The organism is Vitreoscilla massiliensis, assembly GCF_001457815.1.
Lineage (GTDB): Bacteria > Pseudomonadota > Gammaproteobacteria > Burkholderiales > Neisseriaceae > Vitreoscilla > Vitreoscilla massiliensis.
Window position 1 is genome coordinate 288,119 of the sequence record NZ_LN898220.1, and the last position, 229,248, is coordinate 517,366.

Sequence of the window (229,248 nt, forward strand, 5' to 3'; positions counted from 1 at the left end):
GCAACAATTGCATGAGTTTTCACTATTGATAAAGCAATTCTCTACTGCCAATGTAGAAGAATCTAAAAATTCTCTAATGAAATCAATTAAGAATATTCTCAGCATGAAAGATAATAGACTGGGTATTTTTTCCTTAAGCAAGGTTTTTGATGATGAATTACTTTGGGCTCATTATGCAAACAGCCACTATGGTTTTTGTATAGAATTTAACTTAAATAAACTCACTTCACTTTATTATGAAAATAAATACACAGTGTTAGATGTTATCTATACAGACCATCCACCTAAGCTTGATTTTCAAAAGTTATTAACAATCCTAGAAAAAGACACATCCAAGCAAATCCAACAGCAGATGTTAGGTTATAAATCCAAACGCTGGGAATATGAAAATGAAATTCGCATTATCAGCGATACCGCACAAATCCAAAACTATGATTTCCGTGCTGTAACCGCCATTTATTTTGGACTGCGTATGGCTGAATCTGAAATCCAACAAGTGATGCGAGCTTTGCAAGGGCGTGGCATCAAATATTTTCAAATGCAATTAAAAAACAATTCATTCAAGCTGGAAGCCATCCCCTTACCTGATGCATTCCCACATTCCCCTAAATACAAATACTCAGTTGCCCCTATTGCAAAAGATGCAATAGCACCCCAATACCTCAAAGAAGAGCACAAACAATATGCTGATTACTTGTACAAAGCAGGTGAAATATTAAGACGAGATCCTTATTGCCTTCAATTAGATGATGTCAATATAAGCGATAAAAAAAGCGAAAATGGAGAACCTACTATTTATGGTAGTTATGCATCACCATATAATAAGTATAAAAAGCAATATTTAACTCTTGCCGAAATTGATACTTTGTATAGCCAAATTGATGATTTAGAAACATCTATTTGAAATCCTTCTGACTACTTCATTCAATAAAGCGGCCTGTAAACAATTTACAGGCCGCTTTTCCCTACTCAAACCATTACTTCACAATCTCCAACAACTCCACTTCAAACACCAAAGTTGAGTTAGCGCTGATTTGTTTGGATTTGTGTTCGTCTTTGTAAGCGAGTTCTGAGGGCACGAATAAGCGCCATTTGCTGCCGACGCTCATTAAGGGCAAGGCGATTTGGTAGCCTTGGATGAGGCGGGCGATGCGGAAGGTGGCGGGTTCGCCGCGCTCTACCGAGCTGTCAAACACTTCGCCGGCCAAATTGTGGCCGTGGTAATGGCACACGACGGTGTCGTCTAATGTCGGTTTCGCGCCTGTGCCCGCTTGCAACACCTCGTATTGCAAGCCAGAAGGCAGGCTAATCACACCGTCTTTGCTGGCATTGGCAGCCAAAAAGGCTTGCCCTTCTTCCAAGTTTTTCAAGGCCAAAGCGGCTTTCTTTTTGGCCAATAATTCGGCAACTGACATGGTAAACACCCGTTCAAAAATGGCCATTATACTGGCTAAGCTGTGCCGCACGCCTGAGTATGCGGCCTGTAAACCGTTTACAGGCCGCTGCTGTGGACTTCAATCCCGCAATAACAGCAACACATCGGTGCGCAATTCATGTTCGGCCACATCGTGAATGAAATTGTGGTAATGAAACACGATGGGGAAATCACCTGCTTGTTCTTGCTGTTCAGGCAACCATGTGCGGAACAAATGGTAAATGCTGTTGTTGATGGTGTCGTGGCTGCCTTCATGGTGAATGACAGCATAACGCCCTGCTGGCAATTGCCCATTGAGCACGCCAAAATCGTTTGCAGGCACAGGCTCGGTCACGCTGCCGGCAATGTCAAACACGAAGGCTTCTTCTGGCACTTGCTCAGGATCGGCGTGTGGAATGCCATAGGTATGACTGGTTTTAATCGGCGATAAGCCGCTGCTCTGGCGCCAAGCGATAAACTCGGTGGCGGTTTCTAGCACGCGCTTGGGTGAACCCGTATGGCGTAAGTAAGCAATGTTTTCAGCGCTGCGCTGTTGAATTTCAATGTTCATATTGACCTCAATAATGGGATGGATCATCTGCAATTGCGTTTGCCAAAGCGACCAATCGGGTTGCTGGCGAAACGCGGTAGGTGTTTGGTGAAAGCGGCGTTTGAACGCACGACTAAAGGCTTCGTGGCTGTCAAATCCTGCTTGCAGCGCGATGGCGATGATGCTCTCGCGCTGAAACGCCAACTGATAAGAGGCTCGCTTCAGGCGACATTGCTGCACATAAGCCATCATGCTCATGCCGGTGATGGCGGTAAACAGACGATGCACATGGAATTTGGACAAATAAACCTGTTGGCACAATTGCGCCACATTCAAATCATCGTCCAAATGCAGGTTGATGTATTCACACACCCGCTGAATTTTCTCGGCATCGTTCATCTTGCTTCCTGTCGTCTTGGCATGGCGTGCAGTATCGCAAACGCTCCTTGCCCGCGCTTGATTGAAATTGCGGTTTTGTCTGTGGGTGGCAAACCATGGTTTTCTGCACAGACCATGAAAAACCATTTGCATCCATCTCAATCCATGTTAGTATCCATGCCAGTTTCTCTAAGAAACCCTTTTATCACAACACTTTTGGAGGCTGGTATGGCGCAATTGCACCCTGTTGCAATCGGTTCGACTTTATCGAACACGCTGTGCGCGCACACGCCTCCTGTGTCTCCCCCTGTTCAAATCGCTGCAGTTGCCGATGTGGCTGCTGTACGTGTTGTGGCTGTGCTTGCTGTTTAACACTGCTGCAAAAAAAAATCTCGCAAATTTATTTGAATTGGATGTGCTGATGCTCAGCACATAAGGGAAAATCATGTCTATTGTTTCCAAACATTCTGCAGGCTTGGCCATGCTGGTCTTTGTCTTGCTGTGGGGCAGTGCCGCCATCTTTACCCGTTGGGGCTTGAACCATTCTTCTGTTGCCATCTTGTTAATCGGCCGTTATGCGGTCGCCATTGTTGTCTTGAGCTTGTTGGCCTTAAAAACCCGCCAGTGGTTGCCCGATAAGGGCACGCGGCTGCAAGTGTTACAGGCCGGTTTTTTATTGGTGGGCGGCTATTCCATCGCCTATTTTGAAGCGATGGCGCACGGCATCACGCCAGGGCTATTGGCCACCTTGCTCGGTACGCAACCGATTTTGACTTTGCTCCTTACCGAATGGCGCTTTTCGGCCTTGCGCCTCATCGGCTTATTGTTGGCCTTGGCGGGTTTGATTTTAATCGTCGGACGCGGTTTGAGCATTGCCGGCATGGATGTGTGGGCGTGGCTGTTTTCATTCATCGCCTTGGCTTGCATCACTTTGGGCACGCTGCTGCAAAAGAAAATCAAGCAAGCGCCGCAGCAAGTGCTGCCGCTGCAATTTGTGCTGACTTTGTTGATGTGTCTGCTGCTGTTACCGCAAACCACCATGCCCACCGATTTCAGCTTCGGCTATTGGATACCGGTATTGTGGTTGGGGGTGGTGATTTCGGTGGTAGCGCAATTGCTGCTCTATAAATTGATCCAAGGCGGCAATGTGGTCAACATCACCAGCTTGTTTTATTTGGTGCCCATTGTCACCGCGATATTGGACTTTTTGGTGTGGGGTCATGCGATGTCGTTCACCGAAATCCTCGGTATGGCGGCCATCGTCTTGGGCATTATCTTGGTGTTTAAACCAAGTAAGTAAACACTGAGCGATGGCAACACAAACAAGCGGCCTGTAAATGGTTTACAGGCCGCTTTGGCTTGATGGTTAATGCTTACGCATCAAAACCAAGACTCTACGGTGTTACTTAGTGTTACTTCCTAGGGTACGGCTGCTACTGTCTTCTCCTGAAGATTATGATTTGGCTTTTGCAACGGCGTGTTTGGCTGCATGGTGTTTCGCGGTTTTGTGCGCTTTTTTACTGACTTGGTGCGCTGCAGGTGCAGCTGGCTTTTTTACCTCTGCTTTAACAGGTGTGACTTTTGCAGGTGTCGCTTTGGCAGGCGCGGCTTTGGCGGATGTTGTTTGGGCAGGAGCGACAGTGGCGGCCATGCTCATGGCAGAAAATGAAGCAACAGCGGCAATCACAACAGCGTTTACAAGTTTGTTCATTCACAACTCCTTTATACAAGTTAAATCTACTCAGGTTAAATCGGAACACAGTATCGGTTTCGGTGAGTGCATGATGCGCTCGAAAACTTAGGCGAAACTTAGGAGAGTTTGAAACTGTGTAAGCCTCAATCCGGCTTTAATGTAGCTGGGTTAAAACACATTTAGATGCTTGTTTTTGTGGGTTTTATATTAAGATAAAGCTTAAAAACAACATAAAAAAAGCGGCCTGTAAACGATTTACAGGCCGCTTGATATGCTCGCCAGATTTATCCCCAATGCTGGCGCGTCGCCACACAGCTTGGAAAGCGCTGTAACGAAGTGTCTACCACGCTCGGCGCCCAAACCGAGCCACTGTCATCGCACCAACGACTGGGCGCAGGCGCTTTGAAGGTGTGCGCCAGCAGTGCTTGGCTGGTCAAATCTTCACGCCAACCCATGCGCACATCGACATTGCTGGCGGCCTGCATTTTCGCGTGAATGCGCGCTTGCGTCGCCGCATTCGCCCATACCGGCCGATAATCATTGCCATTGCTGCGCCCCGATACCGACAGCGGCAAGGCGAGCACGTCTTGCGCCAGCAATTGCTTGCCAGCGAAATCCAAACGCAATTGCACCGCCACGCTGTCTTTGTCCGATGGATTGCCATTACCGCCAAACACAAAATTGGCGAGCGAATACACAATCACTCCTTGCTTGTAACGCTCCAAGCCTTGCACCACATGCGGATGGTGGCCGAGCACAGCGTTGATGCCGCGGTCTATGGCGTAATGGGCGATTGCGCGTTGGGTGGTATTTTGGCGGTATTGGCGCTCTTGCCCCCAGTGAAACGACATGATGAGGTAATCGACGTCTTGGCCTTTGAAATGCGCCAACGCTTGCTCCACCGCCTCTTTGCCTTGTGCCACACTCCATGCTTTGGCGCCAGCCAAGGCGATGCGTTTGCCTTTGATGTCGATGATTTGGTATTGCTGATAGCCAAATGCCGGTATTTGTGCGGCCTGTAAGGCTTGCAGCGTGTCGGCATGGCCTTGTGCGCCATAATCGTGGCTGTGGTTATTGGCCACATTCACCGCTTCTATCGAACCTGCGCGCAACACGCCCACCAATGCCGGCGCACCTTTGAACACAAATGGCTTATCCATTCCACCGTTGGCCTGCGTCAGCGGCCCTTCCAAATTAGCAATGCTCAAATCATCGTGTGCCAACACATCGGCCATTTCTTGCATAAAATACGCATCGCCTTGCTCACGCCACACCGCGGGCAAAGTGCCGGCGCTGACATCGCCCAAATGGCTGCCCAAAGTGGTGTCACCCACGGCGGTAATGGTGATTTGGCTCCAAGCACTCGCGGCTGGTGCCGCCAATAATAAGGGCGGCAAGGCGGTTTGTTGGCGGTACAGCTGGATGGGTCGTTGGTACACACGTTCCAAGGTGATGACGCCTATGGCCGTGCTCAGCGCTGCCGCCGCCAACAAAGCCCACGGTGTGCTGGCTTTATCGGTCTCGACTGTCGCAATGTCTGTTGCCACACCAGCAACATCGGCATCGGCAAGCACTGCCTCCCACTGACCACCAAAACGCTGCGCCCACATACCATCGTAACGCTCACGCAAACGCGGATGCAGCAGCCATTTGCGCGCCAATAACCATGTTTGCAGCGGAATGCGGTGCACATGCGCATTCAAAGCGGCCTGAATTTGTGCGGCAGTGGCGGTATGCGGCAGGTTTAAATGCGCATACAAATTGAGGTGGGACAAGGCCGCATGTTGGGCGGTGAGATTTTTCAAATACAAATTGTATTGCAGCCGCAGCGTGTCGCTGAGCAAATAGCGTTCGGCCTTGGCCAATATCGCTTCGGGCAATAATTTGGCCGTGTGATGCAGGCCGATGACATGGCGCAAACGCGCGCCATCTGCGTTTTCAGGTACGCCCAATAAGGCATACAAATTCACCGCTTGCGCGTCGACAGTCCCCATGTGATTTCTTTTTATGCAGGTGTGGTTACTCATACCACTGCTGTTCTCCTCAGCAGCCCTTATGCCTGCGGCCATGCCACAGACATACCCACCAATTGTAACTGAATCGACATGAAAATAACCACTTGCAGCGCAACACTCGCGCGCTTAAACTTTACCGGCCGCTGTTGGTGTTACCAGAACGCAGTGGCAGCAGTGACCACTCCGACACTTACCCATGAGGCCTGCCATGAGCGACAAACTCACCGCCGAACAATTGGCGAAAATCAAACCGATTCCTTACAACGACGACGAGCAAGAAGACGAAGGCTATGCCAAGCTCAGCCCTGAGCAATTGCAACGCATCAACCGCCAAAACAGCGGCAATTTTGTTGAAGGCTTGGTTGACGACGCCATCACGCCAGACAAAGACAAACCCAAAGTAGCGCCGCTGCCTGAAGAAGATTGAAGCGACAAACACCATCTGCCCACACTAGCCATGCCCAAACGTGGGCATTTTCTTTACAATAGCGCCATGAAAACCTTCCCTAACATCCGTTTGTTCCAAATCGAACACATCCATGCGCCGCGTGATTTTCATGTGGTGCAACACGCCCATGCCTGTTTGGAAATCGGCGCTGGCAAAGGCAAACACGCCTTGGGCTTTGCCGCCAAACACCCACAACTGCATTTATTGGCGATAGAACGCACCGCCGAAAAATACCAAGCGTTTTTAAAACAATACCAAGCCGCGCCGCTGAGCAACCTCAGCCCCATCCACGCCGATGCGATTGCGTGGTCGGTGCACGGTTTAAAGCCGCAACAGCTTGAGCAAATTTTCATACTCTACCCCAACCCCGAGCCTAAGAATCCGGCGCAACGTTGGCTCAATATGCCTTACTTTGAATTTTTGCTGTCGCGCTTGCAAGACGGCGGCAGCATTACCTTGGCCAGCAACATTCCCGATTACATCGCCGAAGCGGCGGCGCAATGCCAGCAAGTGTGGAAATTGCCGTTTGTACAAGAAACCATCCCCAAACACTTTGCCCGTACCCATTTTGAAACCAAGTATTTGGAACGCGGCGAGCCGTGTTCACAATTAATCATCACCAAACCACAAGGCTATGCCACGCGTTTTGATGAATTTGATAAGACGGTTTAAACCATGAAAAAAGCGGCCTGTAAACGTTTACAGGCCGCTTTTTTGAATGTTCCATGCATGTCAGCACTTGGGCTCAAACAAACCATGACCGCCAACCGGCTCGGTAATCATGTGACTGTCCATGCTGGCGATTAAGGGGCGGCCTTGCTCTAAGGCCTGTTTGACGGCAGGCAAACTCAAGGCGGCTTGGTGGCTTAAACTGTCCAGCCACACCTCGGTAATCCACACGCTGTCATCATTACTGGGGTCGCGGGCGATGATGTAACTCAAACACCCAGGCAAACCCGACACCGCATGCAATAAGATGCCAATCAAGGCTTCGCGTTGGCCTGTCACCGCAGTCATGCGGCCGATTAATCCGTACATGTTCATCCCCCTTCATATGGTCATGCGTGCATGACATGGGTTTAACAGCTTATGCGCCGAGTATATACCTTAAAAAAGCGGCCTGTAAATTTACAGGCCGCTTCGTTTGCTTTAACTCACCATTTGAATGGAAAAACCACCGGTAAATCGGGATGCAATTGCGCCAAACACGCCTCAAATGCCGCGATTTGCGCCGCACTCAAGTCGTCTTGTTCATCCAACAAGGCATCGGCCTGCCCCATCAAATTGGCCAATTGCAACCAGCCCATAAAATCCAAGCGCAATGCTGTGAACGCGCTTGGGTGCAAACTGCCGGCATCGTGGTCGGCAAAATGACACTGGCCGTGCTCATCCAACACATACACATCGCCTTGGCCGTCTTCGGCAAACAACCAAAAGCGCGAACGCGTTTTCGCATCAACATCGTCCGCCCACAACAAATCTTGTTGCTTGGCACTGTTGTGGTGGCGCGCCACGCACGCCGTCCACAACACCGCATCGGCCGATAAGGTTTGCGTGTCGATGTGGCTGACCAAATTCACATACTCAGCCGGCAACCATGGCGATGCCGACCAAGGTTTGGGCTGAGGCAAACGCGGTAGCGCGGCTTGGATGTCACAAGCGGCCTGTAAACTGAACATCACACGCTCCTCAAGTTAATGCGCACCGCCGCCGCCACTGCTGGCACCAAACGGCGGCTTGGCAAACCACACCACGCCGATTAACACGATGAACAGAATCGCACCAGCGTAAAACACCTCGTTAGAGGCCATGATGTAGGCCTGTTGGGTAATGGTTTGGTTCAAGACTGCATGTTGCTGCACCGTACTCATGCCCATTTGCCCCATTTGCTGTTGCATTTCTACACTCATCGGATTGTACGGGTTAATCGCTTCGACCAAATGCGCATGGTGGACGATTTCACGCCGCTCCCACATGGTGGTGGCAATCGAAGTACCGATACCACCAGCCAAGATGCGCACGAAATTCGACAGACTTGAGGCATTGGCAATGTTTTGCGGTGCAATGCGCGACAGCGTGATTTGCGTTAACGGCAGGAAGAACATCGACATGCCCACGCCTTGCCAAAATTGCGGCCAGAAGATGTCCCAAAAATCCATGTCGGCATTGAAATCGGTGCGCCACCAGAAACACACGGCATAAGTGAGGAAACTCATGGTCACCAAGATGCGCATGTCCATGCGCCCACCGAATTTACCGATGATCGGCGACAAGATCACCGGCAATATGCCTATCGGCGCCGCCGCCAAACCCGCCCAAGTGGCGGTATAGCCCAATTGGGTTTGCATCACCAATGGCAGGAGCACAATCGCGCCCATGTACACCATAAATGCCAAACTGAGCGAAATCACACCGACGGTGAAATTGCGGTCTTTGAACAGCTTCAAATCGACAATCGGATAATCTGAGCCCAGCTCCCACACAATCAAATACGCCAAACTCACCACTGCCACCACGCACAACACAATGATTTCGGTCGAGGCAAACCAGTCCAGCTCTTTGCCGCGGTCTAGCATCATTTGCAGCGCGCCCACCCCAATGACCAACAGCGACAAGCCGAGGTAATCAATCGGTTGGTGTTTGATTTCGGTTTCACGGTGGTGCAATTGTTTGTACGCCACCCACACCGCAAACACGCCTATGGGAATATTGATAAAGAAAATCCAGCCCCAATGCCAGTTGTCACTGATGATGCCGCCCAAAATCGGGCCGAAAATCGGCGCGACAATGATGGTCATAGACCACAAGGCCAAGGCCATCGGGCGTTTTTCCGGTGGATAAGCGGCCAGTAACAGCGATTGCGACAGCGGAATCATCGGCCCTGCCACCGCGCCTTGCATCACGCGAAACAGAATCAACACTTCCAAGCTGGGCGCAATGCCGCACAGCCATGAGGCCAACACAAACAAAGCGGTAGAGGTGACAAACGTCTTCACCTCACCAAAACGCTTGGCCAACCAGCCGGTTAAAGGCACCGAAATCGCATTCGCCACCGCAAACGAGGTGATGACCCACGTGCCTTGCGAGGTGGCGGCGCCCAAATTACCGGAAATGGTGGGCAAAGCCACGTTGGCAATGGTGGAATCCAACACCTGCATAAATACCGCAATCGATAAGGCCAGCGTGACCCAAACGAGGCTTGCGCCCCGCAGTGGAGGATGTGCCATCGCGCCGCCTTAATGTTCGTATGAACTCAAAATGTCGTTAATCGCGCTGTCCACCTCAGTGAAACGGTCGGCTGCCGCCGCGGTTGCCAGCGTTTTGTCTTTGACGGTAGCTGTAGCCACAGACGCACCTTGTTGGTTGGAAACGTCCACGGTGGCTTTCATCGACAAACCGATGCGCAGCGGATGGGCGGCCAATTCTTTGGCGTCCAATTGGATGCGCACTGGTACCCGTTGCACCACTTTAATCCAGTTACCAGTGGCATTTTGCGCTGGCAACACGCTGAACGCACTGCCGGTACCGGCTGACAAACCCAATACTTTGCCGTGGAACACCACTTTGTCGCCGTACAAATCAGACACCAAACTCACCGGCTGACCCAAACGCAGTTTCGCCAATTGGTTTTCCTTGAAGTTGGCATCCACCCACAGATTGTTCAAAGGCACGATGGCCATCAATGGGCTGCCTGCGGCCACTTTTTGACCCACTTGCACATTGCGACGCGCCACTTGGCCATCGCTGGCGGCTTTGATGTGGGTGCGCTCCAAGTTTAACCACGCATCTTTCATGTGTGACATCGCGGTTTGCACGGCTGGCTGTTCGCGCAAAGACTCGCGACCCAAAGCGGCTTTCGATTGTTGCTCTTGCGCATGCGCGGCGGTCAAAGCGGCTTGCGCGGCTTCCACTGCCGAACGCGCGTGTGAAATTTCCTCATCGGAAATGGCATCGGTGCCAGCCAAAGTCATGCGGCGCGCCAAATCGGCTTGGGCTTTTTTCAAATTCGCTTGTTGTACCGCAATTTGTGCACTGGCTTGGCGCACACCGGCGCTCAATTGTTGGTTTTGCTTGGCGGCATTGGCCAATTCGCTTTTGGCGCGCTCATACGCCAATTGCGCATCATCGGCATCCAATTCCACCAATACCTGCCCTGCTTTCACATTATCGGTATCGTCCACGGCCACGCTGTTCACCGTGCCATTGATTTGCGGTGTCACTTGAATCAAATGGCCACCCACGTAGGAGTCATCGGTTTCGACTTCGTGTTGCCACACCAAAAAATACATGGCGGCAAAACCAGCGCCTATGGCCAATAAAATCAAGGTCAACAGCAATAAATTGCGTTTGCGCTTGCTGCCGGCGGGTTTGGCGACGATTTGGGGATTTTGTTCGGTTTGAACTGCTGTGCTAGGTGTTTCGCTCATCTTACATTCCTGCGGATTCTGAGTGGTTTGCAGCGGCATTGAAGCCACCACCTAAGGTAATTTGGGTATTGACCCAAGCCAAGCGCTGTGCGGTCAAGGCGCTTTGGTACAGCCCTTCGGCTGCCAAGGCATCGTCTTGTTGTTGCCACATGCTCAATTTATTGTCCAAACCGGCACGCACGCGTGCGGCTTTGGCATTGCTGGCTTTTTGCAGCAACTGCCATGCGGCCAAACGCTCTTGGCTTTGCTTGGCCGTGGCTTGGGCATCGGACAAGGCATCGGCGGCTTCACGCAGCGCGGTCAACACGGTTTTGTTGTATTGAGCGGCCTGTAAATCATATTGGGCATGGCTTTGCGCCAATTGAGCTTTTAAAGCACCGCTGTTGAAGATGGGCAAGGTCACTGCCGGCAAGATGTTCACCACTTTGGCGCCGGTTTCCAATAAATTGCCGATTTCGATGGATGACAAACCAACCAAGCCAGAGATTTTCACATTCGGATAAAACTCAGCTTTGGCGGCTTTGATATTGGCAGAGGCGGCCTGTAAGGTCTCGCGCTGGGCGGCGATATCGGGACGCTGTCCCAATAAATCGGCGGTCACATTCGCGGCCGCTACCGTAGGCACGGTTTTCCACATTGTTGGCTGCACATTTCTGAGCGCATCTGGCGCTTGGCCACTCAAAGCCGCCAATGCGTGTTTGATGGCATCGATTTGGCCGTCGATTTGGGCGATTTGCGCTTGCAATTGGTGTGCACCCATTTGCAAGGGATAGACGTCGCTGCCGGCCAATAAGCCAGCGTGTTCACGGTTGAGCATCAGACCGGCAGCATTTTTTTGTACCGCGATGCGGCGTTGTAACACTTGTTGTTGGCGCAGCAGATTTTGCCACTGCACATATTGGGTCAACACCGCTTGCGCCAACATCAAACGGGTTTGTTCTAATTCGTATTGCAAGGCGTTTTGTTGGCCTATGGCTGCCGCCATTTGCGCCCGGTGTTTGCCCCAGAAATCAAATTCCCATGCGCCTTTAAGCGACAAATCGAAGCTGTTCATGTATTGGCCGCCAAACAAACCGGCGTACATGCCGTATTCAGAGAAGCGTTGGCGGTTGTATGTGGCATCGGCTTCGATGTGCGGGCCGGTTTGTGAACGCGCCAAACCATATTGCGCCGCAGCGCCATCGATGCGCGCCCGCGTGGCCGCCAAATCTGGCGCGTCTTGCAAGGTTTGCGCCATCAATTGATTGAGTACAGGATCGTTTAATTGTTGCCAAAATTCGGTTTGCGTGTGTGGCAACTGGCCGTGTGACAATTGCAAACTGGTCGCGTCTATGGCGTGGGCCAACGGTTTTTGTTGCCCCATCGGCGCACAAGCGCTGAGCAAGGCCGCCACAGCCAAGGCCATCCAGATTTTTTGTGTGTGATGCATGTATGACACCTTTTGGTTTTTATCGCGGCAAGGAATATACAAACACGATTGTATGGAATAAAGTAATGAAAAAGACTGCAAAATTCCGAGCCAAACTCGAACACTACTCTAGCTCAATCAAATTGCCAATAGGATGTAAATCATTTTGTGAATATTTGTTAGACAGTTGATTCTATTTGCGTAATATGTCCTCGCGCAAAAATGCGGCCTGTTTTACAGGCCGCATCTGCATACCATACGAGGCAAAACCCTGATTTTTATACCGCTGCCAAGGCTTGGGTCAAATCCGCTAACAAATCATCGATGTGCTCTATGCCCACACTCAAGCGCACCATGTCGGCGCTGACGCCAGCAGATTTGAGCTCGGCATCATTCAATTGGCGGTGGGTTGTTGTAGCGGGGTGACAGGCCAGCGACTTGGCATCGCCAATATTGACCAAACGGGTAAACAATTGCAGTGCATCAATAAAGCGGGCACCGGCTTCGCGGCCGCCTTTGATGCCAAAGCTGAGCAAGCCTGACGCTTTGCCACCAAAATCACGGTCTATGATGGCTTTATATGGGCTGTTATCCAAACCTGGGTAATTCACCCACTCCACTTTGGCATGACTTTGTAAGAATTGCGCCACTTTCACCGCGTTGTCGCAATGGCGTTCCATGCGCAGCGCCAAGGTTTCCAAGCCTTGCAAAATCAAGAAGGTGTTCATCGGGCTGATGGCCGCGCCCATATTGCGCAGTGGCACCACACGTGCGCGTGCGATAAACGCCGCTGCACCAAAATGCTCAGAATAATTGACGCCATGGTAAGACGCATCTGGCGTGGTCAATTGTGGGAAACGCTCGGCATGAGCGGCCCAATCAAACTTGCCGCCATCAATGATGGCACCGCCGATGCTGTTGCCATGGCCGCCGATGTATTTGGTCAGCGATTCCACCACGATGTCGGCACCGAGTTTCAAGGCTGGGCACAACAGCGGTGTGGCAACGGTATTGTCCACCACCAATGGCAAGCCTTGCGCATGTGCGGCATCGGCAAACGCCGGAATGTCGACCACATTGATCGCTGGATTGCCTATGCTCTCGCAATACACCAATTTGGTTTTGGCATCAACGAGCGCGGCGATGTCTTCAGGCCGATTCGGGTCGACAAAACGCACTTCCACGCCTTGGTGTGGCAAGGTGTGGGCAAACAAATTGTAAGTACCGCCGTACAAGGTTTTGGTGGCGATGATGTTGTCACCAGCGCTGACCAAAGTCTGTACCGCATAGGTAATCGCTGCCATGCCCGAAGCCACGCACAAAGCGGCAATGCCGCCTTCCAATTCGGCCAAGCGCGCTTCCAATACCGCCGTGGTCGGGTTCATGATGCGGGTGTAAATATTGCCCGCCACTTCCAAATTGAACAAATCGGCACCGTGTTGGGTATTGTCAAAAGCGTAGCTGGTGGTTTGGTAAATCGGCACCGCCACGGCTTTGGTGGTTGGGTCGATTTGGTAACCGGCATGTAAGGCTATGGTTTCAGGACGCATTCAGTTCTCTCCGTTTTCATCATTATCATTGACACAAGTTACCACCATACCGATTCTGAAAAATTGCTGCAATAACAAAAGATTCTAAGCTCAGAAGATTTGGATGTCATGGCGAATGTTTGCACGGTTTGTGTCATCTTGCCTGAATTTACCCAACTACTGTGGACACGCTGACTCAGCCCAACACCAATGGCACTTATTCGCAATCAAAACAAACACCTGTACCCATCACATAACAAAACACAACACGAATTGCAAAAACTTCACAAAAAAATGTGCCGCAAAAACATTTATTTATGCGGCACTGCAACAAAAGCAGTGCGATTTTGATAAAAAAGGAATACGATTGCTGCTTTACAGGCCGCTTACGGCCCGAAACCGACATGAATGTGTATTATTATCAAACAGATAGCATGAAATACGCGCTACACATGGCTGGCAACAGCCCGTCTTGCGCAGCCTGTCAGTTTCAAACCGCATGTGAATTTTCTTGCAGACCGTCTGCATCTTAAAGGTGAACTTCTTCATCATGAACTCCGCAAAACTTCCTGCCACGACCTTAGCCGCCCTCGGCATCGTCTATGGCGACATCGGCACCAGCGTCCTCTATACCTTAAAAGAGTGTTTCGCGGCAGCCCACATCGAACTCAATGCCATGAATGTGATGGGCTTTGTGTCCTTAATTTTCTGGTCCATCATCTTGGTGGTCACGCTCAAGTATGTGCTCATCGTCTTGCGCGCCGACAATCACGGCGAAGGCGGCATCATGGTGTTGATGCAATTGGCCAAACAGTATTTGACGGGCAAACCCATCGCCTTGGTGTTGTTCATGGGCTTGCTCGGCGCTGCCTTGTTCTATGGCGATGCGATGATTACGCCGGCAATTTCCTTGCTGTCGGCGTCTGAAGGTTTGACGGTGATTAATCCGAATTGGCAAGCGGCGGTATTGCCGTTGGCGATGAGCATATTGGTCGTGTTGTTTGCGATACAGCGCTTTGGCAGCCAAAAAATTGGCGTGGTGTTTGGCCCCATCATGTTGCTGTGGTTTGCCACTTTGGCGGTATTGGGCATACGCGGCATCTTGCTTCACCCTGCCATCTTGTACAGCTTGAATCCTTATTACGCCTTGGTCTTTATTGCCCATCACGGCTTTGCCGGCTGGATAGGCTTGGGCGCGGTGGTATTGGCCTTGACTGGCGCCGAAGCCTTGTATGCCGACATGGGCCATTTTGGCCGCAAACCGATACAAATCGCGTGGTTTGGCTTGGTATTGCCGAGTTTGGTGTTGAATTACATGGGTCAAGGCGGCTTGCTGTTGGCCGAGCCTAGCAGCTTGGTGAATCCGTTTTTCATGTTATCTCCAGAATGGGGGCGCTGGCCTTTGTTATTGCTGGCCGCATTTGCCACCATCATCGCCAGCCAAGCAGTGATTTCCGGCGCATTCTCAGTCACCCGCCAAGCGATACAATTGGGCTTTAGCCCACGCTTGAGCGTCATCCACACCAGCAGCCACGAGCAAGGCCAAATCTATTTGCCCATTGTGAACTGGTTATTATTGGCCGCGGTAGCGGCGGTAATGCTCGGCTTCAAATCATCCGAACACTTGGCCGCGGCTTACGGTATCGCCGTTACCGGCACCATGTTGATGACTTCTTGTTTGCTCTATATTGTGATGCGCCGCCATTGGCATTGGCCCAAAGCGGTGGCGATTGCCTTTACCACCACCTTCCTGTGCTTCGACGCGGTATTCTTCAGCGCCAACTTGCTCAAGCTCACCCACGGTGGTTGGTTGCCGTGCGTGGTGGCCGCGACTTTGGTGTTTATTTTTGCCACTTGGTACCAAGGCCAACAAGTGTTGGCGCAGAAAAACCTCGAGGCCAGCGTGCCTTTGGATGGCTTGATTGAAGGCTTAAACCACGGCATGCCGCACCAAGTCGATGGCATCGCCATTTACATGGTGCGTGAATTGGACATGGCACCGAAAGCCTTGCTGCACAATTTGAAACACAACCAAGTCTTGCATGAGCACAATATTTTGCTCAACATCGTTACCGACAATCGGCCGTATGTTGAACGCGAGCAGCGCTTGCAGTTCAAGCGCTTGAACGAGCAATTCAGCCAAATGACGGTGCATTACGGCTTTAAGCAAACGCCGGATTTGCTCAAGGTGATGGAATACGCGCAAGAACACGGCTATGAATTGGAATTGATGCGCACCTCGTTCTTCCTTGCCAGCGACAGCTTGGCCTTGGCGCCACAAGGCAAAATGGGCCGCTTCCGCACCCGCTTGTTTATTTGGCTGGCGCGCAACCAAACCCAAATCACCGACTATTGCCACATCCCGCACAACCGCGTGGTGTCTTTGGGCGGTCAAATCATGTTGTAAGTCCGTGTGCATGTATTCAAACGGCCTGTAAATGTTTACAGGCCGTTTTTCTGTCCATACCTACACATCATCTGTGACACAAACACAGCATGATATGGTTGATATGCATTACTTTTCACATCAAGTCATGCGGCCTGTAAACCCTTACAGGCCGCATGTGCAAGGTTAAGGACTGATATTCAATAAGCACTTTAAAGCGACTAATGCGTGTGCACAGTCACCTGTCCCAAGCTTTGACGGTATCCTCGCAAAATCCTAAATAAACAGACAGCAAGGGAGCGATAAGACCTTGCTACACCCATCGCAGCGCAATAATCGAATCTAAAAAAGCGGCCTGTAACTGTTTACAGGCCGCTTATCTGTACCATCACATTTAGAATGTATTAAAACTTGGCAGTTAAACCCACAAAGAAGGCGCGGCCTTCGATAGAGTGGTAATCGACCGCATCGTCACTTTTCTCAGGTTGTTTGTTAAACAGATTGCTGACACCGGCACGCACGGTGAAATTGTCGGCGATGTCGTAATTGGCATTCATGCCAAACGTCCAATATGCCTCTAACACATCGGGATTATCCGACACTTGCGTGGTGTATTGCGAGCCCACATAGCGCGCATTCACGCCCAAATGCAAACGCTCCATCGGTGTCCACAACAAATCGGTGTTGTAGGCAAATTTCGGCGTATCGATTAAGGCTGCGCCTGTGTCTTCGTTTTTAGAAGCGATGAAGTAAGTCGCGTTGTGGCGCCAAGTCCAATCGTCGTTGATGAACCAAGTGAGCGAGCCTTCCAAACCGCGCACTTTGGCTTTTTCAGCATTGGTCGGTGCGGTATACCAAATACCATATGGATAACGGCTTTGGTATTGTGGGTCGATGTCGCTGCTGGCGGTGTGTTTCACCGCTTGACTCAAAATCTTGTTTTTGAAATCGGTGTGGAAGTAAGTCAAACCACCGTTCAGGCTTGGATTTTGGAAATTAAAGCCAAACTCGTAATTGGTCGATTCTTCTGGTTTCAAATCGGGATTGCCAGTGGCATAACAGTTCACATAACCGGTGAGCGCATTGGAGCTGCGGAACCCACCCGGATTGGTAATCGGGTCATAGCGGCCAAAAGTCGAATTACAGCCATTGCCGCGTGATCCTGTGGCAAAAGCCGGTGCGGTTTGCACCAAATCTGGGGCGCGGAAACCTTTGGATACACCGCCTTTGAATGTCCATGCGTCGGTCAAATTGTACACACCGTAAGCACGCGGCGAGAATTGGGTGCCATAGCGCTCGTCATCGTCCAAACGACCGCCCAAAGTTAAGGTGAATTTGTCGGTCAATTTCAAGCTGTCTTCTAAGAATAAGGCCCAAGACTTACCTTCCACGGTGATGTTGCCAGTGTGGTCGGTGCCATCAATGGATGGCGCGCCATTGGAATTGATGCCCAAGGTGCGGCTGTTGGACAATTCTTCTTTTTTCCACTGTCCGCCAACGGTCAAATTGTGTTCCACACCCAATTGGAATGGGATATTGACCTTGCCATCGACGACGGTTTGCGAGTTTTGCTGATTGGTCGGCGCCAACACACCATTCACCTCGGTCATGGCATTCGGTTTTTCAAACTCATTGCGGTACACGCTTAACTTACTGCTGCCCCAGTCATACTCGCCGTCCCAAGACAGACCATAACGACGGGTCACGGTGGTGTCTTCTTCGCCATCGTCGCCCAACCAAAATTCGCTCTTGTCCGCCCCCTCTTTAAAGCTCGGGTTGGTGTTGATTTGCTTGCCATACGTGCCAAACAATTCCAAGGTATGGCCATCGACCACTTCCCAAGCCAGTTTACCGTCGATGTTTTGGTTTTTAATCCCGGTGGTGGAATCGGCAAAATCGTCCGTGTCCAAGCCCTTATCGGCATCGCGTTGGGTTTGACTCACGGTCACACGTGCACCTAAGTTGTCTAAAATAGGCCCTGCAAGCGTGGCGCTGGTTTGAATGGTGTCGCCCGCTTTGCTGTCGGATGGCAATTTGTAATTGATGGTGGCCGAGCCCGTCCACTCATCTGGAATTTTTTTGGTGATGATGTTGATAACGCCGCCCATGGCATCAGAGCCGTACAGCGATGACATCGGCCCTTTCACCACTTCGATGCGCTGAATCGCTTCGGGGCTGATCCAATCCAAATCTTGGCGCGCCAAATCGGTGCGGTAAGACACACGCGACGAGTTGCCGATGCGACGGCCATCAATCAAAATCAATGAATACTCGCTAGGCAAACCGCGCATTTTGATTTTGCCCGCCTCCGCATTTAAGCCCATGCCACCGCTGACACCGGGCTGTTTGCTGATCAGTTCCCCGATAGACGTGACCGGCTCGCGTTTGATTTCGGCCTCATGGATAACCGCCACACTCGCCGGCGCATTTTTCAACTGAGTGCCCGAACCGCTGGCGGTCACCACAATTTCTTCCAACTCGGTATCGGCTTCAGCCGCCACGGTTTCAGCCCCAACAGGTACAGAGAAAGCCGCCACAATGGCCAGTGATAAGCTTGAGTGAAAAAAGCGCGTTCGCATGACTAATTACCCCTTTTAGTTAACTATTAAGAAACAAAATATCCAACACCGTAAAATTTCGTTCGGATTATAATTGATATTCACTATCAATATCAATTACAAAATAATTTAACACCAGCAATCTGCCGAAAAAATAGGGCAAATAGCAGCAATATCGGGATTTATTACAAATTTGGAATGTATTTAGGCTCTATCTATAGAAAATAGAAAGAAAATAGAAATTGATGGATTTTTCTAATTATTAACCAATAATAAAAAATCGGCCTGTCATGATTTACAGGCCGATGGTGTGGGCATTGCTACCCCCGAATTCAGCAAAACTTAAGCGCGTTTTTGTGCCCACAGGGTGGCAAACTTCATGCGAATGGGGTTACCGTTGGCATCGGTACGGTGCAAAGAGCCCTCTTCTTCATTGTATTTGACGATGTTCCAATCGGCGTACAACTCAGGCAATTGTTGCGATTTGAAGAAGAATTGGAACGATGGCGGTACAGCCACACCATCGGTTTCCAAGGCGCTGACGATGAGATTCCAGCCGCCAACGGCGGTTTGCGCTTGCATATTGGCGATGACGGCTGGGATGCGTTCTGCCTGTAAAAATTGCATCACCACCGTCGACACGATGACATCGTAAGTCGATTGCACCACCGCACGGTTGATGTCGTAGACATCGGTTTCGATGTTGTTCATGTTTTCCGCGGCAATGATGTCATTCAAGGTAGCGATGCTGCTTTCATCGGCATCACAAGCATGCACATCAAAACCATGTTTGGCCAAATACAAGGCATTGCGACCGCGACCGCAGCCCAAATCCAAGGCATGGCCGTGATTTAAATGACCGGCTTCCATCCATGCCACCACTTCAGAATGGGTGGCAGACAAGCCATATTGTTGTTTGAAATAGTCGGGATTAATGCTCATTAACCGATAAACTCCGTCTTAAAAAGGCACATCATGCCACAATGGCTTACAGGCCGCTTGATTACTCACACACCCAAAGCTTGAGCGGCTTGCGCCAACAAACCCGCATCGCTTTGAGCCAACAGCTTGGCATCCGACAAGGTACGACGCCATTGGCGCGCCCCACCCATGCCATGACTCAAACCCAAATAATGGCGCGCCATATGGCGCAATTGCGTGCCCTTGCCTGCTTGTATTTGCGCCTCAGCATAAGTTTGCAGCACAGGCACCAACTTGCTCAAAGTCATGGCTGCATGCGCATCGCCGTAAAAACGCGCATCCCACTCGCCCATCATCGTCAGCGGCTGGTGGTAAGCGCTACGCCCAACCATCACGCCATCGACGTATTGCAAATGCTCGGCCACTTGATCGTTATCGGTCACGCCACCATTCAAGATGATTTCCAAATGCGGGAAATCGCGCTTGAGCTGGTACACATACTCATATTTGAGCGGTGGAATTTCACGATTTTCTTTCGGTGACAAACCTTGCAACCACGCATTGCGTGCATGCACGATAAAGGTTTTACAGGCCGCTTTCTCAGCAATCGTACCGACAAAATCGCGCACTACCGCGTATTCCTCTTGCTTGTCCACGCCAATGCGGTGTTTCACCGTCACATCGATGTCGACCACGTCTTGCATGGCTTTTAAACCATCGGCGACCAAATCCACTTCATTCATCAAACACGCGCCAAACGCGCCTTTTTGCACCCGTTCACTCGGGCAACCACAGTTAAGATTGACCTCGTCATAACCCCACTCGGCCGCAATTACCGCGCACTGTGCCAAATCGGCCGTATCCGATCCGCCCAATTGCAAGGCCACCGGGTGTTCACATTCATTAAAGTCCAAAAAACACCCACGGTTGCCATGTATCAACGCACCGGTGGTCACCATTTCAGTATACAGCCACGCATGGTGGCTGATTTGTCTGGCCATGTGGCGGTAATGCCGATCAGTCCAGTCGAGCATGGGGGCCACAGACAAGGTGCGGGCGGGCAAAGATTTATTCGACATATGCATCTATTTTTTACGAAAGCGGTTATTATACTGGGTTTTGTAAGCGTCCTGAAACAGGCACTTGAGTATGAATGCAACTGATTTAATTGGTTTAACCGGCACGGCCGCGTTTACCATCTCTGGCTATTTGGTCGGCTACCGCAAAGGTTTAGACCTTTTGGGTGTCATCATCGTGTCTTTATTAACCGCCATCGGCGGCGGGATTATCCGCGACACCGTCATCGGCAGATTGCCCGTAGTCTTTGTCGACAACACTTCTTTGATCATGATTGCGGTCACCTTGATGCTCGCTTGGGTATTCAATCTGGCCAAGCGTGAGCGCCGCATTTTGACGTGGTCGTTTTTCTTGGCCGATGCCATAGGCTTGGTCGCCTTCAGCATTACCGGTGCGCAAATTGGCTTATTGTATGAATTGAATTTGTTCGGCGTGGTGTGTTTGGCTTTTGTCACCGCCGTTGGCGGCGGCATGGTGCGCGATATGTTGGTGAACGAGGTGACACAAATTTTGACCGAAGGCATTTATGGCACGGTAGCGGTCTTGATTGGTTTGGCCATGTATATTTTGGACAGCCACGGCTACCTCAATGCTTGGGCTTTGTACACCATCGCCGCTGCCGGTTTGGCCTTGCGCCTGTGGGCCATCATGGCGAAAAAGAACTTGCCCAAACTGGGTCGTCACCAACCTTACAAATATTAACGTTTAAAGCCTTGAACCTATATTCAAATGAGCCGTCTACCATCCGTACATTGTGATGCGTCTAGCAATGTGAAACATGAGTGAGACGTTTTCCTGAAATACGTTAACCATCCGCAATCCTCCCCTTGATTCGGATGGTTTTTTTACATAAAAACTTTAAATACTTGTTTAAAAGCAATACTTTATAATTTTTGTATTACTCTTACGCTCCTTAACCGCAGTTAATGTTGCAAAGCGTATGATGGCTCACATCACCTCTTTGCTCCGAAGAGGATGACTGAAGTGAGTAAGACGTTTTCCCCGCAATGAATTGACCACCTTCCGCTTTCTCCCTTGGCGCAGGTGGTTTTTTTTGCCTGTCATTGCCATGACGATATTCTGCCCGATTCCAGCCCCCTAGCCATCTGAAACTGTTATACTTCTTGCTTTGTTTTACTCTCAACGAACGCACAAAGCCATGCAAGAAATCTATCAACCGTCGGCAATTGAACCTGCCGCGCAAAAATTGTGGGATGACGCCCGCTTGTTCAACGTCGATGCAGACGAAACCAAACCCAAATACTACAGCTTGTCGATGTTTCCTTATCCATCAGGCAAATTGCACATGGGTCATGTCCGCAACTACACCATTACCGATGTGTTATCACGTTACAAATTGCTCAATGGCTATAACGTGATGCAACCGATGGGTTGGGATGCTTTTGGTTTGCCAGCGGAAAACGCGGCGATGAAAAACCAAGTGGCGCCGGCGGCGTGGACGTATTCCAATATTGAGTACATGAAAACCCAATTGCAATCTTTGGGTTTTGCCATCGATTGGGAACGTGAAATCGCCACTTGTACGCCTGAATACTACAAATGGGAACAATGGTTCTTCACCAAATTGTTTGAAAAAGGCATTGTTTACAAGAAAAACGGTGTGGTGAACTGGGACCCAGTTGACCAAACGGTGTTGGCGAATGAACAAGTGGAAAACGGCCGCGGTTGGCGTTCGGGCGCGTTAATCGAAAAACGCGAAATCCCGATGTATTACTTCAAAATCACCGATTACGCCGAAGAATTGCTGCAAGACTTGGACAAATTGGAACACTGGCCTGAACAAGTCAAAACCATGCAACGCAACTGGATAGGCAAATCGCGCGGCATGCAAGTGCGTTTTACCATCGCCGACGACAGCAAAGCGGGCTTAGCCGAAGGCTGGAACGAATACTTACAGGTTTACACCACCCGTCCTGACACCTTGATGGGCGCGACTTATGTCGCTGTGGCCGCAGAACATCCATTGGCCACCGCAGCAGCCGCAGGCAATACCGAATTGCAAGCGTTTATCGCGGAATGCAAAGCTGGCTCGGTGGCCGAAGCCGACATGGCCACCATGGAGAAAAAAGGCTTGCCTACAGGCCGCTTTGTCATCAATCCATTGAATGGCGAAGTATTGCCTGTGTGGGTAGCGAATTATGTGTTGTTCAGCTATGGCGATGGCGCGGTGATGGCCGTGCCTGCGCACGATGAACGCGATTTTGAATTCGCCCACAAATACGATTTGCCGATTAAAACCGTCATCCGTCCTAGCGAAGGCGAGGCTTTGGCTGAGCCTTTGGCCGCGCCTTATACCGAACACGGCATCTTGGTGAACAGCGCTGAATTTGATGGTTTGGACTTTCAGGCCGCTTTCGATGCCATGGCAGCGAAATTGGAAGGCTTGAATGCCGGCGCGCCAAAAACCCAATTCCGCTTGCGCGACTGGGGTATCAGCCGTCAACGTTACTGGGGCTGCCCGATTCCGATCATCCACTGCGCTTGCTGTGGTGATGTGCCGGTACCGGAAGACCAATTGCCAGTAGTCTTGCCAGAAAACGTCGTACCCGATGGCGCTGGCTCACCTTTGGCCAAAATGCCAGAATTCTACGAAACCACGTGTCCAAAATGCGGCGGCGCTGCGCGTCGTGAAACCGACACCATGGACACTTTCATGGAATCAAGCTGGTATTTCGCTCGCTATGCTTCTCCAAAATGCGATACCGCCATGGTCGACCCTGCTGCAGCCAAATACTGGATGGCGGTAGACCAATACGTGGGTGGCATTGAACACGCGATTTTGCACTTGCTCTACGCCCGCTTCTTCACCAAATTGATGCGTGACGAAGGCTTGTTGGCGGTAGACGAACCGTTCACGCGCTTGCTCACCCAAGGCATGGTGGTGTGCGAAACCTTCTTCCGCATCAACGACAATGGCACCAAAGAGTATTACTCAGCCGAAGAATTGGACATGGTGCGCAATGACAAAGGCCAATTGACCGGCGCGACTTTGAAAGCCGATGGCGGCGCGGTGGAATACGGTGGCTTCTTGAAAATGTCGAAATCGTATAAAAACGGTGTCGACCCACAAGCCTTAATCGACGAATACGGCGCCGATACCGCACGTTTGTTCATGATGTTTGCCGCGCCACCTGAACAGTCGTTGGAATGGTCGGACAATGGTGTCAAAGGTGCGTACAACTTCTTGCGTCGCTTGTGGCGCACGGTGTACGACTTCCAGCAAAACGGCTTGGTCACTGCGTTTAGCGGCAGCCAAGACGGTTTAGATGGCGCATTGAAAGACTTGCGCTTCAAATTGCACACCACTATCGCCAAAGTCAGCGACGATTACGGTCGCCGCCAACAATTCAACACCGCCATCGCCGCCGTGATGGAATTGTTAAACACTTACGACAAAACCGACACCAGCAGCGAGCAAGGCCGCGCTGTGGCGCAAGAAGTATTGGAAGCCATCACGCGTTTGTTGTGGCCGATTGCTCCGCACGCTTGCCAAGCGATGTGGCAAATCTTGCGCCCTAGCACTGCATTGTGGGAAGCCGCATGGCCACAAGTGGATGCAGCCGCGTTGGTGAAATCCGAAGTGGAAATCATGGTGCAAGTGAATGGCAAATTGCGCGACAAAATCACCGTGGCCGCCGATGCTGCCAAAGACGTGATTGAAGCCGCTGCCATGGCCAGCGCTGGTGCAGTGAAATTCATGGAAGGCAAAACACCTAAGAAAGTGATTGTGGTACCAGGTCGCTTGGTGAACATTGTGGTTTAACACGTGTTACGGTGAACTCAAAGCGGCCTGTAAACATTTACAGGCCGCTTTTGTCTGTTTTTCAAGGGGGAAACGATGCACAAACAATATCTGTGGGTATTGCTGCTCTGCAGTGTCTGCGCCCATGCCGAGCCTAAACAAGCCAAGCCACCTCAAGCCTTAAGCAAGCAACAATTGGCGCGCATCGCCGCCATCCCCAAACCTGAATATCCGCAAGCGGCCATAGAGCGCGGTGAATCTGGTTCTGTCACTGTGCGCTGGAGCGTCGATGCCAACCAGCTGGTACGCACCCAAATCATTGCCAGCTCAGGCTACCGCAGTTTGGACAATGCGGCCATACGCTATGTCAGAAACTATGCCCATCGGTTTCCGCTGGCTGCAAACAAAGTCTATTCGCGCACTTTTGTCTTCAAACTCCCTGCCGCCAATTTACCCACAGCCCTGTTAGTGAACACCGACGCCTTGACTGCGCCGTATCCCAAAGCCGCCCAACGCCGACACCTGCGCGGCCAAGTCAGCATTGCGTGGCAAATCAACCGCTGGGGCCATGTCACCGACATCACCGTCTTGTCCAGCAGCCATGCGCTGTTCACACAAGCGGCCTTGGCACAAGCGCGCACCGCCAAATTCAAGGCCGCACACATCAATGGCGAACCTGTGGCTTCTTATTTGCAACACACTTACCAATTTGGCCCACCGCTGCCCAAGTCTTCTGGTGAATAAAACCCTACCGACAGTGGCGGCAAACAGACTCCATCCACAGGTTTTTTACGCTACGCAGGCAAACTGTTATCTTGGCAACTGCGCGGTCGTGATGCCAGCACCACACCACTTAAGCAATGCGCACATGCTGGACAGATTGAAACAGGCAAGGACCCGTTGTTTACAGGCCGTATAAATCTATCAAGGAGACACAGATGCAAGCCAGCTCTTACCTTTACCTCAGCTTGTTGGCGCTGTGTGTTCAGACCGCCGCCAACGCCGACATTTTATTGCAGCCGCGGCCGCAAGGCCTGCCGGAATACCCAGCCGAGGCGCGAGCACAAGGCAGCAGTGCGCGGGTGACCGCACGCTGGACAGTCGATGCCGACAGCAAAGCCATCGCCGTGACCATAGTGGAAAATACCGGTGCCGACGCTTTTGCAGACGCTGTGCGCGAGTATTTGGACAACAATGCCTTGCGCTATCCGCCGACCATTAAGAATGGCCTCACCATCAAGCCGCCTTATCAGCAGTCGTTTGTTTTCGGCGGTCCAGACGCGCAAGACCCCGACACCATCACCACCTTACCCAGCAGCAATATGGTCTATCCTCAAACCGCGTTGAAAAAAGGCTTACAAGGCGCGGTGACCTTGCGTTGGGAAGTACAGGCCGATGGCAAACCGATTAACATCAAGGTCAAACGCAGTTCCCAATATGTGCTGCTAGACCAAGCCGCCATCAAACACCTGCGCAGCCAGCGTTTTCAAGTACCGGCTTCGCGCCCTGATAACAAACCCGGTGCCTATGAGCAAACCTTTAGCTACAAAATTGCCCACCCCTAACCGCTAGTATGGAAGCGGCCTGTACACTTTTACAGGCCGCTGATGTACCTACACCACAAGACTTTATTATTGTCACTGCCGTACTAAGGCGTTACCACAGTCGCTCCACACCATGCATCTGTGGATGGTCTAAATCGGCAGAAACCATTATCATGCAAGCGGTCTGTGTCTTTACAGGCCGCTTATGGCTGCCATCAGCATATTTGTTGTGGCAGCACGTTGATGGCAACGCCATCTGCTGGCATCAGCCACACACCGCCCCTATCCGATATTCCCTAAGGCACTGCCCGATGATTGTGATGTTCAAGTCACTGTGTTTATTTTTGCGCTCATGCCGTGTGCGCTCGCTGCCATTGCCATTGTTATTGGCTTGCAGCGTGTTGCTCAGCGCCTGCGCGACCTTGCCCCCTGCCGAACCGGTCACCGAACCGGTGGTGCGCATCACCGAAACCAACAATGAATTGGCGCGGGTGGTGTCGGCCTTGCGCGCCAATCGCGACAACCTCACCGGCATTTACCCGCTGTCCGACAGCCACGATTCGTTTGCCGCCCGCGCCAGCTTGATACAGGCCGCCGAACACACCCTGGATTTGCAATACTATATTTGGCACAACGATGCGTCGGGGCAATTGTTGGCGCATGGCTTGATGCAAGCGGCCGACCGCGGTGTGAAAGTGCGTTTGCTGCTCGATGACAACAATACCAACGGCTTGGACGCGCTGATGCTGCGCTTGGATGCCCATCCCAATATCCAAGTGCGTTTGTTCAATCCGTTTGTGAACCGCAAATTTCGCTTCCTCGGCTATTTGACCGAGTTCAATCGCCTCAACCACCGCATGCACAACAAGGCATTCATCGTCGACCAACAGGCGGCGATTTTGGGCGGACGCAACATCGGCGATGAGTATTTCGGCAATGGCGATGGCGTGATGTTCATGGATTTGGATGTGTTGGCCGTGGGCAAAGTCACCGAAGACGTGTCAGCCGATTTTGAACGCTATTGGCGCAGCCCATCCAGCTATGCGCTGGCGCAAATTGTGGGCAAGAAAAAAGTTCACGACCCCAAAGACAAGCTCAAACCAGAAGAACGGGCCAAGCGCCAGCAAGACCGCCAAACTTATTTGCAAAAAATCAAAGAGTCGGATTTTGCCAATGAATTGCAGCAACAGCGCTTGCCACTGATGTGGTCGCAAGCCAAATTGGTGTCCGACGACCCTGCCAAAGCCTTGGGCAAACGCGGCGATGTCGACCGGCACATCGTCGATGAGTTGTCGCAAGAATTGGGCGAACCCAAACAAAGCTTTCTGATTGTGTCGCCGTATTTTGTACCGACCAAAACCGGTACGCACGAATTAATTCAGCTCGCCAACAGCGGCATAGACATCACCATCTTAACCAATTCGCTCGCCGCCACCGATGTCGCGCCAGTGCATTCTGGCTATGCCAAATACCGCAAACCTTTGCTGCGCGCGGGCATCAATTTGTACGAGCTCAAACCGACGGTGAACAAACCGGTCATCTTCAAAGACCGTGGCTTAACCGGTAGCTCAGGCTCGAGTTTGCATGCCAAAACCATCGCCGTGGACAACGACATCTTGTTCATAGGCTCGTTCAATATGGACCCGCGTTCGGCCAATTTGAACACCGAAAACGGCGTCGTCATCCACAATGCCGAATTGACGCGCCATTTCAAACAAACCTTGCTCAGCAACGTGCCGATCAATGCGTATGAGGTGCAATTGGACGACCAACAACGCTTGGTGTGGTTGGAGCACAGCGACAGCGGTGTGACGGTGTATCACCATGAACCAAAAACCAGTTGGCTCAAACGCGCAGTGGTGAAATTCTTATCGTGGTTACCGTTGGAACCCATGTTATAAGTCTATAAGTCATCTTTAAACACCTGCTGCAATAGAATAAGCGGCCTGTAAATCATGTTTACAGGCCGCTTTTATCATCATGGCGTGCTTATTGTGCCAAACGCCTTAATTCTTGCATATTGGCATCGTCATAACCTTGCAATTGTTGCAACAAGGTATTGATGTTGGTGGCCGAAACCGATTGACCATCGCTGCTCCAACCCTCGGCATTGACCAATACCCCATCAACATATTCTAAATTCGCCGCCAGCTTGCCATCGGGGTGGTAAAACTGCGAACGGCCATTGAGTTTGCCATTTTCAAATTGGTTGGTTTGAAACACCGTGCCGCTGGGGTAATAAGCAGTGCTGGTGCTGACCAACAAGCCTTTTTCATACACACTGTGTTCCAGTTTGGCACCATTGGCATAATACAAAAACAGCTCGCCTTGGGTGTATTGGTTGGTAAAGGCTTTCAGGCCGCTTTCATTACTGATGATGAAAGGGTCGCTTTGTTTGACATCGTTGCGGCTGTAGAAGTCTTGCACCACAAAACCACCATCGGCGGTTTTGCCCAATAATTTGCGGTAAAAACCAGTGGCCACTTTGTTGGCAGCCAGTGCGCCTTCAACATTGAAATGCGCCACCACTTCTTCTTTTTTCTCAGTGATTTGTTTGTACGCATCGTTGCGCAAACCACCGCCACTGGTACCACACGCTGCCAAGCCCAAGGCCACACACGCAGCCACCATCCACATTTTCATGTTCAATCCTCGTACACATTTTGCCAGCACGGCGTGTTATCACCCGCGCTATTAAGGCTCACATCATACCATTGGCCGGCGTAAGCTGTGGTAAATGCTGGCACAGCCATGTCGCCACTTCGGGCAAGGTATCGCAGCCGTCTTGGCTCATAAAATGCCCGCGCTGGTTTAAGCGCAATAAAGGCGCTTGCAAGGCCATACTGAGCCGTGCTGTCGCCGCTGCGGGAACCACTGCATCGTCTTCGGACAACACCACCAAACGCTGTGGCGCCAATGTTTGTAAATGTGACCAATTCAATGGTGCTTGGCTAAAATCATTCAATTCCGGCAAGCCCGCCAAAGCCTCGGCAAAACCCGCGACCAAAACCAAGCCACCCAATGCAGGCGTTGCTGCCACACGGTTTAAATACTGCAAAGTGGTGATGCAGCCCAAGCTGTGCGCCACGATAAACGTGTGTTCATCCACAGCGCCTATGGCGGCGCGCAGCGCGTCTAACCACGCATCCAGTTGCGGGTGGTGGGAATCGGGCAATTCGACAATTTGGGTTTGTGCTGCTGGAAATTGGCGACTCAGCCAAGCAAACCAATGGCTGCTGACCTGAGCTTGATAACCGTGTACCACAAACAGTCTGGTTTTCATGATCTCTGAACTCGCAAGCGATGTAAACGAGGCCATCTTAACAGCTAACTCGCTCGCGATTTGTATTGATTGATGCTTATTAAAGCATGGAAAATTCTATGCAAACTACCACAACAACAAGATGATGAGCAAAGGCACTGACAAAGCCAAACACAACACCAATTGTCGCATCGAGCTTTTGCCATGATCATCTCCACTGGCTTGGCTTTCAAATTGGTCATCCCATTGGCGTTTGCTGAGCGTATCGTAAATACTCAGCCCCACCAATAAACCTGCCATGAGCAAAATAAAAACCAAGAACAAATTGCTTAACATCTTACCTGTCCTTATCTCAAAATTGCAGCATTCCCATATTCAGAAGCTGTTTTGCTGTTGATTCTTATTTTATTTGTATCAATGGATGTCTGTGTTCATTCACATGACTGCAATAAACATGCCATAAGCCCTGAATATCGCTGTTGCACGCAGCAGTTTTGCAATTTCTTGACAAAAACTGCATTAAATCTTCATATAAAGCCATGACTTAACATCAAACTGCTGTTTTCAAGTACCACAACCACAAAAAAGCCGCAGTCCTAACAGACTGCGGCACTTGTGATTTTGATTCCGTTTAGCGTTTGATTAAGCCTTGTTGCTGCGCAAACGGCAACATGTGCGGACGCACTGGTTTGCACAGGGTTTTGCGTATCGCATCTTCCCAAGTCGCTACCGCACTGCCACGCTCGGCATAATAAGCCTTCACCTGTTCCTCATACGCAGCCACCGCTTGCGCGTCTTGAGTTTGGTAAGTGTTTTCACTGACAAACAACGGCGCAGGCAATTTTGGTTTCACCACTGGATTTTGCGCAGGATGGCCCAAACACATGCCAAACACCGGCAAGGTTTCGGCGGGCAAATCCAAAATGGCCGCAGCGGCCGCCACATCGTTGCGCAAAGCCCCGATGTAACACCCACCCAAACCCAAAGATTCTGCCGCCAACAACACGTTTTGCGCCATGATGCCTGCATCTATCGAACCCATGATGCTGGCTTCCAACCAATCGGCCTGTATGTCGTTTACCAAGGCGCGATGGCGGGCAAAATCAATGACGAACACCCAAAACTCAGGCGCGCTTTCCACATACACTTGGCCGGCGCAGATTTGGCGCAATTGTTGGCGCTTTTCCACATCGGTGACGCGGATGATGTGGGTGGATTGTAAAAAATTCGAGGTCGCGCCAGAAGCGGCTGCGGCATACAAGGCCGCACGCATCTCGTCCGATACTGCTTCGGTTGTGAATTCGCGTATCGAGCGGTGTTGCAATTGGGTGGCCAAGGTTGGCTCGCTGTGTAAGGCCATTTTATGCTCCTGCTTTCTTGCCCAAAGACAAGGCCAATGCCGTTTGCGCCAAGCGTTGGCCTTGCGCGAATGCAATGCGTTTTTCGGCTGGGCTCAATTGGTTTTTGCCATCGTTGCCCGACACGTGTGAGGCGCCATACGGTGTGCCACCGCTTTGGGTGGTGCCCACATCGGCCTCGCTGTAAGGCACGCCCAAGACCATCATGCCTTGGTGCAACAACGGCACCATCATCGTTAACAAGGTCGATTCTTGGCCACCGTGCATGCTGTTGCTGCTGGTGAACACACTGGCAGGTTTGCCGATTAAATCACCCGACAACCACACGCCGCTGGTGCCATCCAAGAAATACTTCATCGCCGCGGCCATATTGCCAAAACGGGTTGGGCTGCCCATCGCCAATGCCGCACATTCACGCAAATCCGCTGTGCTCACATACGGCGCACCGCTGTCAGGAATGCTGTCTGCCACTTGTTCACACACGGTCGAAACCTTGGGCACGGTGCGAAGTACTGCTTCACAACCGGCGACACTGTCTGCACCTTTGGCAATTTCACGCGCCAAATTCAACACACTGCCATTCTGGCTGTAATACAAAACCAATATTTTCAACATCATTAACCTTCTTACGATTTCAATTCAGGGCAAATAATACGCTACAATGAGCCGCTATGTGCATTTACAGGACGCCTTATGAACACAGCTTGGCTGAATGCCATCTACATGCGCTTACAGCAACAACGCCTTTGGCAATTTTGCGTCTTCTTCATCAAGCGCTGTTTGGATGTGCGCCTGTTCCAAGTGTCGTCCAGCCTCACCTTCACCACCTTATTGGCCTTGGTGCCTTTTTTTACCATCGCCTTGACCGTGGTTTCGGCGTTTCCGATGTTTGAAGACATCACGCGCCAATTCCAACAATTCATCACCAACAATCTGGTGCCACAAGCCAGTTACAAAGTCATCAACGATTATGTGGTCGGCTTTTTGGAAAACGCTTCCAAACTCACCACCATAGGCTTAATCATGTTAATCGTGTCGTCGGTGTTATTGATTAACACCATCGAAACCACGTTTAACCAAATCTGGGGCGCCAACAAGCCCAGACCGTTGTTAACGCGCTTATTGGTGTATTGGGCCTTATTGACTTTGGGGCCGCTGATTTTGGGGCTGACCATCTCACAAATCGGCTGGTTTATGCGCCAATCGGTGTTCGCGTTTCAATACCCGAATACCGCATGGATTTTGCACTTTTTGATTTCAACCTTGGTCAATACCGCCTTATTGTGGCTGATGTACCGCGTGGTACCGGCGCGCTATGTGCCGTCGCAACACGCGCTGTTGGGCGCTTTGTGGAGCGCGATTATTTTGGAATTGGCCAAGCGCATCTTCAGCTATTACTTCAGCCATTTTGGCAGTTATGAGGTGATTTATGGCGCGTTTGCCGCCATACCGCTGTTTTTGCTGTGGATCAATGTGTTGTGGGCCATCTTGCTCTCAGGTGCGGTATTGACCAATGCCTTGTCGTATTGGCAAGGCGATGCGTTTCAACGCCATGCCGGCCAACATGGCCGTTTTGACGATGTGTTGAAAATCCTGATTTTGCTGGCACAGTCGCAATGTCAAGGCAAAAGCCTGCCCACGCGCGCGTTTCGCAGCCACATCAATATGGGTTACGACGAACTCGGCGATTTACTGGAGCAATTGCAACACTACCACTTTGTCACCCGCGACAACGATGGCTGGCTGCTGAAAACCAACCCATATGAAATCAATTTGCGCGATGTGTTTGAAATTTTCGTCTACCGCCCCAAGGCCAAACAAGACGACCGCATTGGCTTGATGGTGCAAAACTTCATGCAACCGAGTTTATCGACTTTGTCGATGACCTTGGCCGACTTTGTGCAGCAATCGAGTCAAACGCCACAAGATTGAATGCAATCTAAGATGCGGCCTGTAACAACTTACAGGCCGCATAATCTGTGCTCTGGCACCTTATACCTTCTTGCTAACTCAGCAAAAATTCAGCTCACACCTTACATCGTTGCTCTATCATCTGTGCGATAGTGACTGAATAAAACGTTTGCAAAAGCGGTCTGTAAAACATATTTAAGGTTTACAGGCCGCCTCATTCATCTGCATGCAATAGCATCTCAATATGACTGCATTGCAAGACTCACATCACATGTTTGGTCTCTAATGCCATGACACTAATAAACCCCATACAAAAGCGGCCTGTAAATGCTTACAGGCCGCTTCATTACCGCTTCAAACCCTTATTGTTTGATAGGGTTTACTTTGATTTCCACACGGCGGTTTTGTGCCTTGCCTTCAGTGGTGGTGTTGCTGGCAATCGGTTGACGTGAACCCATGCCAGTTGCAGTAATGCGGTTAGACGCCACACCACGGTTGCTCAAGAAGTTGGCCACGGCAGCCGCACGGTTGCGTGACAAAGGCTCGTTAATCGCGTCAGAACCGGTGCTGTCAGTGTGACCCACTACTTGAATGGTAGTGTCGGTGTATTTGGCCAACACATCGGCAACAGAGGCCAAAGTGGTGGTAGACGAGCTGTTCAAAGCGGCGCTGCCAGTGGCAAAAGTGATGCTTTCAGGCATTACCAAGCGGATTTCATCGCCCACGCGGTCAACTTGTACTTGGGTATTGGCCAAGCTTTGACGCAATTGGCGCTCTTGGTAGTCCATGTAAGCACCCACACCGGCACCTACCGCACCACAAGCCAAGGCTGAGTTACGCGCGCCTTTGCTGCCGTGAGTCAAAGCGCCAACGATACCGCAAGTGGCTGCGCCGCCCAAAGCACCGATGACGGTGTTGTTGCGATCACGTTGACCCGTTACAGGATCCACCGCACAAGCGGTCAAAGCCAAAGTTGAACACACTGCGATAACGCTGAAGGTTTTCGACATTTTCATTTTTAGATTCCTCGATGGTTATGTAAAATACATATTCACAACGTAATGGTGACACTGTTACACAATTTGCTCAATACCGCGTTAAGATGATGCCATATCCAAAAAGTTTCGCCAGCCCAAAATCACCCATGCGCATTAACATTCTTTAGCGCCATTTTGCATAAATCGAAATTATCGGTATAATGCGCTTGCTTTCGGAGAGGTGGATGAGTGGTTGAAGTCGCACGCCTGGAAAGCGTGTATACGTTTATAGCGTATCGAGGGTTCGAATCCCTTCCTCTCCGCCAATATTCAAATTAGCACCCATCATCGGGTGCTTTTTTATTTGCCTAAAATCTAGCAAATACAATACTTTCACGAAAATCTATCATCATTTACTATCACAATGAATCACAAATAATCACTATTCAGCATATTTTTTATGGGTTACGCTACGGGTTACCAATCCCATAAACCCAAAAAACAGTAACCCAAAATGGCGTTTAAACCGCTTTTCATGCTGGAGTAACCCAAATATGCCAAAGATAGCCAAGAGGCTTACTGATGCGGCAGTTAAAGCCGCAAAGCCCAAAGACAAGACGTACAAATTAACTGGCGGAAAAGGATTGTATTTATTTGTAAAACCAAATGGCGGCAAACTGTGGGCATTCAGATACATAGATAAAGCACTAAACAAAGACTGCACTGTATACCTTGGCAGTTACCCTAATTTCTCACTGGCCGAAGCGACCGAATGGGCTGATACCTTAAAGCAGCGTGTAGTGCGTGGCTTGCCTGTGATTGAAGAAAAGCCCGACACAAGCAAATACATTTTCGATTCAGTCTATGCCGCGTGGTTTGAAAGATGGCAGCCAACTGTAAGCATGGGTTATGCGGCTCAGGTCAAACGCGCCATTGATAAGGATGTGTTGCCTATACTGACTGGTAAAGATGTGCGAGAGATTAAGCCCGTCCATATTGTTGATGCTTTACGGCCATTTGAACAGCGTAATGCTTTGGAATATCTCAGACGCACCAAGACCGCGTTAAATCTCTTGTTTGGCTATGCTGTGAGCAGTGGCCTATCAGACACTAACCCCGTGGCAAGCGTACAAAATAACGCATTCAGAAAAGCCATCAAGGGCAATTTTGATGCTTTGCCCGAGGCTGATTTACCTATTTTGATGGCATGGTTTTCAGCATCAACGACCATAACCAAACTGGCGATTAAATGGCAGCTTATGACCATGACCCGACCTAACGAAACAGTGGGCGCAACCTTTAACGAAATCGACTTAGATAAAAAGCTGTGGGTGATTCCTGCTGAACGCATGAAGCGCAACCGCGAACATGTTGTGCCACTGACTGCTGAACTCATGGAGCTACTGGACACAATCAGGTATATCAATCAAGGCGGCACTTACCTGTTTGAAAGCTTGGACGGCAAAGGCCACTTGCACCGTGAAAGCCCACGGCTTGCATTGCGTAAAGCCAAATTCAACACCACCGCCCACGGCCTGCGCTCAACAGCATCAACCATACTAAATGAATCAAGGAAGTTTCGAGAAGATGTAATTGAGGCTCAGCTAAGCCACTCAGATAAGGACAAGGTACGCAGCGCATACAATCGCACTGATTACCTTGAGGAACGCAGGGAAATGCTGCAATGGTGGCATGATTTTTTAGCACAGCAAGAGGCCAAAGAATGAAAGAAGCCGCCAACATGGGCGGCTTTTTTAGAATGGAATATCATCATCCAAATCACCAAGTGCTGGTGGCTTTATCCTTGCAGGAGGCATGGAGTAGTTTTTCTCCAATGTATCTAATTCAGTTATTGCATCCTTTGACTGCTCAGCCGCTGATACAAGCAAATCCCAATGTTTAATGATATTTTTAAAATTCACATCATCTAGATCGAAAAATAAATCTCTATCGGGATAATATGAAAAACAGTATGGATAAGATGTAATAATTTTCCAAATTTTTTGCTCTTCAAATGTCAATAAATCAGGCAAGACAATTGCCAATCTAATAAATCTTTCTATTTCATTGACATCCCATAAAGCATTACTGACCTCAGACAGCTTTACAAATCTATTAACCCTATCCTTTACCTCCACATCATTTAGTATATTTTCAACTGCCCATTCCACAAAAGCTGACAAGCTTCTCTTCTGAGATTTGGCTGCAATTTCAGCAAGATACCTTAGCTTTGGCTCAAACCTTACAGTTAAGTTATCCGTCTTTTTCCCTCCCGTATGCTTAATTGCCATATAGCCTCCTTGAGTGTTTTTTAACTCTTTTTATTATCAACCACCATCACATATTGTTCAATGCAATTTTTTATGTATAATGAAAACAAATGCAAGATTAAAACTTGCATTGGCTTAATTAAATTTCAATGACTCTTGGAGATTTTAGTGATAACCAGCCCTCTTTTGAAAGCAACTGACTTAATGGCTCGATTCGACTACAAGTCTATGAACCCGTTTTACAACTACATGAAAAACGAGGGATTCCCCTTGCCTATCAAAGTAGGCCGTCGCAATTTTTGGAAACAAGAGGAAGTAGAAGCGTGGATTAATTCCCGCGAACAGCGTTTAGACGCACCAACGCGCAACACGAAATCAACCAACTAAACCATAGGTGACCACATGAGTGACTTAATGACTTTGGACATAGTGTCCATAGCAGGACAGGCACAACAAGCAGTTAATGCTCGTTTGTTGCATGAGTTCCTGGAAGTGGGGCGAGATTTTTCAAACTGGTTTAAGGGGCGAGTTGCCGAGTACGAATTTATTGAAAATCAAGACTTCGTGACCTTTTCACCAAGTTTGGCGAAAACCCCAAATGGTGGCCGTCCGCGTATCGAATACCACATCTCGCTCGACATGGCGAAAGAGCTTTCGATGGTTGAACGCAATGAAAAAGGTAAACAGGCTAGACAGTATTTCCTTGCTTGTGAGCGCAAAGCCAAACAAGTGATGCCTGCCCTGCCTAAAACATTCTCCGAGGCATTGAGACTGGCAGCAGACTTACAAGACCAATTGGCAATTGCAGCACCCAAAGCAGCCGCCTTAGATTTACTGTCAGACCGTACCGACACCATCAACTTTAGATTGGCTGCCAAGCACTTAAAAGTGAGAGAGCCAGTTTTAAAAAGCAAATTGGTACAGCTTGGATGGGTGATTAAAAACAGTAATCCGATGACGATAACAGCCAAAGCAAGTGATGGCGGTTACATGATTCAAAACACTGGCATAGCACCTAATGGGCATCAATATTCACAAGCATTAATAACCAGTAAGGGATTGGCAAAATTAGCAGAGCATTTCAGCCGCTCCCAAAATGAAAATGGCGTTCGCTTCTCCACCGACCAAAGTATCGAAGCAAACACCATACGTCTACCTAAGTGAATGGAAATAGGAAATAAACGCATGGACATGATAGCAACCGCAGCCCAACAGGGCAAAGAAGTTTGCTTTTCTTCGCAAGAGGCCGCAAACAGTTTCATCGACAACATGCTACGCACCAATGCCGCCGCATGTTTTCAGATTCAGCAAAGCAGCAACACTTGGACGGTCAAACGTGTGGGGGTTACAGCAGCATGAATCAAGTATTACTCCCTACTCCACAGCAATACCTTGAATTGCATGATGCGGCCTCAGATACCTTGTGGCAGGCTGAATTGGCGGGCATGAGCTTCTTAAATGCCAATCTACAAGACGATGAATTAAAAGTCGCTATTCGCACCATGCTGACCATTATCAGGGCTTCAAAAGTCTATGACGTTCAAAACATTGGTGCGCTTCGCATGGCATTAAATAGCAAGGTGGCCGCATGACTGTAACTATCAGTGAATTTATCACCCAAGGCGAACAAAGCCGCTTAAAACATATTGCCAGCGCAAGCACTGAGGCCGATGCCTTGGCAGTGTTGCAAGACTTGTTACAACAGCAAGATGGCAAGCAGTATCGGCTTAATACATGGGTGCGCCCGACAACATTTTTAGCAGTGGTAGCCATACCCACGGCCTATCACGCTGGAATTGATGCTGTGGCCTGTACGTTGACACCCATTAGCGAACATGACGACCAACAGGCCGCATACGATGCTTGCAAAGCCTATGCTGCCAGTGGTCAACCTCATGATGCCTTTATGGTGGTGTCGTCCGATGTAGAGCAGTACAGCCGCCTTAAATCGCGTTTGCTGGAGTCTGTCCAATGAGTAAAACCAAACAGCAGGCCGTAATCGAGGCCACATCCACCAGGCAGGGATTAAACCGATTTGAGGCGCAAGCAATCGGTGATTCATGCCTTAACAGCACCATCAGCAATTTATCCAAGATGGGTTATCAATTCCGTACAGAACGTGAAACCGTACCCAATCGCTTTGGTGGTCAAACCCATTGCAACCGCTACTGGCTTGTGAGTAAGCCGCAATCAAAGGCTCAGGAGGCCACAGCATGAATGCAGAACAACAATTCGCGAATGAGTTGGCTCGAATCAGCCAAGAAACAGAGGCCGCACTGCAAGATATTCAACGGTGCGCGCATGAGTACCAACAAGCGGTTGGCAAAATTGAGCAGATAAGCAGCGCTGGAGCAGCGGCTTTGCTTGAGTTGCTGAAAACGCTACCGAATCCCAGTGAGCTTGTGGTGGATGTATCGGAAATTTTCCCGATTAAAGCACTCAATCTTGCAGATTTTGCCCTGCCTGATTTATCAGAGCTTCAGCAATTGGCTACCAGTGACGTGGAGGTGCAGGAATGAGCGAAGTAATCCAATCCCCTGCGGCTGAGGCCATCAGCAAAGCAGCGCACGCCTATTGGGATGAAGTGGCCGCTATCAAGGACAAATACAATTTTTATCCTGAGAGCATCGACCATTTGACCCTAAGTGAAATGGACACAATACAACGTATTGGTGGTGCTGAGATGCTCAATGCCTTGAATCGTTTTAATACTGCCATTGAATCACACATGCCCTGCCTGATGGCCTGTGAAGTTGCAGCGTCTACCGCACTGGCTACTGCTTGCCTTGAAAACTTCACAACGATCTTCAAGGCCATGAATTTTTATTTTGAGCTGCGTAAGCAACAAGCAGATGCTCTGTTTGCCAACGCCATTCCTGCCAACACTGGCTTAAACAGTTAGGAGCACGCCATGACACAAATCATTCCGACCCGTTTAATGGGCTTCCTTGATGCAGTACAGGCTGAGGCCATCAAAGGGCAACCATACCGCCAATTGCAGCACGCCAAGGCCGTGATTGAGGAGGCTTTGAGCTTGGGTATTGTCGATGTGTTTGACGACGGTGGCGTGGCTGTAATCGGCTTTACTGAGATTGGGCATTTTCAGTATTGCCAGCAATGCACCATCAACCTTAGCCACGGCACAGCAGCTTAAGAAAAAGAAAAACCGCCTTGAGTAGAGGCGGTTTAATGATTGAGGCAATCAAATGATTAATTACACTGAAATTATAGACCATGCCACAGGGCAGTGGGGCTACATTTTGCCCGCTTTGGGTGTGGGTGTTGAATATCTGACGAACAAGCACAAGCCATGCCCTGCCTGCGGTGGCAAAGACCGCTTTCGATATGACGACAAACAAGGGCGCGGCACGTTTGTATGCGGGCAAATGGACGGTTTAGGCGGTGATGGTTTCGCTTTGGTACAGCACGTTTACCAATGTGATTTTAAAGAGGCTGTAAGGCTGGTTGCTGGCGTTTTGGGTATTACTGAGGGTGAGCCATTGCCTGAGCGCAAAACACCACCACAGCAGCCCCAACAACCACAAAAAGACCGCATCGAGGCATTGCAAGCGCTGTGGGCAGTAGCCGAGCAAAACCGAGGCCATGACTGCATTAAAACCTACTTACAAGGCCGTGGCTTGGATGTGGCCGCGATTGCGCCAATGGTGGCCGCTTTGGGCTTTGTTGAGGCTTTGGACTATTGGACACAAGACGATACAGGTAAGCCGCACCTTGTCGGTAAATTCCCTGCAATGGTTGCCAAGTTTGAGAGTGTGGACGGCACATTGACGGGCTTGCACCGCACCTATTTAAACGCAGACTGTACGGGCAAACTACAGCTTGCCGACCCATTTACAGGCCGCTTACTTGATGCCAAAAAGATGATGGCACGATACCAAGGCAGCAATGCAGGCGCTGCCATACAACTATGCCCTGTGACCGATACGTTGGCCGTGTGCGAGGGCATCGAAAATGCAGCAGCGGTCTATCAGCAATCCGAATTGCCTGTGTGGGCGTGTGGCAGTGCTGGCGGTCTTGCTGCAATGGCGATTCCAAGCACCGCAAAGCAATTGTTTGTGTTTGCCGATACCGATGCCAACCAAGCAGGCATTAAGGCCGCTAGGAGGCTGGAATCACGCGCAATCGCTCAGGGTGTTGATGTGCGGATATGGCAAAGCGGCGTTAATGGAATGGATGTGCTGGACGTTGTAACAGCAAGAAAGGCGGCGGCATGAATCAAGCCCAAGAATTAGACAAGAGCGTCATTGATGTGAAACTGGCCGAGATAGTGAATCTTGCCAAGCAGCCCGCTAATGAATTGAAACCATACATAGACCCGACACCAAGCGGCGTATTTTATGTGACCCGTGAGCAAGACAAAGACACAGGCGAAGTCAAAGAGAAGCGCACCCCGCTTTCAAGCTGCTTTAAGCACTGCGGCGGTGGTGTGGATGATGACGGCAACCACTATGCTGTGCTGGAAAAACCCGAGCATTACGGCAAGCCAAGTAAAACGATCGTGCTGCCCTTGGGTGTGGTGGGTACAGGCCAAGGCTGGAGCGTGTTGCAAAACAATGGCGTGATGGTCAACTCACCAAAGCAAGGCCGTGAAAAACTGGCAGACCACATTCAAAGAGAGGCGTTAAATATCAGCCATGCAATCACTACCAAGGGTGGTTGGCATCATGACGGTAAGGCTTACATTCTGCCCAGTGGCGAAGTATTAACCCACCAAGACGACTTAAACGTGATTTACAACGGCGACAAGAGCCAAGCCGAGGCATTCAAGGGCAAAGGTACGGTGCAATCATGGAACGATGCCATAGGCCGCTATTTGGCTGGCAACAGCCGTTTGTGCTTGGCGGTGGGTACTGCCCTAGCCGCACCCTTGCTTAAACTGCTTGGCATGGAAAGCGGCGGCTTTCATATCCATTCTGACAGTTCAGACGGCAAGACCACTGCGGCCAAAATCGCATTGTCAGTATGGGCGCACCCACTCACAGCAAAAGCGTCTTGGAATGGTACGGGTTACGCTTTCACCAACTTGGCCAACAGTCGCAACGACAATTTCATGATGCTGGACGAAATCGGCGAAGCGACACAAAAAGCCGTGTGTGATGTGGCCTACAGCGTATTGAATGGCACAAGCAAAGCCCAAGGTGCGAAAGACGGCGGTAATCGAGCCATGAGTATGTGGCGCACGCTGCTGTTTTCAACGGGTGAAAAGCCAATACGCTCTTACGTTGAGCGTGGTGGCAAATACCAGTGGCAAGCAGGACAGGAAACGCGTTTACCGTCTATTCCTGCCAATGCGGGCAAAAGCTTGGGTGTGTTTGATACCGTCCACAGCTTTGACACTGGCAAGGCATTTGCCGACCACTTGAACCAAGCCAGTCTTGAGCATTACGGTACGGTGGGCGCGGCCTTTGTGGATGCACTGCTCAACAACCAAGAGGCCACCACAGCCACAGCAAGGCAGTACATGGACACATTCAAGGCCACCCTGCCCCCAATGGGCAACCAAGCAGGCCGAATCTCAGACCGCTTCGCTTTGGTGGTGTCTGCCCTGCAATTGGCGATTGATGCGGGATTGCTGCCACTGAGCCATGAAGAAGCAGCGCAGGCCGTTAAGCAATGTCTTGATGACTGGATAGTAAGAAGCGGCACGGGCAACTATGAAGAACGCAAGATATTTGAATATGGCGCGGCTTTCTTTGAGCAATACGCATACAACCGCTTTGTGTCAGTGAACAAAGCCAGCAGCAACGAACACACGCCGCCAAACTTTGCAGGATTGCGAGAAGAACGCGGGGAGCAAACGCCACTGTATTGGGTGCTGCCAAGTGTATTTGATGCTGAAATATGCCAAGACTTTGACCGCGCCAAAGTGGTGCAAGTGTATGAGGTGGCAGGCTGGCTACTCACACCACCAACAGGCCGTGACAAAACCAAAACCAAGACCTTTAACGGTGAGAAAAAGCGTTACTATGTTTTTATCGGCTCAGTACCGCCAATAGAGCAAGACGAAGAAACCGAATAAGTGAAGCAATACAAGGCCGTCCGACAATGGGCGGTTTTTTGTTGCCCATCAAAATACAGCAGCACATGCGCGTAAAAAACGTGCGTTCTTGTCGTTCTGTCGTTCCCTCTAGTATTAATGTTATTTATTTATTATATATTTCATATACTTATATAAATTAAAATTGTGCTTATTGCTTTGGTGGTGTCGTTCTCTTGTCGTGCTCTTGTCGTTCTTTCATGGCTAGGGAACGCAAACGGAACGCACGAGAACGCAAATTTAAAATTATGTCGTTCTCTTGAAATCCTTTACTGGCAAGCATTACAGAGCCGAGCACGACAAGAACGACAAGAACGCACGTTTTTATTCATGTATAGAGATAGCAGCGAGAATTGACCACATGGCAGCCTAATCAGGAAGTGCCCTATTACGGAAAATCCCTATTACGTATTTTCAGGATGTGGCTTTGTGGTGGTGTTGGTTGCTTGAGTTATCACGGACATCGTGACAACTGAGTGAATGATGTGGGGGTGGGTTAAAAGTCTTCAGATGCAAGTGTTCGACACCGCCCGTCTACCTTTGATGGCATGGCCGCGAAATGAAAACTTTTTTTGTTGGGCGGTTTAGGGGCATGTTTAGCGGTGTTGCGATAATCGAAACGCCTCAGCCGTTACGAAAATCGTAATAACTCAACTGTTACGAAAAGCGTAATAGTTCAACTGTCATGGAAATCGTGACAATTCAACCGTGGTCAAAATGACCATTGTTTAACTATGGCGGAAATCACCACGGTTCAGTTATGGTGGAAATCACCACAACCAGCCATTAGGGCAAATTGCACCAATGGGCAAGCCAAAGCATAAGGCATGGTGAATATCACCACACCTTAACCAATTGATTTAAAAGCAAAGCGCAAAAGTGCGTTTTGTAAGTCATTGTTTTTATAGAAAGCCTCAAAATTGAGTTTTGTGGACGCAAGATATTGATTGAAAAGCAAAGATGAAAACTCAGCCGCCTCAAATTTGAGGGCGCAGGGTAAGTCAATCTGACGCACCCATGACAAAGGATGCCCCCAAAGTGACGCCCCCTTGAGTTTTCCTGTTTGAAACAGGAATATTGCAAGGATGCCTCAGTTTGAGGGTATCCTTTGGTGGTGTGGTCAAATACCAATCAAAACGGTAATTAATAAAGCGGGGAAATCCCGTATTTAAACAAAGTGGGAAAATCCCACTTCGCAGCTAACTGTATCAAGCCCGTACTATCGTATTGAATCCATACCATAGTATCAAATTGATACTATGGCCGTATCAAGCCGCCAATTAGCCAAAATTAGTCACGCTGTAGCTAATTAGATGCTGCATTGTCATGGTGACAACTCAGAAACGACAGAGGCTCATGCGCGCACGCACGCGCGAGGCTTATTTTCGGTTAGCGTTATTTCAAAGCTTGACGGGCGGTGTACATCATCGAAAAAGCCAAAACTTTCAATCCGCCCCCCTGCCTATGGCGGTATAGGCCGCCAAACGACCCACCCTAATGAATCCAAGGTATTTAACAGATTTGTTAAAAACTGGCCTTTGCTCACCAAATTCGGGAGACAAACGATAGTAAACTTTTCCCCAAATTCGGTGAAAATTGAGCGGCTACTAAATTTTTAGTAAGCGGCTTTTTACTGAAATCTTAGTAAAAATACCGAATCCCCTTTTTGCGAATCGGGAATATAGCAGCACAACCGCACTGCGCTTGCTTTGCGTTCGCACTGCGTTCGTATGTAATCAATTGAAATACATAGCCAAACCATATTTGGATGGGTGGATTTGCCTCAGCCCAATTTTGGGCGCACGCAATATTTTTGTAAGTCCATAAAAAGACCGCCAACCCAAATTTGGGGCGGCTGATTTGATTTTTCTAAGTCCATAAAAGGACAGTCAACAAACAGCCCATTTAGCTAACAGCCAATCAGGAGGTTTGCAAACAATGTTCTAAGGTAAATCAAGCACACCACCGCAACCAAAAGCGCAGCAATAGCGATTGCAAGCTCAAAAACAGCACACAGGGCGCGTTAATCATCAAACCAAAACAAGATAAGGATTTAGGCAAAAGGCTGTTAAATCGCTTGTATGAGGCCGCATGAGCATTGAGAGCAATTAAGTAGCGTATAATAAAACTTAAACTTCGCAATTGATTTGGGGTAAATGAAAATGGCAAGGGGGGGACACTTAGCAGGGAAAGGCAAAAGCAAAACGACCGCATACAGGGAATTAAGCATTAGCAAGCTGACCAGGGATGGCTTATTAAAACCTAACATGCAATATAAACTAGAATGGAAACGGCGCGGCCGTGTAGTGGCAGCTATCACAATCACAACAACCGAGCAGGATAAAATTAAACTAGACTACCAAACCGCATTTGATGGGCAAGACAAACAAAGCCACAGTTATTTTGTTGGCCTGTGCTACACGCCTTGCCACTTGGGTGGTAAGCGTGCTTGGTTTAGATGCCCATCATGTCAAAAGCGCGTTGCTATGCTGTATGGGCGTACCGTATTTGCCTGCCGCAAGTGCTGTAACCTTGTTTACCCGTCCACCACTGAGAGCCATTTAGACCGCCAAACGCGCAAACTGGATAAGCTAAGAGAGCGTTTGCAGTGGCAAGCTGGCTTCTTGAATGGATATGAGGGCAAGCCCAAGGGGATGCACTGGCGAACCTTTGAGGCTTTGAGGCGTGAGTATCGTTTGATTGAGTGCAAGACCTATCTAGAGATGAATAAAACCATGCCGCTATTTGGCATCGATGCAATCCAATCGTTGAAAGATGAAATTGCAGAGATTAAGCAATGGCGATATTGAAGTCGAAATTTATTAAGCTTTACGCAACAAATGGCATGGCTCTGATTTTATAGGCAGCGAATTAACCGCAATCATATACGGGTTTAAAAATACACGCCTATCATCAGCATCAAGCTTCATTATCATTTCTAAGCAGATAGCTTTATTTTGTTCTGTCAGGCTAGAAATCATTTTCCATATCACTTCAACATTACTTTGAATTTTGTTTTTACCAATAATTAATCGCATATGACGAAATCTGACATTTAAACGTCGCGAATTGTATATAAACCAATTGGATAAATATAATTAATATTTGTAATTGGATAGGGCATTCAATTTATGAATCTAATATTTATTAGCAAACTAACTTTGTTTTTAACCTTAAAAAATCTGACCCTGAAAAAACCTGACATTCATGTTGCCTTTTGTTGACATTGAAGCGGCCTCATTCCAATTTTCGGACATCTTAGGAATTTCAGCACACGTTAGAATTGAATTAATGCACATGCTAGAGAGCCGAATTAATGCACATCTTAGAGCTGTAATTTCGAGACATGCTAGGAAACGGGTATTTGCAGATTTTGCAGACTATAAAAAGAGTTATTACACATCTTTGGCGGCTGAATTTCCGTACTCGTAAAAGGTAATTTCGTGACATCTTAGGCGGTGGTGTTTTTAACGTGCGCTCAGTTTTGAGCTGACGCAAAATTATCCCATTTACATCATCAAAATCTGTCTTATTTCACCCACTCAACACCACCTAAAAACCCTGTGAAATCAACAGTTTCAGCCTATATTATGCTACAATATCGCTTGTATTTTCAATAAGATATAAGGGATTTAGAGCATGGCATTACTCACCAAAGAGCAGTTACTGGCTAAGGGCAAAATCAGCCCTGTACTGGTCAATATTAAATTTCCAAATGGCGAAGAAACTGACGTTTACATGCTGGATGGGCGCTCAGGTTTTGCAGCGTGTGCGGAAATGAAATTTATCCAAGAAATAGGCGCATACACGGACGACTATCAATTCATCAACAATCAAGCCAATGTCAATCAGGTTATGGCGTTCAGCATGATTCAATACCTTTGCAATGAACAGGGTGAGCCATTGTTTAAGCGTGAGGAACTGGACGGCTTACTTGAGTTGCCAGTGGAAATACTCACCACCTTTGGTGTAGCCATTCACAAACAGCACACCATCGAACGATACAAGAAAATCGAAGCCTCAGAAGATACCAAGTCTGACGAACAAAACACCACCAAGCAGCAAGACACAGCAAACGCATAACAAGATGGCAGCTTCGGCTGCCTTTAGTATTTCAGGAGATGGATAGATGGCAGATGCAGAATTAACCGCCCGACTTGGCTTAGATTTGAGCCAGTTCAATCAAGGCATGAAACAGGCCGAGCAAGCGACCAAACAAATCACCAACAGCCTTAACGCCCTTGAGCGTGAAGCAGTAGAAGTGCAAAAATCTTTCAACAGCAACCAACAGGCGGCTGAGGCATTGAAGCGTGTGGATGCTGACCTTGCCAATGCAGTGAAAGACATTGACGCGGCAATGAGCCAAGCAAAACAGGCAGCGCAGCAATTCACCCCTGCCTTGAATCAAGTGGCAGCAGAAAGCAAGGCAGCCGATAACGCAGCGTATGAGTTAGGCGTGTCGATTGGTACGCGCATGAACATGGCGTTTAAAGTTGGTGCTGCAGCAATCGCTGGTGTTGGTACCGCATTGGCAACGGTGGGCGTGGGCTTCTACAAATTCAACAAAGAGGCGCAAGAGGCCACAGAAACACTCAACGCAGCGCAACGCCTGAATGTAAACACCGATGACTTACAGGCCGCTCAGTATGCGGTACAGCGCCTAGGATTGCCTGCTGACACGCTTAAAGAAGCCTTACAAGACATCAACGACAAGATGGGCGATTTATCGGCAAATGATGGCGGTGAGTTAAAAGACTTTTTCAAGCGCATGAATTTGGATGTGGCCGAGTTTATCGGCAAAAGCCCATTGGATATATTGCGGGCACTGAATCAAGAAGCACAAAATCTTTCGACCACTGAGCGCACACAGCTATTTGAATCGATGGGCAATGACCTATCCAAGCTTGAGCCACTGCTTGCCGCCAATGGAGCGCAGTTTGACAGCTTAATGCAACAGGCCATTGATTTTGGGCATGTAGCCAGCAATGCCAACTTAGTAGCACTGGACAGCTTCAACCAAACACTCAAAGACATACAGGACAAGTTTTGGGGCATGAATGAGATGGTGTATGCCAACCTTGCCGAGCCGATGAAAGAAGCCATTACCTACGTTGATGAGTGGATAGAATCATTAGGCGGCGGCGAAGTGGTGGCAATGCAAATCTCAGACGCGATCGTGAATGGTTTGATTATGGCGGTAGAGGCTGGCGGATGGTTGGCCAAGCGATTCAATGAGGTGGCAGGAATTACAGAGGCCATCGTGGGCGGCCTTGCTTTGGTGGCGCGTGGTGCTATGGAAGTGGCAGAGTTAATGTCACACATGCCCGCCATGAAAATCATGGATAAAATTTTTGATACTGATGCTACTAAATCCATTCAATTGATGCAAAGTAAGTTAGACGAAATTATCGGCCAAGCGCGTGATTACCGCACCATCATGGAAGATGTGGCCAATAAGAACACTGGCATTGACCAATGGACAGATGGGCTTAATAGCCGCATTGGTGCTGGCAAACAAGCAATGCACGATACCTTTCAGGCACAGGTTGATATTGGCAACAGAGGCGAACTGCCAAAAGAAGTTGAGCGACTTACCAAGGTGTTACAGGATGCTCAGGCTGAGCAGCAGCGATTAAAAAATGATGATAACAAAACCACTGAGCAAATGACCGAAGCAACAAAGGCTGTAGCAGAGGCGACCAAAGCGCTAGCAGAGGCACAGGAGAAGTTATCCAATGCAAGAAGTACGCTAGATGGTGGGCGGCAATATGGCACTAATACAGGCGCAGTATCGCGCAACCTATTCCGCAGCAACCAAGAGGCCGATGCAAGCAAGGAATATGGCAAGGAGCTGGACAAGCAACACAAAGAATTGCTTAAGCAGCAAAAGGAAGCGCTTGCATGGCAGTCTAGACTGAATATGAACGATGCCCGAGAACGTGACCGCATCAACATGGAAGATGCCAAGGCTGTAGACAAGGCAAACAAAGAGGCCGAGAGAATCGCCAAACTTTCCGCAAAAGACCAATTTGCAGCAAGCAAAAGTATGTCGGATGCGGTGGGCAGTTTTGGGAAATATGTTACTGATGCCAGCCAACAAGCAATTAAATCTGCAAGCCTTGAAATCAAAAACCCTCAAATGGCATTTGTCAGAGGCGGCAGTAATCATGTAGACCAAGACCCAACAGGTCAAAAATACCTAAGGCAAGCTTACCCTGAGTATTATCAACCCGCCCGTATCCCTGCGGCTGGCAGCACCCAAAACCAATTTGATACAAGCAAAATGCAAACTCTTGGTGTGGTTTACTTCACTAGCCAGGATGGTAAGGTGAAAGCAGAAGCCCTTATGACACCTGAAAACTATAAACTCATCTCACAAATAGCATTACAAGCTGTAGGTGGAATGGCTAGGGATGGTCAGCTTATGAACTCTTGATATAATGCCGTCATTCTCAAAGGGGTGACGGTATGAACAAATTCAGTGCGTTATTGTTGTGTGGCTTATTGGCGGCTTGTGGCGGTGGTGTTGATTCGAGCAAAGAACCTGAAAAAGCAAACGAATCTAAGCCTGATATGAGCCAAAGAGAAACTGTTTTCTTATCTGCTGATACCATTTTTGATGAATCACTGGATAATCAATTTGCTGTTGCAGAAAAATTCAAAGATAAAAATGTGAAAACCGCGTTCATGCTCGATGGATTGAGTGAGCTGCCAAATGGAAAGCCCCGACTAACTGCTAAGTACACTGATACCAAAGCTGCGGGCGTTCAAAGCGGCAATTATCCGCGCATGTATGCCATCATGAACTCAAGTGATGGATTAGCAGCCCTCAAGGTTGGCGAGTTTGTAAAAGTGATTTGCGAGAATATGGATAATAGCGGCGTAAGCAGTAAATATGTTCTCATGTTCAATAATTGCAATATTGCACCTGATGCTTAGCAATTGACCAATTAACCAAACTGCCCTATTCTGCCTTTAGCGATAGCGACACCACCTAGTCGCTGAAAATGATACAAAAGCCTCCGATTTTGGGGGCATTTTTGTTTTATGGGTTACAGGTTGGGTTACTTTTCAGTAACACATAAAAATATATCAATAAAATCAATTAGTTTAATTGCAATATCGAGTTACTTCCTCTCCGCCACAGACGCTTATACACCACTGCTTAGCCAGTGGTTTTTTATTGCCTGTTTTTTTCACCACACCAGTGGCATATTTTTTCTCAGCAAGCCTTTGAATTGCTGTTGGGTTTTAATATGACATATTCCGCATGGCATCGCTATTCTAAAATATGCATTTTAAATGAACGCTGTGACACTGTGGCAGCGCTGACACGGCAACCGTGTTTAAGCGCATTGTTGCGCCACTTTTACAGCCTGCCATAACTCAATTTTACACAGCCATTTTGTGCAAAATCGCCCAACTTTCCGTAACACTGTGTCACAACTGCGCCGCCATCATCATGACCATCACCCGTTGCGGCATGAAATTCATCGCGGCCCACGAAAAAACACACCTCGATTCAAGGTGTGTTTTTAATGAAACGCGGCAGATACACGCCATATCGCGTGACGCTGCTGCCAACATAATGTGCCTATCTACAATCACTGCTCGTCTAACTACACTGAGCCTTGCGCTTATTTGCGCACACTTTTATACGCCAATACGCCCAATAATACGGTGGCGGCTGCGACGATGCCGGTGGTGGTCGCGGGGTTTTCTTTGGCATAAGTGCGCGTGTGCTCTACTGCCGCGCGGGCTTTGTGTTTGGCTTCGCGCTCGTATTGCTCCAATTTGCTTTTGGCGCTGCTCAAGCGCTCTTTCATTTTCGCCTTGGCTTCATGCGCATGTTCGTGACTGTCTTCTTTCACATTGTCATACAAGTCTTCTGCGTCTTGCAGCAAGGCTTTGATGTCGGCGATGGTGTCGTCTTTGAGGGTGTTCAATTCAGCGCGATCGGTCATGATTTTTCCTTTTAAGATGTGGGTGTAACATAGCCAACTTGACTGTGACAATAGCATTTGTGTTCCGCAATGCGCTGCCATTTACCAAAGTTTAACCTGTTTTAGCAGCCGTTTGCGCCGGTCTACACTGCGCAGATTCTGATTAATGATTGCTCAAACACATGCTGGCAGACACTTGTTTTGCAAACGCAATTTCAATCCCCATCCTCAGTATCTCCCCAACCTACCTGAACACCACTCTAATAAAAACCTGAACCTATTGTCTACAGGCCGCTCTAAGCGCCGCTATGAAGAACACCGTCTTGATCTTGCCCGGTTTTGGTCTGGGCACTTACCCTGTATTGGCTTTACAGGCCGCATTAAATGACTTGGCCTATTCCACTTGCATGTTGCCACTGCCTGAGCATGCCGATTTGGATGCTTATGTCAGCTCAATCTGCCAGCAATATGCGCTGTGCAGCGACAGTGTTGTGATCGGTTGGTCGCTCGGTGGGCAAATCGCCACCATGCTGGCCGCACATGCCCAATGCCGCTTGGTCACGCTGGCTTCCAATCCGTGCTTTTGTGCCGATGACACATGGTCTTATGGCATGGCAGCAGATGTGTTTGCGCGCTTTTGCGAACAGCAGCAACAGCAGCCACGGCAAAACTTGCAGCAATTTGCCGCTTTGGCAGGTTTACATGATGCCCATCCAGACAGCCGCCAACACCTCAAACGCCTCAAAGCCCAGCTCACCCTCGATGACAAAACCATCAATGCCACGCATTTACGGCATTTACACTGGCTACAAACGCTGGACACGCGCGCGCTGCTGAGCACTTTGTCTGTGCCGCAATTGCATGTTTTTGGCGCCAACGATGCCTTGATACCGGAGAGCATGCCCGCGCAACTGCACTTAAGCGCGCAAGCACAACACCATGTTGTCGCCGGCGCCAGCCATTTGCTGCCACTGACTCACAGCCACACCTGTGCCCAAGTGATAGATGCTTGGCTCAATTCCCTCTCTTAAGAAAGCGACCCATGTACAGCGATGATTTCGACCGCGACCACTTGTGGCACCCATATACCTCCGTCACCCAACCGCTCCCCACTTTCCAAGTCAAGCGCGCCGAAGGCGTGCACATAGAATTGCTTAGTGGCGAGCGTTTGGTTGATGGCATGTCCTCATGGTGGTGCGCGCTGCACGGCTATAACCATCCGCGTTTGAATGCGGCCGTGAGCGCACAATTGCAAGACATGGCCCACATCATGTTCGGCGGCCTAACTCATGCCCCGGCCATAGAGCTGGGCAAGTTATTGCTGCAAATGGCGCCGCCATCTATGGACAAAATTTTTTATGCCGACTCCGGCTCAGTAGCGGTAGAAGTTGCGCTGAAAATGGCGATTCAATACCAACACAGTTTAAAGCGGCCTGTAAAAACCAATATCGCCACCGTGCGCAGCGGTTACCACGGTGACACGTGGAATGCGATGTCGGTGTGCGACCCTGTAACCGGCATGCACCATATTTTTGGCAGCAGCCTGCCACAGCGCTGGTTTGTGCCGGCGCCACGCAGCCGTTTTGATGGCGACTGGGACGAGGCCGACATCTCACCAGTGCGCGAACTGTTTGCCGCTCAGCATGACAACATCGCCGCCTTTATCATCGAACCCATCGTCCAAGGTGCGGGCGGCATGTTTTTCTACCATCCGCAATACCTGCGTGAACTGCGTACCTTGTGCGACGAATACGGCATCTTGCTGATTTTCGATGAAATCGCCACCGGCTTTGGCCGCACCGGCAAATTATTCGCATGGGAACACGCTGGCGTAGAACCCGACATCATGTGCATAGGCAAGGCGCTCACCGGCGGCTACATGACTTTGTCGGCCGTGCTCACCACCGCCCACGTTGCCGCCACCATAGGCGCAGGTGAAGCCGGCGTGTTCATGCATGGCCCTACATTTATGGCCAATCCACTCGCCTGCGCGGTCGCGCGCGCTTCATGTGAATTGCTGTTGGAGCAAGATTGGCAAGCGTGCATCGCCCGCATCCAAACCCAATTACAAGGTTTACAGGCCGCATCGACATGGTCGCACGTGGCCGATGTGCGCGTGCTCGGTGCCATCGGTGTGATCGAGCTCAAACAGCCTGTCGACATGCAGCGCTTACAAGCGCAAATCGTGGCCCACGGCATTTGGCTCAGGCCGTTTGGGCGCTTGGTGTATCTGATGCCGCCGTATGTGATCTCCGAGTCGGAATTGGATTTCTTAATCCAGCAAACGCTGGCCATTGTCAAAAACTGTGAGTAAGCCATGACTGTTTGGAATGATTTTTTGAGCGCGCGCATGGCCGATAAAATCGCCGCCGACAATGAGCGCGTGCTCACGCCGATGGCCCGTGACGGTCTCTATGCTGAAGTGGCTGGACAGCGCTTGCTGAATTTGGCCGGCAACGATTATCTGGCCTTGGGCGCGCGCCGCGATTGGCAACACGATTTTGCTCAACATATTGCGGCACCAGAAGCGTATTGGTCATCGAGCTCATCGCAATTGCTCACCGGCCACTCGCCCAGCCACCAACAAGTCGAGCAGACTTTGGCGCGTTTGTTTGGGCGCGAAGCCGCGCTGACATTTGCCAGCGGCTACCAAATGAATTTTGGCCTGCTGAACGCCTTGGCCGACAACCATACTTTGATACTGGCAGACAAGCTGGTGCACGCCAGCATGGTCGATGGCTTGCTCATAGGCAGCGCCAAATTCCTGCGCTACCGCCACAACGACATGGCGCACCTGCATGCATTGCTCAGCCAACACCACAGTGCATATGAGCGCATCCTCATCGTCACCGAATCCATCTTCAGCATGGATGGCGATGTCGCCGATTTGCGCCAATTGGTGGCGTACAAACGCGAATTTGCCAACGTCGCCTTGTATGTGGACGAAGCACATGCCATCGGTGTGCGCGGCGCTACTGGCTTGGGCTGTGCCGAAGAACAAGACTGCCTCGCCGACATTGATTTTCTGGTTGGCACGTTTGGCAAAGCGCTGCACTCGGTCGGCGGCTATGTGGTGTGCAGCGACTTAACGCGCCAATATTTGATTAACCACATGCGCCCGTTGATTTTCAGTACCGGCTTACCGCCCATCAACATGGCATGGACAGACTATGTGTTGCAGCGTTTGAAGGATTTACAGGCCGCACGCACGCATTTACAGCACTTGAGCCAGCGCTTAATCGAGCACATCCATACCCACTTCGGCGACTGCGTATCGCAATCGCACATCGTGCCGGTATTGTGCGGCAGCAATGCCGCTGCCTTAGCGCGCGCGCGTGCCTTGCGCCAACACGGCATGTTGGTGATGGCGGTACGGCCACCGACTGTGCCGAAAAACCAAGCGCGTTTGCGCATCTCTCTCAATGCCGGTTTGAGCGTTGAGCAATTGCAACATCTGATGGCGTGTTTATGATAGTCAAACCCTTGGTGCAACACCGTTTTAGCAAGGCTTTTGCCTCGTATGGCGAACATGCCAACTTACAAAAACACATGAGCCAAACGCTGTTTGAACATTGGCAAAGCTACGCCCCACAAGTCAAACACGTATTGGAATTGGGCTGTGGCACGGGCAATTTGAGCCGCTTATTGGCCGGTTTGCCGACGCTGCAAACGCTGTATTTGAATGATTTGTGCGCTGCCGCCGCCAGCCTTGAGCACGAATTTACAGGCCGCATCCACAGTGAATTTCACGCCGGCGACATGGACAGCATCGCTTTTCCTACGCCTGTTGATGCGGTGGTATCGAGTTCGGCCTTGCAATGGTCGCAAGACTTGCCAACATTACTCAATAAAATCAGCGCCAGCTTGCCACCGCGCGGCTGGCTGGTGTTTGCCAGCTTCGGCCCCAGCCATTACCAAGAAGTCAAAGCCTTAACCGGCATCGGTTTGCACTACCCCAGCTTGGATGCCATCAGCACCCATTTGCAGGCCGAGTTTGAACTGTTGTGGCGACATGAAGCGCCACATCTGTGCACCTTTGCCACACCGATGGCGGTGTTACAACACATGCGCCAAACCGGCGTATCCGGCATTTCCCAACAAGCGTGGACCAAGTCCAAACTGCAACAATTTTGTCAGCACTACGCGCAAGACTACGCCGCAGACGATGCGGGCGTGGTCTTGAGCCAACACCCGCTCTACCTCATCGCAAGGAAAAAACCATCATGATACCCGGCACATTTTTCATCAGTGGCATAGACACCGACATTGGCAAAACCATCGCCACCGGTCACATCGCCACGCTCACGGCCGCACAAGGTTTGACCGTCATCACCCACAAGCCAATACAAACCGGCAATACCGATGTGTCCGAGGACATTTTGCGCCACCGCGCCATCATGGGCTGTGGCCTCATGCCAGTAGACGAACAAAAACTGACCATGCCGCAGCTCTTCCCCTACCCATGCTCCCCCCATTTGGCCAGCCGTTTGGCCAATCAACCCATTGATTTTGTCGCCATCGAGGACTCAATTACACAATTGCAACAGCAATTCGATACCGTATTGATTGAGGGCGCCGGCGGCTTGATGGTACCGATAACCGAAGACTTGCTGTTCATTGATTACATCAAGGCCAAAGGCTATCCGGTCATCCTCGTCACCAGTGGCCGTTTGGGCAGCATCAACCACACCTTGCTCAGCCTCGAAGCCTTGCGCAGCCGCGATATCCCGCTGTACGCCTTGGCTTACAACCAGTTTCACAACAGCGTGGACGCCACCATCAACCACGACACTTACCAATACCTGTGCAACCATTTGGCGCAATACTTCCCTGCGGCGCACATCATCGACATTCCAGTGATTTAATTCTCATCAATCTTAAGCACTACCTTGTTTACAGGCCGCATCAAGCGGCCTGTAAATACGTCTATCCATGTCAAAACACGCTCTCTAAGCCTCGCCTTGCCAAAACTCGGTTTGGAAATACTCGGTGATGTTAGCGGCCAAGCGCTCAATGCGCTCAATTTTCAATTTGTGTTTCGGGATAAACATCTTGAACCACGTCGCTTGCAATGGCGACTCTGGCAATACCGCCACCAAGTCGCCGCTGTCGACAAACTGTTTGGCGATGTAATGCGGCAAGGCCGCAATGCCCAAATCGCTCATCACCGCCTGTGCCAAGGACACATTGTCGTCCAAACTCAAACGCGGTTTGAAATTGACCAGACTCAAGCCTTTGCTGGTGGGGAAATGCCAAGCAGTGCCATTGGGTTTGAAGGCCAAACAAGCATGGTGGTGCAAATCGCTCGGCAGTTTAATGACTGGGTGTTGCGCCAAATACGTGGGCGACGCATACAAGCGACTGCGGATGGGCGTGAGCGGCAACTCACTCACGCCCTCATACGTGGCCGAGCGCCCACTCACGGCAATGTCAAAACCCTCGTCCATCGGATTGATGGTGATGTCGACCAAGGCCACGTCCAAGCTGATTTTCGGATGCGCGCTTAAAAAGCCGTTGAAGACATGATTCAGGTGTTGCGTGGTCAACGTCGTTGGCCCCAATACCTTGATGTGGCCTTCGATTTCATGCTCTTGCTTGCTGGCACCATCGATTAAAGCCTCCAATTCCTGCACCAGTGCATTCGATTTCAGCAAAAACTGCCGCCCCGCTTCGGTGATTTCCAACGTGCGGGTGGAGCGCTCAAACAGCTTGATTTGGGTGATGTGTTCCAACTGGGCGATGCGCTTGGCTATCACCGATGGCACCACGTTCAAATGGTGTGCTGCCTCGGAAAAACTCTGACAACGCGCCACCACATTGAAAGTCTTGATGTGGGTGTACAAATCCATATTGACTCAATTTATCGAAAACTGATGCGCAAATATAGCGGTGATTGATGCAAAAAACAAAATTATAATCGGCAAAAATCCAATAACAAATGCCATCACCATCACAGTTATCGAGGAGTAAACACATGAATACACACGATTTCACCCACAGCCACCGCGCTGCTTAGCAATCCAGATGATACGCCGCCTGTGTGCACCCGTTTTTGACTGTTCACACAGACAAAGCCACCCGTAAATCCACTTACGACCGACAACCATCCTCCAATAGGACAAGACATCCCTATGGCACAAATCATTGGCTGCATAGGCACTTCGCACGTACCCACCATCGGCGTTGCCTACGACAAAGGCAAGCAACAAGACCCCGCATGAAAACCCTTATTCGATGGCTATGTGCCCATCGCTAATTGGCTCAAAGAACAGAAAATTGACGCTATGGTGATGGTGTATAACGACCATTGCAGCAGTTTCTTCTTCGATTTCTACCCCACTTTCGCACTCGGCATAGGCGAGTCTTTCCCCGTCGCCGATGAGGGCGCGGGCCTGCGCCCTTTGCCGCCGATCAAAGGCGATGTCGATTTGCAAATTCACATCGCCGAAGCCTTGGTCAATGCCGAATTCGACCTCACCACCTTCCAAGACAAGCCTCTAGACCACGGCTGCGCCTCACCGTTGCCGTTGTTGTGGCAACACCAACCCGATTGGCCCGGTGTCGTCGTGCCTTTGGCCGTGAATGTGTTGCAGTTCCCACTGCCGACACCAACGCGCTGTTGGAAGCTGGGTGTGGCGCTGAAAGCGGCAATTGAGTCTTACCCCCAAGACTTACGCGTGGTGGTGGTGGGCACCGGTGGTTTGTCGCACCAAGTACACGGCGAGCGCACTGGTTTTAACAATGAAGCATGGGACAGGGAATTTTTAGACTTGCTGGAGCAGCGGCCTGAAGACTTGCTCAAGCTCACCCATGCCGATTTTATCCGTTTGGGCGGCGCCGAAAGCGTGGAACAAATCATGTGGTTGACCATGCGTGCCTGCTTGGGTGAACACGCGCGGGTATTGCACGAGAATTACTACCTCGCCACCACCACCGCGATGACGGCAGTGTTGTACGAACCTGTGCCTGAGTTAGCACAAAAAACCACCTCGGTCACCATCACAGCAGACCAAGCCACAGGAGTGCTGGCATGAATCCGCAACTCTTAGGCGCTGAACTGATAGACGGCACGTATGTATTCGATTTGCACAGCAGTTACCGCAGCCGCAAGCTCAATCGCTTTTTCTGGAACATGGTACAGGCCGATTGGCGTGCGCACTTTGAGGCCGATGCCGAAGCCTTAATGACAGCAGCCGAGCTTAGCGACACCGAAAAACACTTGGTGTGCACGCAAGACTGGATAGGTTTGATTCAATACGGTGCCAATTTTTTCGTATTGGAAAAATTTGCACGTGTGCTCAAGAAAACCAATTTGGAAGTGTATGCCGCCATGCGCGGCGAGACCTTGGAACAATTTTTACTCACCCGACGCGTACCCGACGCGCGTTAAGCCCTAGCAATACCGACAAAAACACAATAAACACCAACAAAGGAAGAAACATGAATCACACAGAGAAAATAGATGTGCGCGCGCTCATCGACCAACAAGGCATGAGCGCTACCCAATGGCTAATCATCGCCTTGTGTTTTGGCATCGTCGCCGCCGATGGCATAGATGTGGCCATCATGGGCTTTTTGGCACCGGAAATCATTGCCGATTGGGGCATTACCAAGGCGGCGTTTGGTTTGATTATGGGCGCAGCGCCGTTTGGTTTGGTGTTCGGTGCTTTGTTCGCCGGCCCGATGTCCGACCGCATCGGTCGCAAAACCGTGCTCGTCACCGCCGTGGCCATCTTCGGCGTCTTGACCCTCATCACCGCGTTTTCCAGCAATCCCACCCAAATGGCCATCTTGCGCTTTCTCACTGGTATAGGCTTGGGCGCGGCCATGCCCAACACCACCACGCTGATAGCCGAATTTGTGCCCGAAAAGCGCAAATCGTTTTTGATTACGGTGATGTTTTTGGGCTTTGCCATCGGTTCGGCCGGCGTCGGTTTCATCGCCGCGTATTTAACACCGCTCTACGGCTGGCACACAGTCTTGATGTTTGGCGGCATCTTGCCTTTGGTCTTGCTGCCTTTGCTCATCATCTTCTTGCCCGAATCGGTGCGCTTTATGCTGCTCAAAGGCAAAGCACAAGACAAAATCCGCCGCACTTTAAACCGCATCAGCCAACAGCCGTTGTCGCCGCAAGCCGAGTTTTTCTGTACTGAGCCAGTGCAAAGCAAGAAGCCATTGGGCGTGTTGTTCACCCCGTCGTATGTCAAAACCACTTTGGCGTTGTGGCTGACGTATTTTATGGGCTTGTTGGTGATTTATTTGATTACCAGCTGGTTGCCCACGATGATGAAAGATGCGGGCTTGAGCATCAAACAAGCGGCCAACATCACCGCCTTATTCCAAACGGGCGGCATCATCGGTGCCTTGTCGACGGGCTGGTTGATGGACAGATTCAAGCCGACCAAAATCATCGCCATCGGTTACGCCTTGGGTGCGGCCTGTATCGTGGTTTTGGGCATGGGCGGTGTCTTGTCCAGCGGCTTGGGCGTGTGCGTGTTTGCCGCTGGTGTGTGCATGAATGGGGCGCAAACTGGCTTGAATGCTTTCGCTCCCACGTGTTACCCCACCGCCGCACGCGCCACCGGTGTGAGCTGGATGCAAGGCATGGGGCGCTTTGGCAGCATCTTGGGCTCGTCCATAGGCGGCGCCTTGGTTGGCATGGGTTGGGGCTTCACTGGCATCATCACTTGCTTGGCCATCCCCGCCTTGGCCGCCGGCGCGGCAGTGTTGATGGGCAAACGCATCGGTGACAATGACAACAACAGCGCCATGGCATCGACGCCTCCTGTTGCCAGCAAATCCTGATAAGCTTTTGCACACATAAAACAAGCGGCCTGTAAAGTTTACAGGCCGCTGTTATTTATCTCTTTTAATGACCTATCACACCGCAATAGCGCAACACTCCAATAACGGTAAACAACAACCAACATGGAATGCCAAACACGGCGATGCGTATCTGCGCCAACAGGCTCAAACCCATATTCCACAGCGCCGCCCATAAAGCAATGGTGCGCGCCACAGCAATGGCATCCCACCAGCCAAATTGCGCATGGCACAGCCAAGCCAGTGGTACGGGCAACAACGCCAACCCCAATAACACCGCCCTGCCCAATAAAGGTATGGCTGCGATGGCTTGCAACTGGGGCAACGGCGTGCGCACAGACATCATGATTGGCCTCTTATTTGGACAGACTTGCTTGTTATGAGAGTGTACGGTGATTCAGTGCTGCGGGCGAGCCACTGGTATTGCTGGCCGCATGGACATCAGTACAAGGGTTGTCATAAGGCTGCGCGGTACCCACGCTTTGTGTCATCTGCTCATGCCATTGCTTGCATCTGCATTGTTTACAGGCCGCCTAGGGTCACCAATGCGGCCTGTAACAGCTTAATCACACCTACTTGTAGCGCTCGCAAGTACTTGAACACATCAAGCACGGTCATTCTGTGGCTGTTGTTTGCCCACATTCTTAGGTATGCTGTGGGCAGCAAGCGAAGCGCCATGCTGTTGCTGCGGCAAATGCTCACACAAGAAGCAAGCCCGCCTTACGATTGAATCTCCGGTTGCAACATCCACCCGCACTGTTGCGCCGCTACTTAGGAAGAACCATGCAGATTACCGCCAGTGACTTGCGCCAATTAAGTCACGACATTTTGGCCGCCCACGGCTTTAGCCCAGAACACCAACACAGCATCACCGACACCTTGGTCACCGCCCAAATTGACGAGTGCCACTCACATGGTGTGTGGCGTTTGCTCGGCATCATCGACACCTTAAAACACGGCAAAATCGACGCCACTGCCAGCCCTGTCATCACCCAAGAACAAGGCGCCATCATCAGCATAGATGCCAAACTTGGCGCCGCCACCACTGCCTTGGCTTTGGGCTTGCCCAAGTTAATCGACAAAGCCAAGCACAGCGGCATCGCTTTATTGGCCATCAACCACTGCGTGCATTTTTCGGCCTTGTGGGTGGAAGTGGAACAGCTGACGCGTGCCGGCTTAATTGCCATCAATATGACGCCCAGCCACGCTTGGGTAGCGCCATCGGGCAGCCGTGAGCCTTTGCTTGGTACCAATCCGATTGGTTTCGGCTTTCCGCGCCGCAATCCCGATGAGCCGTATGTGTTTGACTTTGCCACCAGTGCCACCGCCCGCGGCGAAATCCAATTGCACGACCGCAATGGCACACCGCTGCCTGAAGGCGTGGCCATAGACGCCAACGGCCAACCCACGACCGACCCTAAAGCGGCCATGGCTGGCGCGATGTTGACCTTCGGCGGCCACAAAGGCTCGGCCATCGCCACCATGGTGGAGTTGCTCGCCGGCATCGCCATTGGCGACATGACCAGCCAAGAATCGATGGCCTTCGCCGAAGGCACGCCGACCTTGCCTTATGGCGGCGAAATCATCATCGCCATAGACCCTGCGATGCTATTGGGCGCAGACACCGACAGTTTGTACACGCGCGGCGATGCTTACTTGAACCAATTCAATGCCGCCGGTGCACGTTTGCCCTCACAGCGCCGCTTCAAAGCGCGCCAACACAACACCACTCAAGGCTTTATCGAATTGGACGATAGCTTGTACCAAGACTTACAAGCCTTATTACAGGCCGGCCTGTAAGCCTTTATTTGCTTGTTCTCACACAAAAACAGCCACTACTGTAGCAAGTAGCGGCTGTTTGGTTATGGCTTGCGTTTACAACACCATGTACACGCCTTGCACCTGACCGGCGCGGCCTATGCTGAGGATTTTCAGGCTGCCTTTTTTCTCAGGCCCCATCCCCGGAGAGTTATACGGCATGCCGGGCAAGGAGACGCCTTTGATATTCGGCTTTTGTGCCAACATCTGCCGTATCGCCGCCACCGGCACATGGCCTTCTACCACGTAAGCGCCGATTTTAACGGTGTGGCAACTGGCGACTTTGTCTGTGCCCAATTGTTGCCGCAAAGCGTTCATATTGTTGTGGTCTATGGCGCTGACTTTCATGCCATTTGCACGCAAATACTTCACATACTCAATACAACAGCCGCAAGTTGACGATTTGTACACCGTCGCGGCCGGCCAAGTTTGCGCCCATACCGATGTTGATAACAGGCTTAAGCCCACGGCCAGCAGGGCACGACGCCCCCAAGTTGAGAACAGGTTTTGCATCTTGTTTCCTTAGTCAATTAAACAGGTTTTTCATCTACACATGGGAAAACAAGAGATGTTTGGGCGGCCGCAATCTGGGTGCGTGACAATAAGACGCAAATGGCTCGCTTAAAGCCAAATACGCGCGGCGACGGCCACTGCGCAGCAGCGGCCACCACCAATAACACAGCAATAACACACCGATGCAACACAGCAGCAGTGTGCATCCACAACCATCGTGTTGCGGCGTGGAGTCAGCCAGCGTGGTTGTAGGTAGGGCTTGGAACGGGGCTGGAGTTGGAAAGCCAGAGTCTGATAGAGACAGCATGGATGGCTGTGTTTGCAGCTCACAATGCGCGGCCGTACATGGCAGCAGTGACGATGCCGCATTAACGCGCACACCCAAACCGAGCGCCACCAACAGCACCCACAGCAACAGCAGTTTGCTCACCTGCTTGTACACATTCCTGCCCTGATCTTTGTTCATGAAATAATCTGTGGCGCAGCTTAACATTGGTGCTGAATGATGCATTTGTGCCGCATCAACCAGCAGCAAATGCGGCCTGTAAACGTTTACAGGTCGCTTATTCATGCCTGACATCACACTTTCGGCACTTTGCGCAGCAACTCGGTAAAACGCGTTTGCACCCAATGCGATACCTGATTCAATTCCCAGCCCTGAAACCACAGCATGCGCACCGACAAAGGCGGCAGCGTCATAAACGGGCAATCAATCTGTGCCAACGGTTTTAAGTGTTTTTCCGAGTGGGCAATGTGCACCGGCAATATCGCCCAACCCAAATCGTCGGCCACCATTTCCGCCAAGCTGAAATAGCTGTCGGAGCGCCAAATTTTCGGGCTGTATGCGGTTTCGTTCACGTCTTCGGTGTGCATCAGCAATTGTCGAAACTTCACCAATTCTTTTTTGAGCAAACTCGTGTCGCACTGCGTCAGCACATGGTCTTTGGGCACGAACACGCCTTGCGCCACCGAACCGATGTGACATTGGTCGAAATACGAGGGCAAAGCGCCGCGCACAAAGTGAAACGCAATTTGCGCCCGCCCTTGCTGCACGTATTGCGCCACTTCGGTGGCGGTACCATTGAGCAGCGTCAATTCCAAATCGGGAAAGTATTGACCGATTTCGCGGATGATTTGACTGATGACTGAATACGGCAAGGCCTCGTCCAAGGCCACCGACAGCTTGGCGTCTTGGCCGAAACTCAAGGAATGGGCGCGCTTGTCCAAAGACTGCACCTGATTCATCAATTCTTGCGCTTCTAACAGCAAGATTTCACCGGCATTGGTCAAACGGGCGCTGCGGCGCGAGCGGTCGAACAATTCCACCCCCAAATCGGCTTCCAATAAGCCTATGGCGGTACTCACTGCCGATTGTGCCTTGCCCAATTGGCGCGCAGCCTCGCTGAAAGAACCGCTTTCAGCCGTGACCACAAATTGTTGTAACTGGTCTAATGTCCATCTCATATGCACATAGTATCAAATAAACAGATGAATACAAACTTTATATATCAAATAATTAATGGAATAATGGCCACATTCGGTTTGCAGGCAACTTGCCCAACCACATCTATCAACCAAATGCCATTCAGAAAGGACAGTAGTCTACTGTGTGCCAACAGCGGCGCAGTAAATGAAGCGTACCATGACTAACGCCTACAGCGTTTTCCCGTCTTTGCTCTCGCTCTCTAACCCCCACACTCAGCGTATTCAGGCCGCTTGCTTTGAATACAGCGGTCAAACCGAACCTTAAGTCTTTCTTTTTCTGCCTCAGCCCTCTGTGCCTGTGAATTCTCAGGCTCTGTCTGCGCGCGCCTTGTCTTTGGCGACGCCACCTTGTTTTAGGAAAAGAAAATGATTTATTGGATGTTTTTAGCAGCGTCAATTGCGCTGGAAGTCGTTGGCGTGTTGTTGCTTAACCATGCCGCCCAAACCAATGCTCCTTCAGCCATGTTCATCATGTACGCCTTGGTCATTGCCTCATATTTTATGTTGTCCAAAGCCGTAAAACGCATTCCGCTGGGCATTGCCTATGCCTTATGGGAAGGCGCCGGCATTATTTTGATTACCGCCTCCAGCGTGCTCTTGTTTGGCGAACACATTTCCGCCCTCAAAATCGCCGGCCTGTGCTTATTGCTGGTGGCCATCACCTTATTGAAATCGGGCACAAAAACCGCCACGCCAGCCTTGCACATCAAGGAGGCATAAATGTTGGAACATTTCAGTTGGGTACATGGCTTGTGGCTGTTTGGCGCCATCGCCTTGGAAATCTTGGCCAATGTGTTATTGAAAATGTCCAACGGCTTTAAACGCGTGTTGCTCGGCAGCGCCGCTATTTTATGCGTGCTTGGCGCATTTACCTGTTTGTCGTTCGCCGTCAAAGGCATCCCCTTGTCAGTGGCCTATGCCTTGTGGGGCAGCTTCGGCATCATCATCACCGTCATCATGGGCATAGTGTTGTTCCAACAACGCCTCAACCGCAAAGGCTGGCTCGGCTTGAGCATGCTGGTGCTGAGCATTGTGTTGATTAAAATGGCTTAAACGCCATTCAATTTGATAATCCATATGCGGCCTGTAAACGTTTACAGGCCGCATTGTCTGTATGGGCATCAGCTCAAATCCATCAAATAGGCAAGGTGATAAGCTGCCCCACCTTATCTGCTTAGCCTACACGCACTGACAAAGCCTTGAAGAAATTAACAGTGGCTTACCTATCTTTAAACCCTGCTAAGCATGCGCTAAGTTTCGCGCCTTACCATGGTCACATAAGATTTCAGTCACACTGAGCACACACTCTGTTAGGAGAACCTCATGAAAAAAACCATTACCGTTGCCATTATGGCGAGTTTATTAGGCATGATGGCCGTGCCTGCCATGGCCGACAATGGTCGTCGTGGTCATGATGATTACAAACACATCCAAAAAGCGTACAAAGAACAGCAAAAATCGTATCGCAAATACCAACAAGACCGTTACAAATACGAGCGTGATCGCTACCGTTACAATGACCGCTATTACAAACACGACCGCTACGAGCAACGCTACCGTCCGGTGTACCAAAACGGCCCGCGCGTGTGGCGCCGTGGTGACGTGTTAGACCGTGCTTACCGTGGCCAAGGCTATTGGGTTAACGATTACCGCAAATACCCGCGCTTGTATGCACCGGCCAAAAACCAACGCTGGGTACAAGTGGACAACGATTACATCTTGGTCAATACCTTAAGCAATGTCATTGTCAGCATCTTAACCGGCCGTTAATTCACTCTTAGCAATGTTTACAGGCCGCTTCATGCGGCCTGTAATACTGTGTGGCTTCTGTATTATTAAGGTAAAACACGCTGTCTCTTATGGAGTTAAGCCCGTTTTATATAGCGTGTACATACCATGATGGGGCGCTTCAATTGATAACGCTGAAACTCGCACCCGATATTCAACCATCACATCAACATATTAAACTGCTCGCTATCTCGCCCTCAAAAAATGCTTACAGGTCGCTTAATGCGGCCTGTAATACTGTGTGCGGCTTTTATATTGAGGTAAAACACGCCGTGTCAAACTGGGTTGAGCCGTTCACTATCATTGCGTGAATCCTAAGCTGGATTGTATCAATGGATAACGCAGAGGCTTCGCACCCGATATTCAGCCATCGCATCACCCTACTAAACTGGTCGCTATCTCGCCCTCAAAACGCTTACAGGCCGCATCAAGCGGCCTGTAACTATTGTTCTGATGTCGTGCACGCCGGTAAGGCTTGGCTTTGGTAGCCCAACACATCGCTGTACAACGAAGATTGGGTGAAAATCTCACAACGCAATTGGGCATCTTCGCGCTCGCTGGCCGTGCCGCCTTGTTCGGTGGCGTAAATTTCACAGCCCACTTTGTGAAACGGTTGCCACGCTTGGTAATAGCGCTGCAATTGCGCCGCATTCACGCCTTCTGCCGGTGGGTTTTTGCGCAAATCAACAATGGTGGCGTTCACACATTGGCTGATGTGTTTGGCGACTTTGTCGCGTATCGGTTTCAACTCGCTGGCTTTCATGCTGGCAAATTGTTCGCTGGTCACGAATTTGGCCAAATCCTCACCATTGTTGTAGTTTTGCGCCGCCGCCAATGTGGCCATGCCCGCCACCACCGCGCCCATCAAATAGCCCTTGTTCATACGCTCCCTTTGTTAAATCCGCGTTAAAGTGGGGATTATAGCCTGAGCCTGCGCATATTCCATCGCCTCGGCTTCAAATACATAGGCAAAACAACGGCCATGGCTGATGTCAAAACCCAACTCGCGCAAAAACGCGATTTCCATCGCCGTCACTCCTCCCACTTGCGGCGGCAATAACCACAGTAAGGTCGGGGTTGGCTGCCACCAGCGACCGTGGCCGTGTTGGGCTCTGAGCTTGCTCAGCAACGGTTTTAAGCTCTGTGCCAAGATTTCGTATTGCCCCAATAGCGTGCGAGGGTGTGAAAACGGCGCATTGACATGCACGCACTCACGTTCACCCCAACACACCCGCACTTGGTTGTGTGTCACCTTCATCACCAACAGCAAAGACTGGCCCATGCTCGTCATCCATTCACCCCATACGCTTATCTTAGCCCAGCTTGGTTTGCGAGCGCACGATTAACATGGCATATTGTCTGGGTCTGTTTGCAACCGCTACCTAGGAGAGATATGGCACAAAACCCACAATTACAAGCCATAGAACGCCAGTTGTCCTGCCCGCACGGCGACACTGGCGTGGATTTTGCCCACATGATGCACAACACCAATTTGGGCATGACCCAAGCCGGTTTTGCAGCGCTCAAGCTGCCGATTTCGGCCAATTTGCTTGAAATCGGCCACGGCAATGCCGCGCATGTACCGCTGTTGCAACAAGTGGCCGGCCTGCATTACAGCGGCTTGGAAGTGTCTGAATTGATGCAACAAGAGGCCATGCGCCTGAACCAAGCCGCGGTGAACGCGCACATGGCCGAGTTTTTCCATTACGACGGCGTGCATTTGCCGAATTTCCAACACAGTTTTGATGGGGTGTTGAGCGTGAACACGGTGTATTTTTGGACGCAGCCTCTGGCATTTTTACAAGACTTGCGCGCGTTGCTCAAGCCTACAGGCCGCTTAAGCTTGGTGTATATGGACGAACACTATATGCGCACGCTGCCGTTTGTCGGCGAGCGTTTCCATGTGTATCCGGTGACTGAACTGCAAGACTTGGTGTGCCAAGCCGGCTTCACCCTGCTCGCCACCACCGACCACCAAGACCAAGTACCGTACAAAGACACCGGCAAGTTGATAGACCGCCAATACCATGTGTCGGTATTTGCCTTGGCTTAAACGGGATATTTAAAAGCGGCCTGTAAATGTTTACAGGCCGCTTTGTTCTTTTGGCAAACCATACTGAACGACAGGTTTCCACATCCCACATGCATCCCACTGCCAACTCATTTGAAATCATTGCTTACTTTGCAAACCAAATGCCTCGACCACACTCGCCATAGCGAGCATGGTGCAACTGATATCGCACCAACTTGGCGGCAAATTCTCTAGCGGATAAGGACTGACCGGCTTGGATGACAGGCAAGGCCTGCCGTGTAAACTCGTCTTCAGGTATGCCACCCGCCAACAACATGCGATGCACGATTTCTACAAACACCGCTTCAATCTCATCTATCTGGCAACCTGCCAGAATCTCACACACAGATTCTTTTTTACGCCAAAACCACACATCATCTGTGTGAATTTCACTGCTTTCATTATCAATAAATTCTTCAACATCATCAAAATTACTGCGCTGAATCGCTTCTTCTATGCTTAACATCTTGCCTCCCATAGTCAAAACAGGCAAAGCGGATACCGTCCAAAGCCAGATTAATGCTCTCTGTGCGGCGTGCGCACAAACACCACCACAGCAATCACCCACAGCACGATGCCGAACCAAAACAGCCAACGCGGCCAAGCGGCGGCGCGGTGGTTGATGTCGACGGCGGTCACATACATGACCTCACATGCGCCATTGCCGGTGTCGCTGCGCACCAGCGAAGACTTGCGATACGGCAGACCATCGTGGCTGTAATTGACCAAACGCCCGTGCAAAGTCACCTCGTCGCCGATGCGCATGTGGCGCAAACGCTTGGCCAGTGCGGCATCGTCGGTCACGATGTGGGTATTGGAAATGGATTGAAAATACTCAGTCTTGGCCGCATTGGCCGAACGGGTTTGAAACCAACACGTCCACTGCCCACTTTGAAACGACATTTTTTCATACGCGCCGGCACTGGCATTGCTGCCCCACACCATGCACACGTCCATCACATTGAAAAACTCGTTCCAATCTTCGTGTTTGGCAAACCATGAATCGGTATTGAGCTTGCTGACGATCAAACCCGAAATCTGATAATCCGCCACCGCTTCCACCTTGTAATCCACGCCCTGTACTTGGCTGACCCATTTCTCAGGCACCATTGCCGCTTGCACCGGCTCGGTCTTGCTGCTGGCCTGTAAACGCGTGGCAGACGGCAATTGGTCTTGATACCACCAACCGAGCAATACACAGAACAAACCCACCACCCACAGCGCTTTTACCACCACCGCTCCCCTTTATCTCCCATACTTTGAACGCCATCATGCCATAATTCTGATTCACCCACTTTGCACGGACACACCATATTGCTGCCTTTGCCCAATGGTTTGTACCGCTCTATCAGCCGCGCGCTGCTGGGCGAAGTGTTTGCGCAAGTGGTGGCGGTGGCTGCGGCATGGACAGATGCGCACGATTTCACCTTGCGCGTGTATCTCGACCGCGCCGCCACCGATGAGGATGCCGCCGGTTTGGACATCCTCCTCACCGAAATCAGCGCCGATTTTCCACTGGGGTATTTTCGCAGCAGCCGCGCCGAAATCGTCACCACCACCGCCACAGTGCAACACTTGGATGCCTTAAGCGGCTTTGTGTGTGCCCGCTCCAATAAAACCCGTTTTACCCATTAAGACACCACACAAACACACAAAAGCGGCCTGTAAATCCCTTTTACGGGGTTTACAGGCCGCTTGTAATCATAGAAAGAATGGGTTTAAACCACTTTGCTTTCATCCCAGAAATCCACAGGTGCATTCACCACCGGTTTGATGATGCCGCTGCGGATGGCGAAATCACCGAAGCATTCGCCCTCTTCGCGCTGCGCCGCCCACGCACCTATCCATGTTTCTAAAATCAACAGGATTTCGTCAGGAGTGATGTTTTCTTTGAACAAACGCGGAATGCGCGTACCGGCTTTGTTGCCACCGACATGCAAGTTATAGCGACCGACGGCTTTGCCGACCAAACCGATTTCCGCCAACATCGCGCGGCCACAACCATTTGGGCAACCGGTAATGCGCAATACGATGGCCTCATCGCCGACGCCGTGTTTGTCCATGATTTGCTCGACTGCGGTGGTGAAGTCGGGCAAGAAACGCTCGGCTTCGGCCATCGCCAATGGGCAAGTTGGGTAAGACACGCAAGCCATAGACGCTTCGCGTTGGCGCGTCACTTCATCGTTGATCAAACCATGCTCACGCGCGATTTTCTCGATTTTGGCCTTGTCTTTTTTGGCCACGCCCGCCACGATGAGGTTTTGATTGGCGGTCAAACGGAAGTCGCCCGTGTGTATCTTGGCGATTTCACGCATGCCGGTTTTCAACGGTTTGCCAGGGTAATCGAGCAAACGGCCGTTTTCAATGAACAAGGTCAAATGCCATTTTTTGTCTTCGCCTTCGACCCAGCCGATGCGGTCGCCGCGTTCAGTAAACTCGTATGGACGGGTAGCTTCAAATTTCACCCCCATGCGATTTTCCACTTCCTCGCGGAACACATCCACCCCAACGCGCTCCAGCGTGTAACGGGTTTTGGCATTTTTGCGGTCAGAGCGGTTGCCCCAGTCGCGCTGTACCGACACCACACCTTCGGCGGCTTTGAGCGTGTGTTCCAAGGCCACATAGCCCAAGTCACGGGCGGTATTCGGGTAAGTCTTGGTATTGCCATGTTCCATGGACAAACCACCACCGACCAACACATTGAAACCGACCAGTTTGCCGTTTTCAGCGATGGCGATGAAGTTCAAGTCATTGGCGTGCACATCGACGTCGTTCAATGGCGGCACCACCACCGTGGTTTTGAATTTGCGTGGCAAGTAATTGGTGCCCAATACCGGTTCTTGTTCCAAACCGTCTTCGGTAGAGGCAAATTTTTCACCATCCAACCAAATTTCCGCATACGCACGCGTGCGCGGCAATAAGTGTTCGGAAATTTTCTTCGCCCACTCATACGCTTCTTGGTGCAAAGCCGATTCCACTGGGTTGGAAGTACACAACACATTGCGGTTCACGTCGCCGGCGGTGGCAATCGAATCCAAACCCAATTTGTTTAACCATTGGTGCATCGGTTTGATGTCTTGTTTGAGCACACCGTGAAATTGGAAGGTTTGGCGGTTGGTCAAACGGATGGAGCCGTAAGTGGTGTGCTCGGCGGCGAATTCATCTATGCCCAACCACTGTTCAGGCTGGATGATGCCACCGGGCAAACGGCAACGCAGCATCACGTTTTTCTTAGGCTCCAATTTTTGCTCAACACGCTCGGCACGAATGTCGCGGTCGTCTTGCTCATACATGCCATGAAAACGAATGAGTTGGAAATTGTCACCGTTAAAACCACCGGTCAATTCGTCAGCCAAATCTTCTTTAATCGTTCCGCGCAACAAGTTGCTCTCGCCTTTGAGGCGCTCATTGTCGGCCAAAGGTGCATCTGGTAGCTTAGCGCGTGGGTCTTTTGTGCTCATAATGTATTCCAAATAAATTTAAATTTGAATAAATACACAAAATGCATTCAAATTTAACTATAATTATTCAATGCTCATGGCATCTATATTAATAAAATCAAAGGGGTATTTCCATGTGGTTCCAAAACATACAGCTGCTCTTAGTTTCCCCATGGTTCAGCCTTATTTTGTTTGGCTTGATTTTCGTACTGGTGTTGAAGATCCATGCTCTGCAACAACAGCAAATCAAACTCGGTAGCGCCGCTACCCTCAAACAAGATTTGTTGCAACAAACCATCATCCAAAAAGGTGAAAACCTCTACCAATTGGCGGCGGTTTGGCTAGACGTTTCCGACCAATTACAACAACTCAATTACGACTACCTCAATGCGCGCATCATGCCCGAAGACTATGCGTTTCAACTGGATCACCTGTTGGATGAGCCCGGTTACGACGTTGGGCAAATCGAAATGCTCATACAGGTGTATTTCCCGTCTTTGTTGCCACAGTTTGAAGACATCAAACAATCGCTCAAGCGTTTGGCGGAAATCTTCGACCATTATGATTTTGACCCCATTAACAGCAATGATTTGGCGCGTTACAACCAACAATGGGAAGTCTTGGGTTTGCAATCGACAGCATTCAAACGCATGCTGTCTATGCAAATTCAAATGGTGCGGCCTGAAGCTCAGTAAACGTCGCGTTGGTAACGCTTGTTTTCACGCAATTCGCTCAAATACTCATCGGCATCATCCAAGCTCATGTTGCCATGCGCGGCGATGATGTCGAGCAAGGCTTGCTCCACATCTTTGGCCATTTTCAAGGCATCGCCACACACATACACATGCGCGCCGTTTTGCAGCCATTGCCACACATCGGCGGCATTTTCGCGCAATTTGTGTTGCACATAGACTTTCTCTTGGCCTTGGCGGCTCCATGCCGTCGACACCTTATGCAGCAAACCGGCTTTGCGGTATTGCAACCACTCGGCTTGGTACAAAAAGTCATCGGTGAATTTTTGATTGCCAAACACCAACCAGTTCAAACCGGCATCGCCATTGTTGTCGCGCTGCTGGATAAAGGCACGAAACGGTGCCACGCCTGTGCCTGCACCAATCATGATGATTGGCGTGTCGCCGTTTTCCGGTAAGCGAAAGTTTTTATTCGGCTCGACAAAGACTTTGACTTCACCGCCCTCTTCCAAGCGGTCAGACAAGAAACCTGAAGCACCGCCAGTGTAAGCATGGCCGTGATGCTCATACGCCACCCGACCCACGGTCAAATGCACTTCGGCATCCACTTCTGCTTGTGCCGAGGCGATGGAATACATGCGCGGCGTCAATGGGCGCAACAAGCCATGTAAGGCTTCGGCGCTGATGGCATGCGGGTAATCATTCAAAATACCGACAATAGGCGTGTTGTCCACAGCGGCCTGTAAAGCGCTGCTGTCTTGGATTAACTGCAACAATTCGGCATTTTGGCTCAATTCGGCATAGCCTTTGATGAATTGCGGCGTGTTTTGCGTCAATTCATCGTGAAAAGTCAGCGCTTCTTGAATGCTGACGCTTTGGCCATTGGCCAAGTGAATTTTTTCGTCGCCCGCCAAACCGGCCAAAGCCAATACTTCGCTCACCAAAGCTTCGTCATTGCTGAACCACACGCCCAGCGCATCGCCAGCGGTGTAATGGATGCCCGAATCGGCCAAGTCGATTTCGATGTGGCGCACGTCTTTGTTCGCTTCATTGGCGGTGATTTTTTGGCTTACCGACAAGGTCGCGCTGTAAGGCTGCTCTTTGGTGTAATGTTGCTCAGCCACTTCGCTCGCTGCGCTGGCAGCAGTCGCACTGGCTGCTGGCGCGGCAGTACTGGCACTGGCCAAGTCTTTGACCAAAGCCGCCACTTGATTGCGCCAAGTTTCAGATGCGGCCTGAAAGTCCAAATCGCAATCCACCCGTGCGGCCAAGCGCTTCGCACCCAATTTTTCCAACGCGGCATCAAAGTCTTTGCCCGCTTGGCAGTAATTCGGATACGAGGTATCGCCCAAGGCCAATACCGCGTAAGACAGCTGCGGCAATGATGGCGCTTTTTTACCGTGCAAGAATTTGTGCAAGCTCACCGCTTCTTCAGCCGGTTCGCCCTCGCCTTGGGTAGATGCCACGATGAGCAAAATGTCTTCGTTGGCGATGTTTTTGGCTTTGTAATCCCCAGCAGCCACCAATTGCGCGTCCAATTGTGCTTCTTGCAATTGCACCAACAATTGCTCGGCCACACGGCGGGCATTGCCCGTTTGCGATGCCGACAACACGGTGATTTTGCGAGCCACTGCCGCGGCGACCGCGGTTTCAACTGCCGCAGCCGCAGGTGCCGCACCGGCCAACACGGCCGCATTGCCGTCTTGGCTGCGCGCCCAGCAATAACCAGACAACCATGCCAATTGCGTGGCGGAAAATTGGTTCAATTGTTGTTGCCATTCCGGCGACAACGGTAAAACGGCTTGAGTCATGTGTTCCCTCGCTTTAAGCGGTGTTCTTTAATGCGGCCTGTAAGGGTTTACAGGCCGCTTGTTGGGCTTAGGCTAGATTGCCCAATCGTCGTTGTCTTGGGTGTCGATGATCATGCCAGCGGCCACGGTGTGGTTGGTGGCATCATCAATCAGAATAAACGCACCGGCGGCACGGTTGTCCGCATATGGCAGCGCCGCAATCGGTTTCATCAGGCTCAAGCGCACGCGGCCGATGTCGTTCATTTTCAAATCGGTGCTGTCGCTGGTTTGCCCCAAAGTCTGCACATCCCACACATAGTCTATCGCTTTGACTTTGGCGTACACGGTTTGGGTGCCGTGTTTGAGCCAGTATTTGCGTGCGGTATTGAGCGGACGCTCGTCCAACCAGCTCACGGTGGCGGACAAGAATTTGGTCGGCACAATTTGGCTATTGCCTGCGACCAACACATCGCCGCGCGAAATGTCGACATCGTCTTGCAAAGTGATAGTAACCACATCGCCGCGTTTGGCCGTTGCCACCGAACCATTGACGCCGTAAATGGCGCTGATGACCGAGCTGCGTGCGCTCGGTTCTACCCGCACCGCTTGACCGACGGCAAACTCGCCCGCTTCGATGCGGCCTTGGTAACCACGGAAATCATCGGCGGCACTGCCGTCTTGGCGCGCCACGCGTTGCACCGGCAGATACGCTTGTTCAGGCGCATCGACACGGCTGTCGTCGCCCACTGGCAACGATTCCAACAAGGCCAATAAAGGCTGACCTTGATACCACAACATGTGTTCAGACGGATTGACGATGTTGTCGCCTTGCAGCGCCGAAATCGGCACATAATACACGTCTTTCAAGCCCAAAGTGTCGGCCAAGTGTTGGTAAGCGCTGACGATTTGGTTGAATTTGCCTTGGTCGTAGCCAAGCAAATCCAATTTGTTCACCGCGATGATGATGTGTTGGCAGCCGATTTGTTTCAGCAAAGTCGAGTGGCGTTTGGTTTGTGGCAATAATTGCAATGGGTTTTGCTCAAAATCCAAGCGCGTGGCATCGACCAATACGATGGCGGCATCGGCGGTAGACGCGCCGGTGACCATATTGCGGGTGTATTGCTCGTGCCCTGGGGTGTCGGCAATGATGAATTTGCGTTTCGGCGTGCTGAAATAGCGGTAAGCCACATCGATGGTGATGCCTTGTTCACGTTCGGCTTCCAAGCCATCAGTGAGGCTGGCCAAATCCAAAGTGCCGCCGGCGCTGCGTTTGTTCAATTGTGCCACTTGATCGGCGAGCAAGGCTTGGCTGTCGTATAACAAGCGGCCGATTAAAGTGGATTTGCCATCGTCTACGCTGCCTGCAGTGATGAAGCGCAATACTGAATCTGTCGTACTCATGCTTGTGTTCCTTGTTTACAGGCCGCTTAAATCATTCCAAGCGGCCGGTAAGAATTCGTTGTTACCAATATCAGAAATAACCGGCTTTTTTGCGTTCTTCCATCGCCGACTCAGACACTTGGTCGTCCATGCGGGTGGCGCTGCGTTCGGAAATGGTGGTCTGGGCGGTTTCGGCCACGATTTCGGCCGGCGTAGACGCGGTAGAGGCCACAGGACAAGTGCACGAAATGTCGCCCACGGTACGGAAACGCACCGAGCGCACCTCGCTGACTTCGCCGTCTTTTTTAGGGGTTAAACGGGTCACAGGCACCAGCAAACCGTTTTTCTCCACCACTTCGCGCTGATGGGCGAAATAAATCGGCGGCAAAGCCAATTTTTCGCGCTCGATGTATTGCCAGATGTCCATTTCCGTCCAGTTGGAAATCGGGAACACGCGCATGTTTTCGCCTTTGAACAAACGGGTATTGTAGAGGCTCCACAATTCTGGGCGCTGTGCTTTCGGATCCCATTGGCCAAATTCGTCGCGGAACGAGAAAATGCGTTCTTTGGCGCGGGCTTTTTCTTCATCGCGGCGCGCACCGCCCATTAAGGCATCGAATTCATTGTCTTCAATCGCTTCGAGCAAGGTCACCGCTTGGGCAGCATTGCGCGAATCCAATTCGCTGCGCAGCACCACCGTGCCTTTTTTAATCGAGTCTTCGACATGACCGACCACCAATTCCACGCCCAAGCGCTCTACGGTTTGGTCACGAAAATCGATGACCTCTTGGTAATTGTGGCCGGTGTCCACATGCAATAATTTAAACGGCAATTGCAGTTTGCGTTCGCCGTAGCTAAAGGCTTTGCAGGCCAAGGCCAACAACACCACCGAGTCTTTGCCACCGGAAAACAGCAAGGCTGGATTCTTGGCCTCAGCAATCACCTCGCGGATGATGTAAATCGACTCGGCTTCCAGCCAATCCAAATGTTTGTTACTGATTGCGTCACTCATGTCTGCTTCTTTATTCAAAAAATAATCGGTATTTCAAACTCATGGTGTGCCCATGCGGCCTGTAAGGCTTACAGGCCGCATGCACAGCCTTATTTGTGCAAACCACACTCTTTGGTGTCTTTGTTTTCCCACCACCAGCGCCCAGCGCGGATATCTTCGCCTTCGCGCACCGGTTTGGTGCAAGGCTCGCAGCCTATGCTTGGGTAATGTTGCTGATACAGCGCATTCACCGGCACTTGATGCGCCGCCACATACGCCCACACATCGACTTCGTGCCAATCGTAAATCGGGTTGAATTTGGCGATTTGGTGCTTGCTATCGAATTCTTCAAATGGCAATTCTTCACGCGTGGCCGATTGTTCGCGGCGTTGGCCTGTCAGCCAAGCATCGGCGCCGGTAATGGCGCGGTTTAAAGGCTCGATTTTGCGGATGCGGCAGCATTCACGGCGCAAGTCTACGCTTTCGTAAAACGCATCGCGCCCGTGTTCGTTCACATAATGCTCAACCGCTGCCGTATCCGGCGTCATCACCCGCAGCGCTATGCCATAGCGCTCTTGGGTTTGTGGAATCAACGCGGCGGTTTCGGGATTCAAGCGGCCGGTTTCCAAGGTGAAAATCTGGATGTTCAGCCCCAAACGCGCAATCACATCGGTAATCACCATGTCTTCCACCGCCAAGCTCGAGGCAAAACGCGCATCTGAAAAACGCGTGGCGATGTCACGCAAGCGCTGCTCCAGCTCAGTGGTTTTGGCTGGCAGTTGTTGCTGAGTGGCTTCATCCACCGTGGGTATGGCCCAACCTTGAAAAAAAGACATGAAAAAACCCCATATTTGCAGTGGGGTTAGTGTAGCAATTTGAAATTGAATAACGAAAGAACATTCGTTTATGTGTTTATAGCCAAATTATCTATAAGCAACAAGGATGTTGTGGCAAACCTGCCTCAACATTTGCTTTCCGGCATTTGCTCCGCTTGCTTATTGCTCTCCTTACAGGCCGCATCCAAGCCTTGGACATCAGTACCGCTGACGATTTGACCTTTTAATTGTTCATATTCCAAACGGTAAGATTGCGCATCGGCAGGCTGCAATTTCTCGTATTTCACCACGCATTTCTCAATATTGGCGAGCAAGAGCTGGCAAGAATCGGGCAACGCCGCCAATTGGCTGGCAGACAATGGTGCCACGGGTGCACTGGCGCTGACAAGTGGGGTACTGGCGGCAGGCGGTGCGGCGGCTTTGTCGGCATCGGGCTGACACGCGGCCACCAACATCACCACTGTGGCCATCGTCCAAGCGCGTTTGTTCATCATTCACATCCTTGTGGTTTAAAAATTTGTCGCAGCTTTTCCTGCCCTGCTTGGCAAGATTGCGCTAATTGGCTTTGGTCGCTTTGTTGTTGCCATTGTTGTAATGCTTGTTCGCGGTAGGTTTGAAACAATTGTTGGCGCGTGGCATCGCCGTTCACCAGCAATTGTTCGCAGCGTTGCAAATAGTCCAAATACTGCTGACAAGGCTCAGGCAGGTGTTGTGCGCTCTGCGCCGTAGGCTTACAGGCCGCTAATGCGCAAACCCAAGCCAGCCATGCCCAGCGCTGCCTTAGCAACCCAAGTCTCGCAACGCTGGCTCGATGTCCATCAAGGCGCTGCTGCAGGTATTGTTCAAATTGCTCTTATCCGCTTCTTTGAGCCATGAAGCCTGCATTTCATCCAATTGCATTTGCAAGCTGGCGGTGCCTTCCAAACCGGACTTGTTCATCACGTCTATGCATTGCGATACCGCATCGACATAGTCGTTACACGCATCGGGAAAATCGGCAGGATTGAATTCATGTACGGGACGGGGCGTGGTGCTGGTGGTAGCCAAATCGGTGGTTTCAGCCGGTGCGATTGCCGGTGGCGCAGACGCGGTCAAAGGCACCGGTTGGATTAAATCGGTGCTGGCGGCACTGGCGCTGGAAGCGGCCTTCACCGTGACTTTTTGCAACTGTTCGTCTGACAAACCCTTGCCGCAGCCGCTCAAAAGCAGGCCCAGCAATACCGTAGAACAATACACATACGCGGGAGTAGATTCGATTCTCACGAGCTTATAACCATTTTCACTAAGTTCACAAAAATTGCTTCTTTCACATCTCAACACCGCTTCGCATACAATAGCGGCCTGAAATAAAGGAAGATTATGGATTATTACCCAATGTTTGCACGCTTACAGCAACGGCCGGTTTTGGTGGTAGGTGCTGGACAAGTGGCGGAACGCAAAGTCGACAGTTTACTACAGAGTGGTGCGCTCGTGCGTGTCGTGGCACAAAGCTTGAGCCCTTTGTTACAGCAGTGGTGTGAAGACGGCCGCATCAGCTACTTGGGTGAAGAATTCCATGCTGACATGGTAGGCGAGGTGTTTTTGGTCATCGCCGCCACCGATGACAGCGCCCTAAACCAACACGTATTCCAAGCGGCGGAGGCGGCGCACACCTTGTGCAATGTCGTCGACGATTTAAACAACTGCAATTTCATCGTACCGGCGGTGGTCGATCGTGGTGCACTGCAAGTGGCCATCTCCAGCGGCGGCAAAGCCCCTGTTTTGGCACGCATTTGGCGACAAAAAATTGAGTCTTTATTGCCACAGCATTTGAACGCTGCTGCGGAAATCGCCGGACGCTGGCGCAGCAAAGTCAAACAACAGGTTCACAATATGGGTGACAGACGCCGCTTTTGGGAAAACCTGTTCCACAGCCGCTTCGACACCTTGGTCGCCCAAGGCGATGTGGCCGCCGCCGAAGCCGAATTGGCCAGTCAATTACACGGTCAGCGCTCACATACAGGCGAAGTGGTATTAGTAGGCGCAGGCCCCGGCGATGTGGGTTTGCTGACTTTAAAAGGCTTGCAAGCCTTGCAAGACGCAGATGTGGTGTTGTACGACGCCTTGGTCAGCGATGACATTTTGCACCTCATCCGCAAAGATGCCGAACGCATCAGCGTGGGCAAACGAGCGGGCAACCACAGCGTGATGCAGGAAAAAACCAATGAATTGCTGGTGCAATACGCGCAGCAAGGCAAACGCGTGGTGCGGCTGAAAGGCGGTGACCCGTTTGTGTTTGGCCGCGGCGGTGAAGAATTGCAAGTGTTACAGGCCGCATCCATTCCTTACCGTGTTGTGCCCGGCATTACCGCTGCGTTGGGCGCGACTGCTTATGCCGGCATCCCGCTCACCCACCGCCAGTTCGCCCAAACCGCCACCTTCATCACCGGCCATTGCCAAGCCGATGGCTCCGATGTCGATTGGCCATCCTTGGCCTTAAGCCGCCACACCTTGGTGGTGTACATGGGCACCATCAATGCCGCCACCATCGCCGCGCAATTGCAGCAACATGGTCGCAGCGCCGACACGCCGGTGGCGGTTATCAGCAATGGCACCCGCGCCAACCAACAAGTGAGCACAGGCGTGCTCAGCGATTTGGCGACGCTGGCACAAAATGCACCATCACCCGCCTTATTGATCATTGGCGAAGTGGTGTCTTTACAGGCCGAGTTAAACTGGTTTAGCGCGCAAGAACTGGTGTGCGCTTAAGCGATTTCAGCTCGCAATAGCTATACACAAGGTGGCCATGCGCCACCTTGTTGATTTTTTGCTCACAAGTTACCCCACGCTCAACACCCTCACACAAATGCCATGTTTGATTGCCCTGTCGCCGTGACTTACAGGCCGCATACAGCAGCTGTAGTCCACTACAAAACACTGATAATTCAATCAATTAAATCACCATATATAACTTTTCAGCAGCTTGAAGCAGCGCATTATTCATAGCCTTGCGCATGGATACCGATAGCGCCATTATTGGCATTATCATGCTCAAAAATTCCACACCCTCCAAACTAACAACATCATACTCAAATTACCGATATTTTATTGCTAAAAATACTGAATTAAGAGCGAAAACAGTAAATTTAGTGCATTGATGCAAGTCAAGCCGCGATTTGAAAATACGGACAACAATTCTCCATGAATTCACTGACCGAGTGAACGCGCCGCTTGAGGCGATAATGAATGGAGACAGAAGATGAACTTACAATACGGATTGCCCGCCAATTTAATGGCGTGGGCGGAACAAAACCACGACAAACTCTCACCACCGGTGTGCAATGCGGCGGTGTTTCCCGATGGTGATTACATCATCAATATGGTCGGCGGCCCTAACTACCGCACCGATTTTCATTGCAACCCAACCGAAGAGATTTTTTACCAAATCAAAGGCAATGCGCATTTGAACATATGGGACCGCGGCAAGTTTGAACAAATCCTCATCAAGGAAGGCGATATTTTTTTATTGCCAGCCAACCTCATTCATTCACCACAACGCCCAGAACCGGGTTTGTGCTTGCTCATCGAAAAACCGCGCCCTGAAGGCCATCCTGATGCATTGAATTGGTATTGCGCCAATTGTGCGACGCTGGTGTTCAGTGCCAGCGGTCAATTGACCAATTTGGTTGAGAACTTGCCGGCTTGGTACCAATTGTTCTATCAAAAACCCGATGCTGAGCGGGTGTGCCCGTCTTGTGGCGAAGTCCATGCTGGCAAAGATGCCCAAACTTGGTTGGCACGCTTTAAAGATGTACACCAAATGGCGTATGGCTAAGCCTCTAGTCCAGCAAAAAAGCCCGCAAACATGTGCGGGCTTTTTTATCGGTTTAAAACTTACGCTTCTTTGTTTTTTTGCAATTGCGCTTGGATTTCCAAACGTTGCTTTTCCGCTTCGGCGCGTTGTTCACCACCCCAGTTGAATTTCTGCGCCATCATGCCCAATACCACCACGATGCCACCGAAAATACTGGTGTAAACCACTTCATTGAAGAAGGTGCCTTCGATGACCATGATTACCAAAGAAGCCACAATCACGGCAATCACCGCATAGGTCAACCATGGGAACAACCACATTTTCAATTGGATGTGGGTGCCAGAGGCTTCCAATTTGCGACGCATGTTCAATTGTGACACGGCAATGCACAAGTACACCAACAAGGCGATGGCACCGGTAGCCGCCATCAACACATCAAACACGTTCATTTTGTCGGTTGCGGTCAAAACAATGGTAATCAACGCCAAAATGCTGGACACCAACACACCCACATACGGCGCTTTGGTATTTTTGCCCAAGATTTGGAAGGCTTTAGGCGCATCACCACGGCGTGACAATGAGAACAACATGCGGCTAGAGGTGTACAAAGCCGAGTTAAAGCAGCTACACACCGACGTCAACACCACGAAGTTAACGATTTGCTTGGCGTAAGGAATGCCCAAGTGTTGCATGGTCACAGCGTAAGTGCCCACGGTAGAGTCTTTCAAACCTGGATCGGTATACGGCACCAAACACACCACGATGAAAATTGAACCGATGTAGAACAAAGAAATGCGCCATACCACCGAACGCGTGGTGCGGATAATTTCTTTACTAGGGTCTTTCGCTTCAGCTGCCGCCACAGTGACAATCTCCGCGCCAATAAACGCAAACATCGCCCCGAGCAAGGCCACCACCACCGATTGGAAACCATTAGGCATAAAGCCTTGGCTGGTCAAATGCTCAATGCCACTGACGTCACCAAACGGCCAAATGTGCACGATGGCAGACGCACCAATGATGATGAACGCCACAATCGCCACCACTTTGATTAAGGCAAACCAAAATTCAAATTCACCATAATTCTTCACGTGCATGAAGTTCACTGCCATCAAAGCCAAGGTCACAATCAACATGTAACCCCAAATTGGAATGGCCGGTATCCAAGAATTCAAAATTGCCCCTGCCACATAGGCTTCCCAACCCATTAACAGCGACCAAAAACTCCAATACAACCAACCGATGGTAAAACCTGCCCAACGGCCAATGGCGCGGTCGGCATAAGTCGAGAATGAACCGGTATCAGGTTGCGCTACAGCCATTTCGCCCAGCATGCGCATCACCAACACCACCAAGATACCACCACCCAAATATGCCAAGATGGCCGCAGGACCGGCATTGGCGATGACTTTACCAGAGCCAACAAACAAGGCTCCCCCAATAACGCCGGCGATGGACAACATCGTCAGATGTCGCGACTTCAAACCGCCTTCTAATTGATTTCCTGAACTGCTCATAGCTGAAACTCCTCACCTTGTTACCACACTTTGTCCTTCATACAGATGTAATCGGACAAAATATTTTTATTAAGATTTTTATTCTTGCGATGCAGCACAAATATACCTATCAATAAAAATTGACACAATATCAATATGATAGAGATTTCACCTTATTAATATATTTTGCAGTGCAGAAACAAGTTCCGCTAAATGAAACAACTTTGATTTTATACGCAATATTTTCGCAGCAGACGTAAGTTTATTATTAACAATGAACTGACATATTTTTTTCATGTCGATTTTAACTAGATTAAAAATGCGCATTTTTGCATGACAATTTCACGTTTACTTATTCACAATAATGTGTATTGAAACACTTGATTTTTCTACAAATAACAAAGCGGCCTGTAGGTTTACAGGCCGCTTTTAACATCCATATACACATTAACTGAACAAATAAAGTAATAAGTTCAAAATGGCCACACCGGTGACCATCGCCACCAACACATTGCGCCAGCGTGCGTACACCAACAAAACCAGCAATAAGGCCAAAATTTGCGCCAACAATTCCCGCCATTCATGCAGTGCAAATGCGGCCTGTAAGGGCAAGGCCGCCAGTATCAACACCATCATCACACTCAAAGGCAGGGCGAAATTCAAGGCATTGAGCCATGGCGATTCCAACAGTTTGCGTGGCAATAAAGTCGGCGCGGCGCGCAGCACAAATGTGATGGCGCTCATGCACACCAAGGCGATGAAAAATACCGTATTGCTCATGCTGCCCTCCTTTTGCTGCTGCGCAATTGCCACAATAAGATGCCCAGTGCACACAGCCCCACCGCCAGCAGCAGCAAATAATCAATGCTGACAAAACGGGCGATGCTAAAGGCCAGCACTGCCAACACACACGGCCACCACACGCGTTTGGCTTGGTATTGCTCATATGCCAACACCACAAACAAACAGGTCAAGGCAAAATCCAAATGCGGTATCAAATCGTTCAAACCTGCGCCTATGCCCAAGCCGATGACCGTACCAACGACCCAATACATTTGATTGAGCCAAACGATTTTGACAAACAGTTTTTGCGCTGTTTGTTGCGGTAAGGTGGTCAGCAGCGAAAAGCTCTCATCGGTTAAGGCAAACAAGGCATACCAACGCTTGATATGGCGTTTGGGCAGCTGTTGCAATAAGGGCAAGGCATAAAAGATGTGGCGCAGATTGATGACCAGTGTGTTCACGCTCAAAGCGGCCACACCAGCGCCAGCGGCCAACATCGGAATGGCGGCGTATTGCGCCGCACCCGAATACAAAAACAGGCTCAGCAATACTGCCCACCACCACGGCAGCCCTGCCGCACTCATTAACACACCAAAGGCGATGGCTGCAGGCACATAGCCCATGCCCACGGGCATGCTCAGGCGCAGCGCTTCTTTCCAAGCGGATTGTTGGGACATAACTCACTCAATAATGGGGTGGCGGCTCATTGCCGCTGGTAGACATTTGGTTATCAGCCGCTTCGCTGAATTTGCGATACAGCAATTGCAATTGTTTTTGTTGCGAGGCCAGTTGTTCGTACAATTCGCTGATTTGTTTGTTCAACACATCTATGGTGTCGTCTTGCAGCGCCAGACGAATTTCCAATTCGGTAATGCGTGTGTCCATGTCTTGCATCGCTGTTCCTTCCTAATTAAGCCTCTGTAAGCAAGCGATATGGCTTTTACAGGCCGCTTGATAACAAAAAACCGCCCGGAGGCGGTTTTTATCAGACAGCTTGGTATCAATGACGACGGTTGCGCAAATGGTCCAAGGTTTTCAACTGAGCAATTGCAGCGGCCAATGCGGCTTCTGCAGTTGCGCGTGCTTTGTCGCTGTCGGCTGCTTTCAATTGTTTCTCAGCAGCTTCCAATGCGGTTTTCGCACGTTCAGCATCCAATTCTTGGCTGCGAACCGCAACGTCTGCCAACACGGTGATTTTAGAAGGTTGAACTTCCAACAAACCACCAGCAATGGCAACAGTCACTTCTTCCGCTTGACCAGGCACTTGCAAACGCAATACACCTGGACGAACCTTACTCAAAATCGGCACGTGTTGTGGATAAATACCCAGCTCACCGCTTTCGGTAGGCACCACAACAAAGCTGGCCTCACCCGAATAAATGGTGGCTTCGTTACTCACCACTTCAACTTGCATGGTACTCATGCTTGCCTCCTTAGTTTAAGGTTTCAGCTTTAGCTGCAGCCTCTTCAATGCCACCAACCATGTAGAACGCTTGTTCTGGCAAGTGGTCGTATTCACCATTCAAAATGGCTTTAAAGCCTTTGATGGTGTCGCGCAATGACACGTATTTGCCTGGAGAACCAGTAAACACTTCAGCCACGTGGAACGGTTGAGACAAGAAGCGTTGGATCTTACGAGCACGCATCACAGTCAATTTGTCTTCTTCAGACAACTCGTCCATACCCAAAATCGCGATGATGTCACGCAATTCTTTGTATTTTTGCAAAGTAGCTTGTACGCCACGAGCCACTGAGTAGTGTTCATCGCCCAAAACTGCTGGGTCCAATTGACGTGAAGTTGAATCCAATGGGTCTACCGCAGGGTAAATACCCAAAGAAGCAATGTCACGGCTCAATACGACAGTTGCATCCAAGTGAGCAAACGTAGTAGCAGGAGACGGGTCAGTCAAGTCATCCGCAGGTACGTATACGGCTTGAATCGAAGTAATAGAACCGGTTTGTGTAGAAGCAATACGCTCTTGCAAACGACCCATTTCTTCGGCCAATGTTGGTTGGTAACCCACAGCTGAAGGCATACGACCTAACAATGCAGACACTTCAGTACCGGCCAAGGTGTAACGGTAAATGTTGTCGATGAACAACAATACGTCACGGCCTTTACCGTTTTCGTCTTTTTGGTCACGGAAGTATTCGGCCATGGTCAAACCAGTCAAGGCAACGCGCAAACGGTTACCAGGAGGTTCATTCATTTGACCGTAAACCATCGCTACTTTGTCGAGTACGTTAGACTCTTTCATCTCGTGGTAGAAGTCATTACCTTCACGGGTACGTTCACCCACGCCGGCAAATACAGACAAACCACTGTGTGCTTTAGCGATGTTGTTAATCAATTCCATCATGTTCACGGTTTTGCCCACACCGGCACCACCGAACAAGCCCACTTTACCACCCTTAGCGAATGGGCAAAGCAAGTCAATCACTTTGATACCGGTTTCCAACAATTCGGTAGAGCTAGACAACTCATCGAATTTAGGAGCGGCACGGTGAATGGCCAAACCTGTTTCAGCGCCGATAGGACCGGCTTCGTCTACAGGGTTGCCCAACACGTCCATAATACGGCCCAAGGTTTTTACACCCACTGGTACAGTAATAGGGTTACCGGTGTTGGTCACTGCCAAACCACGTTTCAAACCATCTGAACTGCCCATGGCAATGGTACGTACCACGCCATCACCCAACAATTGTTGGACTTCAAGGGTCAGATCAGCGTCAACCAATTTCAGGGCGTCAAACACATTAGGGATGGCATCACGTGGAAATTCCACGTCTACCACTGGCCCAATGATTTGAACGATTTTGCCTTGGCTCATTATCGTATCCTAATGTATTGGAGGTTACAGGCCGCTTATACGGCTGCTGCACCCGCCACAATTTCTGACAACTCTGTGGTAATTGCCGCTTGACGCGACTTGTTGTATACCAAACGCAATTCTTTAATGGCATTGCCTGCATTGTCGGTTGCGGCTTTCATTGCAACCATACGCGCGGCTTGTTCTGATGCCATGTTTTCACTGACAGATTGGTACACCACAGACTCTACATATCGACGTACTAAGAATTCAAGTACAGACATAGGGTCAGGTTCGTAGATGTAGTCCCAGTTGTGAGATGCTGTTTCGCCTGGCTCTAACACATCTTCAGGCAAAGGCAACAACTGTTCCAAACGTGGCTCTTGTTTCATGGTGTTGACAAACTTAGAGTAAACCAAGTAAATCGCATCCAATTGACCTTTGGTGTAGCGGTCGAACAATACCGAGATGGCGCCCAATAAAGGTTCCATTTTGGGGGTATCGCCCAAGCCCACTTCGCTGGCCACCACATTCACTTGAGCACGTTGGCACGCAGCCAAACCTTTGCTGCCCAAGCAAACCACATCACTTTTGATTCCTTCAGCGTCCAATTCCGCTACTTTAGCGAAGAAACGCTTCAGCGAGTTGGCATTCAGACCACCACACAAACCTTTGTCAGTGGAAACCAAAATAAAGCCAACTCGTCCAGAACCGGTGTGTTTTTTCAACAATGGCACTTCAACCTCTTGGTTAGAATCTGCCAAGTGAGCCATCACACCACGAACTTTGTCTGCGTACGGACGCGCTTGGCGCATCCGTTCTTGAGTCTTACGCATCTTGGAAGTAGACACCATTTGCATCGCTTTAGTGATCTTTTGGGTATTTTGAACACTGCGAATCTTGGTGAGAATTTCCTTTCCTACTGCCATCTTAAGACTCCTTTTAGCTTATTACGCTTGAACGTAATCAGTTGATGCACGGAAAGATTGCATTGCTTTAGTCAACGCTTCTTCATCAGCATCAGACATTTTGCCAGAAGCATCCATGTCTTTGATCACATTAGGCAATTGAGTCTTAACGTTTGACAAGAACTCAGCTTCGAATGCCAAAGCTTTGCTCACAGGAACGCCTTCGTAAGAGCCATTGTTAATCGCCCACAAAGTCAAGGCCATTTCGCCAGTAGACAAGGTGTTGAATTGTTTTTGCTTCATCAATTCAGTTACCACTTCACCATGACGCAATTGTTTGCGAGTGGCTTCATCCAAGTCAGATGCGAACTGAGAGAACGCAGCCAATTCACGGTATTGAGCCAAAGCCAAACGAATACCACCACCCAATTTTTTGATTACTTTGGTTTGCGCTGCACCACCTACGCGAGATACCGAAATACCTGCGTTGATTGCTGGGCGAATACCAGAGTTGAACAAGTCAGTTTCCAAGAAGATCTGACCGTCGGTAATCGAAATGACGTTGGTAGGTACGAAAGCAGACACGTCACCCGCTTGGGTTTCAATGATAGGCAATGCAGTCAAAGAACCGGTTTTGCCTTTCACTTCACCGCCAGTTAATTTTTCTACTTCATCCGCATTGATGCGAGAAGCGCGCTCTAACAAACGAGAGTGCAAGTAGAAAACGTCACCAGGGTAAGCTTCACGGCCAGGTGGACGACGCAACAACAATGAGATTTGACGGTAAGCAACGGCTTGTTTAGACAAGTCATCGTACACAATCAAAGAATCTTCACCGCGGTCACGGAAGTATTCACCCATTGCACAACCTGAGTAAGGGGCAATGTATTGCAAAGCGGCAGCTTCAGAAGCTGTTGCTGCAACGATGATGGTGTGATCCATCGCACCGTGTTGTTCCAATTGACGAACCACGTTAGCGATAGAAGAAGCTTTTTGACCAATCGCCACATAGATACAGATAACGCCAGTACCTTTTTGGTTAACGATTGCGTCCAATGCCACAGCAGTTTTACCTGTTTGACGGTCACCAATGATCAACTCACGTTGACCACGACCAACTGGAACCATAGAGTCAATGGCTTTCAAACCAGTTTGCATTGGTTGGTCTACAGATTGACGTGCAATCACGCCTGGGGCAATTTTTTCGATAGGTGAAGATGCGCTTGTGTTGATTGGACCTTTACCGTCGATAGGTTGACCCAAAGCATTTACCACGCGACCAACCAATTCACGACCGACTGGAACTTCCAGAATACGGCCTGTACAGGTTACTTCGTCACCCTCTTTGATGTGCTCGTATTCACCCAAGATCACCACACCAACGGAATCGCGCTCTAAGTTCATCGCTAAACCGAATGTGTTGCCTGGGAATGCAAGCATCTCACCTTGCATCACGTCTGATAAGCCATGCACGCGCACAATACCATCGGTCACAGAAATCACAGTACCACGGGTACGAATTTCTTGCGCAACCGACAAATTGTCGATTTTGGCTTTAATCAAATCGCTGATTTCAGCAGGATTAAGCTGCATGAAACATCTCCTAATTAGTCATTGCCGCGTACAGCTTTTGTAATTCAGCTTGTACGGACAGATCCAGCACTTGGTCACCCACTTCAACTTTTACGCCGCCGATTAATTCTGGGTCTACCACCACTTTAGCATCCAATTTACTACCCACTTTGGCTTGTAAATCCAAAACCAATTGTGAGAATTGTTCTTCCGACAATGGGAAGGCACTGTAAATCACTGCTTTTTTGATGTGACTGGCAGACAAATAGAGGGCTTGAAATTGAGTGAAAATCTCTGGCAAAGCATTTAAACGATCATTTTCTGCCAAAGTGCTCAAGAACGCTTGCATGCGCTCATCAGCACCTTCGGGCAGCAGTCCCAACAATACCGCAGCTTTTTCGTCTGCAGATTGTTCAGGACGATCAATGGCAGCGGCTACTTTTGGCACCGCAATGGCCTGAGCCAGATTTTCTAAGACGGCGACCCAATCACCAGTCTTATTGTGTTCTATTGCCAAACTGTATAACGCTTTTGCGTAAGGTCTGGCTACGGTTGCCAACTCAGCCATAAGGTCACAGCTCCTGTTTCAAGGTGCTCAAGATGTCAGCGTGTTTCGCAGCATCCACTTCACGACGCAAGATTTTCTCTGCGCCTTTCACAGCCAATGCACCAACTTGTTCACGCAAAGTTTCGCGTGCGCGGTTGGCTTCAGTTTCCACTTCCGCACGGGCTTGAGCCACGATGCGAGCCGCTTCTTCACTGGCTTGTGTGCGAGCTTCCTCAACGATTTGCGCTGCACGTTTGTCAGCATTGGCCACCAATTCGGCGACCTGCTGACGACCTTCGGCTAAAGTTTCTGCAACACGTTTTTCTGCCTGTTCAGCATCGCTTTTACCACGTTCAGCAGCAGCCAAACCTTCAGCGATTTTGTTGGCACGCTCGTCTAACGCTTTCACGATTGGAGGCCATACGAATTTAATCGTAAAGATAACCAAGATCAGGAAAACAATTAACTGAGCAATTAAGGTTGCATTAATATTCACGATCTTAACCTTTTGGTAGTGTTAATCAAAATAGCGTTTTTAAAAACACTTATTTGAATTAGCCTGCAAATGGGTTAACGAACGCGAACAACAATGCAATAGCAACACCGATCAAGAACGCAGCGTCGATCAAACCAGCGATCAAGAACAATTTAGTTTGCAAAGAACCCATTAATTCTGGTTGACGTGCAGAAGATTCCAAGTATTTAGAACCAACCAAACCAATACCGATAGCAGCGCCCATAGCACCGAAAGCAACGATCAAACCACAAGCGATAGCGATTAAACCACCCATTTTAAAACTCCTAGATAAAGAAAGGGATAAAACAAACTACAAACATTTCAACTAATGAAATTCTTTTTAAACACACTTCACAATCAGTGATGATCGTGGGCTTGGCCGATGTATACGAACGCCAACACCATGAAAATAAACGCTTGCAAAGTAATGATCAAAATATGGAAGATTGCCCAAGCAGAGCCTGCCAAGATGTGCACCAAGAACAAGATAGGGTCTAAGATACCAACAGAACCACCTACTGCCCAAGAACCGCCCAACAACGCAATCAATAAGAATACCAATTCACCGGCGTACATATTACCGAAAAGTCGCATACCATGTGAAACGGTTTTTGAAATAAATTCAAGAATTTGCATGAAGAAGTTCACGGGTGCCACTTTGATACCAAATGGCGCTGAGAACATTTCGTGCATCCAGCCACCAAAACCTTTGATTTTGATGCTGTAGTAGATACATAACAACAACACACCAATGGCCAAAGCCAATGGGGTATTCAAGTCAGCAGTAGGCACCACACGCAAGTAAGCATGGTGATCGCCTTGAATCCACTGCCAAATCACTGGCAACAAGTCCACAGGCAACAAGTCCATCGCATTCATAATGAAAATCCACACAAACAAGGTCAAGCCCAAAGGCGCAACCACTTTGCGGGATTCGGCATTATCAATCACTGATTTGCACATATCATCGACGAATTCAATCATCAATTCACAAGCGGCCTGAAAACGGGTTGGTACACCTGCTGTCGCAGTTTTGGCACCACGCCATAAAACAAACAATACCAACACACCCAACAAAGCTGATACCACGATACTGTCTAAATTCCAGTATGAGAAATCAACGATGCTTTTTTGTGCATGCGGTTGGTTTGTGTAGTTCACCAAGTGGTGATTGATATACTCCGCGGCCCAATTGCCGCTGCTTTCACTCGCCATGATTTAATTTCCAAAAAACAATAAAAACAATGTGACTGGCTAAAAATAGGCCGATTATGAATGGCAACCACATGATTTGGCTATGGAAGAAAAACATAATCAACAACAACATCACCGTTGCCAGTGCTATTTTTAAACCCTCTGCCATTAAAAAACCTGCGTACGACAACAATGGACTTTGTGAAAAAAGGTTTAAAAGTAACACCGCGATAGCCGTAGGCACTGCGTAACACAACCCACCTATCACTCCTGATACTGCGGCTTCCTGCCCCCATATAGGGTATAAAACCAGGCCGAATAGCGCCACAACCAAGAGTTGATATGAAATAATTTTCTTCATGTTGAGCCGGCCTTTAAAAGCCCCCGTACTATAATGAAAGCGCTTTGTACAGTCAAGATAATCAGTAAAATTTTGTCAAACAAAGCGCAAAAATGATTGTATTTTGAATAGTTTGGCCGCATATTGCGGTGCGACACAAAAAAACAACAGATGTAAACGATTTAGGCCAATTGATCCAAGTTTAATGCGTTTAGCATCTGCTGAAATTCTTCAGCATTGTTAAAATGCAAAACCAACTTGCCTTTTTGTTGCTGATTGGCCTGTATTTTCACCGCCAAACCCAATTTATCCGCAATGGCGTCCTGTAAGCGCAACACATCCCGATCTTGGCTGGGGGCGGCTTTCTTGGCAGTTTGCGGCGCATCTTGCTGATAAGCCTGTGCTTGTCGCTCCATCTCCCGCACCGACCACGCCTGCTTAATGGCAGCTTCTGCCAATTGCAATTGCGCCAACACCGGCAAGGTAATCAATGCCCGCGCATGCCCCATTTCGAGCAAACCTTGATTAATGTGTTGTTGAATTTGCTCAGGCAAGTTTAACAAACGCAAGCTGTTGCTGATGGCACTGCGGCTTTTGCCCACGGCTTTGGCCAAATTTTCGTGGGTTAAACCAAACTCATCCACCAAGCGCTTATAGCCTTGTGCTTCTTCTACGGGATTTAAATCGGCACGTTGAATGTTCTCGATGATGCCCATCGCCAACGCCGCTTCGTCATTGACGGCTTTAATCACCGCAGGAATCTCGGTCAAACCGGCCAATTGGCTGGCGCGCCAGCGCCGTTCTCCGGCAATCAATTCGTAATCCGACAAACCCAATTCACGCACCACCACCGGCTGTATCAAGCCTTGGGCACTGATGGAGTCGGCCAATTCGGCCAATTCGGTTTCATCAATGATGCGGCGTGGCTGGTAGCGGCCAGGGCGAATTTGGGTAATGTCCAAAGTGGTCAGTTTGTCGTCGCCACCGGCATCACCACTGGCCAACAAAGAATCCAAACCCCGTCCCAAACCTTTTAATTTCGCCATTACGCTTCCACCCTTGCCAATAATTCTTGCGCCAAATCCAAATAAGCCAATGTTCCACGCGCTTTGGCATCATAAGCCAATGCCGGCATACCGTGACTGGGTGCCTCGGCCAAACGCACATTGCGCGGAATGGTGGTTTCGAACAGCTCGCGGCCAAAATGTTCCGTCAATTGTGCCGAAACCTCTTGCGCCAAATTACTGCGCTTATCAAACATGGTGCGCACGATGCCACCAATTTGCAATTGTGGATTGATGGCCAAACGGATTTTGCGCACCGTGGCCACCAAATCGGAAATGCCTTCTAAGGCGTAATACTCGCACACCATAGGCACGAGCACGGTGTCGGCAGCAACCAAACCATTCAGCGTTAACAAAGTCAGTGTGGGCGGACAGTCGATTAAAATGTAATCGTAATCGTCTTTGACGCTGCTTAAGGCGTTTTTCAAACGCATTTCGCGCGCGATTTCCTGCACCAATTCCACTTCCGCACCTGCCAAAGCACGATTGGCTCCCAACACATCATAGCCACCGTGTTTGCTGTGGTTTAATGCGGCCTGTAACTCCACTTCGGCCAATAAAACCCCATACACACCGTGTTTGATGCTGGATTTGTTGATGCCGCTACCGGTGGTGGCATTGCCTTGCGGATCCAAGTCCACAATCAACACCTTCTTACCGGCGTGCACCAATGAGGCGGCCAAATTGACAACGGTGGTGGTTTTACCCACCCCGCCCTTCTGATTGGCTACTGCCCACACCTGCGCTGTCATGCAGACGCGCCTTTTTGTATGATGACCATATGACGTTCAGCCTCCAAAGATGGCACGGTTAATTTGTCCACTTGCGCCACGTGTACGTCTTCCGGCAATTGGGCAATTTCCTCATACGGATGCACCCCTTTCATCGCCAACCAACGACCGTCAACACGCAACAATTGTGAGGTCAAAGTCACAAAGTCACGCAACTCGGCAAACGCACGGCTGGTGATGGCATCGAACTCTATGCCTTCTACGGCTTCAACGCGGCCTGTAATCACTTTCACATTGCTCAAACCCAACTCAATCACCGCTTGGCTTAAAAATGAGGTCTTTTTGCTATTGGAATCCAACAAGGTAATTTGGATGTCAGGACGGCAAATCGCCGTAGGAATGCCCGGCATGCCACCGCCCGAACCCACATCAATCAATTGCGCCACACCATCCAAATATGGCAACAAAGTCAAACTGTCGAGCACATGGTGGCTCAACATCTGGTCTTCTTGGCGCAGTGCGGTCAGATTATACGTACTGTTCCATTTCAACAATAAGGCAACGTAATCCAGTAATTTTTGTTGTTGTTCTGCTGACAATTCGATTTGCATTTGCTGCAAACCCATTTGCAAATAAGGTAAGGCTAAACTCATGATGATCGTGCTTTCTGAAATCCCCGTTTGATGTGTACCATCAGCAATGCCACCGCTGCTGGCGTAATCCCTGAAATGCGTGAGGCTTGGCCCACGGTTTCAGGACGATGCAAATTCAATTTTTGTTGTACTTCGGCAGACAAGCCTTTGACCTTGCCGTAATCAATGTCTTGCGGCAAACGCAAATCTTCCATCGCTTGACGGCGGTTGATTTCCTCGTTTTGTCTGTCGATATAACCTTGATATTTAACCTGAATTTCGACTTGTTCAACCTCGACTTCGGTCAAGTTTTCTGCACTTGCCGCATTCGGCAGCGTCATTAAGTCGGCATAGCTGACATTCGGGCGGCGCAACAACTCATGCAAGCTGTATTCATGCCCCAATTTTTGACCCAACACGCGCATTTGGTCGGCTTCAGGCAGATTTTTTGGTGTAAACCAAGTCGAACGCAAACGCTGCACCTCGCGCTCTACCGCTTCGCGCTTGTCATTGAACATGCGCCATTGCTCTTCGCCCACCAGACCGATTTGGTGGCCGGCCTCGGTCAAACGCATGTCGGCATTGTCTTCACGCAATTGCAAACGGTATTCGGCGCGGCTGGTGAACATGCGATATGGCTCGTTCACGCCTTTGGTAATCAAATCGTCGACCAACACACCCAAGTACGCCTGTTCACGGTGCAAGACCAAGGCTTCGCGTTCAAACACATAGTTGGCCGCATTGGCGCCAGCGAGCAAGCCTTGAGCTGCGGCTTCTTCGTAACCAGTGGTGCCGTTGATTTGACCAGCAAAGAACAAACCTTCAATGGTTTTGGTTTCCAAGCTGGCTTTCAAATTGCGCGGGTCGAAATAATCGTATTCAATCGCATAACCGGGGCGCAAGATGTGGGCGTTTTCCAAGCCTTTCATCGAACGCACCAAGCCGATTTGGATGTCGAATGGCAAAGAGGTCGAAATCCCGTTTGGATAATACTCGTTGGTATCCAAACCTTCAGGCTCTAAGAAAATCTGATGCGATTCTTTGTCGGCAAAACGGTTGATTTTGTCTTCAATGGATGGGCAATAACGTGGGCCCACGCCTTCAATTTTGCCAGTGAACATCGGGCTGCGATCAAAACCGCTGCGAATGATGTCGTGGGTGGTGCTGTTGGTATGGGTAATCCAGCACGATACTTGGCGCGGATGTAAAGCGCGTGAACCGCGTACCGAGAATACCGGTGTCGGCGTATCGCCCGGTTGCTCGCTCAATACTGAGAAATCAATGCTGCGACCATCGATGCGTGGCGGCGTACCGGTTTTCAAACGCCCTTGTGGCAAGTTCAATTCGCGCAGTTTCGCGCCCAAACTCATCGCCGCAGGGTCGCCCGCGCGACCGCCTTGGTAGTTTTCCAAACCAATGTGGATTTTGCCCGACAAGAACGTGCCGGCGGTCAACACCACCGCACGGGCATTGAATTGCAAGCCCATGGTGGTGAGCACGCCGCTGATGCGTTCGCCATCCAAAATCACGTCGTCCACTTGCTGTTGGAACAAATCCAAGTTTTCTTGGTTTTCCAACATGTGGCGTATCGCCGCCTTATACAGCACACGGTCGGCTTGCGCACGCGTGGCGCGCACCGCAGGGCCTTTAGACGCGTTTAAAGTGCGAAACTGGATGCCGCCGATGTCGGCCGCCAAAGCCATGGCTCCGCCCAAAGCGTCCAATTCGCGCACCAAATGGCCTTTGCCTATGCCGCCGATAGACGGGTTGCAAGACATCTGGCCCAAGGTTTCAATGTTGTGGCTGAGTAACAGGGTTTTTGCACCCATGCGTGCGGCCGCCAAAGCCGCTTCCGTACCTGCGTGACCGCCGCCAACGACTATCACATCATATAGAGTGGGGTAAATCATCGTCCCAAGTTTCGCAAACAAAATGGGCTTGATTGTACGCCAAACTCATGGCGCTGTCAGAATTTATCGCAACGCAACATTGCAAATCGGTCATGCTTTCAAGCAGTTGCTGCCGTTTATTTTTGCTTGCCATCAGCCACTGTGTCCATGCATGGCACAGCCATCACAGATGCGGCCTGTAAACCCAACACCCGACAGCACAATACCACTCTCATTATTGCTGTCAGCAAGTTAAGCCATACTTGATAGAACCCACACTCGCCTCGTAAGATGTTGTATTCCCAACTTTACAGGCCGCCTTTCAACATGAACATTACCACCCGCGCCTTGAGCGCCCAAGACTATGCCGCATGGCGCATTGTTTGGCAGCAATATCTGGACTTTTACCAAACCGAACTGGATGAGGCGACCACGCTTGGCACTTGGGAGCGACTGTTGCAACCCGAACACAGTCAGATGTTGGGACTGGGTGTGTTTGTCGATGACAAATTGGCGGGTTTCACCCATTTGGTGTTCCACCCCAATACCTGGAGTACCGAGCCGTGTTGTTATTTGGAAGATTTGTGTGTTGACGCGCAAGTGCGCGGACTGGGTTTGGGACGGGCATTGATTGCCGCCGCCAAAGCAGCCGCCATCGCGCAACAATGTTGCCGCTTGTACTGGGTCACCGCCCGCGACAACCACACCGCACAAATCTTATATGACAAAGTGGCCGAGCAAACAGAATTCATCCAATACAGAATCGGCCTGTAAACCCTAAATTCAGTTGCCCCTATCAAAAGCCTCACTTCAACAAAGGTTCAAACAGTGGGGCCAAGCGTCTTGCGCCTCGCAGACTTAAATGATCGTCATCAAAATAATATGGAACATTGTTACGGCTGCCATAACACTGTTTTTGATCACATAAATAAGGCAATGGATCTAGCAATTTCACCCCACAGCGCTGTGCCAATTGTGCATTGGTAATCAGCGCTAAATTGCTTCTTTGTAAATGCTGATGCTTAGACACGGTCATTTGCAAACCCTGATGCAATATCATTGAATACTTCAATTCTTCATTCAATACATTTTTACCCATTTCAGGGATAGGCTGCATGACATATACCGGATGAGTTTGGCTCAACTGGCAAATGGCCTGCTCATAGCCTTGAATAATTTCCCCTTGAAATTTTTGCAAATTTCTAAGTGAATATGGCGTGTAAACAAATGTTTGTGGTTGTCCATTTTGAGTTTCATTATTGCCATGCAAATAAGCATTCAAGCGATTAACCACGATAATGGGCGTCTCTTTAGGATAGCTTTGTACTTCCAGAAAAAACCGCTGTAATTGCCGATTACAATTGAATTTCGAGTCTGCCTGAGACTGTATGCCCAGGACAGTGGGACAACTACTGGATGTCCAACTTAGTATATGTCCATCATTTTTTTCACTGGCTGTGGCTACAGCATTCACCACCGCATTGGCATGGCTATCCCCCCAGACAATGGCTTTCAATTGCTTACCCTTGCCATACTGGCAAAATTTAACATCAACACCGCTGGCAAAATGGCACTGCTTACGTTTAGGGTCTGAATTGACGACGTAATCGAAGTTTTGGCGTGTTTGAGCTGCAATGCGCTGCGGGAAACCCTGTGCTTGCTGCACGTATTGTAAACCAGCAATCAATGTCAACATGGCCACCGCGATACCCGCAAAGACGTGTGGTTGTGTGTGTTGTTTCGCCCACTTGGCACTCGGCCGCTCTATGCCATAGTAAGACAGAGCACCTAACAAAAGTGATGAGCCTATGGCCCAAACTTTAAAATATGGTATGTGCTCGGTAACACTGACAAAATAAAAACCATAAAATGCCACTGGCCAGTGCCACAAATAAATGGAATACGAGTATTTACCCAAATACTGTATCCAAACCCATTTCAAGCATTTGTAGTCAGTATTGGCAGCAATAATGCAAGCCGTGCCCAAGGTGGGCAATAAGGCATAATACGCCGGCCACGGTGTGGCAACACCATAGAACCAAACTGCCGCCAATAAGCACAACCAGCCCATTGTCGCAAGCAGCCGAGACCTCCATACTGTTAAACTCATTGGATAAATTGCTACCAAGCCACCCAATACCATCTCCCAAATGCGCGAGGATAAAAAGTAAAACGCCCCCTTAGCATTGGTATGCAATAAATAACTGGCATAACACAGAGACAGCACAAACATTAACCAAAGTACCACTTTAATATGGTATTTCTTGCGTAAAAATGGGTATAAAACGATGGGATACAGCAGATAAAACAACCACTCCACTGAGAGCGACCAAGTATGCAATAAAATATTTTCTTCTGCTGCCAAATCAAAATAGCCAGCAGACTCTGCTGCATACTGATAATTAGAAAAAAAAGCCAAACTTGCCAAAGCATTGTGAGCAAATTTCTGATAATACTCAGGAATCAGTACAAAATAGCCCATGACTGCCAATGCCAAAATCAAGCCCAACAAAGCTGGAATGATTCTGCTCACACGCGCCATGTAAAATGTCACTAAGTGAAAAGGTTGTGCTGCGGAATGTTTGCAAATAATGTTGGTCATCAAGAAACCAGAAATCACAAAAAACACATCCACCCCGATAAAACCACCTGCGAAACCAGGCACTTTAAAGTGATACAGAGTAACCAACACTACCGCCAATGCCCTTAAAGCATTGATGTCATAACGAAATTTCATTTACTGCCACTTATTTTGTTTTCATTCATGTGAATGAGGTATTGAATACCATGATGGTACAGAACAAACTGAGTTCTTCCAAATAGAAGCGGCCTGTAAACCATTGATCGGCTTACAGGCCGCTTAGAGGCTGTTTGATGGATGCATTTCTCTGTGAATCAGTCTTACGCTGTCACTTATCGCTGTGCAAACGCATCCGTGGCCGCAACCAAGCCTTTGTTGACTTCGGCGTCAAATGCCGAATGGCCGCCGATGACCACGCGCAAGTCGGCTTCGGGGAAGGCTTGCTTTAAATCGTAAGCCGATTGTATCGGCGTGCAAATATCGTAACGGCCTTGCACGATGATGGTAGGAATGTGGCGGATTTTGTCGATGTTTTTGAGCAAATCGGTTTCTGCGTCTATCCAGCCATGATTGATGAAATAGTGGTTTTCCATGCTGGATATTGCCAAGGCATGTGGGTCGTCGTCACGTGGGGTTTGCGGGTGTAAGAACACGATTTTTTCTTCGTACTCGCACCAATGGCGCGCGGCCTGTATTTTGGTGGTGGCGTCCACGTCTTTGCCAAACAACAAGTGGTTGTAAGCGGCAATCAAGTCGCCACGCTCGGCTTCCGGTATGAAGTTTTCAAACGCCGCCCACGCTTCGGGGAAAATTTGTGAGGCGCCACCGCGTTTGTACAACCAATCGCTTTCAAACTGGCGGAACAAGAAGATGCCGCGCAACACCAATTCGGTCACACGCTCAGGATGGGTTTCGGCATAGGCCAAAGACAAGGTGCTGCCCCACGAGCCGCCAAACACCATCCATTGGTCTATGCCCAAGTGTTCGCGCAAGGCTTCGATGTCGGCCACCAGTTTCCAAGTGTCATTGTCTTCCACACAAGCATGCGGCAAAGACTTGCCGCAGCCACGCTGGTCGATTTGGATGATGCGGTATTTTTGCGGATTGAAGAAACCGCGAGTCGCTGGCGATGAGCCGCCACCAGGGCCGCCGTGTAAGAAAATCACCGGTTTGCCATCGGGATTGCCGCAGTCTTCCCAATACATTTGGTGGATGGGCGAAACTTGCAATAAGCCGCTTTGGTTGACGCTGTCTACTGTGTACATTTTTCTATCCTTATATGGGCTTACAGGCCGCTTGTTGTGCTGACAAGTATGCAGGCAAGTCTTGCCACAATAACTGTTTTTGTTGGCTGCTCAATTGTTTGGTACGGTACTCGCTTTGGCGCGCGGCGCTTTCGCTCAAATCAGCGTACAACACGCGCAATGCTACGGGCTTGTGCATGCGCGTGAATTTGGCGCCTTTGCCAGCGCAATGCGCTTTCCAGCGTTTGTCCACATCATTGCTGATGCCACAATACAAAGCGCCGTTGGCACACAAAATCAAATACATGCTCCATGCGCCCTGCTCTGTTGTGGGATTGAGTAATTCATTCATGGAATCAGTATTGCGATTTTTAAGCGGCCTGTAAACCTCAGCCAATAACAAAGGCAGCCACAGCTGCCTTGTTTATCATCAATCTTCTTTAAACCACTCTTCATCGGAGATGCGGGTGACTTTCACGCGCTCGATGCGTTGACCGACTTTTTCTATCACGCTAAAGCGCCATTGGTGGTAATCAATGCTGTCGCCCACTTCCGGTATCGCTTGCAATTCATCCATGATCAAACCGGCCACGGTATGGAAATCGGCTTCGTCGTCTTGCGGCGGCAAATCAATTTGCTGTGCCAACGAGCCATATTCCAAGCTGCCATCGACAGTAAAGCTTTGGTCGGGGTGCATTTCGATGCTTGGCGCTTCCTCGCGTTCGTATTCCTCAGGGAAATCACCAGCGATGGTTTCCATCAAGTCTTTCATGGTAACCATACCCAAAATGCCGCCAAACTCGTCTACCACCAAGGCGATGTCGGCGCTTTTGGCTCGGAACAATTCCATTGCATTCAATACGGTTGAGTTTTCAGGCAAGACCAATGGCTGCTTCAAGGCTTTGTGGATGCTGAATTCGCCCGTGGCCAACATTTGCGCCAACAAGTCTTTCTTATTGATGTAACCCAAGGGTTCATCAATACCGGCTTTGCCCACCACCATCAAACGCGAGAACGGCGTGTCTTCCAATTGTTTGCACTGCTGCTCTTTCGATTGCGAAATGTCCAAACGCTCGATTTCAGGCCGCGGTGTCATCACCCCCAAAATCGGCCGCTCAGCCAAGGTGAGCACGCTTTGGATCATCAACTTTTCATTGTCTTCAAAATGGCTGTCGTCGCCGTTAACCGCACCGGCTTTGGCCAATACCGCTTCGCGTATGCCCATCATGCCCAATACCGATTCGGCGGTACGCGCACGCCAAGTGCGCGCTGAAAACGCGTTTTTCTTGCGGTTTTTGCTCGACACTTGGTTGAACACCTCAATCAAAATCGAGAAGCCGATTGCCGCGTACAAATAGCCTTTAGGAATGTGGTAATGGAAGCCTTCGGCAATCAGGCTGAAACCGATCATCAACAAGAAACCCAAGCACAACATCACCACGGTTGGGTGTTTGTCGACAAATTCGGTCAACGGTTTGGACGCCCAAATCATCACCGCCATCGCCACCACCACCGCTGCCATGGCAATGGTAATGTGTTCCACCATCGCCACTGCCGTAATCACCGAGTCGATTGAGAATACCGCATCGAGCAAGATGATTTGACCCACTACCGCCCAAAAAGCGGTGTGTTTGCGGCGGCTGTTGCCACTGTCGACATATTCGGCCTGCCCTTCCAAGCGCTCGTGCAGCTCGGTGGTGGCTTTGTAGAGCAAGAAAATACCACCGGCAAACATGATCATGTCTTTGCCCGACACCCCGAAATCGTCGACATAAAACAACGGTGTGGTCAGCTTCATGATGTAAGCCATAGACGCCAACATCACGATGCGGATAATCACCGCCAACGACAAACCGACAATGCGCGCCTTGTCGCGGTGTTGCGGTTTGACCTTATTGGCCAAAATCGCCACAAACACCAAATTGTCTATGCCCAACACCACTTCCAGCACCAACAGGGTTAAAAAGCCAACCAAAGTGGCTGGTTCCAATACCCAACTAAAATCCATGAGATTATTCCAATTTAACAAACGCAAACAGGCGTCCTGTAAATACAGGACGCCCATAAACTTTAGAAGGTCAACAAGATGAAGGTCTGTCGCGTCGGATAATGACTCGAACCATCTTCATTCATACTGTTGCCGCCTCCACTAAAATATTGATGGCAATCAGTTTAACAGTTTGCACAGGGGCTGCGCAAGTTTTCAAACGCCACTGATTGCACTTACAGCGTGCCGTAAGAATGCAGGCCGCTTAAGAACATGTTCACACCCAAAAACGCAAACGCGGTGATGAAAAAGCCAATAATCGCCCACCACGCCAACACCTTACCGCGCCAACCGGCGACCAAACGCAGGTGTAACCACACCGCGTAATTGAGCCACACTATCAAAGCCCAGGTTTCTTTCGGGTCCCACGACCAATAGCGTCCCCACGCATCGGCCGCCCACAAAGCGCCCAATACTGTGGCGATGGTGAAAAACAAGAAGCCGACCGCAATGGCTTTGTACATGATTTCGTCTATCACTTCGGCTGCGGGCAAAATCGACTTTTCAGGGTTGCGCAAAGCCAACAACTCAGCAATGCCCAAGGCCGCCGCCATGCAAAACGCGCCATAACCGATGAAATTGGCCGGCACATGAATCTTCATCCACCACGATTGCAGCGCTGGTATCAAAGGCTGAATCTGATGCGCACCGCGGTCAAAGCTGTACCACAACACAAAGCCGACCAACAAACACATGAACCCATACACAAACGCGCCGAGTTTGGCAGCTTGATAACGGGCAGCGTAATACAAATACATCAGTGCCGTAATCACCATAAACAAGATGAACACTTCGTACAAATTGGACACCGGAATGTGACCGGCATCGGGACGCAGCAAATAACTCTCATGCCAACGCACCAGCAAACCAGCAAAACCAAACACACTTGCCGTCCATGCAAAGCCTGTGGCGATGCCAAGCAAGGTGTGGTGTGGGTTTACAGGCCGCATTTTTGCCTGCAATAAGCCAGCGGCAAAACACACAAACGCCATCACCGTAAAGAAACACAACCACATGATGGCCGATTGGCTGGCCAAGAAATACTTGAGCACAAATACCTGTTCGGCGCGGGCAATGTCGCCGCCATATGCTTGCATGGACAGCCAAGCCAAAGCTGCGCTTAAGGGCACAAACCATTGCATGGGTTTGAAAAACCACCCCAAAGCCACCACGCCCAAAGCCGAGCCCCATAAGATGGCCATTTCATAGCCATCCATGTGGTGCTCAGCGATGACCAATTGCGCATACAAGGCCACGGCAAAAATCACCACCGCAAACAGCCAATCGCGCCAAGTCAAACGGTGCAATAAGCGCGTTTCGGTCAGGTAATCGTGTTCGGGTAGGCTGATGTTGTCTGTTTTCATTGCGGGATATCCTTCAGCAACTGGCTGATGCGCGCCACATGTTGTGGAAATTCAGTGTCCAAATCGCGGGCATGGCGGGTGGCGCTCATGGCCACGCGCATGTTCTCTGGGCCAAGCAAGACCCACAAGCGTTTTTCACGCACATAAAACATGCACAAAGTGCCCAAAATCAACAATAAAGAGCCCAAATACACCAAGTAACGCCCCGGTGACTTGGCCATTTGCAAACCCGAAGCCTGCACTTGTTTGAACTCGGTCAATTGCAAATACAGCGGCGCTTTCACTTGCGCCAAGCCGGTCATGCCTATGCTGGCATTTGCGATGAATTGCGAACGTTCAGGCGTATCGGCCCATTCAGGCTCGTTTGCTTGTTTTAACACCTCGTCCAACACATAGCCACTGCTCGCTTGCAACACTTCTAAGAAAAATTGGCGCATGCGCTCTTGTTCGGCGGCAGGCACGTTTTGGGCGATGAATTCGTCCAAAGCCACATAGCCGCCCTCAGAAAACAGGCGCAACACATTATCCACGGCCAAACTGAATTGTGGGCGGATGGCCTCATTGACCTTGTTCACCGCCAAACCCACGGCGCGGCTGCGCAGTGCCGGATCGGCAAAACCTTGGCGCAACAGCATAAACGTCTTCAATTCGCCGTTGCGGTCGACCGGCATCATCACCCATTTGTAAGGGTCGGCTGGTGACACGCGTTCACCGACGGCAAAAAATTGTTGGCCGTCGCGCGTCAATGGCAACATATACGCCAAATATTCCACCGCTTGCCCAGCTTTATCGCGCACCTTATAGGTAATGGTCGGGCCGACGTTTTTCAGCTCATTGGCCTTATTGACATCGCGCACGTCGTGCATTTTTTGCGCCAAACCGGTTTTTTCCGCCTGCGGCAAGGACTGGTCTTCCACGTTCAACATGCGAAATTCGCCGAATTCCAATTTGTATTCTTGCCCATTCATGTTCAGCGGATAGGTGTTCATCGACGTCGCTTGCATCGGCGCCGAGCTGAGCATGGCCTTGCGCATGTCCCAAGCATTGAAGCTCAATTCTGAGCCGCCATCGCCGAAACTGGCTTGGTAGATGGCCACACCGTCCACAATCAGCGGATGGTTGACCTTGATGGTCGCGTCTTGTTTTTTGCCGGTTTTGTGGTCGATGACAGTGATGTCGCTGGCAAAATTCTTAGGCATGCCGGTATCGTAATACTCAACATGGAATTTGTTCAATTCCACCGAAAATGGCAGCTCTTGCACCACCAAACCATCGCCCGCATTCAAAAACACCACATCGGCGCCCTTGCCTTCGGCGATGGTGACATTGCCGCGGTAAGACAGACTGCCCGCATCCAGACGCGCATTCGGGGCAAAGTCTTTCGCCATCATCGTGTCTTTGTCGGGCACGATGCGGCCGGTTAACACGCCCAGATTCAAACCCATATTGCTGTCGACCAAGCCACCAATGCAAATCACGATGATGGCCACGTGTGCAAAAATATAACCGAGTTTGCTGGCGCTGCCTTTTTTGGCCGCCAAGATTACCGAACCATCGTCACGCACTTGTTGTTTGACTTGAAAACCTTGCACGTTCAGATAACGTGTCAGTATTTCGGGGCTTAAGCGGCCTGTAAGCAAGCTGCTGTGCTTCATTGCACCCAAGGATTGCGCGGTGGCTTTCAAACGGTAAGAACGCATTTCGCGCCAAAACGGCGGCACGTTGCGCCACAAACACAAACTGGTGGAAATCACTAAGAACAACATGATGACGACAAACCAGCCCGACGCATACACATCGAACAGGCCTAAAAACTTGAAAATTTCAAACCAAAACGGTCCAAACTTAATCACATAGTCGGCGATGGGCTGATTTTGTTGCAACACCGTGCCCACGACCGAAGCGATGGCCAACAAACTGAGCAAGGCCACGGCAAAACGCATCGAACTCAAAAACGCAAACCACGGACGACGTATAAGGGGAACCGCTTTTTTCATAAACTCCAACCTGTGGCCTAGACCTCAGTTTAAATAACAAAACAAGACCGCAACATGGATGTCATGCAGCGGTCTGTTACAAGTTTGCTGTGGCAGCGCCAAAACTCAATACGTGCCTTGAATGAAGTTAGACACTGCTTTCATTTCCTCTGCCGTCAGCATCTTAGCGACTTTTTCCATTTTAGCATTTTTACGGATGCCATCGCGATACGCTTTCAACTCGGTCTCCACATAGGTCGCGTGTTGGCCGCTGATGCGTGGGTATTCATTAGGCATGCCCGCACCATTAGGGCCGTGACAAGACATACAGGCCGGCACTTTGCGCTCGGCAATGCCACCACGGAAGATTTTCGCACCCAATTCAGGACTGATTTTCGGATTCACTTCGCCGGCTTTTGGGTATTGCTTAGAGAAATACAAGGCCACATCTTTGATGTCTTGGTCGGAAATCGCACCGACTTGATCACGCATTTCCTTGGCATTGCCAGTGGTGCGTTTGCCATCGCGGATTAATTTGGCGTTGGTTTCAATGTAAAACGCATTTTGTCCTGCCAAACGCGGATAAGTGGCGATGCCACTGTTGCCATCAATCGCATGACAAGAAGCACACACGGTGGTGGCCACTTGTTTACCGCGTTCCACATTGGCTGCTGGCCCTGCCGCCCCTGCCCATGCTGAAAATAGCAATGCTGCCGCCACCAAACTCAAACGTTTCATGAAGTGCTCCTTAACTTCAGGCGCTCCCCGTTATTAGCGCCTTGTTTTTACAGTCGCTTGATGCGACTCAGATTATCAATCGGACAAAACGTGGTATGCTTATGCACCAGATTTGAGTGATTACCACTGCCATGCCCTTATTTCAAAATGCCCAGTTCTTTACCACCGTCAACCATTTAAAAGATTTGCCGCACACGCAGGCCGAAATCGCTTTTGTGGGACGTTCTAACGCCGGTAAGTCCAGCGCTATCAATACCTTAACCAACCATGTGCGCTTGGCCTATGTGTCTAAAACCCCAGGTCGCACCCAACACATTAACTATTTCGAGCTGCGCAATGGCCACTTCTTGGCCGACTTGCCCGGTTACGGCTACGCCCAAGTACCGGAAGACGTGCGTGCGCACTGGGTACGTTTATTGGGTCAATACTTACAAACCCGCCAAAGCTTAATTGGCTTGATTCTGATCATGGATACCCGCCACCCGCTGAAAGATCTGGACAAACAGATGCTTGATTTTTTTGCGATAACCGGCCATCCCGTGCACATTCTGCTCTCTAAAGCAGATAAATTATCTAAGAATGACCAAATCAAAACCTTGTCATCGGTCAAGAAAGCATTAAAACCTTATATGGAACGCCAAACCGTCAGCGTGCAACTGTTTTCCAGCCTGAAAAAACAAGGCATAGAAGAAGTGGAAACCGTGGTACAGGGTTGGTTTGATGCTTTGCCAAGTGCTCAATCAGAAGAACCTGTTATTGAAGAGCCCAGCAATAATGGTGCTACTGAACCAAAAGCTGAATAAAGCTGATGTGATGATGAAATGCGGCCTGTAAAGTTTACAGGCCGCATTTGTATGTACACCCCCTTGACACCAGCACGGCTCAAAATGGCCATGGTGTCTGTTTCCCGTTTAGAATGGCCACATGTTCACCAACACAGCTACCACCATGTTGATTCCCTTGCTGATATTCCTGCTAAATGTCTTGGCCGCATTGGGCTTGGGCTATGTGTTGTTCAAAGACTGGGATGATTTTGTTGAGTCGTGCAAAGGCATATTCAGCTTTAGCTACATTGGTGGCTCCATGGTGCCCACCCGTGCCTTATTGTGGTTTGCCCTCGTCATCAGTATGGTGTTGTCGTCTATGGCTTTTCTGGACAAACTTTGAATGGCCAACCGCACACGCTTCTGACTTTAGCTGATGTACATCTCCAACGGAAAAGCGGCCCGAATGGTTTTACAGGCCGCTTTTGTTCATGACAAGGTATCAGGGAATGCTGGTTTAACGCAGATAGTCTTCTGCCAATGCGCACCACAGTTTGGCAGCGGGCAGCAAGATGTCGTCGTTAAAATCGTATTGTGGGTGGTGCACCATGTGGCGGTCGGCTTCATCACCGTTGCCGATGAAGAAGTAACAGCCTTTGGAATGCGCTTCGAGCATAAAGGCAAAATCCTCGCTCGCCATAGACGGCAACACATCGGTGTGGCACGCCGCCTCGCCAAACTGTGCGCGCATCACGCCCAGAATATAATCCGTCGCTGCGGCATCGTTCATCAATACCGGACAGCCATTGACGTGTTTGACTTCGGCCGTCGCGCCCATGCTTTGCGCCTGCAAGGTGATGACTTCATTCACCCGTGCCAATACTTGTGCCCGCACCTCATTCGACAAGGCGCGCACGCTGATTTTCAACTCGGCAGTGGCGGCAATGATGTTTGCCGCCGTACCGGCATGGATGCTGCCCACCGTCACCACGGCGGCCTGTAAAGGGTCGACATTGCGCCCAACAATGCTCTGCAACGCCACCACGATGTGCGCGGCCACTAAGGTCGCATCGACGGTTTTGTGCGGATACGCACCATGACCACCGACGCCGTGCACCGTCACTTCCAAGGTATCGGCCGAGGCCATGAAGGCACCGGGTTTGATGTAAAACTCACCGGCTTTCAGGCCGGGCATATTGTGAAAACCATACAGCAAATCGCATGGAAAACGCTCAAACAAGCCGTCGTCCACCATCACCTTGCCGCCGTACAAATACTCCTCGGCTGGCTGAAAAATGACGCGCAAGGTGCCATTGAAGTTTTTGCTGGCCGCCAAATACTGCGCAGCGGCCAGCAAAGCCGTGGTGTGGCCGTCGTGGCCACAAGCGTGCATCACATGCTGGTGTTGGCTTTTGTAAGCGACGTCGGTTTGCTCCAAAATCGGCAAGGCATCCATGTCGGCGCGTATGCCCAACACCTTGTCGCCGTCGCCGACGGTGAGTGTACCGACCACGCCAGTCTTGGCCAAACCCACATCGACCGCATAACCCCACTCGCGCAACTTGTCCGCTACCAATTGGCTGGTCAGCGTCTCTTCAAAGCCGAGCTCGGGATGGCGGTGTAGGTGTTGGCGCAACGCCTTATTCGCCGCAGCGTGTTCCGCTAAAAAATCGTCTATCATCGCTGTCCTTTCATTTACAGGCCGCTTACTGCTTCTGCCAGCGTCTTGCCCATGGGTGAAGTCTTGATGTGTGGATTGAGCTTTTGCCATGGCAAATCGGCAGGGTCGGCCGTCATCGGCCCTGGGGCTTTTGCCACCAATACCGCCGCCGCCATCGGTTGGAAATCGGCGCGAAAATGCACCGAGGATTTCACCACCACCACCGCTTTTTCTTCCGGTATCACGCCGGCCATCTTGAACAAATTGCGGTCTAACATTTGCGCCTTACCCGAGCTGACGACGATTTGAATGCCGTCCAAACCCAAGCGCACCGTGGTGCCAACATCGGCTTCGACGCCATGCATCATCGGTCCATCATAACGACATTTGCCATCGCACACTGCTTCGACCACGAATTCCGCCGTCAACGGCGTGTCGCCCGCTGCGCCCGATTGACCGCCCAAAGCAGCCGTAAAACGCTGCCCCACACCGGCCTGTAAGGCCAGTTGCACCACTTCAGGGTCGGTGATTAAACCGATGGCAGCATTGCTGACCTTGGCCGCATGCAAAGCCTTGAGCATGCCAGTGGTATTGGAGTCGCCACCGGCGCCAGGGTTGTCTTGCGTGTCGGCGATGACCACTGTTTGTCTGTGCTCGGCCGCCAAGGCTACTGCTTGCGCCACCGCCTCTGTGGGGCTGAGGAAATCGACTGCCCAATCGGCTTCGTGGTCGAGCACGAAATCCAACAAAGGCACGATGGCGTCTTGCAATACCGCTTCATCAACAGCATAACCCCACACCGCCCCGCCGCATTCGGCAAAATCGGCGGCAGGAAAGCCGGGGGTAAACGATAGGTGCGCGCCGGTTTCTTGTTCCAAACTGTCCAACAATTCATATGTGGCTTTGGCCGGGTCTAAAAACGTGCATTGGCCATTAATTGAAATCAAAAACGGCAAGCGTTTGATGGCTTTGACATAGCGCGCACCGCGCAAAATGTGATCCAATATCATCGCGCTGCGGCTGCCGGTGCGTGCCATGTCCACATGTGGATAAGTGCGAAAAGCGCACAACACATCGGCGTGATCAAACATCGCTTGGGTGACATTGGCATGCAAGTCCAAACTCGCCACCACTGGCACATCGTCGCCAACGGCCGCACGCACGCGGCGCAAGATTTCACCCTCGCCATCGTCGAAATGCTCGGCCACCATCGCCCCATGCAAATCCAAATACACCGCATCGGCTTGAGCGGCCTGTAAGCCAGCGATGATTTCATCACAAATGCGCTCGAAGGTATCGCGTTCCACATGCGCCGATGGCGTTGCCGCCGTCCACATAATCGGCACCAATTCGTAACCCAAGCCTTCGGCGGTTTGGATAAAGCCCCCAGCCGGGATATTGATGTCGCGGAAGGCCAACATGGCCTCGCCACGCGTCATTGCAGGAAAGCCGCCGCCATTAATGAAGTGTTCATAGCGCGCCATTGATGGCGCAAACGTATTGGTTTCGTGTTGAAAACCGGCTACAGCAATTTTTTTCATGGTTTACGCCTCTTTCTTCATTGCAAACGCAATCAACAAAGATGCGCCACCCAACACCAACATCACCGCCATCACTACCCAACCTGCCATCAGCGAGTTGGTCATTTCTTTGGCCATGCCCATGATATTCGGGCTGACAAAACCGCCTAACAAACCGATGCTGTTAATCAAGGCGATGCCACCAGCCGCGGCCGAGCCTTTCAAATACTTGGACGGAATTGCCCAGAAGATGGTGTAAGACGCCCACATCAAGCCGGTTGCCACCGCAATGGCAATGAAAGCCAAGGTGAAATTACTGTCTGCCATCACCGACACGATGAGCAAGGCAGCGGCGGCGACAGCGGTGAGGACGCTGTGCCATTTGCGCTCTTGCAGCTTGTCTGAGGTTTTGGCGAACACAATCATGAACACCGCACTCAATAAATAAGGCACGGCCGACAACCAACCGATGGTGTTCAAATTGTCTATGCCACTGCTTTTAATCAACGACGGCAACCAAAAACCGATGGCGTAAATGCCGCTGATGATGGTGAAGTAGGCAAAAGCCATGAAATACACCCACGGGTCTTTCAATACCGCACCAAAACCGCTGTGGGTAGACGCCGCTTGATGGTGCTGAATTTCGCTGGCGAGCAAGGCTTTTTCACTGTCGTTCAACCATTTGGCTTGAGTCGGATGGTCGGTCAAATAAAATAAGGTGATGATGCCCAAAATCACCGTCGGCAAGCCTTCAATCAAAAACACCCATTGCCAACCCGACATGCCGTGTAAACCATGTGCCACCGTCATGATGTGGGTCGATACGGGTGCGCCCAACATGCCGCCCAATGGGCCTGCCAACATCACAAATGCCATCACCCGTGCCATGCGTTCACCTGAATACCAATACGTCAGGAAAAAAATCATGCCCGGTGCAAAACCCGCTTCGAATACACCGAGCATGAAACGCAACACATAAAACGTGGTGGGATTGTTGACGAACAACATCGACATCGAGGTCACGCCCCATAAAATCATGATGCGGGTAATGGTTTTGCGCGCACCGACTTTTTCCAACAGCAAATTGCTGGGCACTTCAAACATCACATAGCCGAGAAAAAATATCCCTGCCGCCATGCCATACACCGCATCGCTAAAGCCCAACTCTTGCTGCATTTGCAATTTGGCAAAACCAATGTTGACGCGGTCCAAATAGGCGAAAAAATAACACAGCAGCAAAAATGGCAATAAACGCCAGCTGACTTTTTTATACACCGCATCCAACTGCGCTTGGCGCGATTGCGCACCTATGCTACTGCCTCCTGCCATACCCTCTATTGAGTTCATGTGTGTGTTCCTCTGTAGATTTGTGCTTGTAATCAATGTGTTTTGTGTGTGTGCAGTAAATCTCTGCCATTGCAGTATAAAAATGTTAATTCTTGATAACAACAGTATAAATTGCAGATAATGATGCTTTTAAAGCATCAGTGCGGCCATGAATAAAACATTTCCATTTGAAGCACATATTAACGGTGTCAATGAAAAACGCCTGCGCTATTTTTATACGGTGATGATGCTCGGGTCTATCCGCCAAGCCGCCGATTTGTTGGACATAGAACAATCGGCCATCAGCCGCCAGATTCAATTGTTCGAGTCGGAGTTGAAGGTAAAGCTGTTTGAACGCAAAGGCCGCAGCGTGGTGCCAACTGAAGCGGCGTATGTGGTGTTGGAGTATTTCAAGGAACACCAAGCGCGTGAAAACGAGTTGTTCGACAAATTATTCCAGCTCAAAACCACGCAAATGGGCAAGGTTAACGTGGTCTCCAGCGAGGGCTACATCACCCAATTGGTCTACGATGTCTTGCACCATGTGCACGCCAAATACGCCAATTTGGAAATCCATTTGGAATTGTTGAATGTGAACCAAATCGTGCGCCAAGTCAGCGATGGTCTCGCCCACATCGGCTTGGCTTACAACCCGCCCGAACATGCCGACATCGAAGTCATCGCCCAAAAAACCGAGCCCTTAATGCTGGCCGTGCCCGCCAACCACCCACTGACGCAATTAAAGCGGCCTGTAAACCTACACGAGCTGCATGCGTACAAAATCGGCATCATGCCCGTGGGCTATGGCTTTCGGCAATTGCTCGACAGTGAATTGGTGAAAAGCCAATGCGTGCTCAGCAACATCGGCCTCACCACCAATTCCATCGCCGCGCTGAAAAACTATGTGATTTCCGGCCACGGCATTTCGGTGATGCGCCATGCCGACATTCAAGAAGCGGTGGCAGCCGGACAAGCGGCCACGTTAAAACTGGATTCGCACCTGTTTAACAGCGCCAAAACCCGCTTGATGGTGCGCAAAAACAGCGACATTTCCGAATCTACCCATTTGCTGATAGAAAAAATCCAAAGCAGTTTTGGCTTGAGCTAGGACAACACGGCGTGCGACTACAATACCAATCAGATGCATCTTGCTGCTGCAATATCATAGGCCGAGCAACACACAAACAAGCGGCCTGTAAAGTTTACAGGCCGCTTGTATTTACCATCTCAAACACATGCACATTCAAGCATACGGTGCCAATTGTGCTGCCAATTGCTGTTGGTAATAGCGATTGCCATTTCTGCCATCGAAAGCCGCCGCCGCTTGCTCGGCTTGTTGCTTAACGTCTGCCGCCGCCATGCCCACATCTATGCTGACGCCGTGTTTTTGAGCGGCCTGTAACAATACCGCTACCGCCGCCCACAAGCGAAATTGGCGGAATTTGTTTTCGCTTTCGGGCAAGACTTTGAGCTCGGCCTTGGCCACTTTTTCGGCTTCTTGCCATTGCTCGCTGGCGGTCAAATACTGCACGAAATCGGCATTGGCATTTAAAAATTCGGCCTTGCCCTTGGTTAATTTATAGCCTTTTTTAAACCGTTCCGCCGCTGCTTCTGCGTCGCCCAATTGCCAAAATGCCAAGGCCAACACACCATTGGTCAGGTGCGGCACCTCATCGCATTTTTGCTTGCCCGAAATCAAGGCCTTGGCCTTATCCACCGCTTTTTGGTAGTCGCCATGGTAAAACTGGAAATACACCTCGTCATTGGTTTCGCAAGCAATGCAGTCGTTCATGTGGTCTTTTTTCGCTGCCTGCCATTCGGCACGCAAACGCGTCACCTCCTCAGGCTCGCCCATGCTCATCGCAATCATGGTGCGAATTTTGTAATATGGTTTCAAAGAAAACTGAAAGCCAACGTATTTTTGCTTCATGTCGTCGAGCAGATGGTCGATTTGCGCCTTGGATATCTCCGGAAAATCAATGATGCTCAAGGCCACCCATTTGTATTTCCACATCAAATCGTCTTCGTCTATGTAGATTTCCTCGGCTTCAAACTGCTTAATCATCCATGCAAACGCCAGCAATTGCTTTTTGGGCATGCCCAAATCGTAAGTGGCGTCCATCAACATGTCGCGCGCCTCATAGCCGGCCTCGACATCGTTTTCGGCATCGGCCACCTTAATCGCTTGCTCGATTAAGCGCACGCCTTCAACGCTTTTTTCGCCCACTTCATAGGCTTCATCCATGTAATCATAAGCATCCATGTACCGCTCCTTCTGGCTGTCATCGTATGGGGATTGAATCACATTCAATGTGACGTGGCGCCTGTGTCCATGTTTACAGGCCGCCTCAAATTCTTGGGTTTATTTCATCGCCTTAATAATCTGCAACAAGCCTTGGTTCATCAGCTTGACCTCATCTTGTTTCAACGGATAATGCCCCATCAGCAAGGCTTGCACATACAACACCTCGACCACGCTGGCGATGGTGGCCTCGCTCTTGCCAGAGCAAAACACCGATTGCACCACCTCATTGTGAAAATTCAAATACAGCTGCGCCAAAGGCACGCTTTCCTCTTCGGCTTGCAAGCTGCCCAAGATATCACCAAACAAATCATTGCTGGCTTCGGCCACACGCTCCAACTCGCGCTCGGCTTGGGTTTGCTGGCTGCTGATGTAAAGCATGGGGATGTTGTGCGGGCTGAAGTAATTCAACACCACTTGCACTTGGTAAGCAGCCATGCGCGTGTTCAGGCCGCTTAATAAAGTGGCAAACGCGCGTTCTTCCTCGGCAAACAGCGGTTGGAACGCGAATTCCACGTCCTCGGCTTGGAACAATTTGAACACCTCACGCCCCAATACCTCGTTCAAACGCTTCAGAATAGGGGCATCGTAAGCATAGCCACCGTTCACCAACGGCACTTGCTGCGCCCGCACCACATCGGCGATTTGACGGAATTCATCGACACTGTGGGTGTAGTAAATCACATCCGATTGCGACAACAGCGTTTGCAGTGTTTCCTCGCCATTCAAGGTACGGAAACTCAGGTGTGGATAAATGAATTGCAGCAAGTCGCGGTCTTCACAGGCCAAAGCTTTGAAGGCCAAATAATGGGTATTGAGCAGGCGTTGCAATTGCTTTTCCGGCATGGCCTTGATTTGCTGCTTCAGCGACGCGCCCAATGCTTGGCTGACACGCTCCAAAGCCTCGTTGTGGTAAAACGCCTCGCGCGACGCCACCGGTTGTAATTCTTGCGTCCAAATCACTGTTTGGGTAAAAAACGCCCACTCCGGCATCACCGCTTCAACCTCATCGCTGACAAACATGCGGTTCAAATAGGCGCGGTGCAACCGGCGCGCATGCGTGCTCACCGCAAACGGAATCACATACGCCACCGCAAACGTGTTGCCAGTTTCATTGCTTAAAATAAAATAGTCTTGCAGCCGCATGTCGTCGCCGAGCAAGCTGCGCCCCAATTGCAACACTTGGGCGCGGCTTAAGGCGTGTAAATCGGCCAAGCTGCCCACGCCATTGCTACGCTCATTAATCCACAGGCGTTTGCGCCCATCTAGCAGGTAAATCGGCACTTCCAAACACGCACCGTATTGAAACAAATACTCGCGCAAGTTCTCGTGTAACTCGGCGAAATCTGTGGTGGCGATGTCGTTTTGATAGCTCAAATACACGGTGGTACCGACTTCAGGCCGCTCACTCAGTGGCAACTCATTGATGGCATAAGTGCCATCGCCATTGCCGCGCCATTCCAATACCGTGCCTGTTTTGGCCGAATGGGTGATTAAACGTATCTCAGTGGTGACGACAAAACATGACAACAAGCCTATGCCAAAGCGGCCAATAAAGCTTTGCTCGGCGCTGTCGCCAAAGTTTTTCTCGCCTTTGGACGAGCTGGCGATGGTGGCCAAAAACACCTCGATTTCGTCGGCAGTCAAACCGATGCCATTGTCGGCAAAGCACAAGGTTTTGCTGCCCGTAGCCTTATCTTGCAGCAAGGCCACCTCGATTTCGCCAGCGTCAAAATCCGCATCCCACAGACGCCGCGCACGAATGGCATCGGTGCCGTTTTGCAATAATTCGCGCACATACACGTTTTGGTCGCTGTACAAATGGTTGGACAAAATATCAATCATGCCAGCGAGATTGACTTGGAAGCGGTTTTCTTGGCTCATGGTTGGACTCAAGCATTTGAATAATAAGACGTGCGCTTATCTTAGAGAGGATGCTTTAAATTGACAAGCGAGCTTACTTAAATTGAAAAATTGCAACTTGCAGATGCAAGCGGCCTGTAAACGCTTTACAGGCCGCCTCTCAATACACAGCATCAATGGGCAATAGGCTGACGCTGCATCTCATACAGACATTGCGCCCACTCTTCCGCCGTTGGGGCGCGCTGATAAGTGCGTACAAACACCTGCCATGCCAGCAACGGGCGTGCATCCAAGGCTTGCAGCGGCACATCCACGCGCCAACCATTGCGCGCCTTAACACGCAGGTGTGGCATGCCATTGATGGTTTTGTCTTGCAAGGCAGCGATGTCGCTAAAAACGATTTGCCGCGCTTGGCCGATGCCACGGTGGTATTGCACATAAGTGGGCGCCACCGCCACATACCAGCGCTTGCCCACCCACAAAATGGCCGCGCCCAAACCGCCCACTATCAGCGCACACAGCAATGGTGCCAAACGCAGCATGCCTTGGTATTTGTAGGCGGCAAACACCATCATCGCCACCGCCATGCCCACCATTGTTTGCGCCACATGTCTTAACAACGGCGACATGCGCACCACATTGCGCTGCTGCGGGGCGGCCCTGACACTGCGGCTGAGCAAATATTGCTGCAACAGTATGGCCACCAGCGTCACCACCACCATCCACACCGCATCCATTGCCGTCATCACATTGCCTTAAGGATTGATTTTAATGGCAACACATTGTGCCCAAGCCCAAGCGGCCTGTAAATCGTGCGTGACCAACGGTGAGCACACCACCATCGCATCAACACACTCCCGCTGTCTGCGCATGTTAAAATCAGCGTTCATTCTTTTAGCGCACCCGCATGAAACCATCGACACCCCGCTCTCGCAAACCGGCTCAGCCTGCCGCCAACCAGCCAACTCAGGCGGCCACAGCCGCGCCTAGCCGTTTGCATCCGAACAATCCCCACCACGGTCGCTACGATTTGGCCGCCTTGGCCGCGGCCGTGCCCGCTTTGCAAGGCTTTTTCATCACCACGCCAGCCGGCGACACCAGCATAGACTTTAGCAATGCCAAAGCGGTGTTGTGTTTGAACCAAGCCTTACTCAAGCAGTTTTACGGCATAGCACATTGGTCGCTGCCACAAGGCTTTTTGTGCCCACCAATACCGGGACGTGCCGATTATGTGCACCATGCCGCCGATTTGCTCCAGCTGCCCTATCAGCGGCCTGTAAACGCTCCGCAAGTGATACGCGTCTTGGACATAGGCACAGGCGCGAATCTGATTTACCCCATCATCGCCACCCGCGCCTTGGGCTGGCAAGTGGTTGGCAGCGACATCAGCAGCGCCGCCATCGCCAATGCCAATAAAATCATCGCCGCCAATGCCAATTTGGCCGGCACCGAAGTGCGTTTGCACGCAGACGCCAGCAAGACCTTCAGCGGCGTGATACAGGCGGGCGAGTATTTCGACCTCACGCTGTGCAATCCACCGTTTTTCAAATCCGCCGATGAGGCCAACAAACAAGCGGCGCGTAAATGGCGCAATCTTAAAGGTGCCAAGGCTTCGAGCGTGCGCAATTTTGGTGGCCAACAAGCGGAATTGTGGTGTGATGGCGGCGAATGGGCGTTTTTGCGCCGTTTAATCACCGAAAGCGGCCTGTACGCGGCGCAAGTCGGTTGGTTTACCTCGTTGGTATCGAACCAAGACCACCTGCCCAAGCTGCAAGCGCTGTTGCGTCAGTTAAAAGCCAGCGAGGTTAAAATCGTGCCCATGGCGCAAGGACAAAAGCGCAGCCATCTGTTGGCATGGCGGTTTTAAGCTAGGTGTGAAATGTTTACAGGCCGCATCTGTAGCTGTGTCTCACATGTATGCTGCTGAGTAATGAGTTTGATGCCAGACAGCACGGCGGCGGAGCACATGGCTTAAGATGGCGCCATAAAAGCTGATGGAGGCAAAACATGGGCAGTTATGGCTGGGTCGCATTGCTCTACCTTATTTACAGCGTCTGCACCGATTGGTTGGTGTTTCGCTACGATGAGGATGCTGCCAGCGACCGCTTGAGCATCTTGCGTCAATTGGGCGGCAGCGACTTGAAAATGGCCGCCATTGCTTTGTGGATATTGGTGACCGTATCGTTAGGCTTTGCGGTCTTAATCGATTATTTGGACTGGGAATAAGCATTAAGCACGTTTCAATAAGGCGATCATCGCCCCCACCATCGCCAAGCCTATGCCCACCACCAAGTTCAGGCTCAACGGCGTTTCGCCCAATAACACACTGGCAGTGCCACCGATGGCCGGAAACAAAGCCACCATATAACTGCCTTTGACCACGCCTATGCTGCGTATCAAATACACATACATCAACCATGCCGCAAACGAGCCGAGCAAGGCCAAATACAGCAAGCCGGCCCAATAATGCAGCGAGGCCGGAAAATGCAGAGGCTTGCCCATCACCAAGGTCAGCATGGCGATGGCGACCAAGGCGGTGAGCATGCCGATGGAATTGGCGGTAATCGGTTCGACATGGTGTTGGTTATTGTAATACGACAGCGTGTCACCGATTGCCGTGACCAAAGTGCCGGCGATGGCAAAGCCCAAGCCAATCAGAAAGCTGTGCGACAGCGCATGCAAATTGGGCAACACAATCACCGCCACGCCGACGATGCCAAACACACCACCAAGATAGACGCGCGGGCTGATGGGTATTTTGAACGCCTTACCTATCATCAGCGGCGTCACCATCACCTTCAGTGAAAAAATCAGCGTCACCATCGCCGCGCTGCTGTAAATGGTCGCGTAATACAACAGCAAATAACTGAGGGCAAAACTGCACAGGCCAAAGCCCATCACCGTGCCCAATAACTTGCGCGGCATGGCTTGCTGTTGCGGCCGTATTTTCAGCCAATACAGCACAAAAAACAGCACAAACGCAATCGCCGAGCGGTATAGCAGCGACACCTCTAACGGATTGGCCGTGCCTTGTATCTTCACGGCAATGAAATTCAAACCCCAAATCAACATGCAAGCCAAGTACATCAAGGTATTCAAAATCGCTCCATGCCAGCGGCGGTGGTGAGTGAGTTGTGAGAATCAATGCGGGTGCAAATCTGTACCCGCGATGTGCACACGATGGCAAATCAGTTTATTTCATGTCGGCATCATGCACTATCACAGCTTACAGGCCGCCCACACTGCCTCGCAACAGTTGGACACAGTATTTTTTGAGTGCATGTGTGTTTGCGATTTGAAATGCAAACAAGCGGCCTGTAAACCCCAATCAGGGTTTACAGGCCGCTTGTTTATATCTCTAAAACGATAGAGTGTTTTAAACCTTGTTTAACACGCTATTGCCAGCTGTTAAAGCACCTTAAAATCTACAACCACCCCAACGGTTTCATCAGTCCCAAACCCAAGGATGCCACAAACATCGCGCCAAACGTGGTGATGCCGACGATATTGGCGGCGGCGACATCATTGCCGCCCATCGCTTTGACCATCACATAACTGGCGGCGGCCACGGGTGTGGCGCTCATCATAAACAACACCCCAAACTGTATGCCTTCCAAACCCATGGCCTTGCCGATGATGACGGCGACCAGCGGCGCTACCAACAAGCGGCCAACGCTAGACCATTGCGACACACCGCTGACTTTCAGCACCGATTTCAAATCAAACGCCGCGCCCGCGCAGATTAAGGCCAAGGGCAAAGCCATCGCCGCCAAGAAGTGGCCAGTTTGGTCAAACACCGGATGCAGCGGAATGGCCAAGGCTTTCCACACGATGGCGACCACAATCGAGATGATGAGCGGATTTTTGGCCATTTGTTTGAGCATGGTCAGCCACGGAATTTGCTTGCCCGGATTGAGCGAGCGCGTCAGCGTAATCACCGCCAACACATTGTAGAGAAACGTCATCGCGCCCGTCATCACCGCGCCCACGGCAATTCCTTCGGCGCCATAAGCATTGGCGCAGAACGCCAAGCCGACGATGCCAGTATTGGCGCGGTACACGCCCTGTACAAACACGCCGCGGTCGCGCACCTCGGGGATGATTTTGGTCGCCACCCATTCTGAGCCGAAGAACAATACCAAGGCACACAGTGCGCCGGCCACCACCATATCGACTTGGGCACGGTAATCGGCGTCGGAGGCGACGATGCTGAAAAACATCAACAAGGGCAGCGACCAATTGAACACCAAATTCGATGCTTGGGCGCAAAACGCATTGTCAACTTGACGGCGAAAGCGCAGCCACAGCCCCAACAACAATAACAATAAATTCGGTAAGGTCACAGACAGGGAAAATTGGGTTGCTTCAAGCAAGGATTGCCACATGGTTGGCTTTCAAAACGCAGTAAGTGGAGAACACAGAGGACAAACGGCAGGTACCCATTATTTCATTTTCAGACACAGGCGTCACCCGTTCGCCATTCAAATCCTGTGCCGTCACTGCCAGTCTGATTCTCATCTTGTCGATTTTGCTGTGTGCCTAGGCCATGTATGCCGATAGGTTCACATTGCTCAAGCCCTCTGCTTAGATGGCCACATGGCGAGTATTGATGGTTTACAGGCCGCATACCATGCACAAGCGGCCTGTAAAGACAAAAAAACCATGGCAGCGAACTGACATGGTTGGATAGAACAGTACTTAAGAATGCAACGAGGTTTTTTGGCCAGACTGCAAAGTCGGTGGGCTGACTTCACGCGCCTTTATGCCTTTCACCAACACCGCCAAGCCGGCCAACACCGCTGGAATCACCAACAGGCTGAACATGGTTTGCAAGCTGTAGCCTTGGCTGATCATGTGCGCACCGGCAAACGCGCTCAAAATCGCGCCGAAACGGCCGATGCCATTCATCCAACTGGCACCGGTGGCACGCGCTTGGGTGGGGTAGAAATTGGTGGCCAAGGCCGACATGCCGACCGAGCCGCCATTGAAACAAAAACCCAAAATCCATGCGCACACCGACAACAACAGCAAATTGTGCCCAAACTGACCCAAGGCATAAGTCGCAAGCGCACCGACAAACATCGCAATGGCCAACACCTTGTGCGGCTTGAATTTGTCCATCGCCCAACCAAAAAACAGACAACCCAAAGGCCCACCGATTTGGAACACCGATGTCACCGTTGCCGCTTGTGAGATGCTGAAATCATTCATCTTGATGATGGTTGGCAACCAACTGCTGCACAGATAAATCAAGAACAACACCGTGAAATACGCCATCCACAACATCATCGTGCCCAAGAAATACGGCTTAGACACCACCAAGGCCAAGGCACTTTGCTGTTTGGCGGCGGTTTCACCCGCAACAAAACGGCTGTGCTCATTGGCAGAATTGGGGCTGATGCGGTTGATGATGGCGCGAATTTTGGCTTGCGGGGCATTTTTGGCCACCATGACCGCCAACGATTCGGGCATGCGCCACAACATAAACGGCAACAAAACCAATGGCAACACGCCGCCCAACAAAATCACACTGCGCCAGCCAAACGCCGGTATCATCCATGCCGCTACAAAACCACCGGCAGCAGCGCCCAGAGAAAAGCCGCAATACGCCAAAGTCACAAAAAACGCGCGCCGACGCACGGGTGCGTATTCAGATGACAAAGTCGCTGCATTCGGCGCGGCCGCACCCAAACCCAAACCGGTCAAGAAGCGGTAAATCACCAAATGGGTCAAGTCTTGCGAAAACGCTGTAACCACAGTGAAGACGCCGAAGAAAAACACACTCGCCACCAACACTTTTTTGCGACCAAACTTGTCGGCCAAGGGACCGGCCACCAAAGCACCGATGGACAAACCAAACAAAGCCGCGCTCAACACAGGGCCCAAGTCTTTGGCGGTCACGCCCCACTCTTGCATGATTTGCGGCGCAGCCAAGCCCATCACCACCACATCAAAACCGTCTATGGCGATGATGGCAAAGCAGAAAAACACCACCAGCTTTTGAAAACCGCTGATTTTGGGGCCATTGATGACCTCACGTACGTCTATGACATTATTGTTATTCATGTTTCTTTTCTCTCCATGATGCTGGATTTATACCGTGGTCGTGTTCATCGCCACTTTTTTAATGATTTGATTGTGTTGTGCCACCACCAAGCCTTTGGTCGCTTGCAAATAGGTCGCAAACTCCGGATCAGCATCGCGCGCATTACTGCGGCGCTCATAATCGGCCAAGCTTTCGTACTCCCAAATGTGCACAAATTGGTTCAAAGTGCCGATGGTGGTGGTGTAAAAGCCCACCGGCGTGCCCAAGTGCTTCATCAACAAAGGCATGGCCAATTCGTTGAAGTGTTGTAAAAATTCCGCCATACCGCGCGGCGCGATGCTGTAAAAGCGCAAATCCACGATTGGATAATCTTGTTCATTCATGTGTGTTCTCTGGTAGGGATTCAAACGGCAGCAGATGCGGCCTGTAATTCTTGTACTTGTGCTTTATCGGCAATCACATTGGCAGTGACATAGCCGTAAGTCATGATCGGGCCTAAGGTGATGCCGGCGCCAGGGTAGTTGCCACCCATCACGCTCTTACGGTCGTTACCGACGCTGTACAGGCCGGCAATCGCTTGCTTGTCCGCGCCCAAGACTTCGCCCACAGGCGTGGTTTCGATGCCGTTAAACGTGCCCAAATCGCCCATATACACCTTCACCGCGTAAAACGGACCTTGTGCCACTGGGGCCACGCAAGGATTCGGTTGGTGTTCTGGGTCGGCCAAATAGCGGTTAAACGCAGTTGAGCCACGGCCGTATTCAGGGTCTTCGCCATGCACCGCGTGCAAATTGTATTCAGCAATGGTGTCACGCAAACCTTGTGCATCTATGCCGGTTTTTTGTGCCAATTCGTCCAAGCTCGCGCCTTTGAACAAATAGCCTTGTTTGATGAGTTTGCCGTGTGGCAACGGTGCGGGTTTCACATAGCCCAAGCCATATTTGGCCAAAGTCTTGCCATCGCACACCAACCACATCGCGGTTTCTTTTTCGCCTTCGCAAGCACGCCACAAAGCCGCACCGACATCGTGGTAAGAATTCGATTCATTGCAAAAGCGCTGACCATTTTTCAATACGCCTATCACACCGGGTTTGTAGCGGTCGAGCAAATGCGGGAACACGCCAAACTCGCCACCTTTCATCGGTACACGCGAAACTGGCATCCATGCTGAATTGTCGGCGTAATCGCTGCTCACTGTGGCGCCCACGCTTTCGGCCAAACGTGCACCATCGCCAGTATTGCCTGTGGGCACTGGTGAGAAATGTTCGCCGCCGTTGGCCAAATGTGGGTACATTTTTTTCAAACGGGCACGGTCGTGCGAGAAGCCACCACTGGCCAGTACCACACCGTGTTTGGCATGGATGTTGCGCAAGCTGCCATCGGCAGCTTTCACTTGCAAACCGACCACGCGGCCGTCTTCAACCAACAACTCTTTGGCAGCGGTTTCAGTGAAAATAGGGATGTTCAAGTCAAACGCCGATTTGGCCAAACGGGCGGCCAAGGCATTGCCGGAAGTCACGTTGGTGCCGCGTTTGTACAAGGCCAATTCTTTCAGGTGTATGCCCAAACGTTTGGCCACGTACACGAACGACACCGGCGATTTGGTCACTTGGAAGAAATGTTTCAAGTCAGCATTGGAAGAATTGAACATCATGCCGATGAAGGTAATGGTTTTTAGCGGTGGGCGCAGGCGTGACATTTCATCGCCCAATTCGCGGATGTCAAACGGTGCCGCCAAAATCGAACGACCAATATCCACGCCGCCATCCACATCAGGATGGTAATCTGGGTACAAAGTCGGCACGAATTTCACCGTGGTTTCGCGCTCGAAAAACTCGACCATTTTCGGGCCATTGTCGAAAAATACCGCCGCAGATTCGGCATCAAAATGCTCACCGGCTTCATTTTGCAAATACTTCATCGCTTCTTCACGGCTGTCTTGTATGCCTTGCTTTTTGGCATAAGGGTTATTGGGTACCCACAACACACCACCTGAAAACGCGGTCGTGCCGCCATAAACCGCTTCTTTTTCCACCACGATGACTTTCAGGCCGCGTTTGGTCGCGGTAATCGCGGTAGACAAACCACCGGCACCGGAACCCACCACGACCAAATCGCACACAGCGTCGACATTTAAACTTTTGTTTTGACTGGACATTGCCCTCTCCTTGCTGAAATTGTTTTTGCTTATTGGGGTAAGTGCGGCTAGAGTAGGGGCTATCGGGTGGGCTGAGAATGGGGTGTGCCCCCCATGTGCGCGATGTACGTCATCTCATTACGCTAATCGCGCAAATACGACAAAAAAAAGACCGTGCCAAGCACGGTCTTTTTGATGCGGAGCAATAAATTTATTGCAACGGTGAGATTTTGGTTGGCAGCGCCATCAGCGATTCCATGTCGTTGGTCAACCATTGTGGGCCACCTTTTGGCGGCCAAATGCCTTGTGCCACCGCATCGGCGCGCACTTGGCTGCGTTGGTTCACCGACTCATACGGCCAAATGTTAACGATGCGCGGCTCGCCATCCAAGCTGCTCATCACCACCGTCAATTTCGACAACTCAGTACGCGCTGGCACAGCCACTTCCCACGCCGCGTGCACGTGTGGCAAACCGCCATGTTTCATGTGGTAAGTGCGGATTTCATACACAGGGCCAAACGCACCGGTTTCCACTTCTGGCAAGAATGGGAAACCTTGGTAAGAATCGACGCTGACGTGTTCCAACCACTCTTGCGCATAAAATGGATTCGGCGCTTGCGCAAAACGCGCACGTTCTTGCTGCAACTCTTCCAAAGTCTTGAATTCGCGCAAGACCAATACTTGGTTCAAAGCGCCGATGTCGCTGAACCACACGCCCAATAAGCGGCCTGTAACGGCTTCGGCGACGAATTTTTCTATGCCCGCGGCCACATCAGCGGCTTTGCCCATGTGGATGTCTAAAGTGGCCAATTCATAATAATGCATGTGTTTTTCCTTGTTTAAAGGTTTCAGTGTTCAAATGGATAAGGTCTCAAGGCTTACAGGCCGCTTTCATGCGCCAGTTTGCCTGCCGCATGTTTGGCAATGCGCCAACCGAAGACCATGCCGGGGCCTATGGTGGTGCCGGGGCCGGGGTAAGTGCCTTTGAATATCGACGCCAAGTCGTTGCCGCACGCGTACAAACCGGGTATCGCCTCGCCCTGCCCGTTCAAGACGCGGCCAAACTCATCGCCAGCAAAACCGACGCTGCTGGCGCAATCAATCGGCTTCACCGCCAAGGCGTAAAATGGCGCGCTTAGAATCGGGCCTATACACGGATTCGGTTGCACGGCTGCATCGCCATTGAAGCGGTTCATCTTGCCGGTGCCACGGCCAAATTCGACATCGTCGCCGGTGATGGCGTAAGCATTGTTGCGGATGACGCTTTGTTCCAGTTCGCCCGCATCCACGCCGATTTTGCCCGCCAATTCGCGCACCGTAGCGGCCTGTACCACATAGCCATGCTTGAGGTAATACTTGAGTTTTTGCGCCCCCGGCATGATCAGACCCAAGCCGTATTTGTGGATAAACGCATCGTCACAAATCAAATACGCCGGCGTACTGACATTGCCTTGTTGCGCGGCCAATTGGCCGACACAAAAATCGTGGTAGGAATCGGTTTCGTTGACAAAGCGCTTGCCACTGGCGGTGACCGCAATCAGGCCGGGCTTGGCACGGTCGAGGATGATGTGTGGCCACACCGCCAATTGGCCGTTGGGCTTTTTGAAGGTCGAACATGGGAACCACAATACCGGATGGGCTTCATTGTCGAGTTGGGCGCCGGCTTTGAGGCCGCTGGTGAGGCCGTCGCCAGTGCTCAGTTGCGGTGCCAACGAGTAATCGCGCGTGCCGATGGGGAAGTATTGCTGGCGCAATTGGGCATTCCACGCCACCCCGCCGGTTGCCAACACCACACCTTTGCGGGCGATGACGCGTTTCTTGCCTTGAGCAGTGGCTATGATGGCACCGATGACGCGGCCATCCTCTAACAACAATTCTTGCAATGGCGACTCGTACCAAATCTCGGTTTGGTATTTTTTCAAGCTATAGAGCAAGCGTCCGACCAAGGCATTGCCCATTACCAAACGCGTGCCGCGCTTGTATTTCAATCGGTCTTTGAAATAAGGCAACACCACTTGCAGCGTGGTTTTGACATTGCCCACCGAGCTTACAGGCCGCAATAAGGCCGACAATTCATTGCGGTTGACCATCATGCCGCCCAAGCCCATGAATTCAGGGCGCGGAGGCAACACGCGGTCGAAATCGTCGCCCAATACCTTGGCATCAAAGGCCATGGGTGCCAAAGCACGGCCACCAAAGGCTTCACCCGGTTGGTTTTTGACATAATCAGGATGGGCGAAGGCCGCGGCAAATTTCACCTCGGTTTTGGCATCCAATTCCGACACCATCTCAGGGCCAGAGCGTAAAAAAGCCTCACGCAAATGCTCGCCACCGCGCTCGCCCACCACCGCTTTTAAAAACGCGCGTGCGTCTTCGACCTTATCGGGCACACCAGCTTTGACGCTCAAATGCGTACCCGGCACCCACGTGGTGCCACCAGAGGTGGCAGTGGTGCCGCCCACTTGTTTGGCTTTTTCGCACAACAGCACGTCCAAGCCTTCCATGCGGCCTGTAAGTGCCGAGGTCATGCCAGCAGCGCCGCCGCCGATGACCAATAAATCCACTGTTTTTTGTTCCATGCTGCTTCCTTAATCCTGCTTGCCTGCGATGTGACGGGCGGCGACATAGCCAAACGTCATCCCCGGACCCAAAGTGATGCCACCGCTGGGGTAATGCCCACCCATCACGCTGTTCATGTCATTGCCCACGGCGTACAGGCCGCTTATCGGTGTGCCCGTGTCGTCCAACACTTGCGCGTGGCGGTCGGTTTTCAAACCGGCGAAGGTGCCCAAACTGCCCGGCACGATTTCCACCGCGTAAAACGGCGGCTTGATAATGGGTGCGACACACGGATTGGGACCGACACTGGCATCGCCTGCCACGCGTTGGTACAGATTGCTGCCACGACCAAATTCAGGATCTTGGCCGCGCTCGGCATGGCCGTTGTAATGGCGCAGCGTGGTTTCAAAGCCGTTCACGTCTATGCCACAGGCGTGTGCCAACTCGGCCAAGGTGTTGCCGCTTTTTAAATAACCATTAGCCAGCCACGGTTTTAAGGACAAAGGAAACGGCTTCACCGCGCCCAAACCATAACGGCGAATAAAGGTGTGGTCACAAATCAACCACGATACCGCGCGCTCACCCGCAGGCGTCGCCGCCAACATGTCTTTGACAAAAGCGTGGTAAGGGCCGCCCTCATTGGTAAAGCGCTGACCATTGGCACGCACCGCAATCAAACCCGGTTTGCCGCGTTCGACCAAATGCGGGAAACGCCCCCATGAACCGTCGGCTTGTGGCACCAAAGACACTGGACTCCACGCGCCAGATGCTGCTTGAGTGGTGTCGACACTGCCGCCCAAGCGCTCACCCAGATTCAGCCCATCACCGGTATTGGTGGTGGGTGCGGCCGAGTGATGTGGCGTGCCGTTTTGGACATGCGGGAACAATTGCTGTTGGCGCACCACATCGTGTGGAAAACCACCGGCAGCCAACACCACCGCGCGCTTGGCAACAATATTGACCTGCCCTTGTGGCGTGTCCAACACCACCGTGCGCGCGCCAGCATCGTCTGCATTGCCTATGTCACTGGCGCGGGCATTGAGCACAAATGCCACATTCAAACGCAAGGCCGATTCCAGCAAGCGCGCGACCAAGGCATTGCCATTGACGATTTGTTGGCTGCGACCGTATTGCAACAAGTCGCGGCCATGTTTGCTGATGCGTTTGCCCACGTAGTAAAACGACGACCACGATTTGAAGCTGTGCAAGAAGTGTTTCATGTCGGCACCGGAAGCGATGCCCATGCCCCACAGCGTGGTTTCATAGATGGGGCGGCGCAACATGGCCAGATTCTTGCCCAAGCCACGGCCGTCGTAAGGCGCGGCCACCACCGAGCGCCAACCATTTTTAGCACCGGCCAATTCGCCGAAGAAATCGGGCACGGCACTGCCGGGCAAAAACTTCACCGCGGTGTTTTGCTCAAAAAACGCCAGCATTTGCGGCGCTTGCTGCAAATACTGCGTCATCATCTTGGCTTCAAAACGCTCACCACACACGGCCTGTAAATACGCCGTCACATCGGCATCCGAGTCACCGGTGTTTTGACCGGCGGCGTGCGGCGCATGCGGTATCCACAGCCAGCCGCCCGAAAACGCACTGGTGCCGCCGACCACATTGGTTTTCTCGATCACCGTCACTTTCAAGCCTAAGTGAGCCGCGGTCACCGCCGCGGCCAAGCCGCTGGCACCTGAGCCGATGATGAGCACATCGGTGTCACGTGATGTGTGCAACGCCGCCATCACTCACCTCCCACCGCGGCCGTGGCGAGCAGTTTCTTGGCCTGATCTATGGCCATTTGCGCGCGCTGCTGCGGTTTAAAATGTTGCGCCAATTCGGTGTTGGGAATTTCCAAGCCTATGGGTTTGCCCTCGTCGATCAATTGCGCAAAACTGAGCAAATCCAATTCGCCGCTGCCCGGTAACAAACGTGCGCCGCGCGCCACCACAATCAAACCCTCATCGCTGGGGTCGTATTTGGTATAGGCATCACACAATTGGATGTAATGAATCATGTCGCTGGGCAAGGCGGCGATTTCGGCCAAGGTCGAATCCGAACGGGCAAAATGCAGCGAATCGAGCAACACGCCAGCATTGGATGCACCGCTGTGCTCCACTATGGCGCGCGCTTGGCGCAGGTTTTTCACCGCCGTCCACGGCATGAATTCCAAATCTGCGGTCAGATTGAATTCACTAGCCAATTGGCAAAACTCGGCATACGAGTCTTGCAAACGCGCCGCGTCGGTATCATCGCCCGCCACCAACACATGCGCCGCGCCCAAGGCCGCCGCCCGTTCTACAAACGGCTTAAAGCCGTCGTTGCTGTAGCTGTCTTTTAAACGCACGATTTCGACATCGGCCACTTTCACGCCAGTATCGCGTAAGGCGGCCTGTACTTCGCGCAGCAAGGCCTCATCGTGCAACAAAGGATAAGCGGCTTCGCCACTGGCAGCGGCTGGCAAGATGCGCAAGCCGACATAGTCGTAGCCACAAGCGGCGGCGATTTCGACCGCCTCCACTGGGCTGGCTTCGGCCACGGTCAAGAAAGACAAGGAATAGGAGCGGCTCATGCGCGTGCCTCCTCAGTTTGCAATAAGAACTGCACCATCAAATCGCGCACTTCGGCAAACATGTCCAAACCGATCATCGATTTGCAGCCCAAAGCGCGACCGGCAGTGATAAAAGGCGTGACTTCTGGCGCGGTAATCACATCGCCGACAAACATAGCGGCCTGTAATTTATCGGTTTGAAACGGCAAGGCATCGCCTGCTTGCATGCCGCTTGGGGTGGCGTTTAACACCACATCAAAGCCAGTCGGATCGTCAGAACCGATGCTGATGCTGGCCAAACCCAAGCCTTGTAAACGGACAATCAAATCATCACGGCGCTGCGCATCGCGTTCTGAAATCGCCAATTCGGCCACGCCTGCTTGCACCAAGGAATAGGCAATCGCCCCACCGGCACCACCGGCACCGGCGAGCAAGACTTTCTTGCCTTGCAACACCCCGCCTTGCTTGAGCAAGGCGGCGACAAAACCCTGACCGTCGAACATGTCGCCGTGCCAGCCATTGGCGGTTTTGCGCACGGTGTTGACCGAACCCAAGAACGCTGCTTCAGGCGACACGCTGTCACACAAGTCTTTGTAGGCGATTTTGTGCGGCACGGTCACAATGACGCCGTCGATGTTTTGCACTTGTTTCACCCCGGCGGCAAAAGCCGCCAACTGCGCTGGTGCCACATGCGCCGGAATACAGGCCGCATTCACCCCTTGGTTTTGCATCATTTCAGTCACGCCTTGTGGCGATTTCACTTGCGCAATCGGGTCACCGACCACGTAATAAACGCGGGTTGCGCCATTTAAGCTGATGGTCATTTTTCTCTCTCCTTGTGTGCTTACACGGTTTTGTTTTGTAATTGCGCTTGTTCTTGGGTTTTGCCATAGCGCAGGCCTTTGATAACGATGCACAAAGTCACCAACAAGGCAGGAATCATCAACATCAAGAAAATGCGGTCTATGTGCCAACCCAAATTGAGCAAATGGGCACCGACGAACGCGCTCAAGATGGCGCCGACGCGGCCAACACCGTGCATCCAGCTGTTGCCAGTGGCACGAGCCGAAACGGGGTAAAACACGCTAGACAAGGCATTCAGGCCGGTATTGCCGCCATTCAAAGTGGCTCCGATTAAGAAACACACCACACAGAACAAGGCGAAGCTGCCACTGGCCATCACAATCGCGGCCAAAGACGCGGCCACGCCGACAAAACACACAGCCAACACACGGTGGTTACCGAATTTGTCCATCAAATAGCCGACGGTGATGCAACCCAAAGGCCCACCCAATTGGAATACAGCGGCGATGATGGAAGATTCTGCGGTGGTAAAACCGGCTTCTTTGGTAATCAATGGCAACCAGCTGCCCAATAAATACACCGCGAACAGGCCGAAGAAATAACAGCCCCACAAGCACAAAGTACCGATTAAATAATGGCTGTTGAGCACGGTTTGCATCGGTTTGTCGGCTTTGGCAGGCGCGGCTGGCAACACGAATTGCACATCTTGTGGCAAAGGCTCGGTAGCGATTTTTTCAATGTAAGCGCGAATTTTGGCGGTAGGTTGTTGTTTCAAAATCATGAAACCAGTGGATTCAGGCAATTTAAAAGTCAACACCACTGCCAACAGGCAAGGAATGACACCCGCCACCACCAACATAGACTGCCAGCCAAATGCCGGGATCAACCATGAAGCCAAGAAGCCCCCCATGGCTGCGCCCAAAGAAAAGCCGCAAATCACCACGGTGATTAAGAAAGAAGTGATGCGTTTGGGTGAGTATTCGGTCGCTAAGGTCACGCATTGCGGCATCACCCCGCCCATAAACAGGCCGGCAATAAAGCGCAACACCACCAAATGCGATACCGAATCGGCCATCGCACCGGCAAGCGTGAACAAACCAAAACCCCACACACAAATGAGTAGAATTTTTTTACGGCCAAATTTATCAGCCAACGGGCCTGCCACCATTGCGCCTATGGTCAAGCCAAACAAGGCGGCGCTGATGACCGGTGCCAAATCCGAATTGCCTATGCCCCATTGTTCTTTCAAGGAAGGCGCGATAAAACCCATCACCGCCACGTCCAAGCCATCGACGATGACCACCAACAGACACAGCGCAATAATCCATTTCTGGAAACCAGACAACGGTTGTTCGTCAATGAACTCCCGCACATTCAATTGCGTCGCCATAAACTTCTCCTAAGTATAGATTGTTTGATTTTGTTAGTTTTTTAGTGCTTCTCTTCAGCCTCATTGCGAGGTGAATGCAGCATAAAGTCGCATTCCCAAACTGCCTAGCTAGCGAGGCGGTGATTTGTCCGACTATCGGAATGCTTGTCCGCCAGCCGTCCACAAACGAAAAAAAGCCACTGCATCGCTGCAATGGCTGTCAAACCTGTCATTCACGACAGAAGAGATTTAAGAGATTTAGACGATGGTGAAGCCACCATCGATAGGCACCAAGGCGCCATTCATAAAGCGCGCTTCATCTGAGGCCAAGAATACTGCCAAATCCACCACTTCACCCACTTCGCCGAAGCGGTCTAATGGGATTTTGTCGGTAGGACGGGTCTTGAGCATTTCTGCGGTCATGGCGGTGCGGATGGTACCTGGGCAAATAGCATTGATTTTGATGCCGTCTTTGCCGTAGACCGCGGCCAAATGTTTGGTATAACCGGCCACTGCGTGTTTGGACGCGGTGTAAGCGGCGCCGCCCATGTTCGCTACCAAGCCGGCAATCGAACAAATATTGATGATGGCGCCGCCTTGCTGCGCTTGCATGTGTGGCAACACCAAATTAGACAGTTGGAACATGGCTTTCACATTGATGGCAAAAATTTTGTCCCACAACTCTTCGCTGGTGTCCAAGCTGTTGGTGTAGTAATCGAAAATACCGGCGTTGTTCACCAACACATCAATGCGACCGTAAGTTGCCAAAGTCACATCAACCAAGTTTTGCAAATCAGCCAGTTGGGTCACATCGACTGCCAGCGCAATCGCCTCGCCGCCAGCGGCAACAATGGCATCGCGCGTTGCTTCGGCTGTGGCCAAATTCACATCAGCCACCACCACTTGTGCGCCTTCTTTGGCAAATCCTATGGCCTCAGCCTGACCCATGCCCGAACCTGCGCCGGTGACTATCGCTGTTTTTTGATTCAATCGCATGTTGCTCTCTTCCTCATTTGATGGGGTGTTATATGTTTTGTCGATAACAGTTATAACCGTTTGTTCCTTTTAATGCGGCCTGTAAACCCTCAAGCTGCACGCAAATACCGTGCATCAGCATCTAATCAGATGCCTACGATACTAAGCAAAACAGCGCCATAAACCAACCGCGTGTATCATGGTCTGTCCGATAATCGCACTAAGATTGCTGACATCGCGCAACAGCCATAAAAAACCCCATAAAAACAATAAAACCGCCGTCTACTGTGGAGAAGAGAGATGAGAAACACCGAGATACTGCATGAGCACACGCAGGAAATCATTCGCTATGATGATTTCATTGCCGGCTTGGCCAAAGGCTTGCAGGTATTGGAATGTTTTGGTTACGACAGACAACGCCTGAACGTCACCCAAACCGCCGAACGCACTGGCTTAACCCGCACCGCCGCCCGCCGCCATTTGAAAACCCTGAAATACTTGGGCTATTTGGACAGCGATGGCACGTTTTACTGGCTCACGCACAAGGTCTTGAAATTCTCAGGCGCGTATTTGAGCTCAGCCCACCTGCCCAAAATCGCCCAGCCTTTATTGCACTCGCTGTCGTCACAAACCGGCATGTGCCATTCGGTGGTGATTTTGGACAACCACGAAGTCATCACCGTTGCCTGCAGTTATCTCGCCAGCGCCGAAAAAAACCGCGTCTTGCCTTACGGCATACACAATGGCAACCGCATCGCCGCCCATACCGCGTCCAATGGCAAAGTCATCTTGGCCTATATGCAAGACCAAGAATTGGACACTTGGCTCACGCATTACCCACTGACGCGCAGCACCAAATACACCGTCACCAATGCCGACACCTTCAAGCAGCAATTGCACGACATTCGTGACCAAGGCTGGTGTTTGGCGGCGGAAGAACATGAGGTCAGCTTTATCGGTTTTGCCGTGCCGATTTTCAATGGCGCTGGTCGTGTGGTGGCGGGTTTGAACACGGTCGCACGCAGCGAACAATACACCCCTGAGCAGGTGATTAACCGCTGCTTGGTGCCGATGCAAGAATTGGCCAAACAATTGCGCATGCTGTTATAAGCGGCCTGTAAAACCGTTGCCTGTTGCACCCATACGTTGGGCAACAGCAACGAGGGGTGGTCGACACAGATGGTGCCAACATCACTGCCCACCACTCATCAAAAAAACCCGTCATCAGCGACGTGTTTTAAGATTCAATCATGCTTATTGGGCGTTTAACATACGCTGCAGCGCTTGCAGCGCCAATTCATAACCGTGCGCACCAAAACCACAAATCACACCACGCGCTTTTTTCGACAAAATCGAATGCTGATGCTCGGCATCGCGCGCATGGATATTGCTCAAATGCACTTCGATGTACGGCGTTTCCAAAGTCGACAAGGCATCTAACAGCGGTATCGAATAGAAACTGCAACCGGCCGGATTCATAATCACAGCCGCACCAGCGGCGCGCGCTTCGTGTACCCACTCCACCAATGCGCCCTCGTAATTGCTTTGCAAGAAACGCAATTGCCAACCAAATTGCTGCGCTAAGTTTTGGCACAAGGCTTCGATGTCGGCCAAGGTGGCACGGCCATAAATTTCAGGCTCGCGCACACCGAGCAAATTCAAATTCGGGCCATTCAATACATACACGGTTTGCATGATGTTTCCTTATAAAGACCACGGATATTCGGCGATGATGCGCACTTCATCCATATTGTTGTAGCGGTAACCTGTGGAAGCGCGCAGCGTGGCTTGGCGCAAGCGTAAAGACAGGCCTTTGGCCGCGCCGCTTTGGAACACATATTTCAATTCAAAATCGCGTTCCCAATGGCTGTCGCCATCGCGGTAGGTGTAGCCTTTTAAGGCGTTTTGATACACTTGGTTGTTGCTGCCGCTGTTGTCCATGTCAAAGCCTTTGATATAGCGGCCTGTAAAACTCAAACCGGGCACACCCAAGGTTTTGAAATCCAAGTCGTAGCGCAATTGCCATGATTTTTCATTCGCTTCGGCAAACGGCGACACATTGCCGATGTTGGCAAAATTGACGTTGCCGCCTATGGTGCGAAAACCGATGTAGTCCAGCGGTTCATCGCCAAACACTTGCTGGTAGCCAGCGCTGATTGAATGGGTGGCATTGCCATAAGTGAGGTTGGTGCCGAGCAATTTGCTGTCTATGCTGCCGGCCATGGATTTGCCGGTATCGCGGTTCCAGTAGCCGACACCGTTAAGCTTCACAAAGGTATTGTTGTCAAAACGCCAAGTATGGTTGCCTTGCACATAGTATTGGTTCCACACGTCTTTCAAATGGCCAACATACACACTCGCTTGCGTGTCGGGCGACCATTTATACGTACCGCCGACATAACCGGCGCGCTTGGCTTGGATGGCCAAACCGTAATCGGTATTGAATCTGTCATCGTGGTTGGTGCCATCGATGGCATTGGTGTGGGTAAACCATGCGGCCTGTAAATTCAAATTATTGATGTCGTTGCTTTCCAACGACACGCCGCTCACCGTCGCTGGCAATAAGCGTGCATTGTGTACCGACAACACTGGCACATTCGGCATTTGCGTGCCGTATTTCAGCACTGTCTTGCCGACTTTGGCTTTGACCGCGCCGCTGACTTCGCCCCATGAGTGCGCCGGTTCACCGTCTTTGCCCACTGGAATCAAACCCGTACCGGTGCGTGCGCCCGAGCTGTCCAAACGCACACCAATCAAGGCTTGCGCATCGACACCAAAACCGACCACGCCGGGGGTGTAACCCGATTGCACATCGACGACAATGCCGTGTGCCCATTCGCTGCGGTAGCCATTGCGCTCGCTCGCTGGTTTGAATTGGTTGGTGCCGGATGGATTGGCACCGCTATGACGGAAATCACGGTTGAAATAATAATTGCGGTTCAACACCGATACTTTGGCATCGTCAAAAAAAGGCGATTCCCACACGCTGCCGCTGTTGGCGGTGTCTTGCGGAGGGGAGGTTTCATTGGCCAAACCATATTGTGGTAAGGCGCACAAAGCGGCCAAAGGCAGGCCATACATCAGAGGGAGTTTCAACGTTTTCTTCCTTGTATCCATTGCCCAGCGGTGGATCGCACACGCGCAGATGCACGTCGGGCTTATTGTGTTCATCAAAACCTGCCAGCGGCGACAACGGCATCTGCGTGCGGCCGCCTTAGCAAAGTTTTTGGAATGTAACGTTGAATGCGCCCGTGAGGCAGGGCAGATGGACAAGACTTGTCCGATGATTGCAACGGCGTTGCTCGCATCGGCCAAGAAAACATCAAAACATGAAATTGTCAGCGATTGGGCCTTTACAGGCCGCTTCAATGGCCAAAGTAGCGGCCTGTAAACTCAGAAATACTGCTGACACACCTCTTCCACCAATTGCAACATCTCTTTTTGCAAACGGGTGGTGGCACGTTTGGCCGAATAGCCAACGTACAAACGGTTAACCAAAGCGGGATTGGCGATGCGTATCGCTTCCATATTGTCGCCGTCTTTCACCAGGCCCAAACAATACTTAGACAATACCGCACAGCCCACGCCCTCATTCACCAATTTCACGATGGTGCCGACGCTGTTGATTTCCCAATCGATTTGCGGCTTGAGGCCGATTTCGGCCATTTGCGCTTGTACCAACACCCGAAATGGATTGGGCAAAGTCGGCATAATCAACGGAATCGCCGCCAATTCTTTCAAATCCATGCTTTTCGGTTGGTGCGGGAAATAGCCTTTTTTGGCAATCAAATACAGCTCTTCTTCGATGATGAGTTTGGTGTCGATGTTGGGCGAGAAGGTCGGGTTGTTGAGCAAGCCGATGTCCATGCGCCCCAAGCCCAAGTTTTCTTCGATGTGAACGGTCAAGCCTTCTTCTATGGTCAGGTGAGCCAAAGGCAGGCGCTTTTTGAACGCGCGCACCAAGTCTATGGCAATGAGTTTGGCCACGGTCGGCGGCAAACCGATGGTGATGTGGCCGGCGAGTTTGCCATCGGACAAACTCAAGTCTTCATACGCCTCGTCGATTTGGTCCATGATGATGTTGACGTGTTTGAGCAAGGTGCGGCCTGAATCGGTGAGCACCACACCACGACCGTGGCGTATCAACAGATTTTGACGCAGCTCAATTTCCAATTGGCGTATTTGGCGACTGAGCACAGGTTGCGCCACGTCTATCACCTCTGCCGCACGCGTGTAGCTGCCCAATTCGGCCACATGCATGAAATACTTGAGCTGTTTCAATTCCACCGTACTCACCGCTTTCTATAACAAAATTACATAACAAATAGACTGCTGCCATGCTGTTTCCACAACATTTGCCGCCGCATAATACCACCGACAATGCGGGAAGCTGCACTCTAAACATGCACATTGCCCGTTTGATTATAGATGATAAACCACTGAAGCGAGACGAAAATGGCGAAGCAAACGGCAATCCCGTGCATGCTCATGCGCGGCGGCACTTCCAAAGGACCTTTCTTTTATGCCAAGGAATTACCCACTGACATCGCCGCGCGCGATGCGGTCTTGCTCGCGGCCGTAGGCTCGCCAGACAAGCGCCAAATCGATGGCTTGGGCGGCGCCCACTCGCTTACCAGCAAAGTCGGCATCGTCGATGTGCACGCGGGCGCTGAAGCCGATTTGAGTTTCTTGTTTGCGCAATTACAGCCAGAAAAAGACACGGTAGACACCACCCCCAATTGCGGCAATATGCTGGCGGCCGTGGTGCCGTTTGCCTTGGAAAAAGGCTTGATTGCGGCGCAAGGCGACACCACCACCGTCAAAGTCTTGACCCTCAACACCGGCATGGTGGCCGAAATCACCGTGCAAACCCCGCATGGCGAGATTGAATACGAAGGCGAGACACGCATAGACGGTGCGCCCGGTTTCAGCGCGCCGATTAAAATCAATTTCTTGGACACCGCCGGTTCGGTAGCAGGTTCACTCTTGCCCACAGGCCATGTGCTTGATGTGTTCAACATAGACGGCATCGGTGACTTACAAGCCACTTGCATCGACAATGGCATGCCCATGGTATTGGTACGCGCTGCCGATGTCGGCCGCACCGCCTATGAAAGCGTCGCCGATTTGAACCAAGACGCCGATTTGAAAGCCAAAATCGAACAATTGCGTTTACAGGCCGCTTTGAAAATGGGTTTGGGCGATGTCAGCAATAAAAACTTTCCGAAAATGTGTTTGCTGAACAGTCCTGTTAACGGCGGCGCCATCCACACCCGTTGCTACATCCCGCACGTGTGCCACGATGCCATCGGCGTGCTCGCCGCGGTAACGGTAGCGACGGCGTGCGTGTTGCCCGGCAGTGTGGCCGATGGTTTGGCAGTGGCAGGCCAAGTTGATGGCAACAGCAGCTTGATGTCGATAGAACACCCCAGCGGCGAATTCAGCGTGGAACTCACCACCGATGCGGCCGATGCCACCAATGTGCTCAGCGCGGCGCTGCTTCGCACTGCCCGCCTCATCATGCGCGGCGAGGTGATGGTGCCGTCGTCATTGGGTTAATCCGCAGCATCCTAATGTGATTCAAAATACTGTCTTCATCGAGACAGCCTTGTATAAGCGGCCTGTAAGCCTTACAGGCCGCTTGTGCCTGATTTGACATCGCTATCTATGTCAAGCATGCATAACTAATAGAAACAAGTGCATCTTTTTTAAATGGCTCGCTTGCGGCAATATCAAATGGCAGTGAGTGGCAACAGGTCAGGTAATACCAAAAACAACAACTGGCTGTTAAGACAGCTTAACGCCTACGCCCTAGCTCACAAAATTCTATTTATTCAGTAACAGCTTAGGTGCTGCGTGCTGATCACTCTTTCAAAAAGGTGAAGAGAACATGAGTTTAATCATTGATTGTCACGGTCACTACACGACCGCTCCCAAGGCTTTGGCCGACTGGCGCGAGAAACAAATCGCGACCTTAAACAACCCCAGCCAAGCGCCCAAAGTGGCCGATTTGAAAATCAGCGACGACGAAATTCGCGAGACTTTAGAAGCCAACCAATTGAAGTTCATGAACGAACGCGGTTCGGATTTGACCATCTTCTCGCCTCGCGCCAGCTTCATGGCCCACCACATTGGCGACTACCAAGTGTCGGCCACATGGGCGGCGATTTGCAATGAATTGTGCTACCGCGTGGCGCAGTTATACCCAGACCGTTTTGTGCCTGCGGCGATGTTGCCACAGTCTCCGGGCGTACCGATTGAAACCTGTGTGGCGGAACTTGAGCGCTGTGTGAATGAATATGGCAATGTCGGCCTGAATTTGAATCCAGACCCATCCGGTGGCCATTGGACTTCACCACCGTTGACCGACAAATACTGGTACCCGATTTACGAAAAAATGGTCGAGTACGACATCCCAGCGATGGTGCACGTGTCTACCAGTTGCAACCCAGCCTTCCACACCACTGGTGCACATTACTTGGCAGCCGATACAACTGCCTTCATGCAATGCTTGAGCGGTGATTTGTTCAAAGACTTCCCGACTTTGCGCTTCTTGATTCCACACGGTGGTGGCGCGGTGCCTTACCACTGGGGTCGTTTCCGCGGCTTGGCGATGATTTTGAAAAAACCTGAGCTCGAAGAACATTTGCTGAACAATATTTTCTTCGATACCTGCGTTTACCACCAACCGGGCATCGATTTGCTACTCGATGTGGTACCGAATAAAAACATCTTGTTTGCCTCAGAAATGATCGGTGCGGTGCGCGACATCGACCCACGCACAGGTTTTTACTTCGATGACACCAAGCAATACATTGAAGCGGCCAAAATCTCTGCCGAAGACAAACACAATATTTACGAAGCCAATACCCGCCGTGTGTTCCCACGTTTGGACGCACAATTAAAAGCCAAAGGATTGTAAACATGGACGTTACTTTGAACCAATTGGGCGTGGTAAAACGCAATATCGAACGCGCTGACGCGGCTGCCGTTGAAAAATTATCGCGCTTTGGCGTGGCCACCATCCACGAAGCCATGGGCCGCGTCGGCTTGATGAAGCCGTATATGCGCCCAGTGTACTCAGGCGCAAAAATTTGCGGCACGGCCGTGACCATTTTGTTGCAACCCGGTGATAACTGGATGATGCACGTGGCGGCCGAGCAATTACAGGCCGGTGATGTCGCGGTAGCGGCCTGTACCACCGACAATGCCGACGGTTTCTTCGGCGATTTGCTTGCGACTTCATTCAAAGCCCGTGGTGCCAAAGGCCTCATCATCGATGGCGGCGTGCGCGATGTAGAAGAATTGCAAGGCATGGGTTTTCCGGTGTTTTCCAAAGCCATCCATGCCAAAGGCACCATCAAAGCCACTTTGGGCTCGGTCAACATCCCAGTGATTTGTGCCGGCCAATTGGTCAACCCCGGTGATGTGGTGATTGCCGACGTTGATGGCGTGGTGGTGGTGCCGCGTGAACGCGCACAAGAAGTCGCTGATGCGGCAGAAAAGCGTGAATCGTTTGAGGGCGAAAAACGCGCCCGTTTTGAAGCAGGTGAGTTGGGTCTCGACATGTACAAAATGCGCGAACCTTTGGAAAAAGCCGGCCTGAAATACATAGACTAAGACACAGGACATCATCATGAGCAGCACAGTTTTTGAAAAAACCGCCGGTTGGTTAGACTGGTATCAAGGCCCAAGCAAACCCTCATTGGCATTGCCAGCAGGCGCAGTCGATGCGCATTGCCATGTGTTTGGCCCAGGCGACCAATTCCCTTACGCACCTGAGCGCAAATACACGCCTTGCGATGCTTCTAAAGAACAATTGTTTGCCTTACGCGACCATTTGGGTTTTGCCCGCAATGTCATCGTACAAGCCACTTGCCACGGCAAAGACAACCGCGCCTTGGTCGATGCCTTGTTGTCATCAGACGGCAAAGCGCGTGGCGTGGCCACCGTCGGTGTGGACATTTCTACTGAAGAAATTCAAGCCTTACACGACGCCGGTGTGCGTGGTGTGCGCTTTAATTTTGTCAAACGCTTGGTCGATTTCATGCCCAAAGCCGATTTGGAAGCAATCGCTGCTAAAATTGCCCCGTTTGGCTGGCACATTGTGATTTATTTTGAAGCGCCTGATTTGCCAGAATTGTGGGATTTCTTCACCAACTTGCCGACCACGGTGGTGGTAGACCACATGGGCAGACCCGATGTGAGCAAGCCCGTAGATGGCGAAGAATTCAATCTGTTTGTGAAACTGATGGCAGAACATCCTAATATTTGGTCCAAACTGTCTTGCCCAGAGCGTTTGAGCAAAACCGGCCTGAAAGCCTTGGACGGTGAAAAAAATGCCTACCAAGACGTGGCACCGTTTGCACGTCGCTTGATGCAGTTGTTCCCTGAGCGTGTGTTGTGGGGCACAGACTGGCCACATCCTAACTTAAAAGACCACATGCCCGACGATGGCTTGTTGGTGGAATACATCGCACACATCGCCCCAACCGCAGCTGAGCGCCAACAATTGTTGGTAGACAATCCAATGCGATTGTACTGGCCTGAAGAAGTCGCTTAATTCAGCTCCTTGACAGATGATGTAGAAGAGAGAAACCCATGGCAATAGAAAAACCCTATACCGACATACCCGGCACCATCGTGTTTGATTCCGATCAATCGCGCAAAGGCTACCATTTAAACCAATTTTGCATGTCGCTGATGTCGGCCGATAACCGTGCCCGCTTCAAAGCCGACGAACGTGCATATTTGGACGAATGGGCAATGAGCGAAGAGCAGAAGCAAGCAGTGATGGCACGCGATTTGAACCGCTGCATGGCTTTGGGCGGTAATATTTATTTCTTGGCCAAAATCGGTGCCACCGATGGCCATTCTTTCCAACAAATGGCAGGCTCGATGACGGGCATGAGCGAAGAAGCTTACCGCGACATGATGCTCGCCGGCGGTCGCAAGATAGACGGCAACCGCTATGTTTCAGAATGGGAAGAATCAGCAAAGGACAAGAATCATGGCTAAAATCACCGCCAGCGTTTACACCTCACACGTACCGGCCATAGGCGCGGCTTGGGACTTGGGCAAAAAAGACGAGCCGTATTGGAAAAAAGTGTTTGATGGCTATGAGTTTTCCAAACAATGGCACAAGGACAACAAACCAGACGTGGTGTTTTTGGTGTACAACGACCACGCCAACAACTTCAGTTTGGAATTGATTCCGACTTTTGCTTTGGGCACCGCCGCCCATTTCGAGACTTGCGATGAGGGCTGGGGTCCACGTCCCGTACCCGACGTCGAAGGTGCACCCGATTTGGCGGCGCACATTGCCCACTCTGTCATCACCCAAGACTTTGATTTGACCTTGTGCAATAAGATGAAGCTGGACCACGGCCTGACCGTACCGCTGACGCTGATGTTCGGCGACGTGGAACAATGGCCGGTGAAAGTGATTCCCTTGCATGTGAATGTGGTGCAATACCCGATTCCGTCTGGTCGCCGTTGTTATGAATTGGGCAAAGCCATCCGCCGCGCCGTAGAGTCTTACGACGAAGACCTGAATGTGCACATTTGGGGCACAGGCGGCATGAGCCACCAATTGCAAGGCCAACGCGCCGGCTTAATCAATCCAGAATGGGACAACCAATTCTTAGATGACTTGATTAACGCTCCTGCCGAATTGGCCGAGAAAAACTACGTCGAATACCTGCGTGAAGCCGGCTCAGAAGGCGTGGAATTGGTAATGTGGTTGATTGCCCGTGGCGCGATGGACGAAGATGCGACCCCGAAAGTGACGCACCGCTTCTACCACGTACCCGCCTCCAATACCGCCGTTGGCCATTTGATTTTAGAAAATCAGTAAAAGGACACACCATGACACAAACCGTACGCATCGCCTTAGTCGGCACCGGTGCTTTTGGCATCAAACACTTGGATGGCTTGAAAAACATCGCTAACGCCGAAGTGACTTACATCGTCGGCTCTAGCCGTGACAAAGCCCAAGTCATTGCCGACCAATACGGCGTGGCCAACGCCACCGGCAGCTTGGACGAAGCCTTGGCTTCCGACCAAGTGGACGCGGTGATTTTGTGCACGCCCACGCAAATGCACGCCTCACAAACCTTGGCGTGCTTGAAAGCCGGCAAACACGTGCAAGTGGAAATCCCTTTGGCCGATGCCTTGGGCGATGCCGAAGCAGTATTGGCCGCACAACAAGCCAGCGGCTTGGTGGCAATGGTCGGTCACACCCGCCGTTTCAACCCGTCGCACCAATACTTGCACAATAAAATCGTGGCCGGTGAATTGAACATCCAACAAATGGATGTGCAAACCTACTTCTTCCGCCGCAAAAACATCAATGCCAAAGGTGAGCCACGCTCTTGGACCGACCACTTGTTGTGGCACCATGCCGCGCACACCGTCGATTTGTTCCGCTACCAAGCGGGCGCACCCATCGTCAAAGCCAATGCGGTACAAGGCCCCATCCATCCAGAATTGGGCATCGCTTTGGACATGTCGATACAGTTACAGGCCGCTAACGGTGCGATTTGTACCTTGTCTTTGTCGTTCAACAACGATGGTCCTTTGGGCACCTTCTTCCGCTATATTTGCGACAACGGCACTTACATTGCCCGTTACGACGACTTGGTCACTGGCAAAGAAGAGCCTGTGGATTTGACTGGTGTGGCCGTGTCTGACAATGGCATTGAATTGCAAGACCGCGAATTTGTCGCCGCCATCATCGAAGGCCGCGAACCGAATTCTTCGGTACAATCAGTGATTGAATGCTACCGCACCTTACAAGCCTTAGAAGACCAATTAAACGCTTAACAGCCCATGAAACCAAACACCCATTAAGCGGCCTGTAAAGCTTAATGGGTGTTTTCGTTTGTTCCAGAAAGGATGTTCCATGTTTGCTGCACGAACACTCGCCAACACAGCCATCAATCCCATCGGTTTGGGCTGCATGAACCTCAGCCATGCTTATGGCACGCCGCCATCGACGCAAGACGCACAAACCCTGCTCTTTAAAGCCTTAGACTTGGGCTATAACCACTTAGACACCGCCACTTTATACGGTTTTGGTACTAACGAAATCCTTATTGGCAACACCTTAAACGGCCAACGACAGCAGTTTTTCCTCGCCAGCAAATGCGGCATGGGCGGCGTCGATGGCAAACGCGTCATCGACGGTCATCCCAACACCTTGCGCCGCCAAATTGATGAATCGTTAAAACGCTTGCAAACCGATGTCATCGACTTGTATTACCTGCACCGCTTCGACAAAAACATCCCGATAGAAGAAAGCGTCGGCGAGATGAGCCGCATGGTCGAAGCCGGCAAAGTGCGCTATTTGGGTTTGTCGGAAATCTCCGCCGCCACCCTTAAAAAAGCCCACGCCACCCACCCCATCGCCGCCGTGCAAAACGAATACTCGCTGTGGACGCGCAATCCCGAATTGGGCACGATAGCGGCCTGTAAAGACATAGGCGCAACCTTGGTCGCCTTCAGCCCTGTTGCACGTGGTTTCTTGGGCAATACGGTACACGACACCGCCAGCCTGCCCGAAAAAGACATTCGCCTTGGCATGCCACGTTTTCAAGGCGAACATTTCCAACACAACTTGGGCTTGTTACAGCAGTTTGTCGCCTTGGCCGACCAAGCTGGCTGCACACCGGCACAACTGGCTTTGTACTGGGTACTCGCTCAAGCCGAGCACATCGTCGCCATCCCCGGCACAACTAAGCTGCAACACTTGAGCGACAACATCGCCGTGTCTGAACTCAATATTGCCACCGATATCTTGACCCAAGCCGGCGAACTGATTAACCAACACAGCGTCTCCGGCCCACGTTACCCCGCCGCAACGCAATTGGAAATCGACACCGAAGAGTTTTAAGCGCTGAATACACCGAATCTTTTCACTATAACAACAAGCGGCCTGTAAACGTTTACAGGCCGCTTGTTTGTCTGCGACACTGCATACATCACTCTAATTTGATATTCAACCTAAGGAATGGCCATGAGAAAAGGGCTTTATTTATTGCTGTGTGTTGCAAGCCTCGCCCATGCAGAATTCGGAACAGAAAATCTGTTTGGCAAAGCCAAAGCAGGGTATATCTCGGCACAGTTTGAGACCGAAAATCAGCAGACTAACCTACCAACTGAACCGCCCATCACCCCGCCCAATTCTCGTACCTACACCGAATTATCCCCGCATTTGCACAATCACTTCAGCAGCAACAATGAGCTGCTCGAATGGTATTTCCCACCGTCTGGAGAAAAATGCCAAATTGGCATTTTGGAAAACCGCTATGGGGCCAAATTGGTCTTGATAGGCATGTCTGGCAACATCCCACCCCGTATTTTTGACTACGGCGATTACCTTGCTTACCGCAACCAGCAAGGCATCTATGCCGATGATTTCGCCCAGTTACGTCAATCTGTGCACGCTGCCAACCGTTTGCAATCAGATTGTTCTCGCTTAAAAAATTGGATTATTGAACACAAAATCAAATGATTAAAGCGGCCTGTCAACATTTACAGGTCGCTTGTTGGTTATACCCCACACCTGCACACCGTCTGTTTGGCTCACACAATACAGATTCGCTGCTAGTCGGCTTGTTTTGTAATTTTTATTACAAAATTGTCTTGAAACTGAAATATTTAACGTTTATTCTATCGAAACAGCACAGCAGCTCTAATCTGCCAAGCCGCTTCTGTCCAGCGTGTGCAGTCATCGCGGCCACTATTGCAAAGTTTACTGTGTCTGTTGCGGCAAACCACAACAAAAAATCACTTACTCATGATATGAAAGGCACTACCAATGACACACTCAACTTGGTTTTCGAATTCAACGCGTTTGTTGGTTTTGGCGGTGATGGGCAGTTTGGCGGTCGCCGGTTGCCAATCCAGCGGCACGCCCGCTCCAGTCAGCAATGGCATACACAGCAAGCAGCAAGTATTGGCACGTGGGCAATGGGATGCGTTTAACCATGCGCAATTGAACCAAATGATAGTGCAATACGGCAAACTCAGCTCCACTTACCGCGCCGATAAAAAACCGTATGTGGTGTTCGATTTTGACAATACCTCGGTGTTTCTCGACATCGAAGAAGCGACCTTGATTTACCAATTGGAGCAATTGCAATTCAAGGTGACGCCGCAGCAATTGGACAAAATCATCCGCACCGACATCAGCGACAAGAATTTCAGCGCCGATTACAACAACCAAGCCGGCCAAGCGGTGAACATCAATACCGTCGCACCCGACATCATCGCCAGTTACACGTGGTTATACCAACATTACAGTGGCTTAAAAGGCACGCAAAGCTTGGCCGAAGTGCAAAAAAGCCCACATTACCTCAATTTCATCACCAAAATGCGCTATTTGTACGCCGCCATCGGCCACACCTTCGACCATTCGGTTTCCTATCCATGGGTGACGTATTTGTTTGCCGGCTTCACCGAACAAGAGGTGCGCACGCTGACCCGCGATGCCTTCCGTTGGCAGCAAAGCCAAAAAATTGGCCCCGTGAAATGGACCTCGCCCGCAGAGTTGTCTGGCAAAGCCGGTGTGGTGTCGGTGAAATGGGAGAATGGCCTGCGCCCGCATGCCGAAATGCAAACCCTGTACCGCACCTTGCTCGACAATGGTTTTGATGTGTATGTGTGCTCGGCTTCCTTCATCGATGTGATTAAGGAAATGGTCAGCAATCCGGAAATGGGCTTTAATATTTCCGACCAAAACGTGTATGCGATGCAATTGGAACGCGATAATGCTGGTCGCATCATCCCTAAATTCCGCGCTGGCTATTACCAAACCCAAGGCAAGGGCAAAACCCAAACCATCGAAAAATTCTTGGTCAGCAAATACGGTTATGGCCCCATCTTCATTGCGGGCGACAGCGAAGGCGACCAAAACATGATGCAAGACTTTGCCGATACCCAAAAAGTGGTCATTGTGAACCGCTTGCGCAAACCAAGTACCGACATCGGCAAATTCTCGAAAATCGCCTTAGACAGCCATGGCAAGGCCGATGCCAAATTCCTGTTGCAAGGCCGTGATGCCAATACCGGCAAATTTGTGCCGTCGACCAAAACCATTACTTTTGGCGCGACTGAAGGCAAAAACCTCAAAGGCGAATAAGGGTTCACACCAACAAGCGGCCTGTAAACGTTTACAGGCCGCTTTATCATTATTGACTTGATTCATCTTATAGACTTAATGATTGGACAACACAGGTTGTTTCTTCATATCGAGCCTGATGCATGACAGGCCGCTTATGGCATAGCTTGATTACAATTCCCGCTCTTTGCGTTTCAACACCTTGATTTGAAACACCCACATCACCGCCGCCCACAACAACACGCCGAGCAAACACGACAGTGAGCCATACAGCAACACGCTCACATACACCATGGAAGCGCCGCCGCCATCACTTTGCAGCCGCACACAATCCACGTAATACGCATAGCCCAACCACGGCACAAAGCCGATATAGCCACCCAGCGCACACAAAGGGTTGCGCGTCATCATCGCAATCAGCGACGGGATTAACGGCACCAACACAAACACGCCCAGCGTCAGCAAAAAATTCATCACATCGTGTTGGTAACATTGAAAACTGCTGAACGCTTGCAACGCCACCACCGTGCACAAACCGCAAAAACTGATCCACCATGTTTTGGCATAGGAAAGTACCATGATGTGTTTCCTTGATGTGAGGCCCAATCAAACAATAGCGCAGAATACCGCCGCCATGCGGCCTGTAAGCGTGCGACACCGGACATTTGACCGACACAGTCTGCATATGTTCTGACAACACCCTCTGCTGACATTGGAGCCCCATTTATTTATGTCTACACCGCAAGCCGCCTCTCATTCTGGTGCCACTGTGGTGGTGGCCACTCCCGCACAGCGTTGACATTGCTACAATAAAAAACCGCCGCTTGTGTTGGTGCACAAGAGGCGGTTTTGTTGATCTTACAGGCCGCTATTAATATGGCAAGCCAGTGTAGTTTTCGGCCAAGAGTTTGGCGCCGTATTCAGAATTCAACAATTGGTTGAACTCGGCTTGTTTCATTTTTGCATCCCAAGCGTCGTCATCGGTGAAGCTATGCATCATTTTGGTCATGTACCAAGAGAAGCGTTCCGCACCCCACACGCGTTTCAAGCAGCGCGCTGAATAGCCATCGATGCCGGCTTCGCTGTGGTCGTTGTGGTAATAGTCTTCAAATGCATCGGCCAAATACATCACGTCGCTGGCAGCCAAATTCAAGCCTTTCGCGCCTGTCGGTGGCACAATATGAGCGGCATCGCCGGCCAAGAACAGTTTTTTGTAACGCATAGGCTCGGTCACAAAGCTGCGCAGTGGTGCAATTGATTTTTCCAAACTAGGACCCGTCACCACGTTTTTCGCATCTTCAGGCAACATGCGCGATTTGAGTTCGTCCCAGAAGCGCTCGTCTGACCAGTCTTCTACTTTCTCGGTCAACGGCACTTGCAAGTAATAGCGGCTGCGGGTTTTGGAGCGTTGGCTGCACAGGTAAAAGCCTTGTTCGCTTTTGCCGTAAATCAATTCTTCGTGGCAAGGTGGCACATCGGCGAGCATGCCCAACCAACCGAATGGGTAGACGCGTTCGTAAGTGGTCAACACATCGGCAGGAATGGTTTGGCGTGACACGCCATGGAAACCATCACAACCGGCGATGAAATCGCAATCCAAGCGGTGGGTCTGGCCGTCTTTTTCATACGTCACATAGGGAGCTGCACCATCAACATCATGCAAGGCCACGTTGCTGGCGTCGTAAATGGTGGTAGCGCCGATTTCGGCACGCGCTTCCATCAAGTCACGCGTTACCTCAGTTTGACCATATACCGTCACATGGCGGCCAACCAATTTTTCAAAATCAACGCGGTATTCTTGGCCGTTGAACACAAATTTGCAGCCATCGTGTGGGATGCCTTCGGCTTCCAAATTCTTGGTCACACCGGCGCGCTTCAAACCATCAACGGTCACGCTTTCCAGTACACCCGCACGGATGCGGCCCAACACATAATCACCGTCTTTGCGTTCTAAAATGACATTATCAATGCCACTTTTGGACAAGATTTGTCCCAATAACAAACCCGAAGGACCGGCGCCAATAATCGCTACTTGCGTTTTCATCTTCTGTATTCCTTGCTTGCTCAGCTTATGTTCTGTCTGCTTTACGGCTTTGTGCCGTGCTTGTAAGCAGTTTGCTAAAAATAGCAGCAAGGGTAAACGCCATTATTGTTCTAGCAGATATATTTTTTCATGCCCAAACACGCACATTGCAATGCGGTATTGCCATCCATAAGTCAGCACAGTGCTTCCTAAATACAGCCGCAAATGTTTACAGGCCGCTTTTAAGCGGCCTGTAAGATTGTTTTTAATATCAAGACATTACAAACTCAATTGCTGTTGGTAGGTTAACTCGTTTTGGTTCATGCCCGAGGTTTCGTAATGTTGGAAGATGATGCGCACGATTTCTTCCGGTTCGTCGACGATTTGCACCAAATCCATGTCGCCGGGGCTGATGACTTTCTCGGCCACCAACACATTGCGCATCCAATCGAGCAGCCCGCTCCAGAAATAACTGCCGCACAGAATAATCGGAATGCGTTTGATTTTGCCGGTTTGCACCAAGGTCAGGCTTTCAAACAATTCGTCCAAAGTACCGATGCCGCCGGGCATACCGACAAAGGCAATCGCGTGTTTGACAAACATCACTTTGCGCGGAAAAAAGTGGTGAAACTTCACCGACAAATCTTGGTAATCGTTGGGTTTTTGCTCGTGTGGCAACACGATGTTCAGGCCGACCGATGGGCTTTTGCCATAATAAGCACCCTTGTTCGCCGCCTCCATCATGCCGGGGCCGCCGCCTGACAACACCGAAAAGCCGCCATCCGACAGCAAGCGCGCGATGTGTTCACACTTCTGATACATCGGGTCATCCGGATGGGTGCGCGCCGAGCCAAAAATGCTCACCGCCGGCTGTATCGCCTGCAATTCTTCGCCCGATTCGACAAATTCAGAGATGATTTTCAACACATGGTAAGACTCACGCGCGCGCAAGTCGATGCGAGTAGATTCGCTCAACATCGGTTGGGGTATTTTTTCATATAGACTCATGTTCATCTCCCTTAATCTAAAGCCACTTCAGGCTAACACAGTAGCAACAAGGATGCCATGCTCAGCAAAGCTTTGCCTATGAGGCCACGCTTTAGGCTACAATCCAAGCTTGTCCATTTAGATACACGACACCATGAAAACCTTGCTTTTGATCGACGGCACGTCTTACCTCTACCGCGCATTCCATGCGATGGCGCCCTTGTCTTCGCCCAGCGGTGAACCCACAGGCGCGTTGTTTGGCGTGCTCAATATGCTCAAACGCTTGCCAGTGGACTTTCCGCATGATTACGCTGCCTGCGTGTTCGATGCCAAAGGCCCGACGTTTCGCAATGAGATGTACCCCGATTACAAAGCAACACGCCCACCGATGCCAGACGAATTGCGCAGCCAAGCCGCACAAATTCAAGACTTGGTGGCCCAAATGGGTTGGCCAGTATTGAGCGTGACCGGCGTGGAAGCCGACGATGTCATCGGCTCTTTGGCGGTACAGGCCGAGGCGCAAGGCTGCAAAGTCATCATCTCCACCGGCGACAAAGACATGGCGCAATTGGTGACACCGCACATCATGTGTGTGAACACCATGAATGGCGATGTGCTCGATGAAGCCGGCGTCAAAGACAAGTTTGGCGTGCGCCCCGATCAAATCATTGATTACCTCACCTTAATCGGCGACAAAGTCGACAACGTCCCCGGTGTGGACAAAGTTGGCCCGAAAACCGCGGTGAAATGGCTAGAACAATACGACAGCTTGGACAATGTCATTGCCAACGCCGCCGACATCAAAGGCAAGGTTGGTGAGCATTTACAGGCCGCCTTAGATCATTTGCCGTTGTCCAAACAGCTGATTACCATCAAAACCGACATGGATTTCAGCCAAGAATTGCCGAATCACATGGCCGATTTAAGCCCGAAATCCCCTGCTTGGTCAGACTTGGTCACGCGCTTTACCGAATTGGGCTTTAAACGCTGGCTCGCCGAAGCCGAACAACAGGCCAGCAAAGGCACGACGGCTGACTTGTTTGCCGCACCGGCGGCGGCACCTGTCACCAAAGCCACACCTGCACCGACGGCCGCGTTCAAACCTGAACACCAATTGGGCAACGAGGTGGAACGTCAATACCAAGCCATACTCACCCAAGAGGCTTTGCAAGCCTTGTTAAACCGTTTACAGGCCGCTATTGATGGCCAACAAGCAATTGCCATAGACACCGAAACCACCAGCTTAAGTGCGATGGATGCACAATTGGTGGGCATTTCCATCGCCTTTGGCGCCGGCGATGCGGTGTACATCCCATTGGCGCACACCTTGACCGCCGTGCCTGACCAATTGGATTTGGATGCGACTCTGAATGCCTTAAAACCATTTTTAGAAAATGCGGCATTGGGCAAAATCGGCCAAAACATCAAATACGACCAACACATTTTTGCCAATTACGGCATCGCCTTGCAAGGCGTGGTGGCCGACACCATGTTGCTGTCGTATGTGCTGGAAAGCCATTTGGGCCACGGCATGGACGAATTGGCCGAGCGCCATTTGGGCATCACCACCATTTCATATGAAAGCCTGTGTGGCAAAGGCGCGAAGCAAATCTCGTTTGCCGATGTCGCTTTGGACGATGCGCTCGCTTATGCCGCCGAAGATGCCGACATCACTTGGCGTTTGAATGCGGTGTTGTGGCCGCAATTGGATGCCAAACAGCGCGAATTGTACGAGCAAGTAGAATTACCGGTTGAGCAAGTGTTGTGGCAAATGGAGCGCACCGGCGTGCTCATCGACAAGGCCGAATTGGACAAACAAAGCCATGAATTGGGTTCGCAAATCTTGGCCTTGGAAAATGACGCCTACCAATTGGCAGGACAGCCGTTTAACCTCAATTCGCCGAAACAATTGCAAGAAATCCTGTTTGATAAATTGGCGATACCGACCACAGGCTTGAAGAAAACCGCTTCGGGTGGCATTTCTACCAATGAAGCGGTGTTGGAAAAATTGGCACCAAAATACGATTTGCCCAAAATCATTTTGCAAAACCGCAGCCTGACCAAACTCAAATCGACATATACCGACAAATTGCCACAGTTAATCCGCGCCGATACCGGCCGCGTGCACACCACTTACGCGCAAGCGGTGGCGATTACAGGCCGCTTGGCCAGTAACAATCCGAATTTGCAAAACATTCCAATACGTACTGCCGAAGGCCGCCGCGTGCGCCAAGCGTTTATCGCGCCTGCCGGTCACAAAATCATTTCTGCCGACTACTCGCAAGTGGAATTGCGCATCATGGCGCACCTGTCTGGTGATGCAACCTTGATTGATGCGTTTAACAAAGGCGAAGACGTGCACAGACGCACCGCCGCCGAGGTGTTCCATGTTAAGCCTGAAGACGTCAGCAGCGAGCAACGCCGCTATGCCAAAACCATTAACTTTGGTTTGATTTACGGCATGGGTCAGTACGGTTTGGCCAACAATTTGGAAATCACGCCCGCTGAAGCACAAGAATTCATCAACCGCTATTTTGCCCGCTATCCGGCCGTGGCCGAGTACATGCAAGCGGCCAAAGACCGTGCGCACGAACAAGGCTATGTCGAAACCATCATGGGACGCCGCTTGTACTTGCCCGACATTGCCAATAAAAACGGCAATATTCGCGCCGGCGCCGAACGCGCCGCCATCAATGCGCCGATGCAAGGCACGGCCTCGGATTTGATTAAACGGGCGATGATCTTGGTGGCTGCATGGTTACAGGCCGATGCACTGCGCACGCGCTTATTGATGCAAGTGCACGACGAATTGGTATTGGAAGTGCCTGAAGATGAAATCGATTTGGTGAGCGAACAGTTACCGCGTTTGATGGCACAAGCAGGCAATCTGAAAGTGCCATTGGTGGCCGAGGTTGGCATAGGCATGAATTGGGACGAAGCGCATTAACTCACGCGCTTCGTGGCTCAAAAGCGATGGTGGCTTCTAAAGGCAACAGCAACGCGTCTTGGGTATGCCCCAAGGCGAGCGCCGCCACATTGCTGGGAAAACCATGTTTGTATTGGTTGTAAAAACCAGCGCTGTGATTGTATTGCTGGCACGACAAGGACAAGTCCTGCTCTATCAGCAGCAAATCGGCTCGCAATGCCAGCAAATCAGGATGATTGCGCAGCTCGGGTGTGGTTTGTACCAAAGTACGCAAATCACGCAAACACTGAGTAAAATGCGCTTCGGCGCGCAACCATTCTTGCATGGCACGGCTGTGCTCAGGCTGTTGTTTGATGTTTTTTAAGGCGCGCTGCGCGGCTTGGCGCGCCTCAATCACCGCTTTTAAGGCCGACAATTCTTTTTTCAAGATGCATTTGGCGGTTTGCACCCACAGCGGCACCCAATCATAGCGGCGGTACAACTGCGCCTCAACTTGTAACCACACGGCATGATTTTGCGCTTGCAAGCGCCGAAAACGTTGGCTGCCCAAGACCAATAAACCCACCAATATCAGCATCAATATCAGCATCAATACCAGCATCAACACCCACATTTGCACCACCTCTCTTTCCCTCAGATTATCGCTGCAACAGGCCAGTTTTCACTCTTATGCAAAAGTAAGACACGGATGGCTAGCCGAAAATGGTAAGAAAAGCAGGGGTTTGAAACAAGCCATAGATGTTAATAGGTCTATTCCTCTATTTTGCGGTAGGGTTTTGTCTCTATTTAATGTGTGTGCAGATTCAATCTGCTGCGCTTCAGGCCGCATGCATGGCCCATTTCATTAGCTTAAAACCAATATTATTGCCTGAACTGAAACACTGCTCCGCAAACACTGCAGTGCTGTATATCAACATGCAATTTTGATATTGCACCGCAAAAAGACGCTGGGTTTTCAATGTGCTATGGTGAACAGCAATGGCTGTAGCGCCGCCATTTTACTACCCCCAACTCATCTTACATTGAAGGAGTAGCGGCATGAAGTATCCTGTTCCAAACAGTTCTGGTAGTCCCATTCAATTCAAATCCCAATACGAAAACTTCATCGGCGGCAAGTGGACGCCTCCGGTAAAAGGCCAGTATTTTGACGACATTTGCCCGATTACCGGCAAAGCCTTTACCAAAGTCGCCCGTTCCACGGCCGAAGACATTGAATTGGCCTTGGATGCCGCCCATGCCGCCAAAGCCGCTTGGAACAACAGTGCCAGCACCGAACGCAGCAATATTTTGCTGAAAATTGCCGACCGCATGGAAGCCAATTTGGAAAACATTGCCGTGGTCGAAACTTGGGAAAACGGCAAACCCGTGCGCGAAACCTTAAATGCCGACATTCCTTTGGCCATAGACCATTTGCGCTATTTCGCGGGCGCGGTGCGCGCACAAGAAGGTGGCATCTCCGAGATAGACCACGACACGGTTGCCTACCATTTTCATGAGCCTTTGGGTGTGGTCGGGCAAATCATTCCGTGGAACTTCCCTTTATTGATGGCGATTTGGAAATTGGCACCGGCTTTGGCTGCGGGCAATTGCGTGGTGTTAAAACCGGCTGAGCAAACGCCGGTGTCCATCTTGTATTTGATGGAATTGATAGAAGATTTGTTGCCAGCGGGCGTGCTTAACATCGTCAATGGTTTTGGTGTAGAAGCCGGTAAACCGTTGGCCAGCAACAAGCGCATTGCCAAAATTGCCTTTACAGGTGAGACCACTACCGGCCGCCTCATCATGCAATACGCCACCGAAAACATCATTCCGGTGACCTTGGAATTGGGCGGCAAATCACCGAACATCTTCTTTGAAGACGTGATGGCAGCCGATGATGATTATTTGGACAAGGCAGTTGAAGGCTTTGTGATGTTTGCACTGAACCAAGGCGAGGTGTGTACCTGCCCATCGCGCGCCTTAATCCAAGAATCCATTTACGATAAATTCATGGAAAAAGTGCTCAAACGTGTGGCCGCCATCAAAGGGGGCGACCCGCTCGATACCGACACCATGATAGGCGCGCAAGCCAGCCAAGACCAATTGGAAAAAATCCTGTCGTATTTGGACATAGGCAAGCAAGAAGGCGCTGAAGTGTTGGCCGGTGGCCATCAACGCAAACTCGATGGCGACATGGCTGGCGGCTATTTTGTTGAGCCGACGGTGTTCAAAGGCAAGAACACCATGCGCATCTTCCAAGAAGAAATCTTTGGCCCGGTGGTCGCCGTTACCACCTTCAAAACCGCCGAAGAAGCGTTGGAAATCGCCAATAACACACTGTATGGTTTGGGCGCTGGCGTGTGGACGCGCAATGGCACGCTGGCTTACCGCATGGGTCGCGCCATCCAAGCCGGCCGCGTGTGGACCAACTGCTACCATGCCTACCCTGCCCACGCCGCTTTCGGTGGCTACAAGCAATCGGGCATAGGCCGCGAAAACCACAAAATGATGCTAGACCACTACCAACAAACCAAATGCTTGCTGGTCAGCTATTCTGGTAAAGCTTTGGGCTTCTTCTGAGGTATGATGCGGCCTGTAAGCTTTACAGGCCGCATTTTTAAGGAGAATAGCAGATGAAAGTCGCATTATTCAGTGTTTTGGCTGTGCTCAGCAGCACCGCATGGAGCCAAAGCTGCGAGCTGCCGGCCGCACAAATCAAGGTCGCCAGCGTGGGCTTGCAGCAACCGTTTGCCCAATTCAAACTCACCCACCCCACCGCCGAAAAAGCCGCGTTTGGCAGCGATGCCGTACACATCCAGTTCAAAAACGGTAAATCCTATGCCGACAGCCATGACAGCGTGTTGCAGCAACAAGGCGTGACTTCTGCCATGCACATTGCCATCCATCCTAAAACCGACCGCATCGTGTCTTACGCCTTGAATTTCACCAATGGCTCATTGGCCGATTTTGACACGCCACTCGATACCTTCAAACAACGCTTACAGCAAAAATTCACCTTACCCAAACAAGGTTGGAAGAAGCAAGACAACAGCTATGTTTACCGCTGTGACGATTACATCATCGACATAGAGCAAGACCACGGCGCCGACCGTCAAGCAATGGGTGCATCCATCTTGGTGGTGGGCAAAGACTCGGATTTGTTTGGCGAATACTGAACACAACGCGGAATCAATCCGCGAAGGAGCACCTCATGAGCCACTCACGTTTGGACGCCACCGCCGCCGCCTTGGATTTAATCGCCAAGCTTAAAGACGGACATGGCAACTTGATGTTTCACCAATCCGGTGGCTGTTGCGATGGCAGCGCCCCGATGTGTTTTCCCGCCGGTGAATTCAAAATCGGCGCCGCCGATGTGTTGCTCGGTCACATCGCCGGCTGCCCGTTTTACATGAGCGCAGCGCAATTTGAATACTGGCAACACACCCACCTCACTTTAGACGTCACCCCCGGCCGCGGCGCCAGCTTCTCCCTAGAAATCCCCGAAGGCGTGCGCTTTATCATTCGCTCGCGTTTGTTTAGCGATGCGGAATTACACGATTTGGCACCGGTACGAACCGGAGCGCTGTAAAACCAAAGCGGCCTGTAAATCGTTTTACAGGCCGCTTTTTAAACCATCTAAGACATGACTGTCTTATTTTTGTGCTTTCATCACGCGTTCGTCGACTTTGAACAAGCGCTCGCCCATGGCGGCTTTGGCGATGTTCCAGTCGCGGAAGGTTGAATTGCCAGTTGACACCACTTTGCGGCCGTCCACATCAAAGCTCAAGCTGTAGACGATGCCGCCACCTGAGGTTTCTTTCACATCAGGCAAGTTCAATTGCTTAACGCTCAATTTGACATTGCTGATTTTGGCGTCTTTTTTCACCAATTGCTCGCCGCGCGGACGGAATTTTTCGCCTTCTTTGAATTCGCGGTTTTCATCGGAAATCAAAGCCACGTTCAAGGCTTTGGCATTTGCCAAGTCCATTTTGCCATTGACCACTGGAATGCCGACAGCGGCTTTGACGCCACGGTGGATCATGCGGTCGTCAACGTATTTGCCATCTGGGGTTTTCTTGGCTTCAACTGCCACTGAAGAAGTACGGCCCATGAACATCACTTGGTAACCCGGTACGGCTTTTTTGCCTTGACCAGCGAAAATGTCGTCTACCAATACCGCTTGTGTGCCCTCAGCATTGCCCAACACTCGACCTGAAACCTCTTGAATCACCAAAGGTTTGCCATCCACAGCCAAAGACACGCTGTCATCAAATGCCATAGCGCTGAAAGACGCCAAACCCAAGCCCAAACCCAATACGCTGGCTAACAATGTTTTTTTCATAATGCTCTCTTAAGATGGAAGTAAACAGGCGGCCTGTCAGTTACAGGCCGCTTAAAAATTAACGGTTGGCTTCAAACACATTGGCTTTCGCTGGAAAGGCTTTTAAGTGTTTCGGTTGGCCTTTGGTTTCCACGCTTGGAAACACGGTATTGGCGGATACGTCATAAGTGTGGCCATCGACCACGGTGTGTAATTGGTAATTGATGCCGCCACCAACGCGCTCACCCGCTTTTAAATTCGGCAAGGTCAGGCTGTTGATTTTGTACGACAAGGCCGTTACTTTGCTGCTGTCGCTGAATTTTTGCTCGCCAGATGGGGCGGTGTCTTTATTATTTGGCGTGAAGGTTTTGCCATCGTCGCTGATCAGACCCAAGCTCAATACTTTGGCTTCATTGATGTTCATTTTGCCGTTTTTCACCGGAATGCCGAACAAGACTTTGCCGCCACGGTGCACGGTTTTGAGGTTTTCAATCGTACCGTCGTCTTTTTTGCGCGCATCAAATGCGGTTGATAAGGCCCGTGTCATCACCATCACTTTGTAACCAGGGACTTTGGTTTTGCCCATGCCATCGGTGATGTCGTCTACCAATAAGGGAGCTGAGCCTTCAGGATTGGACAACAAACGCGCTGAGGTTTCGCTGACTTTCATCGCTTTGCCATCGACGGCGAAGTTGTTTTCATTGGCATATGGCGACGCCAACACAGCCGTACTTGCCAAAACCATGCTGCTCGCCAACAAGCCCAGTGTCCAAGTTTTCATGCTCATCCCTTTACATTAAGTGTTAAATATAAATACAAACGAGAATGATTATAATCTATATAAACACGAATTCAAACATTTATGCAGCGACATTTGTAGAGTAATCGCCAGTACTTGGGAATTGAAGACATGTTGACAGCGCGTGTTGCCCTGCCACTGTCACACGATAAACGCGCATAAAAATGCGGCCTGTAAACATTTACAGGCCGCATCTGCATCTACTGGCTTAAATTTGGTTGTTCACATCGACGCTTTTGGTTTCACGCAATAACACGAACGCAATCAAGGAAATGATGGAAGCGGCAGACAAATACAAACCAACCGCACCCAAGCCGTAATCGGTGGCCAAGCTGGTGGCGATGAACGGCGCAAACGAAGCACCGAAAATGCCGGCGAAGTTAAACGTCAAAGCCGAACCGGTATAGCGCACCGAAGTTGGGAAAATTTCCGACAAGACCGTACCGATAGGGCCATAAGTCAAACCCATAATCGCCATGCCGAAACACAAGAACAACAACACGCCCAGCATATTGCCAGAGCCAAGCAATGGGTTGAAGGTCAAGCCGAACAAGGCTGCCAACACGCAAATAAAAATAGAAGAATTTTTGCGACCAAATTTTTCCGCCATCACCGCAGACAATGGAATGAACAAGGCGAAGAACAAGGTGGCAATCAATTCCATGATGATGAATTCATTGCGTGAGTAACCGAGTTTGGTCGTGCCCCAAGCCATGGCGAACACGGTGGTCAGGTAAAACACCACAAACGTGCAAATACCGGCAACGATGCCCAACACCAAGGTTTTAGGATGCTCGGTTATCACTTGTTTGAACGGTACTTTGGCTTCTTTTTTCGAGTTCAATACTTTTTGGAAGGCTGGGGTTTCGGTCAATTTCAAACGCATCCACAAGCCCATCAACACCAACAAAGCCGAGAACAAGAACGGCACGCGCCAGCCCCAAGCAAAGAATTGTTCCTCGGTTAAGACATTGCCCAAGATTAAAAACACGCTGCCAGACAAGATAAAGCCGATTGGTGCGCCCAATTGCGGGAACATGCCATACCAAGCGCGTTTGCCTTCGGGCGCGTTTTCAGTGGCCATCAATACCGCACCACTCCACTCACCGCCCAAACCCAAGCCTTGGCCGATGCGGCACAAAGTCAATAAAGCAGGTGCCAACAAGCCGGCAGACGCGTAAGTGGGCAACACACCAATGGCCACAGTCGAAATACCCATGGTCAACAGCGACGCCACCAACGTGGCTTTGCGGCCAATGCGGTCGCCAAAGTGACCAAAAATCACCGAACCGATGGGACGGGCAAAGAAGGCAGCAGCAAACGTGGCCAAAGACGCCAACAAAGCCGCATGTTCGTTACCAGCAGGGAAAAACAAGTGCGGGAACACCAAGGCCGCGGCCGTGGCAAAAATGTAAAAGTCGAAGAACTCGATGGTGGTACCCATCAAACTCGCAAACAATACCCTGCCCTTAGAATTGGCGGGTTGCGATTCTGTGGTTGCTACTGACATGAAACTTTCTCTTTCTTCTATTAAATTCTTGTTAAGCGCAATATCATGCCACTTCAAGCCTTAAAAATCTATTGCACTGCAATATTTGCCAGCCAAAAAAGATTAATCTTCCACCCGATACAAATATTTTGGCACATGCAACCATTCACATCTTATTTACTGCATTTGCACACTAAGATATGGGGTAAATTTAACATTTATTAAATATATCAATCACTATGCTTACATTACAGCGCCCATATCAACGCCCAGACAGGTTTACAGGCCGCATTTGCAGCAATCAAAAAGCCACATCTTTCGATGTGGCTGTATAGACCATAGCGATGTTTACAAACCGGCAGTGGCGCGTAAGGCGGCGGCTTAAGTGGTTTTTTCACAGCTAAATGTATCTTCAATTCAAGGCCAAAATGGCCGTAAGCTGCCAATTGACGCGAAATCGGGCGCAATAAATCCACCATCTCTTTACTGTACTCAAGTCATTGTCTAAACAAACTTACAGGCCGCATTTAAGCCATCAAAAAAAGCCACATCTAACGATGTGGCTGTGTGTAACTAATGACTTTGTTTACAAACCGGCAGCGGCGCGCAAGGCGGCGGCTTTGTCGGTTTTTTCCCATGTGAATTCATCTTCTTCGCGACCGAAATGGCCGTAAGCGGCCGATTTGCGGTAAATCGGGCGCAACAAATCCAACATTTTCACGATGCCTTTAGGGCGCAAATCAAAGTGCGCGCGCACCAATTCGGTTAACTTGGCTTCAGACACCGCGCCTGTACCGAAGGTGTGGACGCTGATGGAAGTTGGCTCAGCCACGCCGATGGCGTAAGACACTTGGATTTGGCATTGTTTGGCCAAACCGGCAGCGACGATGTTTTTCGCCACATAGCGGCAAGCGTAAGCGGCAGAACGGTCTACTTTAGACGGGTCTTTGCCTGAGAAAGCGCCACCACCGTGAGGGGCTGCGCCACCGTAAGTGTCGACGATGATTTTACGACCGGTCAAACCGCAATCGCCTTGTGGACCACCGATGACAAAGCGGCCAGTAGGGTTCACCAAGTATTTGGTTTGCTCAGTCAACATGTCGGCTGGCAATACTGGTTTGATGATTTGTTCGATGACCGCTTGCTCTAAGGTTTTGTGGTCGATTTCTGGGTCGTGCTGGGTAGACAATACCACGGTGTCTATGCGTTTGACTTGACCGGTTTCTTCATCGTAAACCACGGTCAATTGCGCTTTGGCATCGGGACGCAACCACGGCAAAGTGCCATTTTTGCGCAATTCGCTTTGGCGCTGCATCAAGCGGTGTGAGTAGTAAATCGCAAACGGCATCAAGGTATCGGTTTCGTCACATGCGTAACCAAACATCAAACCTTGGTCGCCCGCGCCTTGGTCTAAGTCCAAACCTTCGCCTTCGTTCACGCCTTGGGCAATGTCAGGAGACTGTTGGTCATAACCGACCAATACCGCACAACCATTGGCATCAAAGCCCAATTCTGAGCGGTTGTAGCCGATTTCGGTAATGGTTTGGCGCGCGACTTTGATGTAGTCAACCACTGCGGTAGTGGTCACTTCACCTGCTAATACTGCCAAACCGGTGTTCACCAAGGTTTCCGCTGCCACACGTGCAGTCGGATCTTGTGCCAAAATGGCATCCAAAATCGCATCTGAAATTTGGTCGGCCACTTTGTCTGGATGGCCTTCAGACACCGATTCTGAAGTAAATAAATATTCGCCCATTGCGCTTCTTTCGTATTCAAAAACTGTTTGGATTGCCTGTGCTAAAATAAGCCATTCTGATTAATGGCGACAACACACACAATATGCAAGTTATGCTTCGGCTGATTTTTCAATTTCTGGCGGCTCTGCCCTTACCGTTTTTACACCTGTTGGGAAGGTTGTTAGGCTTATTGGCTTATTATGGCAGCCCGAAAACACGCGCCCGCACTGCCGACAACATTCGCATCAGTCAAATAGCTCAAGACTATCAAAATATGAATGGCTTAGTCAAATCGTGCCTGCAAGAAACTGCCAAATCGGGGTTGGAATTGCCGATTGCGTGGTGCCGAGATTCCCAAGATGTGGTGAAGCTGTTTCGGCAAGTGCACGGTTGGGAACATGTTGAAGCCGCCATAGACCAAGGCCAAGGCCTGTTGTTGATTACACCACACATAGGCAGTTACGATTTGGCCGGTCGTTTTATTTCTGAGCGTCTACCATTTCCATTGACCGCCATGTACAGGCCGCCCAAATTGGCGTGGCTAGAACCCATCATGCAAGCAGGGCGTGAACGCGACCAAGGCCACACCGCTCCTGCCAATGCACAAGGGGTCAAAATCATCCTCAAAGCCTTGAAAAACAAGGAAGCCACCATCGTCTTGCCCGATCAAGTACCCACTGGCGGCGATGGCGTGTGGGCGCATTTTTTTGGGCAACAAGCATATACCATGACTTTGGCCGCGCGTTTGGCGCAAATGAGCGATGTCGCCACTTTATTCTTTGTGGGCGAGCGTTTGCCTCATGGCCGTGGCTTTGCTTTGCATGTTTACCCATTGGAAGGCGAAATCGGTCGCGACAAATTGGCGAATGTGGAAACCATCAACCGCAATGTCGAAGCCTTGATACGCCGCTTTCCCAGCCAGTATTTGTTCAGTTACAACCGTTTTAAAACGCCTGCAGGCGCAGAACCCAAACCTGCAAGCGGCCTGAAAGATTGATATGCGTCTTGCTTTTGCTTTTTTATACCTGATACACCTGTTGCCGATTAAGGTAATACACGCCATTGCCAAACCTGTGGGTTGGCTGTGTTATTACTTGGTCAAACCGCGACGCAAAGTCGGCCACATCAATTTGGCGCATTGTTATCCAGAACTGTCTGAGGCTGAGCGCACCCGCATCCTCAAACAACATTTTTACCACATGGCGTGTTTGATTTTGGAATATGGCGTGTGTTGGTACAGCAAGGCGGAGCGTTTGCAACAACTGGTGCGCTATGTCGACAAACACCATTTGGATGCGGTGTTAGAACGCGGTGACAAAGTCATCTTCTTATACCCGCACTTCACCGCGTTTGAAATGGCGGTGTACAAACTCAATCAAGACGTACCTTTAATCAGCATGTACGGCCATCAAAAAAATGCGGCCTTGGATGAACAAATCTTAAAAGGCCGCCATCGCTACAATAATGTGTTTTTGGTGGCGCGCCAAGAAGGCTTGCGCGGTCTCATCCGCATGATGCGCAAACGCCCCGATGCGCCGTTTTTGTATTTGCCCGACCAAGATTTTGGCCGCAAAGACTCGGTGTTTGTGAATTTCTTCGGCATTCCGACTGCCACCATCACCGGTTTGTCGCGCATTGCGCAAATGACAGGCGCGAAAATCATTCCGGCCATCCCGACCCGTTTGGACGATGGCACGTTTGAATTGCGCTTTTACCCTGAATGGGAACAGTTTCCGAGCGAAGATGCCATCGCTGACACGCAACGCATGAATGACTTTATCGAGGCGCGCATACGCGAACAACCGGCGCAGTATTTTTGGCTGCACAAACGTTTCAAAACCCGGCCTGAAGGTGAAAAAAACTGGTATTGATGGGCACAGGTTTGCCAACATACAGCTTGAATTGACACGAGGACAGCCATGTACACTTGGAATATGCCAGATGTTTTTCCACAATCCAAAGCCTGTTTTTACAGCAGCGACAATGCCGACGATTATTTTTACTGGCAAACAGGCAAAGCGGTCGTCCACATACCCGAATGTGTGCATTTCGACAGCAAGGCCACGCGCGAATTTTTGCAACGACACGATTACCTGCCCAACAATACCGGTAGCCTCTTGCTTTCAGGCCGCTTAATCGCGTTTTTACAGCAAACCGTGCCTGAGTGTGTTGCCACCATACCGGCCAATATCCGCTGCCGTGATGGCACACTCAGCGGCTATTATTTGCTGCACATTGTTAAGCTGATTGCCGCGATTAATGAAGCCGCCAGCAGCAAATACTCATTCGGCGTTTACAAAAACGTCGTGTACTTGCCTGAGGCAGACCAAGGGCTGTTTATCGCCAGATGCCTAGACAGCACCAGTGAAGTTTTGGTATCAAGTGAATTGGTGCAACAATTGCGCGCCAGCCCCTATCGCCACTTGCAGTTTTACCCCTGCCGCACGCAGCCTGATTAACCCAACTTAAGCCCACAGCACCGCTGTGATCATTGGATGTACCCATGTTTGATACCGACCGCTTGATTTTGCGCCATTGGCAACACAGCGATTTAGACCACTTGCATCGTCTGTGCAGCAATGTCGAGGTGATGCGTTATTTCCCCAACATCCAAGACCGCGCTGCCAGCAAGCAAATGCTGCAGCGCTTTCAAAACGCGTTTATGTGGCATCCTGATTACGGCGTGTGGGCGTTGGAGCTGAAACAAACCGGCGCGTTTGTCGGCATGTTGGGTTTGCAAAACTGCAATTTGCCATTTGATTTCATGCCGAAAATCGAGATTTTGTGGCGCTTGTTGCCGCAATACTGGTCGCAAGGCTTGGCCTTGGAAGCGGCGCTGTGTGTGCAAGACTATGCCTTAAACCATTTGCGTCTGCCTGCCCTTACCGCTTACACCAGTTACCCCAATCTGCCGTCACAAAAACTGATGCAGCGCATGGGCATGCACGCCCGCCTCAGCTTTCACCATCCGATGTTGCCGCTGCAACACCAATTAAATCGGCACATTGCTTATATTTCTACTGCCAGCGATATCTAAATAAGCGGCCTGTAAATATTTACAGGCCGCTTATTTATCCGCTGGTGTGGATACCAACACATGGTTTTAATCCATGCACATTCTAGCGCACACAGACTTTACAGGCCGCTTAAGCATGGTTGCGACTGTGCCAGAAATAACGCCACACAAATGCTGGAAAGGCGAAGACCACAAACAAGGCCAAGGTCACCACGAAGAATTCCCAGTCTTTTTGGTGCACGGGACCTGCTTGCGCTTCAAACACATAGGCCAACACGCCCGTCAACGCATAACCCACTGCCAATTCCACTAAATGGTGACCGAAATGCTTGCGTGGCAATGTGATGATGCCAAACCATTTCTGACTTAAAAAGGGGCTGTTTGCCAACACCACCGCCACCAACAGCAGCACATACATCGCCGTTGTCATGAAAACTCCTCGTTCAAATTCAAGACGCACTATAGCAAAACGGCAACCACAAGGGTTGCCGTAACACAAATATCAGTGATATTGCGGTATTACATGGTCAATTTCAAGGCTTGGATGCACCAGTCAACCACAGATGATGGGAACACGCCCAACAATACCAAGGCCAAGCTGTTCAACGCCAACAAAATCCAGGCATCGGCTTTGAAATCGCCTTTGATGTCATTGGTAGGCTCGTCGAAGTACATCACTTTGACAACGCGCAAGTAGTAGAACGCACCAATCAAAGACATGATGACCGCGAACACAGACACCCACAAGTACATGCCTTCACCAGTAGCAATCAATGATTTCAAGATGCTCAATTTGGCGTAGAAGCCCATCAATGGCGGGATACCTGCCATAGAGAACATCGCTACCAACATCATCAACGCCAAGTATGGGTTCTTTTGGTTCAAACCAGCCAAGTCTTCCAAGTTTTCGCATTCGTGGTCTTTGTTAGACAAAGCCATTAACACACCGAAAGCCACCAAACCCATCACCATATAGGTAATGGCGTAGTACAAAGCAGCAGCGTAACCACCGTTTTGGAAACCACCGATGTAGCCCAACATCACGAAGCCCATGTGTGACACGGTTGAGTAACCCAACATGCGTTTGATGTTGGTTTGCATGATGGCGGCCAAGTTACCCACCAACAATGAAGCCACTGCCAACAAGGCGAACATTTGTGTCCAGTCTTGTGCCAAGTTAGGCAAGGCAGTACCAACGATGCGGAAGGCAAATACCATGGCCGCAATCTTAGGCGCAGTACCGACAAATGCAGTCACCGCAGTAGGCGCACCTTGGTAAACGTCAGGTACCCACATGTGGAAAGGCACCACACCCAATTTAAACGCAATGCCCACCACCACAAAAATCAAACCGATGGTCAACAACCATTGATGGCTTTCTTGTTTGGCTTGAATCGCATTCAACACTTCGTTCAATTGCAAATGGCCAGTCGCACCGTAAATGAAGGAAATACCGTATAACAACAAGCCAGATGCCAAAGCACCCAATACGAAGTATTTCAACGATGCTTCGGTGGCTTGCAAGTTGTCGCGGCGCAAAGCCACCATGGCGTACAAAGCCAAAGACAACAATTCCAAGCCCACATACAAGGTCAAGAAGTGGTTAGCAGAAACCATTACCTGCATGCCCAATAAGGCAAAGAAGGTCAAAGTATAGAATTCACCTTTGAAGATTTCGCGGTTGGCCAAATAACGGCGGCTGTAGATGAACAATACAAACACACCCACATACATGGCCAATTTGGCCAATTGTGAAATGCCGTCATTGACGAATAAATTACTGAAAGCTGCTTCTGGTTGGCCATGCCAAACCATCACTTGCGACACCGCAACCACCACGATGCCCACCAAGCTCAATACGTAGGTTACCCAACGATTGCGGTCGTTAAGAAACAAGTCTATCAGTAGCACGATGCCCAACACACATAACAGCGTAATTTCTGGTATGGCGGGGGTTAAATTTAATTCTGCCCAATTCATTCAATACGTCCTTAAATTTTGCTTTGTGCGACTTGTTCAATTAAGGTATTTGCTGCTTGATGTACCACTGCGATGAACGGTTCTGGATAAATACCCATGCCCAATACAGCCACAGTCAAGATAATCAAAATCAACAACTCGCGTCCGTTCACATCTTTTAATTGACGCACTTCTTCGTTGGCAACCGCACCGAAAATCACACGTTTGTACATCCACAAAGTATAAGCAGCACCAAAAATCAGTGTAGACGCAGCCAACATACCCACCCAGAAATTAAACTCGGTAGCACCCATGATGACCATGAACTCACCAATGAAGCCTGAAGTCGCTGGCAAACCGGCATTGGCCATGGCAAACAACATCATGAACGCAGCGAATTTAGGCATGCTGTTCACCACACCACCGTAATCGGCGATGTTACGGGTGTGCATGCGGTCGTACATCACACCGATACACATGAACATGGCAGCTGACACGAAGCCGTGTGAAATCATTTGCATGATGGCGCCTTTCAAGCCCCAGTCATTCAAATAGCCATTCACGAATAAGAACATACCCAAAGTCACAAAACCCATGTGGCTGATAGAAGAATAAGCCACCAGTTTTTTCATGTCGGTTTGTACCAAGGCCACCATACCCACATACACCACAGCAATCAATGACAACACGATGATGGCTGGCGCGAAGAAGTGAGCGGCATCTGGCACGATAGGCAAGATGAAACGCAAGAAACCGTATGCACCAATTTTCAAGGTAATTGCTGCCAACACCATAGAACCACCGGTAGGCGCTTCCACGTGGGCGTCAGGCAACCAAGTGTGTACTGGCCACATTGGCACTTTCACCGCGAAAGACAAGAAGAAGGCGATGAAAATCAGGATTTGGGTGGATTTGGCAATCTGTGGAATCGCTTGCATGTCCAAGATGGCGAAGCTGCCGCCAGTCAAACGAGACAAGTAAATCAACGCTACCAACATCAACAATGAACCCAACAAGGTGTACAAGAAGAATTTAATCGACGCATACACACGACGTGGACCACCCCACACACCGATGATCAAGTACATCGGAATCAACATGCCCTCGAAGAATGCGTAGAACAAAATCGCATCCAAAGCCGAGAAAGCACCGTTAATCAAACCAGACATGATTAAGAACGCAGCGAAATACTGTGCTGGGCGTTTTTGGATGACTTGCCAGCCAGCCAACACCACCAACACGGTCGTAAACGCATTCAAAATCACAAACAAAACCGAAATACCATCAACACCCAAATGGTAGTTCAAACCCAATGCAGGAATCCAGCTTGCAAACTCGGTGAACTGCATGCCGCCGTTTAAGCGGTCGAAACCGCTAAACAGAGGCAAGGTCACCAAGAAGCTCGCTAAAGCTCCGATTAAGGCTACCCAGCGTGCGATGTTTGCTCGCGCGCCATTGGAACCAATCACCGCCACGATGATACCGGCGAGGATGGGTAACCAAATTGCCAAACTTAGTAAATGATTTAACATATTTATTAGCCTAAAAAACCCATTTCAAATCGATTAGCCCACAATCAGCGGCCACAACCAGCACACTGCCAATACCAACACCCCGAATACCATTGCTGCTGCATAGGTATACACAAAACCGGTTTGGAAACGACGGACACCACTGGCAATACAGCCAACCAATTTGGCACTGCCATTGACGATGCAGTTATCGATGATGAAGCTGTCGCCTACTTTCCAGAACAAAGTACCCAATGCGCGTGAGCCTTTGGCAAACACAGCAAAATAGATATCATCCAAGTAGTATTTGTTATCCAACAAGGTGTAAATCGGTTTGATGCTGCTGACGATTTTAGCTGGGAGATGAGGCGCTTTGATGTACAAGAACCAAGCGGTCAATACACCCAATGCTGACAAAATCACTGGCAAAGCCAAGAGACCGTGCATGGTCATCGCAAACCAGCCGTGGAATTCTTCCGCCATGATGTGCATGGTTGGGTGTGCTTCCAAATTGTAATGAATCACACCTTTGAAGAAATCGCCATAAACGAAATGATCAATCAAATAACCTGCGAACACAGATGGGATTGCCAACAATACCAATGGCAAGGTTACCACCCATGGGCTTTCTTTTGGATTGTCAGTAGGTGCCAAACCGTGATGGTGACCGTGGTCATCATGATGGTCGTGGTCTTTGTGTTCACGCCAACGCTCTTTGCCCCAGAACACCATGAAATACTGGCGGAAGCAATACAAAGCAGTCACAAACACAGAGATGATCAAAGCCACGTAGGCAAAGCCGGCTGCTGGCAATTGTGAGGCATGTACCGCTTCAATGATGGAATCTTTTGAATAGAAACCAGAGAAGAACGGTGTACCTATCAATGCCAATGAACCCAATAACATGGTGATGTGGGTAATCGGCATGTATTTACGCAAGCCACCCATATTGCGCATGTCTTGGTCATGGTGCATACCGATGATCACAGAACCTGCTGCTAAGAACAACAATGCTTTAAAGAAAGCGTGTGTGGTCACGTGGAACATTGCGATAGAGTATGCAGACACACCCAAAGCCACGGTCATGTAACCCAATTGTGACAAGGTAGAGTAAGCCACCACACGTTTGATATCGGTTTGGATTAAACCCAAGAAACCCATAAACAAAGCCGTAATGGCACCAATCACCACAATCACATTCAATGCAACAGTCGACATTTCATACAATGGTGACATGCGTGACACCATGAAGATACCTGCAGTCACCATGGTGGCCGCGTGGATCAATGCTGAAATCGGTGTTGGGCCTTCCATAGAGTCTGGCAACCACACATGCAATGGGAATTGTGCAGATTTACCCATCGCACCGACAAATAACAACAAGCACGTCACGGTCATCAAAGACCAGTCCACGCCTGGGAACAATTGGATGGTGGCATCTTTTAATGCAGGGGCTGCAGCAAACACATCAGCGTAGTTCAAGCTACCGCCGAAGTGAGCCAATACCAAAGCAATGCCCAACACAAAACCAAAGTCACCGACACGGTTAACCAAGAATGCTTTTAAGTTGGCGAAAATGGCAGTGTCGCGTTGGAAGTAAAAACCAATCAACAAATAAGACACCAAACCCACAGCTTCCCAACCGAAGAACAACTGTACAAAGTTGTTACTCATCACCAACATCAACATTGAGAACGTAAACAATGAGATGTAAGAGAAGAAGCGTTGGTAACCATCATCTTCACTCATGTAACCGATGGTATAGATGTGCACCATTAAAGACACACTGGTCACAACCACCAACATCAATGCCGTTAAGCTGTCGACCATGAAGCCTATGCCAAAATCCAAACCACCCATGGTGAGCCATGTGTAGATGTTTTGGTCAAAGACCTGACCTTTGCCTGTCCAGAAGTCGTACAAGACGCCACAAGACAGCACAAAGGAAATGGCCACACCCAAAATCGTCACGATATGGGCACCTTTACGGCCGATTACCTTACCCATCAAGCCAGCCAGCAAAGAGCCGACCAGCGGGGCAAGTGCAATCACTAAATACAAATTCATTTTATCCATAATGATTGATTTCTTCTTGGGTGAATATTAGCCCTTCAGGCTGTCTAAATCTCGTACGTTAATACTGTGACGGTTACGGTAAATCAATACCAAAATCGCCAAACCGATGGCAGCTTCAGCAGCCGCTACCGTCAATATGAAGAATACAAAGATTTGTCCGGCGGTATCGCCTAAATACTGAGAAAAGGCCACAAAGTTAAAATTCACCGCCAATAACATCAATTCAATTGACATCAAAATGACCAAGACATTTTTACGGTTCATGAAAATGCCCATGGCACTGACACCGAATAACAAAGAGGCCAAAATGAGATAGTGGGTAATCGAAATCATGATTTCACCTCTTGTTTGGTTTCACCTTCAGCAGTTGCAACTTCTTCTACTTCAGGTTGAATTTTCACCATGCGATAACGGTCTTTGGCTTGTACTTTAACTTGCTCAGCAGGATCGATGTAGCGTGGGTTTTTATTACCGCGGTGGGTCAAGGCAATCGCTGCCACCATACCCAATACCAACAACACCGCTGCCAACTCAAATGGCAACAAGTAAGTGGTGTAAATTTCGCGACCCAATGCACGCACATTGCTGTAATCGGCAGGCACATCAGCCATGGCACCGAAAGCAGCCAAGTTGGTTTTAGGATCAATCAAGGCCAAAATCAAGACCACGGCCATTAACACGCCAACCGTACCTGATACTGGCAAGTTTTTCCAAAAACCTGCACGCATTTCTTCGACATCGATGTTCAGCATCATCACCACGAACAAGAACAACACCATGACCGCGCCGACGTATACCAATACCAACACGATGCCCAAGAACTCAGCTTGCATCAACATCCACATCAAAGCACTGGTACAGAACGTCAGTACCAAGTACAAAGCGGCATGTACAGGGCTTTTGGCAGTAACGGTTTGCACCGCGCCGAAAAGCACTATTGCTGCAAATACATAAAATAAGATGGTTTGAAACATGATCTTCCCTTATCGATATGGCGCGTCAGCTGCTTTGCGTTTGGCGATTTCGTCTTCGTAACGGTCGCCAACTGCCAACAACATCGGTTTGGTGTAATACAAATCACCACGTTTTTCACCGTGATATTGAAGAATGTGTGTTTCCACAATCGCATCTACTGGACAAGCTTCTTCGCAGAAACCGCAGAAAATACATTTGGTCAAATCGATGTCGTATTGCGTGGTGCGACGGGTACCGTCTTCACGTTGCTCAGATTCAATCGAAATAGCCATCGCAGGACAAACTGCTTCACACAATTTACACGCGATACAACGTTCTTCACCATTTGGGTAACGACGTTGCGCATGCAAACCACGGAAACGCACTGATTGAGGCGTGCTTTCTTCAGGGAACATCAAGGTCAATTTCGGAGAAAAGAAGTTTTTCAACGTAATTGACATGCCCTTGAGAAGCTCAGTCAATAAAAATGATTTTACTAAATTAGCCATTGTTTTACTCTCTTATTCCTTACCACAGTGACCATGGAGAAATCATCCACAAGCCCAGTAAAGTCACACATACCAAGGTTACAGGAATGAATACTTTCCAACCCAAGCGCATGATTTGGTCATAACGGTAACGTGGGAAGGTTGCACGGAACCATAAGAAGCAATACAACACCATTGCCATCTTGATGAACATCCAAACCGGACTGGCCGCACCAATAATGCCCCAGCTTGCTGGGAATGGAGACAACCAACCACCCAAGAACAACAACGCAGTCAATGCACCAATCAAAATCATGTTGATGTACTCAGCCAAGAAGAACAAGGCAAACGCCATACCTGAGTATTCAACGTGGAAACCGGCAACGATTTCAGACTCACCTTCGGCCACGTCAAATGGAGCACGGTTGGTTTCGGCTACGCCTGAAATCAAGTACACCACAAACAATGGGAACAAAGACAACCAGTTCCAAGACAAGAAAGAACCGCCTGCAATGCCTTGACCTTGTTGGTTCACGATGTCAACAAAGTTCAAACTGCCAGACACCATAATCACGCCAACCAAGGCAAAACCCATTGCGATCTCGTAAGAGATGATTTGCGCTGAAGAACGCATCGCACCCAAAAACGCGTATTTTGAGTTTGAAGCCCAACCTGCAATGATCACACCGTACACACCAAAAGAGGTGATCGCCATGATGTACAGCAAGCTCGCATCAACATTGGTCAAGAACCAGTTATTTGAAAATGGAATCACTGCCCAAGCGGCAAACGCTGGCATCAATGACAACACAGGTGCCAATAAATACAAACCTTTGTTTGCCAAAGTAGGACGAATGATTTCCTTCATCAACAATTTCACCACGTCGGCGAACGGTTGAATCAAACCAAACGGACCGGTCACATTCGGACCCACGCGCAATTGCATGAAACCGATGACTTTACGTTCAAAATACGTCATGTAGGCCACGCACAAAATCAGCGGTGCCAAAATGATGACGATTTTTACCAGAGCCGATACCACAAAGCCCCAAGTTGGGCCTAACAGACCAATAAACCAAGTTTCCATGATTAACCTCTACCTAACTCAATTGCGTTATTCATGGCACCCAATACTTTATTTTGTGGATGAAGCGGTAAGGACACCACGTTTTCAGCGACGGTTTCATCAGCCACCACAGCCACAACCACACTGGCTGCACCAGATTTCACCACCACTTGTGCCGCGTCTGCCAATTGCAAAGCCGCCAAAGTTTTAGGGTGAACGCTGGCAGCAGGAACGGCTGCATGCACGGTTGCTTGCAATGGTGCCGAACGGCGCACCACTGAATCGGTTTGGTAGATGCCCACACCGCCCACACGTACCAAAGTAGATGCGGCCTGTAAATTGTTTGCAGCAGGGTTTTGGACTTGGTTGTTCAATTTGCTGACGATGCTGTCGCTGTTAATGCAAGCACGTGCCAACACTTCTTCAGAAGAAGTGTAATCGAAGCCATCTAATGCCAATTCATTGCCCAATACACGCAATACTTTCCACATAGGACGAGATTGTGCGTAAGGTTTCACCACGCCGTGGAAGCTTTGCAAACGACCTTCCATGCTGACGAAGCTGCCTGAGGTTTCGGTTGCTGGGGTTACTGGCAACATCACATCGGCCAATTCGCGCAAGCTTTCGCTTTGGAACGGTGTCAAGGCAATCACGGTTTGCGCTTGCAACAAAGCCTGTTTCGCGGCTTCGCTACCTGCCCAATCCATATCAGGTTCAATATTGAGCAACATCACTGCTTTTTGGCTGCCATTCAAAGCAGACACAGGATTCACTGCACCATTGGCGGCTTTAAAGCCGATGGCTTCAGCACCAACGCTGTTGGCAGCTTGTGGCAACACACCCAATACTGAGTTAGTGGCAGCGGCCAAAGCCTGAGCTGCGGCATAAATTTGTGCAAATTGCGGATGGTTGATGGCATCAGCACCCAATACGATGCTGGTTTTCTCGCCTTCAGCCAATTGTTTGGCCGTCGCAGCGATGAATTCACTGGCATCAGCAGCTGGAGCAGCCAATTGGTTCAATACTTCTACCCAAGTTGCTGGGTGAGCGATGTGTTGAGCGGCGTGCATGCGCAATTGTTGTTCGCTGCTACCGATAACACTCAAGCCCATGCCTTCTTTAACCGCTTGACGGATGCGCGCAGTCAATAAAGGTTGTTCTTGACGCAAGTTAGAACCGACTACCAAGACCGCATTGCTGCTGCCAAAGTCGTTAATGCTTTGACCCAACCACAATGCGCCTTGTTGAGCAGCATCTAAGCTGAAGTCTTGTTGGCGCATGCGGGTATCAATGCTGTTCACACCCAAGCCAGCGGCCAATTGTTTGGCCAATAACAATTCTTCAACGGTTGAGTTAGCATTGGCAAACACAGAAATCGCGTTGGCGCCATGATCGGCAGAAACGCCTTGCAAGCCTTTGGCCACATAAGCCAAAGCAGTTTGCCAATCGGTTTCGTGCCATTCACCACCGTGTTTGATCATAGGCTGTGCCAAACGCTCAGCATGATTCAAACCTTCGTAAGCAAAACGGTCGCGGTCAGACAACCAGCATTCGTTAATCGCTTCGTTTTCCAATGGCAACACGCGACGCACTTGGTGAGATTTCACTTGTATGATCAAGTTAGAACCCAAGGCATCGTGAGCAGAGATGGATTTACGACGAGACAATTCCCAAGAACGCGCATCATAACGGAACGGTTTGCTGGTCAATGCGCCCACTGGGCACAAATCAATCACGTTACCAGACAACTCGGTTTCCAAAGTTTTGCCGCGCATCGGTTCGATTTCAGAGAATTCGCCACGATTGGTCATGGCCAATTCTTGCCAGCCGGCGATTTCATCGGTGAAACGCACGCAACGGGTACAGTGGATACAGCGTGACATTTCTGCTGCTGATACCAATGGACCCATGTCTTTGCCGATAACAGAGCGCTTGGCTTCTTCATAGCGGCCTGTAGATTTACCGTAACCGACAGACAAGTCTTGTAATTGACATTCGCCACCTTGGTCGCAAATTGGGCAATCCAATGGGTGGTTAATCAACAAGAATTCCATCACGCCTTTTTGCGCTTTTTTGGCCACTTCAGACTGAGTGTACACTTTCATGCCATCGGTCACAGGGGTCGCACAAGCAGGCAACGGTTTGCGTTGTTTCTCAACTTCTACCAAACACATACGACAGTTGGCAGCAATTGATAATTTTTTATGGTAACAAAAATGCGGAATATAGGTACCGGATTTCAAAGCAGCTTCGATGACCGTGCTGCCCTGCTCTACCGATAATTCCTTACCATCAATTTCAATTTGTAACATATATTAGGTAATCCTATTTCACACGGGGTGTTAACACCATTTATGGTTGCATTTACACTTTTTGTGCTCAATGTGGTACTCGAACTCATCACGGAAGTGTTTCATCATGCCTTGTACTGGCATCACCGCAGCATCGGCCAAAGCGCAGATGGTTTTACCTGCCATCTGATCCCCCACTGATTCCAACAAGTCCAAATCTTCAGGACGGCCTTCACCGTTTTCAATGCGGTGAATGATGCGGTACAACCAACCCGTACCTTCACGACAAGGCGTACATTGACCACAAGATTCTTCGTGATAGAAATAAGCCAAACGCTCCAAGGCTTTCACCATGCACACGTCTTCGTCCATCACAATCACCGCACCTGAACCCAACATAGAGCCCGCTTTGGCAATAGAGTCGTAGTCCATATTGGTTTGCATCATGATGTCAGCAGGAATCACTGGCGCAGAAGAACCACCCGGAATCACCGCTTTTAATTTCTTACCGTCTTTCATGCCACCACACATCTCTAACAACACAGAGAACGGTGTACCCAATGGCACTTCGTAGTTACCTGGGCGTTCAACATGGCCTGAAACTGAGAACAATTTGGTACCGAAGTTGTTTTCCAAACCAAATTGGTTAAAGCTAGAGGCGCCATCACGAATGATGAAAGGCACAGAAGCAAACGTTTCGGTATTGTTGATGGTGGTCGGTTTACCGTACAAACCAAATGACGCTGGGAATGGTGGTTTGAAACGCGGTTGGCCTTTTTTACCTTCTAAAGACTCAAGCAAAGCGGTTTCTTCACCACAAATGTACGCGCCATAACCATGGTGGGCATACAATTCAAAGCTGAATTCCGAACCCATGATGTTTTTGCCCAAGAAACCTGCCGCGCGGGCTTGGTCTAAGGCCACTTCAAAGCGTTCGTAATCTTCAAAGATTTCACCGTGAACATAGTTATAACCTGCCACTGCACCCATGGCGAAACCGGCAATAATCATGCCTTCAATCAACGCATGTGGGTTAGAGTGCATGATGTCGCGGTCTTTGAACGTACCTGGCTCGCCCTCGTCGGTGTTACACACCACGTATTTGGCACCTGGGAACGAACGTGGCATGAAACTCCATTTCAGGCCGGTTGGGAACCCCGCACCGCCACGACCACGCAAACCAGATGCTTTGACTTCTGCAATCACATCGTCTTGAGTCATGCCCGTGCTGAGCAGTTTTTTCAAACCTTCGTAACCACCGCGTGCAACGTAAGCTTCCAAAGTCCAGCAATTAGGGTCTTGAGTGTCTACGCCGTTAAAAATCACACCAGATTTTAAAATCGCCATTAACTCGCACTCCACTCAGCTAATTTTTGGTCTATGGCTTCTTTGGTCATAAAGCTGCACATTTTGTAATTGTTTAAAATCAACACTGGCGCATCACCACAAGCACCCATGCACTCACCTTCAACCAAGGTGAATTTGCCGTCTTTGGTGGTTTCACCAAAGCCTATGCCCAATTTTTCTTTCAAGTATTCACCAGCAGCCATACCACCGCGCAATGCGCATGGCAAGTTGGTGCACACGGTGATTTTGTGTGTACCAACAGGGTGCAAATCATACATGTTATAGAATGTGGCCACTTCCAACGCTTGCGCAGCAGGAATGCCGACATATTCAGCAACATAATTGATGGTTTCAACTGACAAATAGCCAAGCTCTACTTGCGCAATGCGCAAAGCACCCATAATGGCAGAACGGTTTTGTTCTTTCGGGTATTTGGCCAATTCACGGTCTATTTGTTTTAACGATTCAGCTGACAACATTATCGGTCAACCTCCCCAAATACGATGTCTTGTGTACCAATGATGGCCACCACGTCAGAAATCATGTGGCCGCGTGACATTTCATCTATGCCTTGTAAGTGTACAAAGCCTGGTGCACGGATTTTTAAACGATACGGTTTGTTGGCGCCATCAGACACCACATACACACCAAATTCGCCTTTAGGATGCTCAGTACCCACATAAATTTCACCTTCAGGAATGTGCATGCCTTCGGTAAAGAATTTGAAGTGGTGAATCAACTCTTCCATGTTTTCTTTCATGTCAACACGGTGAGGAGGAGCAAATTTGTGGTCATCAGTAATCACTGGACCTGGATTTTCACGCAACCATTTAACACATTGCTTGATGATTTTGTTAGACTCGCGCATTTCTTGGATGCGGCACAAGTAACGGTCGTAACAGTCACCATTCACACCAACAGGAATATCAAAGTCCACATTGGCATAAGCATCGTAAGGTTGTTTCTTACGCACATCCCACTCGATACCAGAACCACGCAACATCACGCCCGTAAAGCCTTTGTTGAGTGCACGTTCAGGCGTTACGATACCGATGTCTACCAAACGTTGTTTCCAAATGCGGTTGTCGGTGAGCAAGTTTTCGTACTCATCCACACAGCCTGGGAAGCGGTTGGTAAAGTCTTCGATGAAATCAAGCATGGTGCCTTCGCGCGCTTGGTTCATTTGTTTCAATTGTTTGGCATTGTGGAATTTGTTGCTTTCATACTTAGGCATGAAATCAGGCAAATCACGGTACACACCACCTGGACGGAAGTAAGCAGCATGCATACGCGCGCCAGAAACGGCTTCGTACATGTCCATCAAATCTTCACGTTCACGGAAGCAATACAAAATCACCGTCATCGCACCGATGTCCAAACCTTGCGCACCAATGTTCATCAAGTGATTCAAGATACGGGTGATTTCGGCAAACATCACACGGATGTATTGCGCGCGAATCGGCACATCTATGCCTGCCAATTTTTCCAATGACAAGCAATACGCTTGTTCATTACACATCATAGACACGTAGTCCAAACGGTCCATGTATGGCAAGTTTTGGATGAAGGTGCGGGTTTCCGCTAATTTTTCTGTACCACGGTGCAACAAACCAATGTGTGGGTCAGCACGAACAATGGTTTCACCCTCAAGCTCCAAAATCAAACGCAACACACCATGCGCTGACGGGTGTTGAGGGCCGAAGTTAATGGTGTAATTTCTAAGTTTAGCCACCGTACTGCTCCTCTCGCACGATGCGTGGTGTAATTTCACGCGGCTCAATGGTCACAGGTTGGTAAACCACACGCTCTTGTTCTTGATCGTAAATCACTTCTACATAACCTGATATTGGGAAGTCTTTACGGAAAGGATGGCCGACAAAACCATAGTCGGTCAAAATGCGACGCAAGTCTGGATGGCCATTGAACAAAATGCCATACAAGTCGAACGCTTCGCGTTCAAACCAATCGGCACTGCTGTAAAGACCAGTTACCGATTCCAAAATCGGCAATTCATCGTCTTCTGCAAACACTTTGATGCACAAGCGTTGATTCAAAGCCACAGACAACATTTGCGAAACTGCTGCAAAACGGAAACCTTCCCATGCTTGTTCGCGGTATTCGCTGTAGTCCATACCACACAAATCCAACAATTGCTCAAACTGCAATTTTGGATGGTCACGCAAGGTTTTCATCACTTCTAAATAATCAGCAGCGCGGCATTCTATGGTCACACGACCTAAGTCTGCTTTCATGTGGCTAATTTTGGCACCCAAAGCTTCTTGCAATGCGGCCTGTAAAGTTTCTATCTTAGTCATTTACCCGCCTCTTAATTACGCGCAATCGTTGAGGTACGTTTGATTTTGTTTTGCAACTGTAACAAACCGTAAATCAACGCTTCCGAAGTTGGAGGGCAACCTGGCACATACACATCCACTGGCACCACACGGTCACAACCGCGCACCACAGAGTATGAATAATGGTAATAACCACCGCCATTGGCACATGAACCCATAGAAACCACCCAACGTGGCTCAGACATTTGGTCGTACACTTTGCGCAGTGCAGGGGCCATTTTGTTGCACAAAGTACCCGCAACAATCATCAAATCTGATTGACGAGGACTTGGACGGAAGATGATGCCGAAGCGGTCCAAGTCATAGCGCGCCATACCGGCGTGCATCATTTCTACTGCACAACAGGCCAAACCAAACGTGACCGGCCACATAGAGCCAGTACGCATGTAATTTAAAACGGTATCAGCACTCGTGGTGATGAAACCCTTTTCTAAAACGCCATCTATTCCCATTCCAAAGCGCCTTTTTTCCACTCATAAACAAAGCCAATTGTCAAAATGACCAAGAAAATGAACATTGACCAAAAGCCAAATGCGCCCAATTCCTTAAACACAACAGCCCAAGGAAACATGAAGGCAATTTCCAAATCAAACAAAATAAACAAAATGGCAACGAGGTAATAACGCACATCAAAACGCATACGGGCGTTCTCAAACGCCTCAAACCCGCACTCGTAGGGAGAAAGCTTTTCCTCATACGGACGGCTTGGTGCCAAAATCGACCCCAAGGTGATGAATGCCCCACCGGCTACCAGACCGATGATAATAAACAGTAATACTGGAAAGTAATTCGCTAGCATGGCTGAACGACCTAAACGAAATTCAAGATAATCCTACCTATTGTAGCCAATTAAATCAGTGATTTAAAGTCTTGTATTTTTGTACAATTTACAGTCACTAACGAAATTTGCCTAAAAAATAGTCTACCTTGATAAGACATCAAATTGCCCTACAAAAAATCACAAGCAAATTCATCATGTTAATAAGTTATTGATAATGATTATTATTTTACTTATTGTTTAGAATTTTCTGGTTTTTTTTAGAGCACCTCAACAAAAATAACAATTTAACGTTTTTCAGATCCTCCAAACAAGACATTTTGACTTTTTCAAAACACACAAACACAAAAAAACAGCCCCTATGGGACTGTTTTTGTTTCAACTGTTGGTGCGACAATGAGACAATAATTAGGTACTTAAATCATTATTTATGAACGATTATATTTTTCTCAAATTCCAAAGTACCGTAAAAAGTACCGTAAAAAATCCCAAGTCACACACTTTAAAACCTACTTTGTTGCTTTTTAGAATACAGGAACATGGCCAAAAACTCCACCCTGCCCCTTTTGCCACCCCTATAAAAAAGTGCATATATACACAAAAAGCGGTGGCTACCGTGGCTACCGTGGCTACCACCTCGGAAAAGCCCGCCAGATAAGGGTTTCACGGTAGCCACTGAGTAAAAACCTTGGGGCTACCAGTGGCTACCAATTAGAAAATACACACTAAGTCATTGATTATAAAGCGGTAGCCACAGTAGCCACTAGGTAGCCACTCTAATTTAAGGCAGTGGCTACCATTTGAGCCTTACCAGATAAGGGTTTTAACAAAGGTAGCCACGGTAGCCACTAAAAAACAGTTATTTTCGCGTGAGTGCGTTTTTTCAGTTCAAAACACCACCAGCCACATGGCAAGCCAAGCCCCATCCATACACATCACGCCACTGTCGGCCAAATTCACACCCAGAATGCACCAACGCTACCCTATGCAGGCCACCCCCTTACCAAAACTTAAACCATCGTTAAAACGGCTTATTTTGAGGCTGGCGTAGGCAACAAAAAAGCGGCCATCGTTACAATGGTCGCTTTATGGTGATGGCGCTCTGGCTATTCAACGGCTCGGGCGCTCCGCGTGGTCATTATATGGGCTGTGCCCTATTCCTGCAATTCGTCTGGTGGTAATGCGCCAAGCATGAGAAACAGGCGGCCTTTGCCTTTTAGCTGGTGCTGGTAACGCGTCTTGTCGGCTGTTACGCACTTTTGCAGCCAATTGACTAGGCTCAATACTTCGCACACTTTAGCCTTATCAAAATCCTTGCAAATTTCAGTTACAAACACAGACGGCAAAATATAAAAGCTGTCATGCTCTGGCGTTTTTTCGTTTAACTTGCGATAGCCCGCCAAATCATTGGGCGTTCTATCCCCTGTGCCTGTTGGGTAGGTTACAAATCGGTGCGAATAGGCAAACTGTTGCATAAAGTCTATGGCTTGCTCCAATATTTTTCTGTCCTCAAATTTGCCCGCGCCCGTGCGGTCTATCCATGCATCAAAACATTGCTTTATGGCAGGCATACACACGCCAGCACTCAAGCCTAAAATGCCATGCCTTGCGGCCAACTCCAAGGCTGCGGCCACCAGTGCAAAGCGTGTGGCCACGGTGCGGGCTTGGCCGTCCATGTCGGGCAAGGTAGTCATAAAGTCAGCCATTAACTGGCTGGCCTCTTGTGCTGCCTTGGGGTTATCCAGTAACAGGCGCACAAACGCCACCCCCGCACTGCCATGATAGGCATTGGCCGCGCTGGTAATGGCTTCGCTCAATGTGCTGCCCTTTTCATGGCCGTGCAATGTGTCAAAAATACCCAAGCCTTTACCCGCATTGGACGGCACAGACGGCAAGCGGGCGGCCTGCCCTGCATTCCAATCAGCTTGGGCGGCCTGTAAAAAGCCATCTAGCGACTTTTCACCCGTGGACAACAAAAGCACCCGCCAACGTGTTATGTCGCGATTGCCGCCGTCTTTGGCTCCTTGGATTTTACTCACCCCATTGATGACACTGTAAGCCGTTTGCGACACATGGCGCGGCTGTGCTTGTCCGATTTCATCCAGCACCATCAAGCCATCATTGCGGGCATTGGCCACATTGGCGAAACCGTGGCCTGTACCTGTCCATGACAGCATTAAATCGGACGGGCTGCCCCACACCGATAAGGCAGCACGGGCGGCGGTGCTTTTGCCGTCTCGGGAATCGCCAAACAAGTGAAATCCACCCGCCTCTAAGCCAAGCAAGGATACCAACGGCGCGGCCAATGCTGTGCCTATGGCCAAACACAGGCGGCTGTTGCCTGCCATGTACTTGCCTATGTGCTGTTGCCATTCGCTTAATGTGCCTCTGGCGCGGTACGCACTGGCTTGGCTCTTATCCCCGTTGTAAATCACCTTTGGCGCGTCCTTACCCTTGCTGCCCTTGGTGCTCAACACTTGGCCACTAGGCAGCACATAGGCGCTGCCTTTGGCGCACCAGCCCGCTTGCCCTGTTATGGTGTAATGGGTTTGCACGCCATCGGTTTGCAAATAATCGGCCAACAATTCCCGCTTGCGTTTGCTGGCCAATATGGCAATGCCCATGCCTTGCAGCTTTGCCCAACTCTGGCCAATTTCGGCCATAGGCAAGGCCGCCGTGTGTTGCTGGCGGGTAATGCTGTCTTGCCATTCAATCACACGGTAGTGATTGCCTGCCGTGTCTGTGCCGTGGCCTATCAGGTGTATGGGGTCTGACAGTCTAAGCGGTGGCTTCTCGGTGGTGTTGCCGTCCTTGTCGGTTTCCAATGCAATGTAATACACGCCATGCTTGTTGCATTCGTAATATGGCTTGAGGCTCACGGCCTCGAATTCGGCCAAATTTACCGTGTTCATGCCTCACCCCCTTGGCGGTCTGCCTTGCGCCGTTTCAATTCGTCTAGCGCATCATCACCCGCGTGTGTGGGTTGCCAAATGTGGGCGGCTTTTTTGGCCTTAATGGCGCGTATGGCCAAATAATGGGCGGCCTTGTAACCTGTGTTGCTGTGGTCGTTATCGGCCACAATAAACAATTCACTCACACCAGCGGGCACATTCACATTTTGCAAGCCCCATGCACTGGCGCAGGCATACACGGGCAGGCCAAACAATTCACGCGCTGCAAGGGCAGTCTCTATGCCCTCACACACCATCAATTTGCCGCCATCAGGCACGGCATACAGCGGAATGGCCGCACCCTTTAAGCCGCCATCTTGTCGGGTCTGCATTTTCTTGGCGGGCAATGGTTCGCCTGTTTCAGGATGGGCAATTTTGATTTTTAGCCATGCGCCATAGTCATGCTCTTGAATGTAGGTAATGTGCAGGCCTGCCAATTCGCTGTTGTGGTCAAGAATGGCGGCCACCATTGCCGCATAATGGCCAAACAGCATCGGTTTGCCATTGTTCAAAATCACCCAATACGGCAAGGATTCCACAAAATACAGGTTTTCCATGCCTTGGATGCAATCCCAATCCAAGCCACGCCCTGCCAGATACATGCCAGCGGGGTTGTGGCGCTCAATGGCCACGGCATTGGCCAGTATGGCGTTCAGTTTGTGAATGCGGTCAATGGGCTGTTGTGGTGGTGTTGGCGGCGGTATGCGCGGCTGTTGCTGCTCTGGCGTGTGACCACTCAAGCCAATGACGGCGGCAACGTCTCTGGCCGCATGGTTAAAGTCGCATCCAAACACCAGCATCAACAAATCAAAGCCACTTCCGCCGTCTGGGGTACATTGGTTGCAAATAAAGCCGCCATTGCCCTTGTGGTCGGTAAAGCGGTAGCGGTCACGCCCGCCGCAGTATGGGCAAGGCTGATGGCGTTTGGTGTTCAGGTACTCAGCAGGCACACCCAATGCCTGCAAGATGTCAGGCCAGCGCCCTTGTGCGGCTTGGCGTATGTCGTCCAGTGGTATGCGTTCAGCGTTCATTTTTTGGCTTCCTTTGCGTTGCAAAAGGCTGCAACAAGCCCGCCTATGCACTTTTGGGTGCATGGGCTGTGTAGTTTGGTCTGGGTTTGGGTAGGTTTAAGCGGCCTGCAATGCCTTGGCTTTGGGCGCCGTGGTCATGGCGGTGGTAAGCGTTTCGCTTATCTCTGCCATTTCACGCAATAAGCGGCCTGTAAGCAGCAAGGCAGTGGCGCTGGCATGGTCGGCATCTTGACTGTACTCCAGACGCTCAAGCGCCAATGCCTCAGCCACCGCGCCAAAGCAGTGCATAGAGGCGTGTATCTGGCCTTGTAATGCCTTGGCATCGGTTGGGGGCAATTCGCCGCGCTGCTGGCGTTCTGACAGCACAGACGCGGCCAGATTGAGAAACGTACTCAAGCCGTCACAATGCAGGCGGTAATCATGTTTAACACTCATTGCTTACCCCTTGCTGGTATTGGGCTGGCAAATCGGCCTCTTTCACAAAAACGCCGTCTATCATGCGGCCTTTGCGGTCTTTGATTTCGTTGTAAGCGGCCTGTAAACAATCGGTCACATTTAAGCCGTTTTGCGCGGCAATAATGATCAATACCACCATGCAATCCCCAATTGAATCGCTAATCACCTCGGGTTTTTGCTTGGCTATGCCGCCTGCCAATTCGCCCATTTCCTCGGCCAGTTTGGCCAATTGGCGAAATGAATCACTGCCAGCTATCAGGTTGCGGGCTTGTGCCCATGCGGTTACTTGTTCAAATAACATCATGCGGCACTCCCCTGGGCAATGCGTGAGACTGTCCAGCCTGATGCGGTTTGCTCAATCAGGAAACGGTAAAAATCGCTGTTGCGGTTGGTGAGGCTGTCTACCATGTCGCAGGCTTCCTCAAACGTGGCAAAGCTGCGTAACTTGTGGGCGTAGATGGGGCGTGAAAACGCCTTGCGGATTTTGGTCATGATATGGCCTTTTCTAGTTGGTCTATTCAGGCCGCTTAACGCTGCGAAACGTGTGGGCGGCGGACAAATGGCAAGGTTCGCAGTACTGGCAACTAGTCCAGCGGGCATATAGCCCCCTTGCCACTGTCCACCATAGAAAGGCGCACTTGTGGCGTGGAATGCAGACGTAAAAATGCCGCTCAAATACTGATAGGCGGCTTGTCTGCCTAGTTGTTTAACCAGTCTGCGAAAACTGACTGGCGGATTGACACCAGCGCAGCCATATTGCCGTGGCATGAAAATTGTGTCAATAGCAATATTCAACCGCATTTCAAAATCTTCCAGATATACCGCTCCATCAGCCCATAATCCAAACTAATTTTACTGACTGCTTGATGCGCCGCTAATTGGACGCCTTTTCCTGTGGTTAAACTATCAAAGCATTTTAAAATTTCAATATTTCGCAAAAAAACAAATGCTTCACGACACTGAGGCACATGTATGCGCCTCTGGGTAGAGTATGCAATTGAGAGTTTAGTAGCTGCCTCTCGTCCAATAACCCCTGCTAATTGATTCATTTTATTTCTGCTGCTTACATGCTTTGCTTTTGTGATTTCAAGTGAGCGCCCTCGATACTCGTTAATCAAAATAATTGTGACATCAATTCCTATGACAACTGCAATTTCATGAACTGTTTTAGGTAGCTTATGGGCAGCTTGTTTATAGTTTTCTTTGGTTAATATGCTTCGTTTATTCATGCTTTCACCCCCGTGTCAATCACCATCGACTCACCACCTTGCACAATGGTAATTCCTGCAATGGGGCGCTTTTTCAGTAATTCTGCATCCGCCATGATGGCCGTTTTATTCAATTCGGTTTTAACGCGCAAAAAGCGGGTAAGACGGCGCTTTTTCAATTCGGCCAGCATAGTGTCTAAGTCGCCAGTTATTTGCACACTGTCGGGCTGTTTGCGCCATTTAATCGCACCATTGCCTATGCTGACAGACTTGCGCAGGCCGCCCCCTGTGAGCGTGTCACGGTGTATATGGGCGTATTGGCCTATGCTTTGGCGCAATGCCTCAATGCTGCCGTTCAGGCTGGCGGTTTCTTCGCTGTGCTTGGCCTGCAATGCCGTGATTTTGGCTTGCAGCTTGGCGGCCTTATCGGCCTTTTGCTGTTCCAATTGCATCAAGTCACTGAAAGCGGCCTTAAACGCATCCACGTTACTGAATGCAGTGGCGTTGGCATTGGGCTTCATTGGCCACCCCCTTGGCGCTGGCTGGCCAGTTTTTCAATGTGATTATTAACCTCTGATGCCAGCCAACCAGTGGCGTTATCGGCAATCTTGAAAGGCTTGGGGAACGCCGCATCATAGCGGCGGTTTTTTGGGTTCACTTTGCACCATACGGTAGACACCGAAATACCCATTTTGTGGGCTACTTGCTTCACTCGTAATATTTCATTTTTCTGGTCGCTCATATAACACTGCCTTGAATGTCGTTACACAATGTTTTTATAGCTTCATACAACTGAAATATTTTTGCAAGTGACTGAATTGGTTCAAAAGATGATGCGTAAAAGTTCAAAAGCGGGTGCCGCAAAAATGCCAAATAAGTTAAAACTCAATAGCGTTAAAACCACGTTAAAACCCTCTCAGATTGATTTAATTTTTTAAGGCTCGCTTGGGTATTGTTTGGCATTTTTTCACTCATTGGCATAATCATTTACAGGGTCTTTACAGGGGTTACACTTGACCATCTGCCTCGCATATTTACTGCCATAACTTTGCTTGCTTATAACAGCATAAAAAATGCGTAAAACAGCATAATTCTTTGTTTTAGTATTTGCATATTGGTGGCTCTTTAAGCAAAAAAAGCACTGGTTTTTTACATTTGTTAACCTATTTGAGCTTTTAAAAATCAAAGGGAGGGCGGTGTTCATTTTAATAAGCCTCAAAAAAGCCACAACGCCAGCATTTACAGGCGTTTGAAGCCTTTTACACTGGCGTTGTAAATGATTTAAATGGCAAATTATTAGATAAATAGCGGGCAAGAATGAGCAGAATGTGGGCACAGAATAGGCAAAATATGGGCGGTATTGCTCATTTTTGTTCATTCCATACATTTGGCCTGCTCATACCGCGCTTTTAACCAGTCAGAATACCATTGCATCATGGTCTGTCTTTCCTCGGTATATTCGGCACGGTTGTAAGCTGCTCTGATTTTGTTGCTCTCAATGTGGGCTAGTTGCCGCTCTATGGCATCAGGGTTAAAGCCCTTTTCATTTAATAGGCTACTGGCCAAACTTCTAAAGCCGTGCGGCGTGGCCTGCCCTTTATAGCCCAAACTGTTGATGATATTGTTCAGCGTGCCCTCGCTAATGTAGCCGTCTGCATTGATGCGGCTTGGAAACATATAACGCCCCTGCCCTGTCAGGCCGTGTAATTCTCTCAACAACTCTATTGCCCAATCAGACAAAGGCACAATGTGCATGTGAGGCCGTTTCATTCTGCTGGCGGGTATTGTCCATGTTTTGGCTTGCCAGTCGATTTCGCTCCATTCGCCACCTCTTAACTCAGTGCTGCGAACAAATACCAGCATCACCAACATGACAGCAAGGCGGTTTTGCGGGTAGACATTCACCATGCCCAAACGCTGGTAAAACTCTGTGACTTTTTCACGCGGCAAGGCAGGCATATGGCGGTTGCCACCTTTGGCTAAAAACCCGCGTAATGGCGCGGCGGGGTTTCTGTCGGTAATCTCCAACATGGCCGCATAGTTATAAATGGCCTGTATCCATTGCCTTACTTTCTCAGCAGTAACATTCGCCCCCCTGCCTGCTATTCGATCTATCAAGACCTTAATATCTGTCACAGATATGTCATCTATTTGCTTTTGGCCAAGGAATGGGAAAACGTCTTTTTGCATCTCACTGATAATGCGGTCTGCATGTATTTGTTTCCAGCGGTGGGCATTCGCCCTATGCCATTGCATGGCCAGATATTCAAATGTGTGCAGCATGGCGGCCTGTTTGATTTGCTTCTCTTGCTGCTTAGCCTCGCTTGGGCTTTGACCGTTCGCCACCAATCTGCGGGCATCTTCAGCAGCTTGTCTGGCTTCTGCAAGGCTGATGGTAGGGTATGTGCCTATTGAGAGTGTTTTGCGCTTGCCGTCAATTGTGTAATCAAACCGCCAGTATTTACCGCCATTGGGCTTAATCAACACATAGAGGCTATGGCCATCAGATAGCTTGTATTGTTTTTCTGATGGCTTGGCATTCTTTATCTGGCGGTCATTGAGAGGCATTTACGGTACTTTTTGGGGTTGTTTTGGGCAAGTACCGTAAAAGATACCGTAAATATATGGTCGATTCAATGCAATGGTATGAGATGGGGTAACACAGTCAAATGCAATCACAGGCAATGACAATTAGCCTGAGAGCCTTGTCGTTATTGGCTTTGGTCTATGGGATAACATTGCATAAGACGAAAAAAAACAGCCATTTTTTAGGCTGTTTTCTTCACTTTGGTGCCGACAATGAGACTTGAACTCATACGACCTAGGGTCACCACCCCCTCAAGATGGCGTGTCTACCAATTTCACCATGTCGGCATAAATCGAATTATTCGGGCAATACTTGGCTCGCCGCAGCGGGTTTAGGGACAGCCGGTGCAGTTTGTGCGGGTGCTGTTTGTTGCACCGCAGGTTGAGCCTGATCAAAATTCAAACCACTTTTTTGGTGGGTAGAAAACCAACCCATGGCCAAACAAGTTGCAAAGAATATGGTTGCAGCCAAAGCAGTACCGCGGCTCAAAAAGTTAGCAGAACCTGCCGCACCGAATACGCCTTGTGCACTGCCCGAACCAAATGCAGCACCAGCATCCGCGCCTTTACCGTGTTGCAACAATACCAACACAATAACAGCCAGAGCTGAAAAAATATTAACCAATAAAATTATGGTTTTTAAGGCTTCCATAGCATCAATTCGCAGCGTCTGTGGCTGCTGTAATAATTTGAGCGAAACTGTCGTACTTTAATGAGGCGCCACCTACCAGCGCACCGTCCACATGTTCGACAGCGAATATGGCCGCGCAATTGTCAGCATTGACACTGCCGCCGTAAAGAAGCCGAATACTAGCATCATTGTTTAACAGTGACAAGACATGTTGTTGAATAAAGGCGTGCATTTGTGCAATCTGCTCTATGCTGGCCACAACCCCTGTACCAATGGCCCACACAGGCTCATAAGCCACCAATACCGTTTGCTTTAATAAGGTAGCGGCCTGTAATAAATTCAGCTGCTTGGCCACCACTGCCTCAGCTTGTCCTGCCTCACGCTCGGCCAAGGTTTCACCCACGCACAACACTGGCAATACACCAGCAGCCACTGCATTGGCATATTTTTGTGCCAAAACAGCTTCGTCTTCTGCAAAATATTGGCGGCGTTCAGAATGGCCTATCAACACAAATTGTGCACCCACATCGGCCAACATCGCGGCCGACACCTCACCAGTATACGCGCCATCATTGGCATAAAGACTGACATCTTCTGCCCCCACCAAAGTAGGAGCAGCGGCCTGTAAAGCACTGCTGATGTACACAGAAGGTACGGCCACACCGACAGCAACGTGTTCATGTTCTTGGATTTGACTTAATTGTGACAACAAAGCCTGATTTGCAGCCAAACGGCCGTTCATCTTCCAATTTCCCAATACCCATTTTTGCTTTGTCATGTGTGTCCTTATCTCTGAATTCGCTCGCATTGTACTGAAGAGCTTGGCGCCCAGTCCAGTTGTATGTGCGTCAACTCGATGAAAGTTTTTGTCACAATGCCAATCATTGTCACACAGTTGACACATTTGCCTCTTACACTGCCCAACATCGAATTTAATTGTTACAACTTTACCGACATACTCATACAGTCTATTTGGAGTCTTACCATGCGTTTAATGTTATCTTCAGCTATCGTTTTGGGCGCTTTAAGTTTGGCAGCTTGCGGCGGCGGCGAATCTTCTAAACCTGTTACCCCTGCCAACAGCAATGCTTCTGGCACTGCCGCTAAAGCCAGCACAGGTGGCATCACTGGCGCAGGTGCTTCATTCCCACAACCGATTTACGCACAATGGGCGCAAGACTATAACGCCGCCAAAGGCTCACAAGTCAATTACCAATCTATTGGTTCTAGTGGCGGCGTGAAACAAATCAATGCCAAAACAGTGGACTTCGGTGCGACCGATGCCCCTTTGTCTAAAGAAGATTTGGATAAAAATGGCTTGGTGCAATTCCCAACCGTCATCGGCGGCGTGGTACCTATTGTGAACATTGATGGTGTTGAGCCGGGTAAATTGAAATTGGATGGCGCCACTTTGGCCAACATCTACTTGGGTAAAATCACCAAATGGTCAGACCCGGCCATCAAAGCCTTGAATCCTGATGTGAACTTGCCAGATGCAGTGATTACCACCGTATTCCGTTCTGATGGTTCAGGCACCAGCTTCAACTTCACCAATTACTTAAGCGCGGTTTCGCCAGAATGGAAAGAAAAAGTCGGTGCGGCCAACTCAGTGAAATGGCCTACAGCCACGGGCACTGCCGGCACTGCTGGCAAAGGCAATGAAGGCGTGGCCAACTTTGTGCGCACGGTGAAAAACTCCATCGGTTATGTGGAATACGCTTACGCCAAACAAAACGCCATGTCACATGTGTCTTTAAAAAACAAAGCCGGCAATTTTGTACAGCCTTCGTTGGAAACCTTCTCTGCCGCAGCTAAAGCCGATTGGAGCTCAGCACCGGGCTTCGGCTTGATTTTGACTGACCAAGCCGATGCCAATGCATGGCCTATCGCTTCAGCTACCTTTATCTTGGTACAAGCCAAACCGCAAGACGCGGCCAAAGCCAAAGCCACCTTGAGCTTCTTTGACTGGGTGTACAACAGCGGTGACGAAGCTGCCAGCAAATTGGATTACGTGCCTTTGCCAGCCGATGTGAAAGCCTTGGTACGCGAAAGCTGGAAACAAGTGGTGGATGCCAACGGCAAACCCGTCCTGTAAGCCTTTAAATCACACCGCTCGTTGCCTTATTTTGGGTAACAGCGGTGTTTTTTACGCAGCGCTACAGCACGCTCAAACAGAGAACACATATGACTCAATTACAGCAAAAATTGGCAACCCAACGCAAACTGGACTGGCTGTTTGTCAGCCTGACCAAATTGTTTGCTTTCTTGGTTTTGGCCAGCTTGGTCGGCATCATGATTACCTTAATTGTTGGTGCCATCCCAAGCATGCAACATTTTGGTTGGGGCTTTTTCACCAGCAAAAACTGGGACCCTGTTGCCGGTGAATACGGCGCACTCGCCCCTGTCTTTGGCACCATCGTCACTTCGGTCATCGCCTTAATCGTGGCCGTACCGGTGAGTTTTGGCATTGCCATCTTCTTAACCGAGCTCAGCCCTGCTTGGCTCAAACGCCCATTGGGCATTGCGGTTGAATTACTGGCCGGTGTTCCCTCTATTATTTATGGTATGTGGGGTTTGTTTGTGTTTGCACCGTTTTTTGGTGAACACATACAGCCACACATGATCAAGTATTTGGGCAACGTGCCCGTCATCGGCAGCCTGTTCCAAGGCGCGCCCATGGGCATAGGTCTGTTCACCGCAGCCTTAATCTTGGCCATCATGATCATTCCATTCATCGCCTCGGTGATGCGTGACGTGTTTGAAGTGACCCCTACCCTGTTAAAAGAATCGGCGTATGGCTTGGGTTCGACCACTTGGGAAGTGGTGTGCCATGTGGTCTTGCCTTACACCAAAGCCGGCGTGGTCGGCGGCATCATCTTAGGTTTGGGTCGCGCGCTCGGTGAAACCATGGCGGTGACCTTCGTCATCGGCAATACCTTTAACATCACCGGCAGCTTGTTCAGCTCAGGGGTGTCGATTACCTCAGCCTTGGCCAATGAGTTTGGCGAAGCCGTAGACGAAGCCCACGTGTCTTCTTTGCTGTTCTTGGGCTTAATCCTGTTCATCATCACATTCATCGTACTGTGCATCTCCAAAATCATGTTGTTGCGCATGCAACGCCATGAAGGCCGCTAATTAAGGAAATACCATGAATAACGCCTTATACAAACGCCGCTTACTCATCAACAAATTCAATCTGACCATGGCATGGGCGACCATGGCGTTTGGTCTGTTTTGGTTGGCGTGGATTTTATTCACCTTGTTCGGCCAAGGCATGGACGGTTTGCTCGACATCAAAACCTATACCATGGACACCCCACCTGCGGGCACCGAAGGCGGTTTGCGCAATGCCATCGTCGGCAGCTTGTTGGTAACCTTCTTTGGCTTATTGGTCGGTACACCGATTGGCATTTTGGCCGGCATTTACTTGGCTGAGTTTGGTCACAAATCGTGGTTGGCTTCAGCCACCCGCTTTATGAACGACATTTTGCTGTCGGCACCATCCATCGTGATTTGTTTGTTTATTTACGGCTTGATGGTGGTGCCCATGGGTCACTTCTCAGGCTGGGCAGGTTCGATGGCCTTGTCTTTATTGGTGATACCAGTGGTCATCCGCACCACTGAAAACATGTTGCGCTTGGTGCCCAACAGCTTGCGTGAAGCCGCTTATGCCTTGGGCACACCGAAGTGGAAATTGGTGACCATGGTGACTTTGCGCGCCGCCAAAGCCGGCGTGTTAACTGGGGTGTTACTGGCATTTGCACGCGTGTCGGGCGAAACCGCACCGCTTTTGTACACCGCCCTGAACAACCAGTTCTTCAGCACCAATATGAACGCACCGATTGCCAATTTACCGAATACCATTTTCCAATTTGCCATGAGTCCTTACCAAGACTGGCAACGTTTGGCTTGGGCCGCAGCCTTGTTGATTACCTTAACCGTGTTAATCGCCAACATCGCCGCCCGTTTTTTAAGCCGTCAAAGTGCTAACAAACATTAAGGACTGAGGAATCAACATGCAAGCCACCATTTCTGCGAAAAATTTTAATTTTTACTACGGCGATTTTCACGCCTTAAAAAACATCAATCTGGACATTGAGCACAAAAAAGTCACCGCTTTCATCGGCCCATCAGGCTGTGGCAAATCGACTTTATTGCGCACCTTCAACCGCATGTACGATTTGTATCCAGGCATGCGCGCCGAGGGCGAATTGAATTTGGAAGGCAAGTCCATCTTGGGTAAAGACATAGACTTGAATCTGTTGCGCGCCAAAGTCGGTATGGTGTTCCAAAAGCCGACTCCTTTCCCGATGTCCATCTACGACAATGTCACTTTCGGGGTGAAATTGTACGAAAAACTCAGCCGCAGCGATTTGGACGACCGGGTGGAATGGGCGTTGAAAAAAGCCGCATTGTGGGGCGAAGTCAAAGACAAGCTCAAACAATCAGGCAATTCTTTGTCCGGTGGTCAACAACAGCGTTTGTGCATTGCCCGCGCCGTGGCGACCAAGCCAGAAGTGTTGCTATTGGACGAACCGACATCGGCACTCGACCCAATTTCCACCGCCAAGGTAGAAGAATTGGTGACCGAATTGAAAGACGATTACACCATCGCCATCGTCACCCACAACATGCAACAAGCGGCGCGGGTTTCCGACTATACTGCTTATATGTATTTGGGCGAGTTGGTGGAATTTGACGACACCAAAGTCATCTTCACCAAACCGAGCCAAAAAGCCACTGAGGACTACATTACCGGTAAATTTGGTTAATTATTCACTTCAAAATAATTGATTTAAATCAAGGTGCCATAAAACCCTATGGCACCTAATTTCTTTTTTTAAAAACAACACTCTAACCCAAGTGTGACAATATTGTGCTTGACCCTAACGGTTAAAAGCACAACAATCACGCCCATTACGACGATACGCATTGATTATGTTAGAAATATTCTCCAGTTTGTCACCTGCTATGGTGGCACTGCTGATACTGGCCTTAGGCTTGGTATTCTTCTTTGAATTCATTAACGGCTTCCACGACACAGCCAACGCGGTTGCCACGGTGATTTACACCCAATCCATGAAACCTGTGCATGCGGTCATCGCATCCGGCACTTTCAACTTTTTAGGGGTGGTTTCTGGCGGTTTGGCTGTGGCTTACGCCATCGTCAACCTGTTACCGATAGATTTATTGGCCTCTGGCAACACCAAAGTCTTGTTGGCGATGGTGTTCGCGCTGTTACTGGCCGCCATTATTTGGAACTTGGGTACATGGTATTTCGGTTTGCCCGCTTCCAGCTCACACACCTTAATCGGTGCGATTTTGGGCGTTGGCGTCGCCAATGCCTTGATGGAAGGCCAATCTTTCACCGCCGGTGTGAACTGGAGCAAAGCCATGGACGTGGGCGCTTCGCTGTTGTTCTCTCCCATTGCCGGTTTTATTTTGGCGTATCTGTTATTGACGGTTTTGCGCAAAGTGATGCCTATCGGCAAGATCCACCAAACACCGTATTTGCGTAACGGTGTGCGCGGTAAAAAACACCCGCCCTTCTGGACGCGTTTCTTGTTGATTTTGTCGGCCATGGGCGTGAGTTTTGCCCACGGTTCTAACGATGGTCAAAAAGGCATAGGTTTGGCCATGCTGACCTTGATTTGCATTTTGCCATCGCATTACGTGGTCAATTCCAGCATCAACCAATACGATTTGGAACGCTCGCTGTCATCGGTAACGCGTTTGGAATTGTTCATCCAACAAAACCAAGCCAGCATACAGGCCGCTTTCCCTGCCGTTGCCGCCACTGCCACGCAAGAAAAAGTGCATTGCCAACCAAGCGATGCCCTGACTTACGGCCAAAACATCCGTGGTTTGATGGCAGGCAGCCATGAAATCAGCCACTTCACCACCGAACAACGCTGGGCTTTGCGCACCAATTTGCTGTGTTTGGAAGATTCGGCCAAAAAATTTGCCGCCATGCCTGGCAATACGCCAGCGCAAAAAGCCTATTTGCAACAAGTGGGCAAAGACTTCTCTTTACCGGTTGAATACGCACCGTTGTGGGTCATCATCGCCATCGCCTTGTCTTTGGGCATAGGTACCATGATTGGCTGGAAACGCGTGGTCACCACCGTGGGTGAAGGCATAGGCAAATCGCACATGACTTACGCCCAAGGCGTGTGTGCGCAAATCACCGCTGCCGTCGGCATCGCTGGTGCCAACCTGTTTGGCTTGCCGGTATCGACCACGCAGATTTTGTCCAGTGCGGTCGCAGGTACGGCAGTGGCGAATAAATCGGGTTTGCAATGGTCGACCATACGCAATATTTTGTTGGCGTGGATTTTCACCTTCCCAGTGGCCATGGCCATCGCCGGTGGTTTGTATTACCTGATTCGTTTGGCGTTTTAAATTGCCAAGCTGCCAAGCGCCACACCAAGCGCTTGTGGCATAAGGTTTTAAGCGGCCTGTAAACCTACAGGCCGCTTTTTATTGCCCAATGCGCATGCAAGTACTTGCCTTTTATGGGATAATCAGCAGTATTGTTTAAACATGCCGCTTGTGCGGCTTATTTTACGGAGTAATTATGGATTTCGCGCAAGCCAGACACAACATGGTGGAACAACAAATTCGTCCTTGGGATGTATTGGAATTTGAATTATTGGATGTATTGTCTGAAATCCCGCGTGAGTATTTTGTGTTGCCAGAACACCAAGCTGTGGCCTATGCAGACCAAGCTTTGCCTTTGGCAAACGGTCACGCCATGCCAGAACCACGCATCGTTGCCAAAATGATTCAGGCTTTGGAAATCAAAAAAACCGATCGCATCTTGGAAATCGGCACAGGCTCAGGCTATGCCACCGCCTTGTTGTCACGCTTGGGTCAAAGCGTGTTGAGCTTGGATTTGGATGCAGAGCAACAAGCGCGTGCGCAAGCGGCTTTGGCCAAAGTCGGCAGCACCAATGTGCAATTGAGCGTTGCCAATGGCCTGAAAGCCTTGGCCAACATCGGCACTTTTGATGTGATTTATGTCGGTGGCGGCGTGGCCGATGTACCGGCTGAATTGTTGCACACCTTAAACGAAGGTGGCCGCTTGGTGGTGGTATTGGGTCAAAAACGCTTGATGCACGCCACTTTGATCACGCGCAAAGGCAATGAATACCCACGCAAAATGCTGTTTGAAACTTCGGTACCAGCCTTGGTGGAAGAACAACAATTGCAAAAAGCAGAATTTGAATTCTGATGGGTGTACACAGCTTAAACGTGGCCGAGCTCAAAGCTTGGCGTGATGAAGGCAAAGAGTTTGTGTTGTTGGATGTGCGCGAAGACGGCGAAGTGGCGTATGCCAGCATCGCCGGTCACACCCACATCGCCATGAATTTGATTCCGCTGCGCCACAATGAGTTGCCAGACGAAACCCCCATCGTGGTGTATTGCCACCACGGCATGCGCAGCATGCAAGTGGCTTTGTTCTTGGAACACACTGGCTTTGGCGAGGTTTACAATTTAAGCGGCGGCATAGACGCATGGTCGGCCAATATTGACCCCAGCGTTGCCCGTTACTGAAATTGTGCATGTTTATGTATGACCACCAACACCGTGTTTTGCACGGTGTTTTGTTTTGTGCCAATACTCCCACATTCACTAAATGGCGCATTATCCAACGCCTTCAATTACCTTCATATTGTCCTATCCTGTCTTCAACATCAAACAAATGGAATTGCGGCCTGTAAACAACAAAGCTCACGGTGCATGGTACTGAGCCAAACGGTACTGCCTCACCCTCACCAGCAACGCTGTGCGATAGCGCTTACCCAACAAGATTGCTTCTATCCTCTATCGAAATCACTTAAATCATCATCCATCACTCTCTGCATCAACAGTGCAGACGATACAAAAGCGGCCTGTAAATGTTTTACAGGCCGCTTATTCAGATTCAGCACACGAGATAAGGCTTAAATGGCCGTACCCATAATCAATTGATGGCGGATGTAGAAATGCCAACGCGCCGCATGTTGTCCACCCACCGCCCATTGGTGTGAGATGTCGCCACGCGGTAGATTCAAGCTGGACACGCTTTCGACGCGGTTAAAACTGATGACTTCGACTTGCTGCAGATTTTGTTTGAACACACCCATCGAAGTCATGCTTTCGGTAAACAAACTCGCCGCGCCGACATTGGGCGTGGCATTGATAATGCCCAAAGCCGCATCCAAATCGGGCACCCGCATCAACATCACCGCCACCCGACTCGGTGCAGCCGTGTGCAAAGCCATTTCAGGTTGGACTTGATCGAGCAAACTCATGCCCATGTACCAGCCTTTTTCAGGCAAATCGCTTTGGCTACCATCGACCACCAAATCCGCTCCAGCGCTGACCGCACGCTGCAAAAATTCGCTGCACAACTGTTTGCTGTGCTCAGTAGGCAAAACCATCGGTGCCAAAGTCGCCAAACGTGTTTGCCATTTGGCCAACAATGCATCGGCATTGTCCTGCCCCACCACAATCCACACCGGCACGCTCAAGCGCGGTGCGCTGCAGCTGACATATTGCTGCCACACCTTGTCCACATCCATGTCGGCATCAATGACGATGAAATTGTGCGCCAAGATGGTTTGGCGTTGGCGCAAATGCGCTTGCTTGGCCTGCGGCTTGGCCAACACATAGGTGATGGCATTGACATCAGGATGCACATGCAAGGCTTTCGCCACCTCATCATCCCCTTGGATGACGTTGTAAACACCAGCAGGCAAGCCCGATTGCGCCAACCAATCGCCCAGCAAGACTGGCAACAACGGCTGGCTAGGATACGGTTTGACGATAAGGGTATTGCCACACAATAAGGCCACCACAATTTCGCTGACCAAAGACTTGAGGGTTTGTTCTTCATTGCTGATGATGGCAGCCACACCCACAGGCTGCATCGCGTGTTGCACCCACACATCGGTGCTGCCCCAAGCGGGAGTCGAGCTGCCTTTGGCTTGCATGGCGGTGAGCGCATACACAATCGCTTCCAGAGTCTGCTCGATTTCGGTCGCCACTTCGGCTTCGTTCAGGCCGCTTTCGCCTTGCAATACCTCGTTCAAAATGTGTGCTTGCAAGGCAAAGCTGTTTTTGAATTTCTCTATCACATACAAGCGCTGCAAATAGGCAAATGCCGCCCATTCGGCGCGGTGTTCTTTGGCGGTTTGTACCGCACGCTGTATCGTTGCAGCACTGGCGACATACAAACGGCGTTCGGCACGGCTGTTGCGCGGATTGACCACTTCCAAGACTTGGTTGGATTCAACAATCAAACGCACACCGGCAATAAAATGCGGCGCGTAATGAAAGTCCTCGTCGGCCATGATGGGCACGGCATCGGCTTCGTCTTGCGTTTGATGCCATTGTTGCCACAATTTATTCAATAAACCCATGGCCGCTCCTTACCCTTATGACATTGCTTTAAATGATGCCACCATTTTGGCAAACTCCGTACCCACTTCTGGGTGTTTGCAACCATAGGCCAAAGTGGCCTGTAAATAACCCAATTTGCTGCCGCAATCATAACGCTGACCGCTGAACGCATGCGCCAACACCGTTTCTTGCTGCAATAATTGCGCAATCGCATCGGTCAATTGGATTTCACCACCAGCACCGGCTTGGGTTTGGCGCAGCAAATCAAAAATCGCCGGCGTCAAAATATAACGACCGACCACGGCCAAATTCGATGGCGCATCTTCCGGTTTCGGTTTTTCAACAATGCTGGTCACGCGTTGGTAAGCGTCTTTAGGTGCAATTTCGACGATGCCATACGAGCCGGTTTGACTTGGGTCTACGGTTTCCACCCCCAACACACTGCTGCCCGTGGCGTTGTACACATCCATCATTTGCGCCAACGCGCCTTTCGGTGCATCGATTAAGTCGTCAGCCAAAATCACCGCAAACGGCTCATTGCCGACAGCCGGTGCCGCGCACAACACCGCATGACCCAAGCCCAAGGCTTCGGTTTGGCGGATGTACATCAAATTCACGCCATCTGGCAAAATATTCTGGGTGATTTCCAACAAAGCATTCTTTTGCTTGCGCGCCAATTCGGTTTCCAATTCATAGGCTTTGTCGAAATGGTCTTCGATGCTGCGCTTATTGCGGCCGGTAATGAACACGATGTCGGTACAACCGGCTTCCACCGCTTCTTCTACCGCATACTGTATCAACGGTTTGTCGACGATGGGCAACATTTCTTTGGGGCTGGCTTTGGTGGCCGGTAAAAAGCGGGTACCCATACCTGCCACTGGAAACACTGCTTTGGTGATTTTTTGCATTACCCTTTTCCTAACATCTCTAGTATTTGTTGTTCATTCAATACGGCCACACCCAAAGCCTCGGCCTTGGCCAATTTGCTGCCGGCGGCTTCGCCTGCCACCACATAATCGGTTTTCTTGGACACACTGCCGCTGACTTTGCCACCGGCCGCTTCCAGCCATGCCTGCACTTCTTCGCGCTTATTGCTCAAAGTGCCGGTCAATACAAACGTCTTGCCGGCAATGGCTTCATTCACCGGCATATCGGCCACAGCGGCCTGTAAATCGGTTTGACTGCTGGTTTGCGTGTGACACAAGGCCAAAAATGCCTGTATGCGCGCCAATAGCTGTTGATGACGCTCTTGTTCACGCCACAACAGCCAAGCCGCATCGCTGACGGGCTCCGTCATCAAGGCCTCGACGCTGATCGCTTCTGCGCTCAAAGCCTCGGCTTTTTTAGCACTGATGCGGATGTCTGGCAAATGGGTTAACCAGTTTTGACTGGCCAACACCTGTGCCAACTGCGCATGTGCCAAGTTTTCTTGCGGCGCGATGCCCACCGCCAATAAATCGTCCAATTGCTGTTGCTGATAGGCTTGGGCGAAATACTGGTCTATGCTCGCCGCCACCACTTCGCCGATATCAGGCAAACACGCCAACAAAGGCGCCGGCACACGGCGAATCAAATCCAAGCTGCCAAAGTATTGTGCCAAAGTCTTGGCAGTGCGTTCGCCGACATGGCGTATGCCTAAGGCGTAGATAAAACGCGCCAACAGCGGCGTTTTGCTCGCGTCCAAGCCCGCCAAAATATTCTCTGCCCATTTGGTCGGAGTTTCGCGTTTGCTGCTGGTGCTGGTGTCGTCTTCGTCTACTTGCTTCAAGCGCTGTAAGGTCGGGATGTCCAAACGGTACAAGTCGGCAAATTCATGCACCAAATCCAAATCCACCAATTGCTCGATTTGGCGCGTGCCCAAACCCTCCACATCCATGGCAGTGCGTGAGGCAAAATGGATTAAAGCTTGTGCGCGCTGTGCTTGGCAAGCCATGCCACCACTGCAACGCGCCACCGCTTCACCGTCTTCTTTGACGATGTCGCTGCCACACACTGGACACAACGTTGGCAGCAAGTAGCGCTCGTATTTCGCTTCGGTCGCTGGCGTAAACAAATCCGCACCGGGGTTTTCGTTTACAGGCCGCTTATCAAACACCACCCGCACCACTTCTGGTATCACATCGCCGGCGCGGCGCACCATCACCGTATCGCCCACGCGCACGTCTTTGCGCTGCACCTCGCCTTCGTTGTGCAAAGTAGCATTGGTCACGGTCACGCCGCCCACACGCACAGGCACCAGCCGCGCCACCGGCGTGACCGCACCGGTACGGCCGATTTGCACGTCGATGGCTTCCACCAGCGTCGGTGCTTCTTCGGCAGGGAATTTGTGCGCAATGGCAAAGCGCGGCGCGCGCGATACAAAGCCCAAAATATTTTGCTCGGCGATGGCATTGACCTTAATCACCATGCCATCGATGTCAAACGGCAATTCAGGCCGCTTAATCGCCATTTGTTCGTAAAAGCGGTTGATTTCCGCCATGTCATGACTTTGCAAACAGCAATCGCGTGGCGGCGTTGGGATGCCCCAAGACGCCAATAAATCCAGCTCCAAGCCGTGGGTGGCTTGCGCATAAGTCTCATCCAATTGCGCAATGCTGTAAGCAAAAAAGCGCAGCGAGCGCTTGGCGGTGACTTTGGCATCGAGTTGGCGCAGACTGCCGGCTGCGGCATTGCGCGGATTGGCAAACGCCTTGCCACCTTCGGCCGCTTGGCGTTCATTCAAGGCATCGAAATCGGCTTTGAACATCAATACCTCACCGCGCACTTCCAAGCGTGCCGGTGGATTGGGGGTGTTCAAATGCAAAGGAATGCAGCGTATGGTTTTGACATTGTTGGTGACGTTTTCACCCTCAGTGCCATCGCCACGGGTAGCGGCCTGTAACAACACGCCGTTCTCATACACCAAACTCAAGGCCAAGCCATCGAATTTGGGCTCTATGAAATACTCGGGATCGTGGCCCAAACCTGAGCGCACGCGCTCGGCAAAAGCGAGCATTTCGGCATGGTCGTAAACGCCGTCGACATTCACCGGCGAAAACGCATTGTTCAAACTCAGCATAGGCACTTGGTGCACCACGCTGTCAAATTGGCTCAACGCCTTACCGCCCACCCGTTGGGTTGGGCTTACAGGCCGCATCAGGTGTGGATGTTGCGCCTCCAATTGTTGCAAATGCCGAAACGCTTGATCGTATTCGGCATCGCTGACGCTGGGCTCATCCAGCTCGTAATATTCGCGGTTATAGCGTTCAAGCAGATGAATCAATTCGTCCATCTGCTGTTGAATGGATTCATCAGTCATGTGACATCCTTACTCACTCAAGAAAATAATCGTTCTGCCAAATCACTGCCCGGCTCGATGTCGACGCTGAGCATCTCGTCTTGACGTTCTACCACATAGCTGCGGATGTCTTTTAACCACTGTGTCGACAATTCATTCAATTGGTCGTCCACCAAGTCCAAACCCAGATTGCTGGACAACTTCACCACCAAATCCATGAACTGATTGAAGGTTTTTTCACCGGCAGGCACTTTGGTCAAATCGTACAACATCGAAAAACCACGGTAGGCTTGTTCGTCCAAAGCCGCGGCAATGAACGGCGTGCTGTCGAGATTGACCGCATTGAACAGGTTTTTGCCATGCACATCGCGGTACCAGAAGATGCCCGCATCCAATTCAAATTTCAGGTTTTCCAAGGCGGCTTTGATTTCGCGCCCGGTCACCGATTCACGCGACACCAAATGGATGGCGATGGTTTGGTCGACGCGCACACACAATTCGTCCATAGGCTCGGCCACTTGCATAAACGCATCGGCATTGGCCACGGCCACGCCGCCGCCCATTTGTGCGGCAAATTGGCGCACTTGTTCGGCAAATTGGGTCAAGTCTTCACGTACTGCCAAACCTTTGCGGCTGATGCATTGCAAACCCATGACAAAACCTTGGTAATACACGCTTGGAATCGGCTCGGCCAATTGGAAACGGCCATCCATGGTACAGCCGACCACGCGAAAATGGTGGCGATTGCTCAGACGCGGCATGGTGTGCAATTCGCGTGGCTCGCGCAAAGACACATAAGCCATATAGTCGACACGGTTATCAAACCAAGGCAGTTCCATGCGGGTTAAGTCTTGCAAGTCTAGCAGCAACACGCCTTCATTCTTGGCAGCGGCCGACAACACATTCTTAATCCCCGGCACGGCCAAATCTTTGATGCTTTTTGGGGCTGGTTCGGCCACGGCAGCGGTTTCTGCCACAGGCGCGGTGAGTTCTTCGTGGATTTCAAATACGGGCGCGGCAGTCATAACTGGCGTTACAACAGCGGCAACCACATCAGTATCTGGCACTGGCGCTGCTTCATCGCGGCTGGCTGTATTAAAATCAGTTGCAGTTTCAGTTGCAACCACAGTCTCGGCTTCGCTGTGTTGCGCGTGTTGGTGGTACATCATGCCACCATTGAGCACGCCTTGACCGTCGCGCACTTCTTCGCGTTTGCTGTCTAACAGCGCATCTTGGTCGGAATGACCAAATTGACGTCTGACCTCATCACGATAGCGTTTTTCTTTGTAAGAATTAAACAGCAATACCGCCAAAATAGCGAATAAACCGCCAATAATGTAGTAAAAAGTGGTGTCGCTCATAAGTGATGAATCATCCTTGGTTAACTAGGACAGCTGTGACACAGCTTGTTTGCTGTGAAGTATAGCCGAAGTTTTGCCAATTTTCAGCCAAGTCACACGTGGCTTTGATTAAAATCGACCGGCAAGCCGACACTTTGCAAACGCGACCAATCAAAAAAGTGGCCTGGATCGGTTTTGCGCTCGGGGGCGATGTGTTGGTGACCGGTAATCGCCTTAATCGGATAAGCGGCCTGTAATTGTGGCAGCAAGCGCAGTAAAGTTGTGTATTGGGCCTCGTTAAAAGGCTCAAAATCACAGCCTTCCAGTTCTATGCCTATGGAAAAGCCGTTACAGGCCGCCTCGCCATGAAACGCTGACAGTCCTGCATGGTAAGCAGCATCATCGCAGCTCACGCATTGAAACAATTCCCCGGTGCGGTCTATGAAAAAATGACTCGACACCCGAAAGTGGGCAATGACACTGAAAAACGGGTGTTGCTGGGCATCAATTTGATTTTGGAACAAGGCCAGCGCACTGCCGCTGCCGTATTCAAATGGTGGCAAAGAAATGTTGTGTATCACCACCAAATCGGGTGAGCGTGTGCGCGCGCCGAAATTGGGTGAAGGGCGCTGTGTTGCTGAGTCTGTCCAACCGTGTTGCCACACCATGGTGTTGTCATGCCTGTTATGTCGATGCTTCATTCTAACAAAATCGGTGACAAACTGGGGTTTAGAGCATTATTCTTGTCTGTATACAAAAAAGAATTCCTCGTGTCATAATCATGACCATGTAAATGATTACACTAAATCACCGCTTGTACTAAAACTAACAACATATTTCTCAAAGGAGAGAACATGGCTTATCAAGCACCATTAAATGATTTACGTTTTGCATTGCACACTCATGGCCGCTTGCCAGAAATCTTGGCCTTACCCAAATCAGCCGGCTTGGATGATGAAACCGTCAACGCCGTTTTGGAAGAAGCGGCCAAGTTTGCCGAAACTGCTTTGGCCGATACCAACCGCGCTGGCGACTTGAATGGCGCCAAATTGGTCGATGGCAAAGTGGTGTGTGACCCTGTCATTGCCAATGCATTTAATGAATTTCGCGATGCCGGCTGGGTAGGCTTGCGCGCTGCCGCCGAATTCGACGGCCAAGGCTTGCCGATGACGGTGGCCGCTGCCTGTGAAGAAATGTGGTGTTCTGCCAACTTGGCCTTCTCTTTGTTGCCAATGTTGACCTTGGGCGCGTTTGAAGCCTTGAACCACCACGGCTCCGACGCCTTGAAACACTTGTTTATGCCGAATATGGCTACCGGCGTGTGGTCGGGCACCATGAATTTGACCGAGCCACAAGCCGGCTCAGACTTGGCACAAGTGGCCTGTAAGGCCAAGCCTTTGGGCGATGGCACTTACGCCATTGATGGCCAAAAAATCTTCATCACTTGGGGCGACCATGAATTGGTCGACAACATCGTGCACATGGTGTTGGCACGTTTGCCCGATGCCGCCCCAGGCGTGAAAGGCATTTCTTTATTCTTGGTGCCGAAATACTGGGTAGAAGCTGATGGCAGCGTGGGCGCGTACAACAATGCTTACGCCGTGTCTTTGGAACACAAAATGGGCATACACGCGAGCCCAACTTGCGTGATGGCGTTTGAAGGCGCGCGCGGTCATTTGATTGGCGAAGCTGGCAAAGGCTTGAATTATATGTTCACGATGATGAACCACGCGCGTTTGGGCGTGGGCATCGAAGGCCATGCCGTGGCCGAACGCGCTTATCAACATGCGTTGGCGTATGCACACGAACGCGTACAAAGTCGCTCCATCAGCAGCGGCAGCCACGAGCCGGTGAGCATCATCCACCACCCCGACGTGCGCCGCATGTTGTTGCAACAAAAAGCCACTTTGGAAGCACAACGCGCGGTGTATTTACAGGCCGCTGCGGCTTTGGACACGGCTGAAAGCCATCCGAACCCTGATGCACAAAAACAAGCGCAAGCGGTATTGGACTTCTTGATTCCGATCGTCAAAGGCTGGAGCACTGAAAACGGCACCACTTTGACCAATTTGGCCATGCAAGTCTTCGGCGGCATGGGCTTTATTGAAGAAACTGGCGCGGCACAATTCGTGCGCGATGTGCGCATTACCGCGATTTACGAAGGCACCAACGGCATCCAAGCCTTGGACTTCATTGGTCGCAAAACCGCCAGCAATGGCGGCGCCGTGGCCAAAGCCTTGATTGCCGAAGGTCGCGCCGTTGCTGCCAAACTGTCTAACGAGCAAGGTTTGGCCGACAAATTGAACCGTGCCTTGAACTTGGCCGAAGAATCGGTCGACTATGTGGTGGCGCAATTTGCGGGAAATACTCCTGATTTTGCTGCCGCAGGCAGCTTGGCTTACTTGATGCAATTTGGCTTCACCTTGGGCGGCATCGAAATGGCGCGTGCCCACATCGCCGCGGGCAAAGCCTTGGCCAATGAGAGCGAGCAAAGCTTGGGCGAAGACTTCTACCGCAACAAACAAGCGACCGCCCGCGCTTACATCGATTTGGTCTTGCCACAAGTCTTGTCATACCACGAGCAAGTATTGGGCAGCGCTGCCACAGTGATGGATTACCCATTGTCGGCTTTGTCTGTGTAAAAACGCACTTTTGTGCACAGATTTGATTTTGAATCTGTTTGCATCCTAATAAGCGGCCTGTAAGCATTTACAGGCCGCTTTCTTATGCATTAAGGGCATTTATTCATTTATTTCAACACATTTGCCTTTTAGTCTGGCAGTGCACACTGCGCTGCAGCAATGCACCCACAGTCAAGACGGCGTCAGTCCCTCGTAATACTGTTGTCACACAGCATGACCATAACGAGGAGAAACGACATGCAAACTACCCCCTCCATAGACCCAATTACGCTGTCGGTGGTGCGCGGCGCACTGGAAACGGCACAACGTGAAATGACCATCACCTTGGAAAAAACCGGCCGCTCCAGCGTGTTCAATCTGGCGCACGACTACAGCAATGCCTTGTTCGACCACCACCCTGAAATGATTTTGCAAGGACAAGACATCCCGATTCACCTTGGTTCACTGATCCCCGCCATGAAGGCTGTGGCGGATTTTTTTGGTGACGACATCCACGAAGGCGATGTGATTTACCACAACGACCCTGTGTACGCCGGCAGCCACATCTTGGACTGCTGCATGTACAAGCCGATTTTCCACAACGGTGAATTGGTGTTTTGGGCAGTGTGCAAAGGTCATCTCACCGACATCGGCGGCCCTGTGCCGGCAGGTTACAACCCAGACGCGAAAGAGTTGTATGCCGAAGGCTTGCGCATTCCACCGGTAAAACTGTGGGACAAAGGCGTGCGCCGTGACGACGTGATTAATCTGTTGATGTGCAATATGCGTTCGCGCCGCAATCAAGAAGGCGATTTGAATGCGCAATTGGGCGCTTGCCGCGTCGGCGAGCGCAATTTGCTCAATTTGTTGGATAAATATGGTTTGGACACGGTACAGGCCGCCATCGCCGAACTCAAAAACATGGCCGATCACCACATGCGTGAGCTCATCCGCTCGATTCCCGATGGTACTTACCACGGCGAAGCGGTATTGGAAGATTCGGGTCATGGCTTGGGCGCAATGACGATTTCAGCTGACATCCGCATCAGCGGCGACAGTGTGCACATCAGCATAGACAGCCCACCGCAAGTGCCGTATTTCATCAACTCTTACGCCGGCAACTCTATGTCGGGCGTGTATTTGGGCTTGATGATGTTTGCGCAAGTGCCGCCACCGTATAACGAAGGCTTGTACCGCTGTGTCAGTGTGGAATTGGGCAAAAAAGGCACGCTGTGCAATGCGCAAGAACCGGCACCGCATGTGAACTGCACCACCACACCGATGGAAACCTTGACCGACGCCGTGCGCAAAGCGTTTGAAGCCGCCGCACCTGAGCGCGTGACCGCCTCTTGGGGCCATGCTTCGGGCATCAACATCGCCGGCATAGACCCACGCACCGGTGAGCAATACGTGACCATGGTATTGGCATCCATCATTTCTGGCGCTGGCGCCACCCAACAAATGGACGGTTGGCATGCGTGTGGGCCGTTGTGCTGCTTCGGTGCGCTGTCGTCTGGCGACATCGAATTGCTTGAATACCAATACCCCATCCTCATCCACAAATACGGCTTGGCGCAAGACAGTGGCGGTGCCGGTCGCTACCGCGGCGGATCGGGCACGGTATGGGAAGTGGAACCGCTAGACCATGAAATGACGGTGATTGCGTTTGGCGAAGGCCGCCAAATCCCGACCATGGGTGCGGCCGAGGCTGAAAACGGCTTGCACGAACCGAAATTGGGACGCTTGGAAATCATCCACAGCGACAACGACACCACCGTCTACACCCAAAATACCTTGACCCAAATTCAGCCGGGTCAACGCGCACGCAATACCAATCCGGGTGGCGGCGGTTATGGCGTGGCCTTTGAGCGGCCTGTAAATGCGGTATTGCACGATTATGTGCAAGGTTTGATTACCACAGAAGGTGCGCGTTTGGATTACGGTGTGGTCATCAGCAATGGCGCCATAGACGAAGCCGCCACCAACGCCTTGCGCGCTACCCAAAACATCACTGCCTAACACGATACGAGGAGAATCTTATGAAACATTTATTTCGCTTGGGCGTGGATGCAGGTGGCACGTTTACCGATTTTATTTTGTCCGATGCCAATGGCAAGGTGTTGTTGTGCAAGAGTTTGTCTACGCCACAAGACGGTACTTTGGCCATTTCCGATGGTTTGCGCCAATTGGCCGAACATACGGGCTTATCCATTGAAGAATTGGTGCAAAGCTGTGATTTGTGCATCAACGGCACCACCGTGTGTTTGAATGCCTTAATCGAACTCAAAGGCGTGAAAGTCGGCTTGCTGTGTACCGCTGGCCACGAAGACAGCATCGAAATCCGCTTGGGTCACAAAGAAGAAGGCTACCGCTACGATGCCTCTTACCCACCGGCACCACAATTGGCACCGCGCGAATTGCGTTGCCCTGTCCGCGGCCGCGTGTTGGCCGATGGCACTGAGCGCGAAGCCTTGAATGAAGACGATATTTTGGCGGCAATACAGGTATTCAAAGCCGCTCAAGTCAAAAGCGTGGCAATTTCGTTTGTGTGGGCAATCAAAAACCCAGCGCATGAGCAACGTGCACGCGCTTTGATTGCCGAGCACATGCCCGATGTGTTCATCTGTTGTGGCCACGAAGTCTATCCACAAATCAAGGAATACACCCGCACCTCCACCACCGTCGTCAATGCGTATTTAAGCCCGGTAATGAGCGCGTATGTGGCCAAAATCGACGATTACTTCAAGAGTTTGGGCGCGCAACAACCGGTGCGCTACTTCCAATCCAATGGCGGCTTGGCCGTTGGCGAGGTGATGCGCGAACGCGCCGTGAACGCGATTAACTCTGGCCCTGCTTCGGCACCACAAGCCGGCCTATTCATCGCCGAACCGTTTGGCATTAACAATGTGATTACCGTCGACATGGGCGGCACCTCGTTTGACATCACCATGGCCAAAGATGGCCAAACCAGCCTCAACCGTGACATCGACTTCTTGCGCAACCGCATCGGCGTGCCGATGATACACGTGGAAACCTTGGGCGCAGGCGGCGGCTCGATTGCGCATGTCAATTCGTTTGGCATGCTGGAAGTCGGCCCACACAGCGCCGGTTCTTTCCCCGGCCCTGCGTGTTACCAACAAGGTGGCGACTTGCCGACGGTGACCGATGCCAATATTGTGCTCGGTTATTTGAATCCGGAAGCGGCTTTGGGCGGCAAAGTGCAATTGTCGAAAGAAAAAGCCGAAAATGCCATCCGCTACCATGTGGCCGACCCACTGAACATCGAATTGGCGCACGCCGCTTACGGCATCAGCACCATCGTCAACCAAAACATGGCCAATGGCATCCGCCGCATCACCATTGAGCAAGGCTACGACCCTCGCGATTTCAGCTTAATCTGCGCAGGCGGCGCTGCGGGGATGCACATCGTTGAATTGGCCGAAGACATGGGCATTAATTCGGTGTTGGTGCCGAAATTTGCCTCAGGTTTGTGTGCGTTTGGGCAGATTATTTCCGATGTGAAATACAATTACCTCGCCACCCAAACCATGCTCATCGATGGCAAGCAACAATACGCCGATTTGAATGCCACTTTGGCACGCTTGGAGCACGAAGGCCGTGCCAAATTACAGGCCGATGGTTTCAAACCTGAGGAAATCGTGGTCGAGCGCAGCATGGAAATGCGCTATGTCGGTCAAGTGCATGAGTGCAATGTCGCCATCAGCAATGAGCTCATCAACGATGCCAGCATGCAAACCATTTTGCGCGACTTCCATTTGCGCCACGAAGCCTTGTTTACCTACTCTGAGCCACAAAGCGTGGTGGAATTGGTGAATGTGGAAGTGATGGTGCGCGGTCAAGTGGAAAAACCGCACATCGCGCCGATTGCCGCCGCCACCCAAGCCACCAGCGAGGCCATCGTGGCACACCGGCCGATGATATTGTCACACCAATACGAATGGGAAGACACGCCGGTTTACAATGGCAGCGCCTTGGGCGCCGGCGATGTGATTGCCGGACCGGCCATCATCCAAGAGCCGACCACGACTTTGCTGCTGAAAAAAGGTTGGCAAGCCAATCTGCATACTTCAGGCACTTACCACCTGACAAAAGCCGCATAATCGTTTAGTCTTTAACCTGAGTTCAGCGACCGCTGACTCAGGTTTTTTGCTTTTGGTGGAGTCACTTAGAATGAACACTGCTGCCCATGTCAAACAATCTTTAATCTATGACCGCTCGCAATGGCAACAGCGAGTGCGCGATGTGTATTTCAATTTGGATGTGACGTTTCGCTCCGCCACGGGTTCAGGCCGCTTGCTCGACCAAAAACTGGGCGACATCAATGTGTCGTGTCTGCATTCCTCCGCCATGCAATACCAGCGCTTAAAACCCGCCCAACACGAATCGTATTTCCTGATTACCCTGCCCTTACAAAACCGCATCCGCATGCAACAAGGGCACAAAGACGTGTATTGCGAGCGCGGCCAAGTGTTGTTGCAACACGCGAACGAGCCATATGTGTTTGAATACAACCATGAGAATACCTTGTGGGTGATGAAAGTCCCGTCCAAATTGCTCAAGCAACACATCGCCCACCCCGAAAACCATACCGCCCGCGTTTTCGATGGCAATACTGGCATAGGCAAGCTGTTGTCCAGCAATATGGTGGTATTGGGGCAGGAATTGCTCAATGGCCATCTTGATTCGCAGCAAACCGCGTATTACAACGATTTTCTGCTGCAATTGTTCGCGCAAGTGGTAAAACAAGACGCCGGTGTCCATCTCAGCGACGAACAAACCATACGCCAAGCGCAAGTATTGAAAATCCAAAACTTCATCGCCGCCAACCTCAGCCTGAATGAATTGAACCCGCAATACGTTGCCGCCGCCTGTGGCATCTCAGTGCGCTATTTGCACAGCCTGTTTCAAGGGCTGGACAGTACCTTCAGCCGCTATGTGCAGCAACAGCGTTTACAGGCCGCTTATCAGTGTTTGCAGCAGCAACCTGAGCGCAGCGTTTCCGACATTGTCTACAGTTGCGGTTTTAACGACCAATCGCATTTCACCCGTCTGTTCAAACTCACTTACCAAACCACGCCCTTGGCCTTGAAAAACGGCAGCAAGACGCGCTGAGCCGCTGTTATCGTCGTCAGAATTGGCGGCTCATGCAGATTTGCAATGTTTAACATACGCCATTTACCTATTTTCGCACGGTAATTCCATCTGTATTACAGGCCGCATAGATGATGTAAATCCTTGCTGTAGCTGGTTTTAAAGCCCAGACACACGCAGCGTGAATCGACTCATTACCGCAATGCAAAAAAATTAATCGCTTTTTACTGAACTTATTGCCCACTGCGCTCTCTACTGACGCGCTGTCTAATTGCACGTGATTGAGTTTCATCGACAGACTTCAGTTCTGTTAACATATACGCCCTCAAGAACACACCGACCATTTTGGTTTCGTCCGTCTCAAACACTTACTTATCATAGGAAAAATCCGTGCATCCTGCTCAGTATCCTGCCATAGGCACGCCGCTGTTTTATGGTGTCTTCGCTGTCATTGTCATCATCATGATTGCAATCGACATGTTGGCACTCAAAAAAAACGGCGCACATAAAGTCAGCATCAAAGAAGCCCTCTCTTGGTCCATCGTCTGGGTCGCCGTGTCTTGTGCCTTTGCCGGCTGGTTGTATTGGTATTTGAATACCCATCCTGAATATGGCCACGCCATCGCAGTAGAAAAAACCATGGAATTCTTCACCGGCTACATCTTGGAAAAATCCTTGGCCGTGGACAATATCTTCGTGTTCTTAATGATTTTTGCCGCTTTCAAGGTGGAAGCCCAATACCAACACCGCGTGCTGTTATACGGTGTGTTCGGTGCCATTATCTTGCGCACCATCATGATTGTCATCGGTGCGGCCTTGGTATCGCGTTTTGAATGGATTTTGTATCTGTTTGGTGCGTTCTTGTTGTACACCGGCTTACAAATGATGCGGCCGGAAAAAGAAGGCGACGAAGACATTACCCACAGTTTCTGGTTCAAATGGTTGACCAAACACATTCCTGTGAGCAAAAACTACGACGGTGAAAAATTCTTCACCATCGAAAACGGCAAACGCATTGCCACACCATTGTTCTTGGTAGTGGTGGTGATTGAATTGTCCGATGTGATTTTCGCGGTAGACAGCATCCCTGCTATTTTCGCGGTGACCACCGACCCATTCATCGTGTTAACGTCTAACATCTTCGCGATTTTGGGTTTGCGGGCGATGTACTTCTTATTGGCCGACATGGCCGACCGCTTTACCTATTTGAAATACGGTTTGGCTGGCGTGTTGTGTTTCATCGGCGTGAAGATGTTGTTGTTGTACTTTGGCATCCACATTCCGATTGCCTTGTCTTTGGGCGTGGTCTTCAGTGCCTTAATCGCGTCTATCTTGGTGTCTTTACACGTACCGCGTAAAACCAAATCTTAAGCTTGAAGCACTCTCTAAGCGGCCTGTAAATGTTACAGGCCGCTTTTTTGAGTGTTTGCATTGCAACTGCACAAGACAGTAGAGATACATTACAATGAACGTTTACCGTGATTGTGATTGAAGAAAAATGCCTTTGACATCAACAAATGAGCCAGACAGCTTGCACTTAGGCCAATACGCAGAACGCGCCTATTTAGAATACGCCATGAGTGTGGTCAAAGGACGTGCCTTACCTGAAGTGGCCGATGGTCAAAAACCGGTACAACGCCGCATCTTGTTTGCCATGCACGAAATGGGTTTGGCCGCTGGCGCCAAGCCAGTGAAATCGGCGCGTGTGGTCGGCGAAATCTTGGGTAAATATCATCCACATGGCGACTCCTCTGCTTACGAGGCAATGGTGCGTATGGCGCAAGAGTTCACGCTGCGCTACCCGCTGATTGATGGCATAGGCAATTTTGGCTCGCGCGATGGCGACGGCGCAGCGGCGATGCGTTATACCGAAGCGCGTTTAACACCGTTGGCGAGCTTGTTGCTCTCAGAATTGAACCAAGGCACGGTCGACTTCATTCCCAATTACGATGGCGCGTTTAACGAGCCAACCTATCTGCCTGCCCGTTTGCCCATGGTCTTGCTCAACGGCGCCTCAGGCATTGCCGTGGGCATGGCCACGGAAATCCCGTCGCACAATTTGCACGAAGTCACCAACGCCGCCATTGCCTTGCTGAAAAAACCGAGCATGACGGTGAGCGAATTGATGGAACACATCCAAGGCCCAGACTTTGCCGGTGGCGCTCACATCATCTCCACTCCTGAAGACATTGAGCACACTTATACCAGTGGCAAAGGCAGTGTGCGCGTGCGTGCGCGTTATGAAATCGAAAAACTGGCGCGCGGCCAATGGCGCGCCATCGTCAGCGAATTACCACCCGGCGTGGGTGCGCAAAAAATCTTGGCCGAAATCGAAGAGCAAACCAATCCCAAGCTCAAAAACGGCAAGAAGAAGCTGACGCAAGAGCAAATCAATCAAAAAGAATTGCTGTTGTCACAATTGGAATACGTGCGCGATGAGTCAGACAGCGCCTGCCCTGTGCGCTTGGTGTTTGAACCCAAGTCCAGCCGCATCGACAGCGAAGAATTGATGAATACTTTGCTGGCGCAAACCAGTTTGGAAATCAATGTGTCCATCAATTTAGTGATGATGGGCATGGATGGCCGCCCAGCGCAGAAGAATTTGCTCGAAATCATCAGCGAATGGCTGCAATTCCGTGTGCATACCGTTACCCGCCGTTTACAGCACCGCTTAGGCCAAGTGGAAAAACGCATCCACATCTTAGAAGGCCGCATGGTGGTCTTCCTCAATATTGACGAAGTCATCGCTGTGATTCGTGAATCGGATGAGCCCAAGCAAGACTTGATGGCGCGTTTTCACCTGAGCGAAGTACAGGCCGAAGACATCTTGGAAATCCGCTTGCGCCAATTGGCGCGTTTGGAAGGCATCAAACTCGAACAAGAATTGAGCAAGCTGCAAGAAGAACGGCAACAGTTGCAACACATCTTGGGCGATGAGAATGTGAAACGCAAACTCATCATCAGCGAAATGAAAGCAGATGCCAAACAGTTTGGCGATGAGCGCCGCACTTTGATACAGGCCGCTTCTCGCGCCAGCCTCACCCAAACCATGGTCGATGAACCGATTACCTTAATCGTGTCAGAAAAAGGCTGGATACGCGCCCGCAGCGGCCACCATTTGGATTTGAGCCAAACCTCGTTCAAAGAAGGTGATGCCTTGGCGCAAGTCATCGAAACACGCACAGTGTGGCCAATTTTGCTGTTGGATAATCAAGGACGTATCTACAATATGGATGCGGCTGAGCTGCCTAGCGGTCGCGGCGATGGCGTTCCTTTGGGTTCTTTGGTAGATTTACAAAACAGCGCCATGCCTGTGTGCGTCATCAGTGACACGCCAGAGAGCCAATACCTGCTCAGCAACAGCGGCGGTTATGGCTTTATCAGCAGCTTAAAAGACTTGCTCAGCCGTGGCCGCAGTGGCAAAGCCTGTTTGACCTTGCATGATGATGAAACACCGTTGGCGGCTGTCGCATGTGACCAACAAACCACCGTGGTTTTGGCCAGTCGCAACAGCCGTTTGCTTGCTTACCCATTGAGTGAAATCAAGAACATGTCTAAAGGACGCGGTTTGCAATTGATTGCACTGGAAGGCGATGATGTGTTACAACAATGTCATAGCACCAATGCCGATAAAATTACCGTACACTCACAAGGCAAACGTGGCGGACAACATCAAGACAGCATTGCCATCAGTGCCATTACCGCCAAGCGCGGACACAAAGGCAAGCTATTTGCTGACAATCAGCTATTAATTACCCATCTGGACAGCTAACCACCCATGCAAGCCGCCCTCTCCACCACCGATTTTGACAAAGCGATAGCCCGCCTACCGATGATGGTCAATGCGGCACGCTTGGCCATTTTGGTGTCGTTGCTGACCATCTTCTTTATGTTTCGGCAATCGAATTCGGGCGTGGTGCATCTGGCCTTGGTGCCTTTCATCATTTGGGCGGTGATTTATGGCATGGGCATCGTGTTATCGCTGTTCTACCCACGCTGGAAACCGCAACAAAAGAACCTGCCCGCCTTCCATGATTTGTTCGACATCACCATGATGGTGGGCTTGATGCACTTGACTGGCGGCGTGGAGAGCGGTTTTGGCATTTTGATTTTGCCGTTTATTGCCACCTCGTGTTTGCTCAGCTCGGGCAAACACGCACTTATTTATGCTGGCTTCAGCTCCATCCTCATCTTTTTGAGCACACTGGTCTTGCAGCAAGTGTCTTACCGTGAATGGTTTACCAACGACCATGCCACGCGCGATTTGTTTTCGGCGGCGCTGTTGTCGATTTGCTGTTTCTTGGTGGCGGCCTTAACCTCGTTTGTGTCCATGAACGTCAGCCGCGCCAGCCAAACCGTGCACGCACACGAAGAAGAAATTGTGCGCTTAAACCACCTCAATGATTTGGTGCTCAACCGTTTGCAAGAAGCGGTGGTGGTCATCGATGAGCAAGGCAGTGTGTGGCTGTACAATACCCAAGCCAGCCTGTATTTTCCAACGCTGTCTTTGACCGACACCACCAATTTGTTCCTGCCCTTAGTACAAATTTGGCAAAACGCACCGCAACACGGTTTCGATTTGGATTATTCGCTGTTGGATGAAGACTTGCACATCCGTGCCAAGCCTTTGCTGAATCAAAATCCCGCCTTGTTGATTTTGTTCATGCGCCCACAGCAAGAGATTGCGGCAGAATTGCAATCGAACAAATTGGCGTCTTTGGGTCAGCTCACCGCCAATATTGCCCACGAGATACGCAATCCGCTTTCCGCCATCCGTCACGCCAATGAATTGCTGCGCGAAAGCTATGAAACGCGGCCGATGCAAAAACTCGGCGCGATGATAGAAAGCAATGTGCAGCGCATCGACCAAATGGTCGAAGAAGTCCTGACGTTGAACCAACGTGATAGACTGAACCCTGAACGCGTGGATTTGAATCACTTTATCCATGAATTCTTACAAGAATTTTTGTTGGCCACACCCGAAGCCAAAGACTGCATCCGCGTCCACAGCCACCGCCGCCACATGGTGACGGTGTTTGACGTCAACCATTTGCAGCAAATCATGTGGAATTTGATGAACAATGCGTGGCGCCACAGTCAGCAAGACGCCGAAGCGATACAAATCAGCATCAAACCGCATACCCGCGTGGGCTTATTGTCTTTGCAAGTATTGGACAATGGCACTGGTGTGGCAGCGGAAAATGCCGACAAAATTTTTGAACCTTTCTTTACCACCGAAGCCCGCGGCACCGGTTTGGGTCTGTATGTGGCCCGTACCCTCGCCCAAGCCAACCGTGGCGATTTAAACTATTTGGCTTCAGCCAAAGCTTTTGAACTCATTTTACCGACACAACATCATGAACACTCCGCTTAATGCCCCAGTACTGGTCGTCGATGACGAAGAAGATTTGCGCGACTTGATTGAAATGACCTTGCTGAAAATGGGTCTGGAAGTAGATACCGCCGAAGGGGTGGTGGCTGCTAAGAAAAAATTGGACAGCCAATCGTATGCCTTGATTTTGACCGACATGCGCATGCCCGATGGTTCGGGCTTGGAAGTGGTTGAGTATTTGCAACAAAAAAACTTGGACATTCCAATTGCCATCATCACCGCTTACGGCAACGCCGACCAAGCCGTGATGGCCTTGAAAGCCGGCGCGTTTGACTACATTCAAAAACCGGTGACCTTGGCACAATTGCGCAGCTTGGTGAAATCTGCCTTAAAAGTACACGAAATCAGCACCCCTGCACCAGTAGCAGAAGCACCTGCCGCCGCCGCAGAACCTGTGTTACAGGCCGCCTCTACTGAAGCTGCAGCCAGTCCTGCCCCTATTGCGCCGGCATTGCCACAATTCCCACGCTTGCGCGGTGATTCGCAGCTATTGGGCGAAGTCAAACGCATGATTGCCAAACTGGCCAAAGGCATGGTGCCCGTACACATCACCGGTGAATCGGGTACGGGTAAAGAACAGGCAGCGCGCAGCATTCATGAATTGTCGCCGCGCAAAGATGGGCCGTTTATTGCCGTCAACTGTGGCGCCATTCCTGAAAACCTGATGGAAAGCGAATTTTTCGGCTATAAAAAAGGCGCGTTTACCGGCGCCGACAGCGACCGCGAAGGCTTTTTCCAAAGCGCCAATGGCGGCACCATATTCTTGGACGAAGTGGCCGACTTGCCGCTGACCATGCAAGTGAAATTGCTGCGTGCCATCCAAGAGCGGGCGGTGCGCCGCATCGGTGAAAGTAAGGAAACCCCTGTCGATATCCGCATCGTCAGCGCTACTCATAAAGACTTGGGTCGTGAAGTGGAAGAAGGCCGTTTCCGCCAAGACTTGTATTACCGCTTGAATGTGGTGTCGATTACCATGCCGGCTTTGCGCGAATTGCGCGACGACTTGCCGATGTTGATTGAGCACTTGTTGGCCAATAATCCGATGGGCGAAGACTTGGTCTTGTCGGATGCGGCCAAGAAACAATTGCTGCATTACAACTACCCCGGTAACTTCCGCGAGTTGGAAAACATCTTGGAACGTGCCACCGCTTTGGCAGCTGACGGTGTGATCGAACCCGATGACTTGCAAATTCACACGCATGAATTGATTCAAGACGACGAAGACGACAGCGAATCACCAGTGGACGTGGGCGATGTGTCACCACTGGCTCACCATTTCAATATGGGTCAGGCGACGCTACAAGAGTATTTGGACGAGGTAGAACGCTCGATTTTGGAACAGGCCTTGGCAGCGACGAAATACAACCGCACCCAAGCGGCCAAGTTGCTCGGCATCAGTTTCCGCTCCATGCGTTACCGTTTGGATCGTTTGGAAATCAACTAGATGTTTTTACAGGCCGCATTGATGAATATGCGGCCTGTAAACCTTAAAAGCGGTAGCAAATGAGCCTTTATGGTGTATTTGGTAGCGCTTTAATTGCCGACAGCATATCAAACTTGACACTCACCACATGGTGTATGCTTTAATCGTAATCACTCTAACTTACCGCGTGAAAGTACAGTGTGAGCCCTACTGTTTTAGACACTTTGATTCAAGTTGAAACGCCTGAAGCGATAGACATACAGTTGCGCCCTGCCAGTATGTTTCAACGCATCATTGCCTTCAGTTTGGACTTACTGATACGCAGTACGTGGTTTGTTCTCAGTACCGTGGCCATGATCATGTTTTTTGGCAATGCCACCGCCGCGTTTGCAAATGAAAACTTCTCCTATATGGCATTGGGTTTTTTACTGATTAACCTGTTTGCCACCACTTGGCTCTATCCCGTTCTCTTTGAAGTGTTTAACCACGGCCGCACCCCCGGCAAAATGGCGGCCAAAATCCGCGTTTTGCACGACAATGGCAGTCCGATTGGTTGGTCGGCATCGATGTTGCGCAATTTGCTGCGCGTGTTTGATGGTTTGCCATTTGCCTACGCCATCGGCATGGTGTCCATATTGCTCACCAACAAAGGCCAGCGCATAGGCGATATCTTTGCCGGCACCATTGTGGTCGACGAACAAACCGAGCGCCACATTGGCAAATTGGCCTATTTGGAACACATCCCCAGCGTGACCCCGCCGGTAATGCTCACGCGCGAAGAACAGTATTCCATCGTCTCTTTCACCGAACGCCATCCGCGTTTACCACGGGTGCGCCAACAAGAGTTGGCAGAGCAATTGTGTTACGACTTACAACTGCCGGCCACGCAAGCAATTGAAACCGTCTTGGGCATGGGCAAATACTATTTGGGCCAACAGCAAAAGGATGCGGGATGAGACAGCACGCTTTTGAGGCCTTACACCAAGAATTCTGGCAACAGTTTGAGCAGCAATTGGCCAAACTCGAGCTCAAACGCCAACTCAGCGCCGAAACCATCGCCGAATTTGGCCCGCATTACCGCACCTTGTGCCACCATCTGGCCTTGGCCAACAGCCGCAATTACTCGGCGGGTCTGTGTCGCAGCCTGCAAAACTTGGTCGACCGCGCCCACCGCCAAATCTACCAACGCAAAAATTCCATCCGCAAACAATTCAGCCAATTTGTGAAATACACTTTACCGCAAACATTCCGCCAAGAAAAAGCGGTGGTATTGTGGTCACACCTGTTGTTTTACGGCCCGTTGTTTCTGTGTTTGTTGCTTACATGGTTACACCCCGATTTTTTAGACGACATCGCTGGCCGCGGCAGCGGTGCAAATGTCGGCGATGCTTACAGTGACATGGCCGAATTACAGGCCAAAGGCGCCAGTCGCCCATGGGGGCAAAACTGGATGATGTTTGGCTTTTACATTTTTAATAACATCAGCATCGGTTTTCAAAGCTTTGTCGGTGGCTTGGTATTGGGGTTGGGCGCGATATACGTCGCTGTCTTCAATGGCATCCATATCGGTGCGGTCATGGGCTATATGACCACCCACCCAGCAGGCCCCGTGTTCTTCTCTTTTGTCGGTGCCCATGGTTCGTTTGAATTGACTGGCATTGTGTTATCGGTAGCAGGCGGCCTGAAACTCGGTTACAGCCTGATACACCCCGGCGCTTACAGCCGTCGCGATGCTTTGCGCATCCAAGGCAAACAAGCGTCGGCTTTGATTTGTGGCGCGTTTTTGTTTTTGTTCATCGCCGCCATCATCGAAGGTTTTTGGTCGCCACTGACGGTATTGCCTCTGTGGCTCAAATACAGCGTGGCCTTGGTTCTGTGGCTGTCGGTGTATGCTTATCTCTTCCTCGCTGGCCGACAATCCCATGTCATCAGCACAGTGCAAGCGAGGTAAGCCACATGGATTTTCTACAATCGCGCTTGAAATTTCGCCAACGCACACCGTGGGAAGCGGTGGATTTGGGGCGCAGCCTCATCAATTCCAACCTCACCTATTACATGGCTTTGTATGCGGTGTTGATGTTGCCATTCGTCATCATCGGCGTGTTGTTGTCGGTGTTGTTTGACATGGGCGGCTGGTTGTTGGCATGGATGTGGTGGTTAAAACCAATGTACGAATACGGCGTGTTATCGGCCTTGTCCATTCATGCCTTCCAACCCTTGCCTCCATTAAAAACCGCCATCAAAACTGGTTTCAAACTGATGGCACGCTCTCAAGCCATCGGTGATTTGACTTGGCGCCGCCTGCGCCCAATGCGCAGCTTTGTCTTGCCAATCCAGCAATTGGAACAATTGTCTGGCAATGATTTTCGCACCCGCCAACGCGAACTCAGCCGCTATGGCGGCAATACCGCCACCGGTTTGACCTTGATGGGCAATGCCTTAGAAGGCATTTGGATTTATGCATTGATGATTTTGGCGTATTGGTTTTTGTACGGCAATTTCATCCAACAAGGCTTGGTACAACCGAGCCACATGAGTGAAATGAATAAACTCTTTGAGGCAATACAAGACAGCTGGGCGAATGAAGAATTGTCGGTATTTTTCAATTACTCTGCCGTGGCGTATTACCTGACGTTGGTGTTTTGGGGCCCGTATTATGTCGCTGGCGGCTTTACCTTGTATTTGAATGCACGCACCCAGTCTGAGGCTTGGGACATACGCTTAACGTGGCAGCGCTTGGGTGAGCGTTTGCGCAGCGGTGGTGCGTGGTGTGTGGCCATGGCAGTGGCTGCCTTCATGGCACTGTCTTACAGTCCGGCCAGCCATGCCGAAACCTTGCCCAATGAACAAAGTGTGCAGCAACACCGCGAACAAGTGTTGCAGCAAGACCCGTTCTACCATGTGAAACAGGAAAACCGTTGGTGTTGGCTCAGTTGCGAGCAAAAAGCCGCCAAAGAACGCCCCAATATAAATTTCGACCCGACACCCATCGCTACGGGCGGTGCGGGCATCTTACAACTCTTGGGCTATATGGTATTGGCCTTATTGCTCATCGGCTTGTTGTTTGCGCTGTGGTATTGGGCGAAAAACAGCGACAGCAGCGGCAACCACAATAAGGCGCTGGATGCACCCACCACCATGTTTGGTTTGGATTTGCGCGTTGAAGCCTTGCCCAAAGATGTGTCGGCACAAGCACGCTCTCTGTTACAGACCGACCCACGCGCGGCTTTGAGCCTGCTCTATCGCGCCACCTTATCGCAGCTGATTAACAAGCAGCAATTGCCCGTGAAACAACACCACACCGAAGGCAAGGTATCGCTGCTGGTGAATCAACAATTACCGATGCTCAGCCCTTATTTTCAAAGCCTGACCAATGCTTGGTTGCGCACCGCTTATGGTCACCAACAATTGCCATTAGCAGACATGCAAGACTTATGCGGCCTGTACGCCCAACATTTTGAGCAAAGGACGGCCGCATGAGTCCCACTCCTCAAAGCAATGCCCGCAACATCTGGCTCATCGTCTTGGCAGTGGTGGCCGTCATTGCTGTTGGCGTCTTTATGGGCTTCAAGCGTGAGCCGTACACCACGTGGAAAGAGGACGAATCTAAGTTAACGCTGAACAAACACGGCAGCTTGCTGTCTTTAAGCCTGTTTTACCAGCAACAATTGCCGCAAATGCGCCAACAGGTTTGGCGCACTTGGAAAGACAAAGAACCGACGTTCAGCAACCAAACCAACCATTTGCTGTTCATCAACAGTGCCGACAACATCACCACCAGCCAATTCAATCAATTGCTGGCTTGGGTGGCGCAAGGCAACCATGTGGTCTTGCCTATCAATGCATACCAAATCCGCCAACACGATGAAAAAAAGCAGCGTGATGAAGACGATGCAATACCTGAAGCATGGAACCAATTGGAAAGTCAGGATGAGCAGCCCGCCAACATCGCCGCGTGGGCCAAACTCACCTTGGTCAAACGCGACTGGAGCAAACAACCCGCCCCTGCTCTGCCGCAATGCAATGCCTACCTCGAACGCATCGCCGCTGCTACCGTACAAATCAGCCCAGAAGCCAAGCAAAGCGCGGACGAGCGCAAAATGATACTCGACTATTGTGCCAAAAACTTAAACAGCATCAGCTTGCCTGAGGGCAAAACCGTGTATTGGCTCAATCAATATGGCGAAGATGCGGGCTTTAACATCGCGCCGTCTAAAAATCTGTTGTGGCAAGGCAAAGCAGCTGCAGGTGGCCACATTGCACGCCTACAACATGGTAAAGGCAGTGTGGTTTTGGTCAATTCCATGGCCGGTTTTGCCAATCCCCGCGACCCACGTTCAGCCAACAGCGATTTAAACCGCTTTGACCATGCCTATTTGGCCACATATTTGGCGCAAGGCAAACAAGAGGTGTGGTTCATAGACCGCATCAGCGCCGCCGTGCAATCTACCCCACCACTGTGGAAAAAATTGTGGCAATTCTCGCCGCTCTTTTGTGTGAGCATGCTGTTGTTGTTTGCCTTATTTGTGTGGCGCGCTGCCCACCGCCAAGGCGTGATCAAGCAATTGACCCACCACGAAGACAGGCAACTGAAGCAATACTTGCAAGCGCAAGGCGAATTTTTGTGGCACAAAAAACAGCAACAACAGGTATTAAGTCAGTTGCAGCAGCAATTGTGGCAAGAGTGGCAGCGCCGCATTCCAGGCTTAAGCACCTTGAGCAAGGCCGAACAATTAACCGCCGTGCAACGCATGGTCAGCGCCCCTGCAGCCGACATCGAATTGTGGCTGCAAGCCTTACCTGCCAAGCCCACCACCCAACAATGGCTTGCCTATTTGCAGGCTCACCAACACATTAGGAATGCCATATGAGCGAATTTGACTTAGACCTGCCCTTACAAACCAGCAGCAATCCCGCCATACAACAGGCTTTTAAAGCGGTGCAATACTTACAACAGCGCTTGCGCTCGGTCATCATCGGCCAAGAAGCGGTGATAGACCAAGTGTTGACCGCCTTATTGGCCGGTGGCCATGTGTTGCTGGAAGGCGTACCAGGTGTGGGCAAAACCCTGTTGGTACGGGCTTTGGCACAGACGTTTGGCGGCGATTTCAAACGCTTGCAATTCACCCCCGACTTGATGCCCAGCGATGTCACCGGCCATTACATGTTTGATGGCAAAAACAACAGCTTTATCTTGCGCCAAGGCCCGGTATTCACCAATTTGCTGTTGGCTGACGAGATTAACCGCGCACCCGCCAAAACCCAAGCGGCTTTGCTGGAGGTGATGCAAGAGCAATCGGTGACTTTGGATGGCAAACGCCACGATTTGACCCTGCCTTTTATGGTATTGGCGACGCAAAACCCTATTGAACAAGAAGGCACTTACCCACTGCCCGAGGCGCAGCTAGACCGCTTCATGTTCAAAGTGATGATAGATTACCCCACTGCCCAAGATGAAAAAGCCTTGGTGCAAGCGGTGATCAGCAGTCCAGACAACGATTTGCTGCAAGCCAAACAAAACAATGGCGTTACCCTCAGTAGCAATCAGATTATTGGTTTGCAAAAAATGGTGCAACAAATCACCGTCGACCCCCAAATCATTGATTATGTGGTGCGCTTGGTGGCGACCACGCGCCAATGGCATGGTCTGTCTGTCGGCGCCGGCCCGCGCGCCAGCATCGCCTTAATCAGCAGCGCCCGCGCCCATGCTTTGTTACACGGTGTGGATTTCGTCACCCCCGACCACATCCGCAACCTGTGGTTGCCAACGCTGCGCCACCGCGTGCGCCTGTCGACCGAAATGGAGATGGAAAACTACCGCGTCGACGATGTGTTGAACGACATTGCCAACAGCACGAATGCCCCACGCCTATGAGACCCAGTTCGCGGCTGATTACCCTGTGGGTGATTGTGATTTTGGTGGTCTTGTTCATCACCTTAAGCGCCAAGCAAGCCGCCTCAGGTTTGTCATGGCTGGAGCCAGCGGCGGGCCTGTTGGTGGCCGTGGCGCTACTGGTCACGGTTTTGGACTGGCTCTTGTCCAAACGCAGCCTCAACCTGCACATCACCCGCAACATGCCCGACCACTTCTCTGTCGGCAAAGCCCACGACATCGAATTGAGCGTGGTGCCGAAAACGCGTCTTAAGCGGCCTGTAAAAATCACTGTGTATGATTTGTACCCGAACACATGGCAGGTGTCGCATCGCGCCTTACATTTGGACTTGATGCCTGACCGTGGCACCTTGACCCAATACCAAGCCACGCCAGTATTGCGCGGCGATGCCGAATTTTTGGGCACGCAATACAGCATCAGCAGCCATTGGGGCTTGTGGCAACTGTTCAAACGCATCAACACCCCGACCACGGTCAAAGTCTTACCCGATTTTTCGCGCATTTTGGGCGCCAATTTAATCGGTTTGCAACGCTGGTTGGAATTGATGGGGGCCAAACGCATCCGCCGCCATGGTCAAGGGCAAGATTTTCACCAATTGCGCGATTACAGCGATGGCGACAACATTCGCGACATCGACTGGAAAGCCACTTCCAAGATGCACAAGCTGATCACGCGCACTTACCAAGAAGAGCGCGATCAGCAATTGATTTTCCTGCTCGATTGCGGCCGCAATATGCGCACTTTAAGCGGCGATTTAAGCCATTTCGACCACGCCTTAAACGCCATGTTGCTGCTCAGCTATACCGCTTTAAAACACGGCGACGCCGTAGGTTTGATTACCTTTAACCATCCACAAGTGCGTTACATGCCGCCGCGCAAAGGCACTGGCCATTTAAGCCGTTTGGTCAATACCGTCTACGATGTGCAGCCCACGCAAATGGCGGCCGATTATGAAACCGCCGTCAACCAATTGTTACAACGCCAACAGCGGCGCGCCTTGGTGGTGGTGTTGACCCAACTCGACCAAGAAGACAATCAGCATTTGTTGAGCCAATTGCAACGCTTGAAGAAGCGTTTTGCTGTATTGGTGGCGAGCTTGAAACAGGTAGAGCGTGATGCGATTCAACAGCAAAGCCTGCAAAGCCTTGACGATGCCCACGCTTACGTCGGCGCGCAAATGTACGCGGCGCAAGAACAGCAAATGCTGCGTCAGCTCACCGCCCAACGTGTGTTACACTTAAACGTGAATCCGCAACAATTGAGCACTGCTTTGATTAACCAATACCTCGAATTAAAACGCCATGGCAGCTGGTAATACCGTTTTGTACCTGCCCACGGGTCATGGCCTCGCCGCAGAACTGTTAGACCCATATTCCCACTTGCAACTGCAAAGCAGCGCCCCCAACCAAGGTCTGTACCTGCAATTTGATGCCGAACAGCGCTTGAGCCTGTATCAAGCCGGCAGCAAAGGCGCAGTGTGTGTGGACTTTGTGACAGGCCGCTTGGACTACCGCCGTCAAAAAGGCGGCGGCGAGCTCATCGCCAAAGCCATCAATACCAAACAACACCAACACGTGCTTGACGGCACCGCCGGCTTGGGACGCGATGCGTTTATTTTGGCGGCGCAAGGTTGCCATGTGCATTTGTTTGAACGCCATCCAGCGGTGGCCGCCTTATTGCAAGACGGTTTGCGCCGTGCCTTGGCCGATGAAGCTACCCACGACATCGCCGCCCGCATGACTTTAAGTCCGCAATCGTTTTTACAGGCCGCTGTTGCAACCGTGCCTGTGGTCTATCTCGACCCGATGTACCCACAACGGCAAAAATCGGCCGCGGTCAAAAAAGAAATGGCGTATTTTCACGAGTTGGTGGGCAGCAATGACGACGATGTCGCCTTATTGCAGCAAGCAGCGCGCTGCGCTGACAAGCGTGTGGTGGTGAAACGGCCACGCTTGGGCGAATTTCTGGCCGGCCTACAACCCGATTACCAATACAGCGGCAAATCCACCCGCTTCGATGTTTACCTTCCCGCTAAGTTACAGGCCGCTTGGGCCTAAGGACGCAAGTTGACCCCTATTTCACCCATCAGCGCTGCACAACAACGCGACTTACTGCATTTCTTACAACAGGCTTTTCACGCCGACCTCAGCTCCTGGCAACGCCTGCACCTGAATGGTCAGGCCTTGGGCTATTTGAATCCACGCTGGCAACAACAATTACAGGCCGACATTCCGCAATTGCTGCACACTCACGGCAACAGCGTCGATGTACAAACCCGCGATTGGTTGCACTGCGCCGATGTGTTGCAAAATCTCGGCCGCGAATGGTTTGATTTGGGTTTGTTCAGCGGTTGGCGCAATGAGCGTTTTGATGTGCGCGATGATCAAGGCACGGCCTTGTTTGCGCTGGAACGCGCCTTATTTCGCCCTTTGGGCATGGTATCGCAAGCCGTGCATTTGAATGGCTTTATGGTGGAAGACGGCGACACACGCATGTGGATAGGCAAACGCAGCCCGTTCAAAGCGGTAGACCCTGATAAATTGGACAATTTGGTTGGTGGCGGCGTCGCCAGCGGTGAAAGCCTACAAGAAGCGTGTGCACGCGAAGGTTTTGAAGAAGCGGGTCTGGATGCGACACTCACTGCACACCAACCGACACCACGCTGCATCTACAGCCAGCGCGTGGTCAGCCGTGGTTTGCACCGCGAGCATTTATTTGTTTACGATTTGCACATCCCCAGCGGCATGACGCCAGAGAACCAAGACGGTGAAGTGGCAGACTTTCAATTGATGGACATCCCCAGCATCGTCGACGCCATGCTTACAGGCCGCTTTATGAACGATGCCATGTTGGTGACGCTAGATGGCTTGCTGCAACGCGGCTTCATTACTGCTGGCAGCGACTTGGGCACTTGGCTGTTGGCACAGCGCTGTTAATGCAGACTGCCACGCACCGCATACCAACCCACTATCACAGCAAGTAAGGACAAACCCACATGCGCCAAAGCCATGGCAAACGCATTGATGGGTTTGCCCGCCTGCAATAACTGCCACATTTCCAAAGAAAAAGCCGAAAATGTGGTAAAGCCACCGCAAAAACCACTCATCAGCAACGCCCGCCACAAGGCCTGATTGGCCACCGACTTGCTCATCATCCACGCCGCCAACATGCCCATAATCAGACCGCCCAATGCATTAATCAGTAGGGTGGAAACCGTCACATTTGCCCACTGAAATGGCATTTTTTGCTGCAACGCAAAACGACACCACGCACCAAGCGCGCCGCCACACATCACAAGAATAGATTGGTTTAACATAAACAAAACTCGGATTTTAATCTCAAACAGACTTTAAACTGAAACCATTGTTGTGTTAAGTGCTTACACCGCTTTCCGAACATGAATAAAGATTCTATTAACTTATTAAATTTATCATTTTTTATCAATTAATGGTATTTAATTTGCTTACAGTATTTTCAAATTTATTTTCATTTGATACTTGTTTTATTCGTTTTAAATAATTTATATTGTGCACATGGTAACATTTGATTAGTACATATCTTGCTGATATGGCTACAATCACATTTATCAAGATGGAACGACAAAGAGAGTTTACACAAAATGTAAATGAAGGTATTTTGTTTCATAGCAGAGGTTTAGGACTGTTTTGACGGCTGCTGATGACACAAGGTTTTTATTCATACTTAAACATTGCGAAAGCAATTGTATACTGATAGTATTTGACGACACATGTACTTGGGTGAATCGCAAATTCAAACACAGGAACTACAACGATGACGACCAAACGACACAACTCCATCAATATTGCATTGATTCAAGCACGTGAATCCATGATGGCTTTTTTCCGTCCCATCTTCAATCAGCACAACATCACTGAACAACAATGGCGCATCGTGCGTTTATTGGCAGAAAATGGCACGCTTGATTTTCAAGACTTGGCCAACAAAGCCTGCATCTTGCGTCCTAGCCTCACTGGCATTTTAACCCGCTTGGAAAAAATTGATTTCGTGGTGCGCTTAAAGCCAACCAACGATCAACGTCGCGTGTTTTTGAAATTGACCAAAGAAGGCGAACAATTGTATTCAGACGTGCGCCGCAAAATTGATGAGCAATACGATGTGATTGAAACCTTGATGACCAAGGAAAAAATGCAAGAATTATCGGATTTATTGGACATCTTGAATCAAATCCAAGACCCCAAGCAAGAACACTCTCAAGCTCAAACCCACGCTACCGAAGAAGAATGATGAAAAGGCGCCCCGCTACAGGACGCCTTTCTTATTGTTTACCGCCGAAGCAGTGCCAATTACTTCACGATTTGGTTTAATTGGCCTTTGGCATAAGCATCGGCCATTTTTTCCAATGAAATCGCTTTGATTTTGCTGGCTTGGCCTTCACAACCGAATGCCAAATAACGATCACGCACCACTTGTTTCATCGCCTCAACAGAAGCTTTGAAGTATTTGCGTGGGTCGAATTCAGCAGGGTTTTCAGCCAAGAAACGGCGGATGGCACCGGTAGACGCCAAGCGCAAATCCGTATCAATGTTCACTTTGCGCACGCCGTTTTTGATGCCTTCAACGATTTCTTCCACAGGCACACCGTAGGTTTCACCAATCTCACCACCGTATTGGTTGATGACTTGTAACCATTCTTGTGGCACAGAGCTAGAGCCATGCATCACCAAATGGGTGTTAGGCAAACGTTCGTGAATTTCTTTGATGCGGTCAATGCGCAACACATCGCCATCGGGTTTGCGGCTGAATTTGTACGCACCGTGGCTGGTACCAATGGCAATGGCCAAAGCGTCCACATTGGTATCTTTCACAAATGAAACGGCTTCATCCACGCTGGTCAACAATTGACTGTGATCCAACACGCCTTCCGCACCGACGCCGTCTTCTTCGCCGGCCATGCCGGTTTCCAAATTGCCCAAGCAACCGATTTCGCCTTCAACCGACACACCGCACGCATGCGCCAAGTCCACCACGCGGCGGGTCACATCGACATTGTATTCGTATGAAGTTGGGGTTTTGCCATCTTCACCCAAAGAGCCGTCCATCATCACAGAGCTGAAGCCCAATTGAATCGAGCGTTGGCACACCGCAGGGCTAGTACCATGGTCTTGGTGCATCACCACTGGAATGTCAGGGAATTCTTCAATCGCCGCCAAAATCAAATGGCGCAAGAATGGCGCACCCGCATATTTGCGCGCACCCGCACTCGCTTGCACGATCACTGGCGCATTCACTTCGCTGGCAGCTTCCATAATGGCACGCATTTGTTCCAAATTATTAACGTTAAAAGCCGGTAAACCATAGTTATTCTCGGCCGCATGGTCGAGTAATTGGCGCATAGACACCAGTGCCATATGAATCTCCTACACAAATAAGTGAATGATAAAGTGAATAGCAGCGATTATAACAGCTTAGGCACAGGGTCTAGAAACGAATTCGCCCTGACGCACAGGAATTTCACGCAAGACTGGCCACAGTCATTGTTACACGCAGGTCAGACACAGTGTTAACGCGTTTGAACATGATGTTGACGCATAAGTACCAATAGCAGCCCCATGCTCAGAGAAATGCCATACACAAGGTGAGATGATATCGCCGCATCATCGCATTGATGCCAAACCCCATAAAAAGCGGCCTGTAAACACTTACAGGCCGCTTATACTGTACAAATGGCTGTTTTAAAAACACTGTACAGAGATTGCTCAGTGTTAAGCCAAGTCTTCAAACAAAGGCAATACCGACTCCGTCGCAAAACGCTGGTAATGCTGTACACCGATGCTCGGTGGCGCGGCCAAGACTTGCGCAATCGCCTGCGCCAAAGCGGCTTCGTCTTGCATAGGCACCAAAAAAGGGCGCAAATCGTCGGTCAGAATTTCGGCGGGGCCAGACGGACAATCGACGCTGACAATGGGTGTGCCGCAAATCAAGGCTTCGATTAACACCGTTGGCAAACCCTCTTGATCGGAACTGAGCAATAAGGCCGATGCGGCCTGTATGTAAGGATAGGGATTGGCCTCAAACGGATGCAAGATGACTTGCTGTTGCAAGCCCAATTCGGCAATTTGCGCTTCAATTTGCGCTTGGTAATCGCCTTGCCCCATCAACACCAGCGGCGTGCTGACACCGCTTTGCTTGTAGGCACGCAGCAAGCGGTCGTGGCGTTTGCGTGGATTGAAACTGCCCACATGCAGCAAAAATGGCGGCGCAAGTTTGGGCACATACGCCTGCGCCAAACGCTGAATTTTGGCCACATCAAATGGGTTGTAAATCACCTCACAGCGCTTGGTTTGGATACCCAATTGCTGAATGTCGGTACGGATGGCTTCGGCCACGCACACCAACGATGCGCCTTGGTAAATCTGCTGCAAATCGGCCATCACCCGCGGTTTGCTGCCCGTAATCACGCCATGCACCCAATGGTATAAATGCGCATGTTGCACATAGCGACTCACGTATTCGGCATTGCAAGAAATCACCACATCGGCCTGAAACACATCCAAAGCCTGTTGCATACGGCTGGCCTGCCATTGGTTTACCCAAGCTTGACGGTTCAGGGCCTTGGTCACGCCATTGACCACATTCAAGGTTTGCACCACCACGTTTTTGGGCACCATGTGCTCAACCGCATTGCCCAAGGTCAATACCAATACTTGATGCCCTTGTGTTTGTAGCAAGGAGGCGGTTTCCAGCAAGACTTTTTCAGCACCGCCACCGCTTAAATTTTTGGCGATGAAGGCAAAACGCAAACGGCTCATGCTCGGGCCTCCGCGACACTGGCCAACACCGCAGCGGCCAATTGTGGGTAAGATTTAATCGCCAATGCGGCCTGTAAAGCCGCGCGGCTCATGTTGTGATAGCGCTCAGCGTCGTCCATCAACACAGTTACGGCAGTGGCAATACCAGCCGGTGACAGCGATTGCTGTGCCTCCATGCTGTCAGTGAGCGCGCGATACGAATAATCGCGGTCAAAGGTAGCCGCTTCGTGCATGGCGGCAGTAAATGCTTCACCATCCCAGTGCGGCGGAATGCACACCCCGTTAATGCCATCGCTGACCACTTCTGGCAAACCATCGGTGGCCGCACCTATCACGGGCAAGCCTGCTGCAAACGCCTCGATTGCCACCAAACCGTAACTTTCCCAAATCGATGGGCACACAAACACATCACATTGCTGATAAAACGCATCCATGTCTTCTACATAGCCCAGCAAACGCACGTGCTCGCTCAAGCCCAAACGCTGTACCCGTTGCTGTAAACGCTCCAAGTCTGGGCCCGTACCGGCAATGTGTAAACTCACATCTCGCCCTTGTTCGCGCAGCCATGCCACTGCTTCAATCAATACTGCAAAATTCTTGCGTGCCACCAAACGCCCCGCCGCACCCAATACCAAGCGGCCTGTAGGCAAGGTGCGGGGTTGAGTATTGACATTCGGTTGTTTGAAAACGGTATTTTCGATGACGGTTATCGGCTGGGTCACGCCATGGTGCAGTTGCAACATGCGTTTGGCGGCTTGCGACACTGCAATGCAATGGTGAATATTGTGATAACACTGTTGTAATTGTTCAGTGCTGTAGCGCTCCCAAGCGCTGCCATGCTCGTAAAACACGATGGGTGTGACAATACCGCGGGTGTCCAAAACCTGACTCCAGTTCAACACCACATCGGCACCGCTTTGCTGTATCAACTGACGGCGACGGCCGGCACGCAGCGATTTGGGCAAACGCACGCTGCCCCAATGTTTGCTGCTGTATATGCCCACCACTTGCGCCGCTTGCGCGAGCGGTGTGGCCAAGCTGGGATGGATGTGTTTGTCAAACAAGACCAAGCTGTGTCGCACTTGGGGCGTGGCCAAAATCAGCTCTAAGGCCATGCGTTCTATGCCACCGATCACACGCAAATCAACGATGTGGGCAATGTGTAGGTTCGCTTGTGGGCTCATGGTTTATTCTGTGCTGTCCTGTGTGGCCATGAATTCGGCCAAATCAATGCGCGGAAAGATACTGTCATCCAAACCGCTGTCCAAACACAAATTATAACCTTGTATGCCCAAATCCTGAAAAATCTGGGCCGCCAAGGCAAAAGAGGGGTAGATTGTTTGTGCAAACTCTTGATGCAAACGGGTTTCCAAACGGTTGTGTTCGTTTTCATAAAATCGGGGCGCGTCAAAATTTTTCATGTCGACACCGGCCAAAAACACCCGTTTGTAACCCAAGGCCGCGGCGATTTGCAGTGCAAAATACACCACCGTACCGCCACTGACATAACCGCGGTACATGTCCATAGTGAAGCCAACATTGTGCTCTTTGCGCCAAACCAATTTGGCCGTGCTGTCTTCGGCCACGGCGGCCATGCCAGCAAAATCGACTTTGGGCAAATACACCGCTTTTTGGCGGTCTTCAAAAATCACCACCCGTGCCAACACATTTTTTTGGCCTATCAACTCGTAAATTTTGCGCAGGCAAAACAAATTGGTAAAGAAAATCACCTGCGGCTGCGCCAACACTTCGGCAATGATATGGATGCGGTCTTGTACAAACCCTTGGTCTATCACCGCATAGTATTCTAAGACTTTGTTTGGATAGTCTGCCAACAAATTAACTGAGCCATTCACCGCCATCCAATCGGCCTGTAACAACAGACTTAAATCCACATTCTTAATCGATGGGCCGCTGGCCACAATGACCAAATCATCAGCTTTCACCGCCGCCACCTCATCCAAACTCAGCACTGGTATCGGCTTGCCCAAATAGCGTGGTTCGCGCAAACAGCCGTCAGCATCACGATGGATGCCAATGTACGGCCAAATTTTTTCGCTGTGGCGGTAGCTGCGCGGTCGGGTATAGCGGTAGACCTGTAGTGGTCTAATACAACAGGACACATTTCTGAGAGAATATTAATTCCCTTTGAAAGGTCAAAATCATGGCAAAAAAGAGCCCACGCCGTCATTCAGATGAATTCAAACAAGAAACGGTTGATTTGGTGTTGAAACAAGGTTATTCAGTGGCTGATGCTGCTAGAGCAGTCGGTATCACTCCAGCTTTGCTCTATAAATGGAAAGCCAAACTGACTGAACAGCCAATATTGAATGATGATGAGAAGGCCGAATTATTGCGATTGCGCAAAGAAATAAAACAGCTTCGAATGGAGCAAGAAATATTAAAAAAGGCCAGCGCTTACTTTGCGAAGCACGTGAAGTAAGATACAATTTTATTCAACAAAATCAACGCCATTACCCAATTAAGACTCTGTGCAAAGTAATGAAAGTAAGTGTTTCAGCCTACTATGCCTTGGAACCTAAACGGACAAATCTGGTTGAAGTTGGTTTACAAATCCAAATCAGAGCTCTGTTTAACCAACACAAACAACGTATAGGTTCTCGCACAATTAAAGCGTTATTACAACAAATTGGATTCCAAGTCGGAAGGTACAAAGTTCGCAGTGTGATGAGAAAGTTGGGTTTGGTATGTCAGCAGCGTCAAGCATTTAAGGTGACAACCAAACGCAATGAGAGGCACCAAGTTCAATTCAACTTATTGAATCAAAACTTCCAACCGTTGTTTGCCAATGAAGTTTGGGCCGGCGACATTACTTACATCAAAACCAGCCAAGGTTGGCGCTACCTGGCTGTGGTGATGGACTTGTTCTCTCGCCGCATTGTGGGTTGGAGTATGGCTGAACGCATGAAAGCTGACTTGGTGATTCAAGCGTTACAACAGGCACATGTCTTACGCCAACCGCAGTATGGCTGTGTATTTCACAGCGACCGAGGTTCACAGTACACCAGTCGAGCCTTCGCTAAGAAAGCCAGTCAATTAAAGATGCGTTTGAGTATGTCTGATATGGGATGTTGCTACGATAATGCGGTAGTAGAGCGATTCTTTGGCAGTTTGAAATATGAAGGTTTAGGCCATACCACGAGCATGAATGAAAGTGTAGTCAAACAAGAAATCACGCAATTTATTCATTATTACAATTTTAAACGGCCACATACAGCCAACAATGGAATGAGCCCATTGGAGTATGAAAATTCTCAGATAAAAGTGTCCTGCGCGGCTTGACCACTACAA

General features: G+C 50.5%; 224 protein-coding genes, 2 tRNA genes and 2 pseudogenes (1 of these 228 running past the window's edge). 97 read left to right on the plus strand and 131 right to left on the minus strand.

Going from position 1 to position 229,248, the window contains the following annotated elements:
* A protein-coding gene (locus BN3003_RS10150; RefSeq protein ID WP_058356540.1) for a DUF2971 domain-containing protein crosses the window boundary here: on the plus strand, positions 1 to 904 show its 3' portion. It extends 131 nt beyond the left edge of the window; only the last 904 of its 1,035 coding nucleotides appear in the window; its start codon lies beyond the left edge, outside the window; its stop codon occupies positions 902 to 904.
* Positions 905 to 977: 73 nt separating this feature from the next.
* Here the strand turns inward: BN3003_RS10150 and BN3003_RS10155 are convergent, their stop codons facing one another.
* From BN3003_RS10155 to BN3003_RS10160, 3 genes and pseudogenes are all read right to left on the minus strand, one after another.
* Positions 978 to 1,313 (minus strand): FKBP-type peptidyl-prolyl cis-trans isomerase, encoded by a 336-nt coding sequence (locus BN3003_RS10155; protein ID WP_267886121.1) that lies wholly within the window; start codon positions 1,311 to 1,313, stop codon positions 978 to 980.
* Positions 1,290 to 1,484 (minus strand): annotated as a pseudogene (locus BN3003_RS19220) (FKBP-type peptidyl-prolyl cis-trans isomerase N-terminal domain-containing protein); the annotation flags it as partial. The pseudogene BN3003_RS19220 and the gene BN3003_RS10155, both read right to left, overlap by 24 nt.
* Positions 1,485 to 1,514: 30 nt before the next feature.
* A complete protein-coding gene (locus BN3003_RS10160; RefSeq protein WP_058356542.1) occupies positions 1,515 to 2,363 on the minus strand; it encodes an AraC family transcriptional regulator in 849 nt (282 codons plus the stop codon).
* A 57-nt stretch (positions 2,364 to 2,420) separates the two neighbouring features.
* On the opposite strand from BN3003_RS10160, the gene BN3003_RS19375 reads away from it, so the two are divergent.
* Positions 2,421 to 2,714, plus strand: coding sequence for a hypothetical protein (locus BN3003_RS19375; RefSeq protein WP_234333050.1), 294 nt, complete (start codon positions 2,421 to 2,423; stop codon positions 2,712 to 2,714).
* 73 nt (positions 2,715 to 2,787) lie between these two features.
* Positions 2,788 to 3,642 (plus strand): DMT family transporter, encoded by an 855-nt coding sequence (locus BN3003_RS10165; RefSeq protein WP_058356543.1) that lies wholly within the window; start codon positions 2,788 to 2,790, stop codon positions 3,640 to 3,642.
* A 153-nt stretch (positions 3,643 to 3,795) separates the two neighbouring features.
* Here BN3003_RS10165 and BN3003_RS10170 read toward each other — a convergent pair whose 3' ends face one another.
* Both BN3003_RS10170 and BN3003_RS10175 read right to left on the minus strand, forming a co-directional pair.
* Complete coding sequence (locus BN3003_RS10170; protein WP_058356544.1) at positions 3,796 to 4,053, minus strand: hypothetical protein; 258 nt, start codon at positions 4,051 to 4,053, stop codon at positions 3,796 to 3,798.
* 266 nt (positions 4,054 to 4,319) lie between these two features.
* A complete protein-coding gene (locus tag BN3003_RS10175) occupies positions 4,320 to 6,029 on the minus strand; it encodes a CapA family protein (protein ID WP_058356545.1) in 1,710 nt (569 codons plus the stop codon).
* 229 nt (positions 6,030 to 6,258) lie between these two features.
* Here BN3003_RS10175 and BN3003_RS10180 point away from each other — a divergent pair, with 229 nt between their 5' ends.
* Both BN3003_RS10180 and BN3003_RS10185 read left to right on the plus strand, forming a co-directional pair.
* The gene (locus BN3003_RS10180; protein WP_058356546.1) at positions 6,259 to 6,477 is read left to right on the plus strand and encodes a hypothetical protein; all 219 of its coding nucleotides are present in this window, start codon (positions 6,259 to 6,261) and stop codon (positions 6,475 to 6,477) included.
* Positions 6,478 to 6,543: 66 nt separating this feature from the next.
* The gene (locus BN3003_RS10185) at positions 6,544 to 7,170 is read left to right on the plus strand and encodes a DUF938 domain-containing protein (protein ID WP_058356547.1); all 627 of its coding nucleotides are present in this window, start codon (positions 6,544 to 6,546) and stop codon (positions 7,168 to 7,170) included.
* Positions 7,171 to 7,230: 60 nt separating this feature from the next.
* Here BN3003_RS10185 and BN3003_RS10190 read toward each other — a convergent pair whose 3' ends face one another.
* From BN3003_RS10190 to BN3003_RS10215, 6 genes are all read right to left on the minus strand, one after another.
* Positions 7,231 to 7,536 carry a putative quinol monooxygenase gene (locus tag BN3003_RS10190; protein ID WP_058356795.1) on the minus strand — a complete coding sequence of 102 codons (306 nt, stop codon included), beginning with the start codon at positions 7,534 to 7,536 and terminating at the stop codon, positions 7,231 to 7,233.
* Between the two features lie 116 nt (positions 7,537 to 7,652).
* Positions 7,653 to 8,177, minus strand: a complete 525-nt coding sequence (locus BN3003_RS10195) for a hypothetical protein (protein ID WP_058356548.1) — start codon at positions 8,175 to 8,177, stop codon at positions 7,653 to 7,655.
* Positions 8,178 to 8,192: 15 nt separating this feature from the next.
* Complete coding sequence (locus tag BN3003_RS10200; protein ID WP_058356549.1) at positions 8,193 to 9,725, minus strand: DHA2 family efflux MFS transporter permease subunit; 1,533 nt, start codon at positions 9,723 to 9,725, stop codon at positions 8,193 to 8,195.
* 9 nt (positions 9,726 to 9,734) lie between these two features.
* A complete protein-coding gene (locus BN3003_RS10205) occupies positions 9,735 to 10,925 on the minus strand; it encodes an HlyD/EmrA/EmrK family protein (protein ID WP_082625632.1) in 1,191 nt (396 codons plus the stop codon).
* Between the two features lies 1 nt (position 10,926).
* Positions 10,927 to 12,354 carry an efflux transporter outer membrane subunit gene (locus tag BN3003_RS10210; protein ID WP_058356550.1) on the minus strand — a complete coding sequence of 476 codons (1,428 nt, stop codon included), beginning with the start codon at positions 12,352 to 12,354 and terminating at the stop codon, positions 10,927 to 10,929.
* Between the two features lie 257 nt (positions 12,355 to 12,611).
* Positions 12,612 to 13,883: an O-acetylhomoserine aminocarboxypropyltransferase/cysteine synthase family protein gene (locus BN3003_RS10215; protein WP_058356551.1), complete on the minus strand. Its 1,272-nt coding sequence runs from the start codon at positions 13,881 to 13,883 to the stop codon at positions 12,612 to 12,614.
* Between the two features lie 529 nt (positions 13,884 to 14,412).
* On the opposite strand from BN3003_RS10215, the gene BN3003_RS10220 reads away from it, so the two are divergent.
* The gene (locus tag BN3003_RS10220) at positions 14,413 to 16,269 is read left to right on the plus strand and encodes a potassium transporter Kup (RefSeq protein WP_058356552.1); all 1,857 of its coding nucleotides are present in this window, start codon (positions 14,413 to 14,415) and stop codon (positions 16,267 to 16,269) included.
* Between the two features lie 383 nt (positions 16,270 to 16,652).
* Here BN3003_RS10220 and BN3003_RS10225 read toward each other — a convergent pair whose 3' ends face one another.
* The 3 genes from BN3003_RS10225 to dusA all read right to left on the minus strand — a co-directional run bounded on the left by BN3003_RS10225 (position 16,653) and on the right by dusA (position 20,812).
* The gene (locus tag BN3003_RS10225; protein WP_058356553.1) at positions 16,653 to 18,827 is read right to left on the minus strand and encodes a TonB-dependent receptor domain-containing protein; all 2,175 of its coding nucleotides are present in this window, start codon (positions 18,825 to 18,827) and stop codon (positions 16,653 to 16,655) included.
* Positions 18,828 to 19,148: 321 nt separating this feature from the next.
* Positions 19,149 to 19,748, minus strand: coding sequence for a tellurite resistance methyltransferase TehB (gene tehB / locus BN3003_RS10230; protein ID WP_058356554.1), 600 nt, complete (start codon positions 19,746 to 19,748; stop codon positions 19,149 to 19,151).
* A 65-nt stretch (positions 19,749 to 19,813) separates the two neighbouring features.
* Complete coding sequence (gene dusA, locus BN3003_RS10235) at positions 19,814 to 20,812, minus strand: tRNA dihydrouridine(20/20a) synthase DusA (RefSeq protein ID WP_058356555.1); 999 nt, start codon at positions 20,810 to 20,812, stop codon at positions 19,814 to 19,816.
* 64 nt (positions 20,813 to 20,876) lie between these two features.
* Here dusA and BN3003_RS10240 point away from each other — a divergent pair, with 64 nt between their 5' ends.
* The 5 genes from BN3003_RS10240 (at position 20,877) to BN3003_RS10260 (ending at position 28,012) form a co-directional block, all read left to right on the plus strand.
* Positions 20,877 to 21,506, plus strand: a complete 630-nt coding sequence (locus BN3003_RS10240) for a trimeric intracellular cation channel family protein (protein ID WP_058356556.1) — start codon at positions 20,877 to 20,879, stop codon at positions 21,504 to 21,506.
* 457 nt (positions 21,507 to 21,963) lie between these two features.
* Entirely contained in the window at positions 21,964 to 24,588 is a 2,625-nt protein-coding gene (gene leuS / locus BN3003_RS10245) for a leucine--tRNA ligase (RefSeq protein WP_058356557.1), read from the plus strand.
* 75 nt (positions 24,589 to 24,663) lie between these two features.
* Positions 24,664 to 25,311 (plus strand): energy transducer TonB, encoded by a 648-nt coding sequence (locus BN3003_RS10250; protein ID WP_058356558.1) that lies wholly within the window; start codon positions 24,664 to 24,666, stop codon positions 25,309 to 25,311.
* A gap of 194 nt (positions 25,312 to 25,505) precedes the next feature.
* Positions 25,506 to 26,132 carry an energy transducer TonB gene (locus tag BN3003_RS10255; protein ID WP_058356559.1) on the plus strand — a complete coding sequence of 209 codons (627 nt, stop codon included), beginning with the start codon at positions 25,506 to 25,508 and terminating at the stop codon, positions 26,130 to 26,132.
* 290 nt (positions 26,133 to 26,422) lie between these two features.
* Positions 26,423 to 28,012, plus strand: coding sequence for a phospholipase D family protein (locus BN3003_RS10260; protein WP_082625633.1), 1,590 nt, complete (start codon positions 26,423 to 26,425; stop codon positions 28,010 to 28,012).
* Positions 28,013 to 28,100: 88 nt separating this feature from the next.
* On the opposite strand, the gene BN3003_RS10265 is transcribed toward BN3003_RS10260, so the two are convergent.
* The 5 genes from BN3003_RS10265 to wrbA all read right to left on the minus strand — a co-directional run bounded on the left by BN3003_RS10265 (position 28,101) and on the right by wrbA (position 31,346).
* Entirely contained in the window at positions 28,101 to 28,754 is a 654-nt protein-coding gene (locus tag BN3003_RS10265) for a toxin-antitoxin system YwqK family antitoxin (RefSeq protein WP_058356560.1), read from the minus strand.
* A gap of 58 nt (positions 28,755 to 28,812) precedes the next feature.
* The gene (locus BN3003_RS10270; RefSeq protein WP_058356561.1) at positions 28,813 to 29,394 is read right to left on the minus strand and encodes an RBBP9/YdeN family alpha/beta hydrolase; all 582 of its coding nucleotides are present in this window, start codon (positions 29,392 to 29,394) and stop codon (positions 28,813 to 28,815) included.
* 105 nt (positions 29,395 to 29,499) lie between these two features.
* A complete protein-coding gene (locus BN3003_RS10275) occupies positions 29,500 to 29,709 on the minus strand; it encodes a hypothetical protein (RefSeq protein ID WP_058356562.1) in 210 nt (69 codons plus the stop codon).
* 295 nt (positions 29,710 to 30,004) lie between these two features.
* The gene (gene nfsA / locus BN3003_RS10280; protein WP_058356563.1) at positions 30,005 to 30,733 is read right to left on the minus strand and encodes an oxygen-insensitive NADPH nitroreductase; all 729 of its coding nucleotides are present in this window, start codon (positions 30,731 to 30,733) and stop codon (positions 30,005 to 30,007) included.
* Between the two features lies 1 nt (position 30,734).
* Complete coding sequence (gene wrbA, locus BN3003_RS10285) at positions 30,735 to 31,346, minus strand: NAD(P)H:quinone oxidoreductase (RefSeq protein WP_058356798.1); 612 nt, start codon at positions 31,344 to 31,346, stop codon at positions 30,735 to 30,737.
* A gap of 78 nt (positions 31,347 to 31,424) precedes the next feature.
* Between wrbA and BN3003_RS10290 the strand changes: the two genes are divergently transcribed.
* The gene (locus BN3003_RS10290; RefSeq protein ID WP_058356564.1) at positions 31,425 to 32,663 is read left to right on the plus strand and encodes a YihY family inner membrane protein; all 1,239 of its coding nucleotides are present in this window, start codon (positions 31,425 to 31,427) and stop codon (positions 32,661 to 32,663) included.
* 341 nt (positions 32,664 to 33,004) lie between these two features.
* Here the strand turns inward: BN3003_RS10290 and BN3003_RS10295 are convergent, their stop codons facing one another.
* Entirely contained in the window at positions 33,005 to 33,658 is a 654-nt protein-coding gene (locus BN3003_RS10295) for a YiaD family glycine zipper/OmpA-like lipoprotein (protein WP_058356565.1), read from the minus strand.
* A 196-nt stretch (positions 33,659 to 33,854) separates the two neighbouring features.
* On the opposite strand from BN3003_RS10295, the gene BN3003_RS10300 reads away from it, so the two are divergent.
* Together BN3003_RS10300 and BN3003_RS10305 are read left to right on the plus strand one after the other, a co-directional pair.
* Positions 33,855 to 33,945, plus strand: a tRNA-Ser gene (locus BN3003_RS10300).
* Positions 33,946 to 34,173: 228 nt separating this feature from the next.
* Entirely contained in the window at positions 34,174 to 35,346 is a 1,173-nt protein-coding gene (locus BN3003_RS10305) for a tyrosine-type recombinase/integrase (protein WP_058356566.1), read from the plus strand.
* A 27-nt stretch (positions 35,347 to 35,373) separates the two neighbouring features.
* On the opposite strand, the gene BN3003_RS10310 is transcribed toward BN3003_RS10305, so the two are convergent.
* Positions 35,374 to 35,910, minus strand: coding sequence for a YlcI/YnfO family protein (locus BN3003_RS10310; RefSeq protein ID WP_058356567.1), 537 nt, complete (start codon positions 35,908 to 35,910; stop codon positions 35,374 to 35,376).
* A 183-nt stretch (positions 35,911 to 36,093) separates the two neighbouring features.
* On the opposite strand from BN3003_RS10310, the gene BN3003_RS10315 reads away from it, so the two are divergent.
* The 15 genes from BN3003_RS10315 to BN3003_RS10380 all read left to right on the plus strand — a co-directional run bounded on the left by BN3003_RS10315 (position 36,094) and on the right by BN3003_RS10380 (position 48,886).
* Positions 36,094 to 36,276 carry a helix-turn-helix transcriptional regulator gene (locus tag BN3003_RS10315; RefSeq protein ID WP_058356568.1) on the plus strand — a complete coding sequence of 61 codons (183 nt, stop codon included), beginning with the start codon at positions 36,094 to 36,096 and terminating at the stop codon, positions 36,274 to 36,276.
* 15 nt (positions 36,277 to 36,291) lie between these two features.
* Positions 36,292 to 37,053 carry an antA/AntB antirepressor family protein gene (locus tag BN3003_RS10320; protein WP_082625635.1) on the plus strand — a complete coding sequence of 254 codons (762 nt, stop codon included), beginning with the start codon at positions 36,292 to 36,294 and terminating at the stop codon, positions 37,051 to 37,053.
* Positions 37,054 to 37,074: 21 nt separating this feature from the next.
* Positions 37,075 to 37,248, plus strand: coding sequence for a hypothetical protein (locus BN3003_RS18845; RefSeq protein ID WP_159061430.1), 174 nt, complete (start codon positions 37,075 to 37,077; stop codon positions 37,246 to 37,248).
* Positions 37,245 to 37,481, plus strand: a complete 237-nt coding sequence (locus BN3003_RS10325; RefSeq protein WP_058356570.1) for a hypothetical protein — start codon at positions 37,245 to 37,247, stop codon at positions 37,479 to 37,481. The genes BN3003_RS18845 and BN3003_RS10325 overlap by 4 nt, the downstream gene beginning before the upstream one ends.
* On the plus strand, positions 37,478 to 37,864 hold the full coding sequence (locus BN3003_RS10330; protein ID WP_058356571.1) for a hypothetical protein: 387 nt from the start codon (positions 37,478 to 37,480) through the stop codon (positions 37,862 to 37,864). Before BN3003_RS10325 ends, BN3003_RS10330 begins: the two co-directional genes overlap by 4 nt.
* On the plus strand, positions 37,861 to 38,106 hold the full coding sequence (locus BN3003_RS10335; RefSeq protein WP_058356572.1) for a hypothetical protein: 246 nt from the start codon (positions 37,861 to 37,863) through the stop codon (positions 38,104 to 38,106). The genes BN3003_RS10330 and BN3003_RS10335 overlap by 4 nt, the downstream gene beginning before the upstream one ends.
* Positions 38,103 to 38,408: a hypothetical protein gene (locus BN3003_RS10340; protein ID WP_058356573.1), complete on the plus strand. Its 306-nt coding sequence runs from the start codon at positions 38,103 to 38,105 to the stop codon at positions 38,406 to 38,408. The genes BN3003_RS10335 and BN3003_RS10340 overlap by 4 nt, the downstream gene beginning before the upstream one ends.
* Complete coding sequence (locus BN3003_RS10345) at positions 38,405 to 38,791, plus strand: hypothetical protein (protein ID WP_058356574.1); 387 nt, start codon at positions 38,405 to 38,407, stop codon at positions 38,789 to 38,791. The genes BN3003_RS10340 and BN3003_RS10345 overlap by 4 nt, the downstream gene beginning before the upstream one ends.
* A gap of 9 nt (positions 38,792 to 38,800) precedes the next feature.
* Positions 38,801 to 39,043 carry a hypothetical protein gene (locus tag BN3003_RS10350; RefSeq protein ID WP_058356575.1) on the plus strand — a complete coding sequence of 81 codons (243 nt, stop codon included), beginning with the start codon at positions 38,801 to 38,803 and terminating at the stop codon, positions 39,041 to 39,043.
* Positions 39,044 to 39,095: 52 nt separating this feature from the next.
* The gene (locus tag BN3003_RS10355; protein WP_058356576.1) at positions 39,096 to 40,124 is read left to right on the plus strand and encodes a DUF7146 domain-containing protein; all 1,029 of its coding nucleotides are present in this window, start codon (positions 39,096 to 39,098) and stop codon (positions 40,122 to 40,124) included.
* Positions 40,121 to 41,929: a DUF927 domain-containing protein gene (locus tag BN3003_RS10360; protein WP_058356577.1), complete on the plus strand. Its 1,809-nt coding sequence runs from the start codon at positions 40,121 to 40,123 to the stop codon at positions 41,927 to 41,929. The genes BN3003_RS10355 and BN3003_RS10360 overlap by 4 nt, the downstream gene beginning before the upstream one ends.
* A 2,174-nt stretch (positions 41,930 to 44,103) precedes the next feature.
* Complete coding sequence (locus tag BN3003_RS10365; protein ID WP_187119857.1) at positions 44,104 to 44,757, plus strand: hypothetical protein; 654 nt, start codon at positions 44,104 to 44,106, stop codon at positions 44,755 to 44,757.
* 829 nt (positions 44,758 to 45,586) lie between these two features.
* The gene (locus BN3003_RS10370) at positions 45,587 to 46,030 is read left to right on the plus strand and encodes a hypothetical protein (protein WP_058356579.1); all 444 of its coding nucleotides are present in this window, start codon (positions 45,587 to 45,589) and stop codon (positions 46,028 to 46,030) included.
* Positions 46,031 to 46,076: 46 nt separating this feature from the next.
* Positions 46,077 to 48,383, plus strand: a complete 2,307-nt coding sequence (locus BN3003_RS10375) for a hypothetical protein (protein WP_058356580.1) — start codon at positions 46,077 to 46,079, stop codon at positions 48,381 to 48,383.
* Between the two features lie 32 nt (positions 48,384 to 48,415).
* A complete protein-coding gene (locus BN3003_RS10380) occupies positions 48,416 to 48,886 on the plus strand; it encodes a hypothetical protein (RefSeq protein WP_058356581.1) in 471 nt (156 codons plus the stop codon).
* Between the two features lie 698 nt (positions 48,887 to 49,584).
* Here BN3003_RS10380 and BN3003_RS10385 read toward each other — a convergent pair.
* Complete coding sequence (locus BN3003_RS10385) at positions 49,585 to 49,911, minus strand: ElaB/YgaM/YqjD family protein (RefSeq protein WP_058356582.1); 327 nt, start codon at positions 49,909 to 49,911, stop codon at positions 49,585 to 49,587.
* Between the two features lie 287 nt (positions 49,912 to 50,198).
* Here BN3003_RS10385 and BN3003_RS10390 point away from each other — a divergent pair, with 287 nt between their 5' ends.
* The 5 genes from BN3003_RS10390 to bioD are packed head-to-tail and all read left to right on the plus strand — an operon-like array spanning position 50,199 to position 54,755.
* Entirely contained in the window at positions 50,199 to 50,921 is a 723-nt protein-coding gene (locus tag BN3003_RS10390; RefSeq protein ID WP_058356583.1) for an alpha/beta fold hydrolase, read from the plus strand.
* A gap of 11 nt (positions 50,922 to 50,932) precedes the next feature.
* Positions 50,933 to 52,204, plus strand: a complete 1,272-nt coding sequence (bioA, locus tag BN3003_RS10395; protein WP_058356584.1) for an adenosylmethionine--8-amino-7-oxononanoate transaminase — start codon at positions 50,933 to 50,935, stop codon at positions 52,202 to 52,204.
* Between the two features lie 3 nt (positions 52,205 to 52,207).
* Positions 52,208 to 53,362 (plus strand): aminotransferase class I/II-fold pyridoxal phosphate-dependent enzyme, encoded by a 1,155-nt coding sequence (locus BN3003_RS10400; protein WP_058356585.1) that lies wholly within the window; start codon positions 52,208 to 52,210, stop codon positions 53,360 to 53,362.
* Positions 53,359 to 54,117, plus strand: a complete 759-nt coding sequence (gene bioC, locus BN3003_RS10405; protein WP_058356586.1) for a malonyl-ACP O-methyltransferase BioC — start codon at positions 53,359 to 53,361, stop codon at positions 54,115 to 54,117. Before BN3003_RS10400 ends, bioC begins: the two co-directional genes overlap by 4 nt.
* Positions 54,117 to 54,755 carry a dethiobiotin synthase gene (gene bioD / locus BN3003_RS10410; RefSeq protein WP_199822586.1) on the plus strand — a complete coding sequence of 213 codons (639 nt, stop codon included), beginning with the start codon at positions 54,117 to 54,119 and terminating at the stop codon, positions 54,753 to 54,755. Before bioC ends, bioD begins: the two co-directional genes overlap by 1 nt.
* Before the next feature lie 84 nt (positions 54,756 to 54,839).
* Here the strand turns inward: bioD and BN3003_RS10415 are convergent, their stop codons facing one another.
* Positions 54,840 to 55,739, minus strand: a complete 900-nt coding sequence (locus BN3003_RS10415) for a LysR family transcriptional regulator (RefSeq protein ID WP_058356588.1) — start codon at positions 55,737 to 55,739, stop codon at positions 54,840 to 54,842.
* Positions 55,740 to 56,123: 384 nt separating this feature from the next.
* Here BN3003_RS10415 and BN3003_RS10420 point away from each other — a divergent pair.
* The 3 genes and pseudogenes from BN3003_RS10420 to BN3003_RS10430 form a co-directional block, all read left to right on the plus strand.
* A pseudogene (locus BN3003_RS10420) lies at positions 56,124 to 56,924 on the plus strand (class III extradiol dioxygenase family protein); the annotation flags it as partial.
* Positions 56,921 to 57,280 (plus strand): protocatechuate 3,4-dioxygenase, encoded by a 360-nt coding sequence (locus BN3003_RS10425; protein ID WP_058356589.1) that lies wholly within the window; start codon positions 56,921 to 56,923, stop codon positions 57,278 to 57,280. The pseudogene BN3003_RS10420 and the gene BN3003_RS10425, both read left to right, overlap by 4 nt.
* Before the next feature lie 50 nt (positions 57,281 to 57,330).
* Positions 57,331 to 58,695, plus strand: coding sequence for an MFS transporter (locus tag BN3003_RS10430; RefSeq protein WP_058356590.1), 1,365 nt, complete (start codon positions 57,331 to 57,333; stop codon positions 58,693 to 58,695).
* A 64-nt stretch (positions 58,696 to 58,759) separates the two neighbouring features.
* Here the strand turns inward: BN3003_RS10430 and BN3003_RS10435 are convergent, their stop codons facing one another.
* Positions 58,760 to 59,059, minus strand: coding sequence for a hypothetical protein (locus BN3003_RS10435; RefSeq protein ID WP_058356591.1), 300 nt, complete (start codon positions 59,057 to 59,059; stop codon positions 58,760 to 58,762).
* Positions 59,060 to 59,496: 437 nt separating this feature from the next.
* On the opposite strand from BN3003_RS10435, the gene BN3003_RS10440 reads away from it, so the two are divergent.
* The gene (locus BN3003_RS10440; RefSeq protein ID WP_058356592.1) at positions 59,497 to 60,513 is read left to right on the plus strand and encodes an Ldh family oxidoreductase; all 1,017 of its coding nucleotides are present in this window, start codon (positions 59,497 to 59,499) and stop codon (positions 60,511 to 60,513) included.
* 75 nt (positions 60,514 to 60,588) lie between these two features.
* On the opposite strand, the gene BN3003_RS10445 is transcribed toward BN3003_RS10440, so the two are convergent.
* The 3 genes from BN3003_RS10445 to BN3003_RS10455 form a co-directional block, all read right to left on the minus strand.
* Positions 60,589 to 61,044 (minus strand): DUF411 domain-containing protein, encoded by a 456-nt coding sequence (locus tag BN3003_RS10445; RefSeq protein WP_058356593.1) that lies wholly within the window; start codon positions 61,042 to 61,044, stop codon positions 60,589 to 60,591.
* Between the two features lie 34 nt (positions 61,045 to 61,078).
* Positions 61,079 to 61,510, minus strand: a complete 432-nt coding sequence (locus BN3003_RS10450) for a hypothetical protein (RefSeq protein ID WP_147645408.1) — start codon at positions 61,508 to 61,510, stop codon at positions 61,079 to 61,081.
* 113 nt (positions 61,511 to 61,623) lie between these two features.
* Positions 61,624 to 62,508, minus strand: a complete 885-nt coding sequence (locus BN3003_RS10455) for a LysR family transcriptional regulator (RefSeq protein WP_058356595.1) — start codon at positions 62,506 to 62,508, stop codon at positions 61,624 to 61,626.
* 387 nt (positions 62,509 to 62,895) lie between these two features.
* Between BN3003_RS10455 and BN3003_RS10460 the strand changes: the two genes are divergently transcribed.
* The 3 genes from BN3003_RS10460 (at position 62,896) to BN3003_RS10470 (ending at position 64,299) form a co-directional block, all read left to right on the plus strand.
* Positions 62,896 to 63,249 carry a multidrug/spermidine efflux SMR transporter subunit MdtJ gene (locus BN3003_RS10460; protein WP_058356596.1) on the plus strand — a complete coding sequence of 118 codons (354 nt, stop codon included), beginning with the start codon at positions 62,896 to 62,898 and terminating at the stop codon, positions 63,247 to 63,249.
* Complete coding sequence (gene mdtI / locus BN3003_RS10465) at positions 63,250 to 63,582, plus strand: multidrug/spermidine efflux SMR transporter subunit MdtI (protein ID WP_058356597.1); 333 nt, start codon at positions 63,250 to 63,252, stop codon at positions 63,580 to 63,582.
* A 270-nt stretch (positions 63,583 to 63,852) separates the two neighbouring features.
* Positions 63,853 to 64,299: an RcnB family protein gene (locus tag BN3003_RS10470; RefSeq protein ID WP_058356598.1), complete on the plus strand. Its 447-nt coding sequence runs from the start codon at positions 63,853 to 63,855 to the stop codon at positions 64,297 to 64,299.
* 460 nt (positions 64,300 to 64,759) lie between these two features.
* Here BN3003_RS10470 and BN3003_RS10475 read toward each other — a convergent pair whose 3' ends face one another.
* Complete coding sequence (locus tag BN3003_RS10475; protein ID WP_058356599.1) at positions 64,760 to 65,200, minus strand: hypothetical protein; 441 nt, start codon at positions 65,198 to 65,200, stop codon at positions 64,760 to 64,762.
* Between the two features lie 12 nt (positions 65,201 to 65,212).
* Positions 65,213 to 65,608, minus strand: a complete 396-nt coding sequence (locus tag BN3003_RS10480; protein ID WP_159061432.1) for a hypothetical protein — start codon at positions 65,606 to 65,608, stop codon at positions 65,213 to 65,215.
* A 102-nt stretch (positions 65,609 to 65,710) separates the two neighbouring features.
* Between BN3003_RS10480 and BN3003_RS10485 the strand changes: the two genes are divergently transcribed.
* Entirely contained in the window at positions 65,711 to 66,370 is a 660-nt protein-coding gene (locus tag BN3003_RS10485; protein WP_058356601.1) for a class I SAM-dependent methyltransferase, read from the plus strand.
* Between the two features lie 124 nt (positions 66,371 to 66,494).
* Here the strand turns inward: BN3003_RS10485 and BN3003_RS10490 are convergent, their stop codons facing one another.
* Both BN3003_RS10490 and BN3003_RS10495 read right to left on the minus strand, forming a co-directional pair.
* Positions 66,495 to 66,854 carry a hypothetical protein gene (locus BN3003_RS10490; protein WP_058356602.1) on the minus strand — a complete coding sequence of 120 codons (360 nt, stop codon included), beginning with the start codon at positions 66,852 to 66,854 and terminating at the stop codon, positions 66,495 to 66,497.
* A gap of 50 nt (positions 66,855 to 66,904) precedes the next feature.
* Positions 66,905 to 67,621 carry a hypothetical protein gene (locus tag BN3003_RS10495; protein ID WP_147645410.1) on the minus strand — a complete coding sequence of 239 codons (717 nt, stop codon included), beginning with the start codon at positions 67,619 to 67,621 and terminating at the stop codon, positions 66,905 to 66,907.
* A 63-nt stretch (positions 67,622 to 67,684) separates the two neighbouring features.
* Between BN3003_RS10495 and BN3003_RS10500 the strand changes: the two genes are divergently transcribed.
* Positions 67,685 to 68,023 (plus strand): MafI2 family immunity protein, encoded by a 339-nt coding sequence (locus BN3003_RS10500; protein WP_058356604.1) that lies wholly within the window; start codon positions 67,685 to 67,687, stop codon positions 68,021 to 68,023.
* A gap of 83 nt (positions 68,024 to 68,106) precedes the next feature.
* Here BN3003_RS10500 and cysI read toward each other — a convergent pair whose 3' ends face one another.
* Complete coding sequence (gene cysI, locus BN3003_RS10505) at positions 68,107 to 69,849, minus strand: assimilatory sulfite reductase (NADPH) hemoprotein subunit (protein ID WP_058356605.1); 1,743 nt, start codon at positions 69,847 to 69,849, stop codon at positions 68,107 to 68,109.
* A 113-nt stretch (positions 69,850 to 69,962) separates the two neighbouring features.
* On the opposite strand from cysI, the gene BN3003_RS10510 reads away from it, so the two are divergent.
* On the plus strand, positions 69,963 to 70,523 hold the full coding sequence (locus BN3003_RS10510) for a hypothetical protein (RefSeq protein ID WP_058356606.1): 561 nt from the start codon (positions 69,963 to 69,965) through the stop codon (positions 70,521 to 70,523).
* On the opposite strand, the gene BN3003_RS10515 is transcribed toward BN3003_RS10510, so the two are convergent.
* From BN3003_RS10515 to BN3003_RS10545, 7 genes are all read right to left on the minus strand, one after another.
* Entirely contained in the window at positions 70,517 to 72,331 is a 1,815-nt protein-coding gene (locus BN3003_RS10515) for an assimilatory sulfite reductase (NADPH) flavoprotein subunit (protein WP_058356607.1), read from the minus strand. The two genes, BN3003_RS10510 and BN3003_RS10515, sit on opposite strands and share 7 nt — an antisense overlap.
* 72 nt (positions 72,332 to 72,403) lie before the next feature.
* The gene (locus tag BN3003_RS10520; RefSeq protein ID WP_058356608.1) at positions 72,404 to 73,711 is read right to left on the minus strand and encodes a sulfate adenylyltransferase subunit 1; all 1,308 of its coding nucleotides are present in this window, start codon (positions 73,709 to 73,711) and stop codon (positions 72,404 to 72,406) included.
* A gap of 70 nt (positions 73,712 to 73,781) precedes the next feature.
* The gene (gene cysD / locus BN3003_RS10525; RefSeq protein ID WP_058356609.1) at positions 73,782 to 74,702 is read right to left on the minus strand and encodes a sulfate adenylyltransferase subunit CysD; all 921 of its coding nucleotides are present in this window, start codon (positions 74,700 to 74,702) and stop codon (positions 73,782 to 73,784) included.
* 89 nt (positions 74,703 to 74,791) lie between these two features.
* Entirely contained in the window at positions 74,792 to 75,517 is a 726-nt protein-coding gene (locus tag BN3003_RS10530) for a phosphoadenylyl-sulfate reductase (RefSeq protein ID WP_058356610.1), read from the minus strand.
* Positions 75,518 to 75,642: 125 nt separating this feature from the next.
* Positions 75,643 to 76,011, minus strand: a complete 369-nt coding sequence (locus BN3003_RS10535) for a hypothetical protein (protein WP_147645411.1) — start codon at positions 76,009 to 76,011, stop codon at positions 75,643 to 75,645.
* A complete protein-coding gene (locus tag BN3003_RS18850) occupies positions 76,008 to 76,304 on the minus strand; it encodes a hypothetical protein (RefSeq protein WP_147645412.1) in 297 nt (98 codons plus the stop codon). The genes BN3003_RS10535 and BN3003_RS18850 overlap by 4 nt, the downstream gene beginning before the upstream one ends.
* On the minus strand, positions 76,298 to 76,780 hold the full coding sequence (locus BN3003_RS10545; protein WP_147645413.1) for a hypothetical protein: 483 nt from the start codon (positions 76,778 to 76,780) through the stop codon (positions 76,298 to 76,300). Before BN3003_RS10545 ends, BN3003_RS18850 begins: the two co-directional genes overlap by 7 nt.
* 96 nt (positions 76,781 to 76,876) lie before the next feature.
* Here BN3003_RS10545 and cysG point away from each other — a divergent pair, with 96 nt between their 5' ends.
* The gene (gene cysG, locus BN3003_RS10550) at positions 76,877 to 78,265 is read left to right on the plus strand and encodes a siroheme synthase CysG (RefSeq protein ID WP_058356614.1); all 1,389 of its coding nucleotides are present in this window, start codon (positions 76,877 to 76,879) and stop codon (positions 78,263 to 78,265) included.
* Between the two features lie 490 nt (positions 78,266 to 78,755).
* Positions 78,756 to 79,331, plus strand: a complete 576-nt coding sequence (gene nbaC, locus BN3003_RS10555) for a 3-hydroxyanthranilate 3,4-dioxygenase (protein WP_058356615.1) — start codon at positions 78,756 to 78,758, stop codon at positions 79,329 to 79,331.
* Positions 79,332 to 79,390: 59 nt separating this feature from the next.
* Here the strand turns inward: nbaC and BN3003_RS10560 are convergent, their stop codons facing one another.
* The 17 genes from BN3003_RS10560 to mnmG all read right to left on the minus strand — a co-directional run bounded on the left by BN3003_RS10560 (position 79,391) and on the right by mnmG (position 93,814).
* Complete coding sequence (locus BN3003_RS10560) at positions 79,391 to 80,827, minus strand: amino acid permease (protein ID WP_058356616.1); 1,437 nt, start codon at positions 80,825 to 80,827, stop codon at positions 79,391 to 79,393.
* Positions 80,828 to 81,253: 426 nt separating this feature from the next.
* The gene (locus tag BN3003_RS10565; RefSeq protein WP_058356617.1) at positions 81,254 to 81,586 is read right to left on the minus strand and encodes an AzlD domain-containing protein; all 333 of its coding nucleotides are present in this window, start codon (positions 81,584 to 81,586) and stop codon (positions 81,254 to 81,256) included.
* Entirely contained in the window at positions 81,583 to 82,266 is a 684-nt protein-coding gene (locus BN3003_RS10570) for an AzlC family ABC transporter permease (RefSeq protein WP_058356618.1), read from the minus strand. The genes BN3003_RS10565 and BN3003_RS10570 overlap by 4 nt, the downstream gene beginning before the upstream one ends.
* Before the next feature lie 7 nt (positions 82,267 to 82,273).
* Entirely contained in the window at positions 82,274 to 82,483 is a 210-nt protein-coding gene (locus BN3003_RS10575) for a SlyX family protein (RefSeq protein WP_058356619.1), read from the minus strand.
* 106 nt (positions 82,484 to 82,589) lie between these two features.
* The gene (locus BN3003_RS10580) at positions 82,590 to 83,012 is read right to left on the minus strand and encodes a F0F1 ATP synthase subunit epsilon (RefSeq protein WP_058356620.1); all 423 of its coding nucleotides are present in this window, start codon (positions 83,010 to 83,012) and stop codon (positions 82,590 to 82,592) included.
* Positions 83,013 to 83,022: 10 nt separating this feature from the next.
* Positions 83,023 to 84,420, minus strand: a complete 1,398-nt coding sequence (gene atpD / locus BN3003_RS10585) for a F0F1 ATP synthase subunit beta (protein WP_058356621.1) — start codon at positions 84,418 to 84,420, stop codon at positions 83,023 to 83,025.
* Between the two features lie 35 nt (positions 84,421 to 84,455).
* On the minus strand, positions 84,456 to 85,328 hold the full coding sequence (atpG, locus tag BN3003_RS10590; RefSeq protein ID WP_058356622.1) for a F0F1 ATP synthase subunit gamma: 873 nt from the start codon (positions 85,326 to 85,328) through the stop codon (positions 84,456 to 84,458).
* Positions 85,329 to 85,349: 21 nt separating this feature from the next.
* Positions 85,350 to 86,900 carry a F0F1 ATP synthase subunit alpha gene (gene atpA, locus BN3003_RS10595; protein WP_058356623.1) on the minus strand — a complete coding sequence of 517 codons (1,551 nt, stop codon included), beginning with the start codon at positions 86,898 to 86,900 and terminating at the stop codon, positions 85,350 to 85,352.
* A 10-nt stretch (positions 86,901 to 86,910) separates the two neighbouring features.
* Positions 86,911 to 87,447, minus strand: a complete 537-nt coding sequence (locus tag BN3003_RS10600) for a F0F1 ATP synthase subunit delta (protein WP_058356624.1) — start codon at positions 87,445 to 87,447, stop codon at positions 86,911 to 86,913.
* A 4-nt stretch (positions 87,448 to 87,451) separates the two neighbouring features.
* Positions 87,452 to 87,922 carry a F0F1 ATP synthase subunit B gene (locus BN3003_RS10605; RefSeq protein ID WP_058356625.1) on the minus strand — a complete coding sequence of 157 codons (471 nt, stop codon included), beginning with the start codon at positions 87,920 to 87,922 and terminating at the stop codon, positions 87,452 to 87,454.
* A gap of 58 nt (positions 87,923 to 87,980) precedes the next feature.
* Complete coding sequence (gene atpE / locus BN3003_RS10610; protein ID WP_058356626.1) at positions 87,981 to 88,217, minus strand: F0F1 ATP synthase subunit C; 237 nt, start codon at positions 88,215 to 88,217, stop codon at positions 87,981 to 87,983.
* 83 nt (positions 88,218 to 88,300) lie between these two features.
* Entirely contained in the window at positions 88,301 to 89,158 is an 858-nt protein-coding gene (atpB, locus tag BN3003_RS10615) for a F0F1 ATP synthase subunit A (RefSeq protein WP_058356627.1), read from the minus strand.
* The gene (locus BN3003_RS10620; protein WP_058356628.1) at positions 89,148 to 89,498 is read right to left on the minus strand and encodes an ATP synthase subunit I; all 351 of its coding nucleotides are present in this window, start codon (positions 89,496 to 89,498) and stop codon (positions 89,148 to 89,150) included. Before BN3003_RS10620 ends, atpB begins: the two co-directional genes overlap by 11 nt.
* Before the next feature lie 161 nt (positions 89,499 to 89,659).
* Positions 89,660 to 90,523, minus strand: a complete 864-nt coding sequence (locus BN3003_RS10625; RefSeq protein ID WP_058356629.1) for a ParB/RepB/Spo0J family partition protein — start codon at positions 90,521 to 90,523, stop codon at positions 89,660 to 89,662.
* The gene (locus tag BN3003_RS10630; RefSeq protein ID WP_058356630.1) at positions 90,523 to 91,293 is read right to left on the minus strand and encodes a ParA family protein; all 771 of its coding nucleotides are present in this window, start codon (positions 91,291 to 91,293) and stop codon (positions 90,523 to 90,525) included. The genes BN3003_RS10625 and BN3003_RS10630 overlap by 1 nt, the downstream gene beginning before the upstream one ends.
* Positions 91,290 to 91,925, minus strand: coding sequence for a 16S rRNA (guanine(527)-N(7))-methyltransferase RsmG (rsmG, locus tag BN3003_RS10635; protein WP_058356631.1), 636 nt, complete (start codon positions 91,923 to 91,925; stop codon positions 91,290 to 91,292). The genes BN3003_RS10630 and rsmG overlap by 4 nt, the downstream gene beginning before the upstream one ends.
* A complete protein-coding gene (gene mnmG, locus BN3003_RS10640; protein WP_058356632.1) occupies positions 91,922 to 93,814 on the minus strand; it encodes a tRNA uridine-5-carboxymethylaminomethyl(34) synthesis enzyme MnmG in 1,893 nt (630 codons plus the stop codon). The genes rsmG and mnmG overlap by 4 nt, the downstream gene beginning before the upstream one ends.
* A gap of 306 nt (positions 93,815 to 94,120) precedes the next feature.
* On the opposite strand from mnmG, the gene BN3003_RS10645 reads away from it, so the two are divergent.
* Positions 94,121 to 94,567 (plus strand): GNAT family N-acetyltransferase, encoded by a 447-nt coding sequence (locus BN3003_RS10645; RefSeq protein WP_058356633.1) that lies wholly within the window; start codon positions 94,121 to 94,123, stop codon positions 94,565 to 94,567.
* A 31-nt stretch (positions 94,568 to 94,598) separates the two neighbouring features.
* Here the strand turns inward: BN3003_RS10645 and BN3003_RS10650 are convergent, their stop codons facing one another.
* The 7 genes from BN3003_RS10650 to BN3003_RS10680 all read right to left on the minus strand — a co-directional run bounded on the left by BN3003_RS10650 (position 94,599) and on the right by BN3003_RS10680 (position 103,743).
* On the minus strand, positions 94,599 to 96,530 hold the full coding sequence (locus tag BN3003_RS10650; protein ID WP_058356634.1) for an acyltransferase family protein: 1,932 nt from the start codon (positions 96,528 to 96,530) through the stop codon (positions 94,599 to 94,601).
* A 176-nt stretch (positions 96,531 to 96,706) separates the two neighbouring features.
* Positions 96,707 to 97,639, minus strand: a complete 933-nt coding sequence (pip, locus tag BN3003_RS10655; RefSeq protein WP_058356635.1) for a prolyl aminopeptidase — start codon at positions 97,637 to 97,639, stop codon at positions 96,707 to 96,709.
* 10 nt (positions 97,640 to 97,649) lie between these two features.
* The gene (locus BN3003_RS10660) at positions 97,650 to 97,970 is read right to left on the minus strand and encodes a GIY-YIG nuclease family protein (protein WP_058356636.1); all 321 of its coding nucleotides are present in this window, start codon (positions 97,968 to 97,970) and stop codon (positions 97,650 to 97,652) included.
* A 78-nt stretch (positions 97,971 to 98,048) separates the two neighbouring features.
* Positions 98,049 to 99,626, minus strand: a complete 1,578-nt coding sequence (locus BN3003_RS10665; protein WP_058356637.1) for a TerC family protein — start codon at positions 99,624 to 99,626, stop codon at positions 98,049 to 98,051.
* Positions 99,627 to 99,841: 215 nt separating this feature from the next.
* On the minus strand, positions 99,842 to 101,029 hold the full coding sequence (ccsB, locus tag BN3003_RS10670; protein WP_058356638.1) for a c-type cytochrome biogenesis protein CcsB: 1,188 nt from the start codon (positions 101,027 to 101,029) through the stop codon (positions 99,842 to 99,844).
* Positions 101,026 to 103,026 (minus strand): cytochrome c biogenesis protein ResB, encoded by a 2,001-nt coding sequence (locus BN3003_RS10675; protein ID WP_058356639.1) that lies wholly within the window; start codon positions 103,024 to 103,026, stop codon positions 101,026 to 101,028. Before BN3003_RS10675 ends, ccsB begins: the two co-directional genes overlap by 4 nt.
* Before the next feature lie 105 nt (positions 103,027 to 103,131).
* Positions 103,132 to 103,743, minus strand: a complete 612-nt coding sequence (locus tag BN3003_RS10680) for a c-type cytochrome (protein WP_058356640.1) — start codon at positions 103,741 to 103,743, stop codon at positions 103,132 to 103,134.
* 131 nt (positions 103,744 to 103,874) lie between these two features.
* Here BN3003_RS10680 and yihA point away from each other — a divergent pair, with 131 nt between their 5' ends.
* A complete protein-coding gene (gene yihA, locus BN3003_RS10685; protein WP_058356799.1) occupies positions 103,875 to 104,546 on the plus strand; it encodes a ribosome biogenesis GTP-binding protein YihA/YsxC in 672 nt (223 codons plus the stop codon).
* 121 nt (positions 104,547 to 104,667) lie between these two features.
* Positions 104,668 to 104,910, plus strand: coding sequence for a hypothetical protein (locus BN3003_RS10690; RefSeq protein ID WP_058356641.1), 243 nt, complete (start codon positions 104,668 to 104,670; stop codon positions 104,908 to 104,910).
* Positions 104,911 to 105,024: 114 nt separating this feature from the next.
* Here BN3003_RS10690 and BN3003_RS10695 read toward each other — a convergent pair whose 3' ends face one another.
* Genes BN3003_RS10695 through BN3003_RS10705 form a run of 3 tightly spaced genes read right to left on the minus strand, consistent with a single transcriptional unit; the run spans position 105,025 to position 109,034 of the window.
* Complete coding sequence (locus BN3003_RS10695; RefSeq protein ID WP_058356642.1) at positions 105,025 to 106,188, minus strand: M20 aminoacylase family protein; 1,164 nt, start codon at positions 106,186 to 106,188, stop codon at positions 105,025 to 105,027.
* A gap of 14 nt (positions 106,189 to 106,202) precedes the next feature.
* The gene (locus BN3003_RS10700; RefSeq protein ID WP_058356643.1) at positions 106,203 to 107,708 is read right to left on the minus strand and encodes a M81 family metallopeptidase; all 1,506 of its coding nucleotides are present in this window, start codon (positions 107,706 to 107,708) and stop codon (positions 106,203 to 106,205) included.
* A gap of 3 nt (positions 107,709 to 107,711) precedes the next feature.
* The gene (locus BN3003_RS10705; RefSeq protein ID WP_199822580.1) at positions 107,712 to 109,034 is read right to left on the minus strand and encodes an MFS transporter; all 1,323 of its coding nucleotides are present in this window, start codon (positions 109,032 to 109,034) and stop codon (positions 107,712 to 107,714) included.
* 148 nt (positions 109,035 to 109,182) lie between these two features.
* On the opposite strand from BN3003_RS10705, the gene BN3003_RS10710 reads away from it, so the two are divergent.
* Positions 109,183 to 110,121 (plus strand): LysR family transcriptional regulator, encoded by a 939-nt coding sequence (locus BN3003_RS10710; RefSeq protein WP_058356645.1) that lies wholly within the window; start codon positions 109,183 to 109,185, stop codon positions 110,119 to 110,121.
* A 135-nt stretch (positions 110,122 to 110,256) separates the two neighbouring features.
* On the opposite strand, the gene BN3003_RS10715 is transcribed toward BN3003_RS10710, so the two are convergent.
* The 3 genes from BN3003_RS10715 to BN3003_RS10725 all read right to left on the minus strand — a co-directional run bounded on the left by BN3003_RS10715 (position 110,257) and on the right by BN3003_RS10725 (position 113,924).
* Positions 110,257 to 111,276 carry a hypothetical protein gene (locus BN3003_RS10715; protein WP_058356646.1) on the minus strand — a complete coding sequence of 340 codons (1,020 nt, stop codon included), beginning with the start codon at positions 111,274 to 111,276 and terminating at the stop codon, positions 110,257 to 110,259.
* 99 nt (positions 111,277 to 111,375) lie between these two features.
* Complete coding sequence (locus BN3003_RS10720; protein WP_058356647.1) at positions 111,376 to 113,199, minus strand: HSP90 family protein; 1,824 nt, start codon at positions 113,197 to 113,199, stop codon at positions 111,376 to 111,378.
* Positions 113,200 to 113,351: 152 nt separating this feature from the next.
* Complete coding sequence (locus BN3003_RS10725) at positions 113,352 to 113,924, minus strand: hypothetical protein (RefSeq protein ID WP_058356648.1); 573 nt, start codon at positions 113,922 to 113,924, stop codon at positions 113,352 to 113,354.
* A gap of 161 nt (positions 113,925 to 114,085) precedes the next feature.
* Here BN3003_RS10725 and rlmF point away from each other — a divergent pair, with 161 nt between their 5' ends.
* Together rlmF and BN3003_RS10735 are read left to right on the plus strand one after the other, a co-directional pair.
* Complete coding sequence (rlmF, locus tag BN3003_RS10730; protein ID WP_058356649.1) at positions 114,086 to 115,045, plus strand: 23S rRNA (adenine(1618)-N(6))-methyltransferase RlmF; 960 nt, start codon at positions 114,086 to 114,088, stop codon at positions 115,043 to 115,045.
* 140 nt (positions 115,046 to 115,185) lie between these two features.
* Positions 115,186 to 115,404, plus strand: coding sequence for a hypothetical protein (locus BN3003_RS10735; RefSeq protein ID WP_058356650.1), 219 nt, complete (start codon positions 115,186 to 115,188; stop codon positions 115,402 to 115,404).
* Between the two features lie 3 nt (positions 115,405 to 115,407).
* On the opposite strand, the gene BN3003_RS10740 is transcribed toward BN3003_RS10735, so the two are convergent.
* The 12 genes from BN3003_RS10740 to BN3003_RS10795 all read right to left on the minus strand — a co-directional run bounded on the left by BN3003_RS10740 (position 115,408) and on the right by BN3003_RS10795 (position 129,635).
* A complete protein-coding gene (locus tag BN3003_RS10740; protein WP_058356651.1) occupies positions 115,408 to 116,277 on the minus strand; it encodes a DMT family transporter in 870 nt (289 codons plus the stop codon).
* 326 nt (positions 116,278 to 116,603) lie between these two features.
* Positions 116,604 to 117,563 (minus strand): AEC family transporter, encoded by a 960-nt coding sequence (locus tag BN3003_RS10745; RefSeq protein WP_058356652.1) that lies wholly within the window; start codon positions 117,561 to 117,563, stop codon positions 116,604 to 116,606.
* 313 nt (positions 117,564 to 117,876) lie between these two features.
* Positions 117,877 to 119,244, minus strand: coding sequence for an MFS transporter (locus tag BN3003_RS10750; RefSeq protein ID WP_058356653.1), 1,368 nt, complete (start codon positions 119,242 to 119,244; stop codon positions 117,877 to 117,879).
* 27 nt (positions 119,245 to 119,271) lie between these two features.
* Entirely contained in the window at positions 119,272 to 119,607 is a 336-nt protein-coding gene (locus BN3003_RS10755; protein ID WP_058356654.1) for an NIPSNAP family protein, read from the minus strand.
* A 20-nt stretch (positions 119,608 to 119,627) separates the two neighbouring features.
* Positions 119,628 to 121,382, minus strand: a complete 1,755-nt coding sequence (locus BN3003_RS10760; RefSeq protein WP_058356655.1) for an FAD-dependent oxidoreductase — start codon at positions 121,380 to 121,382, stop codon at positions 119,628 to 119,630.
* A gap of 190 nt (positions 121,383 to 121,572) precedes the next feature.
* Positions 121,573 to 122,187, minus strand: coding sequence for an NIPSNAP family protein (locus tag BN3003_RS10765; protein ID WP_058356656.1), 615 nt, complete (start codon positions 122,185 to 122,187; stop codon positions 121,573 to 121,575).
* A 53-nt stretch (positions 122,188 to 122,240) separates the two neighbouring features.
* Positions 122,241 to 123,941, minus strand: a complete 1,701-nt coding sequence (locus BN3003_RS10770; RefSeq protein WP_058356657.1) for an FAD-binding protein — start codon at positions 123,939 to 123,941, stop codon at positions 122,241 to 122,243.
* A gap of 9 nt (positions 123,942 to 123,950) precedes the next feature.
* Entirely contained in the window at positions 123,951 to 125,660 is a 1,710-nt protein-coding gene (locus BN3003_RS10775; RefSeq protein WP_058356658.1) for an FAD-dependent oxidoreductase, read from the minus strand.
* On the minus strand, positions 125,660 to 126,487 hold the full coding sequence (locus BN3003_RS10780; protein WP_058356659.1) for a sugar phosphate isomerase/epimerase family protein: 828 nt from the start codon (positions 126,485 to 126,487) through the stop codon (positions 125,660 to 125,662). The genes BN3003_RS10775 and BN3003_RS10780 overlap by 1 nt, the downstream gene beginning before the upstream one ends.
* Positions 126,484 to 127,290 carry a shikimate dehydrogenase family protein gene (locus tag BN3003_RS10785; RefSeq protein WP_058356660.1) on the minus strand — a complete coding sequence of 269 codons (807 nt, stop codon included), beginning with the start codon at positions 127,288 to 127,290 and terminating at the stop codon, positions 126,484 to 126,486. The genes BN3003_RS10780 and BN3003_RS10785 overlap by 4 nt, the downstream gene beginning before the upstream one ends.
* 20 nt (positions 127,291 to 127,310) lie before the next feature.
* Positions 127,311 to 128,660 carry an MFS transporter gene (locus tag BN3003_RS10790; RefSeq protein WP_058356661.1) on the minus strand — a complete coding sequence of 450 codons (1,350 nt, stop codon included), beginning with the start codon at positions 128,658 to 128,660 and terminating at the stop codon, positions 127,311 to 127,313.
* A 237-nt stretch (positions 128,661 to 128,897) separates the two neighbouring features.
* Positions 128,898 to 129,635 carry an SDR family NAD(P)-dependent oxidoreductase gene (locus BN3003_RS10795; protein WP_058356662.1) on the minus strand — a complete coding sequence of 246 codons (738 nt, stop codon included), beginning with the start codon at positions 129,633 to 129,635 and terminating at the stop codon, positions 128,898 to 128,900.
* A 279-nt stretch (positions 129,636 to 129,914) separates the two neighbouring features.
* On the opposite strand from BN3003_RS10795, the gene BN3003_RS10800 reads away from it, so the two are divergent.
* Positions 129,915 to 130,724: an IclR family transcriptional regulator domain-containing protein gene (locus tag BN3003_RS10800; RefSeq protein WP_058356663.1), complete on the plus strand. Its 810-nt coding sequence runs from the start codon at positions 129,915 to 129,917 to the stop codon at positions 130,722 to 130,724.
* A 144-nt stretch (positions 130,725 to 130,868) separates the two neighbouring features.
* On the opposite strand, the gene BN3003_RS10805 is transcribed toward BN3003_RS10800, so the two are convergent.
* Positions 130,869 to 131,309 (minus strand): type II 3-dehydroquinate dehydratase, encoded by a 441-nt coding sequence (locus BN3003_RS10805; RefSeq protein WP_082625638.1) that lies wholly within the window; start codon positions 131,307 to 131,309, stop codon positions 130,869 to 130,871.
* Between the two features lie 9 nt (positions 131,310 to 131,318).
* Positions 131,319 to 132,710 carry an OprD family porin gene (locus tag BN3003_RS10810; RefSeq protein WP_159061434.1) on the minus strand — a complete coding sequence of 464 codons (1,392 nt, stop codon included), beginning with the start codon at positions 132,708 to 132,710 and terminating at the stop codon, positions 131,319 to 131,321.
* A 67-nt stretch (positions 132,711 to 132,777) separates the two neighbouring features.
* On the opposite strand from BN3003_RS10810, the gene BN3003_RS18855 reads away from it, so the two are divergent.
* The gene (locus tag BN3003_RS18855) at positions 132,778 to 133,005 is read left to right on the plus strand and encodes a hypothetical protein (protein WP_147645414.1); all 228 of its coding nucleotides are present in this window, start codon (positions 132,778 to 132,780) and stop codon (positions 133,003 to 133,005) included.
* A gap of 2 nt (positions 133,006 to 133,007) precedes the next feature.
* Here the strand turns inward: BN3003_RS18855 and BN3003_RS10815 are convergent, their stop codons facing one another.
* Positions 133,008 to 133,910, minus strand: a complete 903-nt coding sequence (locus tag BN3003_RS10815) for a LysR family transcriptional regulator (protein WP_234333052.1) — start codon at positions 133,908 to 133,910, stop codon at positions 133,008 to 133,010.
* Between the two features lie 159 nt (positions 133,911 to 134,069).
* Here BN3003_RS10815 and BN3003_RS10820 point away from each other — a divergent pair, with 159 nt between their 5' ends.
* The 10 genes from BN3003_RS10820 to BN3003_RS10865 all read left to right on the plus strand — a co-directional run bounded on the left by BN3003_RS10820 (position 134,070) and on the right by BN3003_RS10865 (position 143,757).
* Entirely contained in the window at positions 134,070 to 135,173 is a 1,104-nt protein-coding gene (locus tag BN3003_RS10820; RefSeq protein ID WP_058356666.1) for a 4-oxalomesaconate tautomerase, read from the plus strand.
* A gap of 331 nt (positions 135,174 to 135,504) precedes the next feature.
* On the plus strand, positions 135,505 to 136,536 hold the full coding sequence (locus BN3003_RS10825) for an amidohydrolase family protein (protein WP_058356667.1): 1,032 nt from the start codon (positions 135,505 to 135,507) through the stop codon (positions 136,534 to 136,536).
* Positions 136,537 to 136,538: 2 nt separating this feature from the next.
* Positions 136,539 to 137,234, plus strand: a complete 696-nt coding sequence (ligK, locus tag BN3003_RS10830; RefSeq protein ID WP_058356668.1) for a 4-carboxy-4-hydroxy-2-oxoadipate aldolase/oxaloacetate decarboxylase — start codon at positions 136,539 to 136,541, stop codon at positions 137,232 to 137,234.
* A 16-nt stretch (positions 137,235 to 137,250) separates the two neighbouring features.
* Positions 137,251 to 138,177 carry an amidohydrolase family protein gene (locus tag BN3003_RS10835; RefSeq protein ID WP_058356669.1) on the plus strand — a complete coding sequence of 309 codons (927 nt, stop codon included), beginning with the start codon at positions 137,251 to 137,253 and terminating at the stop codon, positions 138,175 to 138,177.
* Positions 138,178 to 138,215: 38 nt separating this feature from the next.
* Complete coding sequence (gene ligA, locus BN3003_RS10840; RefSeq protein WP_058356670.1) at positions 138,216 to 138,632, plus strand: protocatechuate 4,5-dioxygenase subunit alpha; 417 nt, start codon at positions 138,216 to 138,218, stop codon at positions 138,630 to 138,632.
* On the plus strand, positions 138,625 to 139,470 hold the full coding sequence (locus tag BN3003_RS10845) for a class III extradiol dioxygenase subunit beta (protein ID WP_058356671.1): 846 nt from the start codon (positions 138,625 to 138,627) through the stop codon (positions 139,468 to 139,470). The genes ligA (BN3003_RS10840) and BN3003_RS10845 overlap by 8 nt, the downstream gene beginning before the upstream one ends.
* 11 nt (positions 139,471 to 139,481) lie before the next feature.
* Positions 139,482 to 140,438 (plus strand): Gfo/Idh/MocA family oxidoreductase, encoded by a 957-nt coding sequence (locus BN3003_RS10850; protein ID WP_058356672.1) that lies wholly within the window; start codon positions 139,482 to 139,484, stop codon positions 140,436 to 140,438.
* Between the two features lie 79 nt (positions 140,439 to 140,517).
* Positions 140,518 to 141,507 (plus strand): aldo/keto reductase, encoded by a 990-nt coding sequence (locus tag BN3003_RS10855; RefSeq protein ID WP_058356673.1) that lies wholly within the window; start codon positions 140,518 to 140,520, stop codon positions 141,505 to 141,507.
* 123 nt (positions 141,508 to 141,630) lie between these two features.
* A complete protein-coding gene (locus BN3003_RS10860; protein ID WP_058356674.1) occupies positions 141,631 to 142,128 on the plus strand; it encodes a hypothetical protein in 498 nt (165 codons plus the stop codon).
* Between the two features lie 306 nt (positions 142,129 to 142,434).
* Positions 142,435 to 143,757 (plus strand): HAD family hydrolase, encoded by a 1,323-nt coding sequence (locus BN3003_RS10865; protein ID WP_058356675.1) that lies wholly within the window; start codon positions 142,435 to 142,437, stop codon positions 143,755 to 143,757.
* Positions 143,758 to 143,907: 150 nt separating this feature from the next.
* Here the strand turns inward: BN3003_RS10865 and BN3003_RS10870 are convergent, their stop codons facing one another.
* The 3 genes from BN3003_RS10870 to BN3003_RS10880 all read right to left on the minus strand — a co-directional run bounded on the left by BN3003_RS10870 (position 143,908) and on the right by BN3003_RS10880 (position 146,767).
* On the minus strand, positions 143,908 to 144,315 hold the full coding sequence (locus tag BN3003_RS10870) for a Na+:solute symporter (RefSeq protein WP_187119859.1): 408 nt from the start codon (positions 144,313 to 144,315) through the stop codon (positions 143,908 to 143,910).
* 292 nt (positions 144,316 to 144,607) lie between these two features.
* Positions 144,608 to 145,780, minus strand: a complete 1,173-nt coding sequence (gene pobA / locus BN3003_RS10875; RefSeq protein ID WP_058356676.1) for a 4-hydroxybenzoate 3-monooxygenase — start codon at positions 145,778 to 145,780, stop codon at positions 144,608 to 144,610.
* Positions 145,781 to 146,038: 258 nt separating this feature from the next.
* Entirely contained in the window at positions 146,039 to 146,767 is a 729-nt protein-coding gene (locus BN3003_RS10880) for an LOG family protein (RefSeq protein WP_058356677.1), read from the minus strand.
* 133 nt (positions 146,768 to 146,900) lie between these two features.
* Here BN3003_RS10880 and polA point away from each other — a divergent pair, with 133 nt between their 5' ends.
* The gene (polA, locus tag BN3003_RS10885; protein ID WP_058356678.1) at positions 146,901 to 149,693 is read left to right on the plus strand and encodes a DNA polymerase I; all 2,793 of its coding nucleotides are present in this window, start codon (positions 146,901 to 146,903) and stop codon (positions 149,691 to 149,693) included.
* A gap of 1 nt (position 149,694) precedes the next feature.
* Here the strand turns inward: polA and BN3003_RS10890 are convergent, their stop codons facing one another.
* A complete protein-coding gene (locus BN3003_RS10890) occupies positions 149,695 to 150,285 on the minus strand; it encodes a LemA family protein (protein ID WP_234333060.1) in 591 nt (196 codons plus the stop codon).
* Between the two features lie 425 nt (positions 150,286 to 150,710).
* On the opposite strand from BN3003_RS10890, the gene exaC reads away from it, so the two are divergent.
* Genes exaC through BN3003_RS10905 form a run of 3 tightly spaced genes read left to right on the plus strand, consistent with a single transcriptional unit; the run spans position 150,711 to position 153,240 of the window.
* Entirely contained in the window at positions 150,711 to 152,231 is a 1,521-nt protein-coding gene (gene exaC / locus BN3003_RS10895) for an acetaldehyde dehydrogenase ExaC (protein WP_058356680.1), read from the plus strand.
* A 53-nt stretch (positions 152,232 to 152,284) separates the two neighbouring features.
* The gene (locus BN3003_RS10900) at positions 152,285 to 152,827 is read left to right on the plus strand and encodes a hypothetical protein (RefSeq protein ID WP_058356681.1); all 543 of its coding nucleotides are present in this window, start codon (positions 152,285 to 152,287) and stop codon (positions 152,825 to 152,827) included.
* A gap of 35 nt (positions 152,828 to 152,862) precedes the next feature.
* Positions 152,863 to 153,240, plus strand: a complete 378-nt coding sequence (locus BN3003_RS10905; protein ID WP_058356682.1) for a DUF779 domain-containing protein — start codon at positions 152,863 to 152,865, stop codon at positions 153,238 to 153,240.
* Between the two features lie 63 nt (positions 153,241 to 153,303).
* Here BN3003_RS10905 and BN3003_RS10910 read toward each other — a convergent pair whose 3' ends face one another.
* The 5 genes from BN3003_RS10910 to metK all read right to left on the minus strand — a co-directional run bounded on the left by BN3003_RS10910 (position 153,304) and on the right by metK (position 158,016).
* On the minus strand, positions 153,304 to 153,993 hold the full coding sequence (locus tag BN3003_RS10910) for a hypothetical protein (RefSeq protein ID WP_058356683.1): 690 nt from the start codon (positions 153,991 to 153,993) through the stop codon (positions 153,304 to 153,306).
* 58 nt (positions 153,994 to 154,051) lie between these two features.
* Positions 154,052 to 154,753 carry a hypothetical protein gene (locus BN3003_RS10915; protein WP_058356684.1) on the minus strand — a complete coding sequence of 234 codons (702 nt, stop codon included), beginning with the start codon at positions 154,751 to 154,753 and terminating at the stop codon, positions 154,052 to 154,054.
* A 226-nt stretch (positions 154,754 to 154,979) separates the two neighbouring features.
* Positions 154,980 to 156,281, minus strand: a complete 1,302-nt coding sequence (locus BN3003_RS10920; RefSeq protein ID WP_058356685.1) for an MFS transporter — start codon at positions 156,279 to 156,281, stop codon at positions 154,980 to 154,982.
* A gap of 227 nt (positions 156,282 to 156,508) precedes the next feature.
* Positions 156,509 to 156,739 (minus strand): hypothetical protein, encoded by a 231-nt coding sequence (locus tag BN3003_RS10925; protein ID WP_058356686.1) that lies wholly within the window; start codon positions 156,737 to 156,739, stop codon positions 156,509 to 156,511.
* A gap of 107 nt (positions 156,740 to 156,846) precedes the next feature.
* Positions 156,847 to 158,016 carry a methionine adenosyltransferase gene (metK, locus tag BN3003_RS10930; RefSeq protein ID WP_058356687.1) on the minus strand — a complete coding sequence of 390 codons (1,170 nt, stop codon included), beginning with the start codon at positions 158,014 to 158,016 and terminating at the stop codon, positions 156,847 to 156,849.
* 83 nt (positions 158,017 to 158,099) lie between these two features.
* Between metK and BN3003_RS10935 the strand changes: the two genes are divergently transcribed.
* The 4 genes from BN3003_RS10935 to BN3003_RS10950 are packed head-to-tail and all read left to right on the plus strand — an operon-like array spanning position 158,100 to position 161,033.
* Complete coding sequence (locus tag BN3003_RS10935; RefSeq protein WP_058356688.1) at positions 158,100 to 158,993, plus strand: lysophospholipid acyltransferase family protein; 894 nt, start codon at positions 158,100 to 158,102, stop codon at positions 158,991 to 158,993.
* Position 158,994: 1 nt separating this feature from the next.
* Positions 158,995 to 159,867, plus strand: coding sequence for a lipid A biosynthesis lauroyl acyltransferase (locus tag BN3003_RS10940; protein WP_058356689.1), 873 nt, complete (start codon positions 158,995 to 158,997; stop codon positions 159,865 to 159,867).
* Positions 159,868 to 159,915: 48 nt separating this feature from the next.
* Positions 159,916 to 160,455, plus strand: a complete 540-nt coding sequence (locus BN3003_RS10945; protein WP_058356690.1) for an imm11 family protein — start codon at positions 159,916 to 159,918, stop codon at positions 160,453 to 160,455.
* 44 nt (positions 160,456 to 160,499) lie between these two features.
* Positions 160,500 to 161,033 (plus strand): GNAT family N-acetyltransferase, encoded by a 534-nt coding sequence (locus BN3003_RS10950; protein WP_058356691.1) that lies wholly within the window; start codon positions 160,500 to 160,502, stop codon positions 161,031 to 161,033.
* A 109-nt stretch (positions 161,034 to 161,142) separates the two neighbouring features.
* Here BN3003_RS10950 and BN3003_RS10955 read toward each other — a convergent pair whose 3' ends face one another.
* The 28 genes from BN3003_RS10955 to tpiA form a co-directional block, all read right to left on the minus strand.
* Positions 161,143 to 161,442, minus strand: a complete 300-nt coding sequence (locus BN3003_RS10955) for a DUF2818 family protein (RefSeq protein ID WP_058356692.1) — start codon at positions 161,440 to 161,442, stop codon at positions 161,143 to 161,145.
* A gap of 89 nt (positions 161,443 to 161,531) precedes the next feature.
* Entirely contained in the window at positions 161,532 to 162,992 is a 1,461-nt protein-coding gene (nuoN, locus tag BN3003_RS10960; protein ID WP_058356693.1) for an NADH-quinone oxidoreductase subunit NuoN, read from the minus strand.
* Between the two features lie 11 nt (positions 162,993 to 163,003).
* Entirely contained in the window at positions 163,004 to 164,503 is a 1,500-nt protein-coding gene (locus BN3003_RS10965; RefSeq protein WP_058356694.1) for an NADH-quinone oxidoreductase subunit M, read from the minus strand.
* 33 nt (positions 164,504 to 164,536) lie between these two features.
* Positions 164,537 to 166,558: an NADH-quinone oxidoreductase subunit L gene (gene nuoL, locus BN3003_RS10970; protein ID WP_058356695.1), complete on the minus strand. Its 2,022-nt coding sequence runs from the start codon at positions 166,556 to 166,558 to the stop codon at positions 164,537 to 164,539.
* 27 nt (positions 166,559 to 166,585) lie between these two features.
* Complete coding sequence (nuoK, locus tag BN3003_RS10975) at positions 166,586 to 166,891, minus strand: NADH-quinone oxidoreductase subunit NuoK (protein WP_058356696.1); 306 nt, start codon at positions 166,889 to 166,891, stop codon at positions 166,586 to 166,588.
* Positions 166,888 to 167,535, minus strand: a complete 648-nt coding sequence (locus BN3003_RS10980) for an NADH-quinone oxidoreductase subunit J (RefSeq protein WP_058356697.1) — start codon at positions 167,533 to 167,535, stop codon at positions 166,888 to 166,890. The genes nuoK and BN3003_RS10980 overlap by 4 nt, the downstream gene beginning before the upstream one ends.
* 6 nt (positions 167,536 to 167,541) lie before the next feature.
* Entirely contained in the window at positions 167,542 to 168,021 is a 480-nt protein-coding gene (nuoI, locus tag BN3003_RS10985; RefSeq protein WP_058356698.1) for an NADH-quinone oxidoreductase subunit NuoI, read from the minus strand.
* Between the two features lie 19 nt (positions 168,022 to 168,040).
* Positions 168,041 to 169,087, minus strand: coding sequence for an NADH-quinone oxidoreductase subunit NuoH (gene nuoH, locus BN3003_RS10990; protein ID WP_058356699.1), 1,047 nt, complete (start codon positions 169,085 to 169,087; stop codon positions 168,041 to 168,043).
* Between the two features lie 2 nt (positions 169,088 to 169,089).
* Positions 169,090 to 171,378, minus strand: a complete 2,289-nt coding sequence (nuoG, locus tag BN3003_RS10995) for an NADH-quinone oxidoreductase subunit NuoG (protein WP_058356700.1) — start codon at positions 171,376 to 171,378, stop codon at positions 169,090 to 169,092.
* A 30-nt stretch (positions 171,379 to 171,408) separates the two neighbouring features.
* On the minus strand, positions 171,409 to 172,704 hold the full coding sequence (gene nuoF / locus BN3003_RS11000) for an NADH-quinone oxidoreductase subunit NuoF (RefSeq protein ID WP_058356701.1): 1,296 nt from the start codon (positions 172,702 to 172,704) through the stop codon (positions 171,409 to 171,411).
* On the minus strand, positions 172,704 to 173,183 hold the full coding sequence (gene nuoE / locus BN3003_RS11005) for an NADH-quinone oxidoreductase subunit NuoE (protein ID WP_058356702.1): 480 nt from the start codon (positions 173,181 to 173,183) through the stop codon (positions 172,704 to 172,706). Before nuoE ends, nuoF begins: the two co-directional genes overlap by 1 nt.
* Positions 173,183 to 174,436 (minus strand): NADH-quinone oxidoreductase subunit D, encoded by a 1,254-nt coding sequence (locus tag BN3003_RS11010; protein ID WP_058356703.1) that lies wholly within the window; start codon positions 174,434 to 174,436, stop codon positions 173,183 to 173,185. Before BN3003_RS11010 ends, nuoE begins: the two co-directional genes overlap by 1 nt.
* Positions 174,429 to 175,019 (minus strand): NADH-quinone oxidoreductase subunit C, encoded by a 591-nt coding sequence (locus tag BN3003_RS11015; protein ID WP_058356704.1) that lies wholly within the window; start codon positions 175,017 to 175,019, stop codon positions 174,429 to 174,431. Before BN3003_RS11015 ends, BN3003_RS11010 begins: the two co-directional genes overlap by 8 nt.
* Before the next feature lie 11 nt (positions 175,020 to 175,030).
* Positions 175,031 to 175,510, minus strand: a complete 480-nt coding sequence (locus tag BN3003_RS11020; protein ID WP_058356705.1) for a NuoB/complex I 20 kDa subunit family protein — start codon at positions 175,508 to 175,510, stop codon at positions 175,031 to 175,033.
* Positions 175,501 to 175,857, minus strand: coding sequence for an NADH-quinone oxidoreductase subunit A (locus tag BN3003_RS11025; protein WP_058356706.1), 357 nt, complete (start codon positions 175,855 to 175,857; stop codon positions 175,501 to 175,503). The genes BN3003_RS11020 and BN3003_RS11025 overlap by 10 nt, the downstream gene beginning before the upstream one ends.
* A 1,133-nt stretch (positions 175,858 to 176,990) precedes the next feature.
* Positions 176,991 to 178,748 carry a DUF927 domain-containing protein gene (locus tag BN3003_RS11035; protein WP_058356708.1) on the minus strand — a complete coding sequence of 586 codons (1,758 nt, stop codon included), beginning with the start codon at positions 178,746 to 178,748 and terminating at the stop codon, positions 176,991 to 176,993.
* A complete protein-coding gene (locus tag BN3003_RS11040) occupies positions 178,745 to 179,818 on the minus strand; it encodes a toprim domain-containing protein (RefSeq protein ID WP_058356709.1) in 1,074 nt (357 codons plus the stop codon). Before BN3003_RS11040 ends, BN3003_RS11035 begins: the two co-directional genes overlap by 4 nt.
* Before the next feature lie 96 nt (positions 179,819 to 179,914).
* Complete coding sequence (locus BN3003_RS11045) at positions 179,915 to 180,253, minus strand: hypothetical protein (RefSeq protein WP_058356710.1); 339 nt, start codon at positions 180,251 to 180,253, stop codon at positions 179,915 to 179,917.
* The gene (locus tag BN3003_RS11050) at positions 180,243 to 180,578 is read right to left on the minus strand and encodes a MazG-like family protein (RefSeq protein ID WP_058356711.1); all 336 of its coding nucleotides are present in this window, start codon (positions 180,576 to 180,578) and stop codon (positions 180,243 to 180,245) included. The genes BN3003_RS11045 and BN3003_RS11050 overlap by 11 nt, the downstream gene beginning before the upstream one ends.
* The gene (locus BN3003_RS11055; RefSeq protein ID WP_058356712.1) at positions 180,575 to 180,766 is read right to left on the minus strand and encodes a hypothetical protein; all 192 of its coding nucleotides are present in this window, start codon (positions 180,764 to 180,766) and stop codon (positions 180,575 to 180,577) included. The genes BN3003_RS11050 and BN3003_RS11055 overlap by 4 nt, the downstream gene beginning before the upstream one ends.
* Positions 180,767 to 181,065: 299 nt before the next feature.
* Positions 181,066 to 181,503, minus strand: a complete 438-nt coding sequence (locus BN3003_RS11060) for a Mor transcription activator family protein (RefSeq protein WP_058356713.1) — start codon at positions 181,501 to 181,503, stop codon at positions 181,066 to 181,068.
* Positions 181,500 to 182,003: a host-nuclease inhibitor Gam family protein gene (locus BN3003_RS11065; protein WP_058356714.1), complete on the minus strand. Its 504-nt coding sequence runs from the start codon at positions 182,001 to 182,003 to the stop codon at positions 181,500 to 181,502. Before BN3003_RS11065 ends, BN3003_RS11060 begins: the two co-directional genes overlap by 4 nt.
* Positions 182,000 to 182,224, minus strand: coding sequence for a helix-turn-helix transcriptional regulator (locus tag BN3003_RS11070; RefSeq protein WP_058356715.1), 225 nt, complete (start codon positions 182,222 to 182,224; stop codon positions 182,000 to 182,002). Before BN3003_RS11070 ends, BN3003_RS11065 begins: the two co-directional genes overlap by 4 nt.
* 225 nt (positions 182,225 to 182,449) lie before the next feature.
* Positions 182,450 to 182,860, minus strand: coding sequence for a hypothetical protein (locus BN3003_RS11075; RefSeq protein WP_147645416.1), 411 nt, complete (start codon positions 182,858 to 182,860; stop codon positions 182,450 to 182,452).
* Positions 182,857 to 184,050 carry a tyrosine-type recombinase/integrase gene (locus tag BN3003_RS11080; RefSeq protein ID WP_058356717.1) on the minus strand — a complete coding sequence of 398 codons (1,194 nt, stop codon included), beginning with the start codon at positions 184,048 to 184,050 and terminating at the stop codon, positions 182,857 to 182,859. The genes BN3003_RS11075 and BN3003_RS11080 overlap by 4 nt, the downstream gene beginning before the upstream one ends.
* A gap of 220 nt (positions 184,051 to 184,270) precedes the next feature.
* A tRNA-Leu gene (locus tag BN3003_RS11085) sits at positions 184,271 to 184,356 on the minus strand.
* A 10-nt stretch (positions 184,357 to 184,366) separates the two neighbouring features.
* Entirely contained in the window at positions 184,367 to 184,720 is a 354-nt protein-coding gene (gene secG, locus BN3003_RS11090) for a preprotein translocase subunit SecG (RefSeq protein ID WP_058356718.1), read from the minus strand.
* Positions 184,721 to 184,724: 4 nt separating this feature from the next.
* Complete coding sequence (tpiA, locus tag BN3003_RS11095) at positions 184,725 to 185,477, minus strand: triose-phosphate isomerase (RefSeq protein WP_058356719.1); 753 nt, start codon at positions 185,475 to 185,477, stop codon at positions 184,725 to 184,727.
* A gap of 207 nt (positions 185,478 to 185,684) precedes the next feature.
* Between tpiA and pstS the strand changes: the two genes are divergently transcribed.
* From pstS to BN3003_RS11130, 7 genes are all read left to right on the plus strand, one after another.
* Positions 185,685 to 186,794, plus strand: coding sequence for a phosphate ABC transporter substrate-binding protein PstS (gene pstS / locus BN3003_RS11100; RefSeq protein WP_058356720.1), 1,110 nt, complete (start codon positions 185,685 to 185,687; stop codon positions 186,792 to 186,794).
* Between the two features lie 89 nt (positions 186,795 to 186,883).
* Positions 186,884 to 187,834 (plus strand): phosphate ABC transporter permease subunit PstC, encoded by a 951-nt coding sequence (gene pstC / locus BN3003_RS11105; RefSeq protein WP_058356721.1) that lies wholly within the window; start codon positions 186,884 to 186,886, stop codon positions 187,832 to 187,834.
* 13 nt (positions 187,835 to 187,847) lie between these two features.
* Positions 187,848 to 188,699: a phosphate ABC transporter permease PstA gene (pstA, locus tag BN3003_RS11110; protein ID WP_058356722.1), complete on the plus strand. Its 852-nt coding sequence runs from the start codon at positions 187,848 to 187,850 to the stop codon at positions 188,697 to 188,699.
* 16 nt (positions 188,700 to 188,715) lie between these two features.
* Positions 188,716 to 189,471 carry a phosphate ABC transporter ATP-binding protein PstB gene (pstB, locus tag BN3003_RS11115; RefSeq protein ID WP_058356723.1) on the plus strand — a complete coding sequence of 252 codons (756 nt, stop codon included), beginning with the start codon at positions 188,716 to 188,718 and terminating at the stop codon, positions 189,469 to 189,471.
* Positions 189,472 to 189,637: 166 nt separating this feature from the next.
* Complete coding sequence (locus tag BN3003_RS11120; RefSeq protein WP_058356724.1) at positions 189,638 to 191,101, plus strand: inorganic phosphate transporter; 1,464 nt, start codon at positions 189,638 to 189,640, stop codon at positions 191,099 to 191,101.
* Between the two features lie 175 nt (positions 191,102 to 191,276).
* Entirely contained in the window at positions 191,277 to 191,933 is a 657-nt protein-coding gene (locus BN3003_RS11125) for a protein-L-isoaspartate O-methyltransferase family protein (RefSeq protein WP_058356725.1), read from the plus strand.
* On the plus strand, positions 191,933 to 192,256 hold the full coding sequence (locus BN3003_RS11130; RefSeq protein WP_058356726.1) for a rhodanese-like domain-containing protein: 324 nt from the start codon (positions 191,933 to 191,935) through the stop codon (positions 192,254 to 192,256). The genes BN3003_RS11125 and BN3003_RS11130 overlap by 1 nt, the downstream gene beginning before the upstream one ends.
* 389 nt (positions 192,257 to 192,645) lie before the next feature.
* Here BN3003_RS11130 and BN3003_RS11135 read toward each other — a convergent pair whose 3' ends face one another.
* From BN3003_RS11135 to ampD, 5 genes are all read right to left on the minus strand, one after another.
* Positions 192,646 to 194,106: an aldehyde dehydrogenase family protein gene (locus BN3003_RS11135; RefSeq protein ID WP_058356727.1), complete on the minus strand. Its 1,461-nt coding sequence runs from the start codon at positions 194,104 to 194,106 to the stop codon at positions 192,646 to 192,648.
* 15 nt (positions 194,107 to 194,121) lie between these two features.
* Positions 194,122 to 194,994 (minus strand): UTP--glucose-1-phosphate uridylyltransferase GalU, encoded by an 873-nt coding sequence (gene galU / locus BN3003_RS11140; protein WP_058356728.1) that lies wholly within the window; start codon positions 194,992 to 194,994, stop codon positions 194,122 to 194,124.
* Positions 194,994 to 197,384 (minus strand): NAD-dependent DNA ligase LigA, encoded by a 2,391-nt coding sequence (gene ligA, locus BN3003_RS11145; protein WP_058356729.1) that lies wholly within the window; start codon positions 197,382 to 197,384, stop codon positions 194,994 to 194,996. Before ligA (BN3003_RS11145) ends, galU begins: the two co-directional genes overlap by 1 nt.
* A gap of 17 nt (positions 197,385 to 197,401) precedes the next feature.
* On the minus strand, positions 197,402 to 198,724 hold the full coding sequence (locus BN3003_RS11150) for a cell division protein ZipA C-terminal FtsZ-binding domain-containing protein (protein ID WP_058356730.1): 1,323 nt from the start codon (positions 198,722 to 198,724) through the stop codon (positions 197,402 to 197,404).
* Positions 198,725 to 198,816: 92 nt separating this feature from the next.
* The gene (ampD, locus tag BN3003_RS11155; RefSeq protein WP_058356731.1) at positions 198,817 to 199,371 is read right to left on the minus strand and encodes a 1,6-anhydro-N-acetylmuramyl-L-alanine amidase AmpD; all 555 of its coding nucleotides are present in this window, start codon (positions 199,369 to 199,371) and stop codon (positions 198,817 to 198,819) included.
* A 186-nt stretch (positions 199,372 to 199,557) separates the two neighbouring features.
* Here ampD and BN3003_RS11160 point away from each other — a divergent pair, with 186 nt between their 5' ends.
* The 16 genes from BN3003_RS11160 to BN3003_RS11235 all read left to right on the plus strand — a co-directional run bounded on the left by BN3003_RS11160 (position 199,558) and on the right by BN3003_RS11235 (position 222,081).
* The gene (locus BN3003_RS11160; RefSeq protein WP_058356732.1) at positions 199,558 to 201,345 is read left to right on the plus strand and encodes an acyl-CoA dehydrogenase family protein; all 1,788 of its coding nucleotides are present in this window, start codon (positions 199,558 to 199,560) and stop codon (positions 201,343 to 201,345) included.
* Positions 201,346 to 201,582: 237 nt separating this feature from the next.
* Positions 201,583 to 203,343 carry a caprolactamase subunit beta gene (capB, locus tag BN3003_RS11165; RefSeq protein WP_058356733.1) on the plus strand — a complete coding sequence of 587 codons (1,761 nt, stop codon included), beginning with the start codon at positions 201,583 to 201,585 and terminating at the stop codon, positions 203,341 to 203,343.
* A gap of 20 nt (positions 203,344 to 203,363) precedes the next feature.
* A complete protein-coding gene (capA, locus tag BN3003_RS11170) occupies positions 203,364 to 205,445 on the plus strand; it encodes a caprolactamase subunit alpha (protein WP_058356734.1) in 2,082 nt (693 codons plus the stop codon).
* Positions 205,446 to 205,515: 70 nt separating this feature from the next.
* Entirely contained in the window at positions 205,516 to 206,457 is a 942-nt protein-coding gene (locus BN3003_RS11175) for a helix-turn-helix domain-containing protein (RefSeq protein ID WP_058356735.1), read from the plus strand.
* A 369-nt stretch (positions 206,458 to 206,826) separates the two neighbouring features.
* Positions 206,827 to 207,807, plus strand: coding sequence for a TerC family protein (locus BN3003_RS11180; protein WP_222704890.1), 981 nt, complete (start codon positions 206,827 to 206,829; stop codon positions 207,805 to 207,807).
* Between the two features lie 127 nt (positions 207,808 to 207,934).
* Positions 207,935 to 210,208 (plus strand): DNA topoisomerase IV subunit A, encoded by a 2,274-nt coding sequence (gene parC, locus BN3003_RS11185; RefSeq protein WP_058356736.1) that lies wholly within the window; start codon positions 207,935 to 207,937, stop codon positions 210,206 to 210,208.
* A gap of 6 nt (positions 210,209 to 210,214) precedes the next feature.
* The gene (locus tag BN3003_RS11190) at positions 210,215 to 211,810 is read left to right on the plus strand and encodes a two-component system sensor histidine kinase NtrB (RefSeq protein ID WP_058356737.1); all 1,596 of its coding nucleotides are present in this window, start codon (positions 210,215 to 210,217) and stop codon (positions 211,808 to 211,810) included.
* Entirely contained in the window at positions 211,794 to 213,272 is a 1,479-nt protein-coding gene (locus BN3003_RS11195; protein ID WP_058356738.1) for a sigma-54-dependent transcriptional regulator, read from the plus strand. The genes BN3003_RS11190 and BN3003_RS11195 overlap by 17 nt, the downstream gene beginning before the upstream one ends.
* A gap of 179 nt (positions 213,273 to 213,451) precedes the next feature.
* Entirely contained in the window at positions 213,452 to 214,207 is a 756-nt protein-coding gene (locus tag BN3003_RS11200) for an RDD family protein (protein WP_058356739.1), read from the plus strand.
* Complete coding sequence (locus BN3003_RS11205; RefSeq protein WP_058356740.1) at positions 214,204 to 215,202, plus strand: stage II sporulation protein M; 999 nt, start codon at positions 214,204 to 214,206, stop codon at positions 215,200 to 215,202. Before BN3003_RS11200 ends, BN3003_RS11205 begins: the two co-directional genes overlap by 4 nt.
* A 5-nt stretch (positions 215,203 to 215,207) precedes the next feature.
* The gene (locus BN3003_RS11210) at positions 215,208 to 216,731 is read left to right on the plus strand and encodes a DUF4129 domain-containing protein (protein WP_058356741.1); all 1,524 of its coding nucleotides are present in this window, start codon (positions 215,208 to 215,210) and stop codon (positions 216,729 to 216,731) included.
* Entirely contained in the window at positions 216,728 to 218,122 is a 1,395-nt protein-coding gene (locus BN3003_RS11215) for a DUF4350 domain-containing protein (protein ID WP_058356742.1), read from the plus strand. The genes BN3003_RS11210 and BN3003_RS11215 overlap by 4 nt, the downstream gene beginning before the upstream one ends.
* Entirely contained in the window at positions 218,119 to 219,126 is a 1,008-nt protein-coding gene (locus tag BN3003_RS11220) for an AAA family ATPase (RefSeq protein ID WP_058356743.1), read from the plus strand. The genes BN3003_RS11215 and BN3003_RS11220 overlap by 4 nt, the downstream gene beginning before the upstream one ends.
* The gene (locus tag BN3003_RS11225) at positions 219,123 to 220,460 is read left to right on the plus strand and encodes a DUF58 domain-containing protein (protein WP_058356744.1); all 1,338 of its coding nucleotides are present in this window, start codon (positions 219,123 to 219,125) and stop codon (positions 220,458 to 220,460) included. The genes BN3003_RS11220 and BN3003_RS11225 overlap by 4 nt, the downstream gene beginning before the upstream one ends.
* The gene (locus BN3003_RS11230; RefSeq protein ID WP_058356745.1) at positions 220,447 to 221,202 is read left to right on the plus strand and encodes a class I SAM-dependent methyltransferase; all 756 of its coding nucleotides are present in this window, start codon (positions 220,447 to 220,449) and stop codon (positions 221,200 to 221,202) included. The genes BN3003_RS11225 and BN3003_RS11230 overlap by 14 nt, the downstream gene beginning before the upstream one ends.
* 9 nt (positions 221,203 to 221,211) lie before the next feature.
* Positions 221,212 to 222,081 (plus strand): NUDIX hydrolase, encoded by an 870-nt coding sequence (locus BN3003_RS11235; RefSeq protein WP_058356746.1) that lies wholly within the window; start codon positions 221,212 to 221,214, stop codon positions 222,079 to 222,081.
* Here the strand turns inward: BN3003_RS11235 and BN3003_RS11240 are convergent.
* Positions 222,078 to 222,461, minus strand: coding sequence for a fluoride efflux transporter FluC (locus BN3003_RS11240; RefSeq protein WP_082625641.1), 384 nt, complete (start codon positions 222,459 to 222,461; stop codon positions 222,078 to 222,080). The genes BN3003_RS11235 and BN3003_RS11240 overlap by 4 nt on opposite strands.
* Before the next feature lie 476 nt (positions 222,462 to 222,937).
* Between BN3003_RS11240 and hpaR the strand changes: the two genes are divergently transcribed.
* Positions 222,938 to 223,411, plus strand: coding sequence for a homoprotocatechuate degradation operon regulator HpaR (gene hpaR / locus BN3003_RS11245; RefSeq protein ID WP_058356748.1), 474 nt, complete (start codon positions 222,938 to 222,940; stop codon positions 223,409 to 223,411).
* Positions 223,412 to 223,470: 59 nt separating this feature from the next.
* On the opposite strand, the gene fba is transcribed toward hpaR, so the two are convergent.
* The 4 genes from fba to BN3003_RS11265 form a co-directional block, all read right to left on the minus strand.
* A complete protein-coding gene (gene fba, locus BN3003_RS11250) occupies positions 223,471 to 224,535 on the minus strand; it encodes a class II fructose-bisphosphate aldolase (protein ID WP_058356749.1) in 1,065 nt (354 codons plus the stop codon).
* A gap of 354 nt (positions 224,536 to 224,889) precedes the next feature.
* Positions 224,890 to 225,936 carry a glycosyltransferase gene (locus tag BN3003_RS11255; RefSeq protein WP_058356750.1) on the minus strand — a complete coding sequence of 349 codons (1,047 nt, stop codon included), beginning with the start codon at positions 225,934 to 225,936 and terminating at the stop codon, positions 224,890 to 224,892.
* Complete coding sequence (locus BN3003_RS11260) at positions 225,933 to 227,120, minus strand: glycosyltransferase family 4 protein (RefSeq protein ID WP_058356751.1); 1,188 nt, start codon at positions 227,118 to 227,120, stop codon at positions 225,933 to 225,935. The genes BN3003_RS11255 and BN3003_RS11260 overlap by 4 nt, the downstream gene beginning before the upstream one ends.
* Positions 227,121 to 227,123: 3 nt before the next feature.
* Positions 227,124 to 227,945, minus strand: a complete 822-nt coding sequence (locus BN3003_RS11265) for a hypothetical protein (RefSeq protein ID WP_147645417.1) — start codon at positions 227,943 to 227,945, stop codon at positions 227,124 to 227,126.
* Positions 227,946 to 228,100: 155 nt separating this feature from the next.
* Here BN3003_RS11265 and BN3003_RS11275 point away from each other — a divergent pair.
* Positions 228,101 to 229,239 (plus strand): IS3 family transposase gene (locus BN3003_RS11275; RefSeq protein ID WP_407701090.1). Its coding sequence is split into 2 segments (ribosomal slippage): positions 228,101 to 228,338 and positions 228,338 to 229,239, totalling 1,140 coding nucleotides; the frame shifts between segments, so codons are not numbered across the junction.
* Positions 229,240 to 229,248 lie beyond the last annotated feature (9 nt).

Coding starts and splice junctions, on each gene's coding strand:
- BN3003_RS10160 (WP_058356542.1), bottom strand. CDS start 2,363: ATGAACGATGCCGAGAAAATTCAGCGGGTGTGTGAATACATCAACCTG.
- BN3003_RS10165 (WP_058356543.1), top strand. CDS start 2,788: ATGTCTATTGTTTCCAAACATTCTGCAGGCTTGGCCATGCTGGTCTTT.
- BN3003_RS10170 (WP_058356544.1), bottom strand. CDS start 4,053: ATGAACAAACTTGTAAACGCTGTTGTGATTGCCGCTGTTGCTTCATTT.
- BN3003_RS10175 (WP_058356545.1), bottom strand. CDS start 6,029: ATGGGGACTGTCGACGCGCAAGCGGTGAATTTGTATGCCTTATTGGGC.
- BN3003_RS10180 (WP_058356546.1), top strand. CDS start 6,259: ATGAGCGACAAACTCACCGCCGAACAATTGGCGAAAATCAAACCGATT.
- BN3003_RS10185 (WP_058356547.1), top strand. CDS start 6,544: ATGAAAACCTTCCCTAACATCCGTTTGTTCCAAATCGAACACATCCAT.
- BN3003_RS10190 (WP_058356795.1), bottom strand. CDS start 7,536: ATGTACGGATTAATCGGCCGCATGACTGCGGTGACAGGCCAACGCGAA.
- BN3003_RS10195 (WP_058356548.1), bottom strand. CDS start 8,177: ATGTTCAGTTTACAGGCCGCTTGTGACATCCAAGCCGCGCTACCGCGT.
- BN3003_RS10200 (WP_058356549.1), bottom strand. CDS start 9,725: ATGGCACATCCTCCACTGCGGGGCGCAAGCCTCGTTTGGGTCACGCTG.
- BN3003_RS10205 (WP_082625632.1), bottom strand. CDS start 10,925: ATGAGCGAAACACCTAGCACAGCAGTTCAAACCGAACAAAATCCCCAA.
- BN3003_RS10210 (WP_058356550.1), bottom strand. CDS start 12,354: ATGCATCACACACAAAAAATCTGGATGGCCTTGGCTGTGGCGGCCTTG.
- BN3003_RS10215 (WP_058356551.1), bottom strand. CDS start 13,883: ATGCGTCCTGAAACCATAGCCTTACATGCCGGTTACCAAATCGACCCA.
- BN3003_RS10220 (WP_058356552.1), top strand. CDS start 14,413: ATGAACTCCGCAAAACTTCCTGCCACGACCTTAGCCGCCCTCGGCATC.
- BN3003_RS10225 (WP_058356553.1), bottom strand. CDS start 18,827: ATGCGAACGCGCTTTTTTCACTCAAGCTTATCACTGGCCATTGTGGCG.
- tehB (WP_058356554.1), bottom strand. CDS start 19,748: ATGAGCATTAATCCCGACTATTTCAAACAACAATATGGCTTGTCTGCC.
- dusA (WP_058356555.1), bottom strand. CDS start 20,812: ATGCATATGTCGAATAAATCTTTGCCCGCCCGCACCTTGTCTGTGGCC.
- BN3003_RS10240 (WP_058356556.1), top strand. CDS start 20,877: ATGAATGCAACTGATTTAATTGGTTTAACCGGCACGGCCGCGTTTACC.
- leuS (WP_058356557.1), top strand. CDS start 21,964: ATGCAAGAAATCTATCAACCGTCGGCAATTGAACCTGCCGCGCAAAAA.
- BN3003_RS10250 (WP_058356558.1), top strand. CDS start 24,664: ATGCACAAACAATATCTGTGGGTATTGCTGCTCTGCAGTGTCTGCGCC.
- BN3003_RS10255 (WP_058356559.1), top strand. CDS start 25,506: ATGCAAGCCAGCTCTTACCTTTACCTCAGCTTGTTGGCGCTGTGTGTT.
- BN3003_RS10260 (WP_082625633.1), top strand. CDS start 26,423: ATGATTGTGATGTTCAAGTCACTGTGTTTATTTTTGCGCTCATGCCGT.
- BN3003_RS10265 (WP_058356560.1), bottom strand. CDS start 28,754: ATGAAAATGTGGATGGTGGCTGCGTGTGTGGCCTTGGGCTTGGCAGCG.
- BN3003_RS10270 (WP_058356561.1), bottom strand. CDS start 29,394: ATGAAAACCAGACTGTTTGTGGTACACGGTTATCAAGCTCAGGTCAGC.
- BN3003_RS10275 (WP_058356562.1), bottom strand. CDS start 29,709: ATGTTAAGCAATTTGTTCTTGGTTTTTATTTTGCTCATGGCAGGTTTA.
- nfsA (WP_058356563.1), bottom strand. CDS start 30,733: ATGGCCTTACACAGCGAGCCAACCTTGGCCACCCAATTGCAACACCGC.
- wrbA (WP_058356798.1), bottom strand. CDS start 31,346: ATGTTGAAAATATTGGTTTTGTATTACAGCCAGAATGGCAGTGTGTTG.
- BN3003_RS10290 (WP_058356564.1), top strand. CDS start 31,425: ATGAACACAGCTTGGCTGAATGCCATCTACATGCGCTTACAGCAACAA.
- BN3003_RS10295 (WP_058356565.1), bottom strand. CDS start 33,658: ATGAAAATGTCGAAAACCTTCAGCGTTATCGCAGTGTGTTCAACTTTG.
- BN3003_RS10305 (WP_058356566.1), top strand. CDS start 34,174: ATGCCAAAGATAGCCAAGAGGCTTACTGATGCGGCAGTTAAAGCCGCA.
- BN3003_RS10310 (WP_058356567.1), bottom strand. CDS start 35,910: ATGGCAATTAAGCATACGGGAGGGAAAAAGACGGATAACTTAACTGTA.
- BN3003_RS10315 (WP_058356568.1), top strand. CDS start 36,094: ATGGCTCGATTCGACTACAAGTCTATGAACCCGTTTTACAACTACATG.
- BN3003_RS10320 (WP_082625635.1), top strand. CDS start 36,292: ATGAGTGACTTAATGACTTTGGACATAGTGTCCATAGCAGGACAGGCA.
- BN3003_RS18845 (WP_159061430.1), top strand. CDS start 37,075: ATGGACATGATAGCAACCGCAGCCCAACAGGGCAAAGAAGTTTGCTTT.
- BN3003_RS10325 (WP_058356570.1), top strand. CDS start 37,245: ATGAATCAAGTATTACTCCCTACTCCACAGCAATACCTTGAATTGCAT.
- BN3003_RS10330 (WP_058356571.1), top strand. CDS start 37,478: ATGACTGTAACTATCAGTGAATTTATCACCCAAGGCGAACAAAGCCGC.
- BN3003_RS10335 (WP_058356572.1), top strand. CDS start 37,861: ATGAGTAAAACCAAACAGCAGGCCGTAATCGAGGCCACATCCACCAGG.
- BN3003_RS10340 (WP_058356573.1), top strand. CDS start 38,103: ATGAATGCAGAACAACAATTCGCGAATGAGTTGGCTCGAATCAGCCAA.
- BN3003_RS10345 (WP_058356574.1), top strand. CDS start 38,405: ATGAGCGAAGTAATCCAATCCCCTGCGGCTGAGGCCATCAGCAAAGCA.
- BN3003_RS10350 (WP_058356575.1), top strand. CDS start 38,801: ATGACACAAATCATTCCGACCCGTTTAATGGGCTTCCTTGATGCAGTA.
- BN3003_RS10355 (WP_058356576.1), top strand. CDS start 39,096: ATGATTAATTACACTGAAATTATAGACCATGCCACAGGGCAGTGGGGC.
- BN3003_RS10360 (WP_058356577.1), top strand. CDS start 40,121: ATGAATCAAGCCCAAGAATTAGACAAGAGCGTCATTGATGTGAAACTG.
- BN3003_RS10365 (WP_187119857.1), top strand. CDS start 44,104: ATGAAAATGGCAAGGGGGGGACACTTAGCAGGGAAAGGCAAAAGCAAA.
- BN3003_RS10370 (WP_058356579.1), top strand. CDS start 45,587: ATGGCATTACTCACCAAAGAGCAGTTACTGGCTAAGGGCAAAATCAGC.
- BN3003_RS10375 (WP_058356580.1), top strand. CDS start 46,077: ATGGCAGATGCAGAATTAACCGCCCGACTTGGCTTAGATTTGAGCCAG.
- BN3003_RS10380 (WP_058356581.1), top strand. CDS start 48,416: ATGAACAAATTCAGTGCGTTATTGTTGTGTGGCTTATTGGCGGCTTGT.
- BN3003_RS10385 (WP_058356582.1), bottom strand. CDS start 49,911: ATGACCGATCGCGCTGAATTGAACACCCTCAAAGACGACACCATCGCC.
- BN3003_RS10390 (WP_058356583.1), top strand. CDS start 50,199: ATGAAGAACACCGTCTTGATCTTGCCCGGTTTTGGTCTGGGCACTTAC.
- bioA (WP_058356584.1), top strand. CDS start 50,933: ATGTACAGCGATGATTTCGACCGCGACCACTTGTGGCACCCATATACC.
- BN3003_RS10400 (WP_058356585.1), top strand. CDS start 52,208: ATGACTGTTTGGAATGATTTTTTGAGCGCGCGCATGGCCGATAAAATC.
- bioC (WP_058356586.1), top strand. CDS start 53,359: ATGATAGTCAAACCCTTGGTGCAACACCGTTTTAGCAAGGCTTTTGCC.
- BN3003_RS10415 (WP_058356588.1), bottom strand. CDS start 55,739: ATGGATTTGTACACCCACATCAAGACTTTCAATGTGGTGGCGCGTTGT.
- BN3003_RS10425 (WP_058356589.1), top strand. CDS start 56,921: ATGAATCCGCAACTCTTAGGCGCTGAACTGATAGACGGCACGTATGTA.
- BN3003_RS10430 (WP_058356590.1), top strand. CDS start 57,331: ATGAATCACACAGAGAAAATAGATGTGCGCGCGCTCATCGACCAACAA.
- BN3003_RS10435 (WP_058356591.1), bottom strand. CDS start 59,059: ATGATGTCTGTGCGCACGCCGTTGCCCCAGTTGCAAGCCATCGCAGCC.
- BN3003_RS10440 (WP_058356592.1), top strand. CDS start 59,497: ATGCAGATTACCGCCAGTGACTTGCGCCAATTAAGTCACGACATTTTG.
- BN3003_RS10445 (WP_058356593.1), bottom strand. CDS start 61,044: ATGCAAAACCTGTTCTCAACTTGGGGGCGTCGTGCCCTGCTGGCCGTG.
- BN3003_RS10450 (WP_147645408.1), bottom strand. CDS start 61,510: ATGAACAAAGATCAGGGCAGGAATGTGTACAAGCAGGTGAGCAAACTG.
- BN3003_RS10455 (WP_058356595.1), bottom strand. CDS start 62,508: ATGAGATGGACATTAGACCAGTTACAACAATTTGTGGTCACGGCTGAA.
- BN3003_RS10460 (WP_058356596.1), top strand. CDS start 62,896: ATGATTTATTGGATGTTTTTAGCAGCGTCAATTGCGCTGGAAGTCGTT.
- mdtI (WP_058356597.1), top strand. CDS start 63,250: ATGTTGGAACATTTCAGTTGGGTACATGGCTTGTGGCTGTTTGGCGCC.
- BN3003_RS10470 (WP_058356598.1), top strand. CDS start 63,853: ATGAAAAAAACCATTACCGTTGCCATTATGGCGAGTTTATTAGGCATG.
- BN3003_RS10475 (WP_058356599.1), bottom strand. CDS start 65,200: ATGAACAAGGGCTATTTGATGGGCGCGGTGGTGGCGGGCATGGCCACA.
- BN3003_RS10480 (WP_159061432.1), bottom strand. CDS start 65,608: ATGACGAGCATGGGCCAGTCTTTGCTGTTGGTGATGAAGGTGACACAC.
- BN3003_RS10485 (WP_058356601.1), top strand. CDS start 65,711: ATGGCACAAAACCCACAATTACAAGCCATAGAACGCCAGTTGTCCTGC.
- BN3003_RS10490 (WP_058356602.1), bottom strand. CDS start 66,854: ATGTTAAGCATAGAAGAAGCGATTCAGCGCAGTAATTTTGATGATGTT.
- cysI (WP_058356605.1), bottom strand. CDS start 69,849: ATGAGCACAAAAGACCCACGCGCTAAGCTACCAGATGCACCTTTGGCC.
- BN3003_RS10510 (WP_058356606.1), top strand. CDS start 69,963: ATGTGGTTCCAAAACATACAGCTGCTCTTAGTTTCCCCATGGTTCAGC.
- BN3003_RS10515 (WP_058356607.1), bottom strand. CDS start 72,331: ATGACTCAAGCCGTTTTACCGTTGTCGCCGGAATGGCAACAACAATTG.
- BN3003_RS10520 (WP_058356608.1), bottom strand. CDS start 73,711: ATGAGTACGACAGATTCAGTATTGCGCTTCATCACTGCAGGCAGCGTA.
- cysD (WP_058356609.1), bottom strand. CDS start 74,702: ATGAGTGACGCAATCAGTAACAAACATTTGGATTGGCTGGAAGCCGAG.
- BN3003_RS10530 (WP_058356610.1), bottom strand. CDS start 75,517: ATGTCTTTTTTTCAAGGTTGGGCCATACCCACGGTGGATGAAGCCACT.
- BN3003_RS10535 (WP_147645411.1), bottom strand. CDS start 76,011: ATGATGAACAAACGCGCTTGGACGATGGCCACAGTGGTGATGTTGGTG.
- cysG (WP_058356614.1), top strand. CDS start 76,877: ATGGATTATTACCCAATGTTTGCACGCTTACAGCAACGGCCGGTTTTG.
- nbaC (WP_058356615.1), top strand. CDS start 78,756: ATGAACTTACAATACGGATTGCCCGCCAATTTAATGGCGTGGGCGGAA.
- BN3003_RS10560 (WP_058356616.1), bottom strand. CDS start 80,827: ATGAGCAGTTCAGGAAATCAATTAGAAGGCGGTTTGAAGTCGCGACAT.
- BN3003_RS10565 (WP_058356617.1), bottom strand. CDS start 81,586: ATGAGCAATACGGTATTTTTCATCGCCTTGGTGTGCATGAGCGCCATC.
- BN3003_RS10570 (WP_058356618.1), bottom strand. CDS start 82,266: ATGTCCCAACAATCCGCTTGGAAAGAAGCGCTGCGCCTGAGCATGCCC.
- BN3003_RS10575 (WP_058356619.1), bottom strand. CDS start 82,483: ATGCAAGACATGGACACACGCATTACCGAATTGGAAATTCGTCTGGCG.
- BN3003_RS10580 (WP_058356620.1), bottom strand. CDS start 83,012: ATGAGTACCATGCAAGTTGAAGTGGTGAGTAACGAAGCCACCATTTAT.
- atpD (WP_058356621.1), bottom strand. CDS start 84,420: ATGAGCCAAGGCAAAATCGTTCAAATCATTGGGCCAGTGGTAGACGTG.
- atpG (WP_058356622.1), bottom strand. CDS start 85,328: ATGGCAGTAGGAAAGGAAATTCTCACCAAGATTCGCAGTGTTCAAAAT.
- atpA (WP_058356623.1), bottom strand. CDS start 86,900: ATGCAGCTTAATCCTGCTGAAATCAGCGATTTGATTAAAGCCAAAATC.
- BN3003_RS10600 (WP_058356624.1), bottom strand. CDS start 87,447: ATGGCTGAGTTGGCAACCGTAGCCAGACCTTACGCAAAAGCGTTATAC.
- atpE (WP_058356626.1), bottom strand. CDS start 88,217: ATGGGTGGTTTAATCGCTATCGCTTGTGGTTTGATCGTTGCTTTCGGT.
- atpB (WP_058356627.1), bottom strand. CDS start 89,158: ATGGCGAGTGAAAGCAGCGGCAATTGGGCCGCGGAGTATATCAATCAC.
- BN3003_RS10620 (WP_058356628.1), bottom strand. CDS start 89,498: ATGAAGAAAATTATTTCATATCAACTCTTGGTTGTGGCGCTATTCGGC.
- BN3003_RS10625 (WP_058356629.1), bottom strand. CDS start 90,523: ATGGCGAAATTAAAAGGTTTGGGACGGGGTTTGGATTCTTTGTTGGCC.
- BN3003_RS10630 (WP_058356630.1), bottom strand. CDS start 91,293: ATGACAGCGCAGGTGTGGGCAGTAGCCAATCAGAAGGGCGGGGTGGGT.
- rsmG (WP_058356631.1), bottom strand. CDS start 91,925: ATGAGTTTAGCCTTACCTTATTTGCAAATGGGTTTGCAGCAAATGCAA.
- mnmG (WP_058356632.1), bottom strand. CDS start 93,814: ATGATTTACCCCACTCTATATGATGTGATAGTCGTTGGCGGCGGTCAC.
- BN3003_RS10645 (WP_058356633.1), top strand. CDS start 94,121: ATGAACATTACCACCCGCGCCTTGAGCGCCCAAGACTATGCCGCATGG.
- BN3003_RS10650 (WP_058356634.1), bottom strand. CDS start 96,530: ATGAAATTTCGTTATGACATCAATGCTTTAAGGGCATTGGCGGTAGTG.
- pip (WP_058356635.1), bottom strand. CDS start 97,639: ATGTACACAGTAGACAGCGTCAACCAAAGCGGCTTATTGCAAGTTTCG.
- BN3003_RS10660 (WP_058356636.1), bottom strand. CDS start 97,970: ATGAATGAATTACTCAATCCCACAACAGAGCAGGGCGCATGGAGCATG.
- BN3003_RS10665 (WP_058356637.1), bottom strand. CDS start 99,626: ATGGATTTTAGTTGGGTATTGGAACCAGCCACTTTGGTTGGCTTTTTA.
- ccsB (WP_058356638.1), bottom strand. CDS start 101,029: ATGAAAACAGACAACATCAGCCTACCCGAACACGATTACCTGACCGAA.
- BN3003_RS10675 (WP_058356639.1), bottom strand. CDS start 103,026: ATGAAAAAAGCGGTTCCCCTTATACGTCGTCCGTGGTTTGCGTTTTTG.
- BN3003_RS10680 (WP_058356640.1), bottom strand. CDS start 103,743: ATGAAACGTTTGAGTTTGGTGGCGGCAGCATTGCTATTTTCAGCATGG.
- yihA (WP_058356799.1), top strand. CDS start 103,875: ATGCCCTTATTTCAAAATGCCCAGTTCTTTACCACCGTCAACCATTTA.
- BN3003_RS10690 (WP_058356641.1), top strand. CDS start 104,668: ATGTTCACCAACACAGCTACCACCATGTTGATTCCCTTGCTGATATTC.
- BN3003_RS10695 (WP_058356642.1), bottom strand. CDS start 106,188: ATGATAGACGATTTTTTAGCGGAACACGCTGCGGCGAATAAGGCGTTG.
- BN3003_RS10700 (WP_058356643.1), bottom strand. CDS start 107,708: ATGAAAAAAATTGCTGTAGCCGGTTTTCAACACGAAACCAATACGTTT.
- BN3003_RS10705 (WP_199822580.1), bottom strand. CDS start 109,034: ATGAACTCAATAGAGGGTATGGCAGGAGGCAGTAGCATAGGTGCGCAA.
- BN3003_RS10710 (WP_058356645.1), top strand. CDS start 109,183: ATGAATAAAACATTTCCATTTGAAGCACATATTAACGGTGTCAATGAA.
- BN3003_RS10715 (WP_058356646.1), bottom strand. CDS start 111,276: ATGGATGCTTATGATTACATGGATGAAGCCTATGAAGTGGGCGAAAAA.
- BN3003_RS10720 (WP_058356647.1), bottom strand. CDS start 113,199: ATGAGCCAAGAAAACCGCTTCCAAGTCAATCTCGCTGGCATGATTGAT.
- BN3003_RS10725 (WP_058356648.1), bottom strand. CDS start 113,924: ATGACGGCAATGGATGCGGTGTGGATGGTGGTGGTGACGCTGGTGGCC.
- rlmF (WP_058356649.1), top strand. CDS start 114,086: ATGAAACCATCGACACCCCGCTCTCGCAAACCGGCTCAGCCTGCCGCC.
- BN3003_RS10735 (WP_058356650.1), top strand. CDS start 115,186: ATGGGCAGTTATGGCTGGGTCGCATTGCTCTACCTTATTTACAGCGTC.
- BN3003_RS10745 (WP_058356652.1), bottom strand. CDS start 117,563: ATGTGGCAATCCTTGCTTGAAGCAACCCAATTTTCCCTGTCTGTGACC.
- BN3003_RS10750 (WP_058356653.1), bottom strand. CDS start 119,244: ATGAATAACAATAATGTCATAGACGTACGTGAGGTCATCAATGGCCCC.
- BN3003_RS10755 (WP_058356654.1), bottom strand. CDS start 119,607: ATGAATGAACAAGATTATCCAATCGTGGATTTGCGCTTTTACAGCATC.
- BN3003_RS10760 (WP_058356655.1), bottom strand. CDS start 121,382: ATGTCCAGTCAAAACAAAAGTTTAAATGTCGACGCTGTGTGCGATTTG.
- BN3003_RS10765 (WP_058356656.1), bottom strand. CDS start 122,187: ATGCATTATTATGAATTGGCCACTTTAGACATCCACATGGGCAAAGCC.
- BN3003_RS10770 (WP_058356657.1), bottom strand. CDS start 123,941: ATGGAACAAAAAACAGTGGATTTATTGGTCATCGGCGGCGGCGCTGCT.
- BN3003_RS10775 (WP_058356658.1), bottom strand. CDS start 125,660: ATGGCGGCGTTGCACACATCACGTGACACCGATGTGCTCATCATCGGC.
- BN3003_RS10780 (WP_058356659.1), bottom strand. CDS start 126,487: ATGAGCCGCTCCTATTCCTTGTCTTTCTTGACCGTGGCCGAAGCCAGC.
- BN3003_RS10785 (WP_058356660.1), bottom strand. CDS start 127,290: ATGACCATCAGCTTAAATGGCGCAACCCGCGTTTATTACGTGGTCGGT.
- BN3003_RS10790 (WP_058356661.1), bottom strand. CDS start 128,660: ATGGCGACGCAATTGAATGTGCGGGAGTTCATTGACGAACAACCGTTG.
- BN3003_RS10795 (WP_058356662.1), bottom strand. CDS start 129,635: ATGCGATTGAATCAAAAAACAGCGATAGTCACCGGCGCAGGTTCGGGC.
- BN3003_RS10800 (WP_058356663.1), top strand. CDS start 129,915: ATGAGAAACACCGAGATACTGCATGAGCACACGCAGGAAATCATTCGC.
- BN3003_RS10805 (WP_082625638.1), bottom strand. CDS start 131,309: ATGCAAACCGTGTATGTATTGAATGGCCCGAATTTGAATTTGCTCGGT.
- BN3003_RS10820 (WP_058356666.1), top strand. CDS start 134,070: ATGGCGAAGCAAACGGCAATCCCGTGCATGCTCATGCGCGGCGGCACT.
- BN3003_RS10825 (WP_058356667.1), top strand. CDS start 135,505: ATGAGTTTAATCATTGATTGTCACGGTCACTACACGACCGCTCCCAAG.
- ligK (WP_058356668.1), top strand. CDS start 136,539: ATGGACGTTACTTTGAACCAATTGGGCGTGGTAAAACGCAATATCGAA.
- BN3003_RS10835 (WP_058356669.1), top strand. CDS start 137,251: ATGAGCAGCACAGTTTTTGAAAAAACCGCCGGTTGGTTAGACTGGTAT.
- ligA (WP_058356670.1), top strand. CDS start 138,216: ATGGCAATAGAAAAACCCTATACCGACATACCCGGCACCATCGTGTTT.
- BN3003_RS10845 (WP_058356671.1), top strand. CDS start 138,625: ATGGCTAAAATCACCGCCAGCGTTTACACCTCACACGTACCGGCCATA.
- BN3003_RS10850 (WP_058356672.1), top strand. CDS start 139,482: ATGACACAAACCGTACGCATCGCCTTAGTCGGCACCGGTGCTTTTGGC.
- BN3003_RS10855 (WP_058356673.1), top strand. CDS start 140,518: ATGTTTGCTGCACGAACACTCGCCAACACAGCCATCAATCCCATCGGT.
- BN3003_RS10860 (WP_058356674.1), top strand. CDS start 141,631: ATGAGAAAAGGGCTTTATTTATTGCTGTGTGTTGCAAGCCTCGCCCAT.
- BN3003_RS10865 (WP_058356675.1), top strand. CDS start 142,435: ATGACACACTCAACTTGGTTTTCGAATTCAACGCGTTTGTTGGTTTTG.
- BN3003_RS10870 (WP_187119859.1), bottom strand. CDS start 144,315: ATGGTACTTTCCTATGCCAAAACATGGTGGATCAGTTTTTGCGGTTTG.
- pobA (WP_058356676.1), bottom strand. CDS start 145,780: ATGAAAACGCAAGTAGCGATTATTGGCGCCGGTCCTTCGGGTTTGTTA.
- BN3003_RS10880 (WP_058356677.1), bottom strand. CDS start 146,767: ATGAGTCTATATGAAAAAATACCCCAACCGATGTTGAGCGAATCTACT.
- polA (WP_058356678.1), top strand. CDS start 146,901: ATGAAAACCTTGCTTTTGATCGACGGCACGTCTTACCTCTACCGCGCA.
- BN3003_RS10890 (WP_234333060.1), bottom strand. CDS start 150,285: ATGTGGGTGTTGATGCTGGTATTGATGCTGATATTGATGCTGATATTG.
- exaC (WP_058356680.1), top strand. CDS start 150,711: ATGAAGTATCCTGTTCCAAACAGTTCTGGTAGTCCCATTCAATTCAAA.
- BN3003_RS10900 (WP_058356681.1), top strand. CDS start 152,285: ATGAAAGTCGCATTATTCAGTGTTTTGGCTGTGCTCAGCAGCACCGCA.
- BN3003_RS10905 (WP_058356682.1), top strand. CDS start 152,863: ATGAGCCACTCACGTTTGGACGCCACCGCCGCCGCCTTGGATTTAATC.
- BN3003_RS10910 (WP_058356683.1), bottom strand. CDS start 153,993: ATGAAAAAAACATTGTTAGCCAGCGTATTGGGTTTGGGCTTGGGTTTG.
- BN3003_RS10915 (WP_058356684.1), bottom strand. CDS start 154,753: ATGAAAACTTGGACACTGGGCTTGTTGGCGAGCAGCATGGTTTTGGCA.
- BN3003_RS10920 (WP_058356685.1), bottom strand. CDS start 156,281: ATGTCAGTAGCAACCACAGAATCGCAACCCGCCAATTCTAAGGGCAGG.
- BN3003_RS10925 (WP_058356686.1), bottom strand. CDS start 156,739: ATGGTGGATTTATTGCGCCCGATTTCGCGTCAATTGGCAGCTTACGGC.
- metK (WP_058356687.1), bottom strand. CDS start 158,016: ATGGGCGAATATTTATTTACTTCAGAATCGGTGTCTGAAGGCCATCCA.
- BN3003_RS10935 (WP_058356688.1), top strand. CDS start 158,100: ATGCAAGTTATGCTTCGGCTGATTTTTCAATTTCTGGCGGCTCTGCCC.
- BN3003_RS10940 (WP_058356689.1), top strand. CDS start 158,995: ATGCGTCTTGCTTTTGCTTTTTTATACCTGATACACCTGTTGCCGATT.
- BN3003_RS10945 (WP_058356690.1), top strand. CDS start 159,916: ATGTACACTTGGAATATGCCAGATGTTTTTCCACAATCCAAAGCCTGT.
- BN3003_RS10950 (WP_058356691.1), top strand. CDS start 160,500: ATGTTTGATACCGACCGCTTGATTTTGCGCCATTGGCAACACAGCGAT.
- BN3003_RS10955 (WP_058356692.1), bottom strand. CDS start 161,442: ATGACAACGGCGATGTATGTGCTGCTGTTGGTGGCGGTGGTGTTGGCA.
- nuoN (WP_058356693.1), bottom strand. CDS start 162,992: ATGAATTGGGCAGAATTAAATTTAACCCCCGCCATACCAGAAATTACG.
- BN3003_RS10965 (WP_058356694.1), bottom strand. CDS start 164,503: ATGTTAAATCATTTACTAAGTTTGGCAATTTGGTTACCCATCCTCGCC.
- nuoL (WP_058356695.1), bottom strand. CDS start 166,558: ATGGATAAAATGAATTTGTATTTAGTGATTGCACTTGCCCCGCTGGTC.
- nuoK (WP_058356696.1), bottom strand. CDS start 166,891: ATGATTTCGATTACCCACTATCTCATTTTGGCCTCTTTGTTATTCGGT.
- nuoI (WP_058356698.1), bottom strand. CDS start 168,021: ATGGCTAATTTAGTAAAATCATTTTTATTGACTGAGCTTCTCAAGGGC.
- nuoH (WP_058356699.1), bottom strand. CDS start 169,087: ATGGAAACTTGGTTTATTGGTCTGTTAGGCCCAACTTGGGGCTTTGTG.
- nuoG (WP_058356700.1), bottom strand. CDS start 171,378: ATGTTACAAATTGAAATTGATGGTAAGGAATTATCGGTAGAGCAGGGC.
- nuoF (WP_058356701.1), bottom strand. CDS start 172,704: ATGGCGATTTTAAAATCTGGTGTGATTTTTAACGGCGTAGACACTCAA.
- nuoE (WP_058356702.1), bottom strand. CDS start 173,183: ATGTTGTCAGCTGAATCGTTAAAACAAATAGACCGTGAATTGGCCAAA.
- BN3003_RS11015 (WP_058356704.1), bottom strand. CDS start 175,019: ATGACTAAGATAGAAACTTTACAGGCCGCATTGCAAGAAGCTTTGGGT.
- BN3003_RS11020 (WP_058356705.1), bottom strand. CDS start 175,510: ATGGGAATAGATGGCGTTTTAGAAAAGGGTTTCATCACCACGAGTGCT.
- BN3003_RS11025 (WP_058356706.1), bottom strand. CDS start 175,857: ATGCTAGCGAATTACTTTCCAGTATTACTGTTTATTATCATCGGTCTG.
- BN3003_RS11035 (WP_058356708.1), bottom strand. CDS start 178,748: ATGAACACGGTAAATTTGGCCGAATTCGAGGCCGTGAGCCTCAAGCCA.
- BN3003_RS11040 (WP_058356709.1), bottom strand. CDS start 179,818: ATGAACGCTGAACGCATACCACTGGACGACATACGCCAAGCCGCACAA.
- BN3003_RS11045 (WP_058356710.1), bottom strand. CDS start 180,253: ATGAGTGTTAAACATGATTACCGCCTGCATTGTGACGGCTTGAGTACG.
- BN3003_RS11050 (WP_058356711.1), bottom strand. CDS start 180,578: ATGATGTTATTTGAACAAGTAACCGCATGGGCACAAGCCCGCAACCTG.
- BN3003_RS11055 (WP_058356712.1), bottom strand. CDS start 180,766: ATGACCAAAATCCGCAAGGCGTTTTCACGCCCCATCTACGCCCACAAG.
- BN3003_RS11060 (WP_058356713.1), bottom strand. CDS start 181,503: ATGAATAAACGAAGCATATTAACCAAAGAAAACTATAAACAAGCTGCC.
- BN3003_RS11065 (WP_058356714.1), bottom strand. CDS start 182,003: ATGAAGCCCAATGCCAACGCCACTGCATTCAGTAACGTGGATGCGTTT.
- BN3003_RS11070 (WP_058356715.1), bottom strand. CDS start 182,224: ATGAGCGACCAGAAAAATGAAATATTACGAGTGAAGCAAGTAGCCCAC.
- BN3003_RS11075 (WP_147645416.1), bottom strand. CDS start 182,860: ATGAACAAAAATGAGCAATACCGCCCATATTTTGCCTATTCTGTGCCC.
- BN3003_RS11080 (WP_058356717.1), bottom strand. CDS start 184,050: ATGCCTCTCAATGACCGCCAGATAAAGAATGCCAAGCCATCAGAAAAA.
- secG (WP_058356718.1), bottom strand. CDS start 184,720: ATGGAAGCCTTAAAAACCATAATTTTATTGGTTAATATTTTTTCAGCT.
- tpiA (WP_058356719.1), bottom strand. CDS start 185,477: ATGACAAAGCAAAAATGGGTATTGGGAAATTGGAAGATGAACGGCCGT.
- pstS (WP_058356720.1), top strand. CDS start 185,685: ATGCGTTTAATGTTATCTTCAGCTATCGTTTTGGGCGCTTTAAGTTTG.
- pstC (WP_058356721.1), top strand. CDS start 186,884: ATGACTCAATTACAGCAAAAATTGGCAACCCAACGCAAACTGGACTGG.
- pstA (WP_058356722.1), top strand. CDS start 187,848: ATGAATAACGCCTTATACAAACGCCGCTTACTCATCAACAAATTCAAT.
- pstB (WP_058356723.1), top strand. CDS start 188,716: ATGCAAGCCACCATTTCTGCGAAAAATTTTAATTTTTACTACGGCGAT.
- BN3003_RS11120 (WP_058356724.1), top strand. CDS start 189,638: ATGTTAGAAATATTCTCCAGTTTGTCACCTGCTATGGTGGCACTGCTG.
- BN3003_RS11125 (WP_058356725.1), top strand. CDS start 191,277: ATGGATTTCGCGCAAGCCAGACACAACATGGTGGAACAACAAATTCGT.
- BN3003_RS11130 (WP_058356726.1), top strand. CDS start 191,933: ATGGGTGTACACAGCTTAAACGTGGCCGAGCTCAAAGCTTGGCGTGAT.
- BN3003_RS11135 (WP_058356727.1), bottom strand. CDS start 194,106: ATGGGTTTATTGAATAAATTGTGGCAACAATGGCATCAAACGCAAGAC.
- galU (WP_058356728.1), bottom strand. CDS start 194,994: ATGCAAAAAATCACCAAAGCAGTGTTTCCAGTGGCAGGTATGGGTACC.
- ligA (WP_058356729.1), bottom strand. CDS start 197,384: ATGACTGATGAATCCATTCAACAGCAGATGGACGAATTGATTCATCTG.
- BN3003_RS11150 (WP_058356730.1), bottom strand. CDS start 198,724: ATGAGCGACACCACTTTTTACTACATTATTGGCGGTTTATTCGCTATT.
- ampD (WP_058356731.1), bottom strand. CDS start 199,371: ATGGTGTGGCAACACGGTTGGACAGACTCAGCAACACAGCGCCCTTCA.
- BN3003_RS11160 (WP_058356732.1), top strand. CDS start 199,558: ATGGCTTATCAAGCACCATTAAATGATTTACGTTTTGCATTGCACACT.
- capB (WP_058356733.1), top strand. CDS start 201,583: ATGCAAACTACCCCCTCCATAGACCCAATTACGCTGTCGGTGGTGCGC.
- capA (WP_058356734.1), top strand. CDS start 203,364: ATGAAACATTTATTTCGCTTGGGCGTGGATGCAGGTGGCACGTTTACC.
- BN3003_RS11175 (WP_058356735.1), top strand. CDS start 205,516: ATGAACACTGCTGCCCATGTCAAACAATCTTTAATCTATGACCGCTCG.
- parC (WP_058356736.1), top strand. CDS start 207,935: ATGCCTTTGACATCAACAAATGAGCCAGACAGCTTGCACTTAGGCCAA.
- BN3003_RS11190 (WP_058356737.1), top strand. CDS start 210,215: ATGCAAGCCGCCCTCTCCACCACCGATTTTGACAAAGCGATAGCCCGC.
- BN3003_RS11195 (WP_058356738.1), top strand. CDS start 211,794: ATGAACACTCCGCTTAATGCCCCAGTACTGGTCGTCGATGACGAAGAA.
- BN3003_RS11205 (WP_058356740.1), top strand. CDS start 214,204: ATGAGACAGCACGCTTTTGAGGCCTTACACCAAGAATTCTGGCAACAG.
- BN3003_RS11210 (WP_058356741.1), top strand. CDS start 215,208: ATGGATTTTCTACAATCGCGCTTGAAATTTCGCCAACGCACACCGTGG.
- BN3003_RS11215 (WP_058356742.1), top strand. CDS start 216,728: ATGAGTCCCACTCCTCAAAGCAATGCCCGCAACATCTGGCTCATCGTC.
- BN3003_RS11220 (WP_058356743.1), top strand. CDS start 218,119: ATGAGCGAATTTGACTTAGACCTGCCCTTACAAACCAGCAGCAATCCC.
- BN3003_RS11225 (WP_058356744.1), top strand. CDS start 219,123: ATGAGACCCAGTTCGCGGCTGATTACCCTGTGGGTGATTGTGATTTTG.
- BN3003_RS11230 (WP_058356745.1), top strand. CDS start 220,447: ATGGCAGCTGGTAATACCGTTTTGTACCTGCCCACGGGTCATGGCCTC.
- BN3003_RS11240 (WP_082625641.1), bottom strand. CDS start 222,461: ATGTTAAACCAATCTATTCTTGTGATGTGTGGCGGCGCGCTTGGTGCG.
- hpaR (WP_058356748.1), top strand. CDS start 222,938: ATGACGACCAAACGACACAACTCCATCAATATTGCATTGATTCAAGCA.
- fba (WP_058356749.1), bottom strand. CDS start 224,535: ATGGCACTGGTGTCTATGCGCCAATTACTCGACCATGCGGCCGAGAAT.
- BN3003_RS11255 (WP_058356750.1), bottom strand. CDS start 225,936: ATGAGCCGTTTGCGTTTTGCCTTCATCGCCAAAAATTTAAGCGGTGGC.
- BN3003_RS11260 (WP_058356751.1), bottom strand. CDS start 227,120: ATGAGCCCACAAGCGAACCTACACATTGCCCACATCGTTGATTTGCGT.